Annotated in this window: 222 protein-coding genes, 4 tRNA genes, 3 pseudogenes, 3 riboswitches and 1 other annotated feature (1 of these 233 running past the window's edge); of the genes and pseudogenes, 162 read left to right on the top strand and 67 right to left on the bottom strand. The window is 42.0% G+C overall.

Going from position 1 to position 230,686, the window contains the following annotated elements:
* The 7 genes from mnmE to C6344_RS14400 all read left to right on the top strand — a co-directional run.
* Positions 1–858 carry the 3' portion of a tRNA uridine-5-carboxymethylaminomethyl(34) synthesis GTPase MnmE gene (gene mnmE, locus C6344_RS14430; RefSeq protein ID WP_060597707.1) on the top strand. It extends 522 nt beyond the left edge of the window, so only the last 858 of its 1,380 coding nucleotides appear in the window; the start codon falls outside the window, past its left edge; it ends in the stop codon at positions 856–858.
* 17 nt (positions 859–875) lie between these two features.
* The gene (gene mnmG, locus C6344_RS14425; protein ID WP_066031461.1) at positions 876–2,762 is read left to right on the top strand and encodes a tRNA uridine-5-carboxymethylaminomethyl(34) synthesis enzyme MnmG; all 1,887 of its coding nucleotides are present in this window, start codon (positions 876–878) and stop codon (positions 2,760–2,762) included.
* 13 nt (positions 2,763–2,775) lie between these two features.
* Positions 2,776–3,495: a 16S rRNA (guanine(527)-N(7))-methyltransferase RsmG gene (gene rsmG, locus C6344_RS14420; protein WP_034660662.1), complete on the top strand. Its 720-nt coding sequence runs from the start codon at positions 2,776–2,778 to the stop codon at positions 3,493–3,495.
* Between the two features lie 105 nt (positions 3,496–3,600).
* The gene (gene noc, locus C6344_RS14415; protein WP_034660661.1) at positions 3,601–4,476 is read left to right on the top strand and encodes a nucleoid occlusion protein; all 876 of its coding nucleotides are present in this window, start codon (positions 3,601–3,603) and stop codon (positions 4,474–4,476) included.
* A gap of 118 nt (positions 4,477–4,594) precedes the next feature.
* On the top strand, positions 4,595–5,419 hold the full coding sequence (locus tag C6344_RS14410) for an orthopoxovirus pf05708 family protein (RefSeq protein WP_106073040.1): 825 nt from the start codon (positions 4,595–4,597) through the stop codon (positions 5,417–5,419).
* A 237-nt stretch (positions 5,420–5,656) separates the two neighbouring features.
* Positions 5,657–6,418, top strand: coding sequence for a sporulation initiation inhibitor protein Soj (soj, locus tag C6344_RS14405; RefSeq protein ID WP_034620351.1), 762 nt, complete (start codon positions 5,657–5,659; stop codon positions 6,416–6,418).
* Positions 6,411–7,265, top strand: coding sequence for a ParB/RepB/Spo0J family partition protein (locus C6344_RS14400; RefSeq protein WP_060597705.1), 855 nt, complete (start codon positions 6,411–6,413; stop codon positions 7,263–7,265). Before soj ends, C6344_RS14400 begins: the two co-directional genes overlap by 8 nt.
* A gap of 25 nt (positions 7,266–7,290) precedes the next feature.
* Here C6344_RS14400 and yyaC read toward each other — a convergent pair whose 3' ends face one another.
* Positions 7,291–7,917 carry a spore protease YyaC gene (yyaC, locus tag C6344_RS14395; protein WP_106073039.1) on the bottom strand — a complete coding sequence of 209 codons (627 nt, stop codon included), beginning with the start codon at positions 7,915–7,917 and terminating at the stop codon, positions 7,291–7,293.
* Positions 7,918–7,989: 72 nt separating this feature from the next.
* Here yyaC and C6344_RS14390 point away from each other — a divergent pair, with 72 nt between their 5' ends.
* A complete protein-coding gene (locus tag C6344_RS14390) occupies positions 7,990–9,045 on the top strand; it encodes a YkvI family membrane protein (protein ID WP_080869565.1) in 1,056 nt (351 codons plus the stop codon).
* 25 nt (positions 9,046–9,070) lie between these two features.
* Here C6344_RS14390 and C6344_RS14385 read toward each other — a convergent pair whose 3' ends face one another.
* Positions 9,071–9,481, bottom strand: coding sequence for a hypothetical protein (locus C6344_RS14385; protein WP_060597704.1), 411 nt, complete (start codon positions 9,479–9,481; stop codon positions 9,071–9,073).
* Positions 9,482–9,496: 15 nt separating this feature from the next.
* Complete coding sequence (locus C6344_RS14380; protein ID WP_066031463.1) at positions 9,497–10,816, bottom strand: hydrolase; 1,320 nt, start codon at positions 10,814–10,816, stop codon at positions 9,497–9,499.
* A gap of 294 nt (positions 10,817–11,110) precedes the next feature.
* Between C6344_RS14380 and C6344_RS14375 the strand changes: the two genes are divergently transcribed.
* The 10 genes from C6344_RS14375 to wrbA all read left to right on the top strand — a co-directional run bounded on the left by C6344_RS14375 (position 11,111) and on the right by wrbA (position 19,035).
* The gene (locus C6344_RS14375; protein WP_012011910.1) at positions 11,111–11,317 is read left to right on the top strand and encodes a DUF951 domain-containing protein; all 207 of its coding nucleotides are present in this window, start codon (positions 11,111–11,113) and stop codon (positions 11,315–11,317) included.
* 216 nt (positions 11,318–11,533) lie between these two features.
* Positions 11,534–12,634, top strand: a complete 1,101-nt coding sequence (gene ychF / locus C6344_RS14370) for a redox-regulated ATPase YchF (protein ID WP_034660650.1) — start codon at positions 11,534–11,536, stop codon at positions 12,632–12,634.
* A 108-nt stretch (positions 12,635–12,742) separates the two neighbouring features.
* Positions 12,743–13,030: a 30S ribosomal protein S6 gene (rpsF, locus tag C6344_RS14365; RefSeq protein WP_003215073.1), complete on the top strand. Its 288-nt coding sequence runs from the start codon at positions 12,743–12,745 to the stop codon at positions 13,028–13,030.
* A gap of 36 nt (positions 13,031–13,066) precedes the next feature.
* Positions 13,067–13,612 (top strand): single-stranded DNA-binding protein SsbA, encoded by a 546-nt coding sequence (gene ssbA, locus C6344_RS14360; RefSeq protein WP_034660649.1) that lies wholly within the window; start codon positions 13,067–13,069, stop codon positions 13,610–13,612.
* 40 nt (positions 13,613–13,652) lie between these two features.
* Entirely contained in the window at positions 13,653–13,892 is a 240-nt protein-coding gene (gene rpsR / locus C6344_RS14355; RefSeq protein ID WP_008347556.1) for a 30S ribosomal protein S18, read from the top strand.
* 212 nt (positions 13,893–14,104) lie between these two features.
* Entirely contained in the window at positions 14,105–15,070 is a 966-nt protein-coding gene (locus C6344_RS14350) for an ABC transporter ATP-binding protein (RefSeq protein WP_106073038.1), read from the top strand.
* A complete protein-coding gene (locus tag C6344_RS14345; protein ID WP_106036338.1) occupies positions 15,063–16,580 on the top strand; it encodes an ABC transporter permease/substrate-binding protein in 1,518 nt (505 codons plus the stop codon). Before C6344_RS14350 ends, C6344_RS14345 begins: the two co-directional genes overlap by 8 nt.
* 191 nt (positions 16,581–16,771) lie before the next feature.
* Positions 16,772–17,743, top strand: coding sequence for a ring-cleaving dioxygenase (locus C6344_RS14340; protein ID WP_189313028.1), 972 nt, complete (start codon positions 16,772–16,774; stop codon positions 17,741–17,743).
* Positions 17,740–18,348, top strand: coding sequence for an alpha/beta hydrolase (locus tag C6344_RS14335; protein WP_142393298.1), 609 nt, complete (start codon positions 17,740–17,742; stop codon positions 18,346–18,348). The genes C6344_RS14340 and C6344_RS14335 overlap by 4 nt, the downstream gene beginning before the upstream one ends.
* 72 nt (positions 18,349–18,420) lie before the next feature.
* Positions 18,421–19,035, top strand: coding sequence for an NAD(P)H:quinone oxidoreductase (wrbA, locus tag C6344_RS14330; protein WP_003215063.1), 615 nt, complete (start codon positions 18,421–18,423; stop codon positions 19,033–19,035).
* Between the two features lie 48 nt (positions 19,036–19,083).
* On the opposite strand, the gene katX is transcribed toward wrbA, so the two are convergent.
* Positions 19,084–20,583, bottom strand: a complete 1,500-nt coding sequence (katX, locus tag C6344_RS14325; RefSeq protein WP_231135476.1) for a catalase KatX — start codon at positions 20,581–20,583, stop codon at positions 19,084–19,086.
* A gap of 194 nt (positions 20,584–20,777) precedes the next feature.
* Between katX and C6344_RS14320 the strand changes: the two genes are divergently transcribed.
* From C6344_RS14320 to rsiV, 3 genes are all read left to right on the top strand, one after another.
* On the top strand, positions 20,778–21,434 hold the full coding sequence (locus tag C6344_RS14320) for a hypothetical protein (RefSeq protein WP_106073037.1): 657 nt from the start codon (positions 20,778–20,780) through the stop codon (positions 21,432–21,434).
* 149 nt (positions 21,435–21,583) lie between these two features.
* A complete protein-coding gene (gene sigV, locus C6344_RS14315; RefSeq protein ID WP_060597696.1) occupies positions 21,584–22,078 on the top strand; it encodes an RNA polymerase sigma factor SigV in 495 nt (164 codons plus the stop codon).
* Positions 22,079–22,933: an anti-sigma-V factor RsiV gene (rsiV, locus tag C6344_RS14310; protein ID WP_066031470.1), complete on the top strand. Its 855-nt coding sequence runs from the start codon at positions 22,079–22,081 to the stop codon at positions 22,931–22,933. It begins immediately after the preceding gene.
* A 47-nt stretch (positions 22,934–22,980) separates the two neighbouring features.
* Here the strand turns inward: rsiV and C6344_RS14305 are convergent, their stop codons facing one another.
* Complete coding sequence (locus tag C6344_RS14305) at positions 22,981–23,907, bottom strand: manganese-dependent inorganic pyrophosphatase (RefSeq protein ID WP_106073036.1); 927 nt, start codon at positions 23,905–23,907, stop codon at positions 22,981–22,983.
* A 302-nt stretch (positions 23,908–24,209) separates the two neighbouring features.
* On the opposite strand from C6344_RS14305, the gene C6344_RS14300 reads away from it, so the two are divergent.
* The 3 genes from C6344_RS14300 to rplI are packed head-to-tail and all read left to right on the top strand — an operon-like array spanning position 24,210 to position 27,604.
* Complete coding sequence (locus C6344_RS14300; RefSeq protein WP_142394279.1) at positions 24,210–25,148, top strand: YybS family protein; 939 nt, start codon at positions 24,210–24,212, stop codon at positions 25,146–25,148.
* Between the two features lie 30 nt (positions 25,149–25,178).
* On the top strand, positions 25,179–27,158 hold the full coding sequence (locus tag C6344_RS14295) for a DHH family phosphoesterase (RefSeq protein WP_060597693.1): 1,980 nt from the start codon (positions 25,179–25,181) through the stop codon (positions 27,156–27,158).
* On the top strand, positions 27,155–27,604 hold the full coding sequence (rplI, locus tag C6344_RS14290; RefSeq protein WP_034323903.1) for a 50S ribosomal protein L9: 450 nt from the start codon (positions 27,155–27,157) through the stop codon (positions 27,602–27,604). Before C6344_RS14295 ends, rplI begins: the two co-directional genes overlap by 4 nt.
* A gap of 41 nt (positions 27,605–27,645) precedes the next feature.
* On the opposite strand, the gene C6344_RS14285 is transcribed toward rplI, so the two are convergent.
* The 13 genes from C6344_RS14285 to C6344_RS14225 all read right to left on the bottom strand — a co-directional run bounded on the left by C6344_RS14285 (position 27,646) and on the right by C6344_RS14225 (position 47,080).
* Positions 27,646–28,860 (bottom strand): CynX/NimT family MFS transporter, encoded by a 1,215-nt coding sequence (locus C6344_RS14285; protein ID WP_066031472.1) that lies wholly within the window; start codon positions 28,858–28,860, stop codon positions 27,646–27,648.
* A 22-nt stretch (positions 28,861–28,882) separates the two neighbouring features.
* The gene (locus C6344_RS14280) at positions 28,883–29,029 is read right to left on the bottom strand and encodes a YycC family protein (protein WP_003214589.1); all 147 of its coding nucleotides are present in this window, start codon (positions 29,027–29,029) and stop codon (positions 28,883–28,885) included.
* A 71-nt stretch (positions 29,030–29,100) separates the two neighbouring features.
* Positions 29,101–29,835, bottom strand: coding sequence for an alpha/beta hydrolase (locus C6344_RS14275; RefSeq protein WP_060597691.1), 735 nt, complete (start codon positions 29,833–29,835; stop codon positions 29,101–29,103).
* Positions 29,836–29,950: 115 nt separating this feature from the next.
* Positions 29,951–30,916, bottom strand: coding sequence for an ABC transporter substrate-binding protein (locus tag C6344_RS14270; RefSeq protein WP_034660636.1), 966 nt, complete (start codon positions 30,914–30,916; stop codon positions 29,951–29,953).
* Between the two features lie 98 nt (positions 30,917–31,014).
* Positions 31,015–32,640 carry an AraC family transcriptional regulator gene (locus C6344_RS14265; protein ID WP_106073034.1) on the bottom strand — a complete coding sequence of 542 codons (1,626 nt, stop codon included), beginning with the start codon at positions 32,638–32,640 and terminating at the stop codon, positions 31,015–31,017.
* A gap of 124 nt (positions 32,641–32,764) precedes the next feature.
* Positions 32,765–32,992 (bottom strand): MbtH family protein, encoded by a 228-nt coding sequence (locus tag C6344_RS14260; RefSeq protein ID WP_060597690.1) that lies wholly within the window; start codon positions 32,990–32,992, stop codon positions 32,765–32,767.
* A gap of 20 nt (positions 32,993–33,012) precedes the next feature.
* A complete protein-coding gene (locus tag C6344_RS14255) occupies positions 33,013–40,161 on the bottom strand; it encodes an amino acid adenylation domain-containing protein (protein ID WP_106073033.1) in 7,149 nt (2,382 codons plus the stop codon).
* Positions 40,162–40,176: 15 nt separating this feature from the next.
* Positions 40,177–41,082, bottom strand: coding sequence for an isochorismatase family protein (locus C6344_RS14250; protein ID WP_060597688.1), 906 nt, complete (start codon positions 41,080–41,082; stop codon positions 40,177–40,179).
* A 19-nt stretch (positions 41,083–41,101) separates the two neighbouring features.
* Entirely contained in the window at positions 41,102–42,721 is a 1,620-nt protein-coding gene (locus C6344_RS14245) for a (2,3-dihydroxybenzoyl)adenylate synthase (protein WP_060597687.1), read from the bottom strand.
* Positions 42,722–42,744: 23 nt separating this feature from the next.
* The gene (gene dhbC / locus C6344_RS14240) at positions 42,745–43,926 is read right to left on the bottom strand and encodes an isochorismate synthase DhbC (protein ID WP_106073032.1); all 1,182 of its coding nucleotides are present in this window, start codon (positions 43,924–43,926) and stop codon (positions 42,745–42,747) included.
* Positions 43,927–43,952: 26 nt separating this feature from the next.
* Positions 43,953–44,738: a 2,3-dihydro-2,3-dihydroxybenzoate dehydrogenase gene (locus C6344_RS14235; RefSeq protein ID WP_106031726.1), complete on the bottom strand. Its 786-nt coding sequence runs from the start codon at positions 44,736–44,738 to the stop codon at positions 43,953–43,955.
* Positions 44,739–44,745: 7 nt separating this feature from the next.
* Complete coding sequence (locus tag C6344_RS14230) at positions 44,746–45,627, bottom strand: alpha/beta hydrolase (RefSeq protein WP_106073031.1); 882 nt, start codon at positions 45,625–45,627, stop codon at positions 44,746–44,748.
* A gap of 595 nt (positions 45,628–46,222) precedes the next feature.
* Positions 46,223–47,080 (bottom strand): hypothetical protein, encoded by an 858-nt coding sequence (locus tag C6344_RS14225; protein ID WP_066031478.1) that lies wholly within the window; start codon positions 47,078–47,080, stop codon positions 46,223–46,225.
* A gap of 108 nt (positions 47,081–47,188) precedes the next feature.
* On the opposite strand from C6344_RS14225, the gene C6344_RS14220 reads away from it, so the two are divergent.
* The 3 genes from C6344_RS14220 (at position 47,189) to C6344_RS14210 (ending at position 50,304) form a co-directional block, all read left to right on the top strand.
* Positions 47,189–48,145, top strand: coding sequence for a DUF4885 family protein (locus C6344_RS14220; protein WP_106042805.1), 957 nt, complete (start codon positions 47,189–47,191; stop codon positions 48,143–48,145).
* A 251-nt stretch (positions 48,146–48,396) separates the two neighbouring features.
* The gene (gene dnaB, locus C6344_RS14215) at positions 48,397–49,761 is read left to right on the top strand and encodes a replicative DNA helicase (RefSeq protein WP_003214779.1); all 1,365 of its coding nucleotides are present in this window, start codon (positions 48,397–48,399) and stop codon (positions 49,759–49,761) included.
* Positions 49,762–49,890: 129 nt separating this feature from the next.
* Positions 49,891–50,304 (top strand): VOC family protein, encoded by a 414-nt coding sequence (locus C6344_RS14210; protein ID WP_106042807.1) that lies wholly within the window; start codon positions 49,891–49,893, stop codon positions 50,302–50,304.
* A 34-nt stretch (positions 50,305–50,338) separates the two neighbouring features.
* Here the strand turns inward: C6344_RS14210 and C6344_RS14205 are convergent, their stop codons facing one another.
* Positions 50,339–51,544, bottom strand: coding sequence for a cytochrome P450 (locus tag C6344_RS14205; protein ID WP_106031731.1), 1,206 nt, complete (start codon positions 51,542–51,544; stop codon positions 50,339–50,341).
* A gap of 106 nt (positions 51,545–51,650) precedes the next feature.
* Here C6344_RS14205 and C6344_RS14200 point away from each other — a divergent pair, with 106 nt between their 5' ends.
* The 4 genes from C6344_RS14200 (at position 51,651) to C6344_RS14185 (ending at position 55,263) form a co-directional block, all read left to right on the top strand.
* A complete protein-coding gene (locus C6344_RS14200; protein ID WP_223251415.1) occupies positions 51,651–52,262 on the top strand; it encodes a TetR/AcrR family transcriptional regulator in 612 nt (203 codons plus the stop codon).
* A gap of 216 nt (positions 52,263–52,478) precedes the next feature.
* A complete protein-coding gene (locus C6344_RS14195; RefSeq protein WP_034660617.1) occupies positions 52,479–53,768 on the top strand; it encodes an adenylosuccinate synthase in 1,290 nt (429 codons plus the stop codon).
* A 136-nt stretch (positions 53,769–53,904) separates the two neighbouring features.
* Positions 53,905–55,038: a DUF418 domain-containing protein gene (locus C6344_RS14190; RefSeq protein WP_106036346.1), complete on the top strand. Its 1,134-nt coding sequence runs from the start codon at positions 53,905–53,907 to the stop codon at positions 55,036–55,038.
* 15 nt (positions 55,039–55,053) lie between these two features.
* Positions 55,054–55,263, top strand: a complete 210-nt coding sequence (locus tag C6344_RS14185) for a hypothetical protein (RefSeq protein WP_034660614.1) — start codon at positions 55,054–55,056, stop codon at positions 55,261–55,263.
* 30 nt (positions 55,264–55,293) lie between these two features.
* On the opposite strand, the gene C6344_RS14180 is transcribed toward C6344_RS14185, so the two are convergent.
* Positions 55,294–55,818, bottom strand: a complete 525-nt coding sequence (locus C6344_RS14180; protein ID WP_106071258.1) for a peroxiredoxin family protein — start codon at positions 55,816–55,818, stop codon at positions 55,294–55,296.
* A 342-nt stretch (positions 55,819–56,160) separates the two neighbouring features.
* On the opposite strand from C6344_RS14180, the gene C6344_RS14175 reads away from it, so the two are divergent.
* From C6344_RS14175 to C6344_RS14125, 11 genes are all read left to right on the top strand, one after another.
* Positions 56,161–56,236: transfer RNA gene (locus C6344_RS14175), tRNA-Lys, on the top strand.
* A gap of 6 nt (positions 56,237–56,242) precedes the next feature.
* Positions 56,243–56,314: transfer RNA gene (locus tag C6344_RS14170), tRNA-Glu, on the top strand.
* Between the two features lie 81 nt (positions 56,315–56,395).
* Positions 56,396–56,472, top strand: a tRNA-Asp gene (locus C6344_RS14165).
* Between the two features lie 26 nt (positions 56,473–56,498).
* Positions 56,499–56,571 (top strand) — tRNA-Phe (locus C6344_RS14160).
* A gap of 347 nt (positions 56,572–56,918) precedes the next feature.
* Entirely contained in the window at positions 56,919–57,626 is a 708-nt protein-coding gene (yycF, locus tag C6344_RS14155; protein ID WP_034660610.1) for a response regulator YycF, read from the top strand.
* Positions 57,627–57,633: 7 nt separating this feature from the next.
* Complete coding sequence (gene walK, locus C6344_RS14150; protein WP_034660608.1) at positions 57,634–59,472, top strand: cell wall metabolism sensor histidine kinase WalK; 1,839 nt, start codon at positions 57,634–57,636, stop codon at positions 59,470–59,472.
* A complete protein-coding gene (gene yycH, locus C6344_RS14145; protein WP_034660605.1) occupies positions 59,462–60,841 on the top strand; it encodes a two-component system activity regulator YycH in 1,380 nt (459 codons plus the stop codon). The genes walK and yycH overlap by 11 nt, the downstream gene beginning before the upstream one ends.
* The gene (locus tag C6344_RS14140; RefSeq protein ID WP_060597679.1) at positions 60,828–61,691 is read left to right on the top strand and encodes a two-component system regulatory protein YycI; all 864 of its coding nucleotides are present in this window, start codon (positions 60,828–60,830) and stop codon (positions 61,689–61,691) included. Before yycH ends, C6344_RS14140 begins: the two co-directional genes overlap by 14 nt.
* Before the next feature lie 6 nt (positions 61,692–61,697).
* The gene (locus C6344_RS14135; protein ID WP_034660602.1) at positions 61,698–62,492 is read left to right on the top strand and encodes an MBL fold metallo-hydrolase; all 795 of its coding nucleotides are present in this window, start codon (positions 61,698–61,700) and stop codon (positions 62,490–62,492) included.
* 78 nt (positions 62,493–62,570) lie between these two features.
* Positions 62,571–63,761, top strand: coding sequence for a S1C family serine protease (locus tag C6344_RS14130; protein WP_411265978.1), 1,191 nt, complete (start codon positions 62,571–62,573; stop codon positions 63,759–63,761).
* A gap of 62 nt (positions 63,762–63,823) precedes the next feature.
* Positions 63,824–64,294, top strand: coding sequence for a GNAT family N-acetyltransferase (locus tag C6344_RS14125; RefSeq protein WP_411265998.1), 471 nt, complete (start codon positions 63,824–63,826; stop codon positions 64,292–64,294).
* 39 nt (positions 64,295–64,333) lie between these two features.
* On the opposite strand, the gene C6344_RS14120 is transcribed toward C6344_RS14125, so the two are convergent.
* Both C6344_RS14120 and C6344_RS14115 read right to left on the bottom strand, forming a co-directional pair.
* The gene (locus C6344_RS14120; RefSeq protein WP_060597676.1) at positions 64,334–65,215 is read right to left on the bottom strand and encodes an ABC transporter ATP-binding protein; all 882 of its coding nucleotides are present in this window, start codon (positions 65,213–65,215) and stop codon (positions 64,334–64,336) included.
* On the bottom strand, positions 65,216–65,905 hold the full coding sequence (locus C6344_RS14115; RefSeq protein ID WP_060597675.1) for an ABC transporter permease subunit: 690 nt from the start codon (positions 65,903–65,905) through the stop codon (positions 65,216–65,218).
* Between the two features lie 192 nt (positions 65,906–66,097).
* Positions 66,098–66,368 (top strand) — a binding site (T-box leader).
* A gap of 110 nt (positions 66,369–66,478) precedes the next feature.
* On the opposite strand from C6344_RS14115, the gene C6344_RS14110 reads away from it, so the two are divergent.
* From C6344_RS14110 to rlmH, 6 genes are all read left to right on the top strand, one after another.
* Positions 66,479–67,339: an SAM hydrolase/SAM-dependent halogenase family protein gene (locus tag C6344_RS14110; protein WP_034660590.1), complete on the top strand. Its 861-nt coding sequence runs from the start codon at positions 66,479–66,481 to the stop codon at positions 67,337–67,339.
* Between the two features lie 14 nt (positions 67,340–67,353).
* Positions 67,354–67,911, top strand: coding sequence for an ECF-type riboflavin transporter substrate-binding protein (locus C6344_RS14105; RefSeq protein ID WP_012011871.1), 558 nt, complete (start codon positions 67,354–67,356; stop codon positions 67,909–67,911).
* Positions 67,912–67,930: 19 nt separating this feature from the next.
* Complete coding sequence (locus C6344_RS14100) at positions 67,931–69,646, top strand: ABC transporter ATP-binding protein (RefSeq protein WP_060597674.1); 1,716 nt, start codon at positions 67,931–67,933, stop codon at positions 69,644–69,646.
* Positions 69,637–70,467, top strand: coding sequence for an energy-coupling factor transporter transmembrane component T family protein (locus tag C6344_RS14095; RefSeq protein ID WP_106073030.1), 831 nt, complete (start codon positions 69,637–69,639; stop codon positions 70,465–70,467). Before C6344_RS14100 ends, C6344_RS14095 begins: the two co-directional genes overlap by 10 nt.
* 161 nt (positions 70,468–70,628) lie before the next feature.
* A complete protein-coding gene (locus C6344_RS14090; RefSeq protein WP_066031484.1) occupies positions 70,629–70,799 on the top strand; it encodes a CxxH/CxxC protein in 171 nt (56 codons plus the stop codon).
* 80 nt (positions 70,800–70,879) lie between these two features.
* Positions 70,880–71,359: a 23S rRNA (pseudouridine(1915)-N(3))-methyltransferase RlmH gene (gene rlmH / locus C6344_RS14085; RefSeq protein ID WP_046312614.1), complete on the top strand. Its 480-nt coding sequence runs from the start codon at positions 70,880–70,882 to the stop codon at positions 71,357–71,359.
* 171 nt (positions 71,360–71,530) lie between these two features.
* Here rlmH and C6344_RS14080 read toward each other — a convergent pair whose 3' ends face one another.
* Together C6344_RS14080 and C6344_RS14075 are read right to left on the bottom strand one after the other, a co-directional pair.
* A complete protein-coding gene (locus C6344_RS14080) occupies positions 71,531–72,142 on the bottom strand; it encodes a DUF421 domain-containing protein (protein WP_106071262.1) in 612 nt (203 codons plus the stop codon).
* A 22-nt stretch (positions 72,143–72,164) separates the two neighbouring features.
* Complete coding sequence (locus C6344_RS14075; protein ID WP_106071263.1) at positions 72,165–73,478, bottom strand: voltage-gated chloride channel family protein; 1,314 nt, start codon at positions 73,476–73,478, stop codon at positions 72,165–72,167.
* 594 nt (positions 73,479–74,072) lie between these two features.
* Here C6344_RS14075 and C6344_RS14070 point away from each other — a divergent pair.
* From C6344_RS14070 to C6344_RS14060, 3 genes are all read left to right on the top strand, one after another.
* On the top strand, positions 74,073–74,375 hold the full coding sequence (locus C6344_RS14070) for an ArsR/SmtB family transcription factor (RefSeq protein WP_045034889.1): 303 nt from the start codon (positions 74,073–74,075) through the stop codon (positions 74,373–74,375).
* Between the two features lie 137 nt (positions 74,376–74,512).
* Positions 74,513–75,691: an MFS transporter gene (locus tag C6344_RS14065; protein WP_106073029.1), complete on the top strand. Its 1,179-nt coding sequence runs from the start codon at positions 74,513–74,515 to the stop codon at positions 75,689–75,691.
* A 91-nt stretch (positions 75,692–75,782) separates the two neighbouring features.
* Complete coding sequence (locus C6344_RS14060) at positions 75,783–76,631, top strand: MBL fold metallo-hydrolase (protein WP_106073028.1); 849 nt, start codon at positions 75,783–75,785, stop codon at positions 76,629–76,631.
* A gap of 67 nt (positions 76,632–76,698) precedes the next feature.
* Here C6344_RS14060 and C6344_RS14055 read toward each other — a convergent pair whose 3' ends face one another.
* Entirely contained in the window at positions 76,699–76,941 is a 243-nt protein-coding gene (locus C6344_RS14055; RefSeq protein WP_106071265.1) for a hypothetical protein, read from the bottom strand.
* Positions 76,942–77,283: 342 nt separating this feature from the next.
* Between C6344_RS14055 and C6344_RS14050 the strand changes: the two genes are divergently transcribed.
* The 4 genes from C6344_RS14050 (at position 77,284) to C6344_RS14035 (ending at position 79,795) form a co-directional block, all read left to right on the top strand.
* Entirely contained in the window at positions 77,284–77,721 is a 438-nt protein-coding gene (locus tag C6344_RS14050) for a helix-turn-helix transcriptional regulator (RefSeq protein WP_034660576.1), read from the top strand.
* Positions 77,718–78,452 (top strand): ABC transporter ATP-binding protein, encoded by a 735-nt coding sequence (locus C6344_RS14045; RefSeq protein ID WP_060597665.1) that lies wholly within the window; start codon positions 77,718–77,720, stop codon positions 78,450–78,452. The genes C6344_RS14050 and C6344_RS14045 overlap by 4 nt, the downstream gene beginning before the upstream one ends.
* Complete coding sequence (locus C6344_RS14040; RefSeq protein WP_060597664.1) at positions 78,449–79,186, top strand: ABC transporter permease; 738 nt, start codon at positions 78,449–78,451, stop codon at positions 79,184–79,186. The genes C6344_RS14045 and C6344_RS14040 overlap by 4 nt, the downstream gene beginning before the upstream one ends.
* Positions 79,187–79,288: 102 nt before the next feature.
* Complete coding sequence (locus C6344_RS14035) at positions 79,289–79,795, top strand: LURP-one-related/scramblase family protein (RefSeq protein WP_034660571.1); 507 nt, start codon at positions 79,289–79,291, stop codon at positions 79,793–79,795.
* A gap of 80 nt (positions 79,796–79,875) precedes the next feature.
* On the opposite strand, the gene C6344_RS14030 is transcribed toward C6344_RS14035, so the two are convergent.
* Positions 79,876–80,181 (bottom strand): nucleotide pyrophosphohydrolase, encoded by a 306-nt coding sequence (locus C6344_RS14030; RefSeq protein ID WP_095286149.1) that lies wholly within the window; start codon positions 80,179–80,181, stop codon positions 79,876–79,878.
* Complete coding sequence (locus C6344_RS14025; protein ID WP_106073027.1) at positions 80,174–81,823, bottom strand: DUF2075 domain-containing protein; 1,650 nt, start codon at positions 81,821–81,823, stop codon at positions 80,174–80,176. The genes C6344_RS14030 and C6344_RS14025 overlap by 8 nt, the downstream gene beginning before the upstream one ends.
* 240 nt (positions 81,824–82,063) lie before the next feature.
* On the opposite strand from C6344_RS14025, the pseudogene C6344_RS14020 reads away from it, so the two are divergent.
* Positions 82,064–82,293: pseudogene (locus tag C6344_RS14020) on the top strand (LysR family transcriptional regulator); the annotation flags it as partial.
* Positions 82,294–82,342: 49 nt separating this feature from the next.
* Here C6344_RS14020 and C6344_RS14015 read toward each other — a convergent pair.
* Complete coding sequence (locus C6344_RS14015; protein ID WP_060597662.1) at positions 82,343–83,053, bottom strand: GntR family transcriptional regulator; 711 nt, start codon at positions 83,051–83,053, stop codon at positions 82,343–82,345.
* A gap of 154 nt (positions 83,054–83,207) precedes the next feature.
* Here C6344_RS14015 and C6344_RS14010 point away from each other — a divergent pair, with 154 nt between their 5' ends.
* From C6344_RS14010 to C6344_RS14000, 3 genes are all read left to right on the top strand, one after another.
* Entirely contained in the window at positions 83,208–85,106 is a 1,899-nt protein-coding gene (locus tag C6344_RS14010) for a beta-glucoside-specific PTS transporter subunit IIABC (protein ID WP_106073026.1), read from the top strand.
* A 9-nt stretch (positions 85,107–85,115) separates the two neighbouring features.
* On the top strand, positions 85,116–86,555 hold the full coding sequence (bglA, locus tag C6344_RS14005; protein ID WP_106031748.1) for a 6-phospho-beta-glucosidase BglA: 1,440 nt from the start codon (positions 85,116–85,118) through the stop codon (positions 86,553–86,555).
* A gap of 153 nt (positions 86,556–86,708) precedes the next feature.
* Complete coding sequence (locus C6344_RS14000; protein ID WP_066031490.1) at positions 86,709–87,689, top strand: restriction endonuclease; 981 nt, start codon at positions 86,709–86,711, stop codon at positions 87,687–87,689.
* A gap of 4 nt (positions 87,690–87,693) precedes the next feature.
* On the opposite strand, the gene C6344_RS19050 is transcribed toward C6344_RS14000, so the two are convergent.
* Positions 87,694–87,855 (bottom strand): hypothetical protein, encoded by a 162-nt coding sequence (locus C6344_RS19050; protein WP_223251416.1) that lies wholly within the window; start codon positions 87,853–87,855, stop codon positions 87,694–87,696.
* Between the two features lie 161 nt (positions 87,856–88,016).
* Between C6344_RS19050 and C6344_RS13995 the strand changes: the two genes are divergently transcribed.
* The 5 genes from C6344_RS13995 to C6344_RS19040 all read left to right on the top strand — a co-directional run bounded on the left by C6344_RS13995 (position 88,017) and on the right by C6344_RS19040 (position 92,239).
* Positions 88,017–89,252 carry a TerD family protein gene (locus tag C6344_RS13995; protein WP_106073025.1) on the top strand — a complete coding sequence of 412 codons (1,236 nt, stop codon included), beginning with the start codon at positions 88,017–88,019 and terminating at the stop codon, positions 89,250–89,252.
* 159 nt (positions 89,253–89,411) lie between these two features.
* Positions 89,412–91,007, top strand: coding sequence for a ribonuclease YeeF family protein (locus tag C6344_RS13990; protein ID WP_106073024.1), 1,596 nt, complete (start codon positions 89,412–89,414; stop codon positions 91,005–91,007).
* A complete protein-coding gene (locus C6344_RS13985; RefSeq protein WP_223254333.1) occupies positions 90,967–91,560 on the top strand; it encodes a DUF2247 family protein in 594 nt (197 codons plus the stop codon). Before C6344_RS13990 ends, C6344_RS13985 begins: the two co-directional genes overlap by 41 nt.
* 21 nt (positions 91,561–91,581) lie before the next feature.
* On the top strand, positions 91,582–91,932 hold the full coding sequence (locus C6344_RS19045; protein WP_223254332.1) for a hypothetical protein: 351 nt from the start codon (positions 91,582–91,584) through the stop codon (positions 91,930–91,932).
* A gap of 1 nt (position 91,933) precedes the next feature.
* Positions 91,934–92,239 carry a hypothetical protein gene (locus C6344_RS19040; protein WP_223254331.1) on the top strand — a complete coding sequence of 102 codons (306 nt, stop codon included), beginning with the start codon at positions 91,934–91,936 and terminating at the stop codon, positions 92,237–92,239.
* 5 nt (positions 92,240–92,244) lie between these two features.
* Here C6344_RS19040 and C6344_RS13975 read toward each other — a convergent pair whose 3' ends face one another.
* Positions 92,245–92,460 carry a hypothetical protein gene (locus C6344_RS13975; RefSeq protein ID WP_106073023.1) on the bottom strand — a complete coding sequence of 72 codons (216 nt, stop codon included), beginning with the start codon at positions 92,458–92,460 and terminating at the stop codon, positions 92,245–92,247.
* Between the two features lie 47 nt (positions 92,461–92,507).
* Between C6344_RS13975 and C6344_RS19305 the strand changes: the two are divergent.
* Together C6344_RS19305 and C6344_RS13970 are read left to right on the top strand one after the other, a co-directional pair.
* Positions 92,508–92,648: pseudogene (locus C6344_RS19305) on the top strand (YxiF family protein); the annotation flags it as partial.
* A gap of 324 nt (positions 92,649–92,972) precedes the next feature.
* Complete coding sequence (locus C6344_RS13970) at positions 92,973–94,166, top strand: MFS transporter (protein WP_106071271.1); 1,194 nt, start codon at positions 92,973–92,975, stop codon at positions 94,164–94,166.
* A 39-nt stretch (positions 94,167–94,205) separates the two neighbouring features.
* On the opposite strand, the gene C6344_RS13965 is transcribed toward C6344_RS13970, so the two are convergent.
* The 3 genes from C6344_RS13965 to C6344_RS13955 all read right to left on the bottom strand — a co-directional run bounded on the left by C6344_RS13965 (position 94,206) and on the right by C6344_RS13955 (position 97,762).
* On the bottom strand, positions 94,206–95,108 hold the full coding sequence (locus tag C6344_RS13965) for a shikimate dehydrogenase (RefSeq protein WP_034660559.1): 903 nt from the start codon (positions 95,106–95,108) through the stop codon (positions 94,206–94,208).
* A gap of 18 nt (positions 95,109–95,126) precedes the next feature.
* Positions 95,127–96,308 carry an MFS transporter gene (locus tag C6344_RS13960; protein WP_066031495.1) on the bottom strand — a complete coding sequence of 394 codons (1,182 nt, stop codon included), beginning with the start codon at positions 96,306–96,308 and terminating at the stop codon, positions 95,127–95,129.
* 431 nt (positions 96,309–96,739) lie between these two features.
* Entirely contained in the window at positions 96,740–97,762 is a 1,023-nt protein-coding gene (locus tag C6344_RS13955) for a LacI family DNA-binding transcriptional regulator (protein ID WP_066031496.1), read from the bottom strand.
* 261 nt (positions 97,763–98,023) lie between these two features.
* Positions 98,024–98,103, top strand: a riboswitch (glycine riboswitch).
* Positions 98,104–98,265: 162 nt separating this feature from the next.
* On the opposite strand from C6344_RS13955, the gene C6344_RS13950 reads away from it, so the two are divergent.
* Positions 98,266–99,612 (top strand): amino acid permease, encoded by a 1,347-nt coding sequence (locus tag C6344_RS13950; protein WP_060597654.1) that lies wholly within the window; start codon positions 98,266–98,268, stop codon positions 99,610–99,612.
* A 48-nt stretch (positions 99,613–99,660) separates the two neighbouring features.
* Here the strand turns inward: C6344_RS13950 and C6344_RS13945 are convergent, their stop codons facing one another.
* A complete protein-coding gene (locus C6344_RS13945) occupies positions 99,661–100,341 on the bottom strand; it encodes a DUF3169 family protein (protein ID WP_106073022.1) in 681 nt (226 codons plus the stop codon).
* Positions 100,338–100,544 carry a helix-turn-helix transcriptional regulator gene (locus C6344_RS13940; protein WP_034323321.1) on the bottom strand — a complete coding sequence of 69 codons (207 nt, stop codon included), beginning with the start codon at positions 100,542–100,544 and terminating at the stop codon, positions 100,338–100,340. Before C6344_RS13940 ends, C6344_RS13945 begins: the two co-directional genes overlap by 4 nt.
* A 170-nt stretch (positions 100,545–100,714) precedes the next feature.
* Between C6344_RS13940 and C6344_RS13935 the strand changes: the two genes are divergently transcribed.
* Complete coding sequence (locus C6344_RS13935; RefSeq protein WP_066031498.1) at positions 100,715–101,338, top strand: NUDIX hydrolase; 624 nt, start codon at positions 100,715–100,717, stop codon at positions 101,336–101,338.
* An 11-nt stretch (positions 101,339–101,349) separates the two neighbouring features.
* Here the strand turns inward: C6344_RS13935 and C6344_RS13930 are convergent, their stop codons facing one another.
* Positions 101,350–101,832 (bottom strand): DUF4188 domain-containing protein, encoded by a 483-nt coding sequence (locus tag C6344_RS13930; protein WP_095285585.1) that lies wholly within the window; start codon positions 101,830–101,832, stop codon positions 101,350–101,352.
* 4 nt (positions 101,833–101,836) lie between these two features.
* Positions 101,837–102,388, bottom strand: coding sequence for a PadR family transcriptional regulator (locus C6344_RS13925; protein ID WP_106036355.1), 552 nt, complete (start codon positions 102,386–102,388; stop codon positions 101,837–101,839).
* A 234-nt stretch (positions 102,389–102,622) separates the two neighbouring features.
* Here C6344_RS13925 and C6344_RS13920 point away from each other — a divergent pair, with 234 nt between their 5' ends.
* From C6344_RS13920 to C6344_RS13905, 4 genes are all read left to right on the top strand, one after another.
* Positions 102,623–103,474: a hypothetical protein gene (locus C6344_RS13920; protein WP_142393572.1), complete on the top strand. Its 852-nt coding sequence runs from the start codon at positions 102,623–102,625 to the stop codon at positions 103,472–103,474.
* Between the two features lie 310 nt (positions 103,475–103,784).
* Positions 103,785–105,644, top strand: a complete 1,860-nt coding sequence (locus C6344_RS13915; protein ID WP_106073021.1) for a beta-glucoside-specific PTS transporter subunit IIABC — start codon at positions 103,785–103,787, stop codon at positions 105,642–105,644.
* Between the two features lie 4 nt (positions 105,645–105,648).
* Positions 105,649–107,115 (top strand): glycoside hydrolase family 1 protein, encoded by a 1,467-nt coding sequence (locus C6344_RS13910; RefSeq protein WP_060597647.1) that lies wholly within the window; start codon positions 105,649–105,651, stop codon positions 107,113–107,115.
* Between the two features lie 30 nt (positions 107,116–107,145).
* Entirely contained in the window at positions 107,146–107,994 is an 849-nt protein-coding gene (locus C6344_RS13905; protein WP_060597646.1) for a PRD domain-containing protein, read from the top strand.
* 100 nt (positions 107,995–108,094) lie between these two features.
* On the opposite strand, the gene C6344_RS13900 is transcribed toward C6344_RS13905, so the two are convergent.
* Positions 108,095–109,273 (bottom strand): response regulator aspartate phosphatase, encoded by a 1,179-nt coding sequence (locus C6344_RS13900; protein ID WP_106073020.1) that lies wholly within the window; start codon positions 109,271–109,273, stop codon positions 108,095–108,097.
* Between the two features lie 414 nt (positions 109,274–109,687).
* Between C6344_RS13900 and C6344_RS13895 the strand changes: the two genes are divergently transcribed.
* The gene (locus C6344_RS13895) at positions 109,688–109,900 is read left to right on the top strand and encodes a hypothetical protein (protein ID WP_106036360.1); all 213 of its coding nucleotides are present in this window, start codon (positions 109,688–109,690) and stop codon (positions 109,898–109,900) included.
* A gap of 32 nt (positions 109,901–109,932) precedes the next feature.
* Here C6344_RS13895 and C6344_RS13890 read toward each other — a convergent pair whose 3' ends face one another.
* From C6344_RS13890 to C6344_RS13875, 4 genes are all read right to left on the bottom strand, one after another.
* Positions 109,933–110,694 carry an ABC transporter ATP-binding protein gene (locus tag C6344_RS13890; RefSeq protein ID WP_060597643.1) on the bottom strand — a complete coding sequence of 254 codons (762 nt, stop codon included), beginning with the start codon at positions 110,692–110,694 and terminating at the stop codon, positions 109,933–109,935.
* Between the two features lie 13 nt (positions 110,695–110,707).
* Positions 110,708–113,035 (bottom strand): ABC transporter permease, encoded by a 2,328-nt coding sequence (locus C6344_RS13885; protein WP_106073019.1) that lies wholly within the window; start codon positions 113,033–113,035, stop codon positions 110,708–110,710.
* Positions 113,032–114,285, bottom strand: a complete 1,254-nt coding sequence (locus tag C6344_RS13880) for an MFS transporter (protein WP_106073018.1) — start codon at positions 114,283–114,285, stop codon at positions 113,032–113,034. The genes C6344_RS13885 and C6344_RS13880 overlap by 4 nt, the downstream gene beginning before the upstream one ends.
* 72 nt (positions 114,286–114,357) lie before the next feature.
* A complete protein-coding gene (locus C6344_RS13875; protein WP_106073050.1) occupies positions 114,358–115,005 on the bottom strand; it encodes a TetR/AcrR family transcriptional regulator in 648 nt (215 codons plus the stop codon).
* A gap of 161 nt (positions 115,006–115,166) precedes the next feature.
* On the opposite strand from C6344_RS13875, the gene C6344_RS13870 reads away from it, so the two are divergent.
* From C6344_RS13870 to C6344_RS13840, 7 genes are all read left to right on the top strand, one after another.
* Positions 115,167–116,279 carry a CdaR family transcriptional regulator gene (locus C6344_RS13870; RefSeq protein WP_106036362.1) on the top strand — a complete coding sequence of 371 codons (1,113 nt, stop codon included), beginning with the start codon at positions 115,167–115,169 and terminating at the stop codon, positions 116,277–116,279.
* A 118-nt stretch (positions 116,280–116,397) separates the two neighbouring features.
* Positions 116,398–117,669, top strand: coding sequence for a GntP family permease (locus C6344_RS13865; RefSeq protein WP_106036363.1), 1,272 nt, complete (start codon positions 116,398–116,400; stop codon positions 117,667–117,669).
* 31 nt (positions 117,670–117,700) lie between these two features.
* On the top strand, positions 117,701–118,840 hold the full coding sequence (locus C6344_RS13860; protein ID WP_034660534.1) for a glycerate kinase: 1,140 nt from the start codon (positions 117,701–117,703) through the stop codon (positions 118,838–118,840).
* Positions 118,841–118,933: 93 nt separating this feature from the next.
* The gene (locus C6344_RS13855; RefSeq protein WP_106073017.1) at positions 118,934–119,272 is read left to right on the top strand and encodes a zinc ribbon domain-containing protein YjdM; all 339 of its coding nucleotides are present in this window, start codon (positions 118,934–118,936) and stop codon (positions 119,270–119,272) included.
* Positions 119,273–119,599: 327 nt separating this feature from the next.
* The gene (locus tag C6344_RS13850) at positions 119,600–120,529 is read left to right on the top strand and encodes an ABC transporter ATP-binding protein (protein ID WP_106042887.1); all 930 of its coding nucleotides are present in this window, start codon (positions 119,600–119,602) and stop codon (positions 120,527–120,529) included.
* A complete protein-coding gene (locus C6344_RS13845) occupies positions 120,526–121,479 on the top strand; it encodes an ABC transporter permease (RefSeq protein ID WP_106042889.1) in 954 nt (317 codons plus the stop codon). The genes C6344_RS13850 and C6344_RS13845 overlap by 4 nt, the downstream gene beginning before the upstream one ends.
* Positions 121,480–121,503: 24 nt before the next feature.
* The gene (locus C6344_RS13840; RefSeq protein ID WP_106071279.1) at positions 121,504–121,932 is read left to right on the top strand and encodes a DUF4064 domain-containing protein; all 429 of its coding nucleotides are present in this window, start codon (positions 121,504–121,506) and stop codon (positions 121,930–121,932) included.
* 46 nt (positions 121,933–121,978) lie between these two features.
* Here the strand turns inward: C6344_RS13840 and C6344_RS13835 are convergent, their stop codons facing one another.
* The 7 genes from C6344_RS13835 to C6344_RS13805 all read right to left on the bottom strand — a co-directional run bounded on the left by C6344_RS13835 (position 121,979) and on the right by C6344_RS13805 (position 131,569).
* Positions 121,979–123,307: a CitMHS family transporter gene (locus tag C6344_RS13835; RefSeq protein WP_106042893.1), complete on the bottom strand. Its 1,329-nt coding sequence runs from the start codon at positions 123,305–123,307 to the stop codon at positions 121,979–121,981.
* Between the two features lie 297 nt (positions 123,308–123,604).
* Positions 123,605–125,671, bottom strand: coding sequence for a beta-galactosidase (locus C6344_RS13830; RefSeq protein WP_106073016.1), 2,067 nt, complete (start codon positions 125,669–125,671; stop codon positions 123,605–123,607).
* A gap of 23 nt (positions 125,672–125,694) precedes the next feature.
* Positions 125,695–126,903 (bottom strand): glycoside hydrolase family 53 protein, encoded by a 1,209-nt coding sequence (locus C6344_RS13825; protein WP_106073015.1) that lies wholly within the window; start codon positions 126,901–126,903, stop codon positions 125,695–125,697.
* 11 nt (positions 126,904–126,914) lie between these two features.
* Complete coding sequence (locus C6344_RS13820) at positions 126,915–127,757, bottom strand: sugar ABC transporter permease (RefSeq protein ID WP_012011808.1); 843 nt, start codon at positions 127,755–127,757, stop codon at positions 126,915–126,917.
* A gap of 1 nt (position 127,758) precedes the next feature.
* Entirely contained in the window at positions 127,759–128,997 is a 1,239-nt protein-coding gene (locus C6344_RS13815; RefSeq protein WP_066031516.1) for a carbohydrate ABC transporter permease, read from the bottom strand.
* Positions 128,998–129,135: 138 nt separating this feature from the next.
* On the bottom strand, positions 129,136–130,401 hold the full coding sequence (gene ganS / locus C6344_RS13810) for a galactooligosaccharide ABC transporter substrate-binding protein GanS (RefSeq protein WP_106073014.1): 1,266 nt from the start codon (positions 130,399–130,401) through the stop codon (positions 129,136–129,138).
* 172 nt (positions 130,402–130,573) lie between these two features.
* The gene (locus C6344_RS13805) at positions 130,574–131,569 is read right to left on the bottom strand and encodes a LacI family DNA-binding transcriptional regulator (protein WP_060597629.1); all 996 of its coding nucleotides are present in this window, start codon (positions 131,567–131,569) and stop codon (positions 130,574–130,576) included.
* A 172-nt stretch (positions 131,570–131,741) separates the two neighbouring features.
* Here C6344_RS13805 and C6344_RS13800 point away from each other — a divergent pair, with 172 nt between their 5' ends.
* Positions 131,742–132,641 carry a LysR family transcriptional regulator gene (locus C6344_RS13800; RefSeq protein ID WP_106048013.1) on the top strand — a complete coding sequence of 300 codons (900 nt, stop codon included), beginning with the start codon at positions 131,742–131,744 and terminating at the stop codon, positions 132,639–132,641.
* Between the two features lie 15 nt (positions 132,642–132,656).
* On the opposite strand, the gene C6344_RS13795 is transcribed toward C6344_RS13800, so the two are convergent.
* Entirely contained in the window at positions 132,657–134,333 is a 1,677-nt protein-coding gene (locus C6344_RS13795) for a hypothetical protein (RefSeq protein ID WP_060597628.1), read from the bottom strand.
* A 397-nt stretch (positions 134,334–134,730) separates the two neighbouring features.
* Here C6344_RS13795 and C6344_RS13790 point away from each other — a divergent pair, with 397 nt between their 5' ends.
* The 6 genes from C6344_RS13790 (at position 134,731) to C6344_RS13765 (ending at position 140,817) form a co-directional block, all read left to right on the top strand.
* Positions 134,731–135,174: a hypothetical protein gene (locus tag C6344_RS13790; RefSeq protein ID WP_024427564.1), complete on the top strand. Its 444-nt coding sequence runs from the start codon at positions 134,731–134,733 to the stop codon at positions 135,172–135,174.
* Positions 135,175–135,177: 3 nt separating this feature from the next.
* Positions 135,178–135,516 carry a DUF3969 family protein gene (locus C6344_RS13785; protein WP_045210169.1) on the top strand — a complete coding sequence of 113 codons (339 nt, stop codon included), beginning with the start codon at positions 135,178–135,180 and terminating at the stop codon, positions 135,514–135,516.
* Positions 135,517–135,680: 164 nt separating this feature from the next.
* Positions 135,681–136,538, top strand: coding sequence for a MurR/RpiR family transcriptional regulator (locus C6344_RS13780; RefSeq protein ID WP_060597627.1), 858 nt, complete (start codon positions 135,681–135,683; stop codon positions 136,536–136,538).
* 185 nt (positions 136,539–136,723) lie between these two features.
* Positions 136,724–138,268, top strand: a complete 1,545-nt coding sequence (gene gntK, locus C6344_RS13775) for a gluconokinase (protein WP_106073013.1) — start codon at positions 136,724–136,726, stop codon at positions 138,266–138,268.
* Between the two features lie 24 nt (positions 138,269–138,292).
* Positions 138,293–139,621, top strand: coding sequence for a GntP family permease (locus C6344_RS13770; RefSeq protein ID WP_034660515.1), 1,329 nt, complete (start codon positions 138,293–138,295; stop codon positions 139,619–139,621).
* An 89-nt stretch (positions 139,622–139,710) separates the two neighbouring features.
* Positions 139,711–140,817 (top strand): DNA alkylation repair protein, encoded by a 1,107-nt coding sequence (locus C6344_RS13765; RefSeq protein WP_060597625.1) that lies wholly within the window; start codon positions 139,711–139,713, stop codon positions 140,815–140,817.
* A 31-nt stretch (positions 140,818–140,848) separates the two neighbouring features.
* Here C6344_RS13765 and C6344_RS13760 read toward each other — a convergent pair whose 3' ends face one another.
* On the bottom strand, positions 140,849–142,186 hold the full coding sequence (locus C6344_RS13760; RefSeq protein WP_106073012.1) for an amino acid permease: 1,338 nt from the start codon (positions 142,184–142,186) through the stop codon (positions 140,849–140,851).
* 319 nt (positions 142,187–142,505) lie between these two features.
* Here C6344_RS13760 and C6344_RS13755 point away from each other — a divergent pair, with 319 nt between their 5' ends.
* Positions 142,506–144,020: a methyl-accepting chemotaxis protein gene (locus C6344_RS13755; protein WP_060597623.1), complete on the top strand. Its 1,515-nt coding sequence runs from the start codon at positions 142,506–142,508 to the stop codon at positions 144,018–144,020.
* 39 nt (positions 144,021–144,059) lie between these two features.
* On the opposite strand, the gene C6344_RS13750 is transcribed toward C6344_RS13755, so the two are convergent.
* Together C6344_RS13750 and C6344_RS13745 are read right to left on the bottom strand one after the other, a co-directional pair.
* Positions 144,060–145,043, bottom strand: coding sequence for a Gfo/Idh/MocA family protein (locus C6344_RS13750; RefSeq protein ID WP_060597622.1), 984 nt, complete (start codon positions 145,041–145,043; stop codon positions 144,060–144,062).
* Between the two features lie 144 nt (positions 145,044–145,187).
* Positions 145,188–145,547 carry a MerR family transcriptional regulator gene (locus C6344_RS13745; RefSeq protein WP_060597621.1) on the bottom strand — a complete coding sequence of 120 codons (360 nt, stop codon included), beginning with the start codon at positions 145,545–145,547 and terminating at the stop codon, positions 145,188–145,190.
* A gap of 310 nt (positions 145,548–145,857) precedes the next feature.
* Between C6344_RS13745 and yidA the strand changes: the two genes are divergently transcribed.
* The gene (yidA, locus tag C6344_RS13740; RefSeq protein ID WP_066031521.1) at positions 145,858–146,670 is read left to right on the top strand and encodes a sugar-phosphatase; all 813 of its coding nucleotides are present in this window, start codon (positions 145,858–145,860) and stop codon (positions 146,668–146,670) included.
* A 36-nt stretch (positions 146,671–146,706) separates the two neighbouring features.
* Here the strand turns inward: yidA and C6344_RS13735 are convergent, their stop codons facing one another.
* The gene (locus C6344_RS13735; protein WP_106048017.1) at positions 146,707–147,714 is read right to left on the bottom strand and encodes a helix-turn-helix transcriptional regulator; all 1,008 of its coding nucleotides are present in this window, start codon (positions 147,712–147,714) and stop codon (positions 146,707–146,709) included.
* Between the two features lie 130 nt (positions 147,715–147,844).
* Here C6344_RS13735 and C6344_RS13730 point away from each other — a divergent pair, with 130 nt between their 5' ends.
* Positions 147,845–148,552, top strand: a complete 708-nt coding sequence (locus C6344_RS13730) for a class I SAM-dependent methyltransferase (RefSeq protein WP_106073011.1) — start codon at positions 147,845–147,847, stop codon at positions 148,550–148,552.
* Positions 148,549–149,646, top strand: coding sequence for a saccharopine dehydrogenase family protein (locus C6344_RS13725; RefSeq protein WP_106071288.1), 1,098 nt, complete (start codon positions 148,549–148,551; stop codon positions 149,644–149,646). Before C6344_RS13730 ends, C6344_RS13725 begins: the two co-directional genes overlap by 4 nt.
* Before the next feature lie 27 nt (positions 149,647–149,673).
* Here C6344_RS13725 and C6344_RS13720 read toward each other — a convergent pair whose 3' ends face one another.
* A complete protein-coding gene (locus tag C6344_RS13720) occupies positions 149,674–151,497 on the bottom strand; it encodes an acyltransferase family protein (RefSeq protein ID WP_106071289.1) in 1,824 nt (607 codons plus the stop codon).
* Positions 151,498–151,738: 241 nt separating this feature from the next.
* Here C6344_RS13720 and C6344_RS13715 point away from each other — a divergent pair, with 241 nt between their 5' ends.
* The 11 genes from C6344_RS13715 to C6344_RS13660 all read left to right on the top strand — a co-directional run bounded on the left by C6344_RS13715 (position 151,739) and on the right by C6344_RS13660 (position 162,056).
* Positions 151,739–152,614 carry an aldose 1-epimerase family protein gene (locus C6344_RS13715; protein WP_060597616.1) on the top strand — a complete coding sequence of 292 codons (876 nt, stop codon included), beginning with the start codon at positions 151,739–151,741 and terminating at the stop codon, positions 152,612–152,614.
* A 60-nt stretch (positions 152,615–152,674) separates the two neighbouring features.
* The gene (deoR, locus tag C6344_RS13710) at positions 152,675–153,619 is read left to right on the top strand and encodes a DNA-binding transcriptional repressor DeoR (RefSeq protein WP_034660503.1); all 945 of its coding nucleotides are present in this window, start codon (positions 152,675–152,677) and stop codon (positions 153,617–153,619) included.
* An 83-nt stretch (positions 153,620–153,702) separates the two neighbouring features.
* Positions 153,703–154,374, top strand: a complete 672-nt coding sequence (gene deoC, locus C6344_RS13705) for a deoxyribose-phosphate aldolase (RefSeq protein WP_060597615.1) — start codon at positions 153,703–153,705, stop codon at positions 154,372–154,374.
* A 166-nt stretch (positions 154,375–154,540) separates the two neighbouring features.
* The gene (locus tag C6344_RS13700) at positions 154,541–155,722 is read left to right on the top strand and encodes a NupC/NupG family nucleoside CNT transporter (RefSeq protein WP_106048022.1); all 1,182 of its coding nucleotides are present in this window, start codon (positions 154,541–154,543) and stop codon (positions 155,720–155,722) included.
* A 25-nt stretch (positions 155,723–155,747) separates the two neighbouring features.
* Positions 155,748–157,049, top strand: coding sequence for a pyrimidine-nucleoside phosphorylase (locus tag C6344_RS13695; RefSeq protein ID WP_095285603.1), 1,302 nt, complete (start codon positions 155,748–155,750; stop codon positions 157,047–157,049).
* A 180-nt stretch (positions 157,050–157,229) separates the two neighbouring features.
* Entirely contained in the window at positions 157,230–157,673 is a 444-nt protein-coding gene (locus C6344_RS13690) for a MarR family transcriptional regulator (protein WP_008345718.1), read from the top strand.
* A gap of 14 nt (positions 157,674–157,687) precedes the next feature.
* On the top strand, positions 157,688–158,326 hold the full coding sequence (locus C6344_RS13685; RefSeq protein WP_012011776.1) for a nitroreductase family protein: 639 nt from the start codon (positions 157,688–157,690) through the stop codon (positions 158,324–158,326).
* 25 nt (positions 158,327–158,351) lie between these two features.
* Positions 158,352–158,645, top strand: a complete 294-nt coding sequence (locus tag C6344_RS13680; RefSeq protein WP_106048024.1) for a putative quinol monooxygenase — start codon at positions 158,352–158,354, stop codon at positions 158,643–158,645.
* Positions 158,646–158,834: 189 nt separating this feature from the next.
* Positions 158,835–161,216, top strand: a complete 2,382-nt coding sequence (locus C6344_RS13675; protein WP_066031529.1) for an immune inhibitor A domain-containing protein — start codon at positions 158,835–158,837, stop codon at positions 161,214–161,216.
* 208 nt (positions 161,217–161,424) lie between these two features.
* Positions 161,425–161,679 (top strand): ORF6C domain-containing protein, encoded by a 255-nt coding sequence (locus C6344_RS13665; RefSeq protein ID WP_012011773.1) that lies wholly within the window; start codon positions 161,425–161,427, stop codon positions 161,677–161,679.
* Between the two features lie 5 nt (positions 161,680–161,684).
* The gene (locus tag C6344_RS13660) at positions 161,685–162,056 is read left to right on the top strand and encodes a DUF1304 domain-containing protein (protein WP_034660494.1); all 372 of its coding nucleotides are present in this window, start codon (positions 161,685–161,687) and stop codon (positions 162,054–162,056) included.
* A 33-nt stretch (positions 162,057–162,089) separates the two neighbouring features.
* Here C6344_RS13660 and C6344_RS18885 read toward each other — a convergent pair whose 3' ends face one another.
* Complete coding sequence (locus tag C6344_RS18885) at positions 162,090–162,254, bottom strand: hypothetical protein (protein ID WP_003214630.1); 165 nt, start codon at positions 162,252–162,254, stop codon at positions 162,090–162,092.
* A 254-nt stretch (positions 162,255–162,508) separates the two neighbouring features.
* Here C6344_RS18885 and C6344_RS13655 point away from each other — a divergent pair, with 254 nt between their 5' ends.
* From C6344_RS13655 to bglH, 11 genes are all read left to right on the top strand, one after another.
* A complete protein-coding gene (locus C6344_RS13655) occupies positions 162,509–163,165 on the top strand; it encodes a type 1 glutamine amidotransferase domain-containing protein (protein WP_060597611.1) in 657 nt (218 codons plus the stop codon).
* A gap of 141 nt (positions 163,166–163,306) precedes the next feature.
* Positions 163,307–164,434 carry a hypothetical protein gene (locus C6344_RS13650; protein WP_106073010.1) on the top strand — a complete coding sequence of 376 codons (1,128 nt, stop codon included), beginning with the start codon at positions 163,307–163,309 and terminating at the stop codon, positions 164,432–164,434.
* 56 nt (positions 164,435–164,490) lie between these two features.
* Positions 164,491–164,594: riboswitch (TPP riboswitch) on the top strand.
* Positions 164,595–164,681: 87 nt separating this feature from the next.
* Entirely contained in the window at positions 164,682–165,368 is a 687-nt protein-coding gene (gene tenA, locus C6344_RS13645; RefSeq protein WP_106073009.1) for a thiaminase II, read from the top strand.
* Complete coding sequence (locus C6344_RS13640) at positions 165,365–165,964, top strand: ECF transporter S component (protein ID WP_034660488.1); 600 nt, start codon at positions 165,365–165,367, stop codon at positions 165,962–165,964. The genes tenA and C6344_RS13640 overlap by 4 nt, the downstream gene beginning before the upstream one ends.
* Positions 165,939–167,537 (top strand): ABC transporter ATP-binding protein, encoded by a 1,599-nt coding sequence (locus C6344_RS13635; RefSeq protein ID WP_106073008.1) that lies wholly within the window; start codon positions 165,939–165,941, stop codon positions 167,535–167,537. Before C6344_RS13640 ends, C6344_RS13635 begins: the two co-directional genes overlap by 26 nt.
* Positions 167,527–168,261 (top strand): energy-coupling factor transporter transmembrane component T family protein, encoded by a 735-nt coding sequence (locus C6344_RS13630; RefSeq protein WP_106048028.1) that lies wholly within the window; start codon positions 167,527–167,529, stop codon positions 168,259–168,261. The genes C6344_RS13635 and C6344_RS13630 overlap by 11 nt, the downstream gene beginning before the upstream one ends.
* Positions 168,262–168,410: 149 nt before the next feature.
* Complete coding sequence (locus C6344_RS13625) at positions 168,411–169,250, top strand: methyl-accepting chemotaxis protein (protein ID WP_106073007.1); 840 nt, start codon at positions 168,411–168,413, stop codon at positions 169,248–169,250.
* Between the two features lie 150 nt (positions 169,251–169,400).
* The gene (locus C6344_RS13620) at positions 169,401–170,216 is read left to right on the top strand and encodes a YwqG family protein (RefSeq protein ID WP_106073006.1); all 816 of its coding nucleotides are present in this window, start codon (positions 169,401–169,403) and stop codon (positions 170,214–170,216) included.
* Between the two features lie 235 nt (positions 170,217–170,451).
* Entirely contained in the window at positions 170,452–171,285 is an 834-nt protein-coding gene (gene licT, locus C6344_RS13615) for a BglG family transcription antiterminator LicT (RefSeq protein WP_034660482.1), read from the top strand.
* A gap of 327 nt (positions 171,286–171,612) precedes the next feature.
* Positions 171,613–173,520, top strand: a complete 1,908-nt coding sequence (locus tag C6344_RS13610) for a beta-glucoside-specific PTS transporter subunit IIABC (RefSeq protein ID WP_060597605.1) — start codon at positions 171,613–171,615, stop codon at positions 173,518–173,520.
* The gene (gene bglH / locus C6344_RS13605; protein ID WP_060597604.1) at positions 173,492–174,910 is read left to right on the top strand and encodes an aryl-phospho-beta-d-glucosidase; all 1,419 of its coding nucleotides are present in this window, start codon (positions 173,492–173,494) and stop codon (positions 174,908–174,910) included. The genes C6344_RS13610 and bglH overlap by 29 nt, the downstream gene beginning before the upstream one ends.
* A gap of 53 nt (positions 174,911–174,963) precedes the next feature.
* Here bglH and C6344_RS13600 read toward each other — a convergent pair whose 3' ends face one another.
* A complete protein-coding gene (locus C6344_RS13600) occupies positions 174,964–176,088 on the bottom strand; it encodes a 5-methyltetrahydropteroyltriglutamate--homocysteine S-methyltransferase (RefSeq protein WP_060597603.1) in 1,125 nt (374 codons plus the stop codon).
* Positions 176,089–176,175: 87 nt separating this feature from the next.
* Positions 176,176–176,288, bottom strand: a riboswitch (SAM riboswitch).
* A gap of 211 nt (positions 176,289–176,499) precedes the next feature.
* On the opposite strand from C6344_RS13600, the gene C6344_RS13595 reads away from it, so the two are divergent.
* The gene (locus tag C6344_RS13595) at positions 176,500–177,177 is read left to right on the top strand and encodes a DUF3298 and DUF4163 domain-containing protein (RefSeq protein WP_106038911.1); all 678 of its coding nucleotides are present in this window, start codon (positions 176,500–176,502) and stop codon (positions 177,175–177,177) included.
* 83 nt (positions 177,178–177,260) lie between these two features.
* Here the strand turns inward: C6344_RS13595 and C6344_RS13590 are convergent, their stop codons facing one another.
* The gene (locus C6344_RS13590) at positions 177,261–177,440 is read right to left on the bottom strand and encodes a hypothetical protein (protein ID WP_003215411.1); all 180 of its coding nucleotides are present in this window, start codon (positions 177,438–177,440) and stop codon (positions 177,261–177,263) included.
* A gap of 287 nt (positions 177,441–177,727) precedes the next feature.
* Positions 177,728–178,960, bottom strand: coding sequence for a peptidase T (gene pepT / locus C6344_RS13585; RefSeq protein WP_034660475.1), 1,233 nt, complete (start codon positions 178,958–178,960; stop codon positions 177,728–177,730).
* 226 nt (positions 178,961–179,186) lie between these two features.
* Here pepT and C6344_RS13580 point away from each other — a divergent pair, with 226 nt between their 5' ends.
* The 5 genes from C6344_RS13580 to C6344_RS13560 all read left to right on the top strand — a co-directional run bounded on the left by C6344_RS13580 (position 179,187) and on the right by C6344_RS13560 (position 182,597).
* Entirely contained in the window at positions 179,187–179,510 is a 324-nt protein-coding gene (locus tag C6344_RS13580; protein ID WP_034660474.1) for a WXG100 family type VII secretion target, read from the top strand.
* A gap of 4 nt (positions 179,511–179,514) precedes the next feature.
* On the top strand, positions 179,515–180,711 hold the full coding sequence (locus tag C6344_RS13575) for a DUF6861 domain-containing protein (protein ID WP_034660741.1): 1,197 nt from the start codon (positions 179,515–179,517) through the stop codon (positions 180,709–180,711).
* 12 nt (positions 180,712–180,723) lie between these two features.
* Positions 180,724–181,482: a hypothetical protein gene (locus C6344_RS13570; RefSeq protein ID WP_060597601.1), complete on the top strand. Its 759-nt coding sequence runs from the start codon at positions 180,724–180,726 to the stop codon at positions 181,480–181,482.
* A 21-nt stretch (positions 181,483–181,503) separates the two neighbouring features.
* The gene (locus tag C6344_RS13565) at positions 181,504–182,031 is read left to right on the top strand and encodes a YfjD family protein (protein ID WP_034660472.1); all 528 of its coding nucleotides are present in this window, start codon (positions 181,504–181,506) and stop codon (positions 182,029–182,031) included.
* Positions 182,032–182,129: 98 nt separating this feature from the next.
* Positions 182,130–182,597 carry a helix-turn-helix domain-containing protein gene (locus C6344_RS13560; protein WP_034660471.1) on the top strand — a complete coding sequence of 156 codons (468 nt, stop codon included), beginning with the start codon at positions 182,130–182,132 and terminating at the stop codon, positions 182,595–182,597.
* Positions 182,598–182,658: 61 nt separating this feature from the next.
* On the opposite strand, the gene C6344_RS13555 is transcribed toward C6344_RS13560, so the two are convergent.
* Entirely contained in the window at positions 182,659–183,006 is a 348-nt protein-coding gene (locus C6344_RS13555) for a helix-turn-helix domain-containing protein (protein WP_003214932.1), read from the bottom strand.
* A 207-nt stretch (positions 183,007–183,213) separates the two neighbouring features.
* On the opposite strand from C6344_RS13555, the gene C6344_RS13550 reads away from it, so the two are divergent.
* The 6 genes from C6344_RS13550 to C6344_RS13525 all read left to right on the top strand — a co-directional run bounded on the left by C6344_RS13550 (position 183,214) and on the right by C6344_RS13525 (position 188,939).
* Positions 183,214–184,203: an asparaginase gene (locus tag C6344_RS13550; RefSeq protein ID WP_003215391.1), complete on the top strand. Its 990-nt coding sequence runs from the start codon at positions 183,214–183,216 to the stop codon at positions 184,201–184,203.
* Positions 184,204–184,231: 28 nt separating this feature from the next.
* The gene (gene aspA / locus C6344_RS13545; protein WP_066031535.1) at positions 184,232–185,656 is read left to right on the top strand and encodes an aspartate ammonia-lyase; all 1,425 of its coding nucleotides are present in this window, start codon (positions 184,232–184,234) and stop codon (positions 185,654–185,656) included.
* A 140-nt stretch (positions 185,657–185,796) separates the two neighbouring features.
* Complete coding sequence (nhaC, locus tag C6344_RS13540; RefSeq protein WP_106042955.1) at positions 185,797–187,203, top strand: Na+/H+ antiporter NhaC; 1,407 nt, start codon at positions 185,797–185,799, stop codon at positions 187,201–187,203.
* 295 nt (positions 187,204–187,498) lie between these two features.
* Positions 187,499–187,924, top strand: a complete 426-nt coding sequence (locus tag C6344_RS13535) for a YwqH-like family protein (protein ID WP_060597597.1) — start codon at positions 187,499–187,501, stop codon at positions 187,922–187,924.
* 38 nt (positions 187,925–187,962) lie between these two features.
* On the top strand, positions 187,963–188,226 hold the full coding sequence (locus C6344_RS13530) for a YwqI/YxiC family protein (protein ID WP_060597596.1): 264 nt from the start codon (positions 187,963–187,965) through the stop codon (positions 188,224–188,226).
* Between the two features lie 287 nt (positions 188,227–188,513).
* Positions 188,514–188,939, top strand: coding sequence for a YwqH-like family protein (locus C6344_RS13525; RefSeq protein ID WP_060597595.1), 426 nt, complete (start codon positions 188,514–188,516; stop codon positions 188,937–188,939).
* A gap of 48 nt (positions 188,940–188,987) precedes the next feature.
* Here C6344_RS13525 and C6344_RS13520 read toward each other — a convergent pair whose 3' ends face one another.
* Entirely contained in the window at positions 188,988–189,200 is a 213-nt protein-coding gene (locus tag C6344_RS13520; protein ID WP_223250412.1) for a hypothetical protein, read from the bottom strand.
* 136 nt (positions 189,201–189,336) lie between these two features.
* Here C6344_RS13520 and C6344_RS13515 point away from each other — a divergent pair, with 136 nt between their 5' ends.
* The 8 genes from C6344_RS13515 to C6344_RS13485 all read left to right on the top strand — a co-directional run bounded on the left by C6344_RS13515 (position 189,337) and on the right by C6344_RS13485 (position 196,106).
* Positions 189,337–191,295 carry a BglG family transcription antiterminator gene (locus C6344_RS13515; protein WP_106073005.1) on the top strand — a complete coding sequence of 653 codons (1,959 nt, stop codon included), beginning with the start codon at positions 189,337–189,339 and terminating at the stop codon, positions 191,293–191,295.
* An 89-nt stretch (positions 191,296–191,384) separates the two neighbouring features.
* Positions 191,385–192,695: a PTS sugar transporter subunit IIC gene (locus tag C6344_RS13510; protein WP_034660464.1), complete on the top strand. Its 1,311-nt coding sequence runs from the start codon at positions 191,385–191,387 to the stop codon at positions 192,693–192,695.
* A gap of 14 nt (positions 192,696–192,709) precedes the next feature.
* Positions 192,710–192,889, top strand: coding sequence for a hypothetical protein (locus C6344_RS19035; protein WP_223253274.1), 180 nt, complete (start codon positions 192,710–192,712; stop codon positions 192,887–192,889).
* A complete protein-coding gene (locus C6344_RS13505) occupies positions 192,811–193,068 on the top strand; it encodes a mannonate dehydratase (RefSeq protein WP_223254337.1) in 258 nt (85 codons plus the stop codon). The genes C6344_RS19035 and C6344_RS13505 overlap by 79 nt, the downstream gene beginning before the upstream one ends.
* Positions 193,065–194,498: a glycoside hydrolase family 1 protein gene (locus C6344_RS13500; RefSeq protein ID WP_060597592.1), complete on the top strand. Its 1,434-nt coding sequence runs from the start codon at positions 193,065–193,067 to the stop codon at positions 194,496–194,498. Before C6344_RS13505 ends, C6344_RS13500 begins: the two co-directional genes overlap by 4 nt.
* Before the next feature lie 12 nt (positions 194,499–194,510).
* Positions 194,511–194,834 (top strand): PTS sugar transporter subunit IIB, encoded by a 324-nt coding sequence (locus tag C6344_RS13495; protein ID WP_060597591.1) that lies wholly within the window; start codon positions 194,511–194,513, stop codon positions 194,832–194,834.
* 19 nt (positions 194,835–194,853) lie between these two features.
* Positions 194,854–195,183 (top strand): PTS sugar transporter subunit IIA, encoded by a 330-nt coding sequence (locus C6344_RS13490; RefSeq protein ID WP_060597590.1) that lies wholly within the window; start codon positions 194,854–194,856, stop codon positions 195,181–195,183.
* Between the two features lie 65 nt (positions 195,184–195,248).
* A complete protein-coding gene (locus tag C6344_RS13485) occupies positions 195,249–196,106 on the top strand; it encodes a polysaccharide deacetylase family protein (RefSeq protein WP_106073004.1) in 858 nt (285 codons plus the stop codon).
* Positions 196,107–196,235: 129 nt separating this feature from the next.
* Here the strand turns inward: C6344_RS13485 and fosM are convergent, their stop codons facing one another.
* The 4 genes from fosM to C6344_RS13465 are packed head-to-tail and all read right to left on the bottom strand — an operon-like array spanning position 196,236 to position 199,430.
* Positions 196,236–196,661, bottom strand: coding sequence for a FosM family fosfomycin resistance protein (gene fosM / locus C6344_RS13480; RefSeq protein WP_106073003.1), 426 nt, complete (start codon positions 196,659–196,661; stop codon positions 196,236–196,238).
* Between the two features lie 58 nt (positions 196,662–196,719).
* Positions 196,720–197,811: a bifunctional diaminohydroxyphosphoribosylaminopyrimidine deaminase/5-amino-6-(5-phosphoribosylamino)uracil reductase RibD gene (ribD, locus tag C6344_RS13475; RefSeq protein ID WP_106030675.1), complete on the bottom strand. Its 1,092-nt coding sequence runs from the start codon at positions 197,809–197,811 to the stop codon at positions 196,720–196,722.
* On the bottom strand, positions 197,798–198,559 hold the full coding sequence (locus C6344_RS13470; RefSeq protein WP_066031541.1) for a GTP cyclohydrolase II: 762 nt from the start codon (positions 198,557–198,559) through the stop codon (positions 197,798–197,800). The genes ribD and C6344_RS13470 overlap by 14 nt, the downstream gene beginning before the upstream one ends.
* A complete protein-coding gene (locus tag C6344_RS13465) occupies positions 198,537–199,430 on the bottom strand; it encodes a VOC family protein (protein WP_106073002.1) in 894 nt (297 codons plus the stop codon). Before C6344_RS13465 ends, C6344_RS13470 begins: the two co-directional genes overlap by 23 nt.
* Positions 199,431–199,607: 177 nt before the next feature.
* Between C6344_RS13465 and C6344_RS13460 the strand changes: the two genes are divergently transcribed.
* The 15 genes from C6344_RS13460 to cydC all read left to right on the top strand — a co-directional run bounded on the left by C6344_RS13460 (position 199,608) and on the right by cydC (position 216,079).
* Entirely contained in the window at positions 199,608–199,940 is a 333-nt protein-coding gene (locus C6344_RS13460) for a winged helix-turn-helix transcriptional regulator (protein WP_060597584.1), read from the top strand.
* A 371-nt stretch (positions 199,941–200,311) separates the two neighbouring features.
* Positions 200,312–200,770: an NEAT domain-containing protein gene (locus C6344_RS13455; protein ID WP_066031542.1), complete on the top strand. Its 459-nt coding sequence runs from the start codon at positions 200,312–200,314 to the stop codon at positions 200,768–200,770.
* 20 nt (positions 200,771–200,790) lie between these two features.
* Complete coding sequence (gene isdC, locus C6344_RS13450) at positions 200,791–201,444, top strand: heme uptake protein IsdC (protein ID WP_060597745.1); 654 nt, start codon at positions 200,791–200,793, stop codon at positions 201,442–201,444.
* A gap of 18 nt (positions 201,445–201,462) precedes the next feature.
* Positions 201,463–203,271: an NEAT domain-containing protein gene (locus tag C6344_RS13445; RefSeq protein ID WP_106073001.1), complete on the top strand. Its 1,809-nt coding sequence runs from the start codon at positions 201,463–201,465 to the stop codon at positions 203,269–203,271.
* A 75-nt stretch (positions 203,272–203,346) separates the two neighbouring features.
* On the top strand, positions 203,347–204,234 hold the full coding sequence (gene isdE, locus C6344_RS13440; protein WP_034660451.1) for a heme ABC transporter substrate-binding protein IsdE: 888 nt from the start codon (positions 203,347–203,349) through the stop codon (positions 204,232–204,234).
* A 33-nt stretch (positions 204,235–204,267) separates the two neighbouring features.
* Positions 204,268–205,254: a FecCD family ABC transporter permease gene (locus C6344_RS13435; RefSeq protein WP_106073000.1), complete on the top strand. Its 987-nt coding sequence runs from the start codon at positions 204,268–204,270 to the stop codon at positions 205,252–205,254.
* A complete protein-coding gene (locus C6344_RS13430; RefSeq protein WP_034660447.1) occupies positions 205,241–206,011 on the top strand; it encodes an ABC transporter ATP-binding protein in 771 nt (256 codons plus the stop codon). The genes C6344_RS13435 and C6344_RS13430 overlap by 14 nt, the downstream gene beginning before the upstream one ends.
* A gap of 16 nt (positions 206,012–206,027) precedes the next feature.
* On the top strand, positions 206,028–206,780 hold the full coding sequence (gene srtB / locus C6344_RS13425; protein WP_066031545.1) for a class B sortase: 753 nt from the start codon (positions 206,028–206,030) through the stop codon (positions 206,778–206,780).
* A gap of 18 nt (positions 206,781–206,798) precedes the next feature.
* Entirely contained in the window at positions 206,799–207,737 is a 939-nt protein-coding gene (locus C6344_RS13420) for an ABC transporter substrate-binding protein (protein WP_106072999.1), read from the top strand.
* Positions 207,734–208,747, top strand: a complete 1,014-nt coding sequence (locus C6344_RS13415; protein ID WP_106071305.1) for a FecCD family ABC transporter permease — start codon at positions 207,734–207,736, stop codon at positions 208,745–208,747. The genes C6344_RS13420 and C6344_RS13415 overlap by 4 nt, the downstream gene beginning before the upstream one ends.
* Position 208,748: 1 nt before the next feature.
* A complete protein-coding gene (gene isdG / locus C6344_RS19150) occupies positions 208,749–209,870 on the top strand; it encodes a heme oxygenase (protein WP_060597577.1) in 1,122 nt (373 codons plus the stop codon).
* Positions 209,871–210,201: 331 nt separating this feature from the next.
* The gene (locus C6344_RS13405; protein ID WP_060597576.1) at positions 210,202–211,617 is read left to right on the top strand and encodes a cytochrome ubiquinol oxidase subunit I; all 1,416 of its coding nucleotides are present in this window, start codon (positions 210,202–210,204) and stop codon (positions 211,615–211,617) included.
* Positions 211,604–212,620 (top strand): cytochrome d ubiquinol oxidase subunit II, encoded by a 1,017-nt coding sequence (gene cydB, locus C6344_RS13400; protein ID WP_060597575.1) that lies wholly within the window; start codon positions 211,604–211,606, stop codon positions 212,618–212,620. Before C6344_RS13405 ends, cydB begins: the two co-directional genes overlap by 14 nt.
* Positions 212,620–214,356 (top strand): thiol reductant ABC exporter subunit CydD, encoded by a 1,737-nt coding sequence (gene cydD, locus C6344_RS13395; protein ID WP_106072998.1) that lies wholly within the window; start codon positions 212,620–212,622, stop codon positions 214,354–214,356. Before cydB ends, cydD begins: the two co-directional genes overlap by 1 nt.
* A complete protein-coding gene (gene cydC / locus C6344_RS13390; RefSeq protein WP_106072997.1) occupies positions 214,346–216,079 on the top strand; it encodes a thiol reductant ABC exporter subunit CydC in 1,734 nt (577 codons plus the stop codon). Before cydD ends, cydC begins: the two co-directional genes overlap by 11 nt.
* A gap of 57 nt (positions 216,080–216,136) precedes the next feature.
* Here cydC and C6344_RS13385 read toward each other — a convergent pair whose 3' ends face one another.
* Entirely contained in the window at positions 216,137–217,174 is a 1,038-nt protein-coding gene (locus C6344_RS13385; RefSeq protein WP_060597744.1) for a pectate lyase family protein, read from the bottom strand.
* Positions 217,175–217,657: 483 nt separating this feature from the next.
* Between C6344_RS13385 and sigY the strand changes: the two genes are divergently transcribed.
* The 14 genes and pseudogenes from sigY (at position 217,658) to C6344_RS13325 (ending at position 228,951) form a co-directional block, all read left to right on the top strand.
* On the top strand, positions 217,658–218,191 hold the full coding sequence (gene sigY / locus C6344_RS13380) for an RNA polymerase sigma factor SigY (protein ID WP_060597572.1): 534 nt from the start codon (positions 217,658–217,660) through the stop codon (positions 218,189–218,191).
* Positions 218,188–218,499, top strand: coding sequence for a YxlC family protein (locus C6344_RS13375; protein WP_034660438.1), 312 nt, complete (start codon positions 218,188–218,190; stop codon positions 218,497–218,499). The genes sigY and C6344_RS13375 overlap by 4 nt, the downstream gene beginning before the upstream one ends.
* Positions 218,496–218,708, top strand: coding sequence for a hypothetical protein (locus tag C6344_RS13370; RefSeq protein WP_060597571.1), 213 nt, complete (start codon positions 218,496–218,498; stop codon positions 218,706–218,708). The genes C6344_RS13375 and C6344_RS13370 overlap by 4 nt, the downstream gene beginning before the upstream one ends.
* Positions 218,709–219,022: 314 nt before the next feature.
* Positions 219,023–220,393, top strand: coding sequence for an NADP-specific glutamate dehydrogenase (gdhA, locus tag C6344_RS13365; RefSeq protein WP_060597570.1), 1,371 nt, complete (start codon positions 219,023–219,025; stop codon positions 220,391–220,393).
* An 83-nt stretch (positions 220,394–220,476) separates the two neighbouring features.
* A complete protein-coding gene (locus C6344_RS19020) occupies positions 220,477–220,590 on the top strand; it encodes a hypothetical protein (protein WP_223250414.1) in 114 nt (37 codons plus the stop codon).
* 124 nt (positions 220,591–220,714) lie between these two features.
* A pseudogene (locus tag C6344_RS13360) lies at positions 220,715–222,099 on the top strand (copper amine oxidase).
* A gap of 70 nt (positions 222,100–222,169) precedes the next feature.
* Positions 222,170–222,526, top strand: a complete 357-nt coding sequence (locus C6344_RS19015) for a class F sortase (protein ID WP_223253275.1) — start codon at positions 222,170–222,172, stop codon at positions 222,524–222,526.
* Positions 222,507–222,785, top strand: coding sequence for a class F sortase (locus C6344_RS19010; RefSeq protein ID WP_223254330.1), 279 nt, complete (start codon positions 222,507–222,509; stop codon positions 222,783–222,785). Before C6344_RS19015 ends, C6344_RS19010 begins: the two co-directional genes overlap by 20 nt.
* Positions 222,786–223,021: 236 nt before the next feature.
* Entirely contained in the window at positions 223,022–224,965 is a 1,944-nt protein-coding gene (locus C6344_RS13350; protein WP_060597568.1) for a BglG family transcription antiterminator, read from the top strand.
* A 122-nt stretch (positions 224,966–225,087) separates the two neighbouring features.
* Entirely contained in the window at positions 225,088–225,393 is a 306-nt protein-coding gene (locus C6344_RS13345) for a PTS sugar transporter subunit IIB (protein ID WP_034660433.1), read from the top strand.
* 14 nt (positions 225,394–225,407) lie between these two features.
* The gene (celB, locus tag C6344_RS13340) at positions 225,408–226,757 is read left to right on the top strand and encodes a PTS cellobiose transporter subunit IIC (RefSeq protein ID WP_060597567.1); all 1,350 of its coding nucleotides are present in this window, start codon (positions 225,408–225,410) and stop codon (positions 226,755–226,757) included.
* A 26-nt stretch (positions 226,758–226,783) separates the two neighbouring features.
* Complete coding sequence (locus tag C6344_RS13335) at positions 226,784–227,110, top strand: PTS lactose/cellobiose transporter subunit IIA (protein WP_003215078.1); 327 nt, start codon at positions 226,784–226,786, stop codon at positions 227,108–227,110.
* A complete protein-coding gene (locus C6344_RS13330; protein ID WP_106072996.1) occupies positions 227,107–228,435 on the top strand; it encodes a 6-phospho-beta-glucosidase in 1,329 nt (442 codons plus the stop codon). Before C6344_RS13335 ends, C6344_RS13330 begins: the two co-directional genes overlap by 4 nt.
* Positions 228,436–228,552: 117 nt before the next feature.
* Positions 228,553–228,951, top strand: a complete 399-nt coding sequence (locus C6344_RS13325) for a hypothetical protein (RefSeq protein ID WP_034660737.1) — start codon at positions 228,553–228,555, stop codon at positions 228,949–228,951.
* Between the two features lie 314 nt (positions 228,952–229,265).
* Here the strand turns inward: C6344_RS13325 and C6344_RS13315 are convergent, their stop codons facing one another.
* Complete coding sequence (locus C6344_RS13315; RefSeq protein ID WP_106038311.1) at positions 229,266–230,357, bottom strand: branched-chain amino acid aminotransferase; 1,092 nt, start codon at positions 230,355–230,357, stop codon at positions 229,266–229,268.
* Positions 230,358–230,686 lie beyond the last annotated feature (329 nt).

Genomic DNA, 230,686 nt, shown 5'->3' with positions numbered 1-230,686 from the left:
GAAGTCAATATTGACTACCCTGAGTATGACGATGTTGAAGAAATGACACATCGCGTCTTAGTGGAAAAAGCGACATCGGTCAAAAAAGAAATTGAGTCGCTGCTCTCGACTTCTCAGCAAGGGAAAATCCTTCGAGAGGGCTTATCCACTGTGATTATAGGAAGGCCGAATGTTGGAAAGTCTTCCTTGCTGAATAGCCTTGTACAGGAAACAAAGGCGATTGTCACAGATATTCCTGGAACTACCAGAGATGTCATTGAGGAATATGTGAATGTAAGAGGTGTACCTCTTCGTCTAGTCGATACTGCGGGTATACGTGAGACTGAGGACATTGTTGAGCGTATAGGGGTTGAACGATCTAGACAGGTCTTAAAAGAAGCTGACCTGATTTTACTTGTGCTCAATTATAGCGAAGAATTATCAGAAGAAGATATGAAGCTTTTTGAGGCTGTCTCAGGTATGGATATCATCGTGATTGTGAATAAGACAGACCTTGAGCCTAAGCTTGATGTAGAAAAGGTCAAGCAGTTAGCGAAGGATCGTCCGGTCGTCACCACATCATTATTACAAGAAAAGGGCATTGATGAGCTTGAAATGGCGATTCAATCACTGTTCTTCACTGGATCAATTGAAAGTGGAGATTTAACGTATGTAAGTAATACAAGGCATATTGCCCTCCTTCAGGCAGCAAAACAATCAATTGAGGATGCTCTTGAAGGCATTGAAATGGACGTACCGATCGACATTGTTCAAATAGATTTAACACGCTGCTGGGAACAGCTCGGTGAAATTATAGGAGATGCTGTTCATGAAAGCTTGATTGATCAGCTATTCTCTCAATTCTGTTTAGGAAAGTAAAGGGAGGAACATAAGAAATGGGTTATGAAGCTGGCAATTATGACGTAATCGTCGTGGGTGCCGGTCATGCTGGGGTTGAGGCTGCTCTTGCTTCTGCAAGACAGGGCGCTAAAACACTTGTATTGACTATCAACCTCGATATGGTTGCTTTTATGCCATGTAATCCGTCCGTAGGCGGTCCTGCAAAAGGGATTGTCGTTAGAGAAATTGATGCACTGGGCGGAGAAATGGCACGAAATATAGATAAGACGCATATTCAAATGCGCATGCTGAATACGGGGAAAGGACCTGCTGTCCGTGCGTTAAGAGCGCAAGCAGATAAGTTCCAATATCAGCATGAAATGAAAAAAACCATGGAAAATGAACCGAACCTGACAATGCTTCAAGGTATGGTGGATCATTTAATTGTAGAAGATGATGAATGTAAAGGTGTCGTTACCCAAACAGGAGCAAACTATCGTGCGAAGTCTGTTGTATTAACGACTGGGACTTTCTTAAAAGGCCGCATTATTTTAGGGGATCTATCGTATTCAAGTGGTCCTAATAACCAGCAGCCATCAATCAAATTATCGGATCACCTAGCAGAGTTAGGATTCGATTTGGTTCGCTTTAAAACAGGAACACCTCCTCGAGTGAATAGTCACTCGATTGACTATAGTAAAACAGAAATTCAACCAGGTGATGATGTTCCGCGGGCGTTCTCCTATGAAACGGTTGAATATATTACAGACCAACTGCCATGCTGGTTAACATATACGAGTTTAGAAACACATCAAATTATTGATGAGAATCTTCACCGTTCTCCAATGTATTCAGGTATGATTAAAGGAACTGGTCCTAGATACTGCCCTTCCATTGAAGATAAAGTGGTTCGTTTCAATGACAAACCGAGACATCAAATTTTCTTAGAGCCAGAAGGTCGTAATACGCAGGAAGTGTATGTTCAAGGATTGTCTACAAGTCTTCCAGAGGATGTACAGCAGCGCATGCTTTCCACCATCCCAGGGCTCGAAAATGTACAAATGATGAGAGCGGGTTATGCCATTGAGTATGATGCAATTGTGCCTACTCAGTTGTGGCCTACACTTGAGACGAAGAAAATTTCTGGATTATATACAGCGGGCCAAATTAATGGTACATCTGGCTATGAGGAAGCAGCAGGTCAAGGAATTATGGCAGGTATTAATGCAGGAAGAAAAGCATTGGGTAAAGAAGAAGTCATTTTAAGCCGATCTGATGCATATATCGGTGTTCTCATTGATGACCTTGTCACAAAGGGAACAAATGAACCTTACCGTCTTTTGACATCCCGTGCAGAGTATCGTTTGCTTCTTCGTCATGACAATGCGGATTTAAGATTAACTGAACTTGGCTATCATATTGGATTAATTTCTCAAGAAAGATTCCAGACATTCCAGCAGAAAAAAGAAGCCATTGAAGCAGAGAAAAAACGTTTATATTCTGTCATCATCAAACCTACAGCAGAGACACAAGAATTTATTCGTTCACTTGGTGGAAGTGAGCTGAAGGACGGTATTCGTGCAAGTGATTTGATGAAGCGTCCAGAAATGAACTATGAATCTGTTGTGACGTTAGCTCCTGCTGAAACACCACTTCCTTCTGATGTGTGTGAGCAGGTAGAGATTCAAATTAAATACGAAGGATATATTGAAAAGTCACTCCAACAAGTTGAAAAGCTGAAAAAGATGGAGAACAAAAAGATTCCTGATCGTATTGATTATGATGCCATCAAAGGGATTGCAACTGAAGCGAAACAAAAGCTGAAAGAAGTCCGACCGCTTTCTGTTGCACAGGCTTCTCGTATTTCAGGCGTTAACCCTGCTGATATTTCTATCCTTTTAGTATATTTAGAGCAGGGACGTATTGCGAAGATAGCAGAATAGAAAGGATGTCGGCATGAACATTGAACAATTTACAGCAGCACTAGAGGAGAAAGGAATGACTCTTTCTCCTGTGCAGCTTGAACAATTTGAAACTTACTTCCGCATGCTTGTAGAATGGAACGAGAAAATGAATTTAACGTCCATTACTGAAAAGGAAGAAGTGTATTTAAAGCATTTTTATGATTCAATTTCAGCAGCATTTTTTATTGATTTTCACAAAGTGACGACGATTTGCGATATTGGAGCTGGTGCTGGTTTCCCAAGCATTCCTCTTAAAATTTGCTTCCCTCATCTACATGTAACCATTGTTGATTCTCTTCAGAAACGAATTACGTTTCTCAATGAGTTAGCAAAAGGGTTAAACTTACAAGATACTACTTTTTATCATGATCGTGCGGAGACGTTTGGACAACGTAAGGAAAAGCGTGAAAGCTATGATCTTGTCACTGCTAGAGCGGTTGCGCGTTTATCCGTCTTGAGCGAACTATGTCTGCCCCTTGTAAAAAAGGAAGGATTGTTTGTTGCATTAAAAGCATCTGCCGCTGATGAAGAAATGCAAGCAGGGAAAAAAGCTGTTACTGTCCTCGGAGGAGAGGTTGTTGAAAAGCATTCCTTTGTTCTTCCTTTAGAAGAAAGCGAACGGAACATCATTGTCATTGAAAAGAAAAAGCAAACACCAAAAAAATATCCTAGAAAACCAGGAACACCTAATAAATCACCAATAGAAGGTTGATCATGTAAAAGGTCGGTTTTTCTTCAATATTTAAGATTTTACAGAAGGAAAAAACATGAGAAAATAGAATTATAAAAAGGTAGTTTTTAAAGGTGGTGTAGGTTCATGAAGCATTCACTCTCACGCTTCTTCGGGCTTGGTGACAAAGAACATCCTGAGCGTGAAACCGAAATAGAGGCAGAGATTGCTGAGCATGATACATTAAAGGAAGAGATACAGGAGCTCCCGGTCGACACAATTATGCCAAACCGTTTTCAGCCACGCACCATTTTTTCAGAAGAAAAGATACATGAGCTGGCCACGACGATTCATACCCATGGCATTATCCAACCTATTGTTGTCAGACCAACAGAAGAAGAAGGTAAATATGAACTGATCGCCGGCGAAAGACGTTGGAGAGCGGTACAGACTCTTCAATGGGAGAAAATCCCCGCTATTATAAAAGACTTTACTGATACGGAAACGGCATCTGTGGCATTGATTGAAAATTTGCAAAGGGAAGAGCTGTCTGCTATTGAAGAGGCTCATGCTTATGCACGTCTTTTAGAGCTTCATGATTTAACACAGGAGGCGCTTGCTCAGCGTTTAGGCAAGGGACAATCAACTGTTGCAAACAAATTAAGACTTTTAAAGTTGCCTGAAGAGGTACAACAGGCCATTTTAGAGAAAAAAATCTCTGAAAGGCATGCACGTTCACTTGTACCCCTAAAGCTTCCAGAATTACAAATCGCGCTATTGCAGGAAATCATCGAAAAGCAGCTGAATGTAAAACAGACTGAAGAGCGTGTAGTGAAAATGCTTGAACAAAAAACAGATCGCAAACCGAAGCCAAAACGTAAGGCGTTTAGTCGTGATACACGAATTGCGATGAATACCATTCGTCAGTCTCTCCATATGGTAGAAGACAGCGGGCTTAAAATAAATACCGAGGAAGAAGAGTTTGAGGAATATATCCAATTAACGATTCGGATTCCTAAATAGAAAAAAGCTGATGAGAGCCACTCGTCAGCTTTTTTTATTGGTTCCACATTATATTTACTTATTATTGATAAATTGGTAAAATGTGATTTTCATAGAAGAAAGGAGGTGACATGACTCGATGAAAATGAAAAAGACGAAATTTGTTATTATTTGTTATTTACTATTTTCTTTTTCTCTTTTTACAAATGAAACAACCATATTTGCTGTGAATTCGCCAACGGCTCCTGCAGAAGAAAGCCCGCTGGCCAAAAAAGAACTGAACGTTCTGAAGAAACAAGGTGTTGTTTCTAAGGAGGTCACTTTACAGCAATTAAATCATGAGCATGAGTCTAAGGACGACACAATTGACTTGATTTCAGCTGAGGATGATTTGAAGGATTATGGCTTACAACAAAACAAGCAGGATGAGTTGGTAACGGATGAAAAGCCGCACACCATCAAGCACCTTTTAGGAAAGCCGTATCCTGGTACCGATATTATGCCTAAAAAAGGAGATATATTGGTGACAAGTACTGATGCTTTGAAGGGTATCGTTGGACATGCAGGTATCGTCATTAATGAGAAAAGCTTTGCTTCTATTCCAGGGTTTCGACAGCATCCTCAGCTTGATTCCATTCTTAACTGGTTTCGCTATAATGCCAATACAAAGGTAATTCGGATTAATCAAGAGGAAACAGCAGACCTGGCAGGGGAATGGGCGCACGATTATGTGAAAACTCATCCAAAGGCTCGATACTCCATCACCCTGTCAATTCAATCACTGGACCCGACTTATTGTTCAAAGATTGTGTGGCAGGCCTATGCCAAAACAGGTGACGCTTTGGGACATGCGACATATACCATTAAAACCCCCTACGGATTCTTAAAAAAGAGAAGCTATCATACAGTGACTCCTAAAGTCATTGTGAACGAAGGCCGTAAAATTGGTGGATTACATTTTTGACATGTGCCCCTCACTTTTGATGAAAGTGAGGGTTTTTTATGCTTGTCTTTTCCACCAAAAAGATATATCGATATATTTTTTAATCCGTTTTGGTTCGTCCTTTCATGTACGAAAATAGACATTTGCTGACGAATATATAATGGAGAAACAAAAAAAGCAAACGTTTCATACTTTTTTTGATAGAATAGGAAGTATGAATAAAATGAGAAACTTGTTAAGTTGAAAGTGGGTGACATCGTGGGGAAAATCATAGCGATTACCAACCAGAAGGGCGGCGTCGGGAAGACGACAACTTCTGTTAATTTGAGTGCGTGTTTAGCATACATAGGTAAACGAGTGTTGTTAGTTGATATTGATCCGCAGGGCAATGCCACGAGTGGTATTGGGATTGAGAAGGCCGACGTAGAGAAGTGTGTGTATGATATTTTAGTTGATGATGCAGATGTCCTTGATGTGATTAAGACGACAGAGGTCGAAAATCTTGATGTCATTCCTGCGACGATACAGCTTGCAGGGGCTGAAATAGAGCTTGTGCCTACGATTTCACGTGAAGTGAGATTGAAGAGAGCACTTGAATCTGTTAAGCAAAATTATGATTATATGATTATTGACTGCCCGCCATCACTCGGATTACTGACGATTAATGCGTTAACAGCATCCGATTCCGTTTTAATCCCGGTACAGTGTGAATATTATGCGCTTGAAGGATTGAGCCAATTGTTAAACACAGTTCGTCTCGTGCAGAAACATTTAAATACTGATCTTGCCATTGAAGGTGTCTTGCTGACAATGCTTGATGCACGAACAAATCTTGGGATTCAGGTCATCGAAGAAGTGAAGAAATACTTTAGAGATAAAGTCTATCAGACCGTGATTCCGCGAAATGTGAGACTGAGTGAAGCGCCTAGTCATGGGAAGCCGATTATCTTGTATGATCCACGTTCAAGAGGTGCAGATGTCTATTTAGACTTAGCAAAGGAAGTGGATGCGAATGGCTAAAGGTCTTGGAAAGGGTATTAATGCACTATTTAACCATGTAGACTCAAATGAAGAAACGGTCGAAGAAATCAAATTAAAGGATTTGCGTCCGAACCCTTATCAGCCAAGGAAAACGTTTGATGATGATGCATTGTCTGATCTGAAAGAATCAATTCAGCAGCACGGTGTTTTACAGCCGATCATTGTCCGTAAATCGATTAAAGGATATGACATTGTAGCAGGAGAGCGCCGTTTTCGTGCAGCGCAACAAGCTGGTCTGACAACAATTCCTGCGATCGTTAGAGAATTCTCAGAAACGCTGATGAGAGAGATTGCCCTTTTAGAAAACCTGCAGCGCGAGGATTTATCTCCATTAGAAGAAGCGGAAGCCTATGCTTCCTTACTAGATCATCTAAGTGTGACGCAAGAGGAATTAGCGAAGCGATTAGGGAAGAGCAGACCGCATATTGCGAACCATCTCCGTCTTTTGACTTTACCGGATGAAGTACAAAAGCTGATTGCAGATGGAACATTATCGATGGGACATGGAAGAACATTGCTTAGCTTGAAAAACAAAAATAAGCTAGCGCCATTGGTAAAGAAAATCGTGGATGAGGGGTTAAACGTACGCCAGGTTGAGAAACTTGTTCAGCAGTTAAACGAAAATGTTCCACGTGAAACAAAGAAAAAAGAAGCACCAAAGGATCGAGTGTTGAAAGAAAGAGAGTCTTTCTTACAAAACTACTTTGGCACTTCAGTGACGATCAAGAAACAGAAGAAAAAAGGAAAAATTGAGATTGAATTTCTCTCCAACGAAGATTTAGAAAGAATCCTCGAATTGCTTTCTACGAGAGAATCATCAGAGTGACCATCTTGATACGAGATGGTCTTTTTTATATTCTCCCAGTGATATTTTGAATAGGAGCGAAAAGGGACCGGTTTTTTTCTCTTGTCCAATCCATTTGATCAATGTGAGATAGACTTTCAGAAAGTGTATTGGCCATAGACATGACAAGATGAAGACGTGTGTTTTGGAGAACGAAGTATTCCATAAAACCGCTCACATTGACGATTCCATTAATATGAATATCTCCTACCTCTGGCAGCTCCTTTTGTACACCCGCCCCAGGCTTTAACGGGCCATCTCCAATTTGGAAGGAGCCTACACTTTTCACTCTTCCTAAACAGGCATCAATCGCTACAATAAACGGATGTTTATGAGCTTGTTCAATTTCAGCGAGCTTTTCTTTTAAATTGACCGCATGAACTGGGTCAGAGAGCGTTCCATATACATGAAGCTTTTTCAAATCAAGACCTGAAAGTTTTGTACCAACAAGTGGACCTAGAGAGTCGCCTGTTGAGCGGTCTGTTCCAATACAAACGATGGCAATGGGTCTTTTTCCTGCTTTCTGAAGATGCGAGAATAAAATACTTTTAAGCTGTTGAATGGCGTTTGTATCCGTATGGGACACGTATTCTTTCACCCTATTTCTAAAAAAAAGACCGTTCTTGCTATTCATAGGTCTCACTTCCTTGTCATAGTAGTTAGTAACAGTATACGGAAACAAGCTTAATTCTATACCTATGAGGTGATGATTGTGTGGAAGGCTGGTTCAAGGTGGACGCTTTTAATTTTAGGAAGCTTAATAGGAGCGGGGTATGCTTCCGGCCAAGAAATTTGGCAGTTTTTTGGCATTGATAGCGGACTAGCCATTCTACTGTTTACATTGATGTTTATGCTGTCTACCTATGTGGTGTTGAAAATCAGTTATGAGGTACGTGCCGATCACTTTGTGCCAGTGCTAGAGCGGCTTGTCGGTCCATGGCTGGCTAAAGTGTATGACGTTTTAATTGTCCTTTATTTATTCACGACAACGACAGTCATGATTGCCGGTGGCGGGGTGACACTCGAGATGTATCATGTGCCATTTTGGATTGGCATCGGTGCATTTTGTCTGTTTTCATTTATGATTTTTTTCTGGGATGTGAAAGGGCTCTTATCTGTGAATGCTTTCATTATACCAATTTTGGTGGCGGGGCTCATCTATGCGTTTGTTTTTTATTATATGAACCATGATCATATGTGGCGGATTGATTTTGGGCAGCAGTACAATTGGCCTGCCAGCATTGTCTTTGCTTCTTTGAATATATTATCTGTTGTCGCAGTATTGTCTTCGGTTGGGAAAGAAATGAAGGGGCTTGGAGAGGCCAAAGTGGCGAGTATATTAAGCGGCCTGATTTTTGGGGTCATCTCGTACGTGTATAACGAAATACTGGTTGATATTTCTGGGAGCCTATCAGCAGAAGGCATTCCTTTGTTTACAGTATTAGAAGGAGCGCCGACATCATTGTTTGTGTTTATGACCGTTGTCCTTTGTCTAGCTATTTATACGACGACAGCGGCAGGTTTATTTGGTTTATCCAGCCGGATGCTCTCTTTTGTACCATTGCCTCGCTGGCTGGTTGTGCTGGTGATGCTTCTTTTGATGGCGCCTTTAACATCTCTTGGGTTTGCCGATTTGATTGCTTTCTTGTATCCGATATATAGTTTGCTGAATCTTTATTTGCTTGTCTGTTTAATGCTATATCCGATTTTAAGTAAAAAGATATTTTCCCGCTCTAAAAATTATATTGATAAAATAAAATAAGCACCTCTCTTTGTCAGAGCTGTGCTTATTTTATACGAATAGAATCAATGGCGTCTTTGATATCATCATAGACTGGCATTTGCTTAAGACGCTGAAGGCGTTCCTCTAATTCTGAAATGGCTTGTCCTTTTAAATGCTGAGAGATGTGTTGTTTGACAATGGTCGTCTGGTTGATCATATCTTCGGTTTTAGACAATTGATACTCCAAGTGCACGCGAGTGTTTGCTAATTCGTCATGGAGGCGCATTTTGAGCAGCCGTTTTAGATCCTTTCGCTGTCCTTCTCTGCGTATGGCCTGAATTGCGGCCATTTCTTCTGGGGACTGCGTTTGTGTTTGCGGTGCCGATTGATTTTCAAATACAGACATGGATCGGCGGGCACTCACATTTTGCAAGAAACGCTGAGCGTCACTAGGAGGTTTATTTTGATTGATCATGCGATGACTCCTTTCTTAATGAATACCCATTTGCATCGCAAGGCGTCTATCTGCCTTGGCGTAGTCATCACCCATTGTGTACATATGTCTTGAAAGGGTAGAAAGTTCTTGTTCGTAATCTCTCAGGGTGTACAAGGCATTCAGCTGTTTTTCGTGTGAATAAAAGGAGGAATGATGTTGTTCCATCCTCACTTCCTCTACTAGTGCTTCCACATCACTAGGACTTAGTAAATCATAGTGACCAAAGCCGACGAGTCCTTTGAGCTCCTGTTTTACATGCTGGACGGCGTCTTTTACACTTTCATCGATCCCATCGATTTTCTCAAATATAGTGTGTACTTCATGTTCAATCACGCTTTGGAGATCGTAGGATGAATTTTTCAGTAAATGGGATTTTATGATAATTTCAAGGCCGCTTTGTGCATATGCACGTCCAGAATGGATTTCTTGCAACAGCATGGCTGTAAAACTTGTATTATGATCAAGCTGTTCATCTAAAATACGGGCAGACCCATCTGTGTGGAATGAATACCCATTTACTTTGTAACTCCCAGAAATAAGAGCTAAAAAAGCATTTGTATCAAAGGATTCGTTCCATTCTATATTCATAGACGCAAAAGCTGATTTTAAAAAGGTGTCAATTTCTCTTTTCTTGTATTTAACGGGTTCTTGGATGGCGTCTTGCTGCCGTGGCGGTACAGTATACTTGACTTGACCAACCCCATGATCATGACGATTGAGTAAACCTACATAATGACTAGGTTGAATATATTCAGTCAATATCCGTGTGTATTGACCTTGCTGCGCTTTCTGCTGAATCGCAGGCGACAGACTGCTCCATATATTTGGGCTATCAAAGGTGACGGCTTTTTTGACAGCTGGCTGTTCTGTTGCAACATAAGCACAAACAGCACCGGCAAGGGCTTGTCCAGTGAGATAGATACCTGCATTTGGATGCTGCTGACAGACTTGCTCTATGTATTCCTTTCCTTTAAAAAAGACATGATCTTGATTGCCATCAAGGGACTTCCTTTCAATGGGATAGGCATAATCCGTTTTAAGCAATGACTGTGCCGCGGTGTGTACATCTTGTGGCGAGGTCACCGGCATTTGATTTGGCTGCGGACAGTGAAAAGCGACGATGAACTCGTCTGATTGTTCCGGCTGCATCGTTAAACCATATAATTGATGATCGACCTTGAGAAAATCATGGACAGTGAGCGTTTGCTGACCTATTTCTATCGTATGGTGCTGCTGGTAATTGTCTATGTTTCCAGCATGATCGGATATGATTTTATATTCTTTATCAGTTAATCTATCCTTTCGATTGACCATCGTACCTGCTCCCTCACATAACATTTATGCAGATATCATAAATCAAAAAATATGGAAAAACCACAGCGTTCTACCAATAAAAACCTTTTGACCTACAGTGTTTGTGACAATATTGAAAAAAAGCGGAGTTTAAGTAACTATTGGTCACAAATAAAATGATCTAAAAGAAGGGTTTTTTCTATAAAAAAGAATAGGATGAATGATTGAAAGAGGTTCTTTGTTTTGTACATTGCTCTTCATCGCCGTTTTTTTGTACAATAGATTCAATGAAGTGAGCAAGAGAGGTGAAGGCTGATGGCAGACAAAGCGTTTGGGTTACATGATGTCGTTGAAATGAAGAAACCCCATCCATGTGGTGTCAATCGGTGGAAAGTTATTCGATTGGGCATGGATATTCGCATTAAATGTGAAGGCTGCGGGCACAGCGTGATGATCCCAAGAAGAGACTTTGAACGAAAAATGAAGAAAATTCTCGTCAAGCATGAGGAGCCAACTGCTTAAGTAGGCCTCATGCTTTTTTGATGAAATTCGTCTTTTGTATAGAAGAAGCAGGTGTGAATTCGCGTTTTAAAGCACTGATTTATCCTTTTTGGCAATGTTTCTTCTATTGATAATGCATAACGGTTAGCTTGTCTTTTCATGTAAACCTACTTATAATTGCTCTAGGTTCATATTACGCAGTATAACGAGCACGTTTGATATAGAGGAGATGAAAGAATGGCTTTAACAGCTGGTATTGTTGGCTTACCTAACGTCGGGAAGTCAACGCTATTTAATGCAATTACACAGGCTGGAGCGGAGTCTGCTAACTATCCGTTTTGTACCATTGATCCAAACGTCGGAATTGTAGAAGTTCCAGACGAGCGTTTGCAAAAACTAACAGAATTGGTGCAGCCGAAAAAGACAGTTCCGACTGCTTTTGAATTCACTGATATTGCCGGTATTGTCAAAGGGGCTTCTAAAGGTGAAGGTTTAGGGAATAAATTCCTTTCTCACATTCGTCAAGTAGATGCGATCTGTCACGTGGTGAGAGCTTTTGCAGATGATAACATCACACACGTATCAGGTAAGGTTGACCCTGTGTCAGATATCGAAACCATTAATTTAGAATTAATTTTGGCTGATTTAGAAACAGTTGAAAAGCGTTTGGCTCGTGTGAGTAAGCTTGCAAAACAAAAGGATAAGGAAGCGGTAGCTGAATTTGATATTTTGTCGAAGCTAATGGACGCATTTGAAGCTGGGAAATCGGCAAGATCTGTAGAATTTACAGATGAGCAGCAGAAGCTTGTGAAACAGCTTCATTTACTCACATCTAAACCAGTTCTTTATGTAGCAAATGTGAGTGAGGATGAAGTAGCGGATCATGACGGTAACGAATATGTGCAGCAAATCCGTGAGTTTGCTTCTGGTGAAAATGCTGAAGTCATCGTCGTTTGTGCGAAGATCGAGTCTGAAATTGCAGAGCTTGAAGGAGAAGAGAAGCAGATGTTCCTTGAAGAGCTTGGCATCAAAGAGTCAGGTCTAGATCAGCTGATTCAAGCATCTTATTCACTTCTTGGTTTAGCTACTTATTTCACAGCAGGTGAGCAGGAAGTACGCGCTTGGACGTTTAAAAAAGGAATGAAGGCACCGGAATGTGCTGGAATCATTCATACGGACTTTGAACGTGGGTTTATTCGTGCTGAAACGGTTGCATATGAAGATTTACTTGCTGGTGGAAGCATGTCTGCTGCAAAAGAGGCTGGAAAAGTCCGTCTAGAAGGTAAAGAATATGTAGTGAAAGATGGAGACGTCATTCATTTCCGTTTTAATGTATAGGTTCTTGTCATAGGCCAAGAGATTTGTTATAATATACAATTGTGAGTAATATAATTTATTGCTCCTTGCCCGTTTAGGGCCGCTTAGACCAAAAGGAGGTGCAATCAGATGAGAAAGTACGAAGTTATGTACATCATCCGCCCAACAGTTGACGATGAGGCTAAAAAAGCAGTTATCGAGCGTTTCAATAACGTGTTAACTTCTAACGGTGCGGAGATCACTGGAACAAAGGATTGGGGTAAACGTCGTCTTGCATACGAAATCAACGATTTCCGTGAAGGCTTCTACCAAATCGTAAACGTTCAATCTGACGCTGCAGCAGTTCAAGAATTTGACCGCTTAGCTAAGATCAGTGACGATATCATTCGCCACATTGTTGTTAAAGAAGAAGTATAAATCATTGAAATATATATTTAAAGGTGGTCTTTCAATATGCTAAACCGTGTTGTATTGGTCGGAAGACTAACAAAAGACCCTGAGCTTCGCTACACGCCTAATGGTGCGGCTGTAGCCACGTTTACTCTAGCTGTGAATCGTACGTTTACGAATCAATCTGGAGAGCGTGAAGCCGATTTCATTAACTGTGTTACTTGGAGAAGACAAGCCGAGAACGTGGCTAATTTCTTGAAAAAAGGAAGTCTTGCCGGTGTAGACGGTCGTTTGCAGACAAGAAACTATGAAAATCAGCAAGGACAGCGTGTCTTCGTGACAGAGGTTCAAGCTGAAAGTGTTCAATTTCTTGAGCCTAAGAGCGGCGGTGCTGGTTCAGGTGGATACAGCGGCGGTGGCAATAGCGGAGGCCAGTATTATGGCGGTAGCCAAAACGATCAGAATCCATTCGGAAATGAACCAAATCAAAATCCATATGGCAATCAGAGCAACCAACAAAATCGTAATCAGGGAAATAGCTTCAATGATGACCCATTTGCGAATGATGGTAAACCGATTGACATCTCCGATGATGATTTGCCATTCTAATTGATCTGAAAAATTGACTAAAGGAAAGGTGTGAAAACAAATGGCAGGTGGACGCAGAGGCGGTCGTGCGAAACGTCGTAAGGTATGTTTCTTTACTTCTAACGGTATCACGCACATCGATTACAAAGATGTTGATCTTCTTAGAAAGTTTGTTTCTGAGCGTGGTAAAATTTTACCTCGTCGTGTAACAGGAACTAGCGCTAAGTATCAACGTAAATTGACATTAGCGATTAAAAAATCACGTCAAATGGCATTACTTCCATACGTTACTGGTGAGTAAGTCGTTGACTTAAAAGCGGAGAGCCTCGAGCTCTTCGCTTTTTTTATTTGTTTCACTAAGAATCTCATCCGAATTGGCTAGAGCTGTTTTTGGCGGGCATCCTAGGGGAAGTATGTAAAAGAGAGAGAAAGTGACAGTTTGTTCTATACAAATACGGGGTCAATCTGTCATATTGATAGTCTAGAAAATAATTGCAGTCAGGGCGTGGGAAGATGATTGAATTTAAGAAGGTATCGATGCAATTTTCTGATGAGCGCTATGCCGTTCAATCGGTTGATTTAGAGATTCAGAAAGGTGAATTTTTTGTATTTATTGGACCTAGTGGAAGCGGGAAAACGACGACATTGAAAATGATCAATCGTCTCATTTCTTCTACAGAAGGTGAGATTTACATAAAGGGTCAAAAAATAAATGATTATGATATGTATGAGCTGCGCTGGGAAATTGGGTATGTTCTGCAGCAAATTGCTCTTTTTCCTCATATGACCATTGAAGAAAATATCGCCGTGGTGCCAGAGCTCAAACAGTGGAGCCGAAATGAGACCAATAAGCGGGTGGATGAATTGATGCAGATGGTTGGGCTTGATCCTGCTATGTATCGACTTCGAAAGCCATCAGAGCTATCTGGTGGACAGCAGCAGCGTGTCGGTGTGGCACGTGCACTTGCAGCTGATCCTGAGATTGTCCTGATGGATGAACCCTTTAGTGCGTTAGATCCACTAACGAGGGAGAAATTGCAGGATGATCTGCTTGATTTGCAGCGCCGTATTCAAAAGACCATTGTCTTCGTGACGCATGATATGCAGGAAGCGATGAGGCTTGGTGATCGAATTTGTATCATGAAGGAAGGGGAAGTGGTGCAGATTGGTCGTCCAGAGGAATTGGTTCAACACCCAGTCAATGCTTTTGTTCGGGAGTTTGTTTCAGGGGCTGCTCGCCATGTGGGACATCAAGCGTTTGAGCTAGAGGCCATGGCTAGACCAATGGCTCATGAGTCTCTTTTAGGCTATGAAGTGATCACAGCACATGCCACGCTGGATAATGTCTTATCCCAATTGGCAAAGCATGAGGAATTGGCTGTAGAAAAGGACGGGGAGCGAATTGGACTAGTGAATCGTCAAGCGGTGATTCAGTTTTTAGCTGATTCTCCTAGAGAGAGGGGCGAGTCACATGAATGATTGGATCAGTGTGTTATTGGACCGAAAAGAACAATTGGGACACGCCTTACTTGAGCATATTCAAATTTCGTTTATTGCTTTATTTTTAGCCATTTTGATTGCCATTCCATTAGGTATCTATTTAACGAGGGTGCCAAAGCTTGCAGAGTGGGTGATTGGGGTGACGGCGGTTTTGCAAACAATTCCGTCGCTCGCGCTGCTTGGCTTGTTGATTCCTCTCGTTGGGATTGGACAAGTGCCTGCCATTATTGCGCTTGTCGTCTATGCCTTACTCCCTATTTTAAGAAATACATATACAGGCATTCAGGAGGTCGACCCTTCCCTGAGAGAAGCGGCGCTTGCCATGGGAATGAATCACCGCAAACGGTTATTAAAGGTGGAGCTGCCTTTGGCCATGCCAGTAATCATGGCAGGTATCAGAACCGGGATGGTTCTCATTGTGGGAACTGCCACTCTTGCCGCACTGATCGGAGCTGGGGGGTTAGGAAGTCTGATTTTGCTGGGAATTGATCGAAATGATATGTCGCTCATTGTCATTGGGGCTATACCAGCTGCCTTACTCGCACTCTTATTTGATGTGGTGCTGCGCACTTTTGAGAAAATCTCTTTTAAAAAGACTGTGATCTCTGTGACGGTTTTTGCTGTGATTGCAGGAGCAGTTGTCGCGGGCCCATTACTGTTTCAACAAGAAAAGAAAGAAATCACCATCGGTGGAAAGTTAGGATCAGAGCCTGAAATCCTGATCTCGATGTATAAGCTTTTAATTGAACAGGATACGGATATTCAAGTCAATCTTAAGCCTGGTCTTGGCAAGACGTCCTTTGTTTTTCAAGCTTTACGGTCTGGTGATATTGATATTTATCCTGAGTTTACCGGTACTGCGATTTCTGAGTTCCTCAAACAAACAGCGAAAAGCACAGATAAAGAAAAAGTGTATGAGCAAGCGCGGCGTGGTTTGGAATCATCCTTTCAGCTCCGCCTTCTTGAGCCGATGGCTTACAACAATACGTATGCTTTAGCCGTGCCTCAGTCGCTGGCTGATCAATATGATGTATCCAATATTTCAGATCTAGGCAAGATCAAGAATCGCATAAAGGCTGGATTCACCTTAGAATTTTCTGATCGACAGGATGGGTATCTAGGTATTCAAAAGACCTATCAATTTTCCTTTGACGATGTGGTGACGATGGAACCGAAGCTTCGGTATCGAGCGATTCAAAAAGGAGATATCAATTTAGTCGATGCGTATTCGACAGACAGTGAATTGAGGGAATACAAATTAAAGGTGCTTGATGATGATCAGCATGTTTTCCCGCCATATCAAGGAGCACCGCTGCTAAGACAGGAGACATTAACTGAGTTCCCTGAGATCAAGACCTCTCTCAATAAGCTTGGTGGTCAAATCACAGATGATGAGATGAGAGAAATGAATTATGAAGTAAATGTGAGAGGTAAGGATGCATTTCAGGTTGCGAAAGCCTATTTAAAAAAGAAAAAATTACTGCAATAATCAAGGAAGAGCAGGTCTGTTATGTAAAAAGCAGACCTGCTTTTTTAAAAGGGAAAACAAAAACCGTTGACATTTATTTAAAAACATCATATCCTTAATTCGAGATAAATATATTTTTTTGATTTAATATCTCGAATTCGAGATAATATAAAGACGTCAGTAAAGACATAATGAATAGAGGCTTGTACTTCATGATTAGGAGGTCATTAGAATTGAAGAAAACAGAAGGAATTCACCATATCACAGCAATTGTAGGGCATCCTCAGGAGAACGTTGATTTTTATGCAGGTATTTTAGGACTTCGTCTCGTGAAGAAGACCGTTAATTTTGATGATCCAGGTACGTACCATTTATATTTTGGAAATGAAGGAGGATCTCCGGGGACGATTATCACGTTTTTCCCTTGGCCAGGTGCTCAAAAGGGACAAATTGGCGCTGGCCAAGTGGGCGTGACGACATATGTTGTACCGCCAGGCGCTTTCTCTTTCTGGAAGGAACGTCTTGAGCAGTTTGATATTTCTTATGAAATGGTTGAACGCTTTGATGAAGCCTTTCTCTCATTTGAAGATCCACACGGCTTGTTGATTGAGCTAGTAGAACGAGCGGAGGGAAAACAAAATGAGTGGACATTTAACGGGGTCACACCAGATGTCGCGATAAAAGGATTTGGCGGAGCTGTTTTGTTAACATCACAGCCGGAGCAAACGATGCAGCTGCTAGAACAAACAATGGGTTTTGAACGAGTTGGAGCAGAAGAGGACTATGTGAGATTCCGTTCGTTTGGTGAGATAGGCAATGTGATTGATGTGAACAAGACACCTGTTGCACGCGGACGTATGGGTGTTGGGGTTGTGCATCATATTGCATGGAGAGCGACAGATGATCAGGATCAATTAGATTGGCAAAGACATATTGCGCAAAGCGGGTATCAAGTGACACCTGTGCAAGATCGAAATTACTTCAATGCTATTTATTTTAGAGAGCTTGGCGGCATATTATTTGAAATTGCGACTGATCCTCCAGGGTTTGCACACGATGAATCAGTGGAAACAATGGGTGAAGCATTGAAACTGCCACCGCAATATGAGGCGCAGCGCAGTCAGATTGAACAAATTGTGCTGCCAATAGAAGTGAGAGAGATTAAAGGGAAAGGAGATTCATGATGAAGCATCTTTTTCGAAAAGGAAAGAATGAACAAAGACCTGTTTTGTTATTACTGCATGGTACTGGCGGGACGGAAGAAGATTTATTGCCGCTTGCCGATTTAGTAGATGCTGACGCATCCGTTCTTAGTGTGAGAGGAAATGTGTTGGAAAACGGTATGCCGCGCTTTTTCAGGCGTTTGGCAGAGGGTGTATTTGATGAGCAGGATTTAATTGAGCGTACAGAGGAACTATATACATTTATCGGAGAAGCAGCAGATGAATATGGGTTCGATCGTCACAATGTGGTGGCTATCGGATATTCTAATGGGGCAAACATTGCTGGAAGTCTTTTATTCCATTACGAGGATGCGTTAAAAGGAGCTATCCTGCATCATCCAATGGTCCCAAGACGCGGGGTTTCATTGCCTTCATTAGCGGGGAAACAAGTCTTTATAGCAGCTGGTAAAAATGACCCAATGTGCCGTCCAGAAGAATCACAGGAGCTCGAGCAGTTGCTGCAAGGCGCAGGCGCTTCAGTTACGCTTCATTGGGAAAATCGCGGACATCAGCTAACGAGAGAAGAAGTCGATGCTGCGGCATTATGGTATCGTCGTCAATTTTAATGAAGGTGGGGAATACAGGTGGGATTTTTACAGAAGCTTTTTGGGCAAACCAAACAAAAGGAGATGGAACAAATGGAAAACGTAAAATTAGCGATTATTTATTATAGTTCAACAGGTACAAACTATCAGATGGCAAAATGGGCTGAAGCTGGAGCGAAAGAAGCTGGCGCAGAAGTGAAGGTATTAAAGGTTGCTGAATTGGCACCAGAAGCAGTTGTAGCATCAAATCCAGCATGGAAAGCACATTTAGACGAAACAAAGGATGTTCCAGAGGTTCAATTAAGTGATTTAGAGTGGGCAGATGCTATCATCTTTAGCATGCCAACACGTTTTGGTAACCTACCGGCTCAAATGAAGCAATTCTTAGACACAACTGGCGGCTTATGGTTCCAAGGGAAATTAGCAAACAAAGCAGTGAGTGCGATGACCTCTGCACAAAACCCAAATGGCGGGCAGGAACAGACCATTCTTAGCCTTTACACAACGATGTTCCACTGGGGAGCGATTATTGCCGCTCCTGGATACACAGATGACTCGTTATACGGTGCAGGGGGCAACCCTTATGGCGTGAGTGTCACTGTTGACCAAAACGGAAAGATCCAAGAGGATGCAGAAGCTGCTGCAAAACATCAAGCAAAACGTACAGTCAATGTAGCAGAATGGATCAAAAAGGGTCAAAACGCTTAATCGATGAATACAAAAAGAATGCAGCCTAGGCGCTGCATTCTTTTTTATTTAATAAGGATCTGATGGTGTGCTGTTGTTAATCGCTTCGTCCACAGCTTGTGCGGCGCCTGTAGAGCCTATAGGTCCGCTTGGCTGTTCTTGTTTGAAGGCTTTTAAGCCGTCAGCGACACGCTTTCCGTAATCAGGGTCAGCCTTTGTAAAGTTTTCGATCATTTGCTCTTGAATGTCTTTTTGACAGGTCGCAAGGGTGTTGACTAAGTTCTTAATCAGTTCCTCACGTTCCCAATCATTGAAACGGCGATACGTTTCTCCGGCTTGGCCAAAGTTGTTCGGGCGGTCAATGGCTTCTCGTTTGACGTCACCCTCTACAAAAGGCGTATGATCTTTTCCATCCTGCTTGGCTTCTTTTAATCCGCCGAGGATCGATGGTTCATAATTCACATGAGGGTTTTGCTCTTTGCCTTGATCGACATGGTATTCCATTTGCCCATCTCTTTGATTCGTGGCCACATGCTTTTTCGGTGCATTGATCGGCAGCTGTAAATAGTTTGGCCCCACACGATATCGCTGCGTGTCAGAATAGGAGAAGGTGCGCCCTTGAAGCAACTTATCATCTGAGAAATCCAAACCGTCTACGAGAACGCCAGTCCCAAAGGCGACCTGCTCGACTTCTGCGAAATAATTTTCTGGATTTTTGTTTAACACCATTCGTCCAATCGGTTTCCATGGATAGTCATTCTTGTACCAAAGCTTTGTCGGATCAAGCGGGTCAAAGTCAAGGTGAGGATGGGCATCATCTTCCATGATCTGCGCATATACCTCCCATTCAGGATGATCTCCTTGCTCAATGGCTTCATACAAATCCTGTGTGGCATGATTAAAGTTTTCTCCTTGAATCGCTTGAGCTTGTTCTTGCGTCAGGTTGCGAATGCCTTGCTTCGGTTCAAAGTGATATTTGACCAGCACTGCTTTTCCTTCATGGTTCACCCATTTGTAGGCATGGACACCTGAGCCTTGCATGTGCCGATAGGTTGCTGGGATGCCCCATGGTGAAAAGAGAAATGTCACCATATGCGTCGCTTCAGGTGATTGCGAGACGAAGTCAAAAATACGCTCGCCGTCTTGACGGTTGGTGACAGGATCAGGCTTAAAGGCATGAACCAAATCAGGGAATTTCAAAGCATCTCGGATAAAGAAAATTTTGAGGTTGTTCCCCACGAGATCCCAGTTGCCTTCTTCTGTATAAAATTTAATCGCAAATCCTCTAGGGTCACGCAATGTTTCTGGTGAATGACCGCCGTGAATCACAGAAGAAAAACGAACGAAAACAGGTGTCTTTTTTCCTTTTTCCTGAAATAATTTTGCCCTTGTATAAGTGGAAATGGGTTCGTCACCGAATGTGCCATAGGCTTCAAAATAACCGTGAGCTCCGGCCCCGCGCGCATGGACGACACGTTCAGGAATGCGTTCACGATCAAAATGACTAATTTTCTCTAGGAAATCGTAGTTTTCAAGCGTAGTTGGTCCTCTATTCCCAACGGTTCTCATATTTTGATTGTCTGTTACGGGATGACCTTGCCGATTGGTTAAAGTGTCTTCTGACTCTGAAGATGGTTTAGGGTGTTGTTCTTCTTTCAATTAAATCCCTCCTTCAATATCTCCCTAACAATATGGTCATCATGCTCCCTATTTCATACAAGGATTGATATAATGATTGAAAACTTTCACGAGGAGCGAACCTGATGATTCGATTACACTGCCTTCACGCCCATCCGTCCAATCAGTCATATATAGAAGATGTTTTTGGCGATACCGATATTGCGCTTTATCACACGGTCGATTCATCATTTATAGAACGCGCTACACAAGATCCCACTTTTGATCAACACAAGCAGCAAGCCTATGTCATCAACAAACTGATGCAAGAAGATGAAGCCGATCTCATTCTGCTCACGTGTACACAATACATTGCCGCTTTGGGTAATCAGCAGCATCTTTTTAAACAACCGATTGTTCCGATCGATGAACCGTTGTTTGAGCTGATTTGTCAGGGAAAAGGGCCTCTTCAACTTGTGTTTTCAAACCCGGATACAGTGGAAGGGACGATGAAGCGGCTTAAATCATATGCAATAGAGCACGGCAAACAGATTGATGCAGAAGTTATGGTGATGGAGGATGTCTTTCACCTTTGCCTAAATGGTGATATGCAGGCTTATGAGGAGCAAATCAAAAAGCAACTTAGAAGATGTATGAAAAAAAGCGGAGATATTTGCGTGATGCAGCTATCGATGGTTCATGCGGCACAGCAGATGGAAGAGGAGACAGGCGTTCCGATCATTCATCCGCTTTCTCCACTTAAACAGTTTGTCCATCAAACAATATCTGCTTTGAAAGAGTGAACCTGTCTGGTTCGCTCTTTTTGTATAGAAACGGAAATGTGATGACATGTTAAAAAAATAACCGAGCGCAAACTATTTTCAAAAGGCGCGCGTCTATCCATTGTAAGAAATAACCGATGCGCATTTAAGATAAAGGAGCTCTTTGTAAAATGAAGAAACGAAAGATTGAGGATCAATTTGCTGATTACGTAATGGAGCATAAACACAGTTTTTATCGATTGTCCTATAGTTATGTCAAAAACCCAGAGGATGCGATGGATGTCGTTCAAGAGGCGATTCATAAAGCACTCAAATCTGTTCACCGATTAGAGGATGCGACCAAGATGCATAGCTGGTTTTATAAAATCGTGGTGAACGCTGCCCTAGACTTTTTACGAAAGAAGAAGCGGGTGCAAGTGACAGATGATGACACACTCGAATTCTTGTCAAAGGGTGAGTCAGATGTCTATGAGGATCAAGATGTCAGACGAGCCATAGAGGATTTGCCTGAGATGTACCGGGTTATCATCATTTTGAGATTCTTTGAAGATTTAAAATTAGAGGACATCGCCCATATTCTCGAAGAAAACGAAAACACCATCAAAACAAGATTATATAAGGCGTTGCGGCTTTTAAAAGTAGAATTATCGCAGGAGGAAATATAAATGGATAAGCATTTGGAACAGTTAAAAGAGGAATATTTAGAAATCCCTATTCCACCGGAATATGATGCTATGGTTGAACGAACATTGAAACGAAAAAACAAAAAACCTCATTTTCAGCAATGGACCATCGGACTTGTTGCTGCGGCTGCTCTATTTGTCACGACAGTTAATGTCAGTCCACAGGCGGCAAGAGCCATTTCAGAGGTGCCTGTCATTGGCGAGCTGGTGAAAGTCGTGACATTCACAGAATTTAAAAAGAGTGATCAAGGAACGAATATTGACCTTAAAACACCACACGTTTCAGGGCTTGGGGACGGAAAATTACAAGACAGCCTGAATCAAAAATATTTAGCTGAAAACAAAAAACTGTATCAAGATTTTGAAAAGGAAACAAAGGGGTATAAAAATGGTCATTTAAGTGTAGAGAGCGGATATGAAGTGAGAACAAACAATGACCAAATTCTCTCGTTAGGTCGATACAAGGTGACGACTCAAGCTTCTGCGGCAGAGGAAATGACATATGATACGGTGGATAAGAAAAACCATGTACTCATTACATTACCAAGCTTGTTTAAAGATGACCGGTATATAGATGTCATTAGTGAAAATATTAAAGATCAAATGAAGAAACAGATGAAAGAGGATTCAAATAAGATTTACTGGATTGGCAAGGATGATATGGACCCATTTAAGAAGATTCAGCCGGATCAAAGCTTCTATATCAATTCAAAAGGCAAACTGGTGATTTCCTTTAATGAATATGATGTGGCACCTGGTTACATGGGTGTAGTTGAATTCACGATTCCAACAAGTGTGCTAAAGGATATTCTTGTCAGCGATATGTACATTCATTAAAAGAAGAAAAAAGACTGCTGAACATGTCAGCAGTCTTGTTGTGTTGATTAAGAAAGTGCCTCTGTCAGTGCAGGTACCACTTGTTTCTTTCTTGATACAACACCTTTTAGTAAAGCGGTGTTGTTTTCAAGTGTGACGTTAAATGCTTTTTCTACTTTTGCAGCTTCTGCACCGAGTGCAAGAGCAAGGGAGTCATTTTCTAAGATGTCTGTGATCACTAGAACGAATAGATCAAGACCTTTCGCTGCGATGACTTCATTGATTTTCGCTTCAATGTCAGCCTGTCTTGCTGTTACTTCCGCGATATCTACTGTATTGACTTGCGCAATTTCCACTTTGCTATTGCCTAGTGCGAATTCTTTTGCATCAATTGTAATTAATTCTTGAACCGTTTTTTGGCTTAGGTCAGCGCCAGCTTTCAGCATGTCTAGGCCGTAAACTTCTGGATCTACCCCTGCAATTTTAGCTAGCTCATGCGCAGCATCAATGTCTTGCTGTGTGCATGTTGGGGACTTGAATAGCAAGGAATCAGAAATGATTGCAGATAAAAGCAAACCAGCGATTTCTTTTTCAATCTTCACTTGGTTCTCTTTGTACATTTTGTTTAAGATTGTTGCTGTACAGCCAACAGGCTCAGCGCGATAGTATAGAGGTTCACTTGTTTCAAAGTTGGCAATACGGTGATGGTCAATGACCTCAGTCACTTGTACTTGATCAATATCGCTTACACTTTGTTGGAATTCGTTATGATCGACAAGAATGACTTGCTTTGTTTCGTTTGCAGCTGTTTCAATGAAACGAGGTGCTTCTTGTTTAAAGAAATCTAATGCGTATTGTGTTTCTCCATTGATTTCTCCAAGTCTGACCGCTTCTGCCTGAACGCCGATTTTGTTTTTCAGATCAGCGTAAGCGATAGCAGAGCAAATCGTGTCTGTGTCAGGGTTTTTGTGTCCGAATACGAGTGTTTTTCCCATGTGAATTCTCCTTCTTACATTTATTGATGATGTTTCTATTCTAACAGCTTTTGACCTTGAATTCAGGGTTTATAGCTAAGAATAATCTAAAAAATTGTAACATGCTGATTGAAAAGTTGCATGTACGAATCTATATTGGTGTTCCACGTGAAACGCTCCTAAGATAGCCTGCATTTTACTTGCGATTTGCCGCTATGGTAAAATAAAGGTTGGGGTAAGACATGGTGTAGCTTACATCGTACGTATACATAGAAGGACACATTGAGCAAGATATAGAAAAAGGATTGGATAGAGGTGAAGGTGTGAAACAAACAAAAGCGTTAGTAGAGGGCGCTATCATGATCAGTATTTTTTCTGTCATGATGCTGTTTTATTTGTATGTGCCGCTATTATCCATTATTTTCTTTCTAGCTGCTCCGATACCGATTATCCTCTATACAATCAGGCACGGCTTGAAAAAAGGAATTGCTGCTGGCGCTATTGGGATAGTGATCAGCTTTTTAATTGGGTCTCTTGCTGGACTCATGAGTGCGCCAATTCTGATTGCTGCCGGATTAGGCATGGGTGTTTTCTACAGCAGAAGGCAGCCTGGGAATGCCATCATTACAGGTGGGCTGATCTATTTATTCAGTTTTCTTATCTCCTTTATTGTCAGTGTTCAGCTTTTTCAAGTCGATATCATGGGTATCGCGAAAGAGTCGGTTGAACAAATGATTCCGATGTTAGAGAGTGTCTTAAAGCAATCCGGCGCTTCTGAGCAGAACATTGCGAAGCAGCTGAAGCAGTTCAGAGAGATGCAGGATGCTGCATTGAGTGCTTTGCCTGTAGCGCTGTTAATTGGTGTCACATTGCTGGCGTTCGTGAATCACTGGTTCGTGCAGCCTCTGATCAAACGGTTTGTCAAAGACATGCCGGTCTTGAAGAAATTTAAGGATATGCGGCTGCCAAAAAGCATGGTATGGTATTATTTACTCACACTGCTTTTGATGCTGATTCGGACGGAAAAAGGCAGCTTTTTATGGCTTGTTCAAACGAGTGCTTTTCAAATTTTATTTATACTGGTGCTTATTCAGGGATTTTCTTTTATCTTCTATTATTGCCACGAAAAAAGCATCTCAAAAGCGGTGCCCATTTTCGCTATCGTGTTAGGGGTTCTCTATCCGCCAGTCGGTGTGATTGTGCGTATTATAGGGATTGCTGACATAGGCTTTGATTTAAGAGAGAAAGTAAAAAACAAATAATTCACTCTGAATGTTGAGGAGTTGATATCAGTGCCAAGCTTCTATAGAAAACCTGTCATCAAGTATCCGATCATCGCTTTGATTGTCCTTGCGGTGGTCACAGTCCTCCTCAACCTTTATTATAATTGGATCATAGGAGCGGTTGGTCTTTTCGTTCTTGCAGGTGTGCTCTACTTCTTAAAGTGGGCAGATACGCAAGTGCAAAAAGAGATTGATTCATATATTTCAACATTATCCTATCGAGTCAAAAAGGTTGGAGAAGAAGCATTAATGGAAATGCCAATTGGTATTATGCTGTTTAATGACCAGTATTATATCGAATGGACAAATCCATTTCTCGCTTCGTGCTTTCATGAAAGCACGCTTGTCGGCAGATCTTTGTATGATACATTCGAGTCCGTTGTGCCTCTTATTAAACAAGAGGTCGAGACAGAAAATGTGACGCTGAATGATCGGAAATTCAAAGTCATTATTAAACGGTCAGAGCGCCTTTTATATTTCTTTGATGTCACGGAACAGGTGCAGATTGAAAGACAGTACGAAAATGAACGAACGGTGTTATCTTATATCTTTTTAGACAATTACGATGATGTCACGCAAGGTCTTGATGATCAGGTGCGCAGCACCATTAATAGTGAAGTGACGTCGCTGTTAAACAATTGGGCACAAGAATATGGCATTTTCCTGAAGCGAATTTCGTCTGAACGATTTATGGCGGTTCTAAATGAGAGCATTTTAGCAGAGCTGGAAGCGTCGAAGTTCTCCATTTTAGACGAGGTCCGTGAGAAAACAGGGGCGCATAGTGCGACGCTTACTCTGAGTATCGGGATTGGAGCGTCCGTTCCTTCTTTAAAAGAGCTTGGGGCACTTGCGCAGTCGAGTCTTGATCTTGCCCTCGGACGAGGCGGGGATCAGGTAGCCATTAAGCAGCCAAATGGAAAAGTGAAATTCTACGGCGGGAAAACGAATCCAATGGAGAAACGGACACGTGTACGCGCACGAGTCATTTCTCATGCTTTAAAAGAAATTGTATCTGAAAGCGGAAATGTCATGATCATGGGGCATAAGTTCCCAGACATGGACTCGATCGGTGCATCAATTGGAATTTTAAAGGTCGCCCAGGCCAATGGGAAAGAAGGCTATATTGTCATTGATGCCAACCAGATTGGTGACAGTGTTCAACGCTTGATTAGTGAGATTAAGAATTATGAAGATCTTTGGTCACGTTTTATCACCCCAGAGGAAGCCATGGAGCTTGCAGAGGATGATACATTGCTTGTGGTCGTGGATACACATAAACCGTCTCTCGTCATGGAAGAACGACTGCTCAATAAGATTGAAAATGTCGTGGTCATTGACCATCATAGACGCGGCGAAGAGTTTATCCGTGATCCATTACTTGTCTATATGGAGCCGTATGCTTCATCCACAGCAGAGCTTGTGACAGAGCTTTTAGAGTATCAGCCGAAGAAATTGCGTATTAACATGATTGAAGCTACTGCGCTTCTCGCAGGGATCATCGTGGATACGAAGAGTTTCTCGCTGAGAACGGGATCAAGAACGTTTGATGCAGCATCCTATCTTCGTGCGAAGGGGGCAGATCCTGTCCTTGTGCAAAAATTCCTAAAAGAGACAGTTGATCATTACATCAAACGGGCAAAACTCATTCAACATACAGATTTGTATCAAAATCAGGTGGCGATTGCTTCATTGCCGTCAGACAGCTCGGAGTATTATGATCAAATTACGATTGCCCAGACGGCTGATTCTCTGTTGTCAATGAGTGAGGTAGAAGCGTCATTTGCTGTCGCTAGACGAGATGACAACACGGTGTGCATTAGTGCGAGATCATTAGGAGATATCAACGTCCAAATTATCATGGAAGCGTTAGATGGCGGCGGTCATTTGACTAACGCTGCCACCCAAATGTATGGTATAACCATTGAAGAAGCGGTAGAGCAGTTAAAAGCTGCCATTGATGAATATTTCGAAGGAGGGGTTCAAAGATGAAAGTCATCTTTCTAAAAGACGTAAAAGGCAAAGGGAAAAAAGGCGAAGTCAAGAATGTAGCTGACGGATACGCTCACAACTTTCTCATCAAACAAGGGTTAGCGGTTGAAGCAAATCCAACGAACCTAAGCGCATTGGAAGGGCAGAAAAACAAAGAGAAAAAGAATGCCATCCAAGAGCTTGAACAAGCGAAGCAACTAAAAGAGACACTTGAGGCGTTAACAGTGGAGCTCACTGCAAAATCAGGTGAAGGCGGTCGTCTGTTTGGATCGATTACAAGCAAACAAATCGCTGATAAATTACAAAAAGATCATCAAATCAAACTCGATAAGCGCAAAATCGAGCTGAATGACGCCATCCGTGCATTAGGTTACACAAATGTACCGGTGAAGCTTCATCCAGAGGTACAAGCAACGTTAAAGGTTCATGTGACAGAACAAGCATAAAGCAGAAAAGAACCCGTCTCACGAGGAGGCGGGTTCTTTTTTTATGATGGATCTGAAATATAGACGCTTCGTCCGGCTCGCATACCGGATAAAAACATGAAAAATAGGATGATGATAAAGATGATAATGGATGGCGTCCATGTATGTGTGAGATCAAAAAGGATACCGATCATGAACGGACCAACAGCGGCTAATAAATAACCGAGAGACTGCGCCATTCCGGAAAGGGCAGCGGCTTGCTCCATATTGGTCGTCCGTAATCCGATAAATGTGAGCGCCAGACTGATGCTGGCACCTTGTCCAATACCGATCAATAAAACAGAGATCACGAGAATAGGCGTCGATCCTCCGAGAAGAAGTCCGATCATGCCGAGTAAATACACAAGGACAAGTCCGAAGACAAGCGGTCTTTGTGTTTTTAATTTTTCTGCAAAAACAGGCGTTAAAAAGGTGGATGGCAGTCCAGCAAACTGCATAATGGACAGCATCCAGCCGGCTGTCGACAGGTTCATTCCATGTGATGTTAAAATATCGGGAAACCAGGCGATGCTGCTATAGAAAAGGAATGACTGCAACCCCATAAAAAAGGTCACCTGCCATGCGACACGTGAACGCCATATTGGCTGCTCTGTGAGCGAAATGCTTTTGACGGCCGCTGTGTTCTGATGAAGAAGCTGTGGCGCCCAGACCATCATCGCGAGAAGAGCAAGGCCAGCCCATACGAGGAATGATGTATTCCAGCCGCCAGGCATCGTATGACTGAGTGGAACACTGACACCTGATGCAAGTGCCGCAAAGACGGACATCGAGGTCGTATAAACGCTCGTCATCAATCCAGCATGTGCAGGAAATTTATGCTTCACGAGCCCCGGTAAGAGCACATTACATATTGCAATCCCGACACCGACAAGCGCGGTTCCCATCATTAAGAAGATGATCGTGCCAAACGAGCGAATCACAATCCCAAATAAAAGGACAGCAAGCCCAAGCCAAAGGGTTCGTTCATTGCCAAGACGTTTTCCGATTTTAGGTGCAATTGGAGAAAGCAATGCGAATGAGAGCAGTGGTAATGTTGTGAGAAAACCCGCAAGTCCATTTGAAAGCTGTAAATCGGAACGAATGGCGCCGATGAGAGGCCCCACGGACGTAATGGCAGGCCGCAGATTAAATGCAATGAGTAAAATCCCAGCAATCAGCAGGATGGTTTGTCCTTTACTGCGAGGATGTAATGTTGATTGTTCTAGATGTTGTTCCATGAATGTAAACTCCTTTATTTCTTTAAGAAGAACGATCTTTCTTCTGTTCAAGTTCTGCTAGTTTAGCGATTAAGATATGCTGCGGCATGTGCATGATTTGTTCAATGGGTACATTGAGTGATGCCGCAAGTTTTTGTGCTGTATCGGCTGAGATTTGTAAAGGTCTCATGAGCAAATCCCTCTCTTTCAATCTATACGTTCCAATATAACATATCGGCTTTGTGCCATGCTGATAAAAAATTAGAGTTCTCTTTTATAAAACCACTTTATGGCCGATAAGAAATTTTTTTGAAATTGTTTCAGATGATGGCCCTCCCCTTGTTCGATGTGATATTGCAGCTGCCAATCCTGCATCCCTTTCTGTAATAAAAGGTCATGTAGTTGTTTGTTGAATAAAGGCATGTGCTGTTGAGCAGATGTTTTGCCTTTACCTTCTTCACTGCCTACAGATAAATAGACAAGGTGCTCCACACACTGAATGCTTTGTTGTTTAGCAAACGGTAGAAAATCTTGATACCAAAATGACCCAGAGATAGATGCGATGTTTTTAAAAAGGGCAGGGTGCATCAATAGGGTATAAATAGCAAATAGTCCACCTAATGAAGCACCTACGTGACTATGTTGATGACAGGTCTGCTTGACTGGATATTCTCTTTTGATATATGGGAGCAAGTCATTTGCTAAAAATGACATATACGTCTGTGCCTCGCCATTAAAGTCAGGAAACTCAGAACGCAGTGATGACGCCTTCCATGGTGTATATTCATCAAGTCGATTGAAGGGGTGTATGCCGACAATGATGATTGGCGAGATGGTATTGGCTTCGATCATTCTTTCGATCTCTAGCAGGTGTGTTCTAAACAAAGAAGAGCCATCTTGTACAAAGACAGCTGGAACATCAATAGAGGTGTCCTGTGGAAGGTAAATATCAAGCTGACGCCCATTAAACTCGTCATATAGAAACGTTCCGTTCATGTGTATTCTCTCCTCAAGGTTTTCAACTACGCTGAAAAGAAGACAAAGAGCTAAAAATAAAGATCATTTTAGCCCTTTGTCAACAATCTGATCGCGCAAATTGGCGCTTCTTTTTTTAGTTGTTTTTTTCTAACCATTTGACAGCTTTATCAAGGAAGGTTGTTTTGCTTAGTGCTGTTCCTCCTTGAAGCATAGGATCAACGACATTTGCATTGATGTGCCCATTTTTCACAGCTTTTAGGCTTGTCCAAATTTTATTTTGCTCTAAGTCCTTCAATGCGTTTGGATTCGATGAGTTTTCCGCTTTAGAGAACTGAACAAAAATATAGTCAGGATTTAGTTCGCCCAGGCGCTCCATCGAAATCATCGCTTGTGCTTTGGCTTTTTTGATATCACTTGGTGCTGAAAATCCTAAGTCCCCATATAAGGTTGAGTTGAAGTATACGTCTTCAGGATACACGTACAGGTCGCCCTGTCTAATGCGTAAAATGACAGCTGTTTTGTTGTTGCTTTTGTCTTTCAGGGTTTCTTTCGCTTGTTTGAGATCTTTCTGATAATCAGAAATGATGTTTTTGGCTTCTTCACTCTTTCCAGTCAGTGTACCGAGCAATAAAAGATTGCTTTCCCAGTCAGAAGAGACATGGGATACTGGGATCGTCGTTTGGACTTTATCCAGTTTTTTAATTGTTGCAGGCGGGAACTTTGTTGATCCGAGTATCACGTCTGGTTTTAGTTTTAAGATTTTCTCTAGGTTTGGTTCTGTTTTTTCACCGATGCCTTCTGTTTTCGCTGTGATGTCTTTAAATAATTCAGGGAATGTGCCGCCTACGGTAGAAGCACCAATAGGTTGGATACCAAGTAATTTTGCATCTTCCATTGATTCTAGGCTTCCAGCAATGACGATTCGTTTCACTGGTGTTTTGAGCTTGTACGTTTGATCTAAGTAATTGATTTTTGTTTCTGTTGCTTCAGCTGACTTGCTTTTGGCTGTGTTTGAAGCAGGTTTATTTTCTGTAGCACCACAGGCTGCTGTGGTGATCGTCATGATACAAAGGGTAAGCAATGCTAACCATTTTTTCATTTGTTTTCTCCTTTAACTGATAATTGTTCTCAATTAAAGATTGTATTAGGCTTTCGTCCTTTTAGCCATAGACAATTCTCTATCAAATGATGGACTTTTTACGGAAAAAAAGATAAAAGGTCCTGAATGACTCGTTGATGACTGGCTGCTGTGTATTCACGCCAAGGGTCAGAAGCGAGTGGATAGACTGCTTGTTGACTCACAGCCTTGAGATTTTGCCAATCCTCCTGTTGCTTTAACTTTTGATAAAATGCAATGGTTTTTGGCTCCTTATGCAAGAAGAGGAAGATGGCGTCTGGGTCTAGCTGTTGTATGGAACGAATGCTGATTTTTTTTTCTATTAGCTGACCATCATTCTGAAAAGCTGGCAGAAGACCAATGTCATGAAAAATCACTTCTGACATGGTGCGATTTACAGACAAGTAGAGCTGATCTTGAAAGATACGAAGAGGCAGGACGGTTTTTGGTGGATGATCAACAAGGCATGCCTTTTTCGCTTGAATGACGATTTCCTCGTAATGAAGCAACCATTCTTCTGCTTCCTTCGCTTCGTTCAGGAACATAGCTGTTTGTCTGAATTGAGCGCGCCAATTCAATTGTGTGAATGGAACAAAGTGAACAGGACAGATGGTTTTCAACACTTGTTTTTCTTCCTCTGTCACATGATCATTGGCAATGATCAGCTCAGGTTTTGTTTCCTTTAATTGCTGTAAATTGGCTTCAGCGTGCTCGTTGATACGATGTGCACTCAGGTGAATCGGAATTTCTTCTGCATGATGCTCAAAATCATGTGCTGTCCATTTAGGATGAAGAGGGGCAGCATATGGGATGATATGAATTGGTGTGAGCTGACCGAGTATGGAATGACCATAGGCTGCAATTTTCCGCTGACGGCTTTTCATATAAGCAGAAGGGGTCATGCCAGTTTTTTTCTTAAAGATGCGGCTAAAGTAATAGGGATCTTGATAGCCGATTTCCAGTGCAATGTCTTTGAGCTTTGCATTGCTTTTTGCCATTAACTGTTTGGCTCTAGCCATCCTTTTCTTGGTGATATAATCAGTGACACTCACATCAAAATGCTTTTTAAATAGGTCACTGTAATGATTGGCGCTGATGCCAGCCATATGAGATAGACTTGTAAGGCTGAGGGGTTCTTCGGAATGTTGATCAATATATTGTTTTGTTTTGAAAAGGGCATGTGCCGTGTCACAAATATCTTCTTTATGCAGTGTGAAAAGCTGCATAATGAGCTGTTGAAAAAGAGTTTGGCTTCTAAAAAAGCTAATGGATTCAGGTCTTTTCCATTCCTCTGTCATTTCAGGCAGTAAAGAATGAATTTGTTCAATCGAGCTAATATCGATAAATTGCCATACATTCAGTAAAGAACGGGCATGTTCAGTTGATACTTCTCCTATGTTTTGATCTTGCAGTGTGTAGAGCTGAAAGCGAAACAGATAGAGCTCGTGTTTTCGATAAGGCTCTGTTTTCAACATAAATGTTTCCCCAGGCATGATCGTATAGAGTGTCAGATTTTTCAATCGCCATTTTTGATCGTTCAATGTGAGTAAACCGCTGCCGCTTATGCTGAAGAGGAGGCAGAATGTATCTGATAGCTGTTGCTCCGTATGCGGAAGCTCTGCATTATTTATTTTTTCAGTATATGTTAATCGATAGATGAATTGTTCGGCATTTGCCATTGTACGTAATTGATTGTTATTTCCCATAAAACCACCTGATCTCTTAATGATTGATAAACATTCTCAATTAAATTGTAGCAGAAAGGGCTGGAAAGATGGTGATGTTTATTCTGTCAAAAAAGCACCCTGAGTGAGATCAGGGTGCGATGATTTATTCCGTTTTTCCATGTGCTAGGGCAGGTTCTTTTGTTAAGCTTAAAGGCCGTAAGTCCTGCCAGTGTGTCTGGATATAATCGATGCAGGCATTTCTAGTGTCTTCACCAAAGACCTTTTCCCATCCATCTGGCACTGGTGCAAATGATGGCCAAAGTGAATGCTGTCCTTGTTCATTGACAAGCACAAGAAAGACACCGTCTTCATGATCAAAGGGATTTGTCATTTGTCATCTCTCCTTTATTCTTAGTGCTTTTGTTTGACCCGATGCAGTGTGTTGTCTAAGATGACACCAATTTCTGCTAGGGGTTTAGGCTGGCACATGTCTTTGTGCCGGCAATGAATGTCGTGCTGTTCAATTTTTCCGTTGATATAAGGTGCCCATGCTTCGGGATCAATTGGTGTAAACCAATCTGGGATAATGGTAGATCTAAAGAATAATATGTCTCCATGATAAGTTTTTGGCTGATATTCTCCGAGCAATCGAACTGAATTGACATAGGTTTCTTTTAGATTTCTAATGGCATCTTCACTTAAGCTTGCTAGTGCACTGCCATCTTTCTTCAAGATGTCGACGGCACTTTTCATTGTGAGCGGTTCATCTGTTAAGGTATCTGGATCATAACCGCCGAGCGCAAGAAGAGCGATTAGTGCTTCTTCTTCATCAGGTGCTTCTTTAATCGGTAAGAAATGGTTCGGATAGGCATCCAGCATCGCAACGAGTGAGATTTCTTCACCTTGCTGCTGGAGCTGTGTAGCCATTGCCTGTACAACGTTTCCGCCTAGTGACCAGCCAAGAAGATGATAAGGGCCTTTTGGCTGAATCGTTTGGATGTGCTTGATATAATCCGCAGCCATATCATCTAGTGTGCGCGGGTAGTCATCTTTTCTTGCGATTCCTCGTGCCTGTAATCCATAAATAGGGATGTCTTTCTCTAATGTATTCAAGAGACCAGCATAGCACCAGCTAAGACCACCTGCTGGGTGAACACAGAAGAGAGGATATCTTTCTCCATTTGTTCGTAGTGGCAGCAAGATTTCTAGTGCGTTTTCATCGCTTCCTGTTTCTAGTTTCTCTGCCAAACTTGCAACATTTGGTGCTTCAAACAACGTTCCGATGCTTAGTTTGACACCAAGTGCATCACGAATGCGGCTGATTAAACGAACCGCAAGTAAGGAATGCCCGCCAATGTCAAAAAAGCGATCGTCAATGCTGATTTTTGGCAAATCAAGCACCTCTTCAAAGAGATGACATAGGATTTCCTCCTTCGGATTTCTTGGGCCGCGGCCATCCGTTTGCTTTATATGCAATTGAGGTGCCGGCAGTGATTTTTGAGCAAGCTTCCCGTTTGCTGTAAGTGGCATGGTATCAATCTGTACATATGCCGCAGGCACCATGTAATCAGGAAGACTGGCTGCGGCAAAATGACGAAGGGTCTCTGTATCGAAACAGTCTTCTTCAGTTGTTACGATATATGCGACTAAGCGTTTGTCACCAGGCTGATCCTCTCGCATAATGACGGCAACTTGTGCAACTGCATCGTGGCGTGCCAGAACGGCTTCGATTTCTCCAAGTTCAATCCTAAACCCGCGTATTTTAATTTGATGATCAGCTCTGCCAATGTAATCAAGTGCCCCTTCTTCTGTCCAGCGTGCGAGGTCACCTGTACGATACATCCTTGTGCCAGGTGCTCCATAAGGGTCGGCAGGGAATCGATCTGAGGTCAGGTCAGGCCTGCTTAGATAACCTCTTGCCAAGCCAGCTCCAGCTACATACATTTCACCTGTCGTCCCAGGGGGAACAGGTTGTAGGTATTCATCTAGTACGTAAACGTGTAGATCAGGAATCGGTTCGCCTATTAAGCTACTGGATTTCTTTGCGATCATGTCTCGATTGAGTATATTGTACGTAACGTGTACGGTGGTTTCTGTTATGCCGTACATGTTAATTAGCTTTGGCTTACAGTCTGAGTGACGGCTGTACCAATCTTCTAATCTGCTAAGCTCTAATGCTTCACCGCCAAAGATGACATAGCGGAGTGATAGTGCTTGACCAAGTGTTTGTTGTTCCTTGTCTATCTGCATGAGCTGATAGAAGGCAGAAGGTGTTTGATTAAGCACAGTCACACCTTCCTCGACTAGAAGCTGCAGCATCTCTTCTGGAGAGCGAGAGATGGTATGAGGTACAATGACAAGTCGACCTCCATATAAAAGTGGTCCCCATATTTCCCATACTGAAAAATCAAAGGCATACGAATGAAACATTGTCCAAACATCTTCTTCATCAAAATGGAACCAATGTGCAGTAGATGTCAGAAGACGGATGACATTTTGGTGTGGGATGACCACTCCTTTTGGTTTCCCGGTAGAACCGGATGTATAAATAATATAGGCCGGATGCAGAGAAGATAGTGGCTCAATTCTGTCTATATCAGCCGGATTGTGATTTGGCGTAGTCAGCAATTGATCGCTCGTTTCTTTTTCGTCTAACAAAATCAAATCGCAATCAGCAGGGAGATGCACTGCATCTGCTTTTGTTGTGATGCTGCAAACGGGTTTGGCATCTTGTATCATGTATGCCAGCCTGTCTGCTGGATAGTCAGGATCAAGCGGAACATAGGCTGCGCCTGCTTTATGAACGGCTAATAAGCTTACGAGCATATCGATTGATCTAGGCAGGGCAAGTGCAACGAACTGTTCTGGTCCAACGCCTCTTTCTATTAATAAATGAGCAAGTCGATTGGCTTTGTTGTTTAACTCTTCATAGGTAAGCTGTTGATTGCCATCCGTTACAGCCACTCGATCAGGGTATTGCTGCGCCGTTTTTTCAAATAAGGCTGGGAGACTAGGTGCTTGGTCTAACTGAGCGAATGTCTTTTTGTCAGGGAGAAATGTTTGTCGTTCTTTATCCGACAAAATGTTCACTTGACCAATCGGCAGGTGTGGGCGCTCAGCTACTTCTGTTAAAAAGCGCTTCATTCTGTCAGCGATTGCTCGAATGGTGCTTTGTTTAAATACATCTGTACTGAATTCAAACAAACCTGTTAATCCTGCTGCTGATCCAGTTTCAGTTCTTTGTTCTGTCAATTCGATGGTCAGATCAAATTTAGCTGACCCTACTGGTTTCACGTAGAGATCTGAGTCAAGTTGTGTCAGCTTCATTTCCGCCTTCGGTGTATTTTGGAAGGCAAGCATGACCTGGAACAATGGATTGCGTGATCTGGATCGGGTTGGATTTAGGATTTCGACTAGCCGTTCAAATGGCAGATCCTGATGCTCATAGGCTGCTAAGTCAACGTCTCGAACTCGCTTCAATAGCTCACTAAAGGTTGGATTACCAGCTGTATTTGTACGTAATACTAGTGTGTTCACAAACAATCCCACAATGTCGTCAAGTGCATCGTCATTCCGTCCAGCAATTGGACTGCCAATTGGGATATCTGTCCCCGCCCCAAGGCGTGTCAGTAATGCTGCAAGTGATGCTTGAAGCACCATGAACAAACTCACTTGATGCTGCTTTGCAAGCTCAAGGAGCAGCTGGTGTAAAGCGGGCTCAATCGTAAAGTCTATCGTAGCACCGTTGAAGCTTCCTTCCTGTGGACGCGGGAAGTCATAGGGAAGCTCCAGTTCTTCTGGCAGGTCATGTAAGGCACCTGTCCAATAGCTTAGTTGCTTGGCAAATAGACTATCCGTCTCTTCTTCACTGCCCAACAGCTTTTGTTGCCAAATAGCATAGTCAGCATATTGAACAGGTTCGGCTGGCAAGGAGAGTGATTTCCCTTGTATACGTGCTTCGTAAGCAGCAGCTAAGTCTCGTGTCAATGGTGCAAGTGACCAGCCGTCACCAGCGATGTGATGTAGCAATAGAAGCAGTACGGATCGATTTGCATCAAGCATGAATAAATCTGCTCGCAGTGCGGGTTCTTCTTCAATCTTAAAGCTATAGCGAATGGCTTCGTTTAACTGATTCTCAATTTGTTGATCGCTTGAAGCTGTGACATGGAGTTCAGGCTGAACACTTTTTGGATGTAAAATGACCTGTCTTGGCATGCCGTTCTTATTTGGAAAAATGGTTCTAAGGGTTTCATGTTTTTCAGTGATATCTGCCAATGCACCAATTAAAGCTTTTTGATCTAGTGTACCTGTCAGCTGAATGACAAGTGGGATATTGTAAGTTGGACTTGGCCCTTCAAGGCAATGAAGGAACCAGAGCCGTTTTTGGGCAAAGGATAACGGAATCTCATCTGGCTTGTTTTCTACCTGAAGCGGCGGCCGAATGTCCTTCGCTTTGTCAATGTGCTGCGCAAGCTCAGCAACTCGAGGTGATTCAAAAATGGTACTCATGCTTAGGTCTGCACCAAGTGTATCGCGTATACGTCTAAGCAGACGAGCGGCGAGTAAGGAATGTCCGCCTAAGTCAAAGAAACTATCATCTATGCCAATTTGAGATAGGCCAAGGGTTTCTGCAAATAAACTACATAACATGTCTTCTTGGGGCGTTCTAGGTGTACGGTCAGAACTAACTAAAGACATATTTGGTGCTGGTAATGCTTTGCGATCGATTTTGCCGTTTGGTGTAAGTGGAAGGTCTGGCAAAACGACAACAGCAGAAGGCACCATGTAATCAGGAAGTGATGCAGCCACAAACTGCCTGAGCTCTGAAGGGTGCAGAGAAGTGCCATCTGTCAGCACAACATACGCACAAAGCAGCTGTTGTCCAGGTTGATCCTCACGAACGATAACAGATGTATGCTTTATGGATTGGTGTTGCATAATCACGGTTTCGATTTCACCTAGTTCAATACGGAAGCCGCGGATTTTAATTTGATGATCGGCACGGCTGATATAATCAATTGAACCATCCTCACGCCATCTGGCTAAATCACCAGTACGATACATTCTCGTGCCTTTTGTACCGAATGGATCAGCCACAAAACGTTCAGCCGTTAAATCATATCGTCCAAGATATCCTCTGGATACTCCTTCACCTGCAATATAAAGTTCACCGATTGATCCTGCTGGGACAGGGTTTAGCCCTTCATCTAAAATGTAAATACTCGTATTCCAAATGGGTTTGCCAATTGGCGGCCCGCTATTCTCTTGATGTGCTGTGACATTTTCCATCGTAGACCAGATCGTCGTTTCTGTAGGTCCGTACAAATTGGTAATGTCGCATTGAAGAGATTGCAATGTGTGCAAAAGGGAGGCAGGGAGTGCTTCTCCTCCAACAAGAACACGCATACCTGTTATCACGTCAGGGTATTCATCTGCCAATACATGCCACAACGTTGGTGTTGCCTGCATGATTGTGACATGATGAGAACGAATCATGTCTGAAAGCTTTGCTGGCTCTTGTATGATTTCTTTTTTTGCCAATAAAAGAGCAGCCCCATGTAAGAGTGGGAGGAACATTTCTAGCCCGGAAATATCAAAGGCAATGGTCGTTACCGCTAAAAGCTGGTCTCCTTGATCTAATAAAAATGAATCTTGCATGGACAATATAAAGTTGATCACATTTCGTTTTGTTACAACAACACCCTTTGGTTTGCCTGTCGATCCTGACGTGTAGAGGATGTAAGCCGGGTGATGTGGAGAGCCTTCGTTCCAGGTCGGATTGAGATGCGGACTCCCTACGATCTCCTGATAAACAGTTGAATCATCGAGTTGAACGATGTGTGGATGGTCCAAACGGTCTGCGGTCTCTTTGACTGTGAGCAAGCACGCTGGTTTGGCATCATTTAGCATATAGGCGACACGATCGCTAGGGTAATCAGGGTCTAATGGCAGATATGCGGCTCCTGTTTTGACGACGGCCAACAGACTTACGACCATATCGATGGATCGAGGCAGAGCAATTGCGACAAATTGTTCTGGTCCGATGCCATGCCTTTTCAAATAATGAGCTAATTGATTTACCCGTTGATTTAACTCTTCGTAGGTCAAAGTGGTTCCTTCAAACTGTATTGCTTTTGCTTGTGGTGTTTTGCTGACTTGTTTTTCAAATAGTTCCCGTAAAGATTCTTTTGGTAATTCTCGTTTTGTATCATTCCAGTGCTTGAGGATGTTCTCTTTTTCTTTAGACAAAAGAAGGTTGAATTGACTGATTGTCTGATCTTGTTCTAGTCCAGTTATTTCCTCCAGCAATTGAAGAAAACGATGCTGATGAGCGTCAACTGCTTGCTCTTTGTAAACGGCAGGGTTTGCATCAAAGTCGATTTGAAATCCGTTCCCGTCCGCGCGGTCGTATATGTTGATCGATAAATCATCTACGGGTCCTGCTGAAAGATTATGTGCTTGACCAATGCTCTGATCGAACATGAGATCATAATCAAATGGCATGATATTGATCTGTGGGCCGAATAATCGTTGATTTCTTCCGATGAGTTTAAAGTCTCTCCGCATGTCTTCGTGACGATATCTTTGATGAGGCCGAATGGCTTTCAGTTCATCAGATACTTGGCGAACAAGTGCTGAGAGCGTCATTTCTGGTTTGCATGTTAAACGAAGCGGTACTAGGTTCATGACCATTCCGGGTGTTTGCAAGGCGCAAGATCCAAGGCGCATCATAACAGGCAATCCTAAAACAATATCGTGTGCACCAGTCATACGATGCATATATAGAGCGGATGCGGCAAGAATCATTTCATGCCAAGTACAACCGAAAGCTTGAGCAATTTTTTTCATTTTGCTTACCTTTTCAGCATCATAGCTAGCGGTTTTTCGGATAAAATCATCTGAAGTTCTTGGGGCAAGCTCAGCAAGGCTCACAATTTCAGGTTGATCAGCAAAGCGATTTTTCCAAAACGCTCGATCCTCTTCATACCGATTGGACTGTTGATAGGTGATCTCCTCTTGGACTACGTCATGTAAGGCTCCAAATGTTTGAGGAGGCACAGGTGTCCCTTTCGATAGGGCTGAATAGACCTCAGCAACACGGCGTGCAATGAGCGAAAAGGCGAATCCATCAATGGCAATGTGATGAATGCGCTGATACCAGATAAATCGGTCGTCAGCAAGTTGAAAAAGTACTTCACGGAATAATACATCTTTCTCTAAAGAGACTGATGTTGAAAGATCTGCATTCATCCATGCTTTAGCCGCATCAAGCGGCTGTTTTTCATATTGTAAATTGATATATTGAAATGGAATCTCTTTCTTAGATGTAAACCATTGCTTTGGACCGTCAGTATCCTCAACGAAGCGCATATACAAGGAATCTGCTTCTAAGACAGTCTTTCTAATGGCTGCTTCAAAGTGTATGGGGTCAATATAACCTTTAATATCTATATACTCAGCTGTATTGAAAATGGGATTAGATGGATCAAGCTGCTGCGCATACCATATGCCTGATTGGGCACCGGTTAGTGGGAATGAATCGACTGACTGGATCGACAAGGGTCTATACCTCCTTTACATGTAATCGATATTTGGGATAGATGGCTGTTTTTCTGGGAAAAGAAGAGTTCGCCAATGAGTGAGCGTTGGATTTGCTGCAAGCTCAACGAAATTGACTGTCATTCCTTGCTGTCTCCACTTTTCCGCTAGGCTCATCATTCTAATAGAATCAAGCCCAAGGTAGACGAGATTCTCGTCAAGCGGTATTTCATTCGGCTTGATTTCGAGATACTCAGCTACTTGGTGAAGGATGGCCTCAAAAGATAGGTCATCGTCTGCTTCCTGTCCTGTTAAACGACTAATGATTTGGTTTGTCGTTGTGGTGACCGCACAGCGTTCAGCTGCATAGGTCATTGCCATTTTGTGATGCTTAAGTGAAAAGTCAGCAACGGCATCGGCGACAAAAAAGGTTTCAATATCGAGCATGAATGCTTCTGCGGCTGTCAGCATACAGCCAATATGTGCATATACGCCAGTAATGATCAGTTGATCACGCCCGCCTTCTTGAAGAATATCTAAAAAATTGGATTTTTTGAATGCGCTATAACGCCATTTTGTCAGCATTGTATCTGCTTCAGATGGAGCAAGCTGATCAATGATTTTTGTCAATGCTTCATCATCACCAAGTCCAGGTCCCCAAAAATCTGTTAATAAGGCACGATCCTTCGGGTCTTGGTCACCAGGTTGAGCTGTATAGACGACTGGAATGCCAAGTTCATTGCATGTATTACGTAATTGTTCAATATGTTGAACTAACTCTGTGATTGGTGATGTATCTTGTTGAAATGCATTTAAAAAATATTGCTGCATGTCATGTATCAGCAGAACAGCACGTTTCGGATCCGGTATCCAGTTCACTTTATTTTCGGGTAAATCTTGTGTGCTCGGCATTGGATACGCAGGAATAGTAGGGATTGCCATGGTTTTCACTCCTCTTTTTTTATACGTTGGCAGTATGGATTGCAGCTAATTCTCTTAATGCTTTTTTACTGACTTTGCCTACACCTGTTTGTGGGAACGCATCGATCCATTCAATGCGGTCGGGAATTTTATAGGCAGCGAGCCCGCGTTCTCTTAGAAATGACTTTAATGCATGTGGTGCTGGCTTGTTGTTTCCTTTTGCAATAACAAAGGCACATGAGCGTTCGCCAAGAAATGGATCTGGCATGGACACCATGGCGGCATCATGAATGTCAGGGTGCGCAAGTAAATGGTTCTCAACTTCTTCAGCGGCAACCTTTTCGCCACCACGATTGATTTGATCCTTGTCTCTGCCTTCTACAACAACATTTCCTTCTTTGGTTAATCGCACGATGTCACCTGTTCTGTAAAAGCCATCGGGTGTAAATGCTTTTTTGTTTTGTTCATCAGCTTTATAGTAGCCACGAATCGTATAAGGTCCTCTTGTTAAAAGATGTCCAGCCACTTCATTCGGGACGGGCTTGTCCTCATCATCTACCACTAGTACCTCATCATATTCAGACATCGGGCGTCCTTGTGTATGAATAATGACATGTTCAGGATCATTTAATCTGGTATAGTTGACCAGACCTTCTGCCATGCCAAAAACTTGCTGTAATTTACACCCAAGGGCAGGCATCACTCGTTTTGCTGCCTCAGCACTGAATTTAGCACCACCTACTTGCAAGACCTCAAGGCTGGATAAGTCATCTGATCGATGAGGAGCAGCCTCTAGCCAAATCAATGCGATAGGTGGAACGACAGCGGTAATGGTTGCTCGTTCTTTTTCAATGAGTGGAAAGACTACATCAGGGCTTGATCCAGGTGCAAGAACGACTCTTCCACCAGCGTATAACGTCCCAAGGACTCCAGGCGAGCTTAATGGATAGTTGTGTGCAACTGGAAGTGTAGCTAGATACACACTATCTTGTGTAAGCTCGCACACCTCATTGCTTTTCCAAAGACTATACATATAGTCATCATGTGTACGAGGAATGAGTTTTGAAAGGCCTGTGCTGCCTCCAGATAACTGAAGAAACGCAATTTCGCTTGCCTCTACATGAATTTGAGGATCGAGTGATGGGTCCTTGCGCAGATCATCCAAGTCAAGGAATTCCTCAGCTTCCCCTGCAACAATGACATGAGGTAATGAGGGAAGCTTTTCTTTCACTTGACGTGCGAGTGATCGATAATCAAAGCTACCATCGATATCTGGTATGACATATGCGTCTGCTTCGGCAAACTCAATAAAATAAGTGATTTCGCTGCTTCTATGAGATGGAAGCGAGAAGACGGGTAAAGCACCGATTCGAAATAAAGCGAAAATGACTTCAAAAAAAGCAGGAATGTTAGGAAGCTGAACGACAACTCGACTTCCCTTTTGAATTCCAAGCTGATGAAAACCGGCGGCAAGACTGCTGACGCGCTCATCAAGTTCTTGGTAGCTCATGTGCGTATCAGCATATGTAATTGCTGTTTTATTCCCTAACGATGCGGCGCGTTCACGAAGCATGCCGCTAAAGGTTTCCCCACGCCAACAGCCGTTTTCACGGTAGCGTTTTGCAAATTCTTCTGGCCATGTAGGTGGTTGAACAAACATGTTTTGTCATCTCCTATGTATTTTTATAACTGATGGATGCCCATCGCATGAAGCATCGTGTTGAATTTTGCAGATGTTTCGGCTAGCTCTTCTTCTGCCTTTGATCCTTTGACCACTCCTGCACCAGCAAAGAGGCGAAGGGAGTGCCCCTCAGCTTCTGCACAACGAATGGTGACAATCCAATCTCCATCACCATTTGCATCTGACCAACCGATCATTCCTGTGAAAAATCCTCGATCGAAGGGTTCAATCGCTTGGATTGCTTCACGAGCATCTGCTGTAGGTGTTCCGCATACTGCGGGTGTTGGATGAAGGCTAAGCGCTAAATCAATTGAGGATACACCTGCATCTGCTAATTCACCTTTAACGACAGTAGATAAATGCCACATCGTTTCTGTTTGTATGACGGATGGTGATGCAGGTACATCTAGTGTATGACAGTAAGGAGCAAGCGCTTTAGTGACAGCATCGACAACCACTGCATGCTCGTGTAAATCCTTCGCTGAAGTAAGGAGTTCATCGTGACGACGCTGGTCTTCTACTGGATCTGAACTGCGTGGCCGAGAACCAGCAAGTGGATTGGAAATAACAGTTGAACCAGTTTTTGAAAGAAGCAGCTCAGGGCTTGCCCCAAGCAGTGTGCGCTTTTGGGAAGATTCCGGGTCAGCTACATTTGTAGCAAACGTATAGCCAGTCGTATTATGACGAGCAAGTCGTTCAAGTATTGCTTTCGTATTAATTTCTCGATTTGATTTGAGATGGAGAGATCTAGAGAGTACGATTTTGCTAAGCTCTCCTTTCTCAATTTTAGCTAACCCTTCGTTCACACCATTCATGTAGACATCTGGAGAGGGGACAGGTGTCACCTCATAGGATGGAGCTGCAATTTCCGACTCCTCATCACCTTGATGAAATTCGAGTGGATCACTAAACTGTACATGGATTGGAACACTTAAACGAACGGGTTGCGCCGGATCAAACGGAACAGCACCAGCAACAATCGGTGTTCGAATACCAGCTTGTTTGGCAGCGTCAAATACGTGAGCTACCCTTGTGGATAGTTCATTTAGCTGATTGGTTTCAATATGCTGGAAAATCCCTTCTGCCAGTATCGTACGTTTAGGGGAAGCAAGGAAAAAAGCGCCTGGCTGATAGTCTTGAATCAACTGTACTTTTTCTTCTGACGACAATAATGAATGTTTCATGAAAAGGCCTCCTTTTTGATGAAATGCTAGATTCCGAGTGTTGCGCCACCATCAATCGTGAGATTCTGCATCGTAATATGACTGGATTGCTCAGATGCAAAGAAGATGACTGCATCAGCGATGTTTTGAGGATCAGCGATTTTTTGTAAAGGAATACCGGTTTTATACGTCTCTAATGAACCTTTAATCACCTGATCTGCTCCTTGTTCATCAGACCATAAAGCCCATTGCATAGGTGTTGCGGTAGAGCCAGGAGAGACGACATTGCATCTGATTCCATAGGCTGCTAGCTCTAATCCAAGCGTTTTTGTAAAGGAAGTAGCTGCGGCTTTTGATGCGGCATAGGCAGCCATATTCATTCTAGGGATGGCACCTGCGTTAGAGCTGACGGTCACAATGACCCCTTCTGATCTTTTCATCATGTATTTGGAGACAGCTTGAGATACGTAAAAGACACCATGTGTGTTGACTGCGAAGGTTTGTTGCCAGTCATCTGCACAAAGCTGGTCAATAGAACCGATTCGAAGAATGCCTGCTACATTGACTAGTAAATAAATGGGTCCGAGCTGCTTTTCAATTTGATCGACAATGTGCTGAACAGAAGCTTGATCGGTAATGTCACCTGGATAGGCAAAGGCGCGTATGCCTTCATCATTCATTTGTTGGATGGTGCTTTGCAGCTGATCTTCATTTGCGTCAACTGCTGCAATGATCGCACCTTCTTCGGATAGTCTTTTTGCGACTGCTTGCCCAATACCTTGTCCTGCGCCTGTGATAAGGGCAATCTTTTGAGATAGACCACTATGTTTCATGTGTTCACTACCTTTCTTTCATGTCTGTGGTTGTTAAAGGATCATCATGATAGAGTGCAAAACGGAAAGCGTAATTCATCAGCACCGGTAAAACGGACGTATGTCCTTCTTCAGGGAACTCATGATAGGCCGTATGTAAGCCATATGAGGATAAAGGCAACATACGATTTGCTAGTGACTTTGCATGATCATTCATTTGACATGGATGATGTTTTTCTAGCTCACCTACACCTACAAACAGCCTTACATCCATAGGCACCTGACGTATACGGTTGGTGAATTGGTATTCTTTTTCTAGAAATAATTTTTTATTCCAGTGGATAGAAGGACTGCCCGCAATATATGTCTGATAAGCATCAGGGTGCTCAAATAGTGTGTGTAATACAAAAAGACCGCCAAGAGAATGCCCAAACAGTGTTTGACGACTCAGGTTGATCGGAAAGCGTTGCTCGATATAAGGCTTTACAGTCTTTTCTAAAAAAGAAAAGAAAGCAGAGGCCCCGCCATATGTATGGATGGAGAAGTCCTTTCTTTTGCCCCCAATGGAAGCGTCAGGGCTGGTAAGAGTGAGATCATAATGCCTGAGCGGATGATAGGGCGCTTCTGTCTGATAGCCAATTCCAACAATGATGGCAGGTACGACACCTGTTTTTTCAGGTCTTCTTGACTGTAAACGAATGGATTCGACCATTGTGCCAAAAAGTGAATTCCCATCAAGCACGTACATGACTGGAAAACCAGCCGCTGGAGGAGTAGTATTCGGTTTAAATATAAAAAGTCTGTATGGGTGCGCTGTGATATCCAGTTGCTCCGTCCCAGGTATAAAAAAAGGACGGCTTTCTCCGAAAAGTGAATCCTCAGTACCCATTCCTTCAGGGCGTTTGGACATATGTAAAAAATCTCCTTCCTCAAATTCGACCCTCATACGATGATAAAAGCAGGCTTGCGGATATTGGATGAGTGTAGTAATTGAAGAATGGTTCCTCCAAATGAAAATGATTCTCAACTATCACGCAAGCAAATCAAATGATAATGGTTATCAATTATGAAGTCAAATGTTCATAAAGTTGTGTATTGGATATTTTAATCTTAATATTCAGAAAATAACGGACTAACTCACTAACAAATGATTTGAAATAGGGAATACCGGACCTTGTCATTTAAAAAGAGGAGAAATGTCAAAAGACCTTGACTGCCTCGGAATATTTACCATTTTCTTCTGTTTGATTCAGGAATAAATATAGGTTTTTCTTCTCGAAATAATTTTGAGGAAAAATGAGTCTATAGACCCTCTTATATTTTTAGGCAAAAAGAGGAGGATTTTGCAAAAAGCTGGTGATCATATCTCACAACTTATTCAATATCATGCGTAGCTGTTTTAAAAGTGGCGAAGTATAGCATCAAAAATGACACAATTAAAAAAGTAAGGGAATGTACCCTTACTTTTTGATCAATTGGTGAACATGTCTGTAAACACCATTAAATTAGAATCCATCTGTGACATCATATTCGTAACGGATATCGGCTTTGACATTGCTCATAGTAGATCTCGCTGTAGCTTTTGCGTTGTACTTAAAGCTCCATTTTTGAGCGACTTTTAATTGATCTTCAAGAGAAATACGGTAAGAACCGCTTGTTGCAGAAGAAAAAAGTGATGTGTACCAAATATTACTTTCACTAGCCATCAGTTTGTGTGTGACATTCCCTTGGTTGGGTGTTTGGGTACTAGTTGTCGTAATCGATTTAACTACAGCACGTTTAGGAACTGTGGAATTATTAGTTAAATCCATTGTAATGACTGAAGAATCAACTCCTAAAAAATTTAAAGAAGAATTCCCCAAGTTGGTAGAAGTCCCCGTAAAATTGAATGTCCCATTCCCAGATTTAATACGATCTTGAATGGAAACAGTAAAGTACATATTCCCTGTATATGTACCACGGGTCACTTTCACAAAATAAGTCTCTGAAGTTGATGTAACTTCACCAGTATTAGCAAAAATAAAAGGCGTTACTGAATCAGGATTAATAACTTCGGACCCTGTCCTAGAATATTTAGAATTATACACCTCGATATTCATCCCTGTATATTGCTTATTATAAGAACTTCTGACATAAACTCTTTCACCTTTATTGATCGTAAACTGATAATACGCTTCATTTTCACCTTCAGGTAAGATTGTTGTATCTGGACGACTATTTTTCCAATATCCCATTGAACTTGCTGTGTTAGGACTGTTATTCCCTGTAATAGCTGCTTCCGCAGAATTAGGTGCAAAAAAACTAGTAACAAGCACTAATACCAATGCAGGTAATAAAAAACGTTTGAAGATAGTATTTGTCATATTTTAACCCTACTTGTAATAATTACTATATCGGATCAAAACTAACAAATTTTAACTAAATTGCCGATATATTTAATAATCACTATTTTTTTAAAAAGGAGAATCAAAATGAATATTAATACGTCATACACGGCAGGTGCTTCAAACAATCAGAACCGAATCGACTATAAAGGTCAATCAGCTATTAAAAGTACAAATGAGGTGATGACCGAAGCTGATAGACGGATGAAAATACTAGATGAAAAATACGAAAAAATAAATGAACAAAATAAACGATTCAAAGATCCTCAAGACCATATATATAATAAGTATAGAAACCCTTATTCTTCTTATTTCAGAAGTGATCTAACAAAACCGGAAAGAGAAGCTGCTTACATTATGGAAATGAGTTGGGCAAGGAATAATAAAGGAGGTCAATATGACTTTAATGACGCCATCTTCCGTAATGAAAAACGGTACGATCCTACCCAAGAAAGCGTAGAGAAAAAAATATTCAATCGGCAAAAGGTCAACGAACAATTGCAAGATTTATTCTCTAAAAACGGTATAACCATTCCTAAAAACACAAATTTAACTTTTACCATTGACCCAAATCATTTCAAATTATTGGTGAGTGGTTCAACAGACGAATCGCTGACCAAACAAATAGAAGACCTATTAAATACAACCAACAATACAAGAGAATTATTTTTCCACATCATGAAAAGCAGATCTGACGATTCTACTCAATTCACGCCTGATTCTCTTGCCAAATTCCACCTTGTTAATCAAATCAAAACGGTCACAGGCTACAATTTAAAAGATTTAAGCATTGTAAACGGTCAATTTGTAACGGATAACGGGAAGAATATTTTTGATATATACAAAGAAGAACTCCTGAAAAATCCATACACAGCAGAAAATGCACGCATTGCCGCTTCACATTATGGTGCACAGCTATTTGATCTAGCCAAAAACGGGATTGATTCAATTCCCGATTTGGTGTTATCTATTGGTTATCAAAACGGGTCTTTACAAGACATTGGGCAAAAAGAAAATTATGGAGTTAAGAAAACGATAGATTAAAAAAACGCATTCGAACATGCCGTGTTGGAGCGTCGATCACATGTGTGAACTACAACAGATAAAAATCCGATACAGAAGGACTCTATAACAATTTATGTTACAGAGTCTTTTCTATTGAAATGCGTTGGTTGGCTGTTCAACGAAACATCCTCATGGTAATTTTGACTATAGTCGATGTTTTTCACTTTTTTATTGATGGAAATGTTAAAATGATGAGTAGCGTATTTTTATATGAAAGGACGGTGCTTGGCATGACGGAACTTCTCGATGACCGGCTGCCGCCGCAAAATATAGAAGCCGAGCAGGCCGTATTAGGTGCTGTTTTTTTAGAACCATCTGCGCTCACGCTCGCTTCTGAGGTATTAATTCCAGAGGATTTCTATAGAATGTCGCATCAAAAGATTTACAATGCGATGCTTGTACTTGGTGATAGAGGGGAACCGGTCGATCTTGTCACGGTGACTTCTGAACTTGCCAATACAGATTTACTAGAAGAGGTAGGCGGGATTTCGTATTTAACCGATATTGCGAACTCTGTCCCAACTGCCGCAAACATTGAATACTATGCAAAAATTGTAGAAGAGAAATCAATTTTAAGACGTCTGATCCGTACGGCGACAACCATTGCACAGGATGGGTACACGCGTGAGGATGAAGTAGAGGATCTGTTGAGTGATGCTGAAAAGACCATTATGGAAGTGGCGCAGCGTAAAAACTCAGGAGCCTTCCAAAACATTAAGGACGTTCTTGTTCAGACATATGATAATATTGAACAGCTTCATAACCGAAAAGGCGATATCACAGGGATTCCAACGGGATTCTCTGAGCTTGACCGGATGACTGCTGGATTCCAGCGAAATGACTTGATTATTGTCGCGGCTCGTCCATCAGTAGGGAAAACGGCTTTCGCATTGAACATCGCACAGAATGTTGCGACCAAAACGGACGAAAGTGTCGCCATCTTTAGTTTAGAAATGGGAGCTGAGCAGCTAGTTATGCGTATGCTTTGTGCAGAAGGGAATATCAATGCACAGAACCTAAGAACCGGTAATCTGACAGAAGAGGACTGGGGCAAGCTGACAATGGCGATGGGCTCGCTATCAAATAGTGGGATTTTCATTGATGATACACCTGGAATCAGGGTAAGTGAAATTCGCTCGAAATGCCGCCGTTTGAAGCAAGAAAACGGTCTTGGCATGATCCTGATTGACTACTTACAGCTCATTCAAGGGAGCGGACGATCAAGCGATAACCGTCAGCAAGAGGTTTCTGAAATCTCTAGGGCATTGAAATCGCTGGCAAGGGAGCTTGAAGTTCCGGTTATTGCTTTGTCTCAGCTTTCACGCGGAGTAGAGCAGCGTCAGGACAAACGTCCAATGATGTCTGATATTCGTGAATCAGGAAGTATCGAGCAGGATGCCGATATCGTGGCATTCCTTTATCGTGATGATTACTACGACAAAGAATCAGAGAATAAGAACATTATTGAAATCATCATTGCCAAACAGCGTAACGGTCCAGTTGGTACAGTATCACTGGCGTTCGTCAAAGAATATAACAAATTCGTCAATCTGGAAAGAAGGTTTGACGATGCGGGTGTTCCGCCCGGTGCTTAAAGCCCAGCTCAAGAAGCTGGGCTTTTTTTTGATGATCTACATCGAAAGAATGATTGAAAAACGGTCGAAATGAGGAGGAGAGGGAGAGAGAGAAATCGTATACTAAAAGGAGAAAAGGAGTGATGACTGATGAAATTTCAACAGTTCGAAGCCGCTCAATTACGCATCGCACGTCCAACCGTCAACATGGAAGAGGTTGTTTCTTTTTATGAAAAAGGCTTAGGGCTCAAACGAATAGGTTCATTTGATCAGCATGAAGGATACGATGGTGTGATGCTGGGGCTTCCTCATCAGCATGTTCATTTAGAAATCACCAAACATGAAGAAGAAGAGAGCCTGCCCGTTCCGCATCCAGAACAGCTGCTTGTTTTTTATATTCCTGATGAACAGGAGTTTCAGCAGATGAAAGAGAGACTGATCTCATTTGGCGGACGGCAAGTCACCTCTACAAATCCATATTGGGAACGGGGAGGAGCAACCATTGAAGATCCAGATGGGTATCGCATTGTGCTCATGAACACAGAAGGAATTACCCCCGTTTAAAAAAGACTCCCATGCTTGGTGGGAGTCTTTTCTGTTATGAACGAAGTGTGACGCGCAGCTTCAGCTCTTTCAGCCCATACATGCCGCTGTTTGTCATCGGCATATAGGAGAGGAGCTCTAGTGACTCATATCGGTCCAATAAGGCCTTGATGGCAGTACATGCTTCCAAGCGGGCAAGTGGTGCGCCAAGACAGAAATGGATGCCGTGCCCGAAACCAATATGAGGGTTAGGGTGACGGTGTATATCAAATTCATGTGCGTTTAAAAATTGACGCTCATCCCGGTTGGCAGAAGCAAGAAACACAATCACATTGTCTCCCTTTTTCAGCACTTTTCCCCCAAGCTCTGTGTCTTCTGTGACATAGCGGACGATCGTAGGAGCGGGTGCACGGAAACGGACGGCCTCCTCCACAGCACGCGGGATGAGCTCAGGTGATTGAACGAGCGCTTCATACGCACCCGGCTGTTCTAACAAGCTGAAGATCATATTGGAGATCAGGTTGGTGGTTGTTTCGTTGCCAGCTAAAAGAAGAAGATTACAGAATGGAATTAATTCATCCGCTGACAGTTTGTCTCCATTCTCCTCCGCTTGAATAATGAGAGAAATCAAATCTTCACCGAGGTTGTGACGTTTCCTTTCAATGATGTCTGCAAAAAACGCCATCATGTCAGCCTCTCCTTGGTCCCGAATTTTCTGCCATTCAGCGACATCCTCCTCATCTTCACTTTTAGGCATACTGACGAGAATATCAGACCATTCTTTAAAGGATTGTTTATGCTCTGACGGTACACCTAAAAGCTCTGCAATGACAATGACAGGAAGCGGATAAGAGATGGCTTGCACTAGGTCAATCTCGTTTTTCCCTTCTATTTGTGCCATGAGTTCCTCCATCAATTCTTGAATACGCGGCTCCCACAATTTCATGACTCGAGGTGTAAAGGCTTTGCTCACAATGGAGCGGATTCGAGTGTGTTTGGGAGGGTCCATCATCACCATTGTTTTCATCAATGAATGCTTCCGCTGGTCTTTAGGAGGCTGACTAGAAAAGGTATTTTTATCGATTGTCACACGTTTTGCTTCCTCATAGGTGAATACACTCCATGTTCGGCTGGCTTCGTCAAAATGAACAGGTGATGTCTGACGCATGTTGGCATACCAATCAAATGGGTTATACGGATCCTGCTTGTTTTTTCCTCTTAATAACGCTTTTTGCACGGCAGTTGGTGTAGTTGTTTCCATGATCATCACTCCTTATAGGTTGTCAGATGCTTCCTTTTTTTCATTGTGTTAGATTAAAGTTAATTCATCAGCCTTGAGGATTCAACCAACAGAAAAGCGGAATCTGTTGAAGTTCATAGGAAGGGGAGAATGGCTTGTGGCGGACTGCTACAGAGGGGATAAGCGTGCAACGGAATCGAAGCAGCAATTAAGAAAAGCGTTATTTCAGTTATTAAGAGAAAAAGAGTGGGAGAAGATTTCTGTACAGGATTTGACGAAAGTGGCGGGCATCCACCGCACCACCTTTTATCAGCATTATGAGGATAAATTTGATCTTGCCCAGCAGGTGATGGATGAGATGTTTGATGTGATGAAATGTGCCATTTTTGCTCCTGTACAAGAAGATGATGTGAAAAAAGAGCATGCGTCTTATGTGTATATTTTTCGATTTTATCAGCATTTGCAGGAACATGAAGAGGAGTATCAAATTCTTTTGAAACGAGGACGAGAGCTCAATATTCATGAAACGGTTCGTGCTTTTTTTGAAGAAAGCTTTTCTATGGGGTTAGAGGAAATCGCAGGCTCAAAGCCTCATCCACATCTCGTTCCAATCGACATGCAGCAGCAATTCGTCATTTCTGCTTATGTTGGAACAGCAGAATGGTGGTTGAGGACAGGGAGACCGTACTCACCTGATTTTATGGCAAGCTCGATGATTCATTTAATTGAAAATCAATAGAAATTAGGAACCATCAAAATAGTTGTTTTTACTCAAAATCTCCCTTTTTAAGCGCTGAAGAAGTGATTAAAGCGCTTTTTCTCATAATTAAAACGAACAAAATTTGATTTCGAGATATTAATGTTCGGATTTCGCGTTGACTTTTTCGTTTTGCATTGATAAAATAAATGTGTTTGAAAGAGATAACGTTTTGAAAGGTTAACGGAGGTGCACGATATGTCTTCAGTAGTCGTAGTAGGTACGCAGTGGGGTGACGAAGGGAAAGGGAAAATTACCGATTTCCTTTCAGAAAATGCAGAGGTGATTGCCCGTTATCAAGGGGGGAACAATGCAGGTCACACGATCAAATTTGATGGAGTGACTTACAAGCTACACCTCATTCCGTCCGGTATTTTTTATCAAGAGAAAACTTGTGTCATCGGTAATGGAATGGTGGTTGATCCTAAAGCGTTGGTCACTGAGCTTGCGTATCTTCACGAACGGAATGTGAGTACAGATAACCTCAGAATCAGCAATAGAGCCCATGTGATTCTGCCTTACCATTTAAAATTGGACGAGGTGGAAGAAGAGCGGAAAGGGGCTAACAAGATCGGTACGACGAAAAAAGGAATCGGACCAGCTTATATGGACAAAGCAGCTCGTATCGGTATCCGTGTCGCAGATCTATTAGATCGTGAAGTATTTGAAGAGAAGCTTGCACGTAATCTAGAAGAGAAAAATCGTCTTTTAGAGAAAATGTACGACACAGAAGGCTTCAAGATTGAAGATATTTTAGACGAGTATTATGAATATGGCCAGCAAGTGAAAAAATATGTCGTGGACACATCTGTTGTCTTGAATGACGCACTAGATGAAGGCCGCCGTGTGCTATTTGAAGGAGCACAAGGCGTTATGCTTGATATCGATCAAGGGACATATCCATTTGTCACGTCATCTAACCCAGTGGCTGGAGGAGTGACGATTGGTTCTGGTGTAGGACCAACGAAAATTCAACATGTGGTCGGCGTGTCAAAAGCGTACACAACACGTGTTGGAGATGGCCCATTCCCGACAGAACTCCATGATGAAATTGGCGATCAAATCCGTGAGGTTGGCCGTGAATACGGTACAACAACTGGACGTCCGCGCCGTGTTGGCTGGTTTGACAGTGTCGTTGTCCGTCATGCTCGCCGTGTGAGCGGGATTACAGATCTATCTCTTAACTCAATTGATGTACTGACAGGGATTGAAACATTGAAAATCTGTGTCGCTTATAAATTGAACGGAGAAATCACAGAAGAATTTCCAGCAAGTCTAAATGAACTAGCGAAATGTGAGCCTGTCTACGAGGAAATGCCAGGATGGACAGAGGATATTACAGGCGTGAAGAATTTAAGCGAACTGCCTGAAAATGCCCGTCATTATTTAGAGCGCATTTCACAATTAACAGGTATTCCACTTTCCATTTTCTCAGTCGGACCAGATCGTTCCCAAACGAACGTTGTCCGCAGCGTGTACCGTCCATAATAATAGACTGATCAGACACCAGTAAAATTGCACATTTTACTGGTGTCTTTTTGTTTAAATATTTCTTAATTTCAGTAGAACAGGCTTCCGATCATTACCAAAATATGATAACTGTATAGGGGGAAGGAGCGTTCTAGTGAAAGAAAGAATAAGATTATTAGATATTTTACGAGGTTTTGCCATATTAGGCACATTGGGAACGAACGTCTGGTTTTTTGCGTATGCAGGGGATACCTTTGCGACAGATCAGATTGCAGATGAATATGAACATGGCAGTTTTCTAGAAAGCCTTGTTTCCATGTTCGTCTATGGGAAAATGCTCTCACTGCTCACAATCATGTTCGGTGTAGGGCTAGAGCTGAAATATCAGCAGGCCAAAAGAAAAAACATGCCTTGGCCAGGTACATATTTATGGATTCTTTTATTTTTATTTATCGAAGGCTTTGTCCATTTTGCACTTGTGATGGAATATGATGTGCTCATGAGTTACGCTGTGACCGGTTTGCTTGTGGCATTTATTGTACGAGGAGGGAGCAAGCGCATCAAAAGAGGCATGATGTTCTCTGGAGTCATTCATTTGCTTGTTCTGTCCTGTCTGATGGTGTTCTCCCTCTCTGAAATGGAGACAGAATCGTATGATCAAAGCAGTGAACCGGCGCTGGAAGAGCAGCTGCCAGAGACATGGATCTCGCAGGTTCAAGAACGATTACAACACTTTTTCATGTACCGTGAAGAAGCGATCTTTATCATTCCAATGAACACATTTCTGTTTTTATTAGGTGTGCGGATGATGAGAGCCGGTGTTTTTTATGCAAACGAACGCGGGCAATCTCTACGGAAAATACTATTCCGAGTCGGTCTGTGGGTGGGTCTGCCGCTGAATGCACTTGTCTTCGTTCCGAACGAACTAGTGGAATTCGTTGTGCGCTATGCGTTTTCGCCATTCCTTTCTCTTTTCTATATCGCTGTCATTGCGAAGCTCCTGGTTCACACGGAATCATGGTTCATGTGGAATTGGTTTGAATATGTAGGGAAAATGGCACTCAGCTGTTACATCCTGCAAAATATCATCTGCTCGGTTCTTTTTTATAGCTGGGGATTGGGTCTTGGCGGACAAATCAACGCCCCTCTTATCGTATTGGCATGGCTGCTCATTTCACTTCTGCAAATTGCCATATCAGCGTTTTGTCTAAAGGTTTGGAGAATGGGTCCGATGGAATATATTCGTTTGCGGGCACTTCGCCGGGTGACGATGAAGAAGGCAGCATAAAGGGGAATAGCTACAATGTTTTTTAAAAAAATGACGAAAAGAGAACAAGCGAATTCACATAAAGCAGCTGTACCAGCGTTTGTCTTTTATCTTCTCGCATTAGGAGGACATGCGCTGTACTCGTATGTCGAAGGTGACAGACCACCCGTCACTTTTGTGATTCTCATGGCGGGTCTTCTTGTGTTTTTCGCCGCAGACTGGCTATTTAATAAAAGACAATCATAAAAAAAGAGCCCTCATCATGAGGGTTCTTTCTTATTTCATGCTTTTATATTGACCTTTTAAGTTTTTGCGGATGTACTGAATGATTTTGCGCAGTTCGTTGGCATGCGGTCTGCCAAACGGACTTGTTTGTCTTTGCTGATAGAGGACTTGGCCCTTTTCATTTAATAAGAAATAGGCAGGTTCCCCGTGCACTCCGTGATCTTCATAAGGAGCATCTTCTCCGTGATAGTGGACTTCATATGCTTTTAATGAAGTAAGATCCTGGTCAGACATGATCGGGAAGGACAGCCCCTCTTTATCCGCAAAATCTTTCAAGTCATCAGGGTTATCCGTTGAAATCGTCATTAAGTGGATATCCTTGTCTTGAAAGTATGATTGCTGCTGTTCGAGCTCTTTTAATTCTTCTACACATACTGGGCACCATGAGCCTCTAAAGAAGACGATGAGGTGCCAGCTTTGATGCTCCTCTAAATGTTTGTCGAAATCAATGTGATCGCCCTGTATTGTTGGAAGTGAAAAGTTGGGCATTTTATCTCCTAATTTGAATGAACTCATACTGTTTCCTCCTTTTTCAATGACAATGTCACTTGTTTCATGTATAGCCATTTTTGAGCGGCCTGAAACGTGTCTATGTGTTTGAATAGGCAGAGATCATCCGAAAAGACGTGTAAAATGAAGGCGGTTGCAGAAGTGGAGGCTTTGAAAGCAGATTTGACATCCGACACTTTTTTTAAAAAAATGTCGAAAAACGTATTGCCATATGTAATTACTCTATGATATTATAAATCTCGTTGTTGCAAAGGTCTCTGAAACTTGTTAGGATGCGATGTTCCAGCTTTTTTAAAGCGATTGGTTTGACGCAATACGGCTTCTTCAGATTCACTTTTCACAAACCGAGAGCCATTAGCTCAGTTGGTAGAGCATCTGACTTTTAATCAGAGGGTCGAAGGTTCGAGTCCTTCATGGCTCACCATGTATTGGCCCGTTGGTCAAGCGGTTAAGACACCGCCCTTTCACGGCGGTAACACGGGTTCGAATCCCGTACGGGTCATTGATTTACTTTAGCGTTAAGCTAATTTTTCCTCACTTGCTTGAAGGAGCACCACGATTGCTTTTTCGGGCAAGTTACTGAGGTCCGGTAGTTCAGTTGGTTAGAATGCCTGCCTGTCACGCAGGAGGTCGCGGGTTCGAGTCCCGTCCGGACCGCCATTTATACATATTCATCTTTTGATGATGGCTCGGTAGCTCAGTTGGTAGAGCAACGGACTGAAAATCCGTGTGTCGGCGGTTCGATTCCGTCCCGAGCCACTTCCAAACGCATCTGCAATCGCAGGTGCGTTTTTCTTATGAAAAGAAGGCATAAAAAGGGAGAAGCCGGACCTAGGTAGGGCCCGGCTCCATAAGAAGAAGACGTTACATCTATATAGACGATTGGTGACTGGAAAAGTTTCAATAAAAAAGGAAAAAAGCCATCAATTTTTTTGAGAGGTGACTTCCTATTCAACGTTTACTAGAAAAGAAAGCCGTTATTATTTTTATCTTTGCCACGTAAAACGTTATAATAGACAGTGAGCCTTTTTTGCTCAAACGAAAAGGCCTGATGAGAGATGCAAAATGGAATGACATAGATGCTAAAAATGCAGGAGGAAATCACAATGGAAAAAAAGATTCTTGTCGTAGATGATGAAAAACCGATTGCTGATATATTGGAGTTTAACTTAAGAAAAGAGGGCTATGAGGTTCATTGTGCATATGACGGAAATGAAGCCCTTGAAATGGTAGAAGAAATCAAACCGGACATCATTCTGCTCGACATTATGCTGCCGAACAAAGATGGCGTTGAGGTATGCCGTGAAGTGAGAAAAAAATATGACATGCCGATTATCATGCTGACAGCAAAAGACTCTGAAATTGATAAAGTCATCGGTCTTGAGCTTGGCGCAGATGATTATGTGACGAAGCCATTTAGCACGCGCGAGCTGCTTGCCCGTGTGAAAGCGAATTTGAGAAGACAAATTGCTGCGCCGCAGACAGAGGAAGAATCTGAATCAAATGATATTGAAATTGGATCACTTGTCATTTATCCAGATGCATATGTGGTGTCTAAGCGTGAGGAAACAATTGAATTGACGCACCGTGAGTTCGAATTGCTTCATTACTTAGCGAAACATATCGGACAAGTTATGACACGTGAGCACTTGCTGCAAACCGTATGGGGCTACGATTATTTCGGGGATGTGCGTACAGTGGACGTCACAGTCCGCCGTCTTCGTGAGAAAATTGAAGACAATCCTAGCCACCCGAGCTGGATCGTGACACGACGAGGCGTTGGCTACTATTTAAGAAACCCAGAGCAGGACTAAGATTCTTATGAGTAAAGTAGGTTTTTTTCGCTCGATTCACTTCAAATTGACCTTAATTTACGTGCTGCTGATCATTGTCGCCATGCAGATCATTGGCGTGTACTTTGTGAAGCAGCTAGAGCAGTCCTTAATTAATTCCTATGATAATTCCTTGAATCAGCGAATCTACTCGTTATCGTATTACCTAGAACAAGATTCATCGAAAAGCAAGGCAGAATTAAAAGAGGATGCTCAAAAGATATTAAACGACTTTAACAACAAAGATGAGTCTAATGAAATTTCTGAAGTCAGCTATATTGACGAAAGCAGAGAGGTCATTGCCTCTGTGAATAATGGCAGTCAGGAGATTGCCGGGAAGAAAATCACTGATCAAATCATTAGCCGTATTTTTGCGGTCGGCAAAGACTATGAAAAGAAATTCTATGACCCAGAATCCAATAAACGGGTGCGTATTTCTGCGACAGCCGTGAAAAATGAAAACCAAGAAACCGTCGGTGTGATTTATGTTGTGTCTTCGATGGAGAGCGTGTTTAACCAAATGCGAACCATTAACACCATTTTGGCGACTGGCACACTGATCGCACTTGGGACGACCGCACTGCTTGGTATCTTCATCTTTAGAACAATCACTCATCCTATTTCGGATATGAGAAAGCAAGCGATCGAGCTTGCCAAAGGGAATTTTTCCAGGAAAGTCCGAAAATATGGACATGACGAGATCGGCCAGCTTGCGACAACCTTTAACCATCTGACGAGAGAACTGGAGGAAGCGCAGCTGATGACGGAGGGTGAGCGGAAAAAGCTTTCTTCTGTCATTGCCTATATGACGGATGGCGTCATCGCCACGAATCAAAACGGTGCGATTATTCTATTAAACAGCCCCGCATTAGAGCTGTTAAATGTTTCACGTGAAACAGCTCTAGAGATGCCGATTACGTCCTTACTGGGCCTCGAGGACACGCATACATTTGAAGATTTAGTCGAAAATCAAGATTCCATGCTGATAGAAATTGAACGCGAAGATCAGCTGTCTGTTTTGCGTGTGAATTTCTCAGTCATTCAGAAAGAGCATGGGAAGATTGATGGTTTAATTGCGGTCATTTATGACGTCACAGAGCAGGAGAAAATTGATGCAGAACGCCGTGAATTCGTCGCAAACGTATCACATGAGCTACGCACACCGCTGACGACGATGCGAAGCTATCTTGAGGCACTGGCTGAAGGGGCAATTGGTGATAAAGAGCTTGCGCCAAGGTTCCTCAGTGTCACGCAAAATGAAACAGAGCGCATGATCCGGCTTGTTAATGACCTGCTGCAGCTGTCTAAGTTCGACAGCAAGGATTATCAATTCAACCGTGAGTGGACGAATTTTATCAGGTTTATCTCATTGGTCATTGATCGTTTTGAAATGACGAAAGAGCAGCATGTCGAGTTTATCCGCAATCTGCCGCAGCGTGAAATATACGTGGAAATTGATCAAGATAAAATCACACAGGTGCTCGATAATATCATTTCCAATGCCATGAAATACTCCCCAGAGGGTGGACATATCACGTTTACCGTTGATCTGGATGAGGAGAATGGCCTTGTGTTATTCAGCGTCAAAGATGAAGGGATCGGTATTCCGAAGAAGGATATGGATAAAATCTTTGAACGTTTTTATCGAGTGGATAAGGCGAGAACAAGAAAGCTTGGCGGAACCGGCCTAGGACTTGCGATTGCAAAAGAAATGGTTCAGGCTCATGGCGGAGATATTTGGGCTGACAGCATTGAAGGAAAAGGAACAACGGTGACCTTTACCCTTCCGTACAATGAAGAACAAGAGGATGATTGGGATGAAGCGTGAGACCTTTAAAACCATAATATTGACAATCCTAATTGCGATCAGTCTTGTGTTTACGTGGAATATTTGGATGTTCCAGCCCGTCATGCAGGACCAGGCAGATGCCGGCACAAAGGTCGTGGAAACGAAGAAGATTTCAAGCGACGAGCCTAGAAGTCTCATTGATGTCGTGAAGCCGCGCGAGATGTTCATCCATTCAAATGGGGAGCATTTTAAAGTCGATCAAAAGGAACTCTTTCAAAACTTCTGGAATGATGTGAGCCTTTGGGATGTCAAAGAGATTTCGGATGTGTCGGATCAATATTCTGAGCAGAGATTTAAGAATTTCTTCTATGGAAGCGGAGGACAGGGGAAGACATTGGATCTTGTGTTCAATGACTCGATTCCGATTGATATTTTCCAAGCGCTGTTTAAATGGCCGAATAAGTCCATTGAATACAACTCGTTTGATCGGATGATTGTGCCGTTCTCCCAGCAGGACAAGGCCAATAAGAAAGTCTATTTGGTTTCATACAGCAAGGAAACGGTGCTTGAGCTGACAATAGAATCCGCTAACTATCGGAATCTAATGGACAGTATCTCAGCCGCTCAAAACGAGATGCCGCGCTACGATCTCTATACATTCTCAGCGAATTCTAAACGAGATTTCCTCCTTCCGAGAAAGCAAAAGCAGCTTGAAGCGAAAATGTTCTTTATCGAAACGATTAAGACAAGCAAATTCAAGGACGCTCTGTTTACGGACCCGAGTCTTGTGGGCGAGGAGTCTAATTTAAATCGGACAGTGTACACAGATGGCACAAGCCGTCTTGAAGCCAATCAAAAAGACCACCGCATCCAATATCAGCACCGCAATATCAATTCCAGCACCGTTTTCCAAACGGGGGATTTGATCAAGCGAAGTGTGAAGTATTTCAATGATACGGGGAGCTTTACCGATGACTATCAATACTTTGGCATCAACAGCAACCAGCAGCTTTCCTTTAATATGTTTATGGATGGTCTGCCGATCGTCAACAGTACAAAGCATCCATTTGGGATGACCTCTCTTGAAGTACAGTGGGCGAATGATGACATCTTGAATTACAAGCGTCCAAACTATATTCTAGGCAACAAAGCGAGTCAGAGTGAACAGGTCAAGCTGATGAACGGGACAGAGCTGAAGGACTTAATCGTCAAGCAGACGAAATATGATGACCTGGAGAAAATTGAACAAATTTTCCCGGCCTATCAAGCTGCTTCAACCGCATCAGATCAAGATCAAGCGATGTTTGTCTGGCTGGAGCCAGTATGGTGCATGAAATATAACGGCAAAACCGTGATACTATCGCATGATTTGTTGACAGAGGGGAGCGAGAATAATGGAGTGGAATAAGACCAAAACGATCTTTATCCTAGCCTTTCTCGTTCTCGATATCTTTCTAGGTTTTCAATACTTTGAAAAACGATCAACCGATCATTTTGCGATTATCGAAAAAACGGATACGCTGGAAGAAATGAAGGCAGATGGGATCAAATATGGCAATCTATCAGATGAAGCGAAGATTGGATACCGCATTACAGCTGAAAAGAAGCAATATACGAAAAAGGATGTCGACGGATTAGCTGATCAAAAGGCGAAAAGCACATTCCCGAAAACGGACAAAGATGATCCTGTCACACTGCTTGAGATGACCTTCAATAAACCCGTTGCATTGCCAAAAAAGGATATAAAAACAGCGGCGACAAACCTCGTAAACCAGCGTTTGCTGGATGGGAAGAATTATAAGCTGTGGAGTATTGATGAAGAGACAGGGAAGATCGTCTTTTTCCAAACGTATAAAGGGAAATACATCTTCCAAGAAGGCCTTGATGACACCGAAACCATCGGGAAAATCACCTTAGATGTAAACGATCAAAACGAGGTCGTGTCGTATCAGCAGTCGATGGTGACGTCGATTAATGAAGTGAGAAAAGAAACCCTTGTCCCAGCCCTTGAAACCGTGAAGGACTTATATACACAAAACATGCTGAGCCAAAACACGACCGTGAAAAAGGTAGAACTTGGCTACTATACGCAATACCCGGGTGCAAGCACGCAGGTCATGGTGCCTGTATGGCGAGTCGAGCTTGAAGGCGTATCAGTTAGTTCAAAGAAAAAGACAGAAGAAGAATATTTGATCAATGCCATTGATGGCTCAACACTTGATCATATAGAGAAAGATGACAAATCTTCAATGGAGTGAGAGAACATGAGCTTGCAGTTCAGTGTACTAGCGAGCGGAAGTACGGGGAACGCTTTTTATTTAGAAACAGACGAGCATGCCTTTTTAGTGGATGCTGGATTAAGCGGCAAACAGATGGTCGAGCTGCTTGGTCAAATCGACCGCAAGCCTGAAGACTTGGACGGCATTTTTGTGACACACGAGCACTCAGATCATATTAAAGGGCTCGGTGTCATGGCAAGAAAGTACAAGCTCCCTGTCTATGCAAATGCGAAAACATGGAAGGCGATGGAGTCTCATATCGGGAAGATTGACACAGAGCAAAAATTCCACTTTGATATGGAAACCGTCCAATCCTTTGGTGGTCTCGATGTTGAGTCCTTTGGCGTCTCACATGATGCGGCTGAGCCCATGTTTTACGTGTTCCATTATGGAGGGCGTAAACTTGCCCTGATGACGGATACAGGCTATGTGAGTGATCGTATGAAAGGCATCATTCAGTCAGCCAATACGTTTGTATTTGAGAGCAATCATGATGTCGGTATGCTGCAAATGGGCCGATACCCGTGGAGCATTAAGCGCAGAATTCTGAGCGATGTCGGACATGTATCAAATGAAGATGCCGCTCTTGCGATGACAGATGTGATTGGAGATGCCACCTCACGCATTTATTTGGCTCACTTGAGTCAAGACAACAACATGAAGGATTTAGCCCGTATGGCGGTCCAGCAGACGCTTGAGATGAAGGGCTTTGTTGTCGGGGATGGCTTTGATTTATATGATACGGACCCGAAAAAAGCAACCCCGCTTTGCGCCGTATGATTTTTACAATCGTATGATTAAGATAAGAGCTTCTTACCAACACTATATACATCATCTATTCACTGAAAGGAAGGAAACATAGTGGATTATCGCGATGTAGAGTGGAAGCCGAGACGAAGCAGAAAAGGATATTTCCTATCTGGTCTGATCGGTGTATTGGTAGGAGCTTTTTTAATGGGATTCTTTTTCCCCTATGTGTCAGGACAGAGCGGCAGTCCCTTTGGGTGGCAGCAGAATGGAGATGGGCAATCAGCACAGGGCCCTTTAAAGACCGTCAATGTGAACGTCAATGATGCGGTCACGAAAGTCGTATCTAATATGTCGGATACGGTTGTCGGCGTCATTAATATCCAAAAGTCGAGCTTTTGGGAAGAAGGCGGGGAGGCAGGCAGCGGGTCAGGTGTGATTTATAAGAAAAAGGGTGATACCTTTTATATCGTGACCAACCACCATGTCATCAAAGGAGCCAACCAGCTTGAAGTGAGCCTTCAGGATGGGACAAGAATTGGTGCCAATCTTGTTGGAAGCGATCAGCTGATGGATTTAGCGGTTCTCACCGTCAAAAGTGATAAGATCAAGAAGACCGCCGCCTTTGGCAATTCAGATCATGTGAAGCCAGGTGAGCCAGTCATCGCCATTGGAAATCCGTTAGGGCTTGAATTCGCGGGCTCTGTCACACAAGGTGTCATTTCTGGAACGGAACGTGCGATTCCTGTAGACTCGAATGGGGACGGACAGGCGGATTGGAATGCGGAGGTACTGCAAACAGATGCCGCCATCAATCCAGGCAACAGCGGTGGTGCCTTGATCAATATGGACGGAAAAGTGATCGGCATCAACTCAATGAAGATTGCTGAATCAGAGGTAGAAGGCATCGGGCTGTCTATCCCGGCGAATCTAGTCATCCCTGTCATAGAAGATTTAGAGCACTACGGAGAGGTGAAGCGTCCGTATCTAGGCGTTGGCATGAAATCATTAGCAGATATTGCGAGCTATCACTGGCAGGAAACGTTGAAGCTGCCATCTAAAGTCACATCAGGGGTTGTCGTGATGAGTGTCGAGTCTTTGTCTCCAGCGGGAAAAGCGGGACTAAAAGAGCTGGATGTCGTCACCTCCTTTGATGGCAAGAGTGTACAGAATATCGTAGATCTTCGTAAGTATTTATATCAAAAGAAAGTCGGCGACAAGGTAAAGATGGAGTTTTACCGAAGCGGAAAGAAAAAATCAGTAGAGATCAAACTTTCTCAAACCGACCGATTCGGCGGATGACCAGTTCCTTGATGGGACTGGTTTTTTTTGCATGCTCATCATATGATGGAGGAAAGGGGGCGATGCGATTGGTTACACTACAACCAATGTCACAAACGGATTACGATGTATTGATGGAGAAGGCCATTCAGCGGTACGCAGAAGAAAAGGTACTCGCAGGGACATGGGAAAAGGAAGAATCACTTGCGAACGCAGAAGAACAATTTGATCGGCTGCTTCCCGAAGGTCTGCGGACAGAGCATCATGAGCTATGGAATTTCTTGAACGGGGAAGAAGCGATTGGCTGGGTTTGGCTTTGTTATAACCCGAATCACCCTCAGCAGGAAGGATTCATTTATAACTTTATTTTATTCGAAGCTTATCGAGGTAAAGGCTTTGCAAAGCAGGCCATTGCTGCATTAGAGGAGCAGGCAAAGTCATTAGGTGTGCAAAAACTCTCGCTGCATGTTTTTGCTCATAATCAAATCGCCCGTTCACTGTACGAGAAGACCGGATTTGCAGAAACCGGAATCTATATGAGTAAACCTTTATAAAAAAGAAGAAGTACCGTGCGGATCGCGTACGGTACTTTTTTATGAAGTGCTCATGGCATCCTGAGCCGTGACTCTGTATAAATCGACTTTGCATTTCACGAAAGCGCGGATGATCGATGGGACTTGGGCTTCTGAACGAATCAACAATGAGGTCTCGTCATCACTGATCACAAGATCTGTTCCAACAGTTTGTAAGTACTGCGTGAGAACAGGTTTCACCTCATCATCAATCCACGCATGCTTGAAGGTTGCACGTATGTTTGAGGATGTGATGGTTTTTTCTTGAGGATGAGTATGGGGGGACACTAATTTTCCTTCAGAAATGAATGCCGTTTTGGTACAAATACTATTTGTGAACCTTGGGCGGTCAGCCGTTAAAAAGACGGTTTTCCCTTCATGTTTTAACGTTTCAATGACCTGCTGGATGTGCAAGATCGAATCAGCATCAATATCGGCAAAAGGCTCGTCTAGTAAAATAAATTCGGGCCGATGGGCGATGGCCTGCGCCATTCCGAGCCGCTTCTTCATACCAGGTGTGAAGGTACCGACCTTTTCCTGATGATAGTGATCTAAACCGACAAATTCGAGCAGTTCTTCATAATCACTCGTTTTCTGGCGTGTCCCGGTGATTTTGGATAAGTAGGCAATATGTTCAAGTGCCGTGAGCCCTTCATATAAATCCGTATATTCAGGCAGAACACCGATATGCTGCCTCACCTTTTTTAATGAAGGCATATCCATCATCGTAAACGTACCAGAGGTTGGCCGGGAAATTCCCGTAATGATATTGAAAAACGTCGTCTTACCAGAACCCTTAGGTCCAATGAGTCCGAAGATATCGCCTTGATTGACATCAAGGGTAATGTGATCTATCGCGACTTTTGTCCGATATTTTTTTGTGAGCTCTTTTGTATGCAGCATTTAGACATCCCTCCTTTGAAATAGGAGTGCTGTTCCAATGAGTAATACAACGGTTAATGCTGTATTCATGAGTACATAGGTCAGCGGTTCACTCAAGCGTGCATAATAATAAGGCGTCATATATTGGAACCAATGAATCAATCGTTCTGAAGAAAGAACAGATATCATACTGACGATCGGGAAAAGAAAGGAAAACAACATCCCAACAAACATTGATTTCTGCGGTGTTGGAAAGAGCATGGACAAAAATAAAGTACATGAGATACCGACACTGATAAAGGTTAAGATTTTTAACGCATCAGAGAACAGAAAACGATGTGAAATCACCATATTCAGTACGTAAGTCGTCATAATGCAGCTAAGCCAAAACAGCATCAGCCCAAGATATTTTCCGATAATAATGTTCAAACGGGTTGTTTTACTGACGAGAAAACGGATGGTTTTCAAATGAATTTCTCGGCTCAAAATATCGTGAGACAATAAAAAAATAAGGAAGAAACCAAATAACGACATCACCAGTTCATTCCCAATAGAATAAGGATCCTTTGCCTGCTCCCATTTGTCCTGATGAGCAGCAATAAACGGAAGAGTTGAAACAAAAGTAGATAAAATGAAAATAATAACAATTGTTAAAATGGATTTTGTGCTTTTGAAGAGCTGCTTAAACTCATTCATACAGATGGTCCACACACGCTGTACCTCCCTTCATCTTTATTATACCGCTAGAAAGGAAAGACACCATATCTCGCTCTTTAACATTTGTTTAAATTTTATAAAAAGAAGACTCTTCCAGCATCAGTTGACTCACTTTTGAAAATGTTCAGAAAAATATCTTGATTTATCAAAAAACATCATGTATGATAGCTTTAATTCAAGATAGTTAAACAGGCAATGACGAGAGAAAGTACAATCATCAATTTTTCCACAGAGAGCTTCGGCAGCTGAAAAGAAGCAAAAATAATGATTCGAAAAATGGTCTCTGAGCCTCGTGCTGAACATATCTATGATATTAGTAGGACACGACGAGAGTTGGTACTCGTTATCAAAACCACAGTATATGAGCCAGATTGGAGCTTTGTACTTGTAGAGGCTGTTTAGCGCGAGCAAACAGTAAATAAAGGTGGTACCACGAGACAAATACCTCGTCCTTATGATTCAAAGATAAGGATGGGGTATTTTTTATTGTCCACTTTTTTCATACAAATGTTCAAATGTTCCACGTGAAACACCACATCCATTTTTTCAAATGAAAGGGAGATTGACATGAGTGAACATGCATTGGTTTTACAATCAGATTTCGGCATTGATGATGGAGCAGTCAGCGCAATGTACGGAGTGGCAAATACGGTGAGCAGCAGGATCCGCCTTTTTGATTTAACACACAATATACCGCAGTATGACATTTGGGAGGCATCTTACCGCCTGCTCCAAACCGTCACATACTGGCCGGAAGAGACGGTATTCGTTTCCGTTGTTGACCCAGGCGTTGGGTCAGAAAGAAAGAGTCTTGTCGTCAAAACCACCAGCTCGCACTATATCATTACCCCAGATAACGGGACACTCACGCACGTCGCGCAGGATATTGGCATTGTGGAAGCCCGTTATTTAGATGAAACCATTAACCGGCTGCCGAAGTCGGGAAAATCACATACATTCCACGGGAGAGACATTTACGCATATACAGGGGCGAGAATCGCTTCAGGTGTGATTTCTTTTGAAGAGGTTGGGCCAAAGGCGAATATTGATGATATTATTCACCTTCCAGTCGTACAGGCGTATGCGAAAGAAGAAGTCATTACAGGAACGATTGATATTTTAGACGTGAGGTTCGGAAACCTATGGACAAACATTCATCACACGTTATTTGAACAGCTTTCAATTAATTACGGCGATGCAATAGAAGTTACCATTGCCAACGGGCCGAAAAATGTGTATAAAAATATCATGACCTATGGACGATCTTTTGCCGATTTAAAGGTAGGCGAACCACTCGTATATGTCAATTCACTCGATCATTTAGGCGTGGCGATCAATCAAGGGTCATTTGCAAAGGCTTATAACATCGGTACAGGCACAGGCTGGCGCCTTTCGATTCGCAAAGCTCCGCGCATTATATACGAATAAGAGGAGGAAACATCATGGCAGGTAAACAACTTTCAACGAAAACTGTCGTTGCCATCGGAATTGGCGCAGCCGTCTTTGTCATTTTAGGACGCTTCGTCTCCATTCCAACTGGGATTCCGAATACACAAATTGAGACATCGTACGCATTCCTTGCATTAATGGCTGTGCTTTTTGGTCCTGTTGCAGGCGCACTGATTGGGTTTATTGGTCATCTCATTAAAGATGCCACCACATTCGGCCCTTGGTGGAGCTGGATTATCGTTTCAGGTGTTGTTGGGTTATTGATTGGCTTCATTTCTAACCGTTTAAAAGTAGAAGAGGGCGACTTTGGCTGGAAGAAGATCACGCTTTTCAACGCCGTACAAGCAGGTGCGCAGGCATTAGGCTGGTTTGTCATTGCTCCTGTACTCGACATTGTGATCTATGCAGAACCTGCGAACAAAGTATTTGTTCAAGGCATCGTGGCAGGGATCTCGAACATCATCACAGTCGGTGTACTAGGAACCATCATCATTGCGGCTTATGCGAAAACGAGAAGCAAAAGCGGCAGTCTATCGAAAGAAACATCATGAAGCAAGGTGGAACACATAAATGAAGAAACCGATGATTCAATTCGAACATTTCGGATTCAAGTATCGCAGTCAGGCAGAACCGACATTGAAAGATATCAACCTGACCATCTATGAAGGGGAAAAAGTCCTCATCGCAGGCCCGTCTGGATCGGGAAAAAGCACGCTAGCCCATTGTATCAATGGGCTAGTTCCTGCGTCTTATAAAGGTTCTATAGAAGGAAGTCTTCACATCGGCGGGAAAAATGCAGAGAAAGAGAACATTTTCTCCCTTTCACAGCTCGTCGGAACGGTGCTGCAGGACCCTGATGGACAATTTATCGGGCTGACCGTTGGAGAAGACATCGCGTTTGCTCTTGAAAATGATCAAGTCACACGCGAAGAAATGAAAACACGTGTCGAAGAAGCGGCAAGATTAACAGAGGTAGACGGCAAGCTGGCATCGTCCGTGCATGAGCTGTCAGGCGGTCAAAAACAACGTGTCGCCATTGCGGGCGTACTTGTCAACGATGTCGACATTTTGCTGTTTGATGAACCACTTGCAAGCCTTGATCCGTCTACAGGCAAAGAAGTGATCGATCTTATTGATCGACTGCAAAAAGAAACGAAAAAAACGGTCGTGATGGTCGAGCACCGGTTAGAGGACGTCCTCTTCCGTCATGTGGACCGCATCATCGTCGTCAATGACGGAACGATTGCGGCGGATATGACACCAGATGAATTGCTCGCCTCAAATGTATTAGAAGCGGCATATTTGCGCGAGCCTTTATATGTAAAGGCCATGAAATATGCAGGCATTCCAATTACACCGGGAGATCAGATAGCTAATTTACAGCATCTCACCTTAAATGACGAGGAAAAAGGGAAAATCGAGCAGTGGATGGAAGCGTCTGAGCCGTCAGTAGAGCAGATTGCAGCGCAGGATTTACTAGAGGTGCGTGAGCTGAGCTTTGACTATCCGACAAGACCAAACACGCTGAGCAACATCTCCTTTACCGTCAAAAAAGGAGAAATGATCAGCATCGCAGGAGCCAATGGCGCAGGCAAGACGACACTATCCAAGGTGCTCTGCGCATTTGAAAAGCCAACGAAAGGGACAATTCATCTGAATGGCGATGACATCACAGGAGACACAATCAAACAGCGTTCTGAACGAATCGGCGTTGTCATGCAAAACCCAAATCAAATGATTTCAAAACAAATGATCTTTGATGAAGTCGCACTCGGTCTCGTTTTAAGAGGCGTAAAGGAAGACGACATCAAAGAACGGGTGGAGCGGGTTCTAAAAGTATGCGGCTTATATCCATTTCGGAACTGGCCGATTTCAGCCCTCAGCTTCGGACAGAAAAAACGCGTCACCATTGCATCAATTCTTGTATTAGAGCCAGAAATCATCATTTTAGATGAGCCAACCGCAGGACAGGATTTTAAACATTACACTGAAATGATGACGTTTTTAGAGCAATTAAATCAGCAGGGTGTCACGATCTTCATGATCACCCATGATATGCATTTGATGCTCGAATACACGACAAGAACCATTGTCATTTCAGATGGAGAAAAAATCGCAGATGATACCCCAGCCAAAGTGCTGACAGATCAGCTGCTTGTCCAAAAGGCGAGCTTAAAGGAAACGTCGCTGTATGAACTGGCGCTGAAAGCAGACTGGCCGAATCCAAATGAACTCGTGGATCGCTTCATTGAGGTTGACAGAAAGGAACGAATGACATGGCTGTAGACATGCTGTCCTATATCGATCGCCCGTCGCCGATTCATCGGCTGACAGGTGCAACCAAACTCATTTGCTTTATCCTCTGGTCATCCGCAGCGATGCTCACGTATGATACAGGCATTTTAGTCTTTATGCTAGCCGCCAGTATCGTATTCTTTCAGCTATCGAACGTGCGATTTCGTGATATTTCCTTCGTGGTGATTGTTCTGTCGATTTTCCTAGTCATCAACAACATCGCCATTTACGTCTTTGCTCCCCAGCAAGGAGTCGCCATCTACGGAGCAAAGCATGAGCTGTTTCATATTGCAGGCTGGTACAACGTCACACTGGAACAGCTTTTCTATCAATTGAATATTACGCTGAAATATGTGACCGTCATGCCAGCAGCGCTTTTGTTTATCGTCACAACGAATCCAAGTGAATTTGCCTCATCGCTCAGCCGAATCGGGGTCAGCTACCGGATTTCCTATGCTGTCGCGATTGCCTTACGCTATATTCCAGATATTCAGCGGGATTTTCGAACGATAGCGATTTCTCAGCAAGCAAGAGGAATTGATTTATCGAAGAATGAAAAACTGGGGAAACGGATTAAAAATGCGCTGTCGATTGTGATGCCGCTCATTTTCTCCAGCTTGGAGCGGATTGAAACGATCAGCAATGCGATGGAGCTGCGCGGATTTGGAAAGCATAAAAAGCGCACATGGTTCACGGCGAAAGACTTTCAAAAAGCAGATTATGCTGCGTTATTGTTTGTTGGTGTGGTACTCATCGTGTCGCTAGTGATTACATTTGTTAGAGGAACAAGATTTTATAATCCATTTTTATAGAAAGAAGCCTTCACAGAAGTGGAGGCTTCTTTGTTTGGTTTGTGGATAAAAGGTGTGGGAAATGGCAAAAGACTATTAACATGTGAATAAATCGGTTATATTGAACAATGAGCGAAACACTTGTGAATAACCAGACAACATATTGGAGGAATAAGAAACTTATGAACAAAACATTATATGCTTGTGCAGAACACATAGAAACCGTATTAGACATGTACATAGATGATCACGAACAGCCACCAGAATTCAGAAAAATCGAACATACACACAGTTTATCCACAACCTGTGAATTGTGCGATGAACCTGCAATATATATAGTGGGGAACGAATGATCGGACACAAAATACACAAATTTTATCCACAATTGTTGATAACTTATATGAATAACTTGTTCTTAAGGTGGGGATGACCTGTGAATATATCAATTATCACAGTAGGAAAATTAAAAGAGAAATATTTAAAGCAAGGCATAGCCGAATACACAAAACGATTACAAGCCTATGCGAAAATCGAGATCATTGAACTCGCGGACGAAAAAGCACCCGAGAATCTCAGCGATCAAGACATGAAAATCATCAAAGACAAAGAAGGCGAACGCATCCTAAGCAAAATCAACCCAGACGCCCACGTCATCGCCCTCGCCATCGAAGGAAAAATGAAAAGTTCCGAAGAATTAGCCGATACAATAGATAAGCTGGCAACATACGGAAAAAGCAAGGTATGTTTCGTCATAGGCGGATCCCTCGGATTAAGCGACGCCGTCATGCAGCGTGCGAATGAGAAACTGTCGTTTTCGAAAATGACGTTCCCGCATCAGTTGATGAGATTGGTGCTGGTGGAGCAGATTTATCGAGCGTTTCGGATTGTGCGGGGGGAACCGTACCATAAGTAAGTGAGGAATGAGAAGAGTAAATTTAGCTGAGGGTAATCTGTGCAGTTGATTTTTTAATGCTTAGACATTGACATAGCAGGAAAACAATATTCCGTTTTCCTGTTTTATCTCCAATAGGAAAGACGAGATCGACCCCAAATCATGTTCAAGTTGAAATATTTATAATTGCTCTTAATCCAGATTCTCTTTAGGTTTTTCTTTATGTTTTCTGTTTTTGACCTCAGTAAATAAGTTATCTGACATGATTGTTTGAGTTTTTGATGATCCATTCTGAGGACGGGATTGGTTTGATTCAATTAGTGATTTGAGCATCTGAATATCCTCCTTAGTAGCATATTGTTTATCAGACTTTAACATATATCCTAACTGACCGTTCGCTTCTATTGTTGCCCATTGTAAGTCAGTGAAATGCTGAATGTTCTCCTGCCTCATTCGTACTTCAAGCATATCAACAGTTAACCGCAGCTTTTTTAAATTGCTTTCATTAATTTGGCCGTTTTCGACTACTAGAAGTGATTTTCCATAAACAAATGTCTCAAAAACATTGTATTTCAAAGCGATATACTCAATAAAAAGAAGTGTAATTACCATCAAAAATGTAATCACCATTGTAATCCAGATGTTCCTGTCACCCACAGGTTGAATAATCAATGATCCGACTGCTATCATCATGACAGTCTGAGCTACCGTAAGCTGTGAGATTGATTTTCTTCCTGCTAACCTCAAAATTATGACTCCTCCTACGACAACGACAATAGCTTTCCATATGAAGTGAAAATCCATAAGCAATCCCCTTTCCGAACAATCAATTTTGTTTAGTGCTTTTTTTTCTTTTTTTTACATTTTCTAATGTTTCTCCTTGGGGAAGATTATATAACCTGCTCTTAGGGTTATATATTTTCTGAGAAGGCCAGAGCCCATGATATCCTGAGAATAGATAGCTGACTAAACAAGCAACAAAAAAGTACTCTAACCCTTTCCCATCAAACATCTCCATTGCCAGCAGGAAAGCAGCTATAGGGGTATTCGCACCCCCGCAAAAAACCGCGATTAAGCCTAAAGCGGCGAGAAATGACATAGGTAAGTCAATGAACGTGTGTAAGGCATTACCTAATGTTGCCCCGATAAAAAACAAAGGGATGGCTTCCCCGCCGACAAAGCCGCTGCCCAGGGTTACCGCAGTAAATACCAGCTTGGCCAGGAAAGCAAAAGGCGGCACCTCTTCTGAAAAAGTTTGTTGCAGCATTTGTAATCCTCGGCCATTGAAGTCTTGTGATCCAACAATTAAAGTTAATCCCACAATGACAATTCCTCCAAAGAAGGCTCTTTTCATATGGTTTTTCTTGAAAAGTTTCTCAGAGAAATTTTGTATTCCGTGCCTCAACTGACAGTAGAGAACACTTATCAGGCTAAAAATGACTGCTATAAGAATAACTTTTAAAAACGTAATAGATGATATTTCCGGTACGGTTTGTATAATAAATTCTTCGTGTTTATGTCCCCAAGCTGCTGTAGTTATATAGTGACCAACAAAGCTAGCCACAAGACAAGGAACAAGTGCTTCAAATTTCAGCTTTCCTAAAGCAGCCATTTCCATGCCAAAAACAGTACCAGTTATGGGTGCTCCGAAGGCAGACCCAAAACCAGCACTTATACCGCTTATAATTAAAACTTTCTTGTCAAATCTGTTTACCTTAAAAAATTTGTTGACCGCTGCAGCTACACTTCCTCCCATTTGGACAGCTGCACCTTCTCTTCCTGTTGAACCGCCAAAAAGGATCGTGATAAAAGTCCCGAAAAAGACGATAGGTCCCATTCTCCGCGGCACCTCTTTTTTTCCATGAACTGAGTCTATCACGAGATTATTTAATTCAGCAGTGTCATTCAAAGTATTATTCAAAAATACCTTTCCGTATTTCATATATATGTATCCTATGATAATTCCTCCAAAGGGGAGAAGGAAGATAAGCCAATCTCTTTTTGCTCGTATATCATCTCCTAGATAATCATTTGTCTCTAAAAGAAAATTTGTTGTCGTACCAATAACTATACCAATTATGCTTCCAAAGAAAATCCATTGACCAAGAATTGAAAAAAAGTCTTTATACTTTAACAGCATTTACCAATTCACCTCATTTCAAATCTTTTAGGAATATCGATTCTATTTTTGCCCATTGTATTAAAATTATTATAATAAGAATTGAATAACCAATTATGCAAAAAAGGATTAAAAACCCTTAAATGCGATTTAATAAAGGCCGTTTTACATCAACTTAAAAATCTTCATTTAGATTTATCACGAAGAGCCTTATCATAAATAAGTGCGGTTTAATGTAAAGTATTTAATTCACATATGACTGTAAGACACTTAGACATATTCAGGTAAAATGAATATATCTATTTTTTTCAAAAATCTTGTAATGTTTTATTGTTTCTTTAGTTATCTTATTAGCTTAATTTATTTAATTGAAACAATCGTCTATTCTCCTGCTAGCAATTTTTTTACGGAGGATAAAAGAATTGGACCTGAGACTAGATTTAGCAGAAAGTGAACTAGTGGATGCTGTCTATTACGGTGAATTTGATCTTGGTTAAGTAACGAAAGAAAAAGAGCAAAATTGAGAGATAGAGAGAAAGAAGGAAAATAGAAAGTTTTAAGGGATCTCAAACAACACATGTTGACATATCGTTATTTATCGATATAATGGTTTGTATGGAGCCAATAGAAGTTTTCAAAGCCTTATCCAATGAATCAAGACTGCAAATTTTACAATGGCTAAAGGAACCTGATCGTCATTTTACACCCCACGAAGGGATTGATATGAATACTACAGGGGTATGTGTTAGTCAAATAACAGATAAATTGAAAATGACGCAATCAACAGCATCTCAATACCTTTCAATTCTACTACGAGCTGGATTAATTACGACAGAGCGTATAGGTAAATACACGTATTATAAAAGAGATGAAAATGCCATAAAAAAAATTGCTAAGATTCTAGAAAAAAATATTTAATAAATGAACTGAATTCATACATCAGAATTCAGTTTCATTTATTAAATACAAATCGACTTATCGTAATATATTTTTTTGTTCATACATATTAACAATTCTAGATATGTAAATATATTATATATAGGGAGTGATCTACATTGTCAAACACTGTAAAGGTATACATTTTAGCTATTGTAAGTTTTTTAGTTGGTACATCAGAGTATATCATCTCTGGTATTTTGGATAATATTTCTGAATCATTAGGAATTACGATAGCTGCAGCCGGCCAGTTAATTACCATTTTTTCTCTTGTGTATGCCATCTTCACCCCAGTATTAATGGCTTTAACATCGGGAATGAATAAACGCAAGTTAATGTTATTTTCACTTAGCATTTTTATTCTAGGTAATATTCTTGCATTCGTTCTTCCTGGGTATAAATTATTTATTGTTTCAAGAATTATTATGGCTCTTGGGGCGGGGATGGTCGTCGTTACTGCATTAACAATTGCTGAAAAAATCGCACCAAAAGGTAAGCAAGGTAACGCTATTGCTACAGTAGTAATGGGATTTACAGCATCATTGATAATTGGAGTCCCACTGGGCAGAATGACTAGTGATTTCTTCGGTTGGAAAGCTGTATTTGGAGGAATAGCCTTACTCGGATTATTAGCAATGGTTATAATTTCTCTTACGATTCCAAAAATCCAAGGGGATAAACCTGTACCTTTAATTCAACAACTCGCTCTTTTTAAAAAACCAAAAGTAGTGTTGGGATTAGCCATCACCTTTTTCTGGCTTGGTGGTTATTCAATTGCCTATACCTACCTATCCCCTTACCTTTTAAATATTTCAGGTGTAAGCAACAAATTGCTGAGTGGAGTTCTCCTCGTATTCGGGATTGCTAGTCTAGTTGGGTCAAAGTTTGGTGGATTTAGTACCGATCGATGGGGTGTGAATTTTACTCTGATTAGCGGAATGACATTACATGTCATCATGCTAATATTGCTCTCACTAGTTACGCATTCTTATATTGGAGTATTGCTCATTTTAATATCATGGTCATTTGCTGCATGGTCTTCTGGCCCGACTCAACAATATCACCTAGCTACAATGGAGCCAGAGTCATCAGGTATACTATTAGGTCTCAATCAGTCAATGATGCAATTGGCGATGGCTGCAGGAGCAGCTATTGGAGGTATCTTTGTAGAGAGAGTTTCTCTATCTTCCATTACTTGGGTAGGGGCTTTGGGTGTTGCAATCGCGATCATTGTAACAATATTGGCTTCACGTGCTACTTCGAGTAATGGAATTCGAATTAGTAAACCGCACTTATAATATTGAAGGACAACCGCATCATAAACAGCGGAACGATGGTAAAAAACGTGATTCGATTTAAAATATAATTATAGAAAGGAGGAAGCAACCTATGCACTCAATTAAAAAAATAGGTCAGAATTTTTGGTACATCACACCTATATCGCTTACCGACCGCCCCATTCTAGGTATGGTTGTGGGCAGTAACAAGACATTAATGATTGATGCTGGTAACTCGAAAGAACATGCCAAGTACTTTATCAAAGAAACGTTAAAACATGAGAACTTGACTCCTGATATGGTTGTGCTCACGCATTGGCATTGGGATCATATCTTTGGTCTGCCAGCGCTGCCTGATTCGCTTTCGATTGCTTCTGCAAAGACAAGAAAGGAAATGGAGAAGCTTCTTCCGTTTTCGTGGTCAGATGAGGCGATTGATGAGCGGGTGAGGGAAGGAACGGAGATTGAGTTCTGCGCGAAGGCCATCAAGGAGGAATATCAGGATCACCGAGATATTCAGGTGGTTTTACCGGATGTGACATTTGACCGTCGGATGGAGATCGATCTTGGCGGGGTCACGTGTGTCGTGCAACTTGTTGGGGGCGATCATGCCGCTGATTCAGCCATCGTGTATGTGAAAGAAGAGAAAATCCTTTTTCTTGGTGATTGTATTTATCCGAAAATGTATGCCGAAAAAGTCCATTATTCAATGAAGGAAACATTGCGTCTTTTAGATGAGTTAGATGCTTTTGATGCCGATACGTATATTCCTTCACACCAAAGACCGTGGACAAAAGAGGAGTTTCTTCAGGAAACAGATAAGCTTAGGATGATTGCGAAATACACTGATCTTTATGGTGGAGATCGGCAGAGAATCACGAAAGAATATCAAAATTACGTGAACAGAGAACTGAAAGAAGATGAATTAGAAACCATTGCTTACTTTGTAAATGGTTATTAAATAATTGCTGTAACTAAACGAAAAGTCTCATTTGAGTGATTTCCCTCAAACGAGACTTTTTTATTTTCTATGGTAAACCTACAACATCTTCTGCATCACGAACTGTGACAGATATATTTTTTACATTAACAATAATGACACAATCCCAAGTAGGTTTGATTTGTAGTTCATTGTTTTCATCCATCCAGATCACACCGTTTAATTCGATTGATGGTTCTAAAATGACCATTTTCTTTTCGTTATGATCTGTAATTGCGGTTAAATCATGTTGTAAATTGATTGTCCAGTCAAAAAACTTTATTTTTTTCATAGTTCCTCCTTTTATTCACTGATAACATTACTATACTTATCTAGTGATGCTTTGCGTGGGGGAATACCTATTTTCCAAGCCATTCTTACTTCCCTTATTAGCTTTAGCAAAAGGTGTTGTAGCAGAAGAAAAAATTAGTATATGTGATTAAACATATGAATCTCAGTTCCTATATTCGATTACACACCAAAAAAGTCCCCTCCACTTAATTTCGAGGTGGCTTTTTTGGGTTAAACTTAGGCATTTAACCAAATGTAAATTGAAGATAACTTCTGATGTCATGTTCAGTTGGTAGATGATCGGAATAAGTCTTATATAATGATATTGAAGGGTGTGAAAAACATGATCAATATGAATTTGAAAAAAATGCGAAAAATACACAGGTTTACACAAGAAGAAGTGGCTGAGAAAATTGGTGTTTCAAGGCAAGCTGTTGCGAAATGGGAATCGGGAGAAACTGTGCCGGATATCAACAATTGTAAGGCTTTGGCTGAAATATATGGCGTTGCTTTGGATGATCTCGTGAATAATGTGGATGGTACAGAAGAGGTAGGGGTGAAACCAAAAGGAAAACACATATTTGGACTTGTAAAGGTTGGTGAACGCGGGCAAATTGTCATTCCTAAAAAAGCGAGGGAGATATTCAGCATCAGTCCTGGAGACAGCCTGTTGATTTTGGGCGATGAAGCTCAAGGAATCGCCATTGTAAAAAATGAGGCCTTCCTGCAGTTTGCTGACGATATATATAAGGCACAGGAAGATCAGGAGGATGAGGAATGATTGCTATTCAAACAAAGAATCTAACTAAGAAATTCGAAGAAAAGATTGCAGTCGATTCTCTTAATCTTTCAATTGAACAAGGCGAGCTTTTTACTTTACTTGGAGTGAATGGTGCAGGTAAAACGACAACGATCAAGATGTTGACCTGTCTTAGCATCCCTACTACCGGTGATGCAACGATCCTTGGTAACAGTATTGTTTCTAATCCCTATGCAGTAAAAGAACAGATTAATGTTTCACCACAGGAAACGGCAATAGCTCCTAATTTATCCGTTAAAGAAAATCTTGAATTAATCGCTCAAATATACGGATTCCACAAGAAAACGGTTGATATAAAAGTCGAGGAAATGCTTGGTACGTTTAGTCTGACGGAGGTATCTAAAATGAAGGCTAAAACCTTATCTGGAGGAATGCAAAGAAGACTTAGTATTGCAATGGCACTCATTACAGACCCCAAAATCCTTTTTCTTGATGAACCTACTCTCGGTCTCGATGTCATCGCAAGGCGTGAGCTATGGAGTACTATTGAGAAATTAAAGGGGAGCATGACCATCATTCTCACGACACATTATATGGAGGAAGCAGCAGCCCTTTCGGATCGAATAGGGACGATGGCGAAAGGAAAATTAAAGGCAGTTGGAACAGCAGCTGAATTGATGGAAAGTACCAACACCAAATCACTTGAGGATGCCTTTATTTCGTTAGCTACCAATGAGGAGGTCACCAGATGAAGTCACTAGCCTTTGCTGCACGTAATCGTAAAGAGATTTTGAGAGATCCTTTAAACTTAGCATTTGGTATAGGCTTCCCGTTAGTTATCTTATTTTTGCTTCATGCTATTCAAGCGAATGTTCCAACTGATTTATTTGTCATTGATAAACTAATTCCTGGCATAGCCGTCTTCGGGCTTTCTTTTATCTCACTATTCTCTGGAATGTTAATAGCTAAAGATCGAAGTACATCATTTTTGATGCGATTGTTTACTACACCTCTTTCTGCCTCAGACTACATTGTAGGATATATTGTCCCACTCATACCGATAGCAATTGTTCAAGTTATCATTAGCTTTATCGCAGCACTTTTCTTAAGATTACCTTTTAATTCCAATGTTTTGTTATCCATTCTTGTCCTTTTGCCAACATCTTTACTATTTATCGGCATAGGGCTCTTAGTGGGGAGTATATTTAACGACAAGCAGGTTGGTGGTATTTGTGGAGCGCTACTAACGAATATGAGCGCATGGTTAAGTGGTACATGGTTCGATTTGAATTTAGTTGGAGGCTGGTTCAAAGATATTGCGTACGCACTTCCATTTGCTCACGCAGTAGACGCTAGCAGAGCCGCACTTTCTGGAGACTATGCATCAATTTTACTGCATCTTTGGTGGGTAATTGGATATACAGGTGTTATTGTAGCTATCGCCATTTTTGCTTTTAAAAAGAAAATGAATGGGGAAAACGCTTAGTTTGATACAGTTTTTGGTGAAGAAATTTACAGCTGGGTTATCTGGGCCTTTTTCTGTATGATAAACTTTAATGAAGTTGTCATTTAGTAGAGGGAGGTACATATGAAACAGCTTTACATGAAGCAGAAAGTATTTAGTCTGAGCGGCAGGTTTACGGTAAAGGATCAGCAGGAGAACGATGTGTATGTGGTCGAGGGCAGCTTTATGAAGATGCCGAAGACGTTCACCATTCTGAATACAGAACGAGAAGAAATCGCCGTGATTACGAAGAAAATGTTTAGCTTTTTACCAAAGTTTTTAGTAGAAGTTGGTGGGCAAGAGGTATTGACGATCAAAAAAGAGTTTACGTTCTTTAAAGCAAAATATTCAATTGATGCTGCTGGTGTAGAAGTACAAGGCAACTGGTGGGATATGAATTTCCAAGTGCTGCAGAACGGCGAAGTGATCGGTCAGGTGAAGAAGGAATGGTTTACTTGGGGTGACAGCTATAAGGTTGATATTTTGAAAGAAGAGATGGAGCCTGTAATGATTGCACTGGTTGTTGCGATTGATTGTGTGAAGGCTGATGAGGCAGCGTCTAGGTCTTCGTCTTCGGCAACGACGAATTAAATATGTTCCTAAAAGAATAATGAAGAAGAGTGTTAGAACTTCACTCTTCTTCATTAATCAGTAGATCGAATTATGTTTCTTTACTTTTCAATGGGATACTTCTGACCATTTTTCATTAATTTTTCTTCAATTATTTCTTTCACATTTAGATTAAGGTCTGAACAAAACATTATTGAATATATTAAGATATCTGCTATTTCTTCTTTGATATTTTCTTCGTTCGCCTCAAGAGCTTCTTCATTACTTTTCCATTGGAAGTCTTCAAGCAATTCAGCTGCTTCTATCGAAATTGAGATGGCCAAGTCTTTTGGATTATGATATTGTCTCCAGTTTCGATCATCTCGAAATTGGTTAATCGAATGTATTAAATCTTTAATCTCAGTCATATTTGCCTCCCTCTTTTAACTCTTGTAATTTCCTTCTCAATTTTTCATCTGTTGCATAAATATAAAGTCCATGAATGCCTCGCTTCATCAGAACGTTAATCGAGTTTAGTATAATCTTTTCTTTTGCCTGTTTAATTTCCTCTGAAGTCATGTCACTTCTTGATGTGAATGCACCTGTATCTTTATAATTTGACGTATCTATTAGAAGTTCATTCTTTTCTTCATCATAGCTGATAGAAGGACCAAGTATGACGCCGACATAATTTAAATCAAATCCTTGAACCGTATAGATTGAGCCCACTTCTCTAATTGAATCTGCATGTTCAGCCCATGTCCATTTATCATTTGTAAAATTCCATGGCATATTGATACCGCCTTCATCTACGATATAGGCAGCTCCATCTTTTTTATGTAAAAAGTCAAATGTAGATACAATGCGGGATAAGCCGACTTCATCATCCTTTTCTTGAATTGCCGTTTTAAATTGATTAGGATCCTCAAAAATTTTAAGCTCGAATGAAGCTTGTTTTACTTTAGGTGGATGTAATAATTGCTTTGAGACAAATTGGTCAATCCATTTCAACGTATCAGTATCAGCATGCATACGCATCTGTTCTGTGAGTTTCACAGTCTTCGCATGATATCTGTTTGTAATTTCCTCAAGTAATTTTTCATTCCAGTAGCTTTTAATTTTGAGTACCTGCTTTGGATCAAAAATGACAATGGTCATTTTACTTCGTTTGATAATCTCCTCTAGTTGGTTTTGATAATGGAAGTTATTGTACTTATCATCTTTTGTTAATAAAAGGTGCGCTTCATCAATTAAAACGATGTCAGCCATTTCACCTGAGTTTGTCATCTGATTGATAAACGAGGTTGGTCTCATGATTTGTTTCTTCTTCAGATTTGGCAGACTCTTGGCGATGTTTTGATATGTTTTAAGCATTTCTGCATGATTTACAAGTAAAAAATTGTTCTTTTTGTTTAAGACAGAATCCATATCATTTGATAAATCTTGAATTGTATTAAAGAGGGAACTCAGTAAAACACTCTTTCCAGTACCTGCATCACCCTCTATCGAAATAACATGATGCCCTGACTGTTTGATATGCTCTTTACAAAAAGACAAAATTTCATTCTTAATTTCTACTTGTTGGGATGACAATTCCTTATAAGGAGAAAGCTTATAAATGTCTCTATTTCTTAATGTTTCAATTGAGTTAGTGACGATTTTTTCTTGTTGAAGCTGTTTCCACACCTCTTCAAAGACATCTTCATTGTAAAAGTCTTTCTGATAATAATGGTGCATTTCCCTTGATCGTGTCTGACTAACATTTTTTAATTGAAAACGATTTTCTGCAATAAAGTAGTTTATGAGATTTGTCTCAATATTGTAAGAGGCGGATTGGTGAAAGCGTTCATGTCCAATTAAAATTGTTTTATTTAATTTGTTCTTTTTTGGGTCTTTCAAATGATCTTTCAAACGTCTGCTGGCTTGGACTGACTGACCAATATAAGCAGAGGGTTTTTTCTTTTCATCATATAGGATGTAGACAATGGGTTGATTATGGAATACCGTTGTTCGTAAAGAAAGAATTTGATCTGTTTTAAAATCGCGTTTTTCAATAAAAAGTTCACTCATATAGCTAGCCCCTGTAGTCTTTTTGCCTATTATCGTATCATAAATTTAGCAAAATATCTCAGTGGTTATAAGTGAATATTGAATTCCTGACATGATGAGTTATTTTTCATTAAAGAGCAGCTCGAAATGGTTCAACAGTTATTGATTTAATTTCAATAGTGGAAAGCCACTAAAATCCAAAAAATATCTAGCAGTATATTTTCCGAGTTATAATATGGAACATGCGAGGTGAGCAAACTGATCACATTCCAATACAAAGTATTTCTAACAGTCGTCGAATCCGGCAGTTTTACAAAAGCCGAGGAGAAACTTGGGCTGACACAGTCTGGCGTGAGTCATAACATTGTGAAGCTCGTATCCGAATTAGGGATTGTATTGCTGCGGCGGAATCGAAACGGTCTTTCATTAACTGATGAGGTGAGCGGGTGATGCCTCATATTCGGCAAAACATTCATCATGCGACATTTCTTCATACGACAAAAAAGCTTCCTGATTGTCTCAGGAAGCTTTTTCCATCCATCACCCATAATAATTATTCGCCTGAATAAAAAATTGGGACTGCATGTAGTTATAAGTGATTTTCGAGAAGTCGAAAGGCTGGCCGTTTGTGAGATGAAAGACGGTCTCGACGCGGAGAGCGGGATCATCTTGTTTAAGGCCGAGGTGCTTTGCTTCGGTTTCATTCAGTTTTCCTACTTGTAAGTACATATCGGAAAAGCCGACCTTGAGTCCAAGGCCTTCACTGATAAATTTAAAAACAGAATCGGCAGCAATTTCTGTGTTGAGATAGGGAATGATGGTTTTTCGGTAATAGGATTCTTCTAGACATAAGGTTTGTCCATTGATGTAACGGATGCGTTTGAGGTAAAAAACATCCTCATCTTCTTCAATATTCAAATTAAGCGCTGCTTCTTCGGGCGGTTTGATGGTGTCTAGCATTAAAACCTCTGAAGTCAGTTGAAATTCCTCTAAATCTTTTTTAAACCCTTGGTTGGATAAAAGGCTGATATAGCCCTTGCGCCTGTGTCTTCGAACAAAGATGCCGCTGCCCCTCACTTGATAGATAATTCCTTTTCTTTCGAGTAAGTCTAATGATTTGATAATGGTGCTTTTGCTCACAGCAAATTGGCTCATGAGGGTTTCGAGTACAGGAAGCTTGTCCCCTTGCTGCAGCTCATGGGTGACAATATATTTTTCAATATCGCTCGCAATTTGTTGATACTTTAACATAGCCATTCCTCTTTGTTTTCACGATTTATTGTCTTTGTATTATAGCACATACCGATTTTCCTTTGATATGCTAATCAAAATTATATATGTATTGATATATTGTACCGGTATAATTATAATATACATATACTAGTAGTGATAAAGGGGGGGTTATATGTCAAAAGTGAGGGATTATCAAAAGCTTGCAGAAGACATCTTAGAGGCAGTTGGCGGAGAAGAAAATGTGGTGAGTGCCGCAAGATGCGCCACGCGTCTGCGTTTGGTACTGAAACGTTCGAATCCAAAGGCCAAGGAAGCAGTCAACGCCATGCCTGGTGTTATTACCGTGGTGGAAAACGGCGGTCAATTTCAGGTCGTCATCGGCCAGCATGTTGGTGAAGTATACGAGCATTTTTCCAACCTTGTTCAGCTCCAATCGTCGGATGATGACCAGCCTAATGAAAACAAGGGAACGGTACTGAACCGTGTCATTGCGACCATGTCCGCTGTGTTTGCGCCTTTTGTGTATATTTTGGCTGCAGCTGGTATTTTACAAGGTGCACTTATCCTCATTAATTTGTTATTTCCAAGCTTTTCGAAAACGGGAACATATGAAGTCTTTAGTTTCATTTCATGGGCACCGTTTACGTTTTTGCCAATCTTTATTGCTATCACAGCAGCTAAGCATTTTAAAACGAATATGTATATCGCAGTAGCGTGTACAGCAGCGCTTGTCAGTCCAGCTTGGACAGAAATTGCTGGGCGTGTGGCTTCAGGTGAAGGCGTTACCTTTTTAGGCATTGCGTTATCTGAAACTGTTTATACGTCATCTGTTTTGCCTCCGCTGTTCTTGGTATGGATTCTTTCATATGTAGAGAGATTTTTAAATAAACGGATTCACGAGGTAGTAAAACCGTTATTTGTCCCATTTATCTGTATGGTCGTCATGGTTCCGTTAACCATTCTATTAATTGGTCCTCTTTCAACAGCAGGTGCAAATGGGATTGCAAACGGATACAATATCTTAGCAGAAAATGTACCGGCTTTAGCAGGCGCCATTATCGGTGGATTCTGGCAAGTACTTGTCATATTCGGCGTTCACTGGGGCATTACGCCAATGGTGCTCGCCAACTTTGAACAATATGGACGTGACTCCTTCCAGGCATATCAAACCATCGCTGTTATCGCTCAGGTCGGCGCAGTGTTAGGAGTTATTTTAAAAGCAAGAAACCGCGAAACTCGGAAAGTCGGAGTCTCAGCCGGAATCACGGGACTCTTCGGAATTACGGAGCCTGCGATTTACGGTGTTACCTTACGTTTTAAAAAGCCGTTTATTTTCGGATGTATTTCTGGAGCAGCCGGTGCCATCGTTGCCAGCTTCTTCACGCCTTATTACTTTGCGTATGCAGGTTTGCCTGGTCCGCTGACAATTGTGAACGGAATTAGTGCAGATTATCCAACATCGATCATCGGTATCTTAATTGGTGTCACAATTGCGCTGATCTTACCAGTTGTGCTCATTCAAATGTTTGGTTATGGGGAAGATACAGTGGAGCAGACAGCCGGAACAACAACTGTCAAAGATCAAGATAAAGAAAAAAAGAATGCTTCGATGAACAATGAAGAAACAATCACTGCACCACTTGCAGGAAAAGTGCTCACATTATCTGAAGTACCGGATGCCGTATTTAGCTCCGGGGCGATGGGCAAAGGCTTTGCCATTGAACCGACAGACAATAAGCTGTATGCACCGTTTGACGGCAGTGTTGTCATGCTTGCACCAACAAAGCATGCCATTGGACTTCGTTCAGAATTTGGTGTGGAGTTACTTGTTCACGTAGGAATTGATACGGTTTCCTTAGATGGTTCAGCATTTACACTTAACATCAAAGAAGGTGACAAGGTGAAGAAGGGTGACTTGTTGATGACATTTGATCAAGAAGCCATTGAAAGCAAAGGATTAAAAACAGTCACACCGGTTATCATCACCAATACACAAGCGTATGAAGATGTGATGGTAGAAGCACAATCGACATGTCAGCCAACGGACGTCATGATTACAATTGTAAAATAGGAGGAATAAATAATGACATTACCAAAAGATTTTCTATGGGGCGGAGCATTAGCTGCACATCAATTCGAAGGTGGATGGAATGAAGGAGGAAAAGGCCCAAGTGTTGTGGATGTAATGACAGCTGGTGCTCACGGAGTACCGAGACAAATTACTGAGACGATAGAAGACAACAAATTTTATCCGAACCATGAAGCGATCGATTTCTACCATCGTTACAAGGAAGATATCGCGATGTTTGCCGAAATGGGTTTGAAATGCCTGCGTACATCCATCGGCTGGAGCCGAATTTTCCCAAAGGGAGATGAAGCTGAACCGAATGAAGCTGGTTTACAATTCTATGATGATGTATTTGATGAACTGCTCAAGCATGGCATCGAGCCTGTGATTACACTGTCTCACTTTGAGATGCCGCTTCATTTGGCAAGAGAATACGGCGGGTTCCGAAGCCGAAAAGTCGCTGAGTATTTCGCGAAATTCGCAGAAGTGTGCTTCAATCGATACAAGGACAAAGTCACATACTGGATGACATTTAATGAAATCAATAACAAAATGGATGTCAACAACCCACTGTTCCTTTGGACAAATTCAGGGGTATCAGTCAAAGAAGGCGAAAATGCCAAAGAAATCATGTATCAAGCAGGACATCATGAATTACTTGCAAGTGCGTGGGCAGTAGCAAAAGGCAAAGAAATCAATCCTGCTTTTCAAATTGGAGCAATGGTTTCTCACGTACCAATCTATCCATATTCCTCAAATCCAGAGGATGTCATGCTTGCTGAAGAGTATATGAGACAACGCTATTTCTTCCCAGATGTACAAGTTCGGGGCTACTATCCGAACTATGCACTTAAAGAATTCGAACGCGAAGGCTATCATATTCCGTTTGAAGAAGGCGATGAAGAAAGCTTAAGAAAAGGGAAAGTAGATTATCTTGGCTTTAGCTACTACATGTCGACAACGGTTAAAAGTGATGCAGTGTCTGATAACAACGGAGATATTGTCAACGGAGCCCTGCCGCATGGTGTAGACAATCCTTATATCAAATCAAGCGACTGGGGCTGGTCCATTGACCCGACAGGCCTAAGATATACTTTGAATCGTTTTTATGATCGCTATCAAATCCCGCTATTCATTGTAGAAAATGGATTTGGTGCCATAGATCAAGTGGAAGATGACGGTTCTATTCACGATCCAGAACGTATTCAATATCTCGCTTCTCATATCGAAGCACTGAAAAAAGCCATTGAATACGACGGTGTTGACCTTATTGGCTACACACCTTGGGGCATCATTGATATCGTGTCATTCACAACAGGTGAAATGAAAAAACGCTACGGCATGATCTACGTTGACCGCGACAACGAAGGCAACGGCTCGATGAAGAGACTCAAAAAAGATTCTTTTACTTGGTACCAAAACGTCATTGCCACGAACGGTGAAGAAGTGTAACAAAGGAAAAGAGAAGCCCGGATGAGCGAAGTATGTGCTTGTTCGGGTTTTTACGTTCTTTCGGGAAAATTGGTTTGTATATCCTTTTGTTCACTAGATATAAGTCTTATAATTTAGTAAGAAAGAAGAAGATTGGAATGGGAGAGATCGTAAATGACGAAATGGTGGATGGTGCGTGCAGGCGACCAGAATGATTTAATTCCGATTTGGGAAGAGAAAGGATTAGCATCAATCGGGTGGCCTAAATTAGGTAATCCAAAACAATATCAAACAAAGCAAGAGATGAATGCTCGAGCTGATGTCATATACGCCGAGAACAAACCTTTTACGAGAAGAAGCTGGGTTAGTCAGGTATGGAGGTTTAGTAGAGAAATTCAAAAGGGAGATCGAATTATTACATACATAAAAGAAAGCCGTGAATATCGAGTTGGTACGGTGACTGCTCCACATTTTTTTGATGAAGCAGCAGGGGATAAAATGTATCCAAATCATATTCAAGTCAATTGGGAACCAATCGCAGTGAAACGAGATTCTCTCAGCCAATCAGCTAAGAACAGCCTCGGTTCTATATCAACTGTTTTTCGTGTAGATGATTGGGGGAAAGAAATTGAACACCTACTTAAAAACCCTACTTCTATACCAGCATTCGAAGATGAAACAGAAGAAGATGAAATTATTGAAGATTTAGTCAGCAAAGCAACTGTGATGATTGCAGATAAGGTGGATAAACTGGATCCGTGGCAGATGCAAGACTTAGTCGGGGGCTTACTGCAAGCTATGTCATACAATGTTCGTGTGAGTCCAAAAGGTCCTGACGGCGGTGTAGATATATTAGCTTATAAAGATGCATTTGGATTTGAAAAGCCTATTATTAAAGTACAAGTCAAGCATCGGAAAAATTCAGCCAGTGCGCCAGAAGTGCAGCAATTATTAGGAGCAAACCCCATGAATGCAAATAGTTTATTTGTTTCTACTGGTGGATTTACCTCTCATGCAAAAGCTGTTGCGAAGCATAATGAAGTTCATCTATTGGACTTAGAAGAACTCGTCAATCTTATTGTACATTGGTATGAGGATATGCCAACTGAGACAAGATCTTTATTACCTTTGAAAAAAGTGTATGTGCCTGAGTGAATTTTTATTGTCTAAATTTTATTAATGCCTGAATACAAAGAAAAAAGAGAGTAATGGCGACAAAATAGTTCATTGGATTGTGAAAGATCTTGATGTTCAAGGATATTTGAAGAAGAATCCAAAGGCCGAATATCACCATAATTGCAGGAATGATTCTTTTATACACATTGATTTTCCTTTCGGGAGTGGTTTGTTTTTAGTTAGCATTGTCTCATATCATTGCAGAGGTTGAAAAGAGATAAAGATATTAATAGGTTCTATTACATGATTTGGTATAATTGATCTATAAAAACGATAAATGGTAGATAAAGTATAGGAGTTGTTGAAATGAATCAAACACTGCAAATGGGAGCCAATACCGTACTAAGTTCTCCAAAGGGGCATGTATCCATCAGCTATGAAGTGTCATCTGCAATTGATATTTCTTTAACAGCGTTTCTTTTAACAGATTCGGATCAGGTTGAAGGAGATCATGGCATTATTTTTTACAATCAACCAGAGAGTGCTTCGGGTGCAGCGGCACTTCTACCAGCAGAGGTATCAGGTCAATTGAAAAGGCATCAATTGAATTTTGATATGAGCAAAGTGCCTGCTGGAATCACAAAGATGGCTATTACATTAACAGAAGATCAAGGAACGGGCTATTCTCAAGTGAAGAATTTGCAAGCAGAAATTCGAACAGGTGACGAGGTGTTTTATCTAACACCAGTAAACTTTACAAATGAAAAGGGCATTGTCGTAGTAGAGCTATATATAAGAAATGGTGACACGAAAGCACGCTCAATTTGGCGTGGTTTCGATTCTGGACTGGAAGGTCTATGCAAGCTTTATGGTGTGGAGGTTGAACCTGATGAACAGGATATTTCTACACATCAAATGGCTCCTGAAAAACAACCAATTAAAGACCCTGCTCAAACGAAGACAACTGCTAAAGAGAAAGTCGCTGCACCTATCAGTTTAGAGAAAGTTCAGGGTAAAATTAGTCTAGACAAAGGTCATAAACCGATCATAATCGAGAAAACGCCTGAGATCACAGCTACAGTATCCTGGGAGTCCGGCACCGATTATGATATTTATGCATTGGTCTACACAAAGTCAGGAAAGCAAGTAGATGTGGCTATGTTTGGTGCGAAAGGAATTCCTGCTCTCAAAAGTTACGGCAACGGAGCTGTTGAGCATATGGGAGATGTCGGTAGAGACCATGAATCAATGAAAACAGAAGTTATTAAACTACGGTTAAATGACGATATCCTTGCTGTCGTTCCGGTTGTTTATTCTGCCCAATCAAACGGAACAGGTTCCTTTTATAGATATAGAGTATCTATGAGTATAGATAATCACCAAGGAACGTCTGTGACGATTCATGCCAAACATGCCAATGACAATGATCGTATTTATTCTTGTGTGCCAGGTATACTTCAAAATACAAATGATGGTGTGATCATCCGCCCACTTGAGCTTTACAGCAAACCAAACTCTGAGCGCAGACCTAAATTAAAAATGAAGTCTTCTAATGAAATTGAGGTTTTGATGGATAAAGGACCTGTCAATGATTATAAATAATATGAATGGCTAGACAGAGCAAAGCGCATTGTCTAGCTTATTTTTTAGCCCGTTAAATAGTGAGTCTATTCCATTTTTTATGTCAATTAGCCTATTTTTCCGTTTTGGTGGACACGGTAAAATAGACTTTATGATCAATAATGGAGGGAGTGACTTCTTCTGGGCAAGATACTTGATACAAAAGCACTAACAAGTGCCACGGACACAAGGGCAAAACACTATCAGGAACTCCGTGAACAAATGGTAGATTTAAAAAAGGCACTACAAGGTGTGGCGAATCTCGGTGATGATTTCACTGGAAAAGGCGCCGACAACATTAAAAGCTTTTATAAAGAGCTGGCTGGAAATGTAGACATGTTTATCAGCTTCATTGATAAGCAAAAAGCCTTTCATGAAGGTGTTTCTGGGACACTCGATGATACAAACTTTGGCGGCGATACCTTTGTAGAAGAACATTTTTTAGACAACGCAGTACATATGGGCATCAAAAACGCCAAAAGCATTGTAAAGGATCAAAAAAAGGCACTCAAAACCATTTTTCAAGACATCGACGACCTCATTTCCCTAGAGGTATTTGACAGCAAAACCTTTGATGAAAAAATTGCAAATGCAGAAGATGAACGAAAAAAGACAGTAAAAGACCTAAGAGAGCTTGATCAAAATTTAAAAGATGAATATGCTTTATCAGAAACGGAGCAGCAAGCTACAATGGCATTGTACGCAGAAATGATGAATGCGACAAATGACGGAAAAGCCCTTTCACCTATGAATTTTGACAAGAAAGCGTATCATAATAGCGAAATCTACAAGGCAAAAAGCGATATTGAGAAGCAAACTTCTGAATATCTCAAAATCAAAAAAGAACAAGAAGAAGCCCGCGAGATCGCAAAGGAACAAGAAGCCCTCGCCAACCGTCCTTGGTATGAAAAAGCACTCGACTATGGCGGAAATATCGTGAATGAACTGACTGGCGTGAACGATGCAAAACGCGCCGCAACAGGCGTTGATCCGATCACAGGCGAAGAGCTCACCGCAGGACAGCGGGTCGCCGCAGGCGGCATGGCAGCCGCGGGTTATATCCCAATCGTCGGCTGGGCAGGCCGCATTTTCAAAGGTGGCAAAGCCGTTTATAAAACGACTCAAGCCACATCAGCCGCAGTCAGGGCAGTCGACGTCTACAAGACGTCACAAAAGTCCTTTGACGCCTTAAAAACATCACAAAAAGGTTTATATGGCCTCACCGCCACTAACGGTTTCAGCGAAGCGATTACGGGTCGAGATATGTTTGGAAATAAGATCTCGAAAGAACAGCAGGAAGCGAGCATGAACGCGGCGCTGGGAATGCTTTTGCCGTTTGGGGCGAAAGGGTTCAATGGGAAGATGGGGATTAAAGGAGATAAAATTGAACATCCGGTAATAGATAATAAAAGGGTCGGAAGTGCGTTGAAAAAGCCAGATGGTCAACATGGTTTCAATGATATAATTGACAATTACACACCACTGGCTAAAGAGTTTGATTTGGTTGGTGGTGATAAAACAAAGGTTAAGTTATATCAAATAGAAGGTGGAATGAAATACTATAGTTACAAGGATGTTTATAATAAAGATTTACGTATAATTGAAAGAGTGTTTTCGGTAAAAGATCAAAATGGTATTTTTGAGTGGATTGTCGATCCCAATAAGGGGGTTACTCATAGAAGGTTTATTCCAGAAGGTGAAATTACAGGATTACCTAATCAAAATCCTAAAAGATAGGAATGAAGAAAAAATGAAAAGTTCTATAGAGGTCTTAAAAACTTATAATATTCATTATGATTGGAAAACTATATATGTAGGAATTAGGCTAGATTTGATTTCATATAAAGAAATAAGCAAGTATGCTGTGGAATATTTATCTAATCATATTGAATGTGAAAATTCTTTAATCCTAGAATTAGCTTGGGGAGCTGGCGACCCAGATGAAGATTATAGAAAACTTCAAATGGTATTGGTAGAATTATATAATGATTTGATAGAAGAAGAATCCAGCCAATGGGACATTGAAAAAAGGAAATGGAGATATGGTATAACTTCTCATTTAAAAGAAATAAATAAGAATTCAACTGAAGAGTTGTTGGATGAACTTTCTGAAGTATACGCAGATTTTGGTTATCCTGAGGATATGGAACCGTTTATTCATTATATGCCTCCTTCAGATGGTTATAATCCGTTGCTGTATTCAAAAGAAGAGAATATAAATAGATTAGCATCTCTTTTTGAGGAGTTTTTACAAAAAGAAAAAGCATTTGTTCAATTTGAGCAAATGTAACTACTGATTAAAAGATGCCTAATGAAAATAGAACTTGAATTCGAAAAAGAAGTTACAAACTACTATAAGTGGTTAGATCAAAAAATAAATGAACTTAAACAGCTAAGTGTATATAGTATTAATGGATATTACTTTTTAGATGATGGCGGAATTAAGACTTTTCAACGTTATTGTCAAAATGAACTTATCGAAATTTTTAGCGACCAGTTGTTGAATAATTACCATTTTTATATATTCCTGAGTAAGAAAGTAAGTGATGTACATTCTCGAATAGAGAAATTTCGAAAAGTATGGAAGTCTATTGACTCAGAAATAAATACTTCAGGTTTTGAAAAGGGGCCAGAACTACTTTTAGATGAACTTAGATGTTAGTATGGCGAAAGTTCCTCAGCCTGAATTAGATAAAGCATTGCGGATAATGGATAAGTATCAATCGAGTTTCATGATTGCCACTAGAAGGGATTCTATTCTTTCAGAGGAATCTATAAAAGATTTGTTTTACTCAGGTTTGAACAAGGATAGTCACGAAGTAGATTATCAAGCACTTTTTTTGAAATATGGTTTGAATAGTGAAATTATTTTCAGATGGGGCTCTGTTGTAAATGAGGCCGAATTGGCAATGATATTAAATCAAGATCTTACCCAGAAAATACGGCAGCGAATACAAAGCTATTCATAGTATCTTCAAAAGACAATGATCTCTAACATATTAAACAATCCCCACATTCGGGACTGACTCTCATTTTTGAGACAGGGATCATGACACTTTATGAAACAGCCAGTTGTCGAAACTCTTTCGATGGCTGGTTGTTTCATTTCAATTGATGAAAGCAATGCTGTTCTCCATAAAGATACCATTTCTTCATCCTTATTTTTTGAATGAATCTCTGCTAACTTCAATCGAACGGTCTCTCCTTTTACACTGATTGAATAACTCACTCCTTTTTCATACAAACCAGCTTCTTGAGCAAACGAAATTTTTAAGTGGATACGGAGATTTTATTTTAGTCGCAGAGGATTTTTGTTTTGGTTTATGCATAGAGCGAACGGAATATTTTTATGAGCTAAGTATTTGGGGGCTAGAATAATTAACGATGAATAGAGTTGACACATCTTTTAGGGAGTGGAATTAGCCACTCTTTTTTTCTATCGATGGAGTCATACGCTTGATCGATGATTTTCTCTCAAATTTAAGCAATTCACTATCATTACCTTTCACATTCATATAAAATAAGAGAGTGAAAAATTGAAGAAATGCTTGATACATGAAGGGCATGTAAGCTGTGAGCTGCATGACATGATGAGATGTATGAACGTGAAGGCTGCAAAGCTGTTCTTCCTCACATATGAGATCTTGTAAGCGTAACCATTATTTGTCACTTCATTGCGATGGTGTTGAGGGGTGTGTCAGGATGAGAAATCCGTATGTGAGAACGGCTTCTAGTCTTTATATCAATTATTTTTTATTAGGTATGGTCAATATTATTTTGGCTTCAAATATGCCATTTTTAATCAAACAGTTAGATACCAATAGTGCGGGAATTAGTTATATGATTTCGGCGCTCGGCATTGGCAGGGTGCTCACGTATGGTCTATCGGGCGTGCTGTCAGATCGTTTTGGGCGAAAGCCGGTCATTTTGGTTTCGGGTGTGCTGATGGCGGCGTTTCTCATCGGAATCCCATTGTCTCCGAATTATCAAATTGCGTTTGCGTTTGCGATTTTGGCAGGGGTGGCGAATTCGGCGATGGATGCAGGAACGTATCCAGCGTTAATGGAGGCTTTTCCTCAAAACTCGGGATCTGCGAATGTGATGGTGAAGGCCTTTATCTCGATTGGGGCAACCATCCTACCACTGGCGATTTTCTTTTTAGCAGAGCATAATTTGTTTTATGGGATGGCATTTTTTGTTCCTGCTCTGATCTATCTTGTGAATGTCTTGATGCTGTGGAGCTTGCCATTTCCGAATCATCGCAAGGTGGAGCAAGTCCAGGTAACGGAGCATGACGGACTTCCGCGCTTCTCGACAGAGCCTACGTTTTGGAGAGAAGGGATTGCACTCATTGTGATCAGCTTTACGTCAAATGGGCTGTATGCGTTGCCGCAAATTTGGCTGCCTACTTACGGTGAGACCATATTGGGGATGGCTTCAGGGAGTGCTGTGAAGCTGCTTAGTTACTATAGCATGGGCGGGCTGCTGTCTGTCTTATTGCTCGCATTTCTTTTGCGACGTTTTGTCCGTCCAGTCACTGTGCTGCTGATCTATCCAATCATTACACTTGTCTCCATCTGTGTCCTATTGGTCGTGAAATCCCCAGTCATCGGAACTGTCAATGCCTTTGTATTGGGATTCTCAACAGCCGGTGTTTTTCAGCTGACGTTAACGGTGATGGCTGAATTCTTCTGGAAGAACAAAGGAACGATGACAGGGATTATCTCCACAGCCGGCGGGGTGTCGGCTATTGTCATTCCGGTCGTAACAGGTTTAATTGAAAGTCACTCGACCATTTTACAAATCTTTCTGTTCGATGCGGTGGTGGCAGTTGTCGCTATTATCGGTGCACTGTATATTCTGTATCGATACCGCCAAATCATGGTCCATGAATAAAAAAGACGACCTCCGCTCAGGAAGTCGTCTTTCTTTTGTTTAGAAACGGTCATTTTCAAAAAGAATTTGTTTCACTTGATCAACTGGCATATCTTCACCAGTAAAGAGTTTGTAAGCAAGTGCACCTTGCCATAGCATCATGCCAAGACCGTTAATGGTTTTGGCACCAGCTTCCTGTGCTTGCGCAAGGAGCTTTGTTTTTTGCGGGTTATATACGACGTCTGTCACGATTAAATCTTCACGCAGGACATCAAGTGTATCATCGATGATGCTGAGCTGATCTAGTGGTTTCATGCCAAGGCTTGTCCCATTTGCTAAGATTGCACTTTCAGCTACTTCACGGCGGAAAGCGTCTTTGTCTTCAAGTGGGAAAATGTTCGCTTTGACACCAAATGATGTCATTTCGTTGTTGATGTAATTTACATTTTCTTCTGCTTGAACAAAGTATTGATCATTACGAGCAAAAATACTAATTTCACGAATACCTGATTGTGCAAGCTGAATGGCAATCGGTGTTGCAGCTCCGCCAGATCCGACTAGTGTGACCTTTTGACCAGCTAATTCAACGCCATGTTCAATCAAGTTTCTCACGTAACCAAGACCATCTGTGTTGTAGCCAATCAGTTTGCCATCTTTGTTTACGACGGTGTTACTTGCACGTGTGTATTTTGCAGAATCATCTAGTTCATCTAAGTAGTCTAGCACTTTCATTTTGTTCGGCATAGAAACATTAAACCCAGCTGCACCCATTGCTTTCATACCGTTGACAGCTGCTTCTAGTTCCTCATTCCCTACTTCAAATGCGAGGTAAGCGTAGTTGATCCCTGTTAGTGTATAGCCAAGGTTATGCATACGTGGTGACAGGCTGTGTCCGATTGGTGTAGCAAGAAGGCCTACTAATTTGGTTTTTCCATCAATATTACGTTCATGTATGTTTGTCATGATTGACATCTCCTTTAATTATCTAAACAATTTTTTCATGCGTCCAAGAACAAAGACCGCTAACAATACGCTAATAACCGCAATGATCATATCGAAAAATAACGTCATTTTAACATCGTACGTGCTGACCAACCCGCTTGTAATGAGCGGCACAAGAATAAACGCTGAGCTTGCCGCAATGTTGACGTATGATGAAGCCGTTGCTTTGTTTGTAGGGAATAATTTCATCATAATACTCATCGCCAGCTGGAAGATCCCTGCTGTAAATAATCCTAAGAAAAAGGTGCTGACAATGACAATGCTATACGTTTCAATTTGAAATAGTGAAAGCATGGCAAGAAATGCTCCAACTGGATAAATGATTGCGACCATAATCGGCGAAATGAATTTATCTAATACAATTGAGAGCAGTAGAACTGACACAAGGGCACCAATACTAAAATAAGAAAGAAGCTGTGTCGCTTGTCCTGCACCAAGCCCAATCAATTTCAATCCGAGCTGTGGAAGCCACGTTTGCCATACGACAAACAATGCAGTAGACGTGAATCCCATGAGCACGACGGCTAAGCCTTCACCCAACATTTTAGGTTCTTCCTTCATTTGTTCCTGCACTGGAAGGTCATCTTGTGAAGAGACTTGCTTATGGTTCGGGAACGGCATAAAGATCAAGTAAATCCCTACAAGTAAATAAAGAAGTCCTAGTCCAAAGAACGCCCAGCCCCAGAAGATGTCATGTGCAATAAGGAACGCCAAGATAAATGGAAGAACAGTCGCTCCAATTGAAACGGACGCCTTCACTAAAACAGAAGCTGAACTTGCCTTTTTAGGAAACGATTCTGTCAAAGCAGGATATGTTCCCGAATCAAGTAATGAGTTTGCAATCCCGGCTGAAATCGCAAAGATAAATGCCAATGTATAATTCGTTGTCGTTGGAATACCGATTAAGAATAATAAGTAAAGAAAGTTCCCTGTAATAATGACAGGCTTACGTCCCCAGCGGTCTGCTAACCGGCCAGAGAAAAAGAGAGCAATCAGTTTACCAATTCCGATCGCCGATACAAGCAAGCTGATTTTCGTAATATCCACATGGTAGCGTTCAGATAAGCTATTCATATTGGACGCTACAATGATATTGATCATGCCGAGCATGAAGTAATTTAAATACATGCCGAGTGATGATTTAATATAAGGATTTTTCATGTTCCCACTCCTATATTTGCAACCCTTTTAGGGTTAAATTCTTTGTATGTCGGTTGTTCTTTCTATGAGTGTACATAAAGCCCATCACAACACCCCTTATGTGATTGATGTAAAATAATGAATATTCATCTGTTCTTCAATTGAGTACATCGTTCTACTAAAATATAAAAATAAAAACAGCCTTGATAAGAAAGTGAATCTTCATAATTTGATCAGAATCAGAAAAGTCCACTTTTAACTGATGTTGAATAAAAACAACGATACACAGAAATAGGTATAACGATATACTAAAAGAAGCAACGAGATAAATATACTCCTGTGTTTAAAATGTGTCAAGTTTATGACTTTGTGATTTAAAAAAAGAAAAATGAAACAAAGAAATGATTGACTTGCTCAATAAAAAAGAGAATTGCTGTACACAATTCTCCTTTTCACGATGAGGTAGAGGTTTCTCTGATATGAAGTTGAGGCTTTAAGATCAATCGCTGCAGCTCTTCATCCTGCTCGTTCATTTTATGATATAAAAGGTTCGCTGCTTTTACCCCGATGGACCGTGGGAATGAAGAGACAGTGGTGAGCGGCGGGTGATACATTTCCGCTTCAGGGATGTTATCGAATCCAACTACATCGATATCTTCACCAGGCTTGATGTCACGTGATGACAGTCCTTGAATGACCCCAAACGCAACTAAGTCACTAAAACAAAAAATAGCAGTAGGAGGATCGGGCTGATCGATGACTTGGGCGAGTGCTTCTTTCCCGCCTTCACGAGTCGGTTCCATATCAATAATAAGAGATTCATCAATTGTTAGGTTTGCCTCGTCGTGGGCTCTTTTGAACCCTTTCATTCGGTCGATCCAAGTCGAGGAGGTCTTGATGCCGCCTAAAAAGGCAATGCGCCGATGTCCCTTTTGAAGAAGATGATGGACCGCCATCCAAGCGCCTTGTTCATAATCAGCACCGACATAGTCACAATGCACATCCGCTAATTCACGATTTGCCAGTACTTTTGGGGTACGAATTTGATTTAATTGTTTGACCGTCCGAGCAGAGCTTTTCGAAGCTGGGTTTAAAATGATCCCGCCAACTCGGTGCTCTACCATGGTAGAAATGAGCCGTTCCTGCTTATCGACACTGTCAAAGGTTGTCCCAAGTAAAACGGTATAGCCCAGTGATTCAAGTGTGGTTTGCACGCCGATTAAAAACTCAGAAATAAACGTGTTTGAAATATCCGTGACAATCACACCTACAATATTTGAACTTTTTGACCGCATGTTAGCAGCGACGCGGTCATACACGTATCCTAATTCCTCCATAGATTGCAGGACTTTTTTTCGAGTGGCTTCAGAGATTCTTGGGTTGTTTCGAACAACGAGTGAGGCCGTTGAAGTCGATACACCGGCATGACGGGCGACTTCCTGTAATGTGACACGCTGTTTGTTCATTTTTTTCATTTATCTTCACCAACTTCAATGGATTGCCTAACTTGCTTCATGGTCAGGATGGATTTCTCCATCAAACGAGCCGAACATCTTTTGATTTATTATACCTTAATGAGGGGTATTGATGAAGTGAAGTCAGCTAGAGTGACAGAAATCATAAAAGATTTCCATTGACAGCTTTCTTCTAGAGGCGTAAAATATGAAATTATTCAGAAATAGCAACATTTTAAGTAAATAATGAAGGCTATGATTGCTGTGGGTCACACTATGGCAGGAGCAGCTTCTGGAGAGACCGCATGTATGTGCGGCGCCGAAGGGTTCACAATCTCAGGCAAAAGGACAGAAGAGTACGAAATATTGTATTTGTAATGCATGGATGACGCCGTGTATTGCTTTTCTCTATTTTGCTATTCTTTTATGACCGTGAGATTGGAGCGCATCCAATCTCTTTTTTTATGGACTTTTTGAGGGTTCATTATTTCAGTATAAGATCGTGTCGTAGGAGGGCGTTAGCATTGGCACAACAAGAATTAAAACGAGATTTATCAAACCGCCATGTTCAGTTGATTGCAATTGGCGGAACCATTGGAACTGGGCTGTTTTTAGGCTCTGGAAAGGCCATTCAATTGGCAGGTCCATCGATCATTTTTGCTTATTTAATTGTCGGAATGGCGATCTTTTTTGTCATGAGGGCACTTGGTGAATTACTCTTATCGAAGGCGGGCTATCAGTCATTAACCGATATTGCAGAGGACTATCTCGGTCCTTGGGCTTCCTTTGTGACAGGGTGGACATATTGGTTTTGCTGGATTATGACAGCGATGGCGGATGTCATTGCTGTCGGAGTGTATGTGCAGTACTGGTTTGACATCCCGCAATGGATTCCTGCCATCATTTGTTTGTTGATTTTACTAGGGTTTAATTTATTAACGGTGAAGCTTTTCGGAGAAATGGAATTTTGGTTTGCGTTGATTAAGGTCATTACGATTCTATTACTGATCGGCGTTGGAATTGTCCTTTTAATCATGGGTTTTCAAACAGATGCAGGTCCGGTGACGGTAACGAATCTTTGGTCACACGGCGGATTATTCCCGCATGGTGTCACAGGCTTCTTACTGTCATTCCAGATGGTAATCTTTGCGTATGTGGGAGTGGAACTGGTCGGTGTGTCCGCAGCAGAAACAGCCAATCCGCAAAAAAACATCCCGTCTGCGATTAATAAGATTCCATTAAGAATTCTATTTTTCTATGTGGGTGCCATCTTTGTTTTACTATGTATCAACCCATGGACTGAGCTCAGTGCATCAGAAAGTCCTTTTGTGAAAACATTTGGGCTGATTGGGATACCAGTAGCAGCGGGACTTATTAATTTTGTTGTCTTGACGTCTGCGGCTTCGGCTTGTAATAGCGGTATGTTCTCAACAAGCCGTATTTTATATAATCTCAGTCATCAAAAACAGGGACCAGCTTCCTTTGGACGTCTGAACAAGCACGCTGTTCCAAGTAATGCACTATTCGTTTCAACGATTGTGGTATCGGTCGGTGCTCTTTTAAGCAAGCTGATTCCCGAACAAGCCTTTGGTATTGTCACAACCATCAGCGCCATTTGTTTCATTTGGGTATGGAGTATTATTTTAATTTGCCATTTGAAATATAAAAAAACACGGCCTGAACTGCATGCGGCATCTACTTTTAAAGCACCGTTCACACCTTTTGTGAACATTTGTGTTCTTGTGCTCTTTGCTGCCATTCTTGTGATCATGCTGTTTGCGGATGCAACACGTCCGGCGCTCTTATTAACACCGGTTTGGTTTGGTTTCTTATTATTGATTTATGCACGAAAGAAACGCCGTGCGTCATAATGGACGGAAAAAAGCACAGCCTTTGCATTAGGCTGTGCTTTTGTTCATTTAACGATTTCTAATCCTGAACATATAATTTGCATTCAAAATGATTAAAACAAGTCCAATCACCATGATTGAGAAGAGCTGAGAGTGATTGGCCCCAAGGGAATACACAATCAAAATAAACATGGCACCGATCAACAGGATATTCATCAATTGATATGTGTGAAACAGTCCGCCAAGCATCACATGCTTTTCACCTTCGTCAGAAATATCGAGCAGCTTTTTACTATAATCTTTGTCAGATGGGCTTGGTAGGTTGCGATTAGGGTAGACAAGCTTTAGAACAGATATCGATATATATGAACTGATAATGGTGACGATAAATAAAGCAGCATTGACCAGAATCAGCCAGAGTGGCTGCTCGGTGACGATCGCGATACCGATGGCAACAATGGACAAAATGGTACTTACCGTATTGGCTAAAGTCAAATCAGTAAAGGTCCGATATTGTTTTGCTTCCAGTTCATCCTCCTCATCGCCAGATACCGAAAGTGATACTCTTTTTTTCATACGTGAAACCCCTGAAAAACAATAAATAATCAATAGAATCGTCAATCCGCTGATGACAAGAGTCGCTTCGAATGCAACATCAAGAAGTGTCATCTCAAATTCGGCTGCCAGCAGACAGTAAGCGCCGAGAAAGCCAAGGAGAGCACCTAAGAGCATTTTGTATACAGTTTTCATGTGAGTTCATCCTCCTCGAATAGAAAAATACGTTCAATGGGTTCCTGAAAAATTCGTGAAAGCTTAACAGCGAGCAAGAGAGACGGCATTAATTCATCTCGTTCCATTAAGCTGATGGTCTGACGAGAAACCTTTGCACGCTTTGCAAGCTCAGTTTGGTTCAACCCATCACGCGCACGAAGCTCTTTTAGCCGATTTTTCATTCTGTCACCTCAACTTTGATCGAAATCTTTCTTTGATTGTAAAGCATTGTATTCAATTTGACAAGTATAGTTGTCAAATTGATAAAAATAATTGTCAGAAAGATCATCTTTAATCAAAAGGTGAACCATGATACGCTAAAGGAAAAAGAAACAGAAAACAGGTGATGTCCGTGTTCATTGACCAATTAAAAAATGACTTACATCAATCACAACCGTTATTTATTGGAGAAGAGACAGCGTTCAAAGCTGCGGTCCTTGTCCCTTTGGTGCAAGTAAACGGGGAATGGCATATATTATTTGAGGTGCGATCGCTGATCATGAGAAAACAGCCGGGAGATATTAGCTTCCCTGGTGGCAAACTCGACGGCAGCGAAACAGCACAGGAAGCTGCACTGCGAGAAACACATGAAGAGCTGGGTATTCCACCAGAATCGGTGGAGATTCTTGGACAGCTCAGTCCTTACATTGCTTCTCCATCCTTCGTGGTCTACCCATATGTCGGGATCATTGATGAACAAAAAGTGAAACACTCCTTCAATCAAGAAGAAGTAGAAGAGACCTTTACCGTGCCTCTATCATGGCTCAGCCAATATGAGCCGTACTTACATCATGTACCCGTTCAGCCAACACCAGCTGAGGATTTCCCTTATGAAAAAATCATGAATGGTGAGAAGTACCGCTGGGGGAGCCGATCGATAGAGGAATGGTTTTATGATTATGAAAACTACACCATTTGGGGATTAACAGCCCGCATATTAAAGCATTTTGTGACCGTTGCAAAAAGAAATTCCTAGAGATTCGCTCTCTAGGAATTTGTTGTTTTCAGCCGTTCTTTCGCTGTTTGTTTTCCTTTACCAATTGGAATAGGAGCTCTCGCTTGGCTCAGTCCGTAGGAAGGCATGTTCATATAGACGGATTCATACGAGCCGGCTTGAATTTGATAGGTTTCATGATAAATGCCCACTGCGTCATTGTTCTGAGCCTTCTGATGGAAGTTCTTCCAAGCCGCCAAATGTTTTTCCATCTTCGCATAGGCAAGGAGGTCATCTGTTGATTTCCAATATTGGATCATCGCTGTCGTGCGTAAGCCAAAGTAATTCTCTGTCCCGAGGAAACCAAGCTCATCTTGATGGGTATACAGCTCTTTGATCATGCCAGGCATCGCCATGAACACAGGCAGCCATTGATGAACCGCCCAGCGTTTGTTGATCCGCATGCCGATGATGAACACAACAATCGAGTCAGAATTTTCTGTTGTAAACCTGCCAGCACGTATGTCTTTTTTCATTCATTTACCCTTCCTTTTTCATCAAATGGGATGTTTCCACGCACCAATCAATTCCTGCTTGAGCCACTCTTTTTCCGTAATCTAAAGTAAACAGCCAATACTTCGCATCCACTTCATCTGGATAAAGCTCTTGAATGTTTTCTTCAATCGAAACATAGGTCTTATAACGGATACGAAGCTGCCTTTCATAATCCTGTAGAAGCACCAGCTTTTTCTCAAACGAAAGATATTGACCGAAGAATAACTTTAATAACACTTCATTTCGTTCTGTTGGTAACTGATCGAGCGGCTGCGCTAACCACTGCCTTAACGTCTTCAGCCCTTTTTCAGTCAAATGATATTCCCGCTTGTCTGAGCGACCAGACGTAGAAGCGGGTGAAACCTCAGCAAGACCTTCCTCGACTATAAACTTTAAAGCTGGATAAATTTGTCCATAACTAATTTTCCAAAAATGATGCAAGCTCTTATCAATTAATTGCTTCACTTCGTACCCTGACTTACAATCTGTCGTTAAAATACCTAAAATTGCATACGTCGTATCATTGTATTTTTTCATATCAGCACACCTATCTAAAAGATATATCAATTAGATATATAATAAATTTGAAATGAATAAAAAGCAAGAAAATAATAATTGATAGATTTATATTTTTGAAATACAGGAGATAAATCATAAATATGGTAATATATACTTGATGTGTAAAGTACTTGCGCATCTATTCATAAAAGAATGGAGGGTGTACAAATGAAGTTGAGGAACATAGGAATATTGTTCATGATTGTTGCACTATTGATTGGTGTTGGAAGTTTTGGAGGAAACAAAGCATCTGCTAAAAAAGAATCACTGAATCAATCTTATGCATATGCTTATAAAACAAAGGACAATGTCAGTTGGCTGAAGGTGACTGAAAAGAAAGGCAAGGTCACGGGTTACCTAAACGGTAAGGGTGTTAAGATTGATCCAATTGAACCTTTTATGGTGAAAACAAAATACAAGCTAACGGGGAAAACCACCAAAAAAGGATACAAACTTAAAGTCCAACAAAAGAAGAAAACAATCGTATATGACATCTATTTTTCTGGAAAAGATCTCATGGTCAAAAAGCAAGGAGCAAAGAAAAGTAAACGCTATCAAGCTGTTGATGAGAAGAAATTAAAAGAATACAAAAAAGCCATAGATAAGCGCTATGATGAGTACGTGGATACAGCAGAAGACCGTTACTATGAGATCATAGGGAAATACACAGATAATTTAAATAAAGCCTACGGCTATCTGTATACAGCAAAAAACAATTCATATCAAATTTTCCTTGATATCGAAGAAGCCGTTTTTGAAGGGGATTTTTCAGGGGCTATTACAATCTCCAAAGCCACAGGGAAGAAAAGTAAGCCATTGAAAAAAGAAAAATATCAAGCAGTAGGAACCACAGGTTTTAAAAACTTTTGGGTATATCCCACACCAAAAATAAAGTGTGGCTTGTCTAAGATGATAGGGTCATCTGATGTAGAGGCTTCCTATATTGAGTTACCGATTTGGAAAAAGAATGAAAAAATGAAACTGAAAGCTGTGAATAAGAAACAATATCAAAAGCAAGAAGAAGCATTTAAAAATGCCGCAAAGAAAAAAGCAAAGAAAAAATAATGATAATAATTAAGTCAGATAGGACATTTGAGACTATCTGACTTTTTCGATTTAAATTTCCTCTAAAGTAAAATGAGGTCGTTTTGATGACATTAGACTTGTAAAAAAATATTTTTTAAATTCAAAAATATATGTTGACGCTTACATTAACTCAATATATACTAAAATCAAATCCAATATTGATAAATTAGACATGTGACTGGTCATGCAGGCAGGATCTAAAAACGATGAATTTCTTTAATTTGTCGTTTTAGGTCCTTTTTTTATTGCCGAAATATAGGTCTCATGTATGAGAAAAGGGGGAGAAAAAATGGATTACACACAGGTTGCCAAAGACGTTTTACAGCATGTAGGTGGCAAAGAAAACATTGCGCACCTTGAGCACTGTTCAACAAGACTTCGCTTCACACTGATTGATCAGAAGAAGGCAGATGTACCGGCTCTAGAAAAAACGCCAGGTGTCATAGCTGTCAGAATGTCAGGTCAATGCCAAGTGGTCATTGGGAATGACGTCATCGAAGTGTATCAAAAGTTAACAAGTTTAATAGGTAGCAGCTCATCAGGGAAAGACGCGCCTTCCAATCAGCCAAAAGAAAAAAGAAAAGCAGGCACAGTTCTGTTAGATTTCATTGTAGGTGTCTTCCAGCCGCTTGTTCCAGCTATCGCAGGCGGAGGGATTTTAAAATCATTTCTTCTCCTTTTCTCTTTATTAGGCTGGATGGATGCAAAGGGCCAAACCTATCAAATATTGAACATGGTAGGGGACGCACCTCTTTACTTCCTCCCTTTACTAGTCGCTGTAACGACTGCCAATAAACTAAAAGTAAACCCACTGGTCGCATTATCAGCAGTCGGTGCGCTCCTTCTTCCGAACATGACGGCTATGCTTACTGAAGGTGCGCAATTGATGACATTCGACGTAAAAAATATAGCTTATGCGTATCAAGTGTTCCCAGCAATCCTTTCTGTATTGCTTTACGCTCAAATGGAAAAATTCTTTACACGATTTTCACCAAAACCAATTCGGATTTTCTTTGTCCCAATGATGTCATTGGTCATTACTGTACCAGTTACGTTACTTCTATTAGGACCGATTGGTTTTACAGCAGGACAAGGTTTTTCATCCATCATTCTTGCAATGTTTAATACAGTAGGCTGGGTAGCTGTCGCAATTTTAGCAGCAGTCCTCCCATTCATGGTCGCATCAGGTATGCACAAAGCAATGGTCCCTTATGCAGTCACAACGATGGGAACCCTTGGGAAAGAAGCACTTTATTTACCAGCATCACTTGCGCATAATATTGCTGAAAGTGGAGCGTGTTTCGCTGTGGCACTACGCACAAAAGACAAGGTACTCAGATCAACAGCTATTTCGGCAGGGATTTCAGCATTTTTTGGCATCACAGAGCCTGCTTTGTATGGTGTGACACTTCAAAATAAGCGGGTCCTTGGAAGTGTCATGATTGGTTCGTTTGTTGGCGGAATCTTCATTGGATTAGTTGGTATACAAGCCTTTGTACTTGTTGGCCCTGGATTAGCAAGTATGTCGATGTTTATCTCAGATGAGCTCCCGCGAAATCTGATGTTTGCTGTCATTGGAGCAGTCATTTCGTTTATTGTCGCCTTTATCGCTGCTTTTGTATTAGGTAAGGATAAAACAGGAGAAGAAAAGACAAATGATCAAGCTGCATTTGCTGAACAAATTGGGGCATGTGAAACATTCAAAAGCCCTGTGATTGGTCAAATGATCTCTCTATCTGAAGTAAAAGATGATATTTTCTCTTCAAAGGTCATGGGTGAAGGAATTGCCATAGTACCTTCAAAAGGAGCGCTTTATGCACCAGTAGATGGCGAGGTGACCTTGCTGTTCGAAACAAATCACGCACTTGGTATGAAAACGGACCAGGGGGTTGAAGTATTATTCCACATTGGCATCGATACCGTTCAGCTGGAAGGACAGTATTTTCATCCAAAAGTGCAGGCAGGAGAACGTGTTCAAGCAGGAGATTTACTGATTGAATTTGATGTAGAAAAAATCATAGCAGCAGGATATGATCCAGTTACACTTGCTGTAATCACAAATACAGATCAATATGATATAAAGGTACAGCCATTACAAGAGGTCAATCGTCAAGATACATTGATGGTTGTCACACAATTAGGAGGCTAATCATATGACAACAATTAAAGGTTTTCCAAAAGGATTTTTATGGGGCGGCGCCATTGCCGCCAACCAGGCAGAAGGCGCCTGGAATATAGATGGAAAGGGACCATCAGTTGCAGATATTGCAATGTATCGTTCCAATTTAAGTGTAGAAGATTATGAAGGACATCTTGCTGTTACTTCTGAAAATATAGATCGTGCAATAAAGGATCCAGACGATAAAAAGTACCCAAAACGCAGAGGTGTTGATTTCTATCATCACTATAAAGAGGATTTGGCTCTATTTGCTGAAATGGGCTTTAAAACACTTCGCATTTCTATTGCATGGAGCCGGATCTTCCCTACTGGAGAAGAAGCTGAACCGAATGAAAAAGGGCTGCAATTTTATGATCGTGTATTTGCCGAAATGAAAAAACTCAACATAGAACCGATTGTGACACTCTCTCATTATGAAATGCCTTTAGCCCTTAGTGTGAAATATAACGGCTGGGTTGAAAGAAAAGTGGTCGATCTCTTTGTGAAGTTCGCCAATGTTTGTTTCGAACGTTATCAACATGATGTGAAATATTGGCTCACTTTTAATGAAATTGATAGTATACACCGCCACTCATTCATTACTGCAGGAATTATTCCTGATCGTTGCCCAGAAGGAAAAGTAGAAGAGACGGTGTATCAAGCGCTTCATCATCAATTTGTCGCATCTGCTCTTGTAACAGCAGATTGCCATCGTATTATCCCAGGCAGCCAGGTTGGGTGTATGCTGACAAAATTGACAACGTATCCGCATACATGTCATCCGAATGATGTGGAACAAGCCTTGAAACAAAACTTAGAAAACTACTTCTATGCAGATGTTCAGGTGTTTGGCGAATATCCGCCACTGATTACACGTATGCTTGAGAGAAAAAATATTCAAATTCATATGGAAGCAGATGATCTAACCATTCTAAAAGAAAACACAGTAGATTTTATCTCATTTAGCTACTATATGTCTTTAACTGAATCAGCCCAAGAAGGATTAGAACAGACAGAAGGGAATACGATTCGTGGAGTCAAAAACCCTTATCTTCCTTCAACTGACTGGGGCTGGCAAATTGATCCGGTTGGTCTGAAAATTTCTTTAATCGAATTGTATGATCGCTATCAAAAACCTCTTATCATTGTCGAGAACGGAATGGGTGCAAAGGATGTAGTTGAAAGTGATGGCTCTATCCATGACGACTATCGTATTAACTATTTTAAAGAGCATTTCCGTCAGATGAGAGAAGCGATTGAAGAAGGCGTCGATCTCTTTGGATATACGAGCTGGGGCTCAATTGATATTATTAGTGCAGGTACATCACAAATGTCAAAACGCTATGGCTTCATTCACGTAGATCAAGATGATGATGGTAACGGAACCTTAAAACGATCTCGAAAAGACTCATTTTATTGGTACCAAAAAGTCATTGAGACAAATGGTGAATCGCTTGATTGAACACCACAATCATGAAAACAGGTGATGACGATGTTTAAAATCAAAAAAGTTTTAAACTCGAGTGTGGTCCTGGCTGAAGATCAGAACCATCAGGAGATGGTTTTGTTTGGCCGAGGGATTGGCTATGGACAGAAACCGGGTCAAATGATAGAAGAGAAAAAAGCGGACCAAGTCTTTATGTCAGTCGATAACATGAGAGCAAAAGAATTTCTTCAACTGTTAGATTCAATGCCTCAAGAGTTTATCGATTTAACTCAGCACATCGTCCAATATGCAGAAAAACGGTTAAATTCAAATCTAAATTCAGGTGTTTATTTTACCTTAATGGATCATTTGAATTTTGCTGTCGAACGACATAAAAAGAATATTAATATGACGAATCGCGTGTACTGGGAAATCAAAAATTACTATACTGAAGAATTTGAAGTAGGGAAGTACGCACTTGAGTTAGTAAATGATACATTGGGCATACAATTACCAAAAGAAGAAGCCGCCAATATCGCCTTTCACTTAATTAATGCATTAGGTGAAGAATCTGATTCGAAAGATGGCATGAAATATGCCAAAATGATCGGGAGTATTGTCAATCTTGTGCGCTATACATTGAATATGAAAATGGACCAAGAGAATATTCATTACAGTCGGTTCATTACACATGTGAAGTTCTTTGTAGAAAGATTTTATGCAAATAAATTACTCTCAGATCAAGAAAATGAGTTGTTTGAACAAATTGCACACTTGTATCCTCAAGCGATGGATGTTGCTTTTAAAATCAAAGATTATATTAAACAGGTGCATAGTATCGTCATTCCTAATGATGAGCTTACTTATCTTGCGGTACATATACACCGCCTCATATCTTATCAGCAATTAAAATAATGGTGGAACCACTTGCCTTATGATCAGGCAAGTGGTTCTTTGCTATGACCAATTTTTATATTAAGTTCCGATAGGTCGTTCTGTTGTACCAGCATTCGTCTCATTTAACGAATTGAAAGACGCTGTTTGTCCAAAAACAACGATGGTTAAAGCGATGATCAATAAACTCATTTTTTTCATTAGAATTCCTCCAGTCAAGTATAGGATGGTTCCTGTGATAGGCTTCCTTTAAAAAGAGATAGGCTTGATGAATGTCATCCAAATCCTCAAAGTGTTTTGCAGCTAGAGCACTTAATTCACAGGCACCTTCAGCATCCTTTAATTCTTTTAGAATGCTGATTTCATCGAAACAGGCTTGAGCTTTTTGAACCATATCTTCAGTAAAATATAGATGGTAAAGCAAATTCATTTTTGCTGTATAGATGGGGCATTTCTCTGATTCATGTTTTTGGTTGACCAATTCGAAGTAATAGAGAGCTTGTGTTCTTTCATCAATAGAGAGCAGCTCTTTGACTAACATAAACATGGAGTGATGGAAATAGCACGATGAGAGGTAGTTTTCATCACTTAGAGCCTTTTCTAGGGCATCGATACATTTTTTCGATTCTCCAGCTTCGGCATACAGAATACTGATATTATGAAAAAGCTGTGAAGTTAGAAAATGATCATTTAGACTGTCAGCTATGTGTATTGCTTTTTTGTAGTAGTTTTCTGCTCTTATGAAGTCGTTAATGTCCATATAATTAGCAGCGGCGATAACAAAGGCTGTCGCTAGTCTTCTTTCATATCCTTCATGACTTTTGAAAATATCTATAGCATTCTGAATATAGTGAAGAGAAATTAGGCTTTGACGAAGTAGCATATATAAGTTTGCGATTTTCGTATGAAATTCTGCTACTTCTATTTCATCCGGAATGTTTTGCAGTTTTTTCTCGGCAATTTTAAACAGTCCAATGGCTGATGCATAGTCCCTGTTATATGAAGCGTAAAGGGCTTTGTATAGGTAAAAATAGTATTCAATTAAATCGTTTGTTTTAGAGGGGCAATCTAGCTCTGTCTGTTCATTCAGTTTTTTACCTCTCCGTTCATATAACATGAGTTTATACTTGCCTTCTAGCAATGAATAATAAGTCAAGACCTCCTGATTCTCTTCCATTTCTTGAAGTAATTGCTTTAATTCTGTGTACATTGCGTTAGCACTGTGTACATCATGCTTGCGAATCGCAATTCGCCAATCATTTAAACGGTTCCCCACCTGTTCAGCAGAAATGATAGCCATGAAATTTCACCTCTTTAAGATCCTTTCACCTGTCTCACTAAAAAACGATATCACAATTTTTGGAAGAATATAATCATTTCTGCGAGGTGATTGCCAAGAGGTAATAAAAAGGACCTAAGGTCATGTGATGTACGAAATTGTAATGGTGATTGAATGTTTTTACAAATGATTAAAATCTTTTTTTAGTCGTCTAAAAAAGGGATATATACATTGGGTTTTATGATTATGTTCGAAAATATCACCGGTATATTACAAATAAAGTGATTTTATGTAATATATTGGTAAGTTGGAAGGTCGATCTGTTAAAGAAAATCAGTTATGATGATGCTAGATCAAATTTGGAATAGAAACTGATAGAAGCAGACAAAAGTAAATGCCAATCACAAACACTAGTCTATTAGAAAGGACGTTGATATGAAAAAAAGATTTCAAATCTTAAACGGGCAAATCACAGTGATCATGACGACGCTGTTACTCGTTTTAGTGACTCTGTATATGTCAAAGAGATACTTTTATAGCAAAGAAATAGAGTTACTGACAGAATCTTGTCAACAAGTAGGCGGCAAAATCATATTAGAAACAAATCGTTTTTCGATGGATTATTCGTTTGAGTTCCAGAAAAAGTAAAACAGGCAGCTTTCTGCCTGTTTTTACTCCAATTACAAACCTAAATTTTGCAGCCATTGATTTAATCTAAATTCTCGATTCTCGGCAGTTGAGTCATCATATCTCCCTAAATGTAAGCTGGCTGTTATTTCTCCGTCATTCATAAACATGATTCTTTCAGAACGAAGAGCAACCTTTGGGTCATGTGTGACAAGCAGTAGTGTTGCTCCTTCAGAATGGATTTTCGAAAATATATTCATCACTTCCTTCGTTGCATTAGAGTTAAGAGCACCTGTTGGTTCATCAGCGAAAAGAATGTCTGGTTCATTCATAAGCGCTCGACAGATAGAGGCCCTTTGAAGCTGACCTCCTGATACTTCTGACAAATATCGATCTGCTAAATGATCAATATCAAGTTTTTCCATTAAATATCTAGCTCGTTCATTCACTTCTTTTCTTGGCTTTTTCTTTGTTAAGTAAGCTGCAGCAATGATGTTGTCAAATAGATTAAGATTTTTTAGTAAGTGGCTGTGTTGAAAGACAAATCCCATATCTGTTAAGCGCAGAGCAGTTAACTGTTTGTCTGTCATTTCTGATAGTAATCGGCCTTTATATTTGATCTCACCTGTTGAGGCTGTTTCTATCCCGCTAAGTTGATAAAGCAAGGAAGTTTTCCCGCATCCGGAAGGTCCCATAATGGTCACAAATTCCCCAGGCTTTATCGATAAATGGATATCTTTAAGAATGATTTGTTTCTGTCCTTTTAAAGAATCGATTTGCAAAGACAATCGCTTTGTTTCAATCAAGTGTTCCATGTGAAACATCTCCTTATGAAAGTGTATGACGTGTAGTTTGATTAGTAAAAAACGTCTTCAATAACGAAGCGGTTAAAGCTAAGCTGACAATCAACAGTGTGATTGGGTACACAACTGACACCCATTGTGGTGCCAGCCACTGCAGGCTTGATGCCCCTAGGGAGGCTCCACCTACACTCATCAAAGCTGGTCCAATCGTATGGACAGCGATCGTACCAATAAAGGCGCCCAAAGAGATAACGACGATAAAACTTGTGATATATTGTGCTGTTACATCTTTTTTAGAAAATCCAATCATTCTTAACATGTGGTTTTGACTTGAATCTTTCGTTTTTAACATGTGCAGAAACATGAATAGCATCAAACTGGCGGTTCCAAAAGCAGCTAATGTAGACAAAAATGCAACGATTTTTACTAAAGAGGCTGTGCTGCCGATTGTTTGATGAACGTATTCTTTCATATCTGTCACTTTTGCAGGAGATATCCCTTTTTCAAATACTGTCTTTTTCTCCGCAATTTCTACTCCTTGTTTTAGTTGGATTTGAATGGTTTTCCAAAGGGCTGATTGGGAAAATGGCTGTGATATTGCTTTGGCTGTTTTGCCGCCGTTGGTGACATCCTGATAAATGCCAGTCACTGTTTTTTGAATTTCATGCCCGTTTGTTACGAGAGTGATTTTTTCTCCTACCTTTTTCTGGAGTGAATCTGAACTTAGTACTGATAAGGCAATTTCTTTATTCTTTAAAGGCTGTCGCCCTTGTAAATAGGTGAGAGGAAATGCTGAGAGATCACCTGTTTCTAAATAGAGTGTTTCTAATGTATTCTCCTTTGATTTTGCCTGAAGAGAAGTTGTTTCATATATGGCTGATGTATGAATATCCCGATCTTCACGAATCATTGATTCTATTTCATTTGTATTTTCCTCTAGATGATTTCCTTGTCGTATATCAATTCGAAGGTCACTTTGACCAGAGCCAAGATATGTGATGAAATCCGGCGATTGTAAGGTGTGCCATAGCTGAATAGGCAGCAGCATCAAAAATGTACAAAGCGCGATAATACAAGTAATCGTTGTGTACAACTTCTTTCGTGATAACAGATCTTTTAAACCAAGCCAAATATTGACCGGGATGAACCTGTTTTTCTTGAGATGTAGGGGTATTTGTTTTTTATCATTCGTTGAAATGGCGCCGCCTTGAAGTGCTTGAGCGGCTGATACTCGACCAAACTTTCTTAGGACAGCATAGCTGCAAGAAATGACGATCATTGCTATCACTATAGAAACACAAAGCGGGATGAACCAAGAAGTAAAAGAAGGCTGATTCCCCATGTATCGCTGAATATTGGCCGTAAACATATCACCAAATAAAAGCGTTAACCCATATCCTGCTATACACCCTACACAAGCAAGCACGGCATACTTTCCAACGTATAATTGCTTGATTCTTGTTAAAGGAATCCCAAGCACCTTCAGTATTCCAATTTCACGTTCGTCCTCTTCTATAGAAGCTGTCATAGCAAGATGGAGAGAGAGAAGGGCTATACCGATAAGTAGCATGCAAACAAGCAGGAGAATGGCAATCACCAGTCCATCTGTCAATGCATTCAGCATACGGAGCAAAGGTAATGTGACAGCTGGACCTTGCTGTGGAAGCTGTGATGACTGGTAGATTGCTTGAAAGGCATCTGCCTGAGCGGCATCATGCAGTAAAAATTCAATTAAATATTCCTTTTTATGAAACACTTGATTCATTGCGTCCCAATCCTTGTGATGAAGAAGGAATCTTTTCGAACTAACAAGACTGGGGTTCATTTGTGCATCTCGCAAGAACGCTTTGATGCGGAAAGAGAATTGATTAGACCCTTTCCCAATCAGTAACGTTTCTCCTATCTTGAGATGATACTTTTGTTGAAAATAGATAGGGACAGCCACTTCACCTTTATTGACAGTGAGCTTTTCATTTTGTTCATTTAAAAGAAAATCAAAATGACGATTTTGTTTCACAAATAAATGATCCATCACACCTGCTTTGGCGGGTTCATGTCCGAACTTGATGTTTGCATGTTCAATTGGAATCATTGGGACGATTTGATGTGCTTTTACCATGGACTGCTTGTTTGAAAATGCTTCAATGTCTTTTTCATTTAGGCTGCCGTCATGCATTTGGACAAAATCTGGTGCCTTGGCTGAATGGAGCAGATTAGAAATGGAACCATTCAGCTGTACTGTCATTTGAGCGGCGTTTGTTGCGAGAAATGATGTCAACATAATACAAATGGTTAAACCGATGGAAATGAGACGGTGGCGGGTTAAGTCTTTCTTTATAAACGTCAGTCTCATGAGGCTGATTCTCCTTCATGTTGAAGCATATTTTTTGTTAAGTAGGCAAGGGCAAACATGAAAGTGCTGACTATTAGCACCGTCACATACATGTTGGCTGAAAACGTATTGAACAAGAATCCATACATCATTTGACCAAGCGGGGCAGCACATTGAGAAACCATTGTCATGTTCGCCATCACTTTTCCTAATTGACTATTTGGCGTTTTCTTTTGAACATGTGAAATTACAACGATTGAGATCATTGTAAGCAGCATAGCAATTGGAAGACATCCTGCTAGAAAGAGAAAATAAGCTGGATAAGTGCCAAATTGAAGAGCTGTGTTGGATGTTGAGAATGCGACAGGTAGCAAGATGATCGCGATGACGATCAGCCAGCGATATAAAGTAGGTATCTGCCAATGCTTTGCTACAAGTCCAACTAGCAGAGCCCCTGCGATCACAGCGAACTCAATCAAGCCCATGCCTATTCCATACATGATGTCACTGCTTTTCATTGTGACCCTTAAAATGATTGGACCACCCACGATAAAAAATGGCGTGAGGATGAAATTTAACATTGCAGCAAGCAGCATGGCTCTTTTTAAAAATGGCTGACTGCCAATATAGGAAAATCCCTGTTTCATATCTATTATGAGCACTTTGCCCATAGTTTCCGTTAGCGGGCTAGGTGAGAAGGATATGTTTAACCGTAAAAGCATGCATGCTGATAGAAAAAACACGATAGCACTGGCACCTATGATGGATTGACTTCCAATCAGTCCGTACAGAACCCCGCCGATAATAGGAGCGAGAACACCTGAAAGTGCCTGCACGCCATTGACGATTCCGTTTGCTTGTTCTAATTGTTCCTGTTTTACTAACTGTGGAATGCTGGACATCACAGCAGGAGCATAGAACGTACTCATCACACCAAGAAGCACCATGACCGCTCCGATCATATAGAGTGAATCATTTCCTGAGAATAACCAAAAATAAAAAGCCAGAATCATGATGCCGGTGAGAACATCAAATAAAATCATCAAGTTCCTTCTGTTAAACCGGTCAGCGATTGCTCCTGCTAAGGGAGAAAGAAGGAGTGGGATATTGGATAAAGCGAATAGTAAGGCATATAAGTCAACACGCTGCGTCATATCCAGTACGTGTAAAGATATAACAAACCGAATTAAGGAAGAACCAAAAACGGAAATAATTTGTCCGAGAACGAGGTACATAAAGTGGGATGAACCTCTTTTGGATAACAAAGACATGAGTATCACTCTCCTTTTAGACCGACCGTCAGTCTATAATGTATGCAGGATTGGTATTGAAGTGACCAATCACTAATTCTTTTCATCCAGCTCTCCAGTTAATCGCTTTAGAAGAAAGGAGAAGCTCCCCTTTTCTGCATGTAATGAGGATTCGAGGATATCGATAAAAGCTAGAGCGCGCTGTATACTTTCTTCGGCTGTCCATTGAAAAAGGCCCTCATCAAATATGACCTGCGCAGAAGCAAGAAGGAATTCAACCGTTTCTTGCGGGAACTTTGTTTTGAATGTTCCTTCTTCCACCCCTTGCTGAATGACGTCTGCCAATACGGGTGATAGTTCTTTAATCGCTTTGATTAAGCTTTTTTGGTGCATCTCTGCATTAGAAGGCTGATGGAATTGTTCAATCATCCCCTGTTTATTGCTTCCTTGCTGAGGCGATTGTGCCATGATGATACGAAATAGTTTGTCGACGACTGGAAGGTCTGGCTCAGCCGCAATACGCTTTGCCACGATGATATCTGCTTTGATGATCCTGTCAATAATGGCATCCATCACTTCTTCTTTGGATGAAAAGTAATAATAAAAAGTGCCTTTTGCAATGCCAACAGCTTTCAGAATGTCGATAATCGTTGTTTGCTGATAGCCTTTGGTAGAAAAAAGCTCTTCGGCTGCGTTTAAGATGTCACTTTTACGTTCTTCAGGATGTTTAACGGTTCTCATAAAGCCATCCTTTCTTTTGACTAGACTGTCGGTCGATCCTTTGATTTGATTAAACACTTTTCAATGTCCCTTTGTCAATGCCTCATTTTTGAACACTTTGCATTTATTGTGCAATGACACTATGATACATTGAATGAAAACAGCCTCAGGAGAGATGCCTCATGCAATTTTTAACTGCTGAATTGGCGCAAGAAATGGTTGAACGTACGATGCGTATTTTAGATAAAAACATTAATGTGATGAATGCAGATGGTGTCATAATTGGTTCTGGTGAACGAAACAGGATTGGTCAGAAACATGATGGTGCACGACTTGTGCTGACAAGCGGGAACAGTATGGAAATTGACCATGAGGCGTCCTTACGCTTAGAAGGAGTGAGACCTGGAATCAATTTGCCTATTTGCTTTCGTGAACAAGTAGTTGGTGTGATTGGAATTACTGGTGAGCCAGAGGACATTCGGCATCATGCCGAGCTGGTGAAAATGGCAGCTGAGCTTGTGTTAGAGCAGTCTTTTCTGCTTGAACGAATTCAGTGGCGGCAAAGAATAGAGAGTGAAATTGTCAATCAGTTAATTTCTGATTCGGACGTTGGTGATCATCAGCTAAAGAACCGAGCTGCATGGCTGGGAATGGATTTAGATAAGCGCCGAATGGTCATCGTTTTTCAGCCAGTTCCATCCTCGGAAGACGCTGTGCATAAAATGATGCATGCGATTCAATACGATAAGAATGCGGATGATTTGCTTGGCATGACCTTTCGTCATGAATTGGTTCTTTTAAGGCAGCCGATCCCTGATCATCGTTTAAAGCATGTGGCAGGGCAGCTGCAAAGAACAATGGAAAAAGCAGTAGGAGGTCAGGTGCTGGTGGGGATAGGGACTGTCGCTGACGACATAAGCCGGCTGCCATTGTCTTTTGAGCACGCAAGAGATGCCTTGAGGTTGGGGAAAACTCTTGATTCCGAGGAGAGTATTTATTTTTTTAAATCTTATCAGTTGGAAAGGCTATTCCTCACTGCAGGAGCTGTTGAAGAGGAGATTAGATGGACTGACTTTTACAATCCATTAACACAGGAAGCGGAGCTCGCCCAAACATTAAGGATTTACATTGAAGAGGGCGGAGATTTACAAAGAATTGTTGATCGTTTATTTATTCACCGGAATACTTTGCGATATCGTTTAGATAAAATTCAAGCATTGACCGGAAAAAATCCCCGTCATGTGAAACAGTTGATGGAGCTTTATATGGCGCAGTTGATGAGTCAACTATCTTGATTGTGCATATGCACAATGGAATGAAGGGATAAATTAAAAAAATTCATCTAGATTCACAACCCGATCCCCACTAGTAAACGCTTACAATTGGAGAAAGACATTTTGGGGGAGATCGAGGATGAGTGGAGATGTGACAGTAAGTACACTGGGAGCCGTGACGGCGCTTGTGATAGCGATTGTTCTTATTCTAAAAAAAGTATCACCTGCATATGGCATGCTGGCAGGTGCCTTCATAGGCGGCTTGGCAGGCGGTGTAGATATTGTTCAGACCGTCAACGTCATGATGGAAGGCGCTAAGGATATGATTCCGGCTGTCCTCAGAATTATGGCGGCAGGTGTACTAGCTGGCGTTTTGATTGAGTCGGGTGCAGCTTTAACTATCGCCGAGGCTATCGTGAAAAAGCTTGGAGAGGCGAGGGCGTTATTAGCACTCGCACTGGCAACCATGATTTTAACAACAGTGGGCGTTTTTGTAGATGTAGCTGTTATCACGGTAGCGCCCATTGCACTTGCCATTGCCAAACGGGCAAAGCTGTCGAAAACGGGGATTCTACTTGCCATGATTGGAGGCGGGAAGGCAGGGAATATCATGTCACCGAATCCGAATGCCATTGCCGCTTCTGATGCTTTTGGTGTACCGCTTACTTCAATGATGGCTGCGGGTGTCATCCCGGCTGTGTTTGGATTGGCTGTTACATATGTGTTAGCCAAAAAGCTTGCAAAAAAAGGGACACCTGTTCTTGAAGAGGAAACTGCGCAAAGCAAAGTTCAAGTGCCAGCTTTTTTTCAAGCACTTGCGGGTCCGCTTGTCACCATTTTATTGTTGGCTTTAAGACCGCTTTTTCAAATCAATATAGACCCAATGATCGCCTTACCGATCGGAGGCATTGTAGGCGCTCTTTTCATGAAAAAAGGGAAGTTTCTCAATGATTATGCGATATCGGGGCTTCATAAAATGTCGGGTGTAGCGATTATGTTATTAGGGACAGGCACACTAGCAGGAATTGTATCGAATTCTTCCTTAAAAGATGTGTTTATTCAAGCACTCGATGCATCGGGATTACCTCCGTATTTACTTGCACCAGCTTCAGGGATATTTATGTCAGCCGCCACCGCTTCGACAACAGCAGGAACGGCGGTAGCGAGTGGCGTATTTAGCGGTACATTAATTGGCCTTGGCGTATCTGCTCTTTCAGGAGCAGCCATGATTCATGCTGGGGCAACAGTGCTAGATCATATGCCGCACGGGAGCTTTTTCCATGCCACAGCAGGAAGTGTTCAAATGAACATCAAAGAGCGGTTGAAACTCATGCCATTTGAATCGTTAATTGGTTTGACATTAACCGTCGTATCGACCATTATATTCGGCGTTTTCCAGTTGTTTGGCTGATGACATTTGATAGGAAACGAGGGGCTTTAGGATGAAAATTGTGATTGCACCAGATTCATTTAAAGAAAGTTTATCTGCATATGAGACAGCATGTGCCATTGAACGAGGATTTCATGCGATTTTGCCAAACGCTGAATATATCAAACTTCCAATGGCAGATGGAGGAGAGGGAACTGTTCAATCGCTAGTTGATGCGACGGGCGGGCACATTGTCAATCAAGTGGTCACAGGCCCGCTTGGGGAGCCTGTTGATGCCTTTTTTGGCATGTTAGGGGACGGTCAGACTGCCGTCATAGAGATGGCCGCAGCCTCTGGGTTACACCTTGTTCCGCAAGAAAAACGCAATCCCTTATTCACGACATCGAGAGGAACAGGGGAATTAATGCTTGCGGCACTGGATCAAGGAGCGAAGCATGTCATCATTGGGCTTGGCGGAAGTGCAACAAATGATGGCGGCGTTGGGATGATGCAAGGATTAGGTGCGGCTTTTCTTGATAATGCAGGACAGGATCTGTCGCCAGGCGGTGGAGCCCTTCATCAATTAGCTTCTATTGATCTATCTGGACTTGACCCAAGACTGCAATCCGTTCGGCTGGAGGCAGCTTGTGATGTGGACAATCCTTTAACGGGTGAAAGAGGAGCATCTGCTGTATTTGGTCCTCAAAAGGGTGCTGATAAAGAAACGGTTCAAGTGTTAGATAAAAACTTAGCTCATTTTGCACAAGTAGCAGAAAAACAGTTCAATGTATTTTTTGAAGGTGTAGCAGGGGCAGGAGCGGCAGGAGGACTTGGTGCGAGTTTATTAGGCTTTTTACACGCCGATTTGCAAAGAGGAATTGATATTGTGCTTAAGGCAGTTCATTTTGATGATGTCATCAAGGAGGCAGACCTAGTCATTACTGGGGAAGGCCGGATTGACCAGCAGACCATTTATGGAAAAACGCCAATTGGTGTAGCCAAAGCAGCAAAGCAGTATAACCTGCCTGTGATTGGTATTGCGGGCTCCCTCTCAAAAGACAGTGCAGTTGTACATGAGCATGGAATTGATGCACTTTTTAGTATCGTTCCAGGTGTAACTTCTCTTTCTGAGGCGATGAGAGATGGGGCTCTTCATGTAGAGAGAACCGCTCGGAATATTGCGGCTGCTATATCAATTGGAAGAAATAAGTAAACGTTGAAAAATGTTTCCTTTTCTATCACAATCCTTTCTATAGAAATGTGGTAAAATTGTATGAAATAAAATAGAAAGTTGGAGGAAACACAAATGTCTAATCTACCGAATTGTCCTACATGCAGTTCAACGTATACTTATGAGGATGGCAGTCTGCTGGTTTGTCCTGAATGTGCGCATGAATGGTCGCTAGAACAAGAAGAAGCGGCAGAGAAGCAGCTTGTTGTCAAAGATGCAAATGGAAATCTGTTAAGTGACGGGGACACGGTCTCTGTCATTAAAGATTTAAAAGTAAAAGGTTCTTCTTCCGTTTTAAAAATAGGGACGAAGGTCAAAGGCATTCGTTTAGTTGAAGGCGATCATAACATTGATTGTAAAATTCCTAGCTTTGGCGCAATGAAGTTAAAATCAGAGTTTGTGAAAAAGGTATAATAACGAAAGGAGGCTGTCAGTAAGAGGCCTCTTTTTATTTCTTTATTTATAGGTGAAAGGAATAATCTTAAACAGAATTCCATACATATATACCTGTTGAAAAAGGTTCATTTTTTAAAAAAATCAAGCCTCTTTTCACATAAAAAATTGCTGTTTTCTTAACCCTACCTTAAAAAAGGCAGATGATTCGCTAAATTTTGGCTAATCCCCTTCACAACTTTTGGGCATTGCTGTACCATATGGAAGTGTTCTTCTATTTTTAACGGATCATGGTGTTTATCAGGAAATAGATGATAGATAATACTTAGACAAAGAAGGAGAGGTAACGTGACGAACGTTTTAGAACTGCATAATGTATCTAGGCATATTCACGGGAAAAAGATCGTTCAAGACTTGAGCTTTTCTGTCCAAGCAGGCGAAGTCTTTGGCTTCTTAGGACCAAACGGCGCAGGGAAAACAACAACCATTCGTATGATGGTCGGTCTTTCTCCTATTACATCTGGCGACATTCTGATTAATGGTCATAGTATTCAATCCTCATATCAGCATGCCATCCAAGATGTTGGTGCCATTATTGAAAACCCAGAAATGTATAATCACTTAACAGCCAGACAAAATCTTGTTCACTTTGCCAGAATGAATGGGAAAGTGGATGAAGGGCGAATTGATGAGCTGCTAGAGCTGGTCAGCTTACAGCACGTGAAACATAAGCGTGTCCGTACGTTTTCATTAGGAATGAAGCAGCGTTTAGGCATTGCGCAGGCTCTTATACATAGACCGAAACTGCTGATATTAGATGAGCCGACCAATGGACTTGATCCAGAGGGAATTCGCATGATACGAGATTACTTGAGAAGGCTGGCAAAGGAAGAAGGGCTGGCTGTTATTGTTTCAAGTCACCTCATGTCAGAAATGGAATTGATGTGTGATCGTTTTGCGATTATCCAAAAAGGAAAGCTGATTGCGATTGAGGATCAGCGTACAGAGACGAATCAAGACGAACTGGTCAATTATCGAATGAAGGTCGCATCTGGTGAGCTGGAAGAAGCGCAGAAGCTCATCGGTGTATTTGAGGAAGGCACGACTGTTAGAGAAGAGGAGCAGTATTTATTCCTCTCCTTGACAGAAGAGAAAATGCCGGAATTGATTCGTCATTTGAGTGACGCGTCCATTCATTTGTACGAAATCAAAATAGAAAAACAAACCTTAGAAGATAAGTTCTTAAGCTTAACAGGTAAAAAGGAGGCAGACGTATGATTCGCCTCATTCAAAACGAGTGGATGAAGATCAGTTATCGTGTTGGAACTTGGATTATGGTTGGACTTCTTGTTTTAGGTATGATTGCCACACTGATCTTTGCACTTAAAACAAATGACGAAGATCAATCATCCGGAGCTTGGAAAGACCAACTAGAAATGATGAATACTGAGAACAAGAAGGAACTCAAAGAAACAGAAAATGGTTTCTTTAAAAGAAGCCTTGAAAAAGAGATAGCTATTAATGATTATCGAATCAAGCATAACTTACCGCCAGCTAATCAGTTTAGTGACAGTGTATGGGATTATGTAAAAACAAACGCCAATTTACTTCAGCTTGTAGGTGTGTTTGTGATCATTATTGCTTCCACCATTGTCTCGGCTGAATACAAGCATGGTACAATTAAATTATTATTGATTCGCCCACCATCAAGGCTAAAGATCCTAATATCTAAATATATTACGGTGCAGCTGTATGCTCTTTTACTAGTTGTGGTACTGTTTCTCTTGTCATTTATATTGGGTGCCATTTTCTTCGGCCTCAACACTGATTATGTGAATTTGGTCTATCAAAATGGTGAAGTGATTGAACGTTCGCAGTTTGCAAATATGGTCTTTTATTATCTTGCTCATTGTGCAATGTTTGTCGTACTGGGAACACTTTCGTTCGCCATTTCTACAGTATTTAGAAGTGAAGCTATCTCCATCGCTATTAGTGTGTTAGCTTATATTGTGGGTGGATCAATTACAGGTATTTTAATGCTCTTCTTTGATTGGTCAAAATATTTGTTATTTGCAAACGATCCATCCCAATACTTTATGGAACAGGTTACTCTTATCGAAGGTATGTCTCTAGGATTTTCATTAACAGTCCTAGTCATCTATTGGGCTATTTTCTTGGCCATTGCCTTAATCGTCTTCCAAAAGCGAGAAGTGAAAACAGGCAGTTAATTTAACTTTTTAGGAGGTTTACACATGATTAAACGTAAAGGTGAAAAAATTATGGGGATTATTAGTATTATCCTCAATGCCATTGGTGTTGGGTTTGGAGCATTAATTCTCTCCTTAGGTCCATCATTTTATGATGAAATCAATGAAGTGTTACAAGAGGAAGGAGAAACATTGCCGATTGAAACGCTTCAGGCTTCGATTAATTCATTTGGTACTCAGTTCATGGTTGTTTCCGCAATTGCGGCTGTGCTATCGATTGTCGGTGTGATTCTTTTGAAAACAGATCGCCGTGCCGTGCTTTCAGGTATTCTTTTCTTGGTGTCTGCTGTGACTCTTTTAATTGGAACAGTCGGTCTTGCATTTGCTCCAATGGTTCTATTGTTTATCATTGGATTGATGTCTCTTATTAGAAAGCCGAAAACAGACATTCACACGAGTGAATATCCTTCATAAATACAAAGAAAAAGACATGCGTCGTTGTACGCATGTCTTTCTTTTTTTAAATGATACCGATCAGCAACGCCACGAACAGAAGGATAATACTGAATCCCCACATCCAAAAGAAGGAGTAGCGGATATGTTTCCCCATATCGACCCCTGCAAGGCCTATCGCAAGCCAAACGGCTGGAGCGAGTGGACTGACAAAGGTTCCGATGATGTTACCAATCATCATGGCATACGCAGCGGAAGTGCCCGACACGCCAACCTCAGATGTAATCGATTCGACAATTGGAAGTAGAGCATAATAATAGGCGTCTGTGCTTGTCAGCATATCCAGCGGTACGCCAAACATCCCTACAATGATATGTAAAAATGGAAGCAGGAAAGCAGGTAGAATCTGAATGCTGTCCACAGCAATGGCTTTTAGCATGCCCGTTCCTTCGAGAATTCCTAAAAACGAACCTGCGGAGAAAATAACGGCAGCCATCATGAGTGCACTAGGTGCATGCGCCTTGATTCTCTCCATTTGTACATCCACTTTCGGATAGTTAATTAATAGTGCGAGAGAAAGACCAATCATAAACATATAACTAGCCGGAATCACGTTGAGCACAAGAAGGACAACTACGGCTATAAACAGAATGAAATTCACCCACATCAAGTGATAACGTTTTAAAGCGGCGTCACCTGTCTCGCTAATGGATTGAATAGCCCGGTCCCAATCTGCGCCTTCTAATTGAACAGCAGCGATTTCGTTTGCAGCGATTTTTACCCGAATGCGTTTTTCTTCCCTTTTCCCTAAAATAAATGCCATTCCTAATACGAGAACGACTCCAATGAGCTGAATGGGAATGAGCGGCACCCAAAGTTCAGATGGGTCCATATTAAGGACACTCGCTGCCCGTCCTGTGGGGCCAGCCCACGGCACCATATTCGTTAAGCCGGCACTTGTCCCGATCAATAACAGCAATAAGTACGGACTCATATGTAATTTTTTATAAAGTGGAAGCAGTGCAGGTACAGTTAATAAAAATGTAGTCGCCCCTGCTCCGTCTAAATGAGCGATGACTCCTATTAGAGCTGTCCCCATCGCAACCGTGACAACATTTCCCTTTGTCAGTTTAATGAGCGCTTTTATTACAGGTTCAAAGAACCCTGTATCTTGTAAAATACCAAAAAATAAAATGGCGAAGATGAACATGGTCGCCACTGGAAGTACTTTAATAATCCCTTCTTCAAAGAAAGATTGAATGTCATTGATTCCAAATCCTGCGATGAATGCCCCGATTAAAGGCACCATGACCATGGCAACAATTGGACTTGCTTTCCCCCAAATCAGCAATACAACAATCGTTAAAATAATCAATAATCCAACAAACGTTAACATAAGTCCCTCCCCCTACAATAAACCGTTTACATTTTCTTGCTCTTTTTATGACAATGCAGTCCCATATTTGCATTGAAAAAAAGGGTATCAAAAATATGAGCATTAGGCAACCGCTTTCATACCTATACAATGGTAAAAAAGGATGGTGAATCCATTCGCGGCGCGGTATCAAACATGTCAAAAAATTTAGATAAAATATAACGATTCAAGGGCATTTCTACAAGCGAATATATTTATATAGGTATTTAGAATCATTAAAATAAAAGAAGCGTCCAATGAATGAACGCTTCTTTCAAATTATTTTTTCAAGATGACGTACTCGTAAGGGTCAAGCTGAAGCTGGTCTGGCACCTGCTCTTCAGACAGCATATTTTCATAGCTTTCCGCTGAATCTAGTGATATGTTCTGCTGCTCTTCTGTAAAATTCATCATAAATACATAGTCTTGCGTGCCATCTGTTCGTTTTTGTACACTAACTCCCTCTGGAATCACAGATGATAGGACGGGCTGTATACCCATTCCTGCGATGAGATCCTCGTAGAACTCATCATAAAAAATCTGCTCATTTTCGGAAGCCATATAGTATGCTTTTCCATCTCCAAAAGGATGGACGGTCAGGGCTGGCTGTCCTTCATAGCAGCCATTCTCAAAATGCCCTAACACAGAGGCCGTTTCAGGATGAATGGATTCGCAATATTGCCCGACATGGTAGGTGCGTCCATTCCCTGTGGTCATTAACACATGTTCATCTGGCATCAATGTGTTGATTTCCTCAGCCCATATGCCAAGTACATGGCGGAGAGGGCCCGGGAAACCGCCGAGGAAGCAGAGATCGTTTTCGTCGACCATGCCGCTCCAATATGTCGCGATAAAAATACCGCCCTTTTTGACAAAGGCTTCGATTTTTTCTGCGACGCCTGGTTTGATCATGTAGAGCATTGGAGCAACCAGCACACGATAGGATGAGAAATCCTTTTCCATGCCGACAATGTCAACAGGGATGCCTTTTTTCCAAAAGCTTCGATAGTGAGTTTGACAAGCCTCTACATAGCGTTTGTTTGTATTATTTAAGCCTTGTGCATCATCAATGGCCCAGTGGTTTTCCCAATCGTATATGATGGCGACTTCTGGTTGTACGGACGTGCCCGCAATGGGCTGCAGCTGCTCCAATTGTTTCCCTAGATCAGCGACTTCTTGAAACACGCGCGTATGTTCATGCCCGGAATGATCGACTACGGCGCCATGGAATTTCTCGGAGGCACCTCGGCCTTGGCGCCACTGAAAGTAAAGCACGGAGTCTGATCCGTGGGCAATCGCCTGTATGGCAGAAAGGTGTGCCATTCCTTTGTGTTTGACCTTATTCACTTCATGCCAGTTCACAAGGCTCGGTGTACTCTCCATAACGAGAAATGGCTGACCGTCCTTTAATGAACGATATAAATCGTGAACGAAGGCGACGTTTGACGCTAATTCGGAGGTTGTTTCCCTGCCGCTATGCCATGCTGGATAGCTATCCCATGAAATCACGTCGACCTCTTTTGCAAATTGATGATAATCCAGCCCAAGGAATGGGCGCATATGCGGGTAGTCGCCCATAAAGTTGGTGGTCACTGGGATATGAGGCGTCAATTCCCGCAGCGGTTCAATTTCATTTTGATAAAAATTGATCGTTTGCGCTGTGACAAAGCGCTTCCAGTCTAGGTTCATCCCGTGAATCATGTGCTCCCCGTGCGGTGCAGGTGATTCGATTTGTGACCAGTCACTATACGTGTGGCTCCAAAAACCCGTCCACCATGCTTGATTCAAAACTTCAAGGTCATGATTGTATTTGTCTTTCAAATAGTCCCGAAATGCTTCCTGGCAAAGATCACAATGACATTCGCCGCCGTACTCATTCGAAATGTGCCACATAATCAGTGCCGGATGATCCTTGTAGCGTTCAGCCAGCAGCCGGTTGAGTGTATTCGTTTTTTCTCGATAAACCGGTGAGGTGAAGCAATGATTATGGCGCAGTCCATGTAAATTACGCTGACGGTTCGCTTCGACGCGCAATACCTCTGGATATGCTTGTGACAGCCAAGCAGGTCTTGCCCCGCTTGGCGTTGCGAGAATGGCGTGAGCCCCCTGAGCTGCCAAGCGGTCCATGATGTCATCCAGCCATGCAAAATCATACTGCCCTTCTTTTGGCTCTAGCTTACTCCATGCGAAAATGTTGATGGAGAATGTTTGACAGTGTGCAAGCTTCATTAATCGAAAATCTTCGTCAATGATCTCCGGCATATGGAGCCATTGCTCTGGATTATAATCGCCACCATGCAAAAAGCCTTTCACATTTGGGTGAACGAGTGGGTAACGCTTTCCCATTTTGTCACGTCCTATCCTTTTAATTACGGTGTCATTTGTTTAAATACATCAAGAGAAGGCAGTGCTTTTCCGTTGAAATCAAACATCGCTTGATTTTCCCAAGCATTTCCGACTGTACCGGTTGTTTGGATATAAGCCAGCCCGTATTGACTAGACCACGGAGCGCCTTTCGCTGGAATCCAAAGCGGCTCCCAATAAAAGAACCCTTTTCCGCGATTGTTTTTCACTTGTGAAATGTTCTCTGATAGATCTCGTATAAAAGATGCCTGGCCTTGAGGTGAAGCCGGGTAGCCGGCTGTTTTGACAGAGTCTTGATTAAATGAATTCTCTAGGTTGTCGCCATTTGCTGTCGTAAACCCATAGGCGGTTTCCACAACAATCACGTCTTTGTGATAGCGGGCACTAATATCATTCATATTAGACGTCAGACCATTAAATCCACCGTCCCAATACGGGTAATAAGATAGACCGATCGTATCGAATGAGACGCCTCGTTTTGTGATTTCATCAAACCACCAGCGGGACGCACCATTGTCCCCTCCGTGTGCAAGGTGAAGCATGATTTTGATGTTAGAATCGACAGAGCGGACAGCATTTGTGCCAGCCTTTAGCAAAGCGGCGAGCCGATCAAATTCCCCGCCGCCTTCACCCCAGCTCTTTCCATTTGGCCACAGCATGCCTGAGTTCAGTTCATTCCCAACCTGAACCATGTTCGGAAGGGCATTTTGTGCTCTCATCGCTTTGAGTACATCCCCTGTGTAAGTGCCGACCGCTTTTTCTAAATCGCTTTGTGAAAGAGATGCCCACACTTTCGGTTTGAATTGTTTACCAGGATCAGTCCAGAAATCACTGTAGTGAAAATCAAGCAGGACTTTCATATTTTGTGCTTTTGCACGTTTCGATAGAGCGATGGCTGTGTTTAAATCATTTGTCCCACCGTTATAGGCACGGCCTTGGTTGTCGTATGGATGGTTCCACAGTCTAATGCGCACATAGTTGACGCCTTTTTCCTTTAATAGCTTGAGCGGGTCCACCTGTTTTCCGTTCTGGTCGAAGTATCTGCCCCCGCTTCTCTCTACTTCTGCAAGCATAGAGATATCGGCTCCTTTGACGAAATCACCCTGCAGTCCATTGATCGGCTGAACAAAAATCGTATCGGCTTTTGCTTCAGGCAAAATACCTAACCCCATAAAAAAGAAAACGACAACCGTGACGAGCATCCATTTTTTCATCAAATCTCCCCTTATCCTTTTGTCCCGCCTTGTGTGAGGCCGGATACAAATTGTTTTTGTAAAACAAGAAACAATAAAGCGACTGGAATCGCAATGAGTAAAGCCCCGGCTGCAAAGGTCGTGTAGCTGGCCCCCATTTTGTCTGACACAAGATTGTACAGACCGATCGGGAGCGTATACATTTCGGGTGAGCGGACAATGACACTGGAGATGATGAAATCACCCAGTGGTCCTGTAAAAGAGTTGATGGCAACAACCGCCAAAATCGGCTTAGCAAGCGGCATAATAATTTGGATGAAAATCCGGAAATGCCCTGCGCCGTCCATTCTGGCTGATTCATCGAGATCCTTCGGAATCGCATCAAGATAGCCTTTCATTAAATACGTATTCATCGGAATTTGCCCGCCTGCATAAATCAAAATTAGTGCAAGGTGGCTGTTAATCAGTCCAAGCATTTGAGCCAAAACAAAAATCGCAATCAGCGCTGAAAATTGCGGAATCATTTGCAACAGCAAAAAGAGCATCAGCCCATTTTTCCGTCCTTTGAAACGGAATCTGGAAAAGGCATAGCCTGTAAAACTGACAAGAATTAACGTTAAGAGCATAGTCGCAATACTGATCTTCATTGAATTCCAATACCATTTTGCATAAAGTGCTCCCTGACCGAAAAAGAGCTCGGTAAAGTGGCTGAACGTTGGATTCTTCGGAAACATACTTGTACTCATGAGGCTGTTTCCAGGATTAAAGGAAGCACCGATTGTCCAAAGCAGTGGATATAGAATACAAATGGAGGCAATGAAAAGGATAAAATAAGTAATGCTCAGGCGAATGAGCTTGTTTTGTTTTGATCCCATATCACATCATGTCCTCCTCTTTGAATGAATTCGTTCTCTTAAACTGCCAGAGTGCAATGGCGATGACAAAGATTGAAAGTAAAATCGTGACAGCCGCAGCGAGTGCATATTGAGAGGACTGCATCGTGAGTTTATAAATCCAAGAAACTAAGATGTCCGTTCCTCCAGCGGTTGACCCCGCAACAGGCGGTCCCCCGCCATTAAATAAGTAGATAATATTAAAGTTGTTAAAGTTAAACGTATATTGTGTGATAAGGATGGGTGCAATGGAATAGAGAACAAGCGGTAACGTGATGGACCGGAATTTCTGAAAAAAATTGGCCCCATCAATGGTCGCAGCCTCATATAAATCCTCGGGAATCGCCTGCAAAACGCCTGTTGTCATAATGAAAACAAAAGGGAATCCAAGCCAAGTCTGCATCGCAATAAGGGCAATTTTGCTCCAAAATGGATCTGTCAGCCATGGTTTTGGATCAATCCCTATCGATGCAAAAAGTGTATTGTTAATGGCACCAAAGGTATCATTGAACAGTCCAGCAAACACCAAAATGGTCACAAAGCCTGGAACAGCCCAAGGAAGAATCAAAATGGTTCTAAAAAACCGTTTTCCCTTTAAATCCTTCTGATTGAGCAGAACCGCTAAAAAGATGCCGATGGCACATTGAAGGGTTGACGCGGCCAAAGTCCATACGACGGTCCAGCCAAGTACATCAATGAAGGTGTCTCTCCAAATATCAATGGAAAAGATATTTTGAAAGTTCTTGATTCCTACCCAGTCGATCAGATTGGCAGGAGGCGAGTGGTATAAATCATAGTTCGTAAAGGCAAGCGCAAAGCTGAACATAATAGGAAAGACAACAGAAAATAGAAGTAAAAAGAAAGCAGGAGTGCTCATTAAGTAAGGGAAGCCTTGATCGATGAGCTGATGATATTGAGCACGGATGGAATGAAGTGGTACCCCTTGATCCCGTTTCTTTCCATTCATAAAAGCATCACGCATCATGAGTACATAAAAGCCGATACCAAAACCAGCTGTTAACAGCGCAATAATCCCCTTTGCTAAAAGAAAAACAGAGTTGTCACGAGGCAGCATCGTCCCAAGTGTGAACAGCCCCCAGAAGCCAATATTGAATAAATCATAAAATACAATCAAAAAAGAGACGCCGAACAGGAAAAAGAGTGCCCCTTTGCCGTACTGTTTGTTGTATATCTGCCCCATCCCGGGTATAAAGGAGAACATTAGCGCCCGTCTCCGGTGTGTCTTTGATTCCACTGTGTGTGTGCGGTCTAGTTCAAGGTTACCCGTCACGTCTAACACCTACTTCATATGAAATTAGATCAACTACGGGCAGTTTGATAGACTACCCGCATTTGATGGTTATTTGGAGTGATTTGCTTTAATTTGAGAGTCTATTTGATTGACCGCATCATCAAATGCCTTTTTCACATCTGTACGACCAGTTGCAATGAGACCTAATGCACTATCAATCGGCTTCCACACTTCTGCCATTTCAGGATTGTTCGGTGTCAGCGTGGCATATTTCGTTTGTTTTGAAACAGCATCCGCATTAGCGTTTTCCGTAATGATTGGATCTTTCATCAGTTTTTTCACTGGTGGAATTTCCTCTGTCAATTCAAAGCGTTTCTTCGCATTTTTTTCGTTCGTGATAAATTCAACAAATTTCTCAGCAAGTTCTTTATTTTTAGAATAAGAGGAGACGTTGTAGCTCTTTACACCTAAGAAGGAGCTCATTTGTTTTCCGTTAGGGAGTGTTGGCAGTTCAGCCACGCCATAGTTAATACCCGCCTTTTTAAATGGACCAAATGACCATGGACCAGAAATGACAGCTGCTGCTTTTTTCTCTGTGAATAAGGAGTTGAGGACATTGATTCCTTGTTCCCCAATGATGCCTTTCGGGAAAAGTCCTTCGCTAAAGAATTTTTGAATGTATTCTCCGCCTTGGATGGCGCCATCGTTGTTCAGACCAATGTCATTAACATCATAAGAGCCATCGCTTTTCTGCTTGAAAATATAGCCCCCAGATCCGCCTAAAACACTTTGCGCATAGTAAATTTCATCCCATTTCGCAACAAAGCCGTACTTTCCGTCTTTTGTCAGCTTTTTCGATAGATCATACCAGCCATCAAGTGTCGTTGGTGCCTTTTTGACAAGGTCTTTATTATAGAAAAGCACCGTCGTTTCAACGGATTTAGGAAGACCATACAGCTTGCCGTCTACCGTTTGTGATTGAATCGATTCGTCTGTGAAGGAGTTAATCACTTTTTGATCTGGTTTGATTTCCTGTAATAGCCCCTCAGTGACAGCTGATCCAATTTGATCGTGAGGCATCGTGATGACGTCTGGACCTGTCCCAGCTGCGCCATCTAGACGTAGAGCTTCAATTTGGTCGGCATAAGCTTTTTCGACCACTTTGATTTTCACATCATGTTGTTTTTCGAATTCTTTTACAGCGTCTTGAATCCCATCAGACTTTTTGACATCCTCCCACACTAGCAAGGTCTTTGTACCTGTAGATGCCGGCTGTGTACCGCTTGAATTGTCATCTCCCGGTCCGCAAGCTGAAAGCAGAAGCACAGCAGTACCAACGACTGCTGATAATGTCGCCCATTTTCCCTTTTTCATTGGTAATCCCCTCTCGTTCTTTTTTCACAGATGATAAGAAAACGCTTTCTTAATGTGAGAATATCAACTTAAGTAAAAAAAGTAAACATATTTTATTAAATTTATTAAGTAAAATTTTTTACTCATATAGAAAGAAAAGAAGCCCTCCACATTGGACGGGGCTTCTAGTTGTTTATATCGTACTTTTCCGAAAGACAGGTTCTGAGGCAATCAGCACAGTTTTAGGTAATGCTCTGCCGTCCACAAGTCTTTCTAACAGTAAATCGACAGCTGTTTCACAAAGTAAAGACGTGTGGATATGATACGTGGTGAGCGGTGGTGACACATATTGAGACACATGAATATCGTTGATACTAAAGACGCTCACGCGGTTCGGCAGAGAAAATCCGCGCTCGTTTAATGCTTGTAAGCAGCCGATGGCAAGAGGATCACTAGCGACACAAAAAGCGGTGGGCAGATCATCACCAAGCTCATCAATCGCCTTCATCATCAGCGAATACCCTTCATCTACTGAGAAATGATGACCGACATAGACCAATCGCTCATCAAGGACATTGTGAGCCATCATATATTCACGGAAAGTCGTTTCGCGAATATCTGGAATATGCACATTCGTATTCAGGTCAAGGTCTGTGCCGCCTACGAATCCAATGGATGTGTGTTTTTTTTCAATAAAAGAATCGATGATCTTTTCAACAATTCGTTTTAGATTTGGTTTTACAGAATCAAAACGGTCTTCATCCGGTGACGTATCAATAAAAACGATATGCTGGGTGATTGCATATAATTGATCAAGCTCTGACGTTTTAAATCGGCCGATGGCGATGATCCCTTCTGTAGAAGGATCAATGGAATGAAGCCCATCAGATGGATTGTAAGCGGTGACATTTAAACTCCGAGTATTGGTCAGTTCCTCAATGCCCAGACGAATGGATTTGAAATAAATATCTTCAAGCTCTTCCTTTTCGGTCATCCAATAGAGAAAGGCGATTTTTTTTAATGAATGTTTGAATGTTTTCTTTTGATAGGACAAAGCTTCTGCGGCGGCGTATACTTTTTCGCGTGTTTGATCCGTGACAGATAGGTTGGGATCTTGGTTCAGTACGCGAGATACAGTCGCAATGGATAATCCAGCTTTTTCAGCAATGTCCTTTATTTTAGCTGCCAAATCAGCACCTCCTATAGAAAATATCTCCTCCTAGTATAGAGTCTTTAAAAAAATTAGTAAATATTTTTATTAAATTGTTTTCAGTTAAGCGCTTCTTTACGCACTGGGAAGGAATTAGTAAGATATATATATGAAAGGTTTTGGATTAAGATTTCTGATAGGAGAGGGACCGATGTATTACGATGCACTGAAGACATTTGTGACAGTTGTGGAAGAGAAAAACTTTACAAAAGCAGCCCAAAAGCTGCGGATTTCTCAGCCGAGTGTCAGTCTTCATATTAAGAACTTGGAGCAGGAATTCCAGACCGTTCTGCTGAATCGTTCGCCAAAGCAATTAACGGTTACACCAACTGGGGATATGCTGTACCATCGATCAAAACAAATCATTCGTTTATATGAACAGGCGAAGCAGGATATTTATGAGCATCATCATCTGGCAAGAGGGAAGCTGACAATCGGGGCGAGTTTCACCATTGGAGAGTACGTGCTGCCGCAAATATTGGCAGAGTTTCATCAGCTCTATCCGCATGTTGATATTGAGGTGGTCATTGATAACACAGAGGCGATCGCCAGACATGTCCGCTTATTCCATGTCGACATCGGTTTAATCGAAGGACAGACCAATGACAAAGAACTAACTGTCGAAACTTTTCTAGAAGACGAGCTCTATATCGTGGCGCCATTAGATCACCCCTTTGCTAAGAAAAAGGATGTCACGATTGATCAATTGCAAAACGAAACATGGATCACAAGAGAAGAGGGATCAGGTACCGGAGAATACTTACAGCACGTCCTGAAATCAAATGGGCTGAAAGCACGGACCTTTGTGACATTTAGCAGCAATCAAGCGATTAAAGAAGCTGTGATCCACGGAATGGGGCTTTCCGTTTTATCTAAATATGTCCTCCAGCGAGGCAGCATTGGCGGTGAATTGGCTGTCATTTCTGTGAGAGGAATGGATTTCAAACGAAAATTCTCCTATGTCGAGTCACCAATGACAGGGGGAAATAAAAATAAAGAATTGCTCGTTGAATTGTTAAGGCAAGAGAGAAAAGACGCTTCTCCTCAGTAGGAGAAACGTCTTTTTTTATAATCCTTTGATTTTGATTTCATCAACTGGAAGGAAGATTTCACCTGTATCTGTGTATTTCATGGTGACCTGATCGCCTTCTTTTAAATAAATGACAAGAGGTTCTTTTTCAGATGACATGGTGTAGCTTTTACCATCGTCTAGCAGGAAGGTGACGGTTGTATAATCACCGGTCTTTTCTTTATAGACTCGTTTGACTTTTCCTGTAGCTTCTTTCTTTTCCTGCTTAGATGAACTGTTGACGGTGCCGCCGCCTTTTTGAAGAGCTGTCTTATAGGCTCTCAACGCTTCGTTTGGTGTTGAAGCGTACGCAGCGATTTCAGGATTGGCTGCAGAAACGATAAAGTAGTTTTGCAGGAATCCATTTGAATCGAGAACCGGTGTGAGCCAGCTGGCTTCTCCATAGAAATTATAGAGAATGGGCATGCGCCCTTTCCATTTCTTCTCGATGAATCGTTTTTCAATAATTTGCAGAGCGCCTTGAGAATCCATGTAGGACTCTTCAAGATTACCGGTATAATAAGTCGCTTTTCCTGTCCGGGCATTTGTCAGGGCATACCCAAGCATCGAATCAACGCCCTCTTTCGGACTTGTGAAATCTGTGAAGTAATACATATCTCCTTTTGAATCAAACACTGGACTTACATTGGCTTCTGTTCCTTCATCTGAAGGCAGCTTCACATCTGATTTTCCAAACATACTGTTCCAGAACCCGTGAATATAGTTTCCGAAATAACTGTTTTGCAGACTGACCGCTTCTGGTGAAACAGCGCCATCAATAAAAGCAGGTACTTGATCTAGAGCATATTTCTTCGTTGCACCTGTTTTGGCATCAACAACGACTACGCCGGAAGCTTTAAAGCCGTTTCGGGCAGAGATAAAATCGCCATACGTGCGAATGTAATAAGGTTTTCCATCATCATTGATTTCCAGCTGTGTGTCGCCGTAGAAAATCAAATCAGGATACTGAAGGCGGATATGCCGCTCAATTTCTTTGTTGAAATAAGAGGAAGGTGTGTAAACCATCTCTGTTTTCACAAACTTTGGATTAGCAGATGAGTCGGTCGCACTTAATGTAAAGTAACCCGGCGTACTGCCCGAACGAATCCATTTAAAGAAGTCTGAGAACTCCACTGGGGCGATGTACACATACTCACCGTTGACCTTCTGGATTTGCAGGCTGCCAAGCTCATAGTAGCTTGTGTTTGGAACCTGTCCGAACGATTTCTTCATTTTGTTCCGAGCAAATTGAGGCGGTACACTCGCAGGTGTTTCCGTCTCATCAAACGCTTTGATTTCCACTTTTTGTTCCATTTTGGAGACATCAAATTTCTCATTCGCATTGAATAGAAAAGCTGTCGCCATATAAACACCGAGCAGTAATAGAATAAGAAACAGCACGCCTTTGATCTTACGCTCCAATCCAACTGACAAAAAGGCACCTGCTGCTGTCACAACAAGTCCAATCAACCATAGGGATGAAGGGTTACGATCTAAATTGGTGATGTAATAGTAAATAAAAATACCGACCATGAACAGCAAAGCAAGGCCTGCAATCCACATAAGCGGAACCTGCTGTTCTGTTCCTTTCTTTCTAACGAACAATCTGAGCGGTGTGAGCAAAAGGGTCAAAATCAGACCGATCACAACCGAAAATAACAAAATATATCCCACAAACAGATCTCCTTTCAAATCAATCACTCTTTTAGTATATACGAGTGAGACGGGGAAAAGATTCAGAAGAATCATACCAATTCGATTTTATGAAAAAATGAGTTGAAAAGGGCCTTTTAATATTTCGGTAGGTTAAATGATATTGTCCTTGCGCTAGATGATTAGATTTTAGTGAATATTTTGTGGACTTAAACTTTAATTTTTATCTCCGAGGGGTATATTCTTTTTTATTCATTACTTTAGGAATTTATATTGTAATAAATAAGATGTTAAAAGATAGAGATATCTTTTAAACAGTATAAAGATTCATTTTAATTTTCTACAGAATGAAATAGTTATAATATTCCTAGTATGTTATATTGTATTTTATATAGTTAATATTAGGAGATAATTTAAATTGAAAAGACGTATTCCTTTTCTCATTATTTTTACTTTAATTGTATCGTTATTTTCACCGTCTGTAACATTCAATATTAATCGAGAGGCTTCTTCAAGAGACAAAAGTGTCCAAATTGGTTATAAAGAAGCCGATGCTGTATGGGGTCTTGTCATCCGGACTATTTTTGTAAACGGGGTGAAAGCAAGTAAACATTTGTATAAATCAATAAAATATGCCCCTAAATATCCTGCTGGTTTTAAAGCTGTTCAAAATGGGACTAAAAAAGTTACAGTAAATAATAAGAAGTTGTTATCTGAGTTAAAACAGATTGAAGGAGGGACTTGGAAAAAAGTATATAAAGATGGCTATAAAGACGGAAAAAAGGTTTCTGTACATTATTTTCAAAGTAAATCTGGTTTGGTGTATGATGTGAAAGTTAAAAAAGGTTGGAGTGTGAAATGATTTATGAATAAAATAGAACTAAGATATTCTTCACATGAAGATTTAGATAGGATTATTGTTATAAATATCATTGGTATAATCATATCGCTAAAAGAAGGTTTAATCACTATAGAAGAAGCGGAAAAGCTCATGTTCAGTCCACGAACAATCGATGTTTTAAAAAAGAAAGGGATAAATGAAGAACTGATAAATATACTTCATTTGGGAACAGAACTTGAAGATGTAGAAAGTTTAATACCACATGAATTAAGTGATAGTTTAGAAGAAATAAGGGTAAAATGCTTAAGATTTTTGGAAAGAAATATAGAAAATGAAGTTGAAAATAATGTGGTAGATTGTTGAGCTAAAAGTGTATATTATAAAATTTTGAGTAAATCTTTTTTGATTTATTGATTAAAACGATGAATTCATAAAAAGAGAAGTCTGTGCAAACAGGCTTCTTTTTTATAAGATGGGAACATAAGGAAATGTATGCGCTCACATAAATAAGGGAGGAGTGAAGTAAATTGGCTTCTGTCAGTTTAAGTAGTATTGAAAAAATACGAGCAGCAAGCAGGGGATTGCCGCCAAAGCTGAAAGGAATTGCAGAACATATTACGAGTGAGCCCCGCGACATCATCCATTTGTCTATTGTCGAGCTTGCGAAAAAGACAGCGAGCTCAGAGGCAACGATTTTTCGTCTTTGTAAAAGGCTTGGATTTGAGGGCTTTCAAGATTTGAAGATTGCTATTGCCCAGGAAATAGACCAAACAAAGCCTAATTATGTAGATGAAGAAATGAGTCTTGATGATGATACAGCGATTTTTATGCAAAAGGTTTTTCAGGCGAATATATCCGCTTTAAAGGATAGCTTTCAATTGTTGAATCCAGAGGATGTAGAAAAGGCCATACAAATCATACATGAAGCGAAACGCTTAGAGTTTTATGGGAGTGGTGGGTCTGGACTCATTGCAACAGACGCTTTTCATAAATTTATGAGGACAGGTATCAACTGTATTGTTCACACAGATTCTCACTTTCAAGCGATGTCTGCTGGTCTCCTTGACCAGCACAGTACAGTGATCGGTATATCTCATTCTGGACGTAATAAAGATTTACTCGATGCGATGAAAACAGCAAAGGGAAAAGGAGCCAAAACCATCGGCATTACAAGCTATCAGCGCTCTCCATTGAGTCAGCTTGCAGATGTCACGTTGTATACAGCGACGCAAGAAACGGCTTTTCGAACAGAAGCGATGTCTGCAAGACTTGCTCAGCTGACTGTCATTGACGTTCTATATTTTGCACTTGCTCACTTAAGGCAGCAGGAAACAATAACAAATTTAAAGCAAATGCGAGAAACCATATCACAAAAAAGGGTGTAATGATTCCAAAAATAAATTTTTCTGATGATGAAAAATGCTGCTATGGTAACGATTGTGAGCTTTTGGATGAAAATAATTTTCTTTTCGGTCGTTGAATGTCGAAAAAATTATTTTTATAATGGGATTTAACAGGTATATCAAAAACTTCATATCTGATTTCAAATCAATGATTGGGCGTGATACAGATGAAGGGAAACCAGGCGGTAATTGGTTTGGATATTGGAACAACAAGTACAAAGGCGGTTCTGTTTGGACCACAGGGGAAAGTAATAACGAAGCATTCAGTACCTTATGATCTCATTCAGCCCCAGCCAGCATGGGTTGAGCAGGACCCTGAAAAGATATTAGAAGCCGTCATTGCGAGTGTAAGAGGTGCATTGACGAAAGCAGCATTTGATGTAGCAAATCTCATCGGCATCGGGATTAGTACTGCGATGCATTCCTTAATTGTGATGGATGAGGATGGCAAGGCGTTAACGAACAGTATCATTTGGGCAGATAACAGAAGTGCAGAACAAGCGAAACGAATCTTATCAGATATGGATGGCTTCCACATTTATAAAAGGACAGGTACACCGATCCATCCAATGTCACCGCTTTCAAAAATACGTTGGATCAAGGAAATGGCACCTGATCTCTTCAAGAAGGCAGCGAAATTTATTTCTATCAAAGAATATATTCTTTATCATTTCTTCGGTCAGTATGTCGTCGATTATTCAATCGCTTCAGCAACAGGTCTGTTCCATTTGGAAACGCTTCAATGGGATGAACAGGCGCTTCGTATTGCTGGAATTGAAGCCAGTCAACTGTCTGAACTTGTCCCAACGACGTATCAGCTGAGAGGACTTCAGCCTGAGATTGCACTGCGCATGGGCATTAAAGAAGATACACCATTTGTGATTGGTGCGAATGATGGCGTTCTAGCGAATTTAGGTGTTGGCGCGATTGGAAAAGGAGAGGTGGCTGTTACGATTGGGACAAGCGGTGCGGTCCGTACGGTTGTAGACAAACCAATCACAGATGAGCAATCAAGAACGTTCTGCTATGCGCTGACAGATAAACATTGGGTTGTGGGAGGACCGACCAATAATGGCGGGATCATGCTGAGATGGCTGAAGGATGAATTTGGATCTTCAGAGGTGGAGGTAGCAAAGCGCCTTGGTGTGGACCCTTACGATTTAATGATGGATATTGCGGAAAAGATTCCAGCAGGCTCAGAGGGACTGCTGTTTCTGCCATTTTTATCGGGTGAGCGTGCACCTTATTGGAATCCAAATGCGAGAGGCACCTTCTTTGGGATCGGTCTTCAGCATAAGCGGGAGCATTTTATTAGAGCTGTGTTAGAAGGCGTCATTATGAGTGTTTTCTCGATCGGTGTTGCTTTAAGAGATTTAACCGGTTCTGCAAAGGATGTCAGAGCTTCGGGCGGATTTGCACGAGCTCCGCTGTGGCGGCAAATTTTAGCGGATACGATGGGCAGAGAAGTACTTGTTCCAGAAAGTTATGAAGCGTCAGCACTTGGGGCGGCTGTCCTCGCACTTCATAGTTTAGGTCATATGGAAGAGATAGAAGAGGTTCAAGAGTGGATTCGAATTTCTGCCCGTCATGAACCTAATATGAAGAACAATGAAACTTACATAGAGCTGTTTTATTTATATGAGCGTCTCTACGATAAACTGAAGGATGAATTTGATGTCATTAGTGCGCTGCAATTAAAACAAAATCGTTAAACATCAGGGAAAAGGTGGGAGAACATGCTTTTATTCATCGTGATTGCGGCGATTGTCCTTTTACTCATTCTCATTACAATCGCTAAGTTGAATCCATTTGTGAGTTTAATTATTACTTCGATGCTAGTGGGCTTTGCTACTGGAATGGATTTGCAGGAAATCATTCAATCGATTAAAACGGGATTAGGCAATACGTTATCATTGCTGGCAATTGTTCTAGCGCTTGGTACAATGCTTGGGAAAATGATGGCTGAATCAGGGGGAGCAGAGCGGATAGCTCAAACTTTAATCGGCCGGTTTGGGACGAAAAATGTGCATTGGGCAATGATGTTTGTTGCCTTTATCGTGGGGATACCTGTCTTTTTCCAGGTCGGTTTCGTTCTTCTCATTCCTTTACTTTTTACAATTGCTATTGAAACAGGCATCTCGCTCGTGACAATTGGGCTCTCGTTAATTGCTGGCTTGTCTGTCGTGCATGGACTAGTGCCGCCTCATCCAGCGGCAATGGCAGCCGTTGGCATCTATCATGCCAACGTGGGGAAAACCATTTTCTTTTCTATAATTGTCGGATTGCCGACAGCGATTATTGCTGGACCGCTGTATGGTAAGTGGATTGGAAAACGGATACATAAACCAGTTCCGGAGATGCTGAGAAAGCAATTCACTGAACGAAATGAAGATCGAAGGCTCCCCGGCTTTGCGAATACGATGTTTACCATATTGGTGCCGGTGATTCTGATGCTTCTTGCCACATTGGCGGACATTATCTTACCAGAGGACAATATGTGGTTTCAGGTATTCAAGTACATCGGGGATCCAATTACAGCACTGCTGATTGCAACGGTGTATTCTTTCTTCAGTCTTGGCTTTATGCAAGGAATGAGCCGTGACCGAGTGCTTTCATTTAGCAACGAGTGCTTAGGACCAATCGCTTCCATTTTGCTTGTCATTGGAGCAGGCGGGGCTTTTAATAATGTGCTCATTGATTCGGGCGTTGGTGATTATATTGCAGATGTAGCCAAACACTCGCCGATTTCACCGATTTTGCTAAGCTGGCTAATTGCTGCGGTGATTCGTGTAGCAACAGGATCTGCGACGGTCTCTATGATGACGGCAGCAGGTATTGTAGCCCCAATTGCTGCAACTATGCCGGATGTGAGCAGAGAGCTGCTTGTGTTAGCAACAGGAGCGGGTTCGTTAATTTTATCTCACGTCAATGACTCTGGTTTCTGGCTGATCAAAGAGTATTTTGGTATGACCATTAAAGAGACGTTTTTGACATGGACGGCTATGGAGACGATCATTTCCGTTAGTGCTATTGCATTTATTATGATCATTAATATGTTTATATAGCGAACAACAGCCTGGTTCTTTGGAATTGGGCTGTTTTTGCTTGTTGTGATACCACTTTCTTCAGATTGGGGTAAAATAATGATATTGAGATGTGGGAGGCGGACACGATCGAACCATTAAAACATGTGTACCATGAATTATTTATTCAAGAATTAGCGGAGAAACTTGTACAGGCTTCGACTGTATTTGATGCTGAGCAATTCCAGCGGCTCGTGCTTCAAGAGGATTGGCAGCAGCTTGAGTTAAAAGGACGGATGAGAAGAGTCACTGAATCGATGCATGCCTGTCTGCCTGAGGATTATAAGCAGGCAATTGAGGTACTGCGTCAGGCAGCGCCGCATTTTTCAGGGCTTAGTGCGCTCGTATTTCCAGACTATGTCGAGACATATGGCCTTGCACATTGGGATCTCTCGATCAAGGCGCTCGAATTCTTCACGCCTTTTTCCACTTCTGAATTTGCCGTTCGGCCATTTCTGATTCAAGATCAAGACAAAATGCTGGCGCAAATGCTCGTATGGTCTCAGGATCAAAATGAGCATATACGGAGGCTTGCTAGTGAAGGCTGCAGACCGCGTCTGCCATGGGGCTTATCTGTTCCTTCGCTTAAAAAAAATCCTTCGGTCACACTGCCGATTTTGGAAAATTTGAAGTCTGACTCGGCGCGGTATGTGCAAAAAAGTGTAGCGAACCATCTAAATGATATCTCAGCAATTCAGCCTGATCTGATGAAGCAGACAGTTCAAAACTGGTATGGAACCAACAAACATACGAACTGGATTGTCAAACATGCATCCCGTACTTTACTCAAAAAAGGAGATCCAGATATCATGGCTTTGTTTGGCTATGGAGACGATCCATCCGTTCAGGTAACGGATTTGAAGATAGTACAAGACCCTATTCGGATCGGTGAGAAAATGACTTTTCATTTTACACTTCAGGCCGATAAGCCGCTAAAGCTGCGTGTAGAGTATGCCATAGACTACGTCAAAGCTCGGGGGACCCGCAATCAGAAGGTATTTAAAATTACAGAGTTTGAAACAGGCTCAGCGTTACATAGAGAATTCGTCAGGTCACAGTCTTTTCAAAATATGACGACGAGAAAACATTATGAGGGAACCCATACTTTATCGATTATCATCAACGGTATCCCAAAAGAGTCGATTGATTTTGAAGTGACAGAAGCCAGCAGCTCATGAAAAAACCCGCCTCAATGGCGGGTTTTAGCGTTTAAGCCTTCTTTTTCATTAAGAATGAAGCAATGATGGCTGCAACTAAGAAACCGATGCTGATAATCGAGCTAGGCAAGTTTTCTGGTCTGAATAGAAACATCACAAAACTCACACTTAGTACAAGACCTGCAAATAAAGTCAAATACGGAAACAGCCACACCTTAAAATACGGCTCCTGTGGATATTTCGGGCGAAGTTTCAGATGTGCCATGCAAATGCTAATCCAAATGAGTGAAACAGCAAAACCAGGAATAGCCAGCATATAACTGAAAATTTGCTCAGGATATAAGTAAGCAAAGAATGTTCCGATGAGAAGAAATAGAACGGTCACCCATAAACTCAAAATGGGTACGCCTCTTTTATTGACCTGTGCCAGCCTTTTCGGACCGCCATCTGATTTAGAGAGAGAATGCATCATTCTCGTCGTTCCATAAATGCCAGAATTGGCCGCAGATAAAACGGCTGTAATCAATACAAAATTAATGAAGTGAGAGGCGCCTTGCATACCGGCTGCTGAAAAGACTTGAACAAATGGGCTGTTATTTGGATCAATTTGATTCCAAGGAATGAGTCCGCAGATGATCAAAATCGGCAAAGTGTAAAATAAGATAATACGCCACATCATACTTTTAACAACACCAGGCAAGACCTTCTCTGCATCCTTTGTTTCTGTAATGGTCAGCCCGATCAATTCAGAGCCCCCGTATGAGAAGATAACGACTAATAAAGATGCAAAGATCGCACCCCATCCGTTCGGGACGAAGTTTTGATAGTTGGTGAGTGCAGGTGTGCTTTGTTCGTTCGGAATGATCCCAAATAATAGGGCTGCACCGAGAATAATAAACACAATAATAACGAAAATCTTCATTCCAGCGAACCAAAACTCAATTTCACCAAAGTATTTTACATTATTTAAGTTAATTCCGATGACTAAGAGTGAGCTGAGTAAACATAGTGACCATAGCGGCACATTCGGCATCCAGTATTGAAGCAAGCTACCTGCCGCGATAATCTCAATGACACACACAGTGAGCCACATGAAACAGTAAACCCAGCCGACGACAAATGAAAAACGTTGACCAAGCGCAATCTGTATCAGGTCGCGAAGGTTATTTCCCGGATAGACAATCGCCATTTCAGCTAAGGCTGCCATCACGATGAGCAATAATAATCCGGCAAATACATAGGAAAAGATGACCCCAGGACCTGCTAAACCGATTGTATCGGCACTTCCTTTAAAAATTCCTGTACCAATGACCCCGCCCAATGCAATCATGCGAATGTGACGCGGTGATAAAAGCTTTTTTAATTCTTGTTGTTCCTGATTCGCGCTCATGACGTTCTCCTTTTTTAAAAATGCTTATGTTCCATTTTCTTTTTTCGGGACGTCAGTGTCAATATAAAAAAAGAGATTTTTCAGACAAAAAAGGCGGTTGTTTCTTTCAAATGAGCCGTTTTTTTCCATAAATCCTTTCCATCATCCATCACCAAAATCTGAAACTTCGTGAAAAAATGAACATTTGCCTTCATTATGACATAAACAATTTTCAGTTTTTGTCGATATATCTTTTGTAATACTAAAGTCCTAATAAAGAATTGTTTATAACTGTAAAATATTTCAAAAATGTATGAAGAAGTGAAAGGAGTTATGAAAGATGTTTATGAGAAAAGCAAATGATTCGTCAGCGGGAACCCTTTTAAATGAGAGCAGTCGATTAGTAGAACGAATTGAGAAGGGAGACCTTTCAGCAAGAATAGATACTGCTGCATTCTCTTCAAGTCAAACGATTGAAGCAGTAGCCCAAATAAATGAAGCTTTGCAAAAGATGCAGGAAGTAAATGAAGATATTCAAATGCGGATGAATTTAGTGACAAAAGCCATTCAAGTTGGTTTATGGGATATGATCGTTGTCGCTGGAGATCCGGTCAATCCAAAAAATGAGTTCACATGGACGGATGATTTCCGCAAAATGATCGGCTTTCAAAATGAGCACGATTTTCCAAATGTTTTAGACAGCTGGGCATCTCGAATCCATCCGGATGAACAAGAATATACCTTAAATGCATTCTCTTCGCATTTATTGGATCATTCGGGACATACACCATATGATATCGAATATCGCTTGAAGTTGAAAAACGGAGATTATCGCTGGTTCAAAGCAACTGGCACGACCATTCGTGATCGAAATGGTGTCCCTCTTCGTGTAGCGGGAGCTCTTTTTGATATTCATGATCAGAAATTGAAAGAAGAAGAGCTGCAAGCATTCGTGACGAGATATGACTTGATCAACCGTGCGCTTGTGGAAGCTCCTTGGGACATGGTCGTAGAGGCCGGCGATCCAGTCAATCCGAATAACGAGTTCTGGTGGTCCCCGCAGTTCAGAAAAACGCTTGGTTTTACGGATGAAAAGGATTTCCCGAACGTGTTAAGCAGCTGGAGCGATCGCCTGCATCCTGAGGATCAAGAAAAGGCTCTCCAAGCTTTTGCAGATCATTTAAATGATCACTCTGGACGCACACCATTTGACATTGATTACAGATTGCAGAGCAAAAATGGCGAGTATCGCTGGTATCATGCAGGTGGTGAAACCATTCGTGATGAAAAAGGTGTTCCTCTTCGTGTGGCTGGAACCATTCGTGACATCACGTTAGAGAAAAACAAAGAGAAAACAGCGAATGAAATGGCTTCACAAGTAGAACAGCTTTCAAGTTCGATCAGCGAGATGGTATCAGGCATCAGCTCTGTGACAAACCAAGCGCAAGAGCTTGCTGTCGCACAAGAGCAGTCAACATCTGCTGCCAATCTAGCAAAAAATAGTGCAGATGAGACGAAAAATATTTCTGACTTGATCAAAGAAGTAGCGAACCAAACGAACCTGCTTGGTTTAAATGCTGCGATCGAGGCAGCGAGAGCTGGTGAGCAAGGAAGAGGATTCTCAGTCGTTGCAGATGAAGTGCGTAAGCTGGCGCTTCATAGTGCCAATGCAACGGAGAATATCGAATCTAGTTTAACAGAAATGAAAACACAAATTGATGAAATTCTTGAAAATATCTCGAACATGACAGCTCTTACACAAACACAGGCTGCTTTAACAGAGCAAGTAAATGCTTCAGTCGATGAAGTGAACCACATGTCTCAGCGCCTTGTGGCCTATTCAAAGAGTATTTAATCACCAAAAACCGCCCTCTCATAGACGGCGGTTTTTTCATTAAAATTGATCTGCTGGGAAAACAATGCCTGCATCTTTTCTTGCAGCTTCAAGGACTTTCATTACAGAGAGACTTTCATCAAGCCATGCATAGCACTGTTCATAATTTTTTGTTTCAATGATGTGCTGAAAAGCTTCTGTTTCATAAAACAGACGGTTTGAATTTGTTTGTGCATTGAGTGAGGTCACCTGATCATTCACATGAAGTAACACTTCCTCGCAGCCATTCGCCCCATTTTTCACATGAATGAAGCCTTTTTCTCCTTGAATCAATGCAAAATTCATGCTGCTTGTATCCTTACTGCCGACACTTGTCGCAATGAAATCATTGTAGGTGAAAGTCAAAACACCAGATGTATCGATGCCATTTGGGTGACGGTTTGCCTGGTAGCGGACCTGTTCTGGTGATCCGAAGAGGTTCATGATGAAATGGACATTATAGATATTAATATCCATCAACGCTCCTCCGGAGAATTCAGGGTTAAAGACATTTGGCGTTTCGCCGGCTAGCAGCTGATTATATTTGCTTGAATATTGACTATAGTTACATTGAACCAGTTTGATTTCACCTAATTGATGAAGATGCTTTTTAATCAAATGATAGTTTGGCATATGAATGGTCGTAATGGCCTCAAATAAGAGAAGCTGCTTTTCCTTTGCGAGTGCGATTAAGGCTTCCAGCTCTTTGACATTAGAGGTGAAAGGCTTTTCGCAAATCACATGTTTTCCGTGTTCCAATGCAGCTGCGGCATGCTCGCTATGTAAACGATTCGGTGATGCAATATAAACGGCTTCAATGTTCGGATCTTCTAGCATAGCCGTTAAGTCCGTATAAGTTGTTTTCACACCAAATTGGTCTGCGAGCTTCTTTGCAGTTGCTTCCTTTCTTGAATAGACGGCATGACAAGAAGCGCCTTCAAGCTGTTCAATCGCTTGCAAGAAGCTTTCCACAATCACACCTGTTCCAATGGTTGCAATGTTCATTCTACTCAAAACCCCTTCCACTCGTTTGATATCAAGTAAAGCTTTCTCTAGTATAACTGATGTTTGAATTGCACGTGCACTTGAGGCCTGGGCGGAGAGGGGCGCCAGTGGCAAACACCGGCACATCTTTGGCAGCCCTTACAATTAGCTGATGTTCGCTAATGTTTGTTTTGTTAACAATTGAATGGCAGCCTTCCTCTTTTTTAACTCTTGAATGGAGTGTTGAATATCCTCAACTTTTTGTTCGAGCAGCTGTTCAGCTTCTGTTTTTGATTGTTTTTCAAATAGTGATTTGATAATTTCGCGAATTTCTTTGAGTGAGAAATCTAGCTTTCTTGCTTCTGTGATAAAGGAAAGCATGAGTACATATTTTTTATCATATAAACGATAGCCGTTATGTGCTCTCTTTGGTTCGGGGAGCACACCCTCATTTTCGTAAAAACGAATGGTTTCAATATGCACACCAGACAGTTTTGACAATTTACCTCTAGTAAACGTAATCATTCCATGCACCTCCTTTCTTTGCTATCCATCATACAATTAGATTTGCTAGTTTCAAAATGTTCAGTCGTGAACATTTGTTTTCATTTTCCCATTGGAAAAGGGCACAAACTCTGTTTAAAGCAGGATGAATAGAATACGATATAATAGAGTAGGCAGATGACAATTTTGTTACAGGTGAGAACAAGTAGACAGCGTGATGAAAAAACGATAGGCTAAAATAGGTAAATAGTAATGATATAGCCTGTCATCATATAGATGATGGCTCAAAATAGTGACAGCACGTTTTTTGCTGAGAAAAGGGGACCAGTGAATGTATAAATTAGTTGCAATTGATATGGATGGTACGTTATTAAATGATCAACATATGGTGCCAGCTGAGGTGTTTGAGGCCATTCAACAGGCGAAAGCAGAGGGAGTTAAGATTGTATTATGTACAGGACGACCTATTGGCGGAGTGAATCGCTATCTAGATGATCTTCAGCTCAATCAAGAAGGAGACTATGTGATTGCCTACAATGGGGCGCTTGTCCAAAACAGTCATACAAATGAAGTGGTGTCAGAACTGACGTTATCCTATGAGGATTTGACTTCTTTATATAAGCTGAGCCGTGAGCTGGATACACCGATGCATTATTTCGATTCCGCTCATTTGTACACACCGAATCGTGATATTAGTGAGTACACAGTACTTGAATCTTATTTAACAAAGCTGCCGCTTAAATATTTACCTGTTGAAGAGGCAGATCCCTCAATGAGACTTCCGAAGATGATGTATATTGATCAGCCAGAACGGTTGGAAAAGACGATACAAGCCATTCCATCTGAAGTGAAGGACAAGTACATGATGGTGAAAAGCACAGATTTCTTCCTTGAAATCCTGCATCCTGAAGTCAGCAAAGGGAATGCCGTGAAGCTGCTGGCGAAAGAGCTGGGGATTGCTCGTGAAGAGGTCATGGCCATTGGTGACAATGGGAACGACGTATCGATGCTGGAATTTGCGGGCTGCGGCGTTGCCATGGGAAATGCCATTGATGATGTCAAAGCAGTAGCGGATGTTGTGACAAAATCCAATAATGAAGCCGGAGTAGCACATGTCCTGCATGAGTTAGTTTTAGGAAAATAAACAAAAAAGCGGTCTACCAGTGAGGTAGCCGCTTTTTTATATGTGAGAGAAAAAGTAAACAAGCATCCGTCTGCTGCTCAAATTTGTTTTTTGCAGCATCGCCTTCACATGATCATGGACGGTATGGGTTGAAATAAATAAGGTACTGGCGATTTCCTTTGTAGACTGTCCCTTTAATAAGCAGTCGAGGACGTTCATCTCTCTTTCTGTCAGCCGGTACGTTTTTGCCGCATAAGGAAGAATATCATTTGTTTGGGCTCTCTTGATATGAATCATGACAGCCTCTTCCTGTCCGGCTGCCTGTGCTAATCGAAATGCTTGAAGAGAGAGGAACAGCCCCGTTGGCATTCTCGTCATGATTGCCGCTGTTTGGTCGATACCGCCGTATAAAAGTTTAGCCCCTAATGCTCTGAACGGGCGCGGCATGGTCGCCTTGTCATGGATTTGTTCAAAGGCTTGAAATGTATGAAGCCAATGAAGCCCTGTCTCATTTCCATAAAGAAGATTGTAATCGTGTGAGAGAATGAGGAAACCTTGCTGCTCCGCTGCGTCATCCTCTTCAGTATCTCTTTTCTTGAAAAGTTCATCTCTTAGCTTGGCTGCGAGTCTGGGCGTTTGTTCGATGACCGCTCGGATATCTTGTTCTTGAAAAGGTTCCTTGTCCTTTAGACGATATAGGCTGGCAATACCCCAGCATTCTCCTTGAATCACAAGGGCTGCCCGCAATTCATCAGACCATCCTTTAGGCAACAAAATGTCTCTGTAGCGATCACTGTTGAGATATTCCCCGCTTTGGACTAAGCTCGCAGCATGAATAGGGCCTTTGGCTAGATACTCATGTAGATGCACGTCCTTTTTTAAGAATTCATTTTGAAACAGTTGGTCATGAATTTCTTCAATCGGTTCATCTGTGAAGGAACCCGTCGAGAGGAGAGTGGCTGGATCAATGGTCGTGATACAGGCGGCATCAAAATCAAGGACGGCAGCAAGCTCGTCCCGAATGTGTTGTCTCAGCTGCTGAAAATGAGTGGCTGGATTGGTCACATGATCTCCTCCTCGAAAAATCCCCACTTTTAGGGATCGTGTTTTCTGATGTCTCTTTTTACAATAAAGATGTCATACCGTTAGTGTACAGGAAACGATGTAAAGCGGAAAGGAACTGGAGGGGAAGGACATGAAAGGAAACCAGTATTGGCACGATCCCGTTGCTGAGTCATACGCAGCTACGATTGCCCATAAAGTACCCGGCTATCAGCTATTGCATGAGTTGACATTAGACGTATTAGAAACTGAATTAAAGGGAGCGGCTTCTCGCATTCTGACTGTTGGAGCGGGCGGGGGCGAAGAGATCATCAACATGCTACAAAGAAAAGAAGACTGGCTGATCACAGGGGTCGATCCGTCGCCTTCTATGCTGGATATGGCGAAAAGGCGAGTTGGACAGCTTCAGATGGAGGCGCGTGTCACATGGCATGAGACCGTATTAGATAAGGTTTCTGCTGAACCTGTTTACGATGCAGCGATGAGTTTGCTTGTGATTCATTTTATAGAAAGGCGCCAGTCCTTTTTGGAGGAGATTGCCCGCAGGCTTCAACCAGATGCACCGCTTGTGTTGGCATTTATACAGGGAGAGATGAAGTCCCATACATTTCAACAGGAGCTTTACATGCTTTCTCTTTTCATGCAGCGGCAGGGTCTAGAAAAAGAAGTGTTTACATCCTTTAAAAACAGGCTGGGACACGCGACACACCCTGTTCCTGAGGAAGAGATAAGAGAGCATTTAATCAAAGCGGGATTTGAAGACATCAGACCTTATTTTCAGGCAGGAATGATCAAAGGGCTTGTTTGCAAGCGAGGTCGTAGAGAGGCGGATGAGAAATGAGATCACAGGTGATGGTGATTGGCGGCTATGGACATGTTGGACAGCAAATATGTCTGCAGTTAAGTGAAGTGTATCCGGGACAAATTGTTGCGGCAGGCAGAAGCTATGAGAAGGCAGAGAAATTTTCACGCCAGTCAAAAGGGAAAGTTCGTCCTTATCAACTAGATGTCAGTGAGCCGCTATATTCGGACTGGATGGATAAAACAAAGCTGGTGATCATGTGTCTTGATCAAGAAGATCCGTCATTTGCTGAAGCAGTTCTGCGGTCAGGCATTGATTATATTGATATCTCCGCGAAAGGGGCGTACATGGAGCAGGTGGCAAAGCTGGATCAGCGGCACATCGGTGCAACGGCTTTGCTCAGTGTCGGGCTTGCGCCTGGCCTTACGAATTTATTGGCAGCGAAAGCAGCATCTATGCTCTCATCAGTGAATCAAATAGATATAGGGATTATGCTTGGGTTGGGTGATCAGCATGGAAAAGCCGCTATTGAATGGACGCTTGATCATGTCCATACTGACTATGTGCTTACTAAGCATCATCAGCGTAAAAGAGTCAAAAGCTTTACTGGAGGTAAACGGATAGACTTTGGTGGAAGTCTTGGAAAGCGGCATGCCTATCAGTTCCCCTTCTCTGATCAGCAGACATTGCCTTCGACGCTCCGCGTGCCTTCTGTGACGACAAGGCTTTGTTTTGATTCCCGCGCGGCGACGCGTGCATTTGCCTTCACAAGGAGTCTCGGAATGACGTCCCTTCTCACTGTGCCGAAAATCAAGAAACGAGCCATTTCCATGATTCAATCTGCTCAAATGGGAACAGATCAATATGCAGTGAAAGTGGAGGCTACAGGAATGGACGGGAACAAGATTCATCAAGCAGCGCTTGGAATAAAAGGACGCGATGAGTCTCAAGCAACAGCTCAAGTCGCCTCTGCTGCGGCATTGCATTTATTGAGCAGGCGGTTTCAGACAGGTGTTTTTCATATCGAAGAAGTATTTTCTCTAGCGTATGAGAACGGTGATTTTGCTTTGGTGGATCAAACAACGAAGGAAAAGCGGGTGTTAGCGTTGAGAGCCAGCCTGTTAACGGCATAAAATAAGACTAGCAGAATGCTAGTCTTTTTATGATGAAGATGACACATCTCCTTTTTTCTTGATGCTCGCTGTAATGAGCTGTGTCAATGTGTCAGAGCCTTTTGTTGAAAGGTGAACACCATCAGGCTGAAAATAAGATGGCTGTCCAGTAGCGGCTGAATGCCAATCGACAAGGGTCACATTGGAATGTTGATCGGCCACTCGCTGAATGACTGCATTCACATCATTTTCCCAAGACCTTGGGACTCTCGTGTTCACAAGGAAAATGTGCGCCTTTGAAAATTGTTGAATGAATGCTGTCAATGTGCCCTCAGTAAAATAGCCATTCGTGCCAAGCTCAATAATAACAGCGGCATCAGATTGATTAAATGAAGCATATTGAGGAGCGATGCTGACGGCTTCGTTCATTTGTCTGCCAACCTTTGCATCGATGGTGATTTGTGCATATGCTTTTTCAAGATTCGGCGCAATGTCCAGCATGACGGAATCACCAATAGCAAGAATTTGGTGAAACTGTTTCTGATCTGCTGCTTTCTTCTCGTGTTTTTCTTTCTTTTTCTTAGCTTTTGGTTCCGCAGAGTCTCCTGCTTTTTTCGGTGCCGTCTTAATTTGTGTCACTTCCTTGGCATGTGGGGACGTATGGGACGAACTGGACATGCCAATGGTAAATAAGATCAAAAGAGCTGCTGCGATTCCAAGGAACACTTTATGAGACGTAGACCATTGTTTGAATCCCTTTTTCCAAATAGACCAAGAGGCAAAATATTGTCTGAAGCCAAGCCGGCGAATCGGCTGTTCGATGAAGCGGTAAGAGGCCTCTGCAATGAGTAAAATGGCCATGAGCTGCAATGCGACACGCCCCATAGAAGGCTGTCCAATTTCAATGACAGGGGTGGTCAGCACGATGATGGGATAATGCCACAGGTAAATACCATAAGAACGCTTTCCGAGCCAGACGAGCGGCTGATAGGAGAGCCATTTCCCTAAAAGACTTGCAGGGTGGCAGATGCACGCAATTAAAATCGCTGCATTTAGACAGAATAAAAGCATGCCTCCTTGATAGAGAAAGCCGTCAAATTCGTCCACTGCATAAACACACAAAAGAAAAACCGCAAACGAACCAAAACCAGCGATATGTAAAATACGTCTGCCAACAGGAAGTAACTTTTTGCTGGACAGTCTTTGCATGGGCCATACAAATGCCAGGCTGCACCCAATCAGGAGCGCAAATGCACGAGTATCTGTTCCGTAATAAACTCTGCTTGGATCCGTATCTGGTGAATAAAGAATCGCCATCCATAAGGCGGAGACAAGTGCAAGGCCAAAGGTGATCATTGGCAGATGGGATCTATTTTTCACCCATTTTAGCCCTGCAATCAATAGAATCGGCCAAATGATATAAAATTGCTCTTCTATCGCCAAAGACCACAAATTTTTCAGTGGAGATACAGCGTTGAAGCTATCAAAATAAGACAGCTGATGGAAGATGTACCACCAGTTACTGACATAAAAAAAGGACGATAAGGCATCGCCACGAATGGACAATAGTGCATTCGAACCCACAATCGCACACCAGCTGACGGTTAAAAAAATCATCACGTAAGCAGCTGGAAGAAGCCTTCTGATCCGGCCCATCCAAAATGGTAAAAGCTCTTGATAGCCCAGATCCTGCTTATGTAACAAGATCGTCGTAATCAAGTATCCAGAAATCACAAAAAACAAATCAACGCCAAGAAACCCGCCGCTTGCAGGTCCGATATGTAAGTGATAAGCAATGACTGCCAATACAGCAACAGCCCTCAGCCCATCTAATCCTAATATATAACGTAAACGATTTTCCTTGCTGTTCATGAAAATGAATCCCCCATTTATGTCAAAACGCTTCTTTTTTGTTGTCATTCCAAAAGAACAACGATTCTTTTATTTTATATAAGATTAGACGGATCAGCATCACATTTTGTTGGCGAATTTCTGTCTTTTTTTAAAATTTTTATATAAAGAAAGAATTGATGGCCTGGAAGGCTGCCTTATTTTTATACTCAAAACCAAAATCCCTGTCATAATAAAAGAAGAAGGAAAGGGGATGTGTGGAATGAGAACGATTGAAAATGATCAGTTATTGATTCAGGTCAATGAGAGAGGTGCTGAGGTCAGAGAGGTGCTTCACAAGGAAAGTGGACGTCACTATATGTGGTCTGGCGATCCTGCTTATTGGGGCAGGGTGTCGCCAGTCTTATTTCCAATTGTCGGACGATTAAAGAATGACCAATACAAGATAGGTGATCAAACCTATGAGCTTGCGCAGCATGGATTCTTGCGGGATGTTGATTTTGATTTATATGAAGAAACGAAACATACGGTGACCTTTCAATATGAATCAAAAGGCCGCCACATCGAGCAGTATCCTTATGAATTTACCGCCCGTATTCGATACGAGCTGTCGGAAAATGGTCTGACGATTTCCTGGGAAATTGATCATGACGGAGATGACACGATGTATTTCTCCATTGGAGGGCACCCCGCATTTCATGTCCCGCTTGTTGAAGGTGAGCGCACAGCAGATTACTACCTGACATTGACCCCTTCCACTGAGTATCTTCCTGTCCAATATGAACTAAAAAATTCACTTGTCAGGGAGAAAGAAAAAGGCATTCAACTTGAACCGATTCAGCTTCGACCAGAGCTTTTTCAGCATGATGCGATGATCTATAGCCATATCAATCGAGTGTCATTGATTTCTCAGGCAGGTCACGGGGTTGAGGTTGATCTCACTGGTTTTCCGTTTGTTGGTATTTGGTCACCTTATAATAAAGAAAAAGGCACAATGGCTCCATTTGTATGTATTGAGCCTTGGTACGGTATTGCCGATGTTGAAGGGGCGAATGGGCAGTACAAGGAAAAGTTCGGTATTCAAACTTTAGAGAAGAATGAAACCTTCCAAGCCGCCTATACGATTTTCTTCAAATGAACATTTGTGCATGATAAGATGAACATTTTGTTATGATAGAAGAAAAAAGGAGGTGTACGAATGGATCGGGAGAAACAACAACTGAGTATTGAAGCGGCAAGGCTTTATTATTTATCGGATTACAGCCAGCAGGAAATTGCCAAACAACTCGACCTGTCGAGACCAACTGTGTCTCGGCTGCTTCAATATGCGAAGGAGAAGGGGTACGTCCAGATAACGGTAATGGACCCATTTGAAGACTTAAATGAGCTATCTTCATTGCTCAAGGAAAAATATGACCTGCTCGAAGCTCATGTGGTGTTTTCGCCCAAAGATGATTATCCAACGATTACCGAATACTTGAGCCAATTTGGTGCCGAGTACTTGCAAGACACAGTGAAAGACGGTGATATCGTTGGTGTGAGCTGGGGAACCACCATGTATCAAATTGCCCAAAAGATGCAACCTAAACAGGTCAAAGGTGTGGAGGTTGTCCAGCTGAAGGGTGGGATCAGCCACTCCCATGTGAATACATATTCTGCGGAAACCATCCAGCTGTTTGCTGAGGCCTTTCAAACAGCACCGCGCTATTTACCGCTTCCTGTTGTATTTGATAGTGCTGCCGTCAAGGAGATGGTTGAGCAGGACAGACATATTCAGCGCATCATTGAAATGGGGAAACAGGCGAATATTGCTGTGTTTACTGTTGGAACGGTAAGAGATGAAGCACTTTTGTTTAGACTTGGTTATTTCCGTGAAGAAGAAAAAGCGCTGCTCAAAGCATCCAGCGTCGGAGACATCTGTTCGCGCTTTTATGATCAGGAAGGGCGCATTTGCAGTGAAGCGATTAACAACCGCACTATTGGTGTGGAGCTTGATGATTTAAGGACAAAAGAACGCTCCATTCTTGTGGCTGGCGGACATCGCAAGGTTGCTTCTATCCACGGGGCACTAAGAGGAAAATATGCGAACGTATTGATTATTGATCAGCATACAGCAAAGGCTCTTTTAAATGTCACAAAATAGATGAACAAAATTTCATAACTATGTTTACAAATGTTCATCGGTCATATATGATGAAAGTATCATAATTAAAAGGAAGTGTAAGCATGACGATAGCAAAGCTCATTGATCATACAGCACTAAAACCAGATACATCTAGAGCTGCCATTATGCAGTTACTTGAAGAAGCAAAAACTCATCAATTTGCATCCGTTTGTGTGAATCCAACTTGGGTATCTCTTGCAGCGAAGGAACTAGCAGGAACAGGCGTTGATGTATGTACAGTCATCGGTTTCCCGTTAGGTGCAAACACAACAGCAGTGAAAGCATTCGAAACAAATGATGCAATTGAAAACGGTGCAACTGAAGTGGACATGGTCATCAATATCGCGGCATTGAAAGACGGCGAATATGATGCAGTTGAACAAGATATTCGTGCAGTTGTAGACGCAGCAAAAGGCAAAGCCTTAGTGAAAGTCATCATTGAAACTTGTTTATTAACAGATGAAGAAAAAGTCAAAGCTTGTGAGCTTTCAGTAAAAGCTGGCGCTGATTTTGTGAAAACATCGACTGGATTTAGTACAGGCGGTGCAACAGCTGAGGATATCGCATTAATGCGTAAAACAGTTGGACCTGACATTGGTGTGAAAGCATCAGGCGGCGTGAGAACAAAAGAGGACGTTGAAGCGATGACAGCTGCAGGAGCTACCCGCATTGGTGCGAGTGCAGGCGTTTCTATTATCAAAGGGGACCAATCAGCTCCTTCGAAAGACTATTAATTCATACGATCCTATGGTAGGATAACATTCGTGACTCATAAATGATGAAAAAGTCATATGCGGAAGGATCTCACTTCTGGGAATTTCTTCCGCACTTTGTTTACTAAATAGGGTTTGTTCCATACAAGCGCATTAATGTAAACGAATTCATTCGAGGAGGAAAAACATGAAATACTTGATTGGTATCATCGGTTTGCTGGTGATTCTCGCCATTGCATGGCTGGCTAGTAACGGGAAAAAACGAGTAAAATTCCGTCCAGTATTTGTCATGATTGTACTGCAATTTATTTTAGGTTATATTCTGCTCAATACAGGTGTTGGAAACTTCCTAGTCGGCGGCTTTGCAAAAGGATTCCAAATGCTTCTAGGCTATGCCGGCGAAGGAATCAACTTCGTATTTGGCGGGTTAATGAATGATAATGCGTCAACTTTCTTCATCAACGTCTTACTGCCGATCGTCTTTATTTCGGCATTGATCGGTATTTTGCAGCATTGGCGTATCCTTCCGCTTATCGTACGCGGAATCGGTTATTTGCTTAGCAAAGTAAACGGTATGGGAAAACTAGAATCTTACAACGCAGTAGCGTCTGCGATTTTAGGACAATCAGAAGTGTTTATTTCTATTAAGAAGCAGCTTGGATTGTTACCTCAGCAGCGTCTTTATACATTATGTGCATCTGCGATGTCGACAGTTTCGATGTCTATTGTCGGTGCGTACATGCAAATGATTAAACCAGAGTACGTGGTCACAGCACTTGTGCTGAACCTATTTGGTGGATTTATTATCGCGTCTATTATCAATCCATATGAAGTAGCTAAGGACGAAGACATGCTCGAAGTCGTTGAAGAAGAAAAGCAATCCTTCTTTGAAATGCTTGGCGAATATATTATGGATGGTTTCAAAGTAGCGATTGTTGTCGCTGCGATGTTGATTGGATTCGTTGCATTAATTGCGATGATTAATGGAATCTTTACAGCTTTCATCGGTGTTTCTTTCCAAGATGTACTTGGATATGTGTTTGCTCCATTTGCTTTCCTTATCGGTGTACCTTGGAGCGAAGCCGTACAAGCAGGAAGTATTATGGCAACGAAAATGGTATCTAACGAATTTGTGGCAATGCTTGCTCTAAATGGAGATAGTGTGCATTTCAGTGCTCGTACAGAAGCGATCATTTCTGTATTCCTTGTGTCATTTGCGAACTTCTCTTCTATCGGTATCATTGCTGGAGCAGTCAAAGGCTTAAACGAAAAACAAGGGAACGTTGTCGCACGCTTTGGATTAAAGCTGTTATTCGGTGCAACACTTGTCAGCTTCTTAACAGCAGGCGTTGTCGGTTTGATTTACTAATTTAAAAAAAGGAATGGTGAAAACAATGAGAATGGTAGATATCATTGCGAAAAAACGTGACGGAAAAGAATTATCTTCAGAGGAAATTTCTTTCTTTGTCAAAGAATATACAGACGGAACAATTCCCGACTACCAAGCAAGTGCCTTGGCTATGGCGATTTTCTTCCAAGATATGACGGATCAAGAACGTGCAGACTTAACGCTCGCTATGGCGAACTCAGGAGACACGATTGACCTGTCTGCCATTGAGGGCATTAAAGTAGACAAGCACTCAACAGGCGGTGTAGGCGATACAACAACGCTTGTACTTGCTCCTCTTGTGGCTGCACTTGATGTACCTGTTGCGAAAATGTCTGGCCGCGGCCTTGGACATACAGGCGGTACAGTGGACAAGCTTGAAGCGGTAAAAGGCTTCCACGTAGAAATTACAAAAGACGAATTCATCGAGCTTGTAAACCGTCATAAAGTAGCGGTCATTGGTCAATCAGGCAACCTGACACCAGCGGATAAAAAGCTTTATGCCCTTCGTGATGTGACAGGAACCGTTAACTCCATCCCGCTTATTGCAAGCTCTATTATGAGTAAGAAGATTGCTGCTGGTGCAGATGCAATCGTACTAGATGTGAAAACGGGCGCAGGTGCTTTCATGAAAACACCTGAAGACTCTGAGAAGCTTGCAAAAGCAATGGTTCGCATTGGAAACAACGTAGGCAGACAAACGATGGCTGTCATCTCTGATATGTCTCAGCCGCTAGGATTAGCGATTGGAAATTCCCTTGAAGTGAAAGAAGCGATTGACACGCTTAGAGGCGAAGGCCCTGAAGACTTAAACGAGCTTGTGCTCACATTAGGAAGTCAAATGGTTGTTCTTGCGAAAAAAGCAGAGACACTTGATGAAGCAAGAGAAAAGCTAATTGAAGTCATGAAAAACGGCAAAGCACTTGAGAAATTCAAGGAATTCTTAGAAAATCAAGGTGGAGACGGCTCGATTGTAGATCAGCCGGAAAAACTGCCGCAAGCCCCTTACCAAATCGACGTTCCTGCAAAGGAATCAGGTGTGGTTGCTGAAATCGTCGCAGACGAAATCGGTGTTGCAGCGATGATTCTTGGAGCAGGACGTGCAACAAAAGAGGACGAGATCGACCTATCTGTCGGCATCATGCTGAACAAAAAAGTCGGCGATCGTGTTGAAAAAGGAGATTCACTCGTGACACTTCATGCAAATCGTGAAGATGTTGCGAATGTCATGGAAAAAATTTATAACAACATCCGCATCGCAGATCATGCTGATGCACCAACTCTCATTCACACTGTGATCACAGAATAAAGGAAAAAGGACAAAAGTGCTTCGTCGCTTTTGTCCTTTTTTGTTCATTTCTTTTTCTATTGAGATAAAAAATTTCACTTTATGAAACAAACCTCTTGCAATCATCAAATAATGGGTGTATATTAGTTGACGAGTCAATGATTGATATATCAACTAATTGATCTGAATAGAAAAGAGGGGATGGCATTGACTGCATTTTGCTCTGAAGAAGCAGAGGTATTATACCGTTTGCAGTGCGTGAACCGTATGATGGGTGTGAAGTTCGAAGCATGCACGGGCATCAGCCAATCAAGACTAGAGTTGCTATCACTGTTATTCCAAGCCGACGAAATCAGCCAGTCAGATTTGCAGAAAAAAGTAAATATTGACAGTGCGGCTGTGACGCGTCACTTAAAACAGTTAGAAACAAAAGGAATGGTTACGCGCAGAAGAAAGCCAGAAGATAATCGAGTCACACTTGTTCGTCTGACAGAAGAAGGCAGAACGAGAATCGAAGCTTCTAAAAAAGAAAAAGAACGATTTATCTCAGAAATGCTTGAAAACGTAAGTGACGAAGAACGAAAGCTTCTCACTGATGTGCTCATCCGTATACAACAAAACATCGAAAAGATTCAAACAACCTAAAGGAGTGTTGCAACATGGCTACAACATTAAAAACAAACGATTTTATGGAAATTATGAAAGGGCGCCGCTCTATTCGTAACTATGACCCAGCTGTGAAAATCAGCAAAGAAGAAATGGCAGAGATTTTAGAAGAAGCAACAACGGCACCATCATCAGTGAATGCACAGCCTTGGCGCTTTATGGTCATTGACAGCCCAGAAGGAAAAGAAAAGCTTGCACCACTTGCAAAATTCAACCAAACTCAAGTGTCAACATCAGCAGCTGTCATTGCAGTATTTGCAGATATGAAAAGCAATGAATACTTAGATGAAATTTATTCAAAAGCAGTAGAGCATGGCTACATGCCGCAAGAAGTGAAAGAAAGACAAATTGCTGCACTAACTGCACACTTTGAGGTTCTTCCAGAGCAAGTCAATCGCGAAACAATCTTAATTGACGGTGGAATTGTGTCTATGCAGCTTATGCTTGCAGCACGTGCACACGGCTATGATACAAATCCAATTGGCGGATTTGATAAAGAAGTCATCGCTGAAACATTTGGCTGGGATAAAGAACGTTATGTACCAGTGATGCTGTTATCAATTGGGAAAGCTGCTGACGAAGGTTATGCATCTTACCGCTTACCGATTGAACGCATTACAGAGTGGAAATAATATCTTTTAAAAAGGAGACGATCATATGATTATTATTCATGCAGGGATGACCATTCATTCAGAAAAAGAAAACGTATTTCTAGAAGAAATCAATGCATTAATGAAAGCTTCACAAGCTGAAGAAGGCAATGTATCCTACAAGCTGTTCAAGGATACAGAAAAGGAAAATACCTTTTTAATGGTAGAAGTGTGGAAAGATGACGCTGCGGTTCAGAGCCATAATGCAAGTGCACATTTCCAAGCTTTCGTAGCGAAGGCAAAAGAATTCTTAGCCGCTCCACTTGACGTTGTTGCATTTCAAGGCCAGCAGCTTTCATAGTAAAACAACAAACACCCTAGGCGGTTATCGTCTAGGGTTCTTTTATTTTCGACACCTTGTTCCACCCATTTCAATCCCGTATTGTGCATTTTCCACAAAGTTTCTGAAAATAAAATGTTTTTCGACTTAAGTATATTGGAATATGCTAGAATGAGATATTATTTATTACCAAATTAGGGAGGAACTAATATGAAAAAAGGGAAATGGACGAGCATTGCACTAACAGCTGTCCTCAGTTTAGGCACATTGGCAGCTTTCAGCACCCCTCTATCTGCCCACACCACAGAGAAATCAACATCCTCAGATGGCGGTCATTATTCAGGTATTCCATTTGACGCAAGTGTCGTGAATGAAGACCGTCTCATCAAAGCCTTGAAAAAACAAGGAAAGATCAAAAAAAATGCCAATGAGGCAGAAACCCAAAAAGCATTAAAGAAATATCTAAAGAAAAAAGAAGAATCTGCCATGAAACAAAGTGCAAGCACCTTAACAGAAGAGCCTGAATTTCTGAAAGAATACAAACAAGAGGTACATAACAAATTAGCCAAAAAGAAAAAGTTAAAGAAGCATAAAGGAAAAGAAGGGAATCATGTAAAACCGGTCAAAAAGGAAAAGTATAAAGGCGATGTTCGCAATGATAAGGTATTGGTTTTATTAGTAGATTTTAAAGATTATAAGCATAATAGTATTAAAAAAGAAGAGACTGATATGTACTATGACAAGTACAATCAACAGCACTATCAAGATATGCTTTTCGGAAAAAATGGCTACATCGGTCCAGATGGTAAACGCAAAGTATCCATGAAGCAATATTATGAAAAGCAGTCCGGCGGTAGTTACACAATCAGTGGAACAGTTGCAGGATGGTATACAGCTAAGCATGAAGCAGCCTATTACGGTGGAAACGTACCAGACGAATCAGGCAGTGACGGCAAACCGCGTGAATTGGTGAAAGAAGTACTCGAAGCAGCAGCAAAAGACCCGAACATTGATCTCGGTGAATATGATCAATGGGACCGCTATGATATGGATGGAGACGGCGTTTATAACGAACCAGACGGCATCATTGACCATCTGATGGTCGTTCATGCTGGCGTAGGTGAAGAAGCTGGCGGCGGACAACTTGGCTCTAATGCGATTTGGTCGCACCGCTGGTCACTTGGTGATGTATTTGAAATTCCAAACACTGAATCTGAAGTCGGGCAAGGCGGAAAATTAGGTGCGTTAGATTACACTATCGAGCCTGAAGATGGCGCGGCAGGCGTGTTCACACATGAATTTGGACATGATCTTGGTCTTCCTGATGAGTACGATACACAGTACACAGGCGGAGGCGAGCCTGTTTCATACTGGTCGATCATGTCAAGCGGAAGCTGGGCAGGTAAAGTCCCTGGAACGGAACCAACAGGCTTTAGTCCATATGCGAAAGAAATGCTTCAAAACTTGCATGGTGGTAACTGGCTTACTGGACAAACCATTGATGGTAAAACATTAAAGAAAAGCAAAACAGTGCTGATTGATGAAGCAGCAACAAAAGGAACGAATCATGATGCGGTTCGAGTGGATTTACCAGATAAAGAGATTGTGGTCACAAAACCTGCTCAAGGACAATATTCGTACTTCAGCGGAACGGGTGACAATTTGAATGCGACCATGACAACAACAGGTATCGATTTGTCGAAGGGGAGCAAAGCAAAGCTTACATTTAAAGCATGGTACGATATCGAAGAAGATTATGATTATGCGTATGTAGAAGTACGTGAAACAGGAACTGATCAGTGGAAGACCATTGCTGGTAACATCACGAATGATCGAAATGAAGCAGGTGCGAACGAAGGCAATGGAATTGACGGAAAATCGGACGGATGGGTAGATGCAGCCTTTGATCTTTCTGCTTATGCAGGGAAGAAAATCGACCTGCAATTCCGCTATACAACCGATGCAGGCTATTCACTGCCAGGGTTATTTGTAGATGATTTAAACATCACAGCAGATGGGACGAAAGTGTGGTCAGATGATGCCGAGGGCACGTCTACTTTCACCTTTAACGGATTCTCAAAATCTAATGGAAAACAATATGCACCCCAATATTATTTGTTAGAGTGGCGCTCTTATGCTGACGTTGATAAAGGCTTAAAGCATATCAAACGTGGGGCAAGCCTCATGAGCTATAATAACGGTTTGGTCGTGTGGTATGTCGATCAATCCTATAGTGATAACTGGGTAGGAAATCACCCAGGGAACGGTTTCCTTGGGGTAGTAGATGCTGATCAGCAAGTATTGAAGTGGAGTGACGGCTCCATTGCTGCCACAGGCTTCCAAGTACATGATGCAGCATTTTCTTTGAATCCAAGTACGAAGCTCAATATTGATTATACAGCGACAACGGGCTTAACGTTGGCAGATCGCTATATTCGTCCGACTCGTACATTTAGTGATAAAAAGAATTATGTGAATCCAAATAATCCAGATGCAGGGCGTGATGTACCAACATACGGTCTATCCTTTAAAGTCGTTGGACAAAGTAAGGATCGTTCTGTTGGAAAGGTATTAATTTCTAAAAGTAACTAAACAGAAAGCCGGATTCTACCATTGAATCCGGCTTTTTGATATGGTAATAAAATGTTTTTGATGAAAAGGGCGGCTTTTTGGTCGAATGTCTGTTCTTTTTTATTTTGATATCCGAATGAAATCATTATATAATAGAGACTGGAAGGTTTTTCTTTCATACATGGTTCTTTTTTAGCTGTTAAAACAAAGGAAAGGATGAGCGTTACCAATGAGTTGTGTCACTGCTAAGCAATTGAAGGTGATTAGAGGGACGATGCAGACTTTTTGCAGCCATTTGGAGTATGATGGTCACGGTAAGCTTCATATCAATACCATCATGGCTTTTATTAAAAAGGAATTCGGTGTGAGAAAAATGAAAGACATTCCACAAAGCCGGTTTACTGAAGCGCTTGAATTAATACAAGACTTTGATTTATACACGGATAAAATAGAGATTCGTGATCGTCTATCAGAAAGGAATTAACTAAATTGAATATTTTAGCAATGATATTAGTAGGAATTGTCGCATTAGAACACATTGTCATTATGTTATTAGAAATGTTTTTTATGGAATCAAAGATGGCAAAGAGATCCTTTAAGCTGCCAGAACACTTGCAAAAGGATCCAAATGTAAAAGTGATGTTTGCCAATCAGGGGCTTTATAACGGGTTTTTAGCTGCAGGACTCATTTGGGGGCTCATTCTCGGATCGAATACTGTTGGATATATGATTCAGCTATTTTTCATTCTTTGTGTGATCATCGCTGCGGTATTTGGCGGTGTGACCTCTAATAAATCAATCATCATCAAGCAAGGAGTACCAGCGCTTCTTGCATTAATTGCGCTTATCCTGGCAATTTAACCATAAATAAAGCCGCCCTAGTGAGGGCGGCTTTTATCTTTTTCGAAGACCCATCAGACGAATAATGGATGTCAGACAAAGAGCAACGGCAACAGCCAAAATAATTTTTCCATACATGACCCCTGTTAGGTTCATCAAAAAGACGGCCAATATGATACAGAGCGTGATGATGATCATCACAATCGAATAGGTTTTCATCTCTTTTCCACTCCTTTTAAAGTCCCCTCACATCCGAGAGGTCTATCCATCTTACCTCATATGATATCACTCAATGACAATTTTACATGAAATTCCCTACCAATAGAATGTGACATATTGATTAGATTTGATGTCATGCCATATTTTTTAGAAAATCGGGTATACCATAAAGAGCTGCATTGAAGTTTAATTGCTTGATATTTAATTGTGCAAAATATAAAATAACCATATGATATATCGAAAGGATGATCAAGATGAGTAAGAAAGTGTTATTAGTATCGACAAGCAGTTCGGAAATGAACGGACATCCAACAGGCTTATGGCTAGAAGAATTGGCAGAGCCATTTCATATTTTTAAAGAAAATGAACTAGATGTCCAAATTGTCTCTATTCAAGGAGGCACTGTGCCTATTGATAAAAATTCCATTCCAGAAGGTGTTCCAGCGCAATATCAAGATGTATATGAATTACTTGAAGACACAAAGGCGCTTACAGATGTGAACCCAGCTGATTATGATGGCATCTTCTTTGCGGGAGGACACGGCCCAATGATCGACTTTGCATCTAATCAATTGGTAGCCGATGCAATCTTAGCCATTTCAGACAAAAATGGTGCAGTCGGAGCTGTTTGTCACGGTGTTTCAGCATTCGTTGATGTGAAGGATCAAGATGGCAAATCATTTATCGAAGGCAAAAAAATCACAGGCTTCACAAACGAAGAAGAGGAAGCTGTTCAGCTGACATCAAAGGTTCCATTTTTATTGGAAACAAAACTTCGTGAGCAAGGGGCAGCGTTTGAAAAAGGAGATGCCTTTGCACCATTCGCTGTAGTTGACGGGCAAATCATTACTGGACAAAACCCAGGTTCCAGCGCAGAAACAGCACGCCTGTTTGTTAAAACCATTTCATAAAATGATCAAAAACCAGTCGTAATATATGCGGCTGGTTTTTTTGTCATAAAGATGTCCTAAAAAAGACCAAAACAATGAATAGAATAATGGTAAAATATTAACAGGGCAAAAAACCCAATTAAGGAAAAAGGGGATGTTCCTGTGAGAGCATTTTATGTGAAAATCACTGCAGCTTTATTGTCTATTTTACTCGTCACAACAGGTTTATTTTCACCAGCATTAAAAGCAGAAGAAACACCGAAATCAGATGGGGAATTGTCACCACTGACGGAAAAAGCTATTCAGCAAGTGCAAGAGTCGTTTTTGAAGCAGGATGAAGGAACCGCTATCCAACAGAAGCAACTGAAAAAATCTTTTAAAGTAGATAAGAAAAATGGAATCAGTATCAAAAGAAAAGCCGCTAAAGACGGCAAGATGCGTACATCTGCCGTTCGCTCCATTGATGGACTAGCAATCAACCAATCGGTTGTCTTATCAGAGGACGACCCAGTTGATTTATGGTTTTTAAGCACGTCTTCACCTCAGGCACTCATCAGCCGGATTACCTCTTCAAATCCCGATTATTTCGTTCAATTATTTGTTGTTGATTATGAAACAGGACAAGCGTACCCGACAGACCTGATTCAGCCGGCAGGCAGTCTCCTTGGTTTGACCAATTTACCAGCAGGTGACTACGCATTCGGTATCACAAGCGGTGGAGATTTCGGAGACTCTTACACGTTACAGGTGAATGCAAAAAACCCGCCCAATTTCACAGGGGCTGTGTCCCTATCGTCAACCTTACAATACTTTGTAGCTGAGTATGCAAATGGGGATGTATTTGCCAATGGCGCAAAAGTATACAACAAGCAATCGAAGACAGCAGATTATGAATGGGAGCGTGTATTTTATTTCTCTTATGATGGTAAATACGAACAAAGAACCCATTCGATTTCAAGTGTAAAAGTGAAAAGCATTTCCGCTCCAGTGTCGTACTCAGCGCCTTATGCAAGCTCCTCAGAGGCCATTCTCGTCTACTTAGATGTGGAGACATTGTTTATGTACCATCAATCTTCATATGCAAGCGGTCAATATTACCACGATACCTTTGTAGATACACTTGGCAAGAAAACGCCAAGGTATTTAGATATTGATGATATGACAAATTACGGCGATCATATTTTAGCTGTTGATTTGAAAACAGGAAAGCCAATTGATTTCTTCAGTGTCCTTAATTTTTACTATGCCGCAGGGATCGAGAAGCTGCCAACGATCAAAACATTGAATTAAGAAAGGTGGTTGACATCAAATCACCACATGTGTAGAGTAAAGATAATTAAATGACAAAAGTCCACTAGGGGAGTCATGTATGACTGAGACAAGAAGAAATCTTGGACCCTTTGAACCTGATCTAGTTCGTACTAGCGGAGGGAAGTGGAGCTGGACCTTGTCTTATTCATGATTGAATCGATAAGAAGGCCGCTCCATTTGGGGTGGCTTTTTCATTTATTCAACTGAAGAAGAGGAGGCTTTTTTTATGACGTTTTCAGCGCAATTAAGAAAAGAAGCAGAACCATTATTTGAAGCCATTTATCAGCATCCGTTTGTCAGAGGCCTGGCAGCAGGAAAGTTGGAAAAGGAACAGATCATTCATTACGTCAAACAAGATGCAGAATACTTACATGCATTTATTAAAATTTATGCAGCGGCTCTAAGCAGATGTACAGACAAAGAAGATATTGCCTTTTTCCATCAGCAGATTGCGTTTGTACTAGATAGTGAGACACACCCTCATCAAAATCTTTGCCTAGTGGCAGGTGTATCATATGATGAGCTCCAAGGTGCTTCATTGGCTCCGAGTGCTCATCACTATATTCATCACATGCTGCAAGTCGCCCAGGAAGGCACGCTTGGGGAAATCATTGCTGTCCTGCTTCCATGTCCTTGGACATATTGGGAAATTGGAAAACGAATGCTCTCAGACGTGCAGCCTGACCCGTCACATCCGTTTTATGAGTGGATCACGTTTTATGGAGGCTTAACCGACTCCATTACAGTGGAGCTTTGCAAGCGGCTCGATCAGCTGGCGGAAGGAGCAAGTGAGAAGGAAAAGGAAAAAATGAAACAGCACTTTATCTTAAGCTGTCAGCTTGAGTACAAGTTTTGGGACATGGCGTTTACGGTGGAAGAGTGGCCAGTTCCATTGGAGGTGCATTCATCATGACATGGAAGATGAAAGAAGTCGTCCTTGCTGTCATTTTATCCGTTGCGTGCGGTGTCATCTATTTAGGATGGTCCACACTTTACTTACCAATTACAGCACTAGTTGGCCCAGCAGGAGGCAACATCATGTTTGGCATTTGGGTGATTGCCAGTCCAATCGTCGCGTATATCATCCAAAAGCCGGGAGCTGCCCTGATTGCAGAAACAGCCGCTGCCGCTGTGGAATTACTGACAGGCAGCCACTTTGGTCTTTCAGCCCTGCTGATTGGTGTATGCCAAGGGCTTGGGGCAGAAATCGCCTTTGCTCTTTTTGGTTATAAACGATATCGCATGTGGACACTGATGCTGTCAGGTGCCTTTGCAGCTGTTGGAGCAATGGCATATAGCCTCGTTGCAAATGGCTTTGGTTATTACACGCCTCAAGTTTTACTCATCACACTGATGACTCAAATCATCAGCGGGATGATACTGGGCGGATGCTTAGCGAAAGTTGTGGTGGACGCATTATCCAAAACCGGTGTACTGAATCAATATGCCATCATGAAAGAAAAACGAAACAAAGGTGAACAGCATGGATTCATTTCTCGCGTGCAATAATCTCACTGTCCGTTTTTATGAACAGCCTCAGCCTGTTTTGCATCAAATCTCTCTTTCCATTCAAAAAGGAGAAAAGGTGCTTATTTTAGGACCAAGCGGGAGCGGTAAATCCACACTCATTTCAGTTCTGGCTGGGATTATTCCAGAACATATGGAAGCTGACATGCAGGGCGAAGTGATATTGCAAAGACATACAGGCGTCATGTTTCAAGATCCTGATTCCCAGTTTTGTATGCACCGCGTCAATGAAGAAATTGCCTTTAGCTTAGAGAACCGTTCCGTCCCTCGTGAAGAGATGGATGACATCATTCAGCAGCTCATGCAAAAAGTCCAACTCGATGTCGATCCGAATACAGACATTCATACATTATCTGGGGGCATGAAGCAGCGATTGGCACTTGCTTGTTTACTAGCGTTAGAGCCAGATGTGCTGTTCTTTGATGAACCGACCGCACAGCTTGATCCAGCAGGCAGAATGGAGATATTTCAGCTTCTACAGCAGCTTGCAGGTGATCAGCGACAAACCATGATTTTTGTAGAGCATGTGCTAGATGGTGTCATCGAATGGATGGACCGGGTGATTTTATTAGACGATCAAGGCAGCATTTTAGCAGAGGGGCCTCCAAAAGATGTGCTCGCGACATATGAAGAAGAAATGAAAGAGGCAGGGATTTGGCGGCCGAAATTATTCCCCGAGAAATGGTCCACAATTATTCAAGACCCATTTCATCCAATGAGTCAAACGCTTATGCAAACCTTTGAAGCAAGAAAAGAGCAGCGTAAAAAAGTGCCGTCGACTGAGCGAGAGACCATCATTCGCACAGAAGATCTTCAATTAAGCTATGGAAAAAAAAGGATTATGAGTGACCTTCAGCTGGATATCAAAGCAGGGGATTGGGTAGCGATAATTGGGGAAAATGGAAGTGGGAAAAGCACATGTCTCAAACATTTAGTCCGTTTAGAGCCAATGAAAAAAGGCAGCATTTTCTTAAAAGAGACACCCCTCAAAAAGTGGTCTGACCGACGACTATATGAAAAAACAGGCTTTGTGTTTCAAAATCCGGAGCTTCAATTCATACAAGACACAGTCTACGATGAAATCGCATTTGGTGGAAGACAGCGAAATTGGCCAGAATCCGTTGTGCAAGAAAAAACAGTTCAGCTATTGGAAGAGTTCGGTTTAGAGAAGCATGCAAAAGCGCATCCTTTCACCTTAAGCTTAGGTCAAAAAAGAAGATTGAGTGTGGCCACAATGCTCCTTTTTGATCAGGATGTACTATTGTTAGACGAACCGACTTTCGGGCAGGATGAAAGAACGGCGAAGGAATTAATGAGGCGTTTGAAAGAGCGTCAATGCCAAGGCACCACCATTTTGATGGTCACACATGATATGGACCTCGTCGATAAGTGTGCCGATCAAGTGCTTCTTTTTCATCAAGGAAAGCATGTGTATGATGGCACGCCTTATGATTTATTTTCAAATCAGGAACTTGTCGATGCTTATCAGCTGAGAGCCCCTTTGCATTATCGCTATGTGGCTGAAAGAAAGGACGTGCTGACGATTGCAAAGTAATCACTCCTTTCTTTCCAATGTGAATCCAGTCATCAAATTACTCGCTCATCTGCTTGCGATGTGTTGTCTCATGGCGATATCTGACCCTAAAACAACCTTCATCATCTGGCTGTTTGCACTTGGTATTGGACTTGTCTTAGGCGGATGGAATATGAAGTATCTTTTCACAAGACTTGTCCCTTATCTGCTCTTTTTTATTCTCGTATTTTGGATGATGGCGGCCTTTGGCAAGGGGGATCATACTGTTTGGAAGTGGGCATGGTTTCATATTACAGAGGAGAGTTTGAAAAATGGCCTTACCATTTCTTTCAGAATGCTTGGCTTTGTGACATTCGGTCTCCTTTTTACGTCCACAACAGATTTGACGGCCTTTATGATGAGCTTAATACATCAATGCCGAATGTCCCCAAAATGGGCATATGGGATGCTTGCCGGCTTCCGGTTTATCCCGTTATTTCAAAGTGAATTAAAGCAAATGAAGGCGGCACATAAAATCAGAGGCTATAAGCAAAAAAGCAGCTGGAAAGCCTTTATGCGTTATGCACTTCCTCTTTTTACGCAGGGTGTACGAAAATCAGAACGTATAGCGATTGCGATGGAAGCACGAGGTTTCACGGGGGCGAGGGAGCGGACGTATTATCATGTCATCAGCACTTCGTGGATCGACTATATGTATCTTTTGCTCATCGGTATCAGTGTCTTGATGTGCATGTCCTTTTTTTAAAAATACCCACATTCTATTGATAGAATGTGGGCTTTTTATATGTCTTAGGTCATTTGATTGATATTAGTGCACATTACAGGCTGTAATAGACCTTATAACGAACCGATAAAGAGGATGTACTGAGAAAAAGAGAGGATGAACGTGAGCGAATGTCACAGAGAATTGATAACATAATAGACGCTTTACCAATCATTGGACTAGCTATGAGAGAGCAACTAACCTTTTCTGTTTTAGGGAAAGAGAAGGTTCTTTATTATCAGCAACATGGGAACATTGACTTAGGGTTTAAAGCTGGGGACATAGTAGCTCCAGGGTTCGAAAACTTTTCTATGTTGAAAAATGGGAGAGAGCCATCGTTTATCCAAATTCCGAAAGAGGTATACGGGATTCCAATGGATATTGTAGCCGTTCCAATTAAAGATGAGACGGGTCAAGTAGTCGCTGCTTTCTGCGTGGCCTATGACCAGACCAATCAACAACGATTAGATCGCATCATGACGGAGAGCAACCAAGCTTCCGAAAAACTAGTCGCAATGGTTCAGCAAGTTGCCGCACATTCAGAGGAACTACAAGCGACAAGTGAACAAATTCTACAAAACACGAAAACCACTGTAGAAAATTCCTCTAAAATCAATCAAGTGTCCAATCTTATAAAAGGTATCTCTGATCAAACGAACTTACTTGGACTCAACGCATCAATTGAAGCTGCAAGAGTAGGTGAAGCAGGAGCAGGCTTCGGGGTGGTCGCAACGGAAGTGAGAAAGCTGTCAACTCACGCCAAACAAGCGACGACGGATATTGAAACAGCGCTAAAAGATGTGCAGGGATCGATTAAAGGAATGGAAGAAGAAATAGCACAAATTGTCGCTTCCTCTGAGCATCAAGCAGAGCTTGTAGGCACGTTCACAAAAATTATTGAAGGTCTTCATGAAACAAATGAAACGATGAAATCACTGGCAGAAGACTTAGTGAACTATCAAGTGAAATAAAAAATACCGACCAAAACCTCCAGATGAATCGGAGGTTTTTTTACGTTTTAAGGTGGGCAAGTTGTTCGGATAATGACCGATTTATCGCTGACAGGCAGGGTACACTTCTGTATGATAGAAAAAGAGATACTAGTCTGGAGGAAGACCATCGTGACACAATCAGCGAAGCTGCAAGAAATAATAGCACCTTACCGTACAATGTTAGATCAAACTGAACAACCAATGATTCAATTACAGATGAAACAAGGAAAAACAGGACCATACGACAGCAAAATTGCAGGCGATCCTTACTTGCCAAAAAACGACGAATATCCAGTTGATGGTGAAGGGCACCCTATGAAGCTTTTGGCACAAATAAATTTTGGACAGCTGCCGAAGCTGAAGGATTATCCAGAAACAGGGCTTCTGCAAATTTTTATTTCTGTGCATGATGATCTTTATGGGATGAATATTGACCATAAAACAGAGCAAAAAAATTTTCGGATCAAATTTATTGAGGAACCTTTCTTGGCAGAAGAAGAGTTGTTGACTGATTTTTCTTTTGTGAAAATTCCTGATGATTTTTATTTTCCTGTGACAAAGGAAGGCGTCATTACAGGTGAACGATCAAGTGAAACGATTAGTGTAGAAGATTTCCGCTTTGAGAAAATCACAGGTAAGCGCAGCTGGGACCTATTCGAAGATGTAAAAGGCATTGATGGAGATGAAGCGGATGCCTTGCTAGATGAATTTCATGATGCAGCGAGTGGCTTTGGTCACAAATTGGGCGGATATCCAGGCTTTACACAAGAGGACCCGCGTACCTATGAAGACCAGGAACATACCGTTCTGTTATTACAAATCGACTCAGATGATGAAGTAGATCTGTTGTGGGGAGATTGCGGAATCGCCAACTTTTTTATCAAACCAGAAGACCTCAAACGAAAAAATTTCGAGAATGTCGTCTATAATTGGGATTGCTCCTAATTTTGTAAAAAACACTCTTTAAGCACTCTTTTTAGAGTGTTTTTGTGTATGTTTTTAGACTTTTTTGCCCCTATTTCGTCATTTTTGAGAGGTAATATGTCATTCTTTCTAGTTGACCGTATCAAAAAAAAATGTAAAATCATCTTAAAGTCCTCTTTTTTGAAGATAATAATAAAATGACATATCAATCTACAATGAGATGCTCGAAAAAGTGGAATGTACTGGGGGGTATCAATTGATCATTTCGAAAGTAATCAATAATAATGTGGTCAGTGCGTATGATGACGAGCAGCATGAGCTGGTCATTATGGGCAGAGGGATCGCTTTTCAAAAGAAAAGTGGAGATCCGATTGACGAAGAACGTATTGAAAAAGTATTTTCCATTCAAAATAAAGATATATCAGAAAAATTCAAAACCCTGCTTTATGATATTCCAATCGAGTATATGCAAGTGTGTGAGGCGATTATTGATCATGCGAGAACAACCCTTAATAAAAATTTGAATGACAGCATCTATGTGACGCTCACGGATCATATCACCTTTGCTATTGAACGTCATCAAAAAGGAATGGACATCAAAAATGCTTTGCTCTGGGAAATCAAGCGGTTGTACAAAGAAGAGTTCATGTGTGGTGTAGAAGCGATCCGGATTATTCAGGACAAGCTTAACATTCATCTTCCTGAGGATGAAGCCGGTTTTATTGCCATGCATATTGTCAATGCAGAGCTCAATGAAGAAATGCCAAACGTGATTCAAATTACCAAACTCATTCAAGATATTTTAAATATCGTCAAGTATCACTTTCAAATTGATTTAGACGAGGAATCATTAAATTATTTCCGTTTTGTCACGCATTTGAAGTTTTTTGGACAGCGTCTGTTTAACGAAACACAAATGGAAAATCAAAATGAATTCCTGTATGAAGTAGTAAAAGAAAAAAACACCGCAGCTTTTCAATGTGCTGAAAAAATTAACGATTATGTTCAAAAAGAATACAACCGAAGTCTCATAGAAGATGAGATGCTATATTTAACTTTGCATATCGACAGAGTGGTAAAAAGAAAATAAATTCAAAAAGAAAGCGTTGACATCATAAAATTAACATGATAATTTATAACTATAAACGAAATAACCCACAATCTTTTAGGATTGTTACTGGTCAAGCAGGCAAAACCTAAATCATTGTCCCTATCTTTGATAAGGCGTGATTTAGGTTTTTTTATATCTAAAGACTTATAAAAATTAAATAACGATCAATCGCTATGAAGGATTGTTACTGGTTAAGCAGGCAAAACCTAAATATCGATTAATGTCTGAATTGCTATTTCTCGGACATTAATGGATGTTTAGGTTTTTTCTATATCATGATTTAATCAACGATTGGAGGGTAATACAATGAACCACAAACAAACAGCAAAAGAAGTTCTAGAGCTTGTCGGCGGTGAAAAGAACGTCAAGCACGTCACGCATTGTATGACAAGACTTCGCTTCAACTTATACGATGAAGGCAAAGCGGATAAAGAGAAGCTGCAATCAACAGACGGCGTCATGGGTGTGAATCAAAGCGGAGGCCAATATCATGTCATTATCGGCAATGATGTTTCAAATGTCTATCAAGCGATGATTGCTGACTCAGGACTGTCAACAGATGTAAAGTCAGGCGGTACAGAAGAAGCATCAAAACAAAATGTGATATCAAAACTTTTCGATTTTATCTCTGGTGTCTTCACGCCGATTCTTCCAGCCATCGCTGGAGCCGGTATGATCAAAGGAATATTGGCACTCATGCTTACGTTCCAGTGGATATCAGATAAAAGCAGTACGTATGCAATTTTAACAGCCATCGGAGACGGAGCCTTTTACTTCTTACCGATTCTACTAGCTGTAAGCGTAGCCAAAAAACTTGGCACAAATCAGTATATTGCCGCTGCCATTGCAGCAGCAGCACTGCACCCGCAGTTAACTGCTTTACTGGGCGCGGGAAATACAGAATTTCTAGGCTTGCCAGTGGTTTCTGTTGTGTACTCTTCATCGGTGATTCCAATTCTACTCACCATCTGGCTCGGTTCATATGTTGAAAGATTTGCAGAAAAATATAGTCCGAAATCATTAAAGATCATCCTTGTTCCAACGGTCACACTTCTTGTCGTTGTACCAATTATGCTCATCGCTGTTGGACCGCTTGGTGGGATTATCGGAAATGGTCTTTCAGGTGGAATTGATTTATTGTTTAAACATGCAGGTATTTTGGCCGGACTCTTGATCGGCGGCTTCATGTCACCATTGATCATTACGGGTATGCACTATGCACTACTTCCAATCATGATCAACAACATTACGTTAAACGGTTTTGACTACATTCTCCCAATGATGTTTGTAGCGAATATGGCCCAAGCAGGCGCAGCATTCGGTGTCTTCTTGAGATCAAAAAACAAAACTTTCAAATCATTGGCGATGTCTACAAGTATCACAGCATTAATGGGTATTACTGAACCTGCTATGTATGGTGTGAACATGCGATTGAAAAAACCGTTCTTTGCAGCCCTCATTGGTGCAGCAGCAGGCGGCGTGTTCATGTCGATCTTTAAAGTAAAATCATATGTGGTGTCGGGATCAGCAGGTATTCCAGGTATCCCAACATTCGTTGGCCCAACATTTGTCTACTCAATCATCGGTTTAGTGATTGGCTTTGTCGTAGCAACCATCATGACACTTGTTCTAGGGTTCAAAGATGTACCAGTGAAAGATGATACAAAGGCAGACAAACCAGAAGAGAAGAAAGATACAGCAACGCTTCAAAATGAAGTGGTACAAAGCCCGCTTGAAGGTCAACTAAAGCCGCTAAATCAAGTCAATGATGCAACATTCTCTAATGAAATCATGGGTAAAGGTGCAGCCATTGTCCCAACAGTTGGACGTGTTGTAGCACCGTTCAACGGTAAGGTTGAAACCATTTTTCAAACGAAACATGCCATTGGCTTAAAGAGTGACCAAGGCACAGAGCTTCTCATCCATGTCGGAATTGATACGGTGAAGCTCGGCGGAAAACATTTCACAAGTCATGTAGAGTCAGGTGATCTTGTTCAAGCAGGAGATGTGCTCGTTGAATTTGATATCGAGGGCATTCAGCAAGAAGGCTATGATGTCACCACACCAATTATTGTGACCAACACAAACGATTTTGCACAAGTTGATGCGAAAACAGAAGGCACGATTTCAGTACAAGAGACACTGCTCACAGTCAGTGTAGAAGAAAACGAGGAGGGCATTCAACATGAACAAGTTAGAAAAAACATTTCCTAAAGGTTTCTTATGGGGCGGCGCTGTTGCGGGCAACCAAATTGAAGGTGCTTATAATAAAGATGGAAAAGGCTTATCGACAGCTGATGTATCACCGCACGGTATTATGCATCCATTCGATGAATCAATGAAAGATTTGAACTTATATCATGATGCGATTGACTTCTACCATCGCTATAAAGAAGATATTGCACTCTTTGCAGAAATGGGATTCAAATGCTTCAGACTATCCATTTCTTGGCCGCGTATTTTCCCAAATGGCGACGATGCTGAACCAAATGAAGCAGGCCTTGCTTTTTATGACAGAGTATTTGATGAACTGCATAAACATGGAATTGAACCAGTTGTCACGATTTCTCATTATGAAATGCCGCTTGCACTTGTGAAAAACTACGGCGGTTGGAGAAACCGTAAGCTTGTCGATCTTTATGAAACATACGCGAAAACGTTGTTTACTCGCTATAAAGACAAAGTGAAATATTGGATGACCTTTAATGAAATCAACGTCGTGTTACATGCGCCTTTCACTGGCGGCGGACTTGTATTTGAAGAGGGTGATGACGAGAAAAGCATTCAATATCAAGCAGCGCATCACCAATTTGTTGCAAGTGCTTTAGCTGTCAAAGCAGGACACGAAATCATTCCTGATGCGAAAATCGGCTGTATGATTGCAGCGATGACGACTTATCCGTACAGCTCAAGACCAGAAGATATGTTTGCTGCAATGGATCAGGATCGTAAAACATTGTTCTTCTCAGATGTACAGGCAAGAGGCTACTACCCAGGTTACATGAAACGATACTTCCGCGAAAATGGAATTCATATTGAGTTCCAAGATGGTGATGAAGACATCCTAAGAAACCATACAGTGGACTATATTGGCTTCAGCTATTATATGAGTTTTGTGACAAGTACAGATCCAGAGGTTCTTGGACAAGTTACTGGTGGTAACCTATTTGAAGGCGTGAAAAACCCTTATCTAGAAGCAAGTGATTGGGGCTGGCAAATTGATCCAAAAGGACTTCGTACAACACTAAACCAGCTGTATGACCGCTACCAAAAACCATTGTTTATTGTAGAAAATGGATTGGGAGCTGTCGATCAAGTAGAAGAAGACGGATCCATTCAAGACGATTACCGAATTGATTACCTCAGAAGTCATTTGCTAGAGGCGAGAGAAGCCATTGCAGATGGAGTAGACTTGATGGGTTATACAAGCTGGGGCCCAATTGACCTTGTCAGCGCATCAACAGCTGAAATGAAAAAGCGCTACGGCTTCATATATGTTGACCGTGATAACGAAGGAAAAGGTACATTAGATAGAAAGAAAAAGAAAAGCTTCGATTGGTATAAACAAGTGATTGCGACAAATGGTGATCATTTAGATGCATAAAAGAAAAAGACAAACCGTTCATACTGCGGTTTGTCTTTTTTTCGTCAAGGGGACTATGAAGTCCACACTTGATCTGCAATCTCAATCACATGACGCAGCTTTTCCCATTGCTGCTCTTCTGTTAACAGATTGCCTTCCTCCGTTGAGGCGAACCCGCATTGCGGACTCAAGCAAATCTGGTTAATGTCGACATATTGAGCCGCTTCTTCGATCCGTTTTTTAATCTGTTCAGCCGGCTCAAGCTCACCATATTTTGAAGTGACAAGCCCTAATACGATTTGGAGGTTTGGGTTTTTCACATAGCGAAGGGGTTCAAAACCGCCAGAACGATCGTCGTCGAATTCTAAAAAGAGACCATCCAGATCTAAGCCGGCAAAAATCGTTTCTGCCGCTGCTTCATAACCGCCTTCAGCTGCCCACGTCGATTTAAAGTTACCACGACAAATGTGCATAGTGATCACCAAATCCTCTGGACGATCGGCAACCGCTTCATTGATTGTTTTCGCAAATGACTCACGCAGTTCATCTTCTTCTCGGCCAAAGGCTTCGATTTGTTCATGACCTTTTTCAGAAAAGAACACCGCCCATGCAGTATCATCGAGCTGTAAGTAGCGGCAGCCTGCATCATAAAAAGCACGGATGGCTTTCTTATACGCCTGTGCCACATCATGGTGGAATGCCTCTAGGCTGTCGTATACTCCTTCTTCAAGTTTTCCACGGAAAAAGAGCATATTCGGACTTGGAATCGTCATTTTAGCCGTATGATCACCAGCGATGCTTTGAAGGAAACGGTAATCCTCTAGCATTGGATGATCTGTAAAGTCAATCTTGTCCGTTACCTTGATGCCACGCGCTTTTGTTGTCGTATTGTGGAATTGAATACCTTGATCCGCTTCAAATCCTTCGACCCCATCTAATCCCTCAAGAAAGTCAAAATGCCACCATGCACGTCTGAATTCTCCATCTGTGACAACCTCTAATCCAATTTCTTTTTGTTTCTCCACAATGCGTGTAATTTCTTCATTTTCAATTTGTCGGAGCTGCTCTGCTGTCAGCGTACCGTCTGCCTTTTGCTTGCGTGCTTCCTTGATACGTTCTGAACGAAGTAAGCTGCCTACTTGATCTGCGCGAAATGGCGGTTTCGTTGTTTTCTTTCCAATGGTTTGTACTTGTGTCATGCTGAATCCCTTCTTTCTACAGGTTAAAAATCAAATAAAAAAGCTCTTCCTTGGATAAGGAAGAGCATCATATACTGAGAGAACTCTGCCTTATCTTCAAACAAGCATCTGCTTGTTTAAGGAATTAGCACCATTCTGTTCCGAAGAACAGCGGTTGCCGGGTTTCACAGGGCCAGTCCCTCCACCACTCTTAATAAGGTTACCTTTTGATTCAATTTTCTTAATAAACATAATTATTCAACTTTTTCGAGAGAAAGTCAATGGTTTTTACTGTTTAATTTTCTACATAAACAAATAATGGTAAACAAACCCGATGTGGAAAAAGGAAGAATAATATGGAAATAGCGCTTCTTTTGGTTCTTTTGTCATGGTATACTCAATTGGTAATAGACAAAAATGGGGGTTTTTACTATGACAATGAAAAAAGGCCTAATGATCAGCCTGCTCATTTTTTCGCTGATTGTTTCGTTGTTTGCGCCAGTTGGATCTGCGGATGCCAAACAAGCAAAAAAAGCAAAAGTAAGTACGCACTATTATAAAAAGAAAAAAACATTCAAATATGCACAGGTGAAAAACCTAAGCAAGGCGCATATGAAAACCATCAATCGTGATTTAAAAGAAGATATCGCATTCTCTTATTCTACGTACTTGTTCTTAAAGGACGAAGCGAAAAAGGAAGGCTTTGGGAAGATCACGTACGAAAGATCGTTTAAAACGAAATTTAACAATGGGAAGAAGCTCAGTATCTTAAACTATGACTACATGAATGATGGTGGAATGCATGGGGATACGATGGTTTCCAGCATGAACTATGTGTTAACAAAGAAAAAGACAAAGCAGCTGTTCTTGACAGACGTTGTGAAAACAAAGAAAAAACGTACGAAAGTAAGAGATTATATTTATAACTACACAAAGAAACATAAAAGCAAATTCTATGCGAACCTGAAAAAAAGTGACATTGAAATCAACTACAACACGCAGTATTACTTCACGAAAAAGGGAATTGCTGTTGTCTTCCAGCCATATGAAATTTCACCTTATTATGTAGGAATTCCTATGATTCAAGTTCCTGCGAAGGTATATAAATAAAAAGAAAAACGGCCAATGAATCTGGTCGTTTTTTGTTATTTACTCAAACAAAAAGAGCCCCTCATGAGGCTCTCTCTTTAGATTTATACTTGTTTAGGTGCATCATTTAGTGGATGACGGCGTTTTCCGTTGTAGTGGCGGCGCATACGAAAGATTTCAAACTCCGAAAGCTCTGCGCTTTTTCGTTTTGGTGTGCGGTTATCTTTTTTGAAAGAGAATAGTAAGTAGCAGCAAAGTGAAGCGATAATCAATAAAATCATCATATGACATTCCTCCAATTCATCCTATTCTTTAGTGTAGACAGGGTGAGTGATGTTTATAACTGAAAATAAGCAGCAGAATCGGTTTAGTTCTTAAGGTTTAGTCGATCTGCTAATTTAGGTCTAAAATACTGGTTGTTTTTAACTATTATATTTCCAGTTATTGCACTCGTCAAGAAGAATTTTTCTGGTGTTGTCTCTATTAGTACGAAAAAGTGTCATAAAAGTTTCAGAAAATTGTAAACTTTTATTAAAAAACCGTTCCCGAACAGGAACGGTTGTAAACATATCTATGCTTTTTCTTCAAATAAACGTGCGATTTCAACGATGACTTCTGTTGCTTTCACCATGTTCTCGACAGAAATAAATTCATATTTACCGTGGAAGTTTTCCCCGCCAGTAAAGATGTTTGGCGTTGGAAGACCTTTATATGAAAGCTGGGAGCCATCTGTACCGCCGCGGATCGGTTCGATCACAGGTGTCACTGAACGGTTTTCCATTGCTTCATGGGCAATATCCACAATATGTTTCACCGGCTCAATTTTTTCTCTCATATTATAATATTGATCTTGAATGCTGAGATTTATGCTGTTTTCTCCGTAGATGGCTTTTAAGTCATTTGCTATTTTTTCAAATAGTGCTTTGCGATCGTTAAATTTGTCTTTATCAAAATCACGAATAATATATTGCAGCTCTGCTTCTTCGACTTCTCCTACAAACTTCGTGAGATGGAAAAATCCTTCGTAGCCTTCTGTATATTCCGGAGATTCATCAGAAGGAAGCTTGTTGTGGAAGAGCATCCCAATCTTCGCAGCGCTGACCATTTTGTCTTTTGCTGTCCCTGGGTGGACGTTGTTTCCTTTAATTGATACTTTCGCACCTGCTGCGTTGAAGCTTTCATATTGCAGCTCCCCGAGCGGTCCTCCGTCAATTGTATAAGCATAGGAAGCGCCAAAGGCATCAACATCAAATTTGTGCGGCCCTCTGCCAATTTCTTCATCTGGTGTAAAGGCGACGCGAATTTTTCCATGCTTGATTTCTGGATGCTCAATCAAGTAATGCATAGCGGTCATAATTTCTGCGATACCTGCTTTGTTATCTGCACCAAGCAGGGTCGTGCCATCTGTTGTGATCAGCGTATGTCCTTGATATTTTTGTAAATTTGGAAACTGTGCTGGAGATAAAACGATATGTAGATTTTCATTTAAGGTGATGTCGCCGCCTTGATAGTTTTCATGAAGCTGCGGTTTCACATTCTTGCCGGTGAAGTCAGTGGCTGTGTCGATATGAGCTAGGAAGCCAATGGTCGGCACGTCTTTGTCAGTGTTAGACGGGATCGTTCCCATGACATAGCCGTTTTCATCCATTGTCACTTCTTGAATCCCGATGGACTTCATCTCTTCAACTAGCTGTCTCGCTAGGTTCAACTGTCCTTCAGTAGATGGGCAGCTTTCCTTTTCTGCATCTGACTGCGTATCTACCTTCACATAATTTGTGAAACGCTGAATCATTTCCTTTTTCATCTATACGTCACTCCTTTTGTAGAATACGTCCATTTTATCACGTCTTGAATGCGCTTCATAACAAGAAAGGTTTTCTCTGGCAATTAGAGAGTAAAAAGACCTACTTTCATTAGGTGGTGTGTTGAATGGTTCTTTAGGGTGATTTTTTTGGGTGTCTTTTTATTTATAATGAGGACATATAAAATCATCCATTTGTACGTTAAATTGGGAGAAAGGGGTGCGAAAGTTGGATTCTAGTCAAACGCTGGCACTCGCTCAAAAGTTTCAGGAAGCAGCTGATGAGATTCGGCAGTCAAAGCAGCTGCTGGAGAATCGGCTGAAGGCAGTAGGATCAGGCTGGCAGGGAGAAGCAAGGAATAAATTTGATCAAAGCTTTGAGGAAACAACGTCACGCTATGATCAATTTGAAAAGGACTTGCTTGAAACAAGTCAGGAACTGCGCGACGCAGCGGTCAAAATCGAGGAACGGAAAGCTGAAATTGCCAGAATGGAAGAGCTTGAGCGAAAGAGAAGAGAAGAACGGAGAGAAAGAAATCGAGAAGGGAGATGATGTGATGGCACGTGACATTGTGGTTGATCCAGATCAGCTGACAGGACTGGCGAATGATGTTGTAGGCGAATTGTCTGTCATTGAAACGAAGCACCGCGATTTACATAGTGAACTGGATGGTCTCATTTTAGGCTGTGATCCTCGGTATAGAAGCTGTTTTTCAGGTGTCGGGGATGCATGGGGAGCAGGACAAGCATTGATCAGTAAATTGAGCAGTGATGATATTGCGATTCGTCATGCAAAAGATAAAATGGTCGAAGCAGACGATATTTTACGGAAAATGTACAGCATCTATGATCAATATGGTACACTCACGAGCTTAGCTGGTATTGTGATGATGCAGGCGAAATACTACGGGCTTGGGATGACGACCTTCATTAAAGACAATGGCCGGTATGCAGCGCAGCATTCAAAGCTGCTGCTTGATCTGACCAGCCGGGTAGAAGGAACGAGATTTGACCGGTTAGCAAGGATTTGGCTGAGTAAAAAAGAATTATTAAAACGATCAAACTGGTCGATGGCTGATTTGGTCCATAAGAAATTCACAAAATTTTATCCTGACGATACAGTTGCATTCACGAATAGTGTCCGTGACTTTACAAAAGGAAGTATCAATTGGAAGGACACGGCTGCGATCAAGTCTGTTTTGAAAAATGGATCAAGATTCGCCAAAGGAAATGCCATCATTGCAACGGTTGTCACTGGTGCAACGGAAACGGTCGGCTGTGGATTGAAAATTGCCGAGAACTATGCAGAATTCGGTGATCAGCCAGAAGTCCTTAAGCGTGAAAATGCGAAGGCTGTTGGAAATGCAGTGAACAATACGGTCTTTATCGCTGGCGGGTCTGTCGCAGGTGCCGTTGTCGGAGGAGCTCTTGGAAGTTTTGCAGGACCGATTGGAACCGTCGTTGGAGGAGCCATTGGTTCCGCAGTCGGTGGATTTATAGGAGAAAAAGTCGCCAAGCTGACATCAGGCTTTGCTGAGCAGGTTGCAGTGAAATTAAAGGACCCAATTCATGCGGTCGTGGATAAAGGGAAACAAGCATTCGAGCTGGCGGGTCAAGGTGTGAAAGCAGTCAATGACACCATTGATCAGGCAAATCAGGTGATACATAAAGGGATAGAAAAAACAAAAGAAACCGCAGATTCGCTCATTAAAGGTGCAGGCGATTTCTTTAAGGGTGCATTTTCTTTTGGATAAGGAGAGATCAAGTTGGATCAGCTAAGTCTAAGTATTGAGGAACTCATCTTTAGTTTTTACAGTGAAGGCTATTTTGAACAGGGCATGTCCTTAAAGGAAGCGTATTATCCTGATGTAGAGGACGAGCGCCTAGGGTTTTTATTTGAAATTGCGTGCCGCTCTTTGCTCGCAAAAGGTGTACTTGAATTTCAAAACAGACAATATCGTTATAAAGCGGAATACCGTCATTTCATTCAGGCGATGAATGATGCATCTCACACCGTCAAGGCGTCTCGATTTGGGGATAAAGATGAAGAAGTCAGTACCTCCTTTCACACGACACAAATGGGCGTATATGCGCACCATACGCTGTATGATCAACAAGTCCATCAGATTCAAAAACTGAAAGACGACCAGCTGGCAGAGGAGCAAGTGACTGACTTTTTCAACATACAGATGAGTGAACACCCTGCACCTGTCGTCACCCTGCAAGCAGAGGAATTTGAAAAGCTATTAGAGCAAGCAAGTGAGGCGAAGAATGAGTGGCCCTCCTTCCTTCATCGAGCAGAGAACGAAGAACTCGTGCAGGCATTTGTTTCTGATGTAAAGGCGAGAAAAGGAAAGATGGACTCCCTGATGAAGGTCGTCTACGACAAAAACAATACGCCTGATGTGGAGTCCATGTTATTTGTCATTCCAGGTGAGGAACAGTCGTGGCTTGTGTCGGGAATAAAAGAAAATGAATTTCGCATTGAGACGGCTCATAGAGACGGATTACGTTCTATATTCTAATGGAGAAAAGGAGAATGACGCTTGAATCCAAGTGAAGTAATAGAAGTGAGGAGCAGGACCTTTTTAAGGGTATGGGCATTTTTAGCAACAGGCGGCTTCGGTATCATCGGTATTTGGTTGTTTTCAGAAGCTCTTACATTTGAATCGAATTATACATTGTTTTTATTTTTAGGCGGACTACTAGGCATTGTTTATGGCTGGATCTCTTTCTTGATGATTTTACCGGCTTTTACGAAGAGAGGAAATGTGATTTTTCGCATTCAGCGCGGGAAGAATGGCGCGGTTTTACATCGCGGGCAAGCGATCCCTTTTCAAGACATTCAATCCATCGATATGCGCAGGCATCGGTACAGTGTACGGGGATTTCTCTTTATGGATGTGCTCATTCGGAAAATTGATGGGAAATTGATCAAGATTCCAGCGTACAGTATTTTAGATGAAGAAGTATTCGAGCAAGCCGTCAAACAAGAGATCTACCCATATTTAAATCAGTCAGCCCAAGAGAACTGGAGACAGCAGCATGGTCAGGTCGAAGAGCAGATCGACTAGGATGTATTTTCCATGATTCCGAAGGATGAGGTGCCACTTTTTCGAAGAAATCGTGTATGATGTCAGTAAAGACTGAACACTCGGAGAGGTGATGAGAGATGGATAAAGAGATGGTAATCGACCTCGTCACAGAACAAATGGCACGGATTCGAAAAGAAAAGAATTATACGCAGGACCGCATGGCTGAGGTACTTGGTCTATCGAAACGGCATTTGCAGCAGGTTGAAAAAAATAGGCTGCGCCTCAACTGGACGCAAACTGCGGCCGTATGTGCATTATTCAGGGATAGTGACATTTTAAAAGGGACACTTGGGGATGATCCGCTTGAGATTCTGGAAGTCGTGGCACATGATGAATTGCATCTATCGGTGGAACGTACGATTGGCGGAAAGGTTTGGTGGCGGACGTCTATCAAAAAAGGCACATTTCGTCTTCAGCAAAATGTGCTTAGTCAGCATTACCGCATCTTAGATGATGAGAATTATCGCTATTATAGTTCGTTTAATAAAGATGAAGCGAAGCGGCGGTTAGAGGAATTAAGTCAGCTGTCTTCTCCTTATTCATAAGCAGCTGATAGGAAAAAGGAAAGAGAGGCACCCGATTGATAGGGGCCTCTCTTTTCTGTGTTTATACTTTTAGAGTGTTTTTCGCCCGAATAAAGGCAACAAGCTGTTTGATTTCTTCATCATTTAGGGGAACGCCGTCGACAAGGATGGTTCCTTCTTTTGCTTCCGTCAGTTCAATTTTGATATCAGAGATTTTGCGTTGTATCTCTGGCTCGTCCGTTCTACCAAGTAAAAAATCAATGGACGTATCATACAAATCAGCCAGCCGCTTCACTGCTTCAAGCGAAGGTCGTCGGTACCCAGATTCGTAACCGGCATAGGTGCTTTTGGCGATACCTAGGCGATCTGCCGTATGCTGGAGAGACCATTTTTTCTTTTTTCTAAGGGTGGTTAAACGATCGAGTATCATTACATGAACGCTCCTTTATATACAACAACAGTATATCATATTTTGACATGGAATGTACGCGTTATGCGTAATAATTTCTTGATTAATTCGCGTTATGTGACTATAATGGCAATGAAGGTACGCGTAAAGCGTATATTATAGAATAGCACAAGCTAGCTTATAATATGTGTGACAAACGAAGTAATTTTATTGAAAGAGGTGGACCTGTTGAAGAAATTATTGCTTTTAACCACTGGTGGGACGATTGCATCTGTAGAGAGTGAAAACGGTTTGGCTCCAGGTGTTAAAGCTGAGGACCTTTTAAGCTATTTAAACGAAATTAATGCAGAGTATACAATGGACACAAAGTCCCTAATGAGTATAGATAGTACAAATATGCAGCCTGAATACTGGGTGGATATTGCAACAGCCATTTATGAAAATTATGATCAATATGACGGTTTTGTTGTCACGCATGGTACAGACACGATGGCCTATACATCAGCAGCTCTTTCTTATATGCTGCAAAATCCGGATAAGCCAATTGTCATTACAGGCTCACAAATCCCGATTACGTTTAAGAAAACAGATGCGAAGAAAAACATCACCGATGCGATTCGCTTTGCATGTGACGGCGTAGGCGGCGTGTATGTTGTCTTTGATGGCAGAGTCATTCAAGGAACACGCGCAATCAAACTAAGAACGAAAAGCTATGATGCATTTGAAAGTATTAACTACCCATATATTGCATCGATTGAAAACCATCAAATTGAATACAATAGCAAAGTAAAAAGATCGTCAATGAAACCGCTTAAATTAGACGCATCTTTAAACACCGACGTTTGTCTCTTGAAATTGCACCCAGGTCTAAAGCCTGAGTTCTTAGATGCAATCAAAGGCGTCTACAAAGGAGTCGTGATCGAAAGCTACGGCAGCGGCGGTATTCCTTTCGAAGGAAGAAACCTTTTAGAGAAAATCAACGAATTGCTCGAAGAAGGCATTTCTGTTGTCATCACAACTCAGTGTCTTGAAGAAGGAGAAGACATGAGCGTGTATGAAGTAGGACGCAAAATCAATCAAGAACTGGTGGCACGTTCACGAAACATGAACACAGAGGCTATCGTGCCGAAACTCATGTGGGCACTAGGTAAAACAACAGACCCAAGAGAAGTGAAAAAGATTATGGAAACGCCAATCGCAGAAGATTTAGTGATTTAACTATTCTATAGAAAGCAGGTCATATCAGATGGTTCAAGCAACTTATCGCTATGAGAAGGATTTTCTGGGTGAAAAAGAAATTCCGGCAGACGTGTATTATGGGGTTCAAACCCTTCGTGCAAAAGAAAATTTCCCGATTACAGGATATCGCATGCACGAGGAACTGATCAGAGCCTTTGCCATCGTGAAAAAAGCAGCAGCTCAAGCCAATATGGAAGTTGGACGTTTATATGAAGGAATTGGAAATGCCATCGTACAAGCCTCTGATGAAGTTATTGAAGGCAAGCTGCATGAGTACTTTATTGTAGACCCAATCCAAGGCGGCGCAGGAACGTCGATGAATATGAATGCCAATGAAGTGATTGGAAACAGAGCGCTAGAAATCATGGGACATCAAAAGGGTGAATACATCCATTTAAGCCCAAACACACATGTAAACATGTCACAATCGACGAATGACTCGTTTCCAACAGCGATCCACATCGCTGTATTGAAGCAGTTAGACATTCTGCTTGAAACAATGCAAACGATGCAGGACGTATTCAAAAAGAAAGCAAAAGAATTTGATCATGTGATCAAAATGGGACGTACACACCTGCAGGATGCTGTTCCAATTCGTTTAGGACAGGAATTTGAGGCATACAGCCGCGTGCTCAGCCGTGACATTAAACGGATCAACCAATCAAAGCAGCATTTATATGAAGTGAATATGGGTGCAACAGCTGTTGGGACAGGCCTAAACGCAGATCCTCGTTATATTGAAATCGTGGTGAAGAAGCTAGCAGATATTTCTGGTCTTCCGCTTGTAGGCGCAGAGCATCTCGTTGATGCTACGCAAAATACAGATGCTTACACAGAAGTGTCCGCCGCATTAAAAGTATGCATGATGAACATGTCTAAGATTGCCAACGACCTTCGCCTAATGGCATCTGGTCCACGTGCAGGACTTGCTGAAATTGCATTGCCCGCTCGTCAGCCTGGATCATCCATTATGCCTGGGAAAGTCAATCCAGTTATGGCAGAGCTCATTAACCAAATTGCATTCCAGGTCATTGGGAACGACCATACCATCTGTCTTGCTTCTGAAGCAGGCCAGCTTGAGTTAAATGTGATGGAGCCTGTTTTGGTCTTTAACTTGCTTCAATCTATTAGTATAATGAATAACGGATTCCGCTCATTCACAGATCATTGTTTAGTGGACATTGAAGCAAATGAAAAACGTTTGAAAGAATATGTAGAAAAAAGTGCAGGCGTCATTACTGCGGTAAACCCTCACTTAGGCTATGAAGCCGCGGCTAGAATCGCAAGGGAAGCTATTTTAAGTGGAGAATCTATTAGAGATCTTTGCTTGCAAAATGATGTGTTAACAGAAGAAGAACTTGATATTATTTTGAATCCATACGAGATGACAAAGCCTGGTATTGCAGGACAAGAACTGCTAGAACGGGAATAATATCAAAAATTTTATTTTATTAATATGTCGAATTGCCTGTGAAATAGAGAAAAACAGGCAATTCACTTTCTTTCGAATTGACACACTTTTTTCACAATATTTTGAAAACGCTTAACGCACTCACAAAGGGAGGAAACACAATGAAATCACCACGTCTGCCGTCTATGTTAGAAGTCGTGTCTGTACTTGGCTTATTTTTAGCAATTGTTTTATCTTTTACTCTTTATTTCAAATTAGATATCCAACTAGCATTGTTTATCTCATGGTTTATAGTTATCGCATTAGGTATTCGATTGGGGCATTCATATAAGGATCTTCAAAATGCGATCACAAAAGGGATATCGAATGGTCTAGAAGCCATTTTAATTTTAATTGCAGTAGGTGCACTTGTTGGTACATGGATTGCAGGTGGAGTTGTACCTACGTTAATTTACTACGGTCTAGAGTTTATTCATCCTAATATCTTCTTATTAGCTACACTTGTCATCTGTGCACTCATGTCCATTGCAACAGGAACCTCTTGGGGGACGGTTGGAACGGCAGGGATTGCGATGATCGCAATTGGTGAAGGGCTAGGTATCCCACTTCCGATCGTGGCAGGTGCCGTCTTATCTGGTGCTTATTTTGGAGATAAATTATCCCCATTATCAGATAGTACAGTGCTCGCTTCCTCTCTTTCAAAAGTGGACGTGCTGGCGCATGTTCGAGCGATGATGGTTTTATCCGTACCAGCCTTTGTCATTACGGCCATTATGTTTACGGTTACAGGCTTTATGTATGGCGGACGCAACATTGATCAAGATAAGGTAGAATTTTTGAAAAATGCCCTTCATGATACATTCACCATCAACATTTGGATGGTCATCCCAGCAGTAGTGGTTGTATTACTGCTCGTATTTAAGAAACCTTCAATGCCTGTTATTGCCATTGGTGCTCTTTTAGGATCTATTTGGGCGATGGCTTTCCAAGGAATGAATCCAGCAGATGCGATTGGTTCAGCATACAATGGCTTCTCTATTAATTCAGATGTAGATTTCTTAAATACGCTGTTAAATCGTGGCGGTATTGTGAATATGCTTGGATCTTTAGTTGTCATTATTCTCGGGCTTGGTTTTGGTGGCGTACTTGAATATCTCGGCGTCTTAAAAGTGATTGTCGCTACTTTCGAGAAGAAATTATATAATGCAGGAAATGTAACCTTATCTACACTTGTTGTTGCATTCTTCGCAAATATTTTTGGCTGTGCAATGTACGTTTCATTAATTCTTACACCGAAAATTATGGAAAAAAGCTACGATAAATTGAAAATAGACAGACGCGTTCTATCTAGAAACGCTGAGGTCGGTGGAACAATGACGTCTGGTATGGTTCCGTGGTCAGATAACGGAATTTACATGGCTGGAATTCTAGGCGTCTCGACATTCTCATATTTACCATTTATGTGGTTGAGCTTTGTTGCCATTGCTCTTGCCATTATCTACGGATATACAGGGAAATTCATTTGGTACGTCAAAAATCAACAAGACTCAGAAGAATCGGCTTCATAAGCCGTTTACAAAAGCCGCCTCAATTAGGCGGCTTTTGCTTGTCCTAGGACCGAGAGACTACATATGATATAAAGAAGATGATCGGGAGTTTAGACCCTTTATAAAAGAGGTCTAAAGGGGTAATGTGAAGCAGAACGAAAGCATATTTATCCCATAAAAAGGGTACAAATCCCTATTCAAACATGAGTCTTTGAACCTTATAATAACAATATTGGAAAAAGTGCTATTCACCTTACGCTCGTTTAGAGGAACTCTAAGCAGCGTTTTTATTTTTTGACAGGAGGAGGAACCCATAATGAGCTTGTCGGATATGCTGTCTGCCCTAAACGGTGGCATTACAAGTAAAAAAGCAGAAATTGAAGAGAAAATCGCTCGACTTAAAAAGGCGAAAAGTAAGGTCGAACGAGAACAAGATGCGGCAGAAACAGACCTGAAGCAAATCAAGCAGCCAAAGCTTGGGGCCTCTTGGAAAGGTGAGCGAAGCAAGGATTTCAAATCAGAGCGGAATGAAGCACATGATGCGCTGCAAACGATTGTGAACGACAAATACCCACGCTACGTGAGCCGCATCGAATTCAAAATCAGTACATTAGAAGCTGAACAAACTGCGTTATCCTTTGCCAGTTCCTTAGCTGGAGACGCCGCACGTCTTGCTGAAAAAGGAGAAGACGCAGTAGAGGACGCCAAACGCTTGATCTCAAAAGCATGGAACAGTTTTTAAAGCTGCTTTCATGCTGAACAAATCTGGAGGATATCACGATGGGACAAATTAAGTTAAACTACCAAACAGTTATGAATCAACTAGATGAAGTCTCCCAAGCAGTCGAAGCTTTAATGATGAAAAAAGCAGCAGATAAAGCGGGTGAAAACAGCCTTGAATTTGTGACCAAATGGACGGCACGTGAGGCAGAGGTGAACGAAATGGTCTCAAACTTTAAAGAAGCCTTAATCAAAAATGTCCAGGACACGCGCTCGAATGTGAAAACCTTAAAAGAACAGGACGAAGCGATTGCTGCAAAATAATCAGCACAATCGCTTTTATTTATGGATTACATTTGCATGATAAGAAATATAGTTCAATGGAATCATATAAAATTCAGGATGTACGACCTTGTATTATTCCGTTTTTCTTCCAAACACGTCACTAAAAGGACACCTTTTCCCTATTTAAGACTGAGGCTTTTCACCTTATACTATACTTAATGAAAGCGAAACGATAGAAATGTCAGGATTGGAAAAATCAAGTGAGTCGATAGCTTCCAAGGCTCTGACGCTGTGCTTTCGTATGAGGTCCGATAGAGGTGGATGACATGAGTTTATCCGAGATGCTACACCATCTGCATATGGGAATTGAAAACAGACGTGCAGAATTTGATGAAATGATCTCTCGGTTAAAGACAGCCAAAAGCAATATTCGAACAGAACAAGATCTTGCGCAGTCAGACATAAAGGAAATTAAGAAGCCTGCTCTAGATTCGTCATGGAAAGGTGAGAGAGGAACCGACTTTCATCGCCACCGAAAAGACGCCTACCATGTAATGCACGACATCGTGAACAATGAGTATGAAAAATATATAACCGAGATTGATCAAAAAATCTTGCACTTTGAATTAAAAAAAATGGAGCTGGCTGTTGCCAGTAATTTTGCCGGAAGAGCCCAGGACGTGATGGAAAAGGGCGAGGATTTTGCAAAGGATGTTAAACATTTGATTGAACGGGGCTGGAAAGCTCTTTAAAATAAAATATAAAACAGCCGTCTCATAAGCGAGCGGCTGTTTTTTTGTTTAGTCACATCCACCACCGCTATCGCCTGAATCTCCCCCGCAGGAGGCATCAGAAGCGTGATGAGTATATGAATCAGTATAGGTACTTGTCGTTGAACTGTGATGTGAAGAACGCTTAGCAGATGTACGTTTATCCTTTGATGTGAACAGGTGGGCAATGATTGCTCCTAAAGAAGCCAATATGATCATAACAACAAACATAAAAGAACCCATGATGCATCCCTCCTCTTGTTTCATCATCATACGATTGAGCCATATTGAGGTTCCCGATTTGTAAGAAAAACTGGGCAAAGAGTTCTATTTTCGTTTATGATGATAGGCAAAAGTAAATGCCAAGGGAGGAGAGCCCATGCTATCTTTACGTCAGGAGGAGCTCCTGAAACGCTTGATGCAAGCGGAGCAGGAACTGACAAGTGAAGAAATTGCCCGCGTGATTGGCGTCACATCACGAACCATCCGAACAGATATGAAAACGCTTAAATCTATAATAGATGAACAAGGAGCCGCACTACATATCAAACGCGGGGCAGGGTATACATTGACCGTCGAGGATTATGGGGCATTTCGTACATTTTTGAAAAAGTCGCTGAGAGAAAGAAACGAAAAAAAGGAACAGGTCATTCCCAATCAGCCTAAAGACCGTGTGGCGTATCTATTGAAAAGGCTGCTTCTGTCTGAAGACTATATCAAATTAGATGGGTTGGCAGAGGAACTATTTGTGAGTGAATCGACAGTGAAGAATGATTTGAAAGCGGTCAGACATTTGTTTTCATTACATGGACTTTCTGTAGCACATCGCCCTAAATATGGATTGCGGCTGACAGGGGATGAAATGAAATTAAGATATTGTATGGCTGAGCATGTGTTTCAGCAAGAGCATGCGAACTCTGCGCTGTTACCTGAAGAAACGTATCAATTGGTTCAGGACATTGTGCGTTCACGTACAAAAGCAAGCGGACTTCATCTGTCAGAGATCGGTTTAAGTAATTTAGTCACCCACATCGCCATTGCATGCAAACGAATTGAAGAGAAAAAACTAGTCATGATGCCAGAAGCGGAATTGAAAGACATTCAAGTGCAGCCTGTTTTTCAAGTGGCTCAACAAATGGCAGAAGATATTCGGCATGTATTAGCTATTGATTTTCCGTTATCTGAAATGGCGTACATTGCGATTCACTTGATGGGTGCCAAGATGATGGCATATGGAGATGACGGCCATACGCTATTTCACCTTCTAGACGAAGATCACTTTCGCTTCACTCACCAATTACTTGCTTATGTAGAGGAGCACATGTCACTTGATATTCAATTTGATAAGGAGTTGATCGTTGGATTAAGTCTTCATTTGCGTTCCGCCATTCATCGTTTTAAGTACGATATGAACATTCGTAACCCCTATTTACCGGACATTAAAAGGCATTATCCCATTGCATTTGAAGCGGGTGTCTATATGGGCAGATGGCTGAAGGAAAAAGAGGGGGTCGAGATCCATGAGGATGAGATTGGGTATTTGGCGCTCCATATCGGTGCTGCAATCGAGCGGACAAAATCACAGCATGTGAGAAAGAGATGCCTTATTGTGTGTGCAACGGGTGTCGCCAGCAGTCAGCTCCTTCTTCATAAGCTGACGGCGGCTTTTAGCGGAAGGCTGGAGATCGCTGGAACTGCAAGTATTGGGGATCTTCCTTCGTATGATTTGAGAAGCATTGATTTTATTATTAGTACCATTCCGCTTCAGAACACATTGCCGGTGCCAGTGATTGATGTACATACGATTTTAAGTGACGATGATATTGTACGGCTGAAACGTTTTGTGCAGGATCCACAGGATACAGGGGTTTTGCGGTATGTCAGTCCGGCGCTGGCATTTTTTCAGCAAGACCTTCAATCAAGAGAAGAGGTTCTTCAATTTTTCGTGAACGTGCTAAAGGAACAACATCGCATCCCGGACGAGTTTGAACAATTATTGCTGGAAAGAGAGCAAGTGTCCCCGACATCGTTCGGTCATTTGGTCGCGATTCCTCATCCGATGAAGCCGGCAACAGATGACACGTTTTGTGCGATCTGCACGTTGAAAAAAACGGTGCTGTGGGGTGAAGATCGAGTACAAGTCGTTTGTTTGTTGAGTATCCAGAAGACGTATCAAAAAGAATTACAGTCGCTTTATCAATTTCTTGTGCGGCTGACAGAGCGGAAGGAAGTGGTGGAACAACTCATCAAGGCCGCTTCATTTGAGGAACTGACGGCGGCGCTTCAAGTATTGGAGCATCCGAATGAAAAAACGGGACACCCATTTCCGCATCTGTGAGGAAAAAGATTAGATGTTAATGAAAGCGCTTTTAAAATAACATCAAAAAGGAGGATGATCACGAGTTTTTGCAAAGGGGGAGACGGATCATGAGCTTCAAGGAGAAAGCGGCAGACGTCATGGGGAATGTGGCTTATCGCATCACGAATCAGAAATATATTATGGCGATTAAACAGGCATTTGTCACATTGATGCCAATCATCATTACAGGGGCTTTTGCTGTATTGGTGGCAAATATGATCATGAGCCCGGAAACAGGGCTTGCTCATTTTGAGATATTCAGATTTTTAGCGGAGCTTCAGCCAATTATGAAGGCAATCAATTATGCCACGCTGAACTTTTTAACGATTGGGGCTGTGTTCCTCATCGGGATAGAGCTTGGGAAAATCAACGGGCACAAGTCCCTGTTCCCAGGGCTGATGGCTTTGATTTCATTTATATCTGTTATTCCAACGACACTTCTTCTTGAAGTGGATGGATCGATGCGTGAGGTTGTAGATGTACTGGCAAGGCAATTTTCTGATCCAAAAAGCTTATTTTTAGGGATGATCATTGCGATCATATCTGTGGAAATCTTTTGTAAGCTGACCGAGGTGAAATGGCTTCAAATCAAGATGCCAGATTCTGTTCCATCGAATGTTGCGACATCTTTTTCGTCACTTTTTCCTTCGATCATTACGATTACGATCATTAGTTCATTCGGCTTTGCATTTCACCGTTTGACAGGCATTTATTTGCATGAAGCAGTGTATAACGTGGTGCAGCGCCCGCTAGAAAGTGTTGTACAGGGTCTGCCGGGGATTTTAACATTGATGTTTGTGGCGCAATTTTTCTGGGTGATCGGCATCCATGGCAACCAGATGATCAAACCGATCCGGGAGCCGCTCTTATTAGGGTCGATTGCAGTGAATATGACAGCATTTCAAGAGGGAAAAGAGATTCCGAATATCATCACGATGCCATTTTGGGATGTGTATATGAGTATTGGTGGTTCAGGTGTGACCATTGGGCTTTTGATTGCGATTTTTATTGCTGGAAGAAGGGAAGAGATGCGAAGCATTGCCAAGCTCTCATCTGGGCCGGGCCTCTTCAACATCAATGAACCCGTTATTTTTGGATTACCCGTTATGTTAAACCCTGTGATGGCAATCCCATTTATCGTCACACCGCTTGTGACAGGGACGATTGGTTACATTGCGACAGCTACAGGATTTGCTGGAAAAGCAGTCGTGATGGTGCCGTGGACGACACCGCCGATTGTGAATGCATGGCTGTCAACCGCTGGCAGCATGGGAGCTGTCATTACACAGCTCATCTGTATTGTAGTAGCAGTCTTCATCTATTTGCCATTTGTTCTCTTGTCTAACCGCAAACCAGAAGCGGCACCAGATTCAGAATAAAAGGAGGGGCATGAATGAACATGCAATGTAAGTGGTATGGAGAGGATGATCCCGTTTCACTTGCGCGTAAATATGCGAAAAATGGCGCATCCACTTTGCTCATTGACGAAATGCCATCGTTCATGAAAATGGTGATTTTGAAGAGTCAGCGCACCTTTCGTCAGCAGGAAGTCTTGATATGGGGGCAATTGTGAAGGCTTTGTTTGAAGAGAGCTCTAATGGCTATGTCCGGTCGGATCATGGACGTATGATCTTTGGCGAGACAGGCAGACCTGGCTACGGTTTATATGATCGAGCACTTGGGGCTGTGTATTTGCAAGGAATTTGGGAGGGGCTTCACGTTCAAACGAGGAAAGGGAAGGTAGCGATATGAACAGAATCGAGATTCCAAGTGATTTTATCCTAGGTGCAGCGGCTTCTGCTTGGCAAACAGAGGGATGGAAGGGAAAGCAGGTGCATCAGGATTCGTACATTGATTCATGGTATAAGGAAGGTTATCACGTGTGGCACGAAGGATATGGTCCGGCTGGTGCGACGAACTTTTACGAGCGCTATCCTGAAGATGTGGCCTTAATGAGAGAGATTGGACTGACACATTATAGGACATCGATCAATTGGTCGAGGTTTCTCATAGATTACGAGAAGGGGATTGTGGATGAGACCTATGCCCGTTACATTGATGACTTGATCAATGGATTAATTGCAGCAGGTGTAGAGCCAATGTTTTGCTTAGAGCATTATGAGCTTCCTGCCGTTTTGCTTGAGAAGTATGGCGGATGGTCATCAAAGCATGTCGTCGAGCTGTTTGTTCTCTATGCGGAAAAAGTGTTTGAGCGCTACGGGGACAGGGTCAAACATTGGTTTAGCTTTAATGAACCAATTGTTGTCCAAACACGTGTTTATCTAGATGCCATCCGTTATCCCTTTGAGCAAAATACGAAAAAATGGATGCAGTGGAACTATCATAAAGCGCTGGCAACAGCAAAAGTGGTGAAGCTGTTTCGGGAGATGGGATTGAAGGAATCGACAGGTGCAAAAATCGGGGTGATTCTCAATCCAGAAGTGACGTATGCAAGATCCTCTGCCCCGCATGATCAAGAAGCGGCACGGATGTATGATTTGTTTTTCAATCGAATGTTCTTAGATCCCTCCATCAAAGGGGAGTATCCAGAGGAATTGCTCGATGTGTTGAAAAAGCATGATATTCTTTTTGATTCGACAGAGGAAGAGCTTCAGGTCATCAAGAATCATACGGTCGATGTCGTCGGGCTCAACTTATACTATCCGCATCGTGTCAAGGCGCCGAGTAAGGCGTGGAACGAAGGGACGCCATTTCATCCGTCTTATTATTACGATATGTTTGAGCTGCCAGGGAGAAAAATGAATCCATTCAGAGGCTGGGAAATATACCCAAACATTGTCTATGATATGGGGATGAGAATAAAAGAAGAATACGGAAATATCGAGTGGTTTGTAGCCGAAAACGGGATGGGTGTAGAAAAGGAAGAACGGTTTAAAAATGAAGACGGTATCATTGATGATCAGTATCGCATTTCATTTATCAGCCAGCATTTGAAGCGGGTACTTCAAGCGAAAGCAGAAGGATCAAATTGCACGGGCTATATGCTGTGGGCTTTTACGGATAATGTCTCACCGATGAATGCCTTTAAAAACCGCTACGGGTTAGTCGAAATCCAGCTGGAAAATGAACGGAATCGCCAGTTGAAAGCATCAGCGTATTGGTACCAGACATTAATCAAAACAAGGGAACTGAAGGTTGAAACAGAAGTCATCTATCGATAGGAGTGATGGAATATGAAACGAATCATTCTCGCTTGTGCCGCAGGAATGTCGACGTCCATTGTAGTGTCCAAAATGAAGGCTGCTGCAGAAGCTAAAGAGCTGGATTATGATATCTACGCCATACCTGAAGGGGCCATTGCGGATGAATTAGAAGAGCATGGAGGAGATGTTCAGGTGATTTTACTTGGACCGCAAGTAAGCTTTATGAAAAAGGCAGCAGAAAAAACCGCTGCACCTTATCAAATACCTGTCGATGTCATCAATGTGAGATTATACGGAACAGCGAACGGGGAAAAAATACTAGAGCATGCTCTGAAACTAGCAAATGAATCTTAAGTAATTGGAGGAGAAGCAGATGACGGTATTAGAGGAAATGCAGGGAGCAGCCTTTCAAATCATTGCTCATGCAGGCGAGGCAAGAAGTCATTATGTCGAAGCGATTCGTCTAGCAAGAGCAGATGATTTTGAAAAAGCACAGCAGTTGATTGAAAAAGGGGAGGAAGCGTTTCGAAGCATCCACAATCTGCACTTGCCGCTGATCCAAAAAGAGGCGGCAGGTGAGCAGCTTCCCTTTTCTTTACTGCTGATACACGCAGAAGATCAAATGCTCACAACAGAGACCATTCATCTGCTCGCCATCGAAATGATCGAAATGTGTAAAAAAATGAACGCCCTGTCAAAATAGATATCAGCTATTAACCAATTTCTGTTATAATCATTCGGTAGATAGAGAGAAAGCAGGATTGGTGAATGAAAAAAACATGTATGTTGATTGCGGTTGGTCTTTTGGTGCTGCTCATTTCGGGCTGTATGGGAACGAAGGAGCAAACGATAGGAAACCAGCAAGTAGTCAAAGAGGAAAAGGGTCCATTACGATTAAAAGAAACAGAAGAGATTCAGCAGACAGAAGCAGCAGAGATTGATACACAAAGTTGGATTGAGCAAAAGGAGCCGGTAGAGCTTCCGATTTTGATGTATCACAGCATCTCCAGCGGCAACTCGCTTCGTGTACCAAAGAGCGAGTTTGCGGCTCATATGAAATGGCTGAAGGACAACGACTATGTCACGCTGTCGCCAGAAGAAGCTTACCGCGTCTTCACAACAAATACGAAGCCAAGTGAAAAGTGTGTCCTCATTACATTCGATGATGGATATACCGATAACTATACAAAGGCATTCCCGATTTTAAAGCAGTATAGAATGAAGGCAACGATTTTCATGATTGCGCAATCCATTGGGCGCCCGAACCACTTAACGGATGATCAAATGGATGAAATGATAGCAAATGGGCTTTCGATTGAGAGTCATACAATTCATCATTTAGAGCTCAATCGTTTATCAAAGGAGCAGCAGAAAGAGGAATTAAAAGGATCAAAGGCATTCTTTGATCAACGTTTTTCTCAGCATACGAGAATGGTCAGCTATCCTGTCGGACGCTATAACGAAGACACGCTAAAACTAGCGAAGGAAGCCGGTTATCAAATGGCTGTCACCACTGAACCAGGACATGCGAAAAAGGAACAAGGCATGATGTCCTTGCATCGTATCCGCGTGTCACCGGGACTTTCACCCGAAAGCTTTGGCAGACTGGTAGAGGGGAATCGATAGAGATCAAATCACAAATGTTTCACATGAAACATTTTACGACAAGTTTCACGCTGATGATTGGTGAATCGACATTTGGGTGGTTCAAAGGCGAAACAGAACTTTCATGAAGATGGAAGTTCTGTTTTTTTATCATTCATCAAAAAATTCCATATGAGTTTTTTCTTGCTTGTAATAATCGATTCGATCTTTCATGGTCCCGGTATGAAACTCAAATTTATGTCCATCAGGGTCCGTAAAGTAGATCGACTGATGATCTTTTTCATCTCTCGGACGGCCTGGCAAGATGTTGACGTTCAAATGTTTTAGCTTGTTGTACATGTGATCTACATCCTCTTCATCAATTGAAAAAGCGATGTGCGTGTAAGCGTGCTGAATGTCTTGACGAGGAATGTCTTTTTCCACATTCAGGGCAAGCCATAGCCCGTTCAAATCAAAGTAAGCTGTCTTTTTTCCTTTTACTAATAAAGTGGCGTCAAATACGTTTGTGTAAAAATCAATAGAGGTTTCTAAATCAGAAACAGAAAATAACAAATGATTGATTCCTTTTATCGACATCACATTCACCTCAAAACATATTTGAAAAAAAGCCTGTAGATGGGGTCTACAAGCTTGTTTATTGATAAACAGGATAGCCCGTTATTTTGATATCTTTCCCTAGTGGTTCTACTGAGAGTTGATCCAATTCGATGGCATCACTCATGAGGCGTATGCCTTCGCCTCCAAAAAAGGAAGGGGACAGCCGACCGCCAATGAGTTTAGGTGCCATATAGATGACCAATTTATCTACAAGCTGCTGTTCTAAAAATGAGGCATTGACCTGGCCGCCGCCTTCAATCATGAGGGAGGAGACATTTCTTTCTCCCAGCACTTGAAGCACTTCTTGCAGGGGCACCCGCGTGTCGCTATCTGTTATAAAGACACTGACGCCAGCTGCTTCTAAAGCGGCTCGTTTTCCCTCATTGGCTTGCTTTGTCGTAAAGATCCATGTAGGTGCCGTCTGATCAGTGACGATCTTTGCTGTCAGCGGTGTTGACAGCTTAGAGTCTAAGACAATTCGAATCGGATGATGCCCATTTGGAATCCGTGCAGTTAGTGAAGGATCGTCATGAATAACGGTTTGAGCACCGACCAAAATCGCATCATTGATACTGCGGATATGATGAGCATCATAACGAGATGTTTCAGATGTAATCCATTTACTGTCAGACGTAGCAGACGCAATTTTTCCGTCTAAGGTAATACCTGCCTTGAGCGTCACGAAAGGTGTTTTTTTCGTAATAAAATGATTAAATACTTCATTCATGAGAATGGATTCCTGTTCCAGTACGCCTGTAATCACTTGGATGCCAGCATCTTGTAAGATGGCAATCCCGCGGCCTGCGACAAGCGGGTTCGGGTCAAGCGCTGCCACGACAACGGTTTCGACGCCTGCTTTCACAAGTGCTTCCGCGCAAGGGCCTGTGCGGCCGTGATGGGAACAAGGCTCGAGGGTCACATAAATGGTGGCTCCTTTTGCCTTGTCTCCAGCCATTTTAAGTGCATGAATTTCAGCATGCGGTTCACCGGCTTTCATGTGAGCACCGACACCAACAATTTCATTCTCTCGCACAATCACAGCCCCGACGAGCGGGTTTGGAGAGGTCTGACCTTTCATTGCCTGTGCATTTTCAAGGGCTAGATTCATATATCGCTCATGATGTGGCAATCGTACGCACCTCTTGCTCCGCCTTCATGTGACCTGAGCGGTTGATTTTTGTCTGTAAGTATTTTTCATTAAACTCCGAGACATCACCCCAAAGCGGAATGCGTCCAGAAAGAGATAGACCTGCATGGCTGATGGCATCTGTCTTTTTCGGATTATTGGTAATGAGTCTGACTGGCTTTGTACGAAGTGTTTGAAGAACCGCGATGGCTTCTTCATATTGACGCGTGTCATCTTCAAAGCCGAGTGCTTCGTTCGCTTCTACTGTATCGTAGCCGTTTTCTTGAAGAATATAAGCCATGGCTTTACTGAAAAGTCCAATACCGCGGCCTTCATGATTGGCTAAATAGAACAGTGCACCTGCACCATTGTCTTCAATCATCCGCATGGACTGCTTCAATTGGAACCCGCAATCGCAGCGCTTGCTTCCGAAAATATCACCAGTGTGGCAAATGGAATGCATGCGGATAAGGGCTTCGTCAGCGTGCTCGAACTCCCCATACACTAGAACGCTTGACTGCTGATGATCGGCAAGCTGGCGGGACGAGAGGCTTTCAATTAAAGCGTCATCTGACAATGGCTCTTTTCCATCGTCTTTTAACCATGAATACCAGTTGAACATCACGGTTCTGCCGTCTAAATTCACTGGCAATTTAATGGGTCCAGTGATATATATATACCCGTCTTCTTGCTGTACTCGTTTGATTTTATCTTTTAAAATGGCTGTTTTAAGATCTGTGTGTTTGTCCATATTCTGCACCTTCTTTTTTGTCTGTTTCTTCAATCTGTAAACGAACGAGAACGCCAAATGGATCAACAAATTCGTTACTTTTCCCTGTTGTTTTCACTTGAGTGCCTGCTTTTGTCAGACGCTCGACAACGGACTGTCTGTCTGCTTCTTGTGGGAATACCAGTGTATAGCTTCTAATTCCTGAAAAACGTGGATCAATGGCTCCTTTTCGTCCCCGTCCCCATGCATTAAAGGCAAGGTGATGGTGGTACACACCAGCGGCGATAAACAGGCTTGCTGGTGGAGCCATTCTGATGTGAAAACCGAGCGTATTGACATAAAAGGAATCAGCTTCTTCTGGGTTAAGATGGAAATGTAAGTGTCCCATAACTGTACCAGCGGGAAGTCCTTCCCAATTTGTATCAGCGGCTTCTTGCAGGAGACCATCTCCATCAAGAGGTGCATTTCCGCCACCTTTCAGTTCTCCATGCTCACCTACCCAAACGTCCTCAGGGCGATCAGCATATATTTCTACGCCAATGCCGTCAGGGTCACTTAAATAAATGGCTTCACTGAAAAAGTGATCGCTTGCTCCAATTAAAGGATAGCCTTTTTTGATCACATGTGCCAGCCATGTGCCCAGGTTTTTTCTGGTAGGTAATAAAACAGCAAAATGATAAAGTCCTGGCTCATGATCAGGCTTCTCCTTGAGCTGTGCATCCTCTTTTAACAAAAGAATGGGTTCCTTTGCACTGCTTCCAAGAGTGACGGTGGATTCCGTCTGTTCTACTATTGTAAATCCTAAAATGTCTGTATAAAAAGGTAAAGAACGCTCAAAGCTGGACACATGTAACTCTGTTACACCCAATCTTAGCTCCTCAATTGTCTTCAAGCTCGGTCAGCTCCTTCATGATATATGCATCGGCATGTTCAAATGTTTTTGAAAATCTATAAAAATGAATACCTTGTTACTTAAAGTAACTAAACTATATAATAGTTAGTGACTTATTTCAAGTAATTAATTGTGCTATAATGAAAAAAAAGAGAGAAAAGCGGGAGGGAGTAAGGTATGGCTCAAGTAGATGGCTGTCCAATCACAGATGCCATGGAGATTCTAGGCAAGAAGTGGGTCATTCTCATCATCAATCAGCTTCTGACAGGCCCTAAGCGTTTCTGTCAGCTTGAAAATGAAATGGACATCAGCGGACGATTATTATCAGAAAGGCTGAAGGATTTAGAGGCTGAAGGACTCGTTGAGAAAAACGTATACCCTGACATTCCAGTACGGATTGAATACGAATTAACAGCGCAAGGGAAGAAAATTGAGCCGATTATTCGTGAAATGTATGCTTGGTCTTTAGAACGTAAAAACAGCAAAAAAGGGGAACATGTCCCTTCCTAATCGATTTCGATCAGTCTGTCTGGTCGAAATTTTTTTTGTGCGATTTTCCAGAAATCTAAGTCAATAGTATGAAAAATGATGTTGACAATAAATTCATTCATCATATAATATCAAGGAGAAGAGGGTTCTTTTCCCTGTAATGGAATGGAGGTTATGCCATGGTATCATGAATGGGACAGATTACCTAAAACACGTTTCAAACCATCATTTAGAAACAGACATCTTTGGCTTTTAGGAAGCAAAGATTTATTTTTTCAACTCAATTGATAATGATTATCATAATCATCTATAAGTGTGATCCAGCGCTTATGAAGGTTATTTTTTTTATTGTCTATTGAGAATAATTATCAATATCATTTAGGAGGGTTCACATGAAAGCCATTCGTTCAACATCACACGTATTATTGTTCTTTAGTTTTGTTCTATTATTTGCCCTAGCCCCGGTTAGCTCAGCCTCAGCAGCAGGCTTAGCAGATGGTCAACATTCAGCACAATATGTGGTATGGAAGGCAGATAGCGATTCGACTTCAACAGCGAATACGTATTTTGAAAAACCAGCCAAGCTTGTCGTGAAGAATGGAAAAATCAAAGCACAAGTCACGTTAACGAATAGCTCTTGGATCACAAGCTTTAAAACACTTGATCAAGGTGTGTACAAAGATGCGAAGGTGATCAGTACAAATACAGCTGCAAATAAGAGAACGGTTGAATTCAACGTGAACAGCCTGACAGAAGTCGTACCAGCAAAAGTGAGCGTGACTGTACCGGTCATCGGATATACAGGCAATTACGACATCCGCCTCAAGTTTGATGCAGCATCTGTTCAATAGAAAGGGAGGAAATTCGCTTGATGAAAAAAATGATGAGGCTATCAGTCTTCATGACCGCTTTATTATTGGCACTTATGCTGCCTTTTTCAAACGCACAGGCTGCCACGTTAAAGGATGGTACATACTCCGTCAACTATACTGTGCTGAAGGCTGAAGGAAATGCGGTTTCCATGGCAAATGATTACTGGCTGAAGCCAGCAAAAGTGATTGCAAAAAATGGGAAGCTGACTGTACAAATGACCATTAAAAATAGCAGCTGGGTGACGGAATTTAAAGTGCCGGGAAATGGCGGCTATGTCGACACAACGGTTCTCTCAACTAATAAAAAAGCCAACACAAGGCTTGTTCAGTTCCAAGCTCAGAGCTTGTCTAAGCCAATCAAGTCAAAAATTCATGTCACTGTTAAATCTGCTGATTATGATCATGATTATACCATTCAGCTGAAATTCGATGAGAGCAGCATGAAATCGCTTTCGTCTAACAGCACAAACAAATCAGCGGGTGCAGCAGAAGATCAGCAGCCATCAAAAGAATCAACGAAAACATCTGATTCATCCACGACAAAACAAGAAGAGAATCCTCAAACTGGTGATACAAACCAGACAGGGTGGCTCCTTGTGCTTGCTCTATGCTCAGGCGGGTTTTTAGCAAGAAAGTGGATCATCAAGCATTAAGAAAGGAAGTGTCACCATTTGAAACGTCTTTTTCATCTAAAGGCAGCTATTCTGCTCGTTTTATTCAGTTTATTGACTGCGTTTCAGATTCCTCAAGGAACGGCTCAAGCGGCATCATTTGTTGATGGTGAATACACGGCCGGATTCACCATTTTAAAGAATGGCAGCACAGAAGCGTCCATGATGGATACGTATACAGAAAAGCCAGCTAAGCTGATTGTGGAGAATGGCAAGACAACAGCCTATGTCACGCTGAAGCAAAGCAAAGAGATTACAGATTTCAAAGTTGAACAAAATGGTGCTCTTGTCACCACTGAAACCGTCAGTGAGGATGAAACAGCCAATACACGTGTGATCAAATTTGATGTTGCTGACTTATCAGCCAAATTAAACGGCTGGGTGAAAATTTACTGGGATTTAGGCGGCTTTATTTATGACGAAGCGTATGACGTACAGCTTGCATTCGATCAAAGCAGCCTAACACTCGTTACACCTGCAAAGCCAGACGATAACGAAACAAAACCGGATGACCAAAACGGGTCAAAGCCAGACGATAATGAAACAAAGCCGGATGATCAAAACGGGTCAAAGCCAGACGATAACGAAACAAAGCCGGATGATCAAAATGGGACAAAGCCAGACGATCATCAGGCAACACCTGGCAATAACAATGGCACAAAACCAGATGATTCTGCGCAAAATCAATTAAAAGATGGCGAATACCGCATCAATTACAGTGTGCTGAAAGGGGATCAGGACGAGGCATCTCGGATGAACCAATACTTCTCACATCCTGCATCCTTAACCATCAAAAATGGAAAACAAACCATTTCCTTTACGGTGAAGGATCATACGTCTGTCGCTTCCTTGAAAACAGAGAAAAACGGATCTTATCAAGAAGTGAAGACGGTCAGCACAGATAAAGCAAAGAACACAAGAGTGGTGTCATTTGATGTCGCTGATCTGAAAAAAGCGGTCAAAGGAAAAGTACACATCGTGGTAGCAGCTGCTCACTATGACCAAACCTACGATATTCGTTTTCAATTCGATGCAAAGAGTATCGCTCCACTTAAGGACGGGCAGGTAGAGGAAGAAACACCGGCTGCACCAGAAACACCAAAACCAAACACACCATCACCAGAAACAAATAACGGCGGAGCTGCTCAAGAGACGGCTAAGCTTAAAGATGGTGTATACAAGCTGCCTTTCTCAATGAAGAAAGCAGACAAGGATGAGCCTTCTCGTATGAACGATTACGTCGTGAGCCCTGCGACATTGGTCGTAAAAAATGGCCGCCATTTCGTTTCATATACAGTGAAGAACAGCTCAGCCATCACATCCTTCCAAGTAGGGACAGGCGGGAAATATGAAGAGACTCTTGTCGCAAAAACAGATCAAAAAGCAGACACACGAGTGATTCAATATGAAGCCAAAAGTTTAAGCACTGCTCAAGCAGCACGCGTAAAAATTGATATTCCGGCTGCGAATTATCATGAGCAGTACGATGTCAAACTTGTCTATGACACAAAAGGAATCACTCTTGGTGAAGGAAGCGGCATTGCTATGGTAATCGGAGACGATGAGAGTATCGGCTTTGTCAAAAATCCAAATGATCGCGATTCTCAAACAAATCAGCTTGAAAATCTAGCGCCAGAGGAAACAGGCGCAGAGCAGATGACATTTACTCCATCAGATGACCAAACCAAGTCTGAGACTGGACAGTTGAATCCGAAAACAGGAGATACCTCTCTTTTTTGGGTGTATATTCTTTTATTCGGCGGGTCATTATTCGTACTCGTAAGAAAGTATCAAACAAGAACAAGATAGATGGATTAGTTTAAGTGAGATGCGCAATTTCTCTCGGCGCATCCACTCTCTTTTTTCGAAAGGAGGCTTCTGTTTTTGAAGCATCGAATGTTATGTACCCTGATCGCTGCTCTTAGTGTGTGCGTGATCTTATCGGGCTGCTCACAGTCAGCCGAAAGTTCAGCGAAAGGCAAAAAAAGCGCAGAATCAAGTGCGCGCATTGTGGCAACGACTGTAGCTGCTGTGGAGATTATGGATGCTTTAGAGGTGGATCTTGTCGGGGTGCCAACAAGTCAAAAATCCTTGCCAGCTCGTTATAAAGGACTGCCGGAAGTCGGTAATCCAATGAGCCCGGACATGGAAATCATCCAATCACTTCAACCGACAGATGTCCTGTCTGTCACAACCCTTCAATATGATTTAGAGACACCCTTTCAGCAAGCAGGTGTCCCTGCCACATACTTAAATCTCGAGAGCCTTGGTAGCATGGAGAAGGCGATCACGAAGCTTGGAGCTCAGTATGACAGAAAGAAACAAGCCGAGCGCATCGTGTCTGACTTTGAACAAAAAAAGAAAGACATACAAGAGAAGACGAAGGGAAAGCGCAAGCCGTCCGTTCTGATTTTGCTTGGTGTACCGGGCAGTTATTTGGTGGCAACAGAGAATTCATATATTGGTGATCTTGTACGTATCGCAGGCGGAAAGAACATTGTCAAAGGTGAGAAAATGGAGTATTTGGCATCTAATACGGAGTATTTACAAAAAGCCAATCCAGATATCATACTCCGGGCCGCACATGGGATGCCAGATGAAGTTGTCCGCATGTTTGATCAAGAATTTAAAACAAATGACATCTGGAAGCATTTTCATGCGGTCAAGCAAGACCGGGTGTACGACCTCGAAGAAAGCTTATTTGGGACAACGGGCAATTTAAAGGCAGCAGAAGCATTAGATGAACTAACGCGTATGCTCTATCCGTCATAAGCGGCGAATCTTAATGATAAAAGGACGTTCAAGATGAAAAAAACAGGGATTTTATTTCTGATAGTTAGTCTCTTACTGGTGTGCGTGTTTATTTATTCCGCCATTACTGGGAGTATTCATGTCACCCCGATTGAATTATTGGAAGGGCTCATCACCGGTCAACATGCACAGGTAGACATCATTAAAGATTTGAGAATTCCCCGCATGATCATCGCAATGTTTACAGGGGCCGCCTTATCTGTCTCCGGTGTACTGCTGCAGTCGGTCATGAGAAATCCATTAGCTGATGCCGGCGTCATTGGAATTTCATCAGGAGCCAGCTTCTTTTCTTTAATGGCGATTACAGCGCTTCCTCAATTTTATTTCTACTCTCCTTTATTTTCGGTATTAGGCGGAGCCATTGCATGTTTCCTCGTGTACGTTCTGTCTTGGAAGGGCGGTTTAAGCCCAATCCGCATGATTTTGGTTGGGATCGCCATCAATGCCATGTTTACTGGAATGGCTGAAGCATTTGTGACCATTTGCAGCTATTTCAATATCACGATCAATCAGTCAGGACAGTCAAATCTCACGATGAAAACGTGGGGAGATGTCCGTTTAATCGGAGTCTATGGCGTCGTCGGCCTTGTCGTAGCACTTTTCTTCAGCAGATGGTGTAACCTCTTGGCTCTTCAGGACAAGACAGCGAAAAATTTAGGATTGCGTGTGACCAGAATGCGCCTTTTGATTTCCATCACAGCGGTATTACTCGCGGCGGTGACAGCTGCGGTAGCGGGCGTGATTGCCTTTGTCGGTTTGCTCATTCCGCACATTTCAAGAAGGCTTGTTGGCTCGGATCATCGGGTACTCATTCCTTTTTCTGCGTTAAGCGGGGCTTTGCTGATTTTGACGGCTGATACGCTCGGCAGGACGCTTGTAGCGCCAAATGAGATTCCTGCTTCTACGATCATGGCCGTGATAGGCGGGCCGTTTCTGATCTTTTTGTTAAGAAGGGGGGACCGTCTCCATGGACATTCGTGAGGTGTCATTCTCATATGACCAGCAGAAGGACATCGTTCAATCGGTCACAACACAGATCGAAAAGGGGAAAATCACAACCATTATCGGTCCAAATGGCTCGGGGAAATCCACACTGCTTTCCTTGATGGCGAATAATCATTGTCCAAACAAAGGGCAGATTCACTTAGACGGACAAGCGCTGAATGCATTTAAGCCAAAGGAGCTGGCAAAAAAGCTGGCTGTCGTCCATCAGCAAAATGAAGCACCGCTTGATTTAACGATCGAACGGGTCGTGGCATTCGGTAGAACGCCGTACCAGACGATGCGCGGGGGTGACAAGGAAGAGGATGAGAGAGCGATAGAGTGGGCACTGTCCAGTACAAAACTAACGGAAAAACGAAAGGTGCCGCTCGCCTCACTGTCAGGTGGTGAGCGTCAGCGTGTATGGATTGCGATGGCACTTGCGCAAAAAACACCGATCCTTTTCTTAGATGAACCGACAACCTATTTGGATATCTACTATCAATTTGACATTCTTGAGCTGATCCGTGAGCTCAATGTCGTTCATGGACTCACGATTGTCATGGTGCTGCACGACATGAATCAGGCTGTCCGCTACAGTGACGTCATCATTGCGATGAAGGATGGACGAATTATCAGTGAAGGACAGCCAAACGATGTGTTAACAGAAGAGAATGTGCGGCACATTTATGATGTGTCCGTCACGATTAGACAGGATGCAGAAACAGGAATGTACATCGTGCCTGTTGGCATATAAAAGCAGGTGAAACAGTGTGAAAAGAGGAAAACGGGTCTGGCAGCGTATGCTGACGATCGTCTGTTTAGGTGTATTCATTTATAGCGGTACAGCCATTGGTTTAGAACTGTTCGGCTATTATCAAAATCGTCAGGTGCTTGCAAAGGCTCAGACGATGTATGGTCAAGAGCAAGGAATGACTGAAAGCCGGGAACCGGGAACCACCCGTACGTCATTTGATGAGCTGCGGAAGGTGAACAACGACATTGTCGGCTGGATCAATATGAAGGACACGATGATTCAGTACCCAATCGTTCAATCTCGTGATAATGCGTTCTACTTAACCCGCAATTATTTAAAAAACGACACCCGGGCAGGCAGTATCTTTATGGATTATCGCAATGACGTCTTGCACGAGAGCCCGAATACTGTGGTGTACGGGCATCGGATGAGAGACGGATCCATGTTCGCTGGACTCACAAACTATTTAAAAAAGGATTTCTTCCATGAGCACCGGACATTTCAGTACGATACGCTGTATCAAAGCTATGAGGCGGAGATTTTTGCCGTGTATGAAACAACGGTGGATTTCGATTATATTCAAACCGATTTTCAAGATCTTGGCGAATATGCGCACTACTTACAAGCTGTGCGGAAAAAATCAATCTATCAAACGAAGACAGACGTGTCCACAGATGACCTCATCCTCACCTTATCGACTTGTGATCATGTGCTTGCACCTAAAAATGGGCGTCTTGTCGTACAGGCAAAGCTAAAGAAAGTTTACTAGAAAAGGAGAGACAGACGGTTGAAATTTTCACATGTGATCTTCGCTGGACTCGTCTTGATGCTTCTCCTCGGCGGATGCAGTCAGGCAGCACCTGTAGAGAAAGGAAGCGGGCAAGGTGCGCTGAAGATAAAGGATTTTACTGGCAGAACGCTGTCGTTTGAAGAATCCCCTCAGCGTATCGTCGCATTATCGACTGGAGACATGAGCATCCTGTATGCCTTAGGCGGTGAGGTAGTTGGCCGTCCGGCCGCCGAATTACCAGACAGCTTACAACAGGCAAAGTCCGTCCAAACAATTGGCACAACGCATCAATTTGATGTAGAGCTCATCACAAGCTTAAAGCCCGATGTTGTGCTTGGGAATGAACAATTAAACAGCAAGGACATCTCTACAATAGATGGAATTGGTTCACAGCTTCTTTTGACAAGTGCCAATTCAGTGAAGGATATTCAGCGTCAAATAACGTTATTCGGGGATTTGCTCGGAAAGCAGCAAAAGGCCAAAGCCCTCAATGAGCAAATCGATCAGAGGAAAAAGCAGGTCAAGCAGCCTCAGAAAAAAGTGAAGACACTCGTTGTATACGGGGCACCTGGCACATATATGGCGGCACTTCCTCAATCCTTAAGCGGAGATTTACTGCACATCGCAGGAGGGACGAACATCGCTGAAAATGAACCGGCACTCGAGAAATTCCCTCAATACGCTCAAATCAATGCAGAAAAGGTCATCGAAGCCGATCCTGATCTTATTCTGCTTATGACTCACAGCAATCCTGAAGATGTGAAAGCGGGCTTTATGAGTGAAATGAAACAGAATGCCGCTTGGCACGATGTGTCAGCTGTCAAAAATGGACACGTCGAGATTCTGCCGAGTGATCTATTTGGGACGAACCCAGGCGCGGAAGTGATGAGAGCGATTGATGAGCTAGAGAAAAGATTGAAGCGATTGTCATCATGAAAATGAATACAGAATTAGATTTTCAAAAAAGACAGTCGAGACGAAAATGGCTGATACCCGGACTATTCATCTCGTTAGTTGTAGGCGCATGCTTAGGGCTTGCATTAGGTTCCGTTCAATTATCGCTGCAAGACCTACTCGCCGCTTTGACGGGATCAGGCCAGCCTGTTCATGAGAAAATTGTGATGGATTTACGCCTGCCGCGTGTTTTGATCGGTTTTATTGTCGGAGCCTGTCTCGCAGCATCAGGGGCGATTTTACAAGGAGTCGTCCGGAATCCACTCGCTGACCCTGGCATCATCGGTGTGACTGCTGGCGGCGGATTGGCTGCTGTGCTCAGCATGATTGTGTTTCCGCAATTTACGTATTTGCTGCCAGCTGCTGCTTTCCTTGGCGCTTTATTAGCGGCACTCGTGGTGTATATGCTGTCATTTGATCAAGGGGTTTCCCCGCTGAAATTGATTTTGGCGGGAGTGGCAGTCAATGCCCTCCTTGGGGCGGTTATGAATGGGTTTATGGTGCTTTATAGTGAGCGTGTGCAGGCTGTTCTGCCTTTTTTATCCGGAGGATTAAATGGACGGAGCTGGCATCATCTAAGCTTCGTGTCGCCATATGCGCTTGCTGGGTTGTGCCTTTGTTTTTTTGCCATCAAGCCGGCAAACCTTCTTTTGCTTGGTGATGAATCGGCGCAGTTACTCGGCCTTAGAGTAGAGCGCACCCGGTTTTTCTTAATTGCGCTGGCGGCGCTTTTAGCTGGTGCAGCTGTAAGTGTGAGCGGCTTAATTGGATTTGTCGGGCTGGTCGTTCCTCATTTTATCCGTCTTTTAATTGGAGATGACTACCGGTACCTGCTGCCTATCTCAATGCTGGGCGGAGGCGTACTTGTGGTTTTTGCAGATACAGCGGCACGGGTATGGTTTACACCGGTTGAACTGCCTGTCGGTATCCTGCTTGCCTGCATCGGTGCACCTTTCTTCCTCTATTTATTAAAAAAGAAAGGGAGGGGTTAAGTTGAATGTGATAGCTATGGATGACGTGAGTCTCAGTCAAGGAGGCTTTCGGCTGTCGTCTATTTCAGCAGCTGTTCCTAAAGGAAGTGTGACAGGAATTATTGGACCAAATGGATCAGGGAAGTCGACTTTTATTAAAGCAGCCGCACGTCTTACATCGATCGAAAGCGGCATGATATACATTCACGATATACCGCAAAAAGAGATGACAGCTCAGGAGATTGCAAAGGAAATCGCCGTTCTCATGCAGACGAGAACAGCCATTCCATCTATGACCGTACGGGAGCTGGTCGCACTTGGACGCAGTCCGCATCGTTCGATCTGGAAAAAGAGCTCGAAGACAGATCAAGAAGCGATTGAGTGGGCGCTTGATGTGACCAATAGCCGCATCAATGAAAACAGAATGCTGCATACATTGTCAGGCGGAGAAAGACAAAAGGCGTATATTGCGATGGCGCTCGCTCAGAAGACAGAGACTTTGATTCTGGATGAGCCGACGACTTACCTAGATATTGCACATCAGCTTGATTTACTAGAGCTGCTCAAACAGCTGAATAAGACGCATGGAATCACCATTTTAATGGTTCTTCACGACCTGCAGCAGGCAGCAAAATATTGTGACCGCCTCATTGCGATGAAGGGTGGTCAGGTTTATCAAATAGGGACACCAAACGAAGTATTAACAGAAAACTTTTTCAAAGAAGTCTTTGGGATTCAGGCTGAGGTTCACTTAGACGGTGAGCATCCGCTCATTATCCCAATCGCTTCGATCCAACAACCAAAGGGAGATGAACAGAAAATGATCATTGTCAACAACCAGGTAAGAGTAGAAAAAGGCAGTGCTGACCACCTCGTCAAGCGTTTTAACAAGCAGGGACAAGTAGAATTCATGGAAGGATTTTTAGGCATGGAAGTATGGGTCACGCAGCAGACAACCGATTACGATGAAGTGACCATTCATACCCGCTGGAATCGAAAAGAAGACTTTGTGAACTGGACAAAATCTCAGGCGTTTGGTGATGCGCACGCTCATGGGAAAGCGAAACCTGAAGGACTATTAAAAAACAAAATTACGTACTACGAAGTGCAAGTCACTAGACCAGCTTTACAGAAAAAAGCCTAAAAAAGAAACATAGCGCTGCGGTTCATGTGCAGCGCTATTTTTTTGCGTTTTTTTACTTTCTGTCACATATCTTTGACAAAGTATTCAAACAACTGACACAATACCATCCAATTTTTAGGTAAAATTTACTTTATTTTTGAAGCGCATGGGTGTAAAGTACAGGTATAAATAACTAACCGAATGAAAAGCAAGAGTAAAATTTCACCGAGTAAACCATTTCAAACAGGCTATTATTTGTGAATCATTGAACAAATAGTGAATATTTTGTGAAGTGGTGAGCATAGTTGTTTCGAATCATTCGGCATGTGAAAGTAAGGGAGGATGTAAGGCTGTGAGTGAGCTGTTTTTAGCAAGATTTCAATTTGCTTCAACGACATTATTTCATTTTATTTTTGTTCCTATGTCAATAGGTTTGGTGTTTATCGTCGCCTTGATGCAGACCCTTTATGTCGTCAAGAAAAAAGAGATTTATAAAAAAATGGCGAAGTTTTGGGGTCATCTATTCTTACTCAATTTTGCAGTAGGTGTGGTGACAGGGATTTTGCAGGAATTCCAGTTTGGGATGAACTGGTCAGATTATTCAAGGTTTGTCGGTGATGTGTTTGGTGCACCGCTTGCCATTGAAGCACTGCTCGCCTTTTTCCTTGAATCTACATTTATTGGACTTTGGATATTCGGCTGGGATCGTCTGCCGAAGAAGATTCATTTATTGTGTATTTGGCTTGTTTCTCTTGGTACGATCTTTTCGGCGTTTTGGATTCTACTCGCCAACTCATTTATGCAAGAGCCAGTTGGATTTGTCATTAAAAATGGCCGCGCAGAAATGAATGATTTTGGCGCTCTTGTAACGAACCCGCAGCTTTGGGTTGAATTCCCGCACGTTCTGTTTGGTGCGCTGGCTACAGGTGCATTCTTTATTGCAGGAGTTAGTGCCTATAAAATGATCAAAAAACAAGAAATCGCCTTTTTCAAAAAATCATTCCAGATTGCCATGGTCCTCGCTTTAATTTCTGGCTTAGGTGTGGCGTTCTCTGGACATGATCAAGCGAAGCACTTAATGAAATCACAGCCGATGAAGATGGCAGCAAGTGAAGCCCTTTGGAAGGATAGTGGAGATCCAGCGGCTTGGACACTATTTGCCAATATTGACACAGATAAAAAAGAAAACTCTGCGGAGATCAATATTCCGTTTGCTTTAAGTTACTTGGCTTATCAGAAGTTCAGTGGAGATGTGCCAGGCATGCTGACACTTCAAAAAGAATATGAAGCAAAGTTTGGCCCTGGAGACTACATTCCGCCAGTGAAAACAACCTTCTGGAGCTTTAGAATCATGGTTGGTGCCGGAATGCTGATGATTTTTGCCAGTATGATTGGCTTGTACTTGAGCTTTAGAAAGAAACTCGAAACGAACAAATGGTTTTTACGCTTCATGGTAGGGATGATTGCGTTCCCGTTTATTGCGAACTCAGCTGGCTGGATCATGACTGAAATTGGGCGTCAGCCGTGGACTGTCTTTGGTATGATGACGACGGCTCAATCGATTTCGCCAAACGTATCGTATGGCATGCTGTTATTCTCAGTCATTAGCTTTACGACGATTTATCTGATTCTTGCCATCTTGCTTGCCTACCTATTCATTCGAGAAATTAAAAAAGGTGCACATTCGGAAGAGGATACAGATCAAAAGGATGAAACGGACCTGTCTACAGATCCATTTGATGGAGGCGCATATCATGGCATATCTTAACGAGATTTGGTTTATTCTTGTCGCAGTATTGTTTGTTGGATTTTTCTTCTTAGAGGGATTTGATTTTGGTGTTGGGATGTCCATGCAGCTGCTTGGAAAGGATGCGCACGAACGCCGCATTTTAATTAATACGATTGGTCCTTTCTGGGATGCGAATGAGGTCTGGCTGATTACAGCTGGGGGCGCTATTTTCGCTGCATTCCCTCACTGGTATGCCACGATGTTCAGTGGATACTATATACCATTTGCGGTTCTCCTCTTAGCGCTCATTGGGCGCGGAGTCGCCTTTGAATTCCGAGGGAAGGTGGAGAAAGCCTCTTGGATCAAAGCATGGGACTGGGTCATCTTCTTTGGCAGTCTGCTGCCGCCGTTTTTACTCGGTGTGCTATTCACGAGTATTTTACGCGGGATGCCAATTGATCAAGACATGAATATGTATGCTGGTTTTACGGATTTTGTGAACCTTTATTCAGTGATTGGCGGGTTAGCTGTGACGGTTCTTTGCCTTCTGCACGGATTGATTTTCGTCACACTACGTACAGAGGGTGATTTAAGAGATCGTGCAAGAAAGCTTGGCAAGCGTGTCCTGCTTATTGCGCTGCCAGTTCTTGTCCTATTTGTCGGTGTATCTATCATGGAAACAGACATTTATACGGTACGCCCGATCATCACCATTCCGTTAACTGTCCTGATTGTGGTTTGTTACGTCGCGGCTCTATTCTTTATGAGAAAAGAACGTGATGGCTGGACATTCTTATTCACAGGTGCAGGCATCATGGTGACAGTGACGATGCTTTTCACTGCATTGTTCCCGCGCGTCATGATTAGTTCAATCAACCATGCGTTTGATCTTACCATTCAAAACGCTGCATCCGGATCATATTCACTGACGGTGATGACGATTGTTGCCATTTCTTTGCTGCCCTTTGTGCTTGGGTATCAAATTTGGAGCTATTACGTCTTCCGTAAACGTGTAAGCGGTAAGGAGCCAATGACCTACTAATGGATAAACGTTTGCTTCAATTAAAAGGAATGAGGGGGCTTCTTGCCCTCTTGGGTATTGTGTCACTCATCCAAGGAGCAAGTATTATTTTCCAAGCACAGTGGCTGGCACATGCCATTACTACGCTGTTTGACGGGAAAAGCCTTTCGCAGGCAACGCCTTATGTCCTGCTGTTTCTTGCTGCCTTTCTGGTGCGGCACGGTCTCACCTTGATTCGGGAGAAGGTCATGTTTACCTACTCTTCCCGAATTGGAGCAGACGTCAGAAAACAGCTGTTAGACCAACTCTTTCGTTTAGGTCCAGCTTTTACAAAGAAAAAAGGTACAGGAAAGCTTGTCACATTAGCGATGGAGGGGATTGCTCAATATCGTCAGTATTTACAGCTATTTTTACCGAAAATGGTGAACATGGCAGTGATACCGGCTATGGTTCTCATCTATGTTTGGACATTAGACGAAACATCTGCCGTCATTTTAATCGTGACGCTGCCGATTTTAATTATCTTTATGATTTTGCTAGGCCTTGTCGCTCAGCGTAAAGCGGCCAAACAATGGAGATCGTATGAGAAATTATCCAATCATTTTACTGATTCTCTCCGCGGCCTTGAAACGCTTCGTTACTTAGGCATTAGCAAAAAACATTCCCGCAATATCGGGGAAGTGTCAAAGCGATATCGAAAGGCGACCATGAGTACGCTGAAGGTTGCATTTCTTTCATCATTTGCGCTTGATTTCTTTTCCATGCTGTCGATTGCAACTGTCGCTGTCTTTCTTGGCTTGCGATTAATTGAAGGAGAGCTTCTGTTATTGCCGGCTCTGACCGCGCTCATGCTGGCACCGGAATATTTCCTGCCAGTACGTGAAGTGGGAAATGATTATCATGCGACGCTAAATGGAAAAGAAGCGAATGAGGCGATGCAGGTCATTTTAGAAGAAAAGGGCTTCCGCGCGCAGGAGACACAATCAGTGCAACTAGATGAGTGGAATGAACAGTCTGCGCTCACGCTGCAAGATGTTAGTGTCCAGCATGATGAACATGCCCCTTATTCGATTCAGGATGTAGACCTCACTGTCAAAGGGAAGAAAAAAATCGGGATCATTGGTGCCAGTGGTTCAGGGAAATCGACGTTAACCGATGTGCTCGGCGGCTTTGTTGAACCGACCTCAGGTCAAATCACGTTAAACGGCCAGCCGCTTGTTCATTTACAGATGAAGGAATGGCAAAAGGAAGTCGTCTATATGCCGCAGCACCCTTATTTATTTCACATGACATTGAGAGAAAACATTCGTTTTTATGAACCGCATGCCACAGATGAAGAAGTGGAAAGAGCTGTCTGTGAAGCTGGATTATCTCAGCTCGTAGCGCAGCTGCCAAATGGTCTCGATGAGGTCATTGGAGAACAGGGAAGAGGACTGAGCGGCGGACAGGCACAAAGAATCGCGCTTGCGCGAACGGTGCTGGGCCAGCGTTCAATTATGCTGTTAGATGAACCAACGGCGCATCTCGATATTGAGACAGAGTATGAATTGAAGAAAACAATGCTTCCGCTGTTTGAAGATAAACTTGTGTTCTTAGCGACACATAGGCTCCATTGGATGCCAGACATGGATGAGATCATTGTCATGGATCAAGGAACGATTGCAGAAATGGGTACACATGAATCATTAATGCAAAGAAAAGGCGTGTATTATCAATTGGTACAGGAGCAAATGGGGGCGGTCACACATGGTCAGTAAAGGCTGGTTTATACCTTATATCAAGGAGAATCAAAAGCTGTTTGCGCTGGTTTTATTTCTAGGGGCAATTGCAGTATTGTCTGCTTCTATGCTGATGTATACATCAGGATTTCTCATTTCAAAAGCTGCCACAAGACCTGAGAATATACTTATGGTATACGTTCCAATTGTAGCTGTACGGACCTTTGGTATTTCACGCTCAGCTGCCCGCTATGCAGAAAGACTGGCGAGCCACCAGCTCATTTTGACCATGATTGAAAAAATGCGTGTCCGTCTGTATGACATGGCTGAACGAAGTGCGAAACAGACAAAGCTGGGTACAGGTGAAATGCTTGGGCTCCTGTCAGATGATGTCGAGAGACTGCAGGACGCCTATTTAAAAACCATCTTTCCATCCATCGGGGCGCTGCTTTTATATGCCGCATCCATTGGGGCACTTGGTCTATTCTCGTGGCCTTTTGCTGGACTGATGCTGCTTTATATGGCACTTCTCGTATTTGTTTTCCCATACGTCACAGTGCTAGTGAACCGGGCGAGACAAATTCAAATGAAAAAAGGCAGAAATGAACTGTACAGCCATTTAACAGATGCAGTCATGGGCGTTAGTGACTGGCTGTTTAGCGGCAGGCAGAAAGATTTTGTTGATGAATATGAACAAAAAGAAGCGAAACTGTTAGCGCTTGAAGCAGCCAAGCACCGGTTTATCCGTCTGCGCCAGTTTTTTGCCCAGCTTATGATTGGAGGAGCTGTCGTGCTTGTCGTGTATTGGAGCGGTTCGGTCGTTCAGTCAGGCTCGATGTCACACACACTGATTGCAGCCTTTGTGCTTGTGCTATTTCCGTTAACAGAAGCCTTTCTTCCACTCTCAGATGCAGCAGGTGATATTCCCGTCTATCAGCATGCTGTCAGCAGATTAAATCATTATGAAAAGCTTTCGTATGAAGGAGAATCTGAGCGCAAGACAGTGGATCAGTCAACCATTTCTCACGATCAAGCTGTCTGTTTTGATCAAGTGTCCTTTGGGTATGATTCGCACCAACACGTGCTAAAGCATCTCTCATTTTCACTGAAGCAAGGTGAATCACTTGCTCTCTTAGGAAAAAGTGGTGCAGGAAAATCGACTATTTTGAAATTGTTAGAAGGAGCTGTCGTGCCAAATCAAGGAGCTGTCAGTATCCAGGGGAAACCGGTAGAAAGCATTCGAGAAACCGTGTCCACCTATGTGTCAGTGCTCAATCAACAGCCGTATTTATTCGATACCTCTGTTTTAAACAATATTCGCTTAGGCTCTCCAGATGCGACAGAAGAGCAAGTAAAAGAAGCAGCGAGGCAAGTGCAGCTGCACGATACCATCGAATCCTTGCCAGAAGGTTATCACACCGGTGTGCAGGAGACAGGGGTTCGTTTCTCAGGTGGAGAAAGACAACGGATGGCATTAGCCCGGATTTTGCTGCAAAACACCCCGATTGTTGTATTAGATGAGCCCACCGTCGGACTTGATCCGCGCACAGAGCGTGAGCTGCTTGAAACCATCTTTCGTGTGTTAAAAGGAAAAACGGTCATTTGGATTACCCATCATCTCACTGGCTGTGAGGCATGTGACCGCATTATGTTTATTGAAGATGGACAAATTGAGATGCAGGGGGAGCATCAGGATTTACTGAGAGAAAACCTGCGCTATCAAAAATTGTATGAGATGGATCGTCCATTTTCTACAATATAAATAAACGAAATAACAAGAACGTTCGGACAGAGATCTCTGCCCGAACGTTTTGTGGTTTTAAGGGTTTACCTTTCCAACACCAGCATTTGATACCACTTCTGATTTGACATTGTTCACGTTAAGCAAAGAGTAGTGATAAGGAGGGTTGTACGTACCTGTTGAAGACGTTGGCAGACTGCCTGTGCTGTTAATAAATGAGTTGTTGATGACATGCCATGTACCGACTTGACGGCTGTCCCAGCTGCCGATCGCATTATTTGTATTTTCAAATACGTTGTGCTCAATTCTCATCTTCGCGCCCATACGAGAGTTGATCGCTGTGGTATGAATGCCTTTATAGTAGTTGTTATACACATGACCTTCCCCGTAGCGCATAGACGGTACACGAGAATTCAGGTTTTCAAAACGGTTGTTATGGAACGTAATTTTTCGGTTGTAGTTGTCGTTATCAGAGCTGCCCATGAGCATCGTTTTCCAGCTGTCATGTACATAGTTCCATGAGAAGGTAATATAGTCGGAGTCTTTTTTCACATCAAATAATCCATCATAATCATCTTTCCCAGAGTTTAATGTGTTGTACAGCTCATTATGATCGACCCATACGTTTTTAGAAGCGCCTTCGATTCCGATGGCATCCTTGTCACCGATGTTACTGTGATGGATTTTCAGGTTGCGGATAATGACGTTATTGGAACGCCATACTTTGATACCAATTCCATTAAATTCACCTTTCGTGCCTTTGCCGACGATCGAGACATTGTTTGTATCTTTCACATCGATTTTATTGGCAGATGTATTAGAAGGGTTAATCGTCCCGTCGACAACAATTTTTAATTTTTCGTTTGTTCCTTTACTTTTGAGGGCAGCCAATAGTTCATTTCCAGTTTTGACTGTGACGGTTTTACCGCCTTCACCGCCTGTTGTACCGCCATTTAATGTGGAGAATCCTTGTTGATTAAAATTGGCCATAATAGAAGGGCTTTCTGGATACTTGGCTGCCGCTTTTGCCTCCCCATTAGGTGCAAATAATGAAGTCACGAGACCAACCGCTAACACACCAGCTAACATTGGAACTTTTTTCTTCAAAGTCAACATCTCCATTCTATTTTGTTTTAATGTAAACGTTTCCAAAAATAAGCTGCAATTCAACTGCCCCCCCTTTCTTCGCCAGTATCGCCTTTTTCGGAATGTAGGAAGAGCATAGCACGCAAAAAGGTATCATCGGCTAAGAATTGGCGCTGTGTATTCCATGATTTTCTAGGAAACTAAGGCCATGATTATTTTATTTTCATCTAAATGAGACAAGGATCATTGACGATAGGTATTGGGATGACCTAGTGATTATGAGGGAGAGGCTCTTCGCTTGATAGAAAATCAAGATGATTACGAACGCACCATTTTGTTAGGGACGAAAGAATGTCATAATCATTACATAAGAAAAAATTGGATATAAAATGAATCAAATACTGGATCAACAGGGAGAAAAGGAGCCAAGTTAAAAAAATTAAGTCTATTTTGAACGATGTCGTCATCCGTGTCGTCACATGAATAAGAGAAGAAAAGGAAGGAGGGGTGTGTTTGGAGCAGACAGAAGAGACATTATTGATTCAGCGGGCAAAACAGGGAGATGATGCTGCATTTACAGCCCTTTATCGTCATCATTATTCCTTTCTTTACCGTTATATAATGAAGCTCACCCTTCAACAAGAGCTGGCAGAAGAAATCATGCAAGAAACGATGCTGAAAGCGTACATGAAACTTTCTTCATTTAGAGGAGATTCCTTATTTTCAACATGGCTCATTTCCATTGCATCTAGACAATTTTTAGATCACCAGAAGAAAAGAAAACGTGAACAATTAAGAGAAGGGAAGGCGAATCAAGAGACCATACGCCGCTTCAAATGGGACATTCAGCAAAAGGGCCACACATGGCATGAGATGTGGGATGCTCTAAACGAATTGAAGGCACAGGAGAGAGCACCGATTATTTTGCACTATTATTATGGCTTTACTTATCCAGAGATTGCTTCAATGCTCGGTACGAGAGAAGGCACTGTGAAGTCGAGGGTTCATCATGGATTAAAGAAAATTCGAAAGGAGTGGTCTCAATGAAGGAAGATCAGTTCACCGAACGTTTAAAGGAAGAGTTACAGCAGCTAGATGAACAAATTGAAGTGAAAGAGCCAAGTGAGCAGGCTGTCATGATGATGCTGAAGCAGGCAAAGGAACAAGAGAAAAGGCGTTTTAAACAAGAAGTACTGGCGTACGTTCTCATCAGTCTGACCATTCTGGCACTATTTGTCGCTGCCATCACCCATTTGCCTATCATCTTCATTCTTCTTCAAGTAGTGAGTGTGCCGCTCTGCGTCGTTGTCGGCATCAAGGAATATCAACACATTAAAGGAGGGTCTTCCTTATGAGTCAGACGGAGATGATCATCTTATTGTGCGCATTGCCGTTATTGTTTGCGCAGGGGCTTCTTTTATTTATGGATGCAAAGAAAAGAGGGCGCTATAAGTGGTTTTGGGGCATTGTCGGTTTAATTAATTTCCCATCGTCTTCTATTTTATATTGGCTTTGTGTCGTGTACCCTGATCGAAAGAAAGATGAGAAGATCCGAAAAGATTGAGCGGACGGCCTGTAAAACTTTAGGCCTTTTTTTCGGGTTGAAGATCAACTAGAAATCATTCATGATTCATCTATTTGTCAAAGAGTGCGGGATATATAACGTCTAAATCATCATTTCTAGCACAATAGTCATTCTGCAAGAGATACTTTCTAAAAACGATTGCTGCGGCTGCTTGATCCATCTCAAATCGGCATCATTTTCATCTGTTATCAGTATTGATCAGATTTTACAAATGGTGTTAAATTAATCTCAATATGCGTTAGAAAATCTAACAGATAAATGTGTGAAGATATCTACAAGGAGGCAGATGAGACATGTTGACCTTAGATCGAGCAGCACAAACAGCACAAAGCTACATCGACCGTGTGTTAGAGGAGGTGGAAAAACGAAATCCTGGTGAGGAGGAATTTCAGCAAGCCGTAAAAGAAATTCTAGAATCACTCGTTCCTGTTTTTGCAAAACACCCAGAGTATGAAAAACAGGGCATTTTAGAACGACTCATTGAGCCTGAGCGGCTTGTGGTATTTCGTGTACCTTGGGTAGATGATGAGGGGAAAGTACAAGTCAATCGGGGTTTCAGGGTTCAATTCAATAGTGCCATCGGTCCTTATAAAGGAGGCATTCGATTCCACCCATCTGTCAATGCAAGCATTATTAAGTTTTTAGGATTTGAACAAATCTTTAAAAACGCACTGACTGGTATGCCGATCGGCGGGGGAAAAGGTGGATCAGATTTTGACCCTAAAGGGAAATCTGATGGAGAAATCATGCGTTTCGTCCAAAGCTTTATGAGTGAACTCAGCCGATATATTGGACCTGATCAAGATGTACCAGCAGGTGATATTGGCGTAGGGGCACGCGAAATTGGCTATATGTTCGGACAGTACAAGAAAATGCGCGGTGCTTATGAGGCGGGTGTGCTCACAGGGAAAAGTCCTGGATTTGGAGGCAGCTTAGCGAGAAAAGAAGCGACAGGCTATGGACTGGTGTACTTTATGGAAGAAATGTTAAAAGCGCATGGACTGCAATTTGAAGGGCATTCAGTTGTTGTGTCTGGATCAGGGAATGTGTCTATTTATGCGATGGAAAAGGTCATGGAGCTAGGCGGTAAGGTCGTTGCTTGCAGTGATTCAAGCGGAGCGATTTATGATCCTCAAGGCATTTCACTTGAGACCGTGAAGCAGCTAAAGGAAGTGAGCAATCAACGGATTGGGGCATACATAGACATTCACCCGCATGCCGAATTGATTGAAGATTGTGAACAAATTTGGTCTGTTCCTTGTGATATTGCGCTTCCATGTGCAACGCAAAATGAAATATCTGAGATGCAAGCGCAGCAGCTCGTGGAAAATGGTGTCATTGCGGTAGGAGAAGGAGCTAATATGCCCTCTACTCTTCAGGCAGTCAAAGTGTTTGAACAGAATGATATTCTATTTGCGCCGGCAAAAGCGGCGAATGCTGGCGGGGTAGGAGTCTCAGCACTGGAAATGGCACAAAATAGTGCAAGAATGTCTTGGACATTTGAAGAAGTAGATGATCAGCTGAAACAAATGATGCAGACGATTTATCGTCAGTGTACAGAGACAGCAGACGAATATGGACACTCTGGAAACTTAATCGTAGGAGCAAATATTGCAGGATTTCGCAAAGTGGCAGATGCGATGATCGCACAAGGCGTGATTTAACTCCTGCTCTCCCGCACCTGTTTATTTCATGACAAGATGGGGAATCGTCCTTGTAAGAATGACAATAAGGAGGCGCGGGAGAAATGAAAAAATGGCTGAAACAAATTGTCAAATGGGCACCAGTGATTTATCCAGTGGTGAGGAAAATATATAAAGAGCGAAAAGCATCTAAACGTCGTAACGTATCAGCCGGATAATCCGGCTTTTTTTATGCAAGCATTACCGATTGAGCCCTGAACGAAAAAATAATAGATTTGAATGATCCATTTCATGCTTCTCTCCGTTAAGTACATAACAAACGGAAAGAGGAGGCAATAACAGATGAACATGAAAAAAGCGATTTTAACTATCCCGCTTAGCGCAGCATTACTATATTTCCGGCAGCTCATATCGCAAGTGCACGCGAAGGACATATGCATGGAGAGGAAAAGAAGACGTCTTCGTCACAAGAAGTGTCAAACAAAGCAACCGATCTTCGAGCAGCACTAGACCAGCTGTTTTCGGAGCATGCTTATTTAGCAGTGATCACGATGCAAAAGGGAATTGACGGCAGTAAAGATTTTGATCAAGCAGCGGCAGCGTTAAATGACAACACGAATGACTTATCAGATGCCATCGCCTCTGTGTACGGAAAAAAAGCAGGGAAACAATTCAAAGACATTTGGTCAAGCCATATCGGCTACTTTGTTGATTATGTACAAGCAACGGCAAAGAAAGATGAAGCAGGTAAAAAGAAAGCAGTCAAGCAGCTTGACCAATATCGTATGAAACAAGCCGATATGCTCGATCAAGCAACAGACGGGAGATTGAAAGCAAGTGAACTTGAAGAAGGCTTGAAGATGCATGTGAATGAACTGCTAAAAGCGTTTGACAGCTACACAGAAAAGGATTTTGATACGACCTATGAAACCGTTAGAAAGTCCATTCATCATATGTTTGAAGTAGGCAAAGGCGTATCGTGGGCGATCACAGATCAATTTCCTGGGAAATTTGATCATAAATCAGTCGATACACCAGCTGCAGATCTTCGTGAAGATTTAAACTACTTGTTCTCAGAGCATTTGGCACTTGCAGTCGTTGCCATGCAAAAAGGAAATGATGGCAGCAAGGACTTTGATCAAGCAGCCGCAGCTTTGAACGAAAACACGAATGATTTATCTGATGCGATTGCCTCTGTTTATGGCAAGGATGCAGGGAAACAATTTAAAGCCATTTGGTCAAGCCATATCGGTTACTTAGTTGATTATGTCAAAGCGGATGCATCAGGAGACAAAGAAGCGAAAGAAAAAGCTGTGAAAAACTTAGATGCGTATCGGATGAAGCAAGCGAAATTTCTAGATCAAGCGACAGATGGACGTTTGAAGGCGGCGGATTTAGAAGCTGGCTTGAAAATGCATATTGATGAGCTGATCAAAACATATACGTCTTACCATAATGGCGAATATGATCAGCTTTATCCAACAGTGAGAGAAGCGTACGGTCATATGTTCATGGTCGGTCAAGATGTCGCAGCAGCGATTGTTGATCAGCATCCTGAACTGTTCAAATCCAACATGCCTAATGAAATGCCGAAAACAGGTATGGGAGGCACAGCCGGTCCTTTAGGTATGTCATATGAAGCATTTGCGGGAATGATCGCAAGTTTGATCCTAGCCGGCGGTGCAGCGGGTGCGTTCTTCCTTACTCGCCGTAAGACATCAAATTAAGCTCGTATAAAAAGGAAAGGGGAACGTGCACAATCGTGCCGTTCCTTTCTTTAAAAGGAGGCAGACTGACTTGAAAAGGTGGTTGTTTGGTCTTCTGATGCTTCTCATCATCACGGGCTGCGCATCACAATCTATGGATGATTCGTCATCCTCTAAAACAACCTCATCTCCTGAAAAAATGACAACAAACCAAGCCGCAAAACAGTCTCATTCACAAGACATGTTAAAAGACGAACCGTCTGGTATTGTCCCGGCTGAAATTGCGATTCCGGCGATTGATGTCAAAGCAAAAGTGGAGAAAACAACTTTATCAAAGGATGGCAGTATGGGCGTCCCAAAAAATACGGACAACACAGCTTGGTTTAAAGATGGTCCAAAGCCAGGAGATAAAGGAAATGCCGTCATGAATGGCCATGTTGATAAATAAATGGGGACCTTCTGTTTTTTATCGATTAAAGGAGCTAAAAAAGGGAAACAAGGTAACCGTGACGTCCTCGTCAGGAAAAAAGCGAACTTTTGAAGTGATCAAAGTGCAAAGCTATCCGCGTGAAGAAAAGCCGAATGCGTTTTTCGGGTACGCTTTTACACGGAATCTCAATTTCATTACGTGTACAGGGACATTTGATCATGCAGCAGGGACTCATGAAAAGAGACTGGTTGTCTTTACCCAGCTGATCCCTTCATAAAAAAGGCGATTACACGGAGGTGTAGCGCCTTTTTTTATGGTTTCTGCCAGAGTCCTACAAAAAGATTCATAGGTCATTAGATATGGTTTGTTGTATAAATAGGGGCGTTTGTCATATAAATGAGTTGGCAATTTTTATTTCTTTTCAGTAGAATATGAGTAATGAAGAGAACTGCAAGCGTATACACCTTGTCCAGACAAGGCAGATTCTCCACCCTTACATAAGGAGGCGATCTGATGCTGAGTAAAAGACTGGCGCACATCTTAAGTCAGCTCATGGCAGCGGAGACCCCGCTCACAAGCGCTGCGCTTTCTGTCAGCTTACAAGTGACAAGCCGCACCATTCGTACAGACATCAAGGAACTGAACGACCGTCTCGCTCCTTATCAAGCGGCTGTATCAGCTGTTCGAGGAGCTGGCTATGAGCTGTTGATCAACGATGAGAATGCCTTTCGCCGTTTTATGAAAGAGGAGGTCGAACAGGAAGAGCCACTGGCTGTTCTGCCGGAGGAGCGCGTTCGGTTTATTTTAAAGAAGCTGCTTCTCGCAGAGTCTTATGTGAAACTGGAAGACTTACAGGATCAGCTGTTTATTAGTAAATCGACGATGAGTAACGATATGAAATGGGTCAAACGCAAGCTTGAGCCCTTTGATCTTAAGCTGGAAGCGAAGCCGAATAAAGGCTGCCGGATCAAAGGATCGGAGATGAAAATTCGTTATTGTATGTCAGAATATTTATTCAATGAACGCCGTTCCTGCCAAACGATGCTGAACACAGCAGTCACCATTTTGCCAAAACATGAATTGGAATTGATTCAGAAAACAATGATTGATTATATCAATGAAGAAAGAATGAATCTATCAGACATTTGCATGAATAATTTAATCGTTCATGTTGCGATTGCCTGCAAACGGATTAGACACGGAAACTATGTATCTGTTTTGCCAGAGGAAATCAATGAGATACCACAGGCAAAGGAATATAAGGTCGCTAAAAAAATGGTGGAACGCCTTGAAGGACTGCTGGACGTCTCTTTTCCACAAGAGGAGATCGTCTATATCGCCATTCATTTATTAGGAACAGCCAAAATGGTACAGTCCTTTTCATCGAGTGGTCAAAAACAAATTGTGGATGATGACACGAGCCGTCTTGTTCAGCTTATGCTCCAAGCCATTGATCAAAAACTGCAGCTTGATTTAGCCGGCGATGCGGAATTAATGATTGGACTGAGTCTGCATTTAAAGCCAGCTATGACCCGGTGTAAATATGGAATGAACTTAAGAAATCCGATGCTTGATGAAATAAAGGCGGGGTATCCACTTGCTTTTGAAGCAGGTATTATCGCCAGCAGGGTCCTAGAAGAAGAGGAGGGGCTGAGTATTCATGAGAATGAAATCGGATATATGGCGCTTCATTTTGGTGCGGCTTTAGAGAGGAGGAAAATGGAGATTCCGCCGAAGCGATGTCTCATTGTCTGTGCATCTGGTGCAGGGAGTGCAAGGCTGCTTCAGGATCGTTTGCGGTCACAATTTGGGTCAAAACTGACCATTTTAGGAACAGCAGAGCTTTATTCGCTTCCGCATGTGTCTTTACATGCCCTGGATTTGATTATTACAACGGTCCCGATTCAGATGGATTTACCGATTCCAGTCATACAAGTAAACACCATTTTGGGAGGAGGCGACTTTTTAAAAATTGAAGAAGCCCTGACGAGTGAAACAAGGGTGACATTGGCCTCTCAATATATGAAAAAGGAATTGGTCTTTACAAAATGCGCCTTTCAAACAAAGGAAGAGGTCATCACCTTTCTCACGGAAAAAATCATCGATATGGGTTTAGCACCAGCAGAGCTTACACCTTCTGTGATGGAAAGAGAAGAAGCTGCACCGACATCCTTCGGGCATTATACAGCCATTCCGCACCCTATGACGCCGCTGACAGAAGAGACGTTTTGGGCGATATGTACATTAGAAAAACCGATCATATGGGGAGAGAAAAAAGTTCAATTTGTCTGCTTGCTTTGTGTCGAAAAAGAGAATGCCAAAGATTTAAAAGGGATGTACCGTCTGCTGGGCGAGCTTGTGCATAATGTGAAATTCATTCAGCATCTCATCGCCTGTGATACATTTGAAGACATGCTGGATATCATGTATAAAAAGGTCCCTTCGTACAAGAACTAACAGTGTGATCTTAACTTTTTCCGCTTCCTAAAGGAAAAAGTATAGGTGTTTATGAAAGCGGTTTCATAATATGATGAATGTGTAAAGAAAAGCTTCACACTTTCAAAAGGGGGCGTTTACACATGAACATCTTATTGGTTTGTGCAGCAGGTATGTCAACAAGCTTACTAGTCACAAAAATGGAGAAAAGCGCACAAGAACAAGGAAAAGACTATCGTATTTGGGCAGTATCAGGAGATTCAGCAAAAAGTCATATTGATCAAGCCGATGTGCTTTTATTAGGACCACAGGTTCGATATTTATTACCACAAATGAAAAAGCTCGGAGAAGAAAAAGGAATTCCAGTCGACGTCATTAATACCGTGCATTATGGCGTATGTAATGGGGCTGAGGTTTTAAAATCTGCTGAACAGTTAGTGAACGGATAAAGGGGGCGGAAGGGATGAATGGATTCAACCGATTTCTAGAAGAGAAGGTCATGCCGTTTGCAGGGAAGATTGCCGCTCAAAGACATTTACAAGCATTGCGTGACGGAATTGTTTTAACCATGCCTCTCATTATTGTCGGTTCACTGTTTCTCATTTTAGCCAACCTTCCGATCCCAGGATACAGCGATTTTATGGCAAGTATCTTTGGAGCTGAATGGGCCACGAAACTATCCTATCCTGTTAATGCAACCTTTGACATTATGGCACTTGTTGCCACCTTCGGGATTGCCTACAGGCTTGCTGAAAAGTATGCAGTGGATGCCCTATCATCTGGTGCGATCGCTGTTGCAGCTTTCCTTTTGGCGACACCATATCAAGTTCCTTTCACACCTGAAGGCTCAACAGAAGCCATCCTAGTAGGTGGGGGAATTCCAGTCACATTGATGGGCAGTAAAGGGTTATTCGTTGCCATGATTATTGCCATGCTTTCAACTGAAATTTACCGATTCATTGTCCAGCGGAATATCGTCATTAGGATGCCTGATGGTGTACCGCCAGCAGTGAGTAAATCGTTTATCGCACTTATTCCAGGTTTTGTGGTCATCACGCTGATCTGGGTCGTTAGACTTGTGATTGAGATGACACCATTTGAGAGTATTCATAATATCATCACGGTCTTAATTGGCACACCGCTTTCCATTCTTGGTGGAAGCTTAGGCGGAAGTATTGTCGCCATTGGTGTGCAAATGCTCCTCTGGGCATGTGGTATTCACGGAGCAACCATTGTCGGCGGCGTCATGGGCCCAATTTGGCTCGGTGCGATGGATGAGAACCGTCTCGCATTCCAAGCAGGAGAAGTGCTGCCAAATATCTTCACAGCGCAGTTCTTTGAAATCTTCATCAATGTCGGCGGAAGCGGTGCAACGCTTGCTTTAGTGCTGACGATGATCTTACGTGCCAGAAGTAAACAAATGAAACAGCTTGGCCGACTTGCCATTGGGCCAGCCATCTTTAACATCAACGAACCGATCATTTTTGGAATGCCGATTGTCATGAACCCAATGCTTCTCATTCCGTTTATCCTTACGCCAATCATGATGATCATCACCACATATATCGGAATGAGCACAGGACTTGTAGCAAAACCGGCGGGGATCGCTGTCCCATGGACCATGCCGCCCATCATTTCAGGCTATCTCGCCACAGGAGGCAAAATCTCTGGTGCTGTCATGCAGCTGATTAACCTGGCGTTGTCATTCGCTTTATACTACCCATTCTTTAGAATGTGGGATAAGCAGAAATTAAAAGAAGAAAGTGAGCTAGAAACAAAAGCATCAACTGATGAAAATGTCGTCAGCATGTAATAGAGGAAACAAGGGGGATGCGGCCGATGGAAATGGAACAAATTGTGTTTCAACTCATCTTACACGGCGGGAATGGCAGAAGCTCCGCGATGGAGGCCATTACATGTGCAAAGCAAGGAAATTTTGATGAGGCGAAGCAAAAATTGCAGGAAGCACAAGACGCGTTAAATGAGGCGCATCACGCACAAACAGAGCTGATCCAAGGAGAAATTAGAGGAGAAAAGACCGACATCAGTCTCTTAATGATCCATGCCCAGGATCATCTCATGAACGCAATGACCGTCAAGGAACTCGCGGCGGAAATCATCGAGCTCCATGAAAAAATGAAGCAACTCGGAGGTGTCAATTCATGAAAGATGGAATCAAAATTGTCACAATAGGCGGGGGATCGAGCTATACGCCTGAGCTTGTCGAAGGGTTTATCAAACGATATCATGAATTGCCTGTAAAGGAATTATGGCTAGTGGATATTGAAGCGGGTCAGGAAAAGTTAAACATCGTGGGCGCTCTCGCGAAACGCATGGTTGAAAAAGCGGGTCTGCCGATTGAGGTACACCTGACGCTTGACCGCCGGGAAGCCCTGAAGGACGCAGATTTCGTGACGACACAATTTCGTGTAGGACTGCTGGAAGCACGGGCAAAAGATGAGAGAATCCCGCTCAAATACGGCGTCATCGGTCAGGAAACGAACGGACCAGGCGGTTTATTTAAAGGACTTCGAACCATCCCAGTCATTCTAGATATCGTGAAGGATATGGAAGAACTTTGTCCAGATGCATGGCTTGTGAACTTTACAAATCCGGCGGGCATGGTCACAGAAGCTGTGCTGCGCTACACGAATCTAAAAAAAGTAGTCGGTCTATGCAATGTACCCATTGGGATGAAAATGGGGATTGCCAAGGCGCTTGATGTAGATGTTGAGCGAATCGAGGTACAGTTTGCGGGCCTCAATCACATGGTCTATGGGTTAGACGTGTATTTAGACGGGGGCAGCATCAAGGATCAAGTGCTCGATGAATTGGGAAATCCGAATAGTCAGTGGTCTATGAAGAACATTGAAGCGAAAAACTGGGAACCTTCTTTTGTAAAAGGCTTAGGGGTGATCCCATGTCCGTATCATCGCTATTACTATAAAACAAAAGATATGCTGGAAGAAGAGCAAAAAGCAGCCCAAGAAAAAGGAACAAGAGCAGAGGTTGTACAGCAGGTTGAGCAAGAATTATTTGAGCTCTATAAAAATCCTGATTTATCGATTAAACCACCGCAGCTCGAAAAAAGAGGCGGGGCATATTACAGTGATGCGGCATGTAACTTAATCAGCTCCATCTATAATGATAAGCATGACATCCAACCTGTCAATACAGTGAACAGAGGGGCGATTGCCAGCATTCCGGCTGAATCAGCGGTTGAAGTGAACTGTATCATTACGAAGGACGGACCAAAACCAATTGCGACGGGCGATCTGCCTGTAGCTGTGAGAGGGCTCGTTCAACAAATCAAATCATTCGAGCGTGTGGCAGCAGAAGCGGCTGTAACAGGAGATTACGAGACGGCTCTTGTGGCGATGACGATTAATCCGCTTGTCCCATCTGATGAAATTGCAAAGCAAATTTTAGATGAAATGCTCGAAGCGCATCGTGAATATTTACCGCAATTCTTCAAATCAGTCAAAGCGTAAAACAAAGTGGCCCCTTTATGGGGTCGTTTTTTATCATTGCCCCATATGGGAATTCAAGAAAGAAGTGTATGATAGAAAAAACAGCATGTATGGCTTCAAAGAAAGGACTGTTTGAATATGGTTGCAATTGGTTTAATGCTTTACGGCTTTATCGTTCAACCACTGATGAGTTACGGCACAGTGGTCTTGTTTTTGTATGGCATCATTGCTTCATTTATTGGTCTTATTCGTCATAGACAGTATGTGTGGATTTATGTTCTCCGCCTGCTCGTTTGTTTTACCATTCCAGTGACCAACCTGTTGATGTATTTCGCAACGATTGGTGGAGATGAAAGAGATTTTGATTTCCAGCCCATGCCGCTTGTTTATTATCTTGTCTTTATCCTAGAAATCATCATCGTCTTTTTACCAGAGATCTTTTTACTGATCGAAAGAAAGCGGAGCATAAAAAGGAAACAGTGGATATATGCAGGGGCGATTGTGGGTGTATCGGTCTTGTTTTGGTGTACAATTTGATGGAAGGCTGACTGGACATCTGAGTCTATTTCGCCTTTTTGTTGCGTAACCTCCTTCGTCTAACCTTCACAAAAGTAATAGAAAGAACAAAGATAGAAATTCCGAGAAACTTAAATAGAACACGGGTGTGAAACGGTGAATCGTCGAAACCTGTAGCTATGATCATCGATCCGATACAAATACCAAAGAACGCTAGTAGATAAGTAAAAAACATACCATCACTCCTTATACGTATGATTACCATTATAAGGTATATTGGAGGGGTAAATAAACAAAAAAAGAACCCTTCATGACTGAAAGGTTCTTTTACATGCTTAAGTCTGTTTGACGACCGAGTCGACTTCTACTGTCCAGCCGAAGATATCTGGCTGTGTTCCTTTTTGAATACCAGTAATGGCTTCGTACAATTTCTTCGATACTTCACCTGTTTGACCATCTTGAATTACATATGGCTGATCGTGATAAATTAATTCCCCGACAGGAGAGATGACGGCCGCCGTTCCAGTTCCAAAGATTTCTTCAAGCTCACCTGATTGATGTGCTTCAATTAACTCATCAATCGAAATTTTACGCTCTGTCACTGGAATACCCCAATGTTTTAACAGCTCAAGTACAGAGTTACGGGTGATGCCTTCTAAAATGCTGCCGTTCAATTCAGGCGTCACGATTTCTCCATTGATTTTAAAGAAGATATTCATACTCCCGACTTCTTCAATGTACTTTTTCTCGACTCCATCAAGCCAAAGAACCTGTGAAAAGCCTTTGGTTTCAGCGACTTGCTGTGCCTTGAGGCTTGAGGCGTAGTTTCCAGCTGTTTTGGCATTTCCTGTCCCGCCCTTAACGGCACGGACAAATTCGTTTTCAACTGCAATTTTGACCGGGTGGATGCCTTCTTTATAGTAAGATCCCACTGGAGATAAGATAATCAGCAGCTTATACGTGCTTGACGGCGCAACGCCTAAATACGGCTCAGTGGAAATAATGAATGGACGGATATACAAGGAAGTGCCCTCTGCATCAGGTACCCAATCCTTATCAATGCGAATGAGTTCATTTAAGCCCTCTAAAACCGTTTCTGTATCAATTTGCGGGATACACAGGCGGTCATTGGATCTGTTTAAGCGTTCCATGTTCTTTTCCGGACGGAATAAGAGAATTTTCTGATCCTCAGAAACATAAGCTTTTAAGCCTTCAAAAACAGATTGCCCATAATGGTAGACCATCGAAGCTGGGTCCATTGGAATGGCCTGATAAGGTATAATTCTGGGATCGTACCAGCCTTGATCAATGGAATAATCCATCACAAACATGTGATCTGTGAAGATTTTTCCGAATTCAAGTTGATCAGATTGAGGTTTTGGTTTTTTTGTTGAACTAAGTTCAACGCGGATGGGTTGTTTTGGCATCGTAAATCTCCTTGCTGTTTGATTATTTGAAAATTCTAATAATATGAAATAATTATGATTCTATTCTATACCTTCACAAAATATAAGCAATAGCTTTTCTGGAATTCAGATAAGAAAAATCTGTTAAAGCGCTTTCCTTCTCTCTGCCATCAGTCTGCCTCATGTCACCCCTTTTTAATAAAGAAATAAAATCCAAATGCATTATTAACTGATTAATCTGACAATTTAAAAGCGGATGATTTTCCTGTAAGATATTCTTTCAACCATACACCTTTTGACTAGTACATTGCAAGGGGCATTCTCATATTTTAATCCTCTTTTTTTTAACC

The organism is Bacillus sp. GBSW19, from assembly GCF_002998655.1.
Classification (GTDB): domain Bacteria; phylum Bacillota; class Bacilli; order Bacillales; family Bacillaceae; genus Bacillus.
The sequence above is the reverse complement of the archived record's forward strand: the minus strand, read 5'-3'. Positions and strand labels throughout refer to the sequence as shown.

Bases quoted from the DNA above. Each gene is read 5' to 3' on its own strand.
- C6344_RS13520 (WP_223250412.1), bottom strand. From the start codon at position 189,200: ATGGGTTCTTTTATGTTTGTTGTTATGATCATATTGGCTTCTTTAGGA.
- C6344_RS14235 (WP_106031726.1), bottom strand. From the start codon at position 44,738: ATGAAACATAGTGGTCTATCTCAAAAGATTGCCCTTATCACAGGCGCA.
- aspA (WP_066031535.1), top strand. From the start codon at position 184,232: ATGGTTCAAGCAACTTATCGCTATGAGAAGGATTTTCTGGGTGAAAAA.
- C6344_RS14050 (WP_034660576.1), top strand. From the start codon at position 77,284: ATGATCAATATGAATTTGAAAAAAATGCGAAAAATACACAGGTTTACA.
- C6344_RS13750 (WP_060597622.1), bottom strand. From the start codon at position 145,043: ATGAACATTGCAACCATTGGAACAGGTGTGATTGTGGAAAGCTTCTTG.
- C6344_RS13860 (WP_034660534.1), top strand. From the start codon at position 117,701: ATGAAAATTGTGATTGCACCAGATTCATTTAAAGAAAGTTTATCTGCA.
- C6344_RS14105 (WP_012011871.1), top strand. From the start codon at position 67,354: ATGGCAGGTAAACAACTTTCAACGAAAACTGTCGTTGCCATCGGAATT.
- C6344_RS13455 (WP_066031542.1), top strand. From the start codon at position 200,312: ATGAAAGCCATTCGTTCAACATCACACGTATTATTGTTCTTTAGTTTT.
- C6344_RS14135 (WP_034660602.1), top strand. From the start codon at position 61,698: ATGAGCTTGCAGTTCAGTGTACTAGCGAGCGGAAGTACGGGGAACGCT.
- C6344_RS13830 (WP_106073016.1), bottom strand. From the start codon at position 125,671: ATGGGAAAGCGTTACCCACTCGTTCACCCAAATGTGAAAGGCTTTTTG.
- C6344_RS14250 (WP_060597688.1), bottom strand. From the start codon at position 41,082: ATGGCAATCCCTACTATTCCTGCGTATCCAATGCCGAGCACACAAGAT.
- gdhA (WP_060597570.1), top strand. From the start codon at position 219,023: ATGTTGACCTTAGATCGAGCAGCACAAACAGCACAAAGCTACATCGAC.
- yycH (WP_034660605.1), top strand. From the start codon at position 59,462: ATGAAGCGTGAGACCTTTAAAACCATAATATTGACAATCCTAATTGCG.
- C6344_RS14335 (WP_142393298.1), top strand. From the start codon at position 17,740: ATGATGAAGCATCTTTTTCGAAAAGGAAAGAATGAACAAAGACCTGTT.
- C6344_RS13915 (WP_106073021.1), top strand. From the start codon at position 103,785: ATGGATTACACACAGGTTGCCAAAGACGTTTTACAGCATGTAGGTGGC.
- C6344_RS13610 (WP_060597605.1), top strand. From the start codon at position 171,613: ATGAACCACAAACAAACAGCAAAAGAAGTTCTAGAGCTTGTCGGCGGT.
- C6344_RS19010 (WP_223254330.1), top strand. From the start codon at position 222,507: ATGGCCATGTTGATAAATAAATGGGGACCTTCTGTTTTTTATCGATTA.
- C6344_RS13995 (WP_106073025.1), top strand. From the start codon at position 88,017: ATGAATCAAACACTGCAAATGGGAGCCAATACCGTACTAAGTTCTCCA.
- C6344_RS13640 (WP_034660488.1), top strand. From the start codon at position 165,365: ATGACATGGAAGATGAAAGAAGTCGTCCTTGCTGTCATTTTATCCGTT.
- deoR (WP_034660503.1), top strand. From the start codon at position 152,675: ATGGATCGGGAGAAACAACAACTGAGTATTGAAGCGGCAAGGCTTTAT.
- C6344_RS14035 (WP_034660571.1), top strand. From the start codon at position 79,289: ATGAAACAGCTTTACATGAAGCAGAAAGTATTTAGTCTGAGCGGCAGG.
- C6344_RS13530 (WP_060597596.1), top strand. From the start codon at position 187,963: ATGGGACAAATTAAGTTAAACTACCAAACAGTTATGAATCAACTAGAT.
- C6344_RS13680 (WP_106048024.1), top strand. From the start codon at position 158,352: ATGATTATTATTCATGCAGGGATGACCATTCATTCAGAAAAAGAAAAC.
- C6344_RS13855 (WP_106073017.1), top strand. From the start codon at position 118,934: ATGTCTAATCTACCGAATTGTCCTACATGCAGTTCAACGTATACTTAT.
- rsiV (WP_066031470.1), top strand. From the start codon at position 22,079: ATGGATAAGCATTTGGAACAGTTAAAAGAGGAATATTTAGAAATCCCT.
- C6344_RS13865 (WP_106036363.1), top strand. From the start codon at position 116,398: ATGAGTGGAGATGTGACAGTAAGTACACTGGGAGCCGTGACGGCGCTT.
- fosM (WP_106073003.1), bottom strand. From the start codon at position 196,661: ATGTCGATAAAAGGAATCAATCATTTGTTATTTTCTGTTTCTGATTTA.
- C6344_RS13535 (WP_060597597.1), top strand. From the start codon at position 187,499: ATGAGCTTGTCGGATATGCTGTCTGCCCTAAACGGTGGCATTACAAGT.
- C6344_RS14380 (WP_066031463.1), bottom strand. From the start codon at position 10,816: ATGGTCAATCGAAAGGATAGATTAACTGATAAAGAATATAAAATCATA.
- C6344_RS13965 (WP_034660559.1), bottom strand. From the start codon at position 95,108: ATGACAAACATACATGAACGTAATATTGATGGAAAAACCAAATTAGTA.
- rplI (WP_034323903.1), top strand. From the start codon at position 27,155: ATGAAAGTCATCTTTCTAAAAGACGTAAAAGGCAAAGGGAAAAAAGGC.
- C6344_RS13800 (WP_106048013.1), top strand. From the start codon at position 131,742: ATGTATTACGATGCACTGAAGACATTTGTGACAGTTGTGGAAGAGAAA.
- C6344_RS13325 (WP_034660737.1), top strand. From the start codon at position 228,553: ATGGTTGCAATTGGTTTAATGCTTTACGGCTTTATCGTTCAACCACTG.
- C6344_RS13940 (WP_034323321.1), bottom strand. From the start codon at position 100,544: ATGAAAAATCGGCTAAAAGAGCTTCGTGCGCGTGATGGGTTGAACCAA.
- C6344_RS13960 (WP_066031495.1), bottom strand. From the start codon at position 96,308: ATGAAAAATCCTTATATTAAATCATCACTCGGCATGTATTTAAATTAC.
- rpsF (WP_003215073.1), top strand. From the start codon at position 12,743: ATGAGAAAGTACGAAGTTATGTACATCATCCGCCCAACAGTTGACGAT.
- C6344_RS14100 (WP_060597674.1), top strand. From the start codon at position 67,931: ATGAAGAAACCGATGATTCAATTCGAACATTTCGGATTCAAGTATCGC.
- C6344_RS13385 (WP_060597744.1), bottom strand. From the start codon at position 217,174: ATGTTGACTTTGAAGAAAAAAGTTCCAATGTTAGCTGGTGTGTTAGCG.
- C6344_RS13430 (WP_034660447.1), top strand. From the start codon at position 205,241: ATGGACATTCGTGAGGTGTCATTCTCATATGACCAGCAGAAGGACATC.
- C6344_RS14055 (WP_106071265.1), bottom strand. From the start codon at position 76,941: ATGAAAAAAATAAAGTTTTTTGACTGGACAATCAATTTACAACATGAT.
- C6344_RS14375 (WP_012011910.1), top strand. From the start codon at position 11,111: ATGGCAGACAAAGCGTTTGGGTTACATGATGTCGTTGAAATGAAGAAA.
- C6344_RS14280 (WP_003214589.1), bottom strand. From the start codon at position 29,029: ATGAGACCTTTACAAATCTCAGCCGATACAGCACAAAAACTTGCGGCA.
- C6344_RS13435 (WP_106073000.1), top strand. From the start codon at position 204,268: ATGAAAAAAACAGGGATTTTATTTCTGATAGTTAGTCTCTTACTGGTG.
- C6344_RS13345 (WP_034660433.1), top strand. From the start codon at position 225,088: ATGAACATCTTATTGGTTTGTGCAGCAGGTATGTCAACAAGCTTACTA.
- C6344_RS13330 (WP_106072996.1), top strand. From the start codon at position 227,107: ATGAAAGATGGAATCAAAATTGTCACAATAGGCGGGGGATCGAGCTAT.
- C6344_RS13745 (WP_060597621.1), bottom strand. From the start codon at position 145,547: ATGATTACGTTTACTAGAGGTAAATTGTCAAAACTGTCTGGTGTGCAT.
- C6344_RS13500 (WP_060597592.1), top strand. From the start codon at position 193,065: ATGAACAGAATCGAGATTCCAAGTGATTTTATCCTAGGTGCAGCGGCT.
- C6344_RS13495 (WP_060597591.1), top strand. From the start codon at position 194,511: ATGAAACGAATCATTCTCGCTTGTGCCGCAGGAATGTCGACGTCCATT.
- C6344_RS13370 (WP_060597571.1), top strand. From the start codon at position 218,496: ATGAGTCAGACGGAGATGATCATCTTATTGTGCGCATTGCCGTTATTG.
- C6344_RS14400 (WP_060597705.1), top strand. From the start codon at position 6,411: ATGGCTAAAGGTCTTGGAAAGGGTATTAATGCACTATTTAACCATGTA.
- C6344_RS13835 (WP_106042893.1), bottom strand. From the start codon at position 123,307: ATGTTAACGTTTGTTGGATTATTGATTATTTTAACGATTGTTGTATTG.
- noc (WP_034660661.1), top strand. From the start codon at position 3,601: ATGAAGCATTCACTCTCACGCTTCTTCGGGCTTGGTGACAAAGAACAT.
- C6344_RS13510 (WP_034660464.1), top strand. From the start codon at position 191,385: ATGAGCTTCAAGGAGAAAGCGGCAGACGTCATGGGGAATGTGGCTTAT.
- C6344_RS14060 (WP_106073028.1), top strand. From the start codon at position 75,783: ATGCACTCAATTAAAAAAATAGGTCAGAATTTTTGGTACATCACACCT.
- gntK (WP_106073013.1), top strand. From the start codon at position 136,724: ATGAAGGGAAACCAGGCGGTAATTGGTTTGGATATTGGAACAACAAGT.
- nhaC (WP_106042955.1), top strand. From the start codon at position 185,797: ATGAAATCACCACGTCTGCCGTCTATGTTAGAAGTCGTGTCTGTACTT.
- C6344_RS14275 (WP_060597691.1), bottom strand. From the start codon at position 29,835: ATGAACGGAACGTTTCTATATGACGAGTTTAATGGGCGTCAGCTTGAT.
- C6344_RS14180 (WP_106071258.1), bottom strand. From the start codon at position 55,818: ATGAGTTCATTCAAATTAGGAGATAAAATGCCCAACTTTTCACTTCCA.
- C6344_RS13675 (WP_066031529.1), top strand. From the start codon at position 158,835: ATGAAAAAAGGGAAATGGACGAGCATTGCACTAACAGCTGTCCTCAGT.
- C6344_RS14305 (WP_106073036.1), bottom strand. From the start codon at position 23,907: ATGGGAAAAACACTCGTATTCGGACACAAAAACCCTGACACAGACACG.
- C6344_RS13595 (WP_106038911.1), top strand. From the start codon at position 176,500: ATGACAATGAAAAAAGGCCTAATGATCAGCCTGCTCATTTTTTCGCTG.
- C6344_RS14140 (WP_060597679.1), top strand. From the start codon at position 60,828: ATGGAGTGGAATAAGACCAAAACGATCTTTATCCTAGCCTTTCTCGTT.
- C6344_RS13685 (WP_012011776.1), top strand. From the start codon at position 157,688: ATGGCTACAACATTAAAAACAAACGATTTTATGGAAATTATGAAAGGG.
- C6344_RS14350 (WP_106073038.1), top strand. From the start codon at position 14,105: ATGATTGAATTTAAGAAGGTATCGATGCAATTTTCTGATGAGCGCTAT.
- C6344_RS14210 (WP_106042807.1), top strand. From the start codon at position 49,891: ATGAAATTTCAACAGTTCGAAGCCGCTCAATTACGCATCGCACGTCCA.
- C6344_RS13695 (WP_095285603.1), top strand. From the start codon at position 155,748: ATGAGAATGGTAGATATCATTGCGAAAAAACGTGACGGAAAAGAATTA.
- C6344_RS13690 (WP_008345718.1), top strand. From the start codon at position 157,230: ATGGCATTGACTGCATTTTGCTCTGAAGAAGCAGAGGTATTATACCGT.
- C6344_RS13525 (WP_060597595.1), top strand. From the start codon at position 188,514: ATGAGTTTATCCGAGATGCTACACCATCTGCATATGGGAATTGAAAAC.
- C6344_RS13515 (WP_106073005.1), top strand. From the start codon at position 189,337: ATGCTATCTTTACGTCAGGAGGAGCTCCTGAAACGCTTGATGCAAGCG.
- ssbA (WP_034660649.1), top strand. From the start codon at position 13,067: ATGCTAAACCGTGTTGTATTGGTCGGAAGACTAACAAAAGACCCTGAG.
- cydC (WP_106072997.1), top strand. From the start codon at position 214,346: ATGGTCAGTAAAGGCTGGTTTATACCTTATATCAAGGAGAATCAAAAG.
- C6344_RS13815 (WP_066031516.1), bottom strand. From the start codon at position 128,997: ATGTTCTCCTTTATACCCGGGATGGGGCAGATATACAACAAACAGTAC.
- C6344_RS14025 (WP_106073027.1), bottom strand. From the start codon at position 81,823: ATGAGTGAACTTTTTATTGAAAAACGCGATTTTAAAACAGATCAAATT.
- C6344_RS14285 (WP_066031472.1), bottom strand. From the start codon at position 28,860: ATGGAACAACATCTAGAACAATCAACATTACATCCTCGCAGTAAAGGA.
- C6344_RS19035 (WP_223253274.1), top strand. From the start codon at position 192,710: ATGAACATGCAATGTAAGTGGTATGGAGAGGATGATCCCGTTTCACTT.
- C6344_RS13755 (WP_060597623.1), top strand. From the start codon at position 142,506: ATGTTTATGAGAAAAGCAAATGATTCGTCAGCGGGAACCCTTTTAAAT.
- walK (WP_034660608.1), top strand. From the start codon at position 57,634: ATGAGTAAAGTAGGTTTTTTTCGCTCGATTCACTTCAAATTGACCTTA.
- rpsR (WP_008347556.1), top strand. From the start codon at position 13,653: ATGGCAGGTGGACGCAGAGGCGGTCGTGCGAAACGTCGTAAGGTATGT.
- C6344_RS19040 (WP_223254331.1), top strand. From the start codon at position 91,934: ATGGCGAAAGTTCCTCAGCCTGAATTAGATAAAGCATTGCGGATAATG.
- C6344_RS14205 (WP_106031731.1), bottom strand. From the start codon at position 51,544: ATGGAAACAACTACACCAACTGCCGTGCAAAAAGCGTTATTAAGAGGA.
- pepT (WP_034660475.1), bottom strand. From the start codon at position 178,960: ATGAAAAAGGAAATGATTCAGCGTTTCACAAATTATGTGAAGGTAGAT.
- C6344_RS14015 (WP_060597662.1), bottom strand. From the start codon at position 83,053: ATGTTAAAGTATCAACAAATTGCGAGCGATATTGAAAAATATATTGTC.
- C6344_RS13625 (WP_106073007.1), top strand. From the start codon at position 168,411: ATGTCACAGAGAATTGATAACATAATAGACGCTTTACCAATCATTGGA.
- yyaC (WP_106073039.1), bottom strand. From the start codon at position 7,917: ATGAATAGCAAGAACGGTCTTTTTTTTAGAAATAGGGTGAAAGAATAC.
- mnmG (WP_066031461.1), top strand. From the start codon at position 876: ATGGGTTATGAAGCTGGCAATTATGACGTAATCGTCGTGGGTGCCGGT.
- yidA (WP_066031521.1), top strand. From the start codon at position 145,858: ATGTATAAATTAGTTGCAATTGATATGGATGGTACGTTATTAAATGAT.
- C6344_RS14095 (WP_106073030.1), top strand. From the start codon at position 69,637: ATGGCTGTAGACATGCTGTCCTATATCGATCGCCCGTCGCCGATTCAT.
- C6344_RS13890 (WP_060597643.1), bottom strand. From the start codon at position 110,694: ATGGAACACTTGATTGAAACAAAGCGATTGTCTTTGCAAATCGATTCT.
- C6344_RS13970 (WP_106071271.1), top strand. From the start codon at position 92,973: ATGAGAAATCCGTATGTGAGAACGGCTTCTAGTCTTTATATCAATTAT.
- C6344_RS14030 (WP_095286149.1), bottom strand. From the start codon at position 80,181: ATGACTGAGATTAAAGATTTAATACATTCGATTAACCAATTTCGAGAT.
- C6344_RS14320 (WP_106073037.1), top strand. From the start codon at position 20,778: ATGATTCGATTACACTGCCTTCACGCCCATCCGTCCAATCAGTCATAT.
- C6344_RS13880 (WP_106073018.1), bottom strand. From the start codon at position 114,285: ATGTCTTTGTTATCCAAAAGAGGTTCATCCCACTTTATGTACCTCGTT.
- C6344_RS14185 (WP_034660614.1), top strand. From the start codon at position 55,054: ATGTTTTTTAAAAAAATGACGAAAAGAGAACAAGCGAATTCACATAAA.
- C6344_RS14075 (WP_106071263.1), bottom strand. From the start codon at position 73,478: ATGCTGTTAAAGTATAAAGACTTTTTTTCAATTCTTGGTCAATGGATT.
- C6344_RS13905 (WP_060597646.1), top strand. From the start codon at position 107,146: ATGTTTAAAATCAAAAAAGTTTTAAACTCGAGTGTGGTCCTGGCTGAA.
- C6344_RS13820 (WP_012011808.1), bottom strand. From the start codon at position 127,757: ATGGGATCAAAACAAAACAAGCTCATTCGCCTGAGCATTACTTATTTT.
- C6344_RS13870 (WP_106036362.1), top strand. From the start codon at position 115,167: ATGCAATTTTTAACTGCTGAATTGGCGCAAGAAATGGTTGAACGTACG.
- C6344_RS13725 (WP_106071288.1), top strand. From the start codon at position 148,549: ATGAGATCACAGGTGATGGTGATTGGCGGCTATGGACATGTTGGACAG.
- C6344_RS13490 (WP_060597590.1), top strand. From the start codon at position 194,854: ATGACGGTATTAGAGGAAATGCAGGGAGCAGCCTTTCAAATCATTGCT.
- C6344_RS14120 (WP_060597676.1), bottom strand. From the start codon at position 65,215: ATGCTGCATACAAAAGAGCTCACAAAAAAATATCGGACAAAAGTCGCG.
- C6344_RS14345 (WP_106036338.1), top strand. From the start codon at position 15,063: ATGAATGATTGGATCAGTGTGTTATTGGACCGAAAAGAACAATTGGGA.
- C6344_RS13900 (WP_106073020.1), bottom strand. From the start codon at position 109,273: ATGGCTATCATTTCTGCTGAACAGGTGGGGAACCGTTTAAATGATTGG.
- C6344_RS13730 (WP_106073011.1), top strand. From the start codon at position 147,845: ATGAAAGGAAACCAGTATTGGCACGATCCCGTTGCTGAGTCATACGCA.
- C6344_RS13895 (WP_106036360.1), top strand. From the start codon at position 109,688: ATGAAAAAAAGATTTCAAATCTTAAACGGGCAAATCACAGTGATCATG.
- C6344_RS14270 (WP_034660636.1), bottom strand. From the start codon at position 30,916: ATGAAAAAATGGTTAGCATTGCTTACCCTTTGTATCATGACGATCACC.
- C6344_RS19045 (WP_223254332.1), top strand. From the start codon at position 91,582: ATGAAAATAGAACTTGAATTCGAAAAAGAAGTTACAAACTACTATAAG.
- C6344_RS14410 (WP_106073040.1), top strand. From the start codon at position 4,595: ATGAAAATGAAAAAGACGAAATTTGTTATTATTTGTTATTTACTATTT.
- celB (WP_060597567.1), top strand. From the start codon at position 225,408: ATGAATGGATTCAACCGATTTCTAGAAGAGAAGGTCATGCCGTTTGCA.
- C6344_RS14195 (WP_034660617.1), top strand. From the start codon at position 52,479: ATGTCTTCAGTAGTCGTAGTAGGTACGCAGTGGGGTGACGAAGGGAAA.
- C6344_RS14010 (WP_106073026.1), top strand. From the start codon at position 83,208: ATGTCAAAAGTGAGGGATTATCAAAAGCTTGCAGAAGACATCTTAGAG.
- cydB (WP_060597575.1), top strand. From the start codon at position 211,604: ATGGCATATCTTAACGAGATTTGGTTTATTCTTGTCGCAGTATTGTTT.
- C6344_RS13575 (WP_034660741.1), top strand. From the start codon at position 179,515: ATGGCACGTGACATTGTGGTTGATCCAGATCAGCTGACAGGACTGGCG.
- deoC (WP_060597615.1), top strand. From the start codon at position 153,703: ATGACGATAGCAAAGCTCATTGATCATACAGCACTAAAACCAGATACA.
- dnaB (WP_003214779.1), top strand. From the start codon at position 48,397: ATGACGGAACTTCTCGATGACCGGCTGCCGCCGCAAAATATAGAAGCC.
- C6344_RS14045 (WP_060597665.1), top strand. From the start codon at position 77,718: ATGATTGCTATTCAAACAAAGAATCTAACTAAGAAATTCGAAGAAAAG.
- C6344_RS13485 (WP_106073004.1), top strand. From the start codon at position 195,249: ATGAAAAAAACATGTATGTTGATTGCGGTTGGTCTTTTGGTGCTGCTC.
- C6344_RS14110 (WP_034660590.1), top strand. From the start codon at position 66,479: ATGAGTGAACATGCATTGGTTTTACAATCAGATTTCGGCATTGATGAT.
- C6344_RS13910 (WP_060597647.1), top strand. From the start codon at position 105,649: ATGACAACAATTAAAGGTTTTCCAAAAGGATTTTTATGGGGCGGCGCC.
- C6344_RS13350 (WP_060597568.1), top strand. From the start codon at position 223,022: ATGCTGAGTAAAAGACTGGCGCACATCTTAAGTCAGCTCATGGCAGCG.
- C6344_RS14390 (WP_080869565.1), top strand. From the start codon at position 7,990: ATGATTGTGTGGAAGGCTGGTTCAAGGTGGACGCTTTTAATTTTAGGA.
- C6344_RS14385 (WP_060597704.1), bottom strand. From the start codon at position 9,481: ATGATCAATCAAAATAAACCTCCTAGTGACGCTCAGCGTTTCTTGCAA.
- C6344_RS13665 (WP_012011773.1), top strand. From the start codon at position 161,425: ATGAGTTGTGTCACTGCTAAGCAATTGAAGGTGATTAGAGGGACGATG.
- C6344_RS14040 (WP_060597664.1), top strand. From the start codon at position 78,449: ATGAAGTCACTAGCCTTTGCTGCACGTAATCGTAAAGAGATTTTGAGA.
- C6344_RS13785 (WP_045210169.1), top strand. From the start codon at position 135,178: ATGAATAAAATAGAACTAAGATATTCTTCACATGAAGATTTAGATAGG.
- C6344_RS13720 (WP_106071289.1), bottom strand. From the start codon at position 151,497: ATGAACAGCAAGGAAAATCGTTTACGTTATATATTAGGATTAGATGGG.
- C6344_RS14000 (WP_066031490.1), top strand. From the start codon at position 86,709: ATGACGAAATGGTGGATGGTGCGTGCAGGCGACCAGAATGATTTAATT.
- bglH (WP_060597604.1), top strand. From the start codon at position 173,492: ATGAACAAGTTAGAAAAAACATTTCCTAAAGGTTTCTTATGGGGCGGC.
- C6344_RS13930 (WP_095285585.1), bottom strand. From the start codon at position 101,832: ATGAAAAAAGACATACGTGCTGGCAGGTTTACAACAGAAAATTCTGAC.
- C6344_RS13955 (WP_066031496.1), bottom strand. From the start codon at position 97,762: ATGAAAAAAATGAACAAACAGCGTGTCACATTACAGGAAGTCGCCCGT.
- C6344_RS18885 (WP_003214630.1), bottom strand. From the start codon at position 162,254: ATGAAAACCTATTCGATTGTGATGATCATCATCACGCTCTGTATCATA.
- C6344_RS19020 (WP_223250414.1), top strand. From the start codon at position 220,477: ATGAAAAAATGGCTGAAACAAATTGTCAAATGGGCACCAGTGATTTAT.
- C6344_RS13845 (WP_106042889.1), top strand. From the start codon at position 120,526: ATGATTCGCCTCATTCAAAACGAGTGGATGAAGATCAGTTATCGTGTT.
- C6344_RS13700 (WP_106048022.1), top strand. From the start codon at position 154,541: ATGAAATACTTGATTGGTATCATCGGTTTGCTGGTGATTCTCGCCATT.
- C6344_RS13460 (WP_060597584.1), top strand. From the start codon at position 199,608: ATGGCTCAAGTAGATGGCTGTCCAATCACAGATGCCATGGAGATTCTA.
- C6344_RS14260 (WP_060597690.1), bottom strand. From the start codon at position 32,992: ATGACAAATCCCTTTGATCATGAAGACGGTGTCTTTCTTGTGCTTGTC.
- C6344_RS14070 (WP_045034889.1), top strand. From the start codon at position 74,073: ATGGAGCCAATAGAAGTTTTCAAAGCCTTATCCAATGAATCAAGACTG.
- C6344_RS14340 (WP_189313028.1), top strand. From the start codon at position 16,772: ATGATTAGGAGGTCATTAGAATTGAAGAAAACAGAAGGAATTCACCAT.
- C6344_RS13560 (WP_034660471.1), top strand. From the start codon at position 182,130: ATGGATAAAGAGATGGTAATCGACCTCGTCACAGAACAAATGGCACGG.
- C6344_RS13715 (WP_060597616.1), top strand. From the start codon at position 151,739: ATGAGAACGATTGAAAATGATCAGTTATTGATTCAGGTCAATGAGAGA.
- C6344_RS13415 (WP_106071305.1), top strand. From the start codon at position 207,734: ATGAAAATGAATACAGAATTAGATTTTCAAAAAAGACAGTCGAGACGA.
- C6344_RS13840 (WP_106071279.1), top strand. From the start codon at position 121,504: ATGATTAAACGTAAAGGTGAAAAAATTATGGGGATTATTAGTATTATC.
- C6344_RS13770 (WP_034660515.1), top strand. From the start codon at position 138,293: ATGCTTTTATTCATCGTGATTGCGGCGATTGTCCTTTTACTCATTCTC.
- wrbA (WP_003215063.1), top strand. From the start codon at position 18,421: ATGGAAAACGTAAAATTAGCGATTATTTATTATAGTTCAACAGGTACA.
- C6344_RS14245 (WP_060597687.1), bottom strand. From the start codon at position 42,721: ATGTTTGTTCAACCACCTACATGGCCAGAAGAATTTGCAAAACGCTAC.
- C6344_RS14080 (WP_106071262.1), bottom strand. From the start codon at position 72,142: ATGGATTTTCACTTCATATGGAAAGCTATTGTCGTTGTCGTAGGAGGA.
- C6344_RS13555 (WP_003214932.1), bottom strand. From the start codon at position 183,006: ATGATACTCGATCGTTTAACCACCCTTAGAAAAAAGAAAAAATGGTCT.
- rsmG (WP_034660662.1), top strand. From the start codon at position 2,776: ATGAACATTGAACAATTTACAGCAGCACTAGAGGAGAAAGGAATGACT.
- cydD (WP_106072998.1), top strand. From the start codon at position 212,620: ATGGATAAACGTTTGCTTCAATTAAAAGGAATGAGGGGGCTTCTTGCC.
- C6344_RS13945 (WP_106073022.1), bottom strand. From the start codon at position 100,341: ATGAAAACTGTATACAAAATGCTCTTAGGTGCTCTCCTTGGCTTTCTC.
- C6344_RS13875 (WP_106073050.1), bottom strand. From the start codon at position 115,005: ATGAGAACCGTTAAACATCCTGAAGAACGTAAAAGTGACATCTTAAAC.
- isdC (WP_060597745.1), top strand. From the start codon at position 200,791: ATGAAAAAAATGATGAGGCTATCAGTCTTCATGACCGCTTTATTATTG.
- C6344_RS13635 (WP_106073008.1), top strand. From the start codon at position 165,939: ATGGATTCATTTCTCGCGTGCAATAATCTCACTGTCCGTTTTTATGAA.
- C6344_RS13760 (WP_106073012.1), bottom strand. From the start codon at position 142,186: ATGAGCGCGAATCAGGAACAACAAGAATTAAAAAAGCTTTTATCACCG.
- C6344_RS13590 (WP_003215411.1), bottom strand. From the start codon at position 177,440: ATGATGATTTTATTGATTATCGCTTCACTTTGCTGCTACTTACTATTC.
- C6344_RS14265 (WP_106073034.1), bottom strand. From the start codon at position 32,640: ATGGGAAATAACAATCAATTACGTACAATGGCAAATGCCGAACAATTC.
- C6344_RS14220 (WP_106042805.1), top strand. From the start codon at position 47,189: ATGAATATTAATACGTCATACACGGCAGGTGCTTCAAACAATCAGAAC.
- sigV (WP_060597696.1), top strand. From the start codon at position 21,584: ATGAAGAAACGAAAGATTGAGGATCAATTTGCTGATTACGTAATGGAG.
- yycF (WP_034660610.1), top strand. From the start codon at position 56,919: ATGGAAAAAAAGATTCTTGTCGTAGATGATGAAAAACCGATTGCTGAT.
- C6344_RS13925 (WP_106036355.1), bottom strand. From the start codon at position 102,388: ATGAAAAAATACAATGATACGACGTATGCAATTTTAGGTATTTTAACG.
- C6344_RS14230 (WP_106073031.1), bottom strand. From the start codon at position 45,627: ATGTCCAAACGCCCTGAAGGAATGGGTACTGAGGATTCACTTTTCGGA.
- C6344_RS13825 (WP_106073015.1), bottom strand. From the start codon at position 126,903: ATGAAAAAATGGATGCTCGTCACGGTTGTCGTTTTCTTTTTTATGGGG.
- katX (WP_231135476.1), bottom strand. From the start codon at position 20,583: ATGAGAACCGTTGGGAATAGAGGACCAACTACGCTTGAAAACTACGAT.
- ychF (WP_034660650.1), top strand. From the start codon at position 11,534: ATGGCTTTAACAGCTGGTATTGTTGGCTTACCTAACGTCGGGAAGTCA.
- C6344_RS13600 (WP_060597603.1), bottom strand. From the start codon at position 176,088: ATGACACAAGTACAAACCATTGGAAAGAAAACAACGAAACCGCCATTT.
- tenA (WP_106073009.1), top strand. From the start codon at position 164,682: ATGACGTTTTCAGCGCAATTAAGAAAAGAAGCAGAACCATTATTTGAA.
- C6344_RS13335 (WP_003215078.1), top strand. From the start codon at position 226,784: ATGGAAATGGAACAAATTGTGTTTCAACTCATCTTACACGGCGGGAAT.
- C6344_RS13765 (WP_060597625.1), top strand. From the start codon at position 139,711: ATGTGGGAGGCGGACACGATCGAACCATTAAAACATGTGTACCATGAA.
- dhbC (WP_106073032.1), bottom strand. From the start codon at position 43,926: ATGAAACATTCATTATTGTCGTCAGAAGAAAAAGTACAGTTGATTCAA.
- C6344_RS14090 (WP_066031484.1), top strand. From the start codon at position 70,629: ATGAACAAAACATTATATGCTTGTGCAGAACACATAGAAACCGTATTA.
- ganS (WP_106073014.1), bottom strand. From the start codon at position 130,401: ATGAAAAAGGGAAAATGGGCGACATTATCAGCAGTCGTTGGTACTGCT.
- C6344_RS13655 (WP_060597611.1), top strand. From the start codon at position 162,509: ATGAGTAAGAAAGTGTTATTAGTATCGACAAGCAGTTCGGAAATGAAC.
- C6344_RS13885 (WP_106073019.1), bottom strand. From the start codon at position 113,035: ATGAGACTGACGTTTATAAAGAAAGACTTAACCCGCCACCGTCTCATT.
- C6344_RS13375 (WP_034660438.1), top strand. From the start codon at position 218,188: ATGAAGGAAGATCAGTTCACCGAACGTTTAAAGGAAGAGTTACAGCAG.
- C6344_RS13315 (WP_106038311.1), bottom strand. From the start codon at position 230,357: ATGCCAAAACAACCCATCCGCGTTGAACTTAGTTCAACAAAAAAACCA.
- C6344_RS14225 (WP_066031478.1), bottom strand. From the start codon at position 47,080: ATGACAAATACTATCTTCAAACGTTTTTTATTACCTGCATTGGTATTA.
- C6344_RS14125 (WP_411265998.1), top strand. From the start codon at position 63,824: ATGCGATTGGTTACACTACAACCAATGTCACAAACGGATTACGATGTA.
- C6344_RS13470 (WP_066031541.1), bottom strand. From the start codon at position 198,559: ATGGACAAACACACAGATCTTAAAACAGCCATTTTAAAAGATAAAATC.